Source organism: Kitasatospora indigofera (assembly GCF_014655955.1).
Lineage (GTDB): Bacteria > Actinomycetota > Actinomycetes > Streptomycetales > Streptomycetaceae > Kitasatospora > Kitasatospora indigofera.
Genome location: NZ_BNBO01000002.1, coordinates 114,247 through 344,932 on the forward strand (window position 1 = coordinate 114,247; position 230,686 = coordinate 344,932).

Annotated in this window: 191 protein-coding genes, 1 tRNA gene and 1 pseudogene (2 of these 193 running past the window's edge); 96 read left to right on the plus strand and 97 right to left on the minus strand. The window is 74.3% G+C overall.

Features of this window, described 5'->3' with window-relative positions; genetic code table 11:
• On the plus strand, positions 1-327 hold the 3' portion of the coding sequence (locus tag IE329_RS02510) for a hypothetical protein (RefSeq protein WP_190209104.1). The gene continues 159 nt to the left of window position 1, outside the view; 327 of the gene's 486 nt are visible here — the last part of the coding sequence; the start codon falls outside the window, past its left edge; its stop codon occupies positions 325-327.
• A gap of 108 nt (positions 328-435) precedes the next feature.
• Entirely contained in the window at positions 436-1,452 is a 1,017-nt protein-coding gene (locus IE329_RS02515; protein WP_229927112.1) for a hypothetical protein, read from the plus strand.
• 102 nt (positions 1,453-1,554) lie between these two features.
• Here the strand turns inward: IE329_RS02515 and IE329_RS02520 are convergent, their stop codons facing one another.
• Positions 1,555-2,619, minus strand: coding sequence for a zinc metalloprotease (locus tag IE329_RS02520; protein WP_229927113.1), 1,065 nt, complete (start codon positions 2,617-2,619; stop codon positions 1,555-1,557).
• A 308-nt stretch (positions 2,620-2,927) separates the two neighbouring features.
• On the opposite strand from IE329_RS02520, the gene IE329_RS02525 reads away from it, so the two are divergent.
• Both IE329_RS02525 and IE329_RS02530 read left to right on the plus strand, forming a co-directional pair.
• On the plus strand, positions 2,928-3,410 hold the full coding sequence (locus tag IE329_RS02525) for a GNAT family N-acetyltransferase (RefSeq protein ID WP_190209105.1): 483 nt from the start codon (positions 2,928-2,930) through the stop codon (positions 3,408-3,410).
• 104 nt (positions 3,411-3,514) lie between these two features.
• Complete coding sequence (locus IE329_RS02530; protein WP_190209106.1) at positions 3,515-3,868, plus strand: VOC family protein; 354 nt, start codon at positions 3,515-3,517, stop codon at positions 3,866-3,868.
• 65 nt (positions 3,869-3,933) lie between these two features.
• Here IE329_RS02530 and IE329_RS40265 read toward each other — a convergent pair whose 3' ends face one another.
• Positions 3,934-4,329: a hypothetical protein gene (locus tag IE329_RS40265; RefSeq protein ID WP_229927149.1), complete on the minus strand. Its 396-nt coding sequence runs from the start codon at positions 4,327-4,329 to the stop codon at positions 3,934-3,936.
• A 124-nt stretch (positions 4,330-4,453) separates the two neighbouring features.
• On the opposite strand from IE329_RS40265, the gene IE329_RS02540 reads away from it, so the two are divergent.
• Both IE329_RS02540 and IE329_RS02545 read left to right on the plus strand, forming a co-directional pair.
• Positions 4,454-5,494, plus strand: coding sequence for a Scr1 family TA system antitoxin-like transcriptional regulator (locus IE329_RS02540; RefSeq protein ID WP_190209107.1), 1,041 nt, complete (start codon positions 4,454-4,456; stop codon positions 5,492-5,494).
• 91 nt (positions 5,495-5,585) lie between these two features.
• Positions 5,586-6,071 (plus strand): GNAT family N-acetyltransferase, encoded by a 486-nt coding sequence (locus IE329_RS02545; RefSeq protein ID WP_190209108.1) that lies wholly within the window; start codon positions 5,586-5,588, stop codon positions 6,069-6,071.
• Between the two features lies 1 nt (position 6,072).
• Here the strand turns inward: IE329_RS02545 and IE329_RS02550 are convergent, their stop codons facing one another.
• Positions 6,073-7,827 carry an LCP family glycopolymer transferase gene (locus IE329_RS02550; RefSeq protein WP_229927114.1) on the minus strand — a complete coding sequence of 585 codons (1,755 nt, stop codon included), beginning with the start codon at positions 7,825-7,827 and terminating at the stop codon, positions 6,073-6,075.
• Positions 7,828-7,956: 129 nt separating this feature from the next.
• On the minus strand, positions 7,957-9,090 hold the full coding sequence (locus IE329_RS02555) for a hypothetical protein (protein WP_190209109.1): 1,134 nt from the start codon (positions 9,088-9,090) through the stop codon (positions 7,957-7,959).
• A 245-nt stretch (positions 9,091-9,335) separates the two neighbouring features.
• Here IE329_RS02555 and IE329_RS02560 point away from each other — a divergent pair, with 245 nt between their 5' ends.
• Positions 9,336-10,190 (plus strand): HAD family hydrolase, encoded by an 855-nt coding sequence (locus IE329_RS02560; RefSeq protein ID WP_190209110.1) that lies wholly within the window; start codon positions 9,336-9,338, stop codon positions 10,188-10,190.
• 16 nt (positions 10,191-10,206) lie between these two features.
• Here IE329_RS02560 and IE329_RS02565 read toward each other — a convergent pair whose 3' ends face one another.
• The 14 genes and pseudogenes from IE329_RS02565 to ileS all read right to left on the minus strand — a co-directional run bounded on the left by IE329_RS02565 (position 10,207) and on the right by ileS (position 31,446).
• Entirely contained in the window at positions 10,207-11,478 is a 1,272-nt protein-coding gene (locus IE329_RS02565; RefSeq protein ID WP_229927115.1) for a cytochrome P450, read from the minus strand.
• Between the two features lie 322 nt (positions 11,479-11,800).
• A complete protein-coding gene (locus IE329_RS02570) occupies positions 11,801-12,712 on the minus strand; it encodes a phosphate ABC transporter ATP-binding protein (protein WP_190209112.1) in 912 nt (303 codons plus the stop codon).
• Between the two features lie 35 nt (positions 12,713-12,747).
• A complete protein-coding gene (locus IE329_RS02575; RefSeq protein WP_229927116.1) occupies positions 12,748-13,692 on the minus strand; it encodes a sortase in 945 nt (314 codons plus the stop codon).
• A gap of 40 nt (positions 13,693-13,732) precedes the next feature.
• Complete coding sequence (locus tag IE329_RS02580) at positions 13,733-15,520, minus strand: phosphate ABC transporter substrate-binding protein PstS (protein ID WP_190209113.1); 1,788 nt, start codon at positions 15,518-15,520, stop codon at positions 13,733-13,735.
• A gap of 38 nt (positions 15,521-15,558) precedes the next feature.
• Positions 15,559-16,818, minus strand: coding sequence for a phosphate ABC transporter permease PstA (gene pstA / locus IE329_RS02585; protein ID WP_190209114.1), 1,260 nt, complete (start codon positions 16,816-16,818; stop codon positions 15,559-15,561).
• 79 nt (positions 16,819-16,897) lie between these two features.
• Positions 16,898-17,911, minus strand: a complete 1,014-nt coding sequence (gene pstC / locus IE329_RS02590) for a phosphate ABC transporter permease subunit PstC (RefSeq protein WP_190209115.1) — start codon at positions 17,909-17,911, stop codon at positions 16,898-16,900.
• Positions 17,912-18,056: 145 nt separating this feature from the next.
• Positions 18,057-20,648 carry a hypothetical protein gene (locus tag IE329_RS02595; RefSeq protein WP_190209116.1) on the minus strand — a complete coding sequence of 864 codons (2,592 nt, stop codon included), beginning with the start codon at positions 20,646-20,648 and terminating at the stop codon, positions 18,057-18,059.
• Between the two features lie 255 nt (positions 20,649-20,903).
• The gene (locus tag IE329_RS02600) at positions 20,904-21,506 is read right to left on the minus strand and encodes a hypothetical protein (protein WP_190209117.1); all 603 of its coding nucleotides are present in this window, start codon (positions 21,504-21,506) and stop codon (positions 20,904-20,906) included.
• A gap of 296 nt (positions 21,507-21,802) precedes the next feature.
• Positions 21,803-22,849: a substrate-binding domain-containing protein gene (locus IE329_RS02605; protein ID WP_190209118.1), complete on the minus strand. Its 1,047-nt coding sequence runs from the start codon at positions 22,847-22,849 to the stop codon at positions 21,803-21,805.
• A gap of 278 nt (positions 22,850-23,127) precedes the next feature.
• The gene (locus IE329_RS02610) at positions 23,128-23,532 is read right to left on the minus strand and encodes a hypothetical protein (protein WP_190209119.1); all 405 of its coding nucleotides are present in this window, start codon (positions 23,530-23,532) and stop codon (positions 23,128-23,130) included.
• Entirely contained in the window at positions 23,522-23,827 is a 306-nt protein-coding gene (locus tag IE329_RS02615; protein WP_190209120.1) for a hypothetical protein, read from the minus strand. Before IE329_RS02615 ends, IE329_RS02610 begins: the two co-directional genes overlap by 11 nt.
• A gap of 292 nt (positions 23,828-24,119) precedes the next feature.
• Positions 24,120-25,997, minus strand: a complete 1,878-nt coding sequence (locus IE329_RS02620) for a sensor histidine kinase (RefSeq protein WP_190209121.1) — start codon at positions 25,995-25,997, stop codon at positions 24,120-24,122.
• 208 nt (positions 25,998-26,205) lie between these two features.
• Positions 26,206-28,083, minus strand: a pseudogene (gene cydC / locus IE329_RS02625) (thiol reductant ABC exporter subunit CydC); the annotation flags it as partial.
• A gap of 234 nt (positions 28,084-28,317) precedes the next feature.
• The gene (gene ileS / locus IE329_RS02630) at positions 28,318-31,446 is read right to left on the minus strand and encodes an isoleucine--tRNA ligase (RefSeq protein WP_190209122.1); all 3,129 of its coding nucleotides are present in this window, start codon (positions 31,444-31,446) and stop codon (positions 28,318-28,320) included.
• Between the two features lie 696 nt (positions 31,447-32,142).
• Between ileS and IE329_RS02635 the strand changes: the two genes are divergently transcribed.
• The 4 genes from IE329_RS02635 (at position 32,143) to IE329_RS02650 (ending at position 35,092) form a co-directional block, all read left to right on the plus strand.
• On the plus strand, positions 32,143-32,658 hold the full coding sequence (locus IE329_RS02635) for a TraR/DksA family transcriptional regulator (RefSeq protein WP_229927117.1): 516 nt from the start codon (positions 32,143-32,145) through the stop codon (positions 32,656-32,658).
• A gap of 84 nt (positions 32,659-32,742) precedes the next feature.
• The gene (lspA, locus tag IE329_RS02640; RefSeq protein ID WP_190209338.1) at positions 32,743-33,543 is read left to right on the plus strand and encodes a signal peptidase II; all 801 of its coding nucleotides are present in this window, start codon (positions 32,743-32,745) and stop codon (positions 33,541-33,543) included.
• A gap of 120 nt (positions 33,544-33,663) precedes the next feature.
• On the plus strand, positions 33,664-34,602 hold the full coding sequence (locus IE329_RS02645) for an RluA family pseudouridine synthase (RefSeq protein WP_190209124.1): 939 nt from the start codon (positions 33,664-33,666) through the stop codon (positions 34,600-34,602).
• Position 34,603: 1 nt separating this feature from the next.
• Positions 34,604-35,092: a GNAT family N-acetyltransferase gene (locus IE329_RS02650; RefSeq protein WP_190209125.1), complete on the plus strand. Its 489-nt coding sequence runs from the start codon at positions 34,604-34,606 to the stop codon at positions 35,090-35,092.
• A 123-nt stretch (positions 35,093-35,215) separates the two neighbouring features.
• Here IE329_RS02650 and IE329_RS02655 read toward each other — a convergent pair whose 3' ends face one another.
• Positions 35,216-36,238 (minus strand): mechanosensitive ion channel family protein, encoded by a 1,023-nt coding sequence (locus tag IE329_RS02655; RefSeq protein ID WP_190209126.1) that lies wholly within the window; start codon positions 36,236-36,238, stop codon positions 35,216-35,218.
• 269 nt (positions 36,239-36,507) lie between these two features.
• Between IE329_RS02655 and IE329_RS02660 the strand changes: the two genes are divergently transcribed.
• The 5 genes from IE329_RS02660 to IE329_RS02680 all read left to right on the plus strand — a co-directional run bounded on the left by IE329_RS02660 (position 36,508) and on the right by IE329_RS02680 (position 45,081).
• Positions 36,508-39,309 carry an alpha/beta fold hydrolase gene (locus IE329_RS02660; RefSeq protein WP_190209127.1) on the plus strand — a complete coding sequence of 934 codons (2,802 nt, stop codon included), beginning with the start codon at positions 36,508-36,510 and terminating at the stop codon, positions 39,307-39,309.
• A complete protein-coding gene (locus IE329_RS02665; RefSeq protein ID WP_229927119.1) occupies positions 39,306-40,175 on the plus strand; it encodes an ABC transporter permease in 870 nt (289 codons plus the stop codon). Before IE329_RS02660 ends, IE329_RS02665 begins: the two co-directional genes overlap by 4 nt.
• A gap of 247 nt (positions 40,176-40,422) precedes the next feature.
• The gene (locus IE329_RS02670) at positions 40,423-41,496 is read left to right on the plus strand and encodes a hypothetical protein (RefSeq protein WP_190209128.1); all 1,074 of its coding nucleotides are present in this window, start codon (positions 40,423-40,425) and stop codon (positions 41,494-41,496) included.
• A 222-nt stretch (positions 41,497-41,718) separates the two neighbouring features.
• On the plus strand, positions 41,719-42,132 hold the full coding sequence (locus tag IE329_RS02675) for an ester cyclase (RefSeq protein ID WP_229927120.1): 414 nt from the start codon (positions 41,719-41,721) through the stop codon (positions 42,130-42,132).
• Positions 42,133-42,414: 282 nt separating this feature from the next.
• Positions 42,415-45,081: an MXAN_6230/SCO0854 family RING domain-containing protein gene (locus IE329_RS02680; RefSeq protein WP_229927121.1), complete on the plus strand. Its 2,667-nt coding sequence runs from the start codon at positions 42,415-42,417 to the stop codon at positions 45,079-45,081.
• A 115-nt stretch (positions 45,082-45,196) separates the two neighbouring features.
• On the opposite strand, the gene IE329_RS02685 is transcribed toward IE329_RS02680, so the two are convergent.
• Positions 45,197-46,204 (minus strand): helix-turn-helix domain-containing protein, encoded by a 1,008-nt coding sequence (locus IE329_RS02685; RefSeq protein WP_190209130.1) that lies wholly within the window; start codon positions 46,202-46,204, stop codon positions 45,197-45,199.
• A gap of 62 nt (positions 46,205-46,266) precedes the next feature.
• Between IE329_RS02685 and IE329_RS02690 the strand changes: the two genes are divergently transcribed.
• Together IE329_RS02690 and IE329_RS02695 are read left to right on the plus strand one after the other, a co-directional pair.
• Positions 46,267-47,592 carry an MFS transporter gene (locus IE329_RS02690; protein ID WP_229927141.1) on the plus strand — a complete coding sequence of 442 codons (1,326 nt, stop codon included), beginning with the start codon at positions 46,267-46,269 and terminating at the stop codon, positions 47,590-47,592.
• A gap of 103 nt (positions 47,593-47,695) precedes the next feature.
• The gene (locus IE329_RS02695; protein ID WP_190209132.1) at positions 47,696-48,772 is read left to right on the plus strand and encodes a Scr1 family TA system antitoxin-like transcriptional regulator; all 1,077 of its coding nucleotides are present in this window, start codon (positions 47,696-47,698) and stop codon (positions 48,770-48,772) included.
• A 32-nt stretch (positions 48,773-48,804) separates the two neighbouring features.
• Here IE329_RS02695 and IE329_RS02700 read toward each other — a convergent pair whose 3' ends face one another.
• From IE329_RS02700 to IE329_RS02725, 6 genes are all read right to left on the minus strand, one after another.
• Positions 48,805-50,016: an MFS transporter gene (locus IE329_RS02700; protein ID WP_190209133.1), complete on the minus strand. Its 1,212-nt coding sequence runs from the start codon at positions 50,014-50,016 to the stop codon at positions 48,805-48,807.
• Between the two features lie 81 nt (positions 50,017-50,097).
• Positions 50,098-50,595 (minus strand): GNAT family N-acetyltransferase, encoded by a 498-nt coding sequence (locus IE329_RS02705; RefSeq protein ID WP_190209134.1) that lies wholly within the window; start codon positions 50,593-50,595, stop codon positions 50,098-50,100.
• Positions 50,596-50,682: 87 nt separating this feature from the next.
• Positions 50,683-52,014 carry a DUF6271 family protein gene (locus tag IE329_RS02710; protein WP_190209135.1) on the minus strand — a complete coding sequence of 444 codons (1,332 nt, stop codon included), beginning with the start codon at positions 52,012-52,014 and terminating at the stop codon, positions 50,683-50,685.
• A complete protein-coding gene (locus IE329_RS02715) occupies positions 52,011-53,042 on the minus strand; it encodes a phytanoyl-CoA dioxygenase family protein (RefSeq protein WP_190209136.1) in 1,032 nt (343 codons plus the stop codon). Before IE329_RS02715 ends, IE329_RS02710 begins: the two co-directional genes overlap by 4 nt.
• A gap of 328 nt (positions 53,043-53,370) precedes the next feature.
• Positions 53,371-54,573: a type III PLP-dependent enzyme gene (locus IE329_RS02720; RefSeq protein ID WP_229927122.1), complete on the minus strand. Its 1,203-nt coding sequence runs from the start codon at positions 54,571-54,573 to the stop codon at positions 53,371-53,373.
• A 695-nt stretch (positions 54,574-55,268) separates the two neighbouring features.
• Complete coding sequence (locus IE329_RS02725) at positions 55,269-55,646, minus strand: hypothetical protein (RefSeq protein WP_190209137.1); 378 nt, start codon at positions 55,644-55,646, stop codon at positions 55,269-55,271.
• Positions 55,647-55,880: 234 nt separating this feature from the next.
• Between IE329_RS02725 and IE329_RS02730 the strand changes: the two genes are divergently transcribed.
• The gene (locus IE329_RS02730; protein ID WP_190209138.1) at positions 55,881-56,291 is read left to right on the plus strand and encodes a chromosome partitioning protein; all 411 of its coding nucleotides are present in this window, start codon (positions 55,881-55,883) and stop codon (positions 56,289-56,291) included.
• Positions 56,288-57,019 carry a hypothetical protein gene (locus tag IE329_RS02735; RefSeq protein WP_190209139.1) on the plus strand — a complete coding sequence of 244 codons (732 nt, stop codon included), beginning with the start codon at positions 56,288-56,290 and terminating at the stop codon, positions 57,017-57,019. Before IE329_RS02730 ends, IE329_RS02735 begins: the two co-directional genes overlap by 4 nt.
• Before the next feature lie 124 nt (positions 57,020-57,143).
• Here the strand turns inward: IE329_RS02735 and IE329_RS02740 are convergent, their stop codons facing one another.
• Entirely contained in the window at positions 57,144-58,823 is a 1,680-nt protein-coding gene (locus tag IE329_RS02740; RefSeq protein WP_229927123.1) for an alkaline phosphatase D family protein, read from the minus strand.
• Between the two features lie 214 nt (positions 58,824-59,037).
• Between IE329_RS02740 and IE329_RS02745 the strand changes: the two genes are divergently transcribed.
• The 3 genes from IE329_RS02745 to IE329_RS02755 all read left to right on the plus strand — a co-directional run bounded on the left by IE329_RS02745 (position 59,038) and on the right by IE329_RS02755 (position 60,667).
• Positions 59,038-59,640 carry a dienelactone hydrolase family protein gene (locus IE329_RS02745; protein ID WP_190209140.1) on the plus strand — a complete coding sequence of 201 codons (603 nt, stop codon included), beginning with the start codon at positions 59,038-59,040 and terminating at the stop codon, positions 59,638-59,640.
• Positions 59,641-59,763: 123 nt separating this feature from the next.
• The gene (locus IE329_RS02750) at positions 59,764-60,156 is read left to right on the plus strand and encodes a helix-turn-helix domain-containing protein (protein WP_190209141.1); all 393 of its coding nucleotides are present in this window, start codon (positions 59,764-59,766) and stop codon (positions 60,154-60,156) included.
• 100 nt (positions 60,157-60,256) lie between these two features.
• A complete protein-coding gene (locus IE329_RS02755) occupies positions 60,257-60,667 on the plus strand; it encodes a VOC family protein (RefSeq protein ID WP_190209142.1) in 411 nt (136 codons plus the stop codon).
• Positions 60,668-60,720: 53 nt separating this feature from the next.
• Here IE329_RS02755 and IE329_RS02760 read toward each other — a convergent pair whose 3' ends face one another.
• Positions 60,721-61,470, minus strand: coding sequence for a hypothetical protein (locus IE329_RS02760; protein WP_190209143.1), 750 nt, complete (start codon positions 61,468-61,470; stop codon positions 60,721-60,723).
• A gap of 170 nt (positions 61,471-61,640) precedes the next feature.
• Between IE329_RS02760 and IE329_RS02765 the strand changes: the two genes are divergently transcribed.
• Positions 61,641-62,375 carry a GNAT family N-acetyltransferase gene (locus tag IE329_RS02765; protein WP_308438324.1) on the plus strand — a complete coding sequence of 245 codons (735 nt, stop codon included), beginning with the start codon at positions 61,641-61,643 and terminating at the stop codon, positions 62,373-62,375.
• Between the two features lie 98 nt (positions 62,376-62,473).
• On the opposite strand, the gene IE329_RS02770 is transcribed toward IE329_RS02765, so the two are convergent.
• Entirely contained in the window at positions 62,474-63,811 is a 1,338-nt protein-coding gene (locus IE329_RS02770; protein WP_190209144.1) for a DUF2252 domain-containing protein, read from the minus strand.
• Between the two features lie 377 nt (positions 63,812-64,188).
• On the opposite strand from IE329_RS02770, the gene IE329_RS02775 reads away from it, so the two are divergent.
• Positions 64,189-65,340 carry an alpha-lytic protease prodomain-containing protein gene (locus IE329_RS02775; protein WP_190209344.1) on the plus strand — a complete coding sequence of 384 codons (1,152 nt, stop codon included), beginning with the start codon at positions 64,189-64,191 and terminating at the stop codon, positions 65,338-65,340.
• Positions 65,341-65,420: 80 nt separating this feature from the next.
• On the opposite strand, the gene dnaE is transcribed toward IE329_RS02775, so the two are convergent.
• From dnaE to IE329_RS02795, 4 genes are all read right to left on the minus strand, one after another.
• Complete coding sequence (gene dnaE, locus IE329_RS02780) at positions 65,421-68,975, minus strand: DNA polymerase III subunit alpha (RefSeq protein WP_190209145.1); 3,555 nt, start codon at positions 68,973-68,975, stop codon at positions 65,421-65,423.
• 277 nt (positions 68,976-69,252) lie between these two features.
• On the minus strand, positions 69,253-70,092 hold the full coding sequence (locus IE329_RS02785) for an RDD family protein (protein WP_190209146.1): 840 nt from the start codon (positions 70,090-70,092) through the stop codon (positions 69,253-69,255).
• A 139-nt stretch (positions 70,093-70,231) separates the two neighbouring features.
• Positions 70,232-70,684 (minus strand): type II toxin-antitoxin system PemK/MazF family toxin, encoded by a 453-nt coding sequence (locus IE329_RS02790; RefSeq protein ID WP_190209147.1) that lies wholly within the window; start codon positions 70,682-70,684, stop codon positions 70,232-70,234.
• A 100-nt stretch (positions 70,685-70,784) separates the two neighbouring features.
• A complete protein-coding gene (locus IE329_RS02795) occupies positions 70,785-71,708 on the minus strand; it encodes a LysR family transcriptional regulator (protein ID WP_190209148.1) in 924 nt (307 codons plus the stop codon).
• Between the two features lie 72 nt (positions 71,709-71,780).
• Here IE329_RS02795 and IE329_RS02800 point away from each other — a divergent pair, with 72 nt between their 5' ends.
• The 10 genes from IE329_RS02800 (at position 71,781) to IE329_RS02845 (ending at position 82,464) form a co-directional block, all read left to right on the plus strand.
• A complete protein-coding gene (locus tag IE329_RS02800) occupies positions 71,781-72,683 on the plus strand; it encodes a dihydrodipicolinate synthase family protein (protein WP_190209149.1) in 903 nt (300 codons plus the stop codon).
• A 116-nt stretch (positions 72,684-72,799) separates the two neighbouring features.
• Complete coding sequence (locus IE329_RS02805) at positions 72,800-73,825, plus strand: aspartate-semialdehyde dehydrogenase (protein WP_190209150.1); 1,026 nt, start codon at positions 72,800-72,802, stop codon at positions 73,823-73,825.
• A 241-nt stretch (positions 73,826-74,066) separates the two neighbouring features.
• Positions 74,067-74,468, plus strand: a complete 402-nt coding sequence (locus tag IE329_RS02810; RefSeq protein WP_190209151.1) for a hypothetical protein — start codon at positions 74,067-74,069, stop codon at positions 74,466-74,468.
• A gap of 310 nt (positions 74,469-74,778) precedes the next feature.
• Positions 74,779-76,044, plus strand: coding sequence for an NYN domain-containing protein (locus IE329_RS02815; RefSeq protein ID WP_190209152.1), 1,266 nt, complete (start codon positions 74,779-74,781; stop codon positions 76,042-76,044).
• Positions 76,045-76,276: 232 nt separating this feature from the next.
• Positions 76,277-77,230: an ABC transporter ATP-binding protein gene (locus tag IE329_RS02820; RefSeq protein WP_229927142.1), complete on the plus strand. Its 954-nt coding sequence runs from the start codon at positions 76,277-76,279 to the stop codon at positions 77,228-77,230.
• A complete protein-coding gene (locus IE329_RS02825; protein WP_190209154.1) occupies positions 77,227-78,042 on the plus strand; it encodes an ABC transporter permease in 816 nt (271 codons plus the stop codon). Before IE329_RS02820 ends, IE329_RS02825 begins: the two co-directional genes overlap by 4 nt.
• Positions 78,043-78,191: 149 nt before the next feature.
• Positions 78,192-79,016, plus strand: a complete 825-nt coding sequence (locus IE329_RS02830; RefSeq protein WP_190209155.1) for an alpha/beta hydrolase — start codon at positions 78,192-78,194, stop codon at positions 79,014-79,016.
• A gap of 58 nt (positions 79,017-79,074) precedes the next feature.
• The gene (locus IE329_RS02835) at positions 79,075-80,070 is read left to right on the plus strand and encodes a LacI family DNA-binding transcriptional regulator (protein ID WP_229927125.1); all 996 of its coding nucleotides are present in this window, start codon (positions 79,075-79,077) and stop codon (positions 80,068-80,070) included.
• Between the two features lie 287 nt (positions 80,071-80,357).
• Positions 80,358-81,422 (plus strand): Gfo/Idh/MocA family protein, encoded by a 1,065-nt coding sequence (locus tag IE329_RS02840; RefSeq protein WP_190209156.1) that lies wholly within the window; start codon positions 80,358-80,360, stop codon positions 81,420-81,422.
• Between the two features lie 124 nt (positions 81,423-81,546).
• Positions 81,547-82,464 carry a hypothetical protein gene (locus tag IE329_RS02845; RefSeq protein ID WP_190209157.1) on the plus strand — a complete coding sequence of 306 codons (918 nt, stop codon included), beginning with the start codon at positions 81,547-81,549 and terminating at the stop codon, positions 82,462-82,464.
• 146 nt (positions 82,465-82,610) lie between these two features.
• Here IE329_RS02845 and ybaK read toward each other — a convergent pair whose 3' ends face one another.
• From ybaK to IE329_RS02860, 3 genes are all read right to left on the minus strand, one after another.
• Complete coding sequence (gene ybaK / locus IE329_RS02850; RefSeq protein WP_190209158.1) at positions 82,611-83,105, minus strand: Cys-tRNA(Pro) deacylase; 495 nt, start codon at positions 83,103-83,105, stop codon at positions 82,611-82,613.
• 113 nt (positions 83,106-83,218) lie between these two features.
• Positions 83,219-83,947: an LON peptidase substrate-binding domain-containing protein gene (locus IE329_RS02855; RefSeq protein ID WP_073921903.1), complete on the minus strand. Its 729-nt coding sequence runs from the start codon at positions 83,945-83,947 to the stop codon at positions 83,219-83,221.
• A gap of 72 nt (positions 83,948-84,019) precedes the next feature.
• Positions 84,020-85,642 carry an oxidoreductase gene (locus IE329_RS02860; RefSeq protein ID WP_190209159.1) on the minus strand — a complete coding sequence of 541 codons (1,623 nt, stop codon included), beginning with the start codon at positions 85,640-85,642 and terminating at the stop codon, positions 84,020-84,022.
• Between the two features lie 95 nt (positions 85,643-85,737).
• Here IE329_RS02860 and hisD point away from each other — a divergent pair, with 95 nt between their 5' ends.
• Genes hisD through hisF form a run of 8 tightly spaced genes read left to right on the plus strand, consistent with a single transcriptional unit; the run spans position 85,738 to position 91,516 of the window.
• Positions 85,738-87,048 (plus strand): histidinol dehydrogenase, encoded by a 1,311-nt coding sequence (gene hisD / locus IE329_RS02865; protein WP_190209160.1) that lies wholly within the window; start codon positions 85,738-85,740, stop codon positions 87,046-87,048.
• Positions 87,045-88,142, plus strand: a complete 1,098-nt coding sequence (locus tag IE329_RS02870; RefSeq protein ID WP_229927126.1) for a histidinol-phosphate transaminase — start codon at positions 87,045-87,047, stop codon at positions 88,140-88,142. Before hisD ends, IE329_RS02870 begins: the two co-directional genes overlap by 4 nt.
• A 5-nt stretch (positions 88,143-88,147) precedes the next feature.
• On the plus strand, positions 88,148-88,759 hold the full coding sequence (gene hisB, locus IE329_RS02875) for an imidazoleglycerol-phosphate dehydratase HisB (protein ID WP_073921906.1): 612 nt from the start codon (positions 88,148-88,150) through the stop codon (positions 88,757-88,759).
• A complete protein-coding gene (locus IE329_RS02880) occupies positions 88,756-88,908 on the plus strand; it encodes a hypothetical protein (protein WP_190209161.1) in 153 nt (50 codons plus the stop codon). Before hisB ends, IE329_RS02880 begins: the two co-directional genes overlap by 4 nt.
• A gap of 21 nt (positions 88,909-88,929) precedes the next feature.
• On the plus strand, positions 88,930-89,565 hold the full coding sequence (hisH, locus tag IE329_RS02885; protein ID WP_190209162.1) for an imidazole glycerol phosphate synthase subunit HisH: 636 nt from the start codon (positions 88,930-88,932) through the stop codon (positions 89,563-89,565).
• A gap of 21 nt (positions 89,566-89,586) precedes the next feature.
• Complete coding sequence (gene priA / locus IE329_RS02890) at positions 89,587-90,312, plus strand: bifunctional 1-(5-phosphoribosyl)-5-((5-phosphoribosylamino)methylideneamino)imidazole-4-carboxamide isomerase/phosphoribosylanthranilate isomerase PriA (RefSeq protein ID WP_190209163.1); 726 nt, start codon at positions 89,587-89,589, stop codon at positions 90,310-90,312.
• Positions 90,309-90,740 carry a RidA family protein gene (locus IE329_RS02895; protein ID WP_190209164.1) on the plus strand — a complete coding sequence of 144 codons (432 nt, stop codon included), beginning with the start codon at positions 90,309-90,311 and terminating at the stop codon, positions 90,738-90,740. Before priA ends, IE329_RS02895 begins: the two co-directional genes overlap by 4 nt.
• Positions 90,737-91,516: an imidazole glycerol phosphate synthase subunit HisF gene (hisF, locus tag IE329_RS02900; RefSeq protein WP_190209165.1), complete on the plus strand. Its 780-nt coding sequence runs from the start codon at positions 90,737-90,739 to the stop codon at positions 91,514-91,516. The genes IE329_RS02895 and hisF overlap by 4 nt, the downstream gene beginning before the upstream one ends.
• A 101-nt stretch (positions 91,517-91,617) precedes the next feature.
• Here the strand turns inward: hisF and IE329_RS02905 are convergent, their stop codons facing one another.
• Entirely contained in the window at positions 91,618-92,091 is a 474-nt protein-coding gene (locus IE329_RS02905) for a YfbM family protein (protein ID WP_190209166.1), read from the minus strand.
• Positions 92,092-92,252: 161 nt separating this feature from the next.
• On the opposite strand from IE329_RS02905, the gene IE329_RS02910 reads away from it, so the two are divergent.
• On the plus strand, positions 92,253-93,830 hold the full coding sequence (locus IE329_RS02910) for an IS1182 family transposase (RefSeq protein WP_190209348.1): 1,578 nt from the start codon (positions 92,253-92,255) through the stop codon (positions 93,828-93,830).
• A gap of 40 nt (positions 93,831-93,870) precedes the next feature.
• Here the strand turns inward: IE329_RS02910 and IE329_RS02915 are convergent, their stop codons facing one another.
• On the minus strand, positions 93,871-94,530 hold the full coding sequence (locus IE329_RS02915; protein WP_190209167.1) for a TIGR03085 family metal-binding protein: 660 nt from the start codon (positions 94,528-94,530) through the stop codon (positions 93,871-93,873).
• Between the two features lie 96 nt (positions 94,531-94,626).
• Positions 94,627-95,193: a hypothetical protein gene (locus tag IE329_RS02920; protein ID WP_190209168.1), complete on the minus strand. Its 567-nt coding sequence runs from the start codon at positions 95,191-95,193 to the stop codon at positions 94,627-94,629.
• A 155-nt stretch (positions 95,194-95,348) separates the two neighbouring features.
• Here IE329_RS02920 and IE329_RS02925 point away from each other — a divergent pair, with 155 nt between their 5' ends.
• The 23 genes from IE329_RS02925 to IE329_RS03030 all read left to right on the plus strand — a co-directional run bounded on the left by IE329_RS02925 (position 95,349) and on the right by IE329_RS03030 (position 122,509).
• Positions 95,349-95,819 carry a hypothetical protein gene (locus IE329_RS02925; RefSeq protein ID WP_190209169.1) on the plus strand — a complete coding sequence of 157 codons (471 nt, stop codon included), beginning with the start codon at positions 95,349-95,351 and terminating at the stop codon, positions 95,817-95,819.
• A 71-nt stretch (positions 95,820-95,890) separates the two neighbouring features.
• The gene (gene hisI, locus IE329_RS02930; protein ID WP_190209170.1) at positions 95,891-96,265 is read left to right on the plus strand and encodes a phosphoribosyl-AMP cyclohydrolase; all 375 of its coding nucleotides are present in this window, start codon (positions 95,891-95,893) and stop codon (positions 96,263-96,265) included.
• Positions 96,266-96,437: 172 nt separating this feature from the next.
• Positions 96,438-97,949, plus strand: coding sequence for an anthranilate synthase component I (locus IE329_RS02935; protein WP_190209349.1), 1,512 nt, complete (start codon positions 96,438-96,440; stop codon positions 97,947-97,949).
• 108 nt (positions 97,950-98,057) lie between these two features.
• Positions 98,058-98,573, plus strand: a complete 516-nt coding sequence (locus tag IE329_RS02940) for a Uma2 family endonuclease (protein ID WP_268257246.1) — start codon at positions 98,058-98,060, stop codon at positions 98,571-98,573.
• Positions 98,574-98,602: 29 nt separating this feature from the next.
• Positions 98,603-99,250, plus strand: coding sequence for a TIGR02234 family membrane protein (locus tag IE329_RS02945; protein ID WP_229927127.1), 648 nt, complete (start codon positions 98,603-98,605; stop codon positions 99,248-99,250).
• Between the two features lie 230 nt (positions 99,251-99,480).
• Complete coding sequence (locus IE329_RS02950) at positions 99,481-99,738, plus strand: HGxxPAAW family protein (protein ID WP_190209172.1); 258 nt, start codon at positions 99,481-99,483, stop codon at positions 99,736-99,738.
• 93 nt (positions 99,739-99,831) lie between these two features.
• Positions 99,832-100,275 (plus strand): DUF2752 domain-containing protein, encoded by a 444-nt coding sequence (locus IE329_RS02955; protein ID WP_190209173.1) that lies wholly within the window; start codon positions 99,832-99,834, stop codon positions 100,273-100,275.
• Positions 100,276-100,523: 248 nt separating this feature from the next.
• Positions 100,524-101,336 (plus strand): indole-3-glycerol phosphate synthase TrpC, encoded by an 813-nt coding sequence (gene trpC / locus IE329_RS02960; protein WP_190209174.1) that lies wholly within the window; start codon positions 100,524-100,526, stop codon positions 101,334-101,336.
• Positions 101,337-101,345: 9 nt separating this feature from the next.
• Positions 101,346-101,603, plus strand: coding sequence for a tryptophan biosynthesis modulator TrpM (trpM, locus tag IE329_RS41985; protein WP_373311046.1), 258 nt, complete (start codon positions 101,346-101,348; stop codon positions 101,601-101,603).
• Between the two features lie 49 nt (positions 101,604-101,652).
• Positions 101,653-102,885 carry a tryptophan synthase subunit beta gene (gene trpB, locus IE329_RS02965; RefSeq protein WP_190209175.1) on the plus strand — a complete coding sequence of 411 codons (1,233 nt, stop codon included), beginning with the start codon at positions 101,653-101,655 and terminating at the stop codon, positions 102,883-102,885.
• Positions 102,882-103,694 carry a tryptophan synthase subunit alpha gene (trpA, locus tag IE329_RS02970; RefSeq protein ID WP_190209176.1) on the plus strand — a complete coding sequence of 271 codons (813 nt, stop codon included), beginning with the start codon at positions 102,882-102,884 and terminating at the stop codon, positions 103,692-103,694. Before trpB ends, trpA begins: the two co-directional genes overlap by 4 nt.
• Positions 103,695-103,866: 172 nt before the next feature.
• The gene (locus IE329_RS02975) at positions 103,867-104,298 is read left to right on the plus strand and encodes a hypothetical protein (protein ID WP_190209177.1); all 432 of its coding nucleotides are present in this window, start codon (positions 103,867-103,869) and stop codon (positions 104,296-104,298) included.
• A gap of 5 nt (positions 104,299-104,303) precedes the next feature.
• On the plus strand, positions 104,304-107,063 hold the full coding sequence (locus IE329_RS02980) for a caspase family protein (protein ID WP_190209178.1): 2,760 nt from the start codon (positions 104,304-104,306) through the stop codon (positions 107,061-107,063).
• Positions 107,060-108,574: an extracellular solute-binding protein gene (locus IE329_RS02985; RefSeq protein WP_190209179.1), complete on the plus strand. Its 1,515-nt coding sequence runs from the start codon at positions 107,060-107,062 to the stop codon at positions 108,572-108,574. The genes IE329_RS02980 and IE329_RS02985 overlap by 4 nt, the downstream gene beginning before the upstream one ends.
• Before the next feature lie 180 nt (positions 108,575-108,754).
• Complete coding sequence (locus IE329_RS02990; RefSeq protein ID WP_190209180.1) at positions 108,755-109,012, plus strand: hypothetical protein; 258 nt, start codon at positions 108,755-108,757, stop codon at positions 109,010-109,012.
• Between the two features lie 172 nt (positions 109,013-109,184).
• Positions 109,185-109,721, plus strand: a complete 537-nt coding sequence (locus tag IE329_RS02995; protein WP_190209181.1) for a MauE/DoxX family redox-associated membrane protein — start codon at positions 109,185-109,187, stop codon at positions 109,719-109,721.
• Positions 109,722-109,816: 95 nt separating this feature from the next.
• A complete protein-coding gene (locus IE329_RS03000) occupies positions 109,817-110,683 on the plus strand; it encodes a DsbA family protein (protein ID WP_190209182.1) in 867 nt (288 codons plus the stop codon).
• Between the two features lie 206 nt (positions 110,684-110,889).
• Positions 110,890-111,918 carry a prolipoprotein diacylglyceryl transferase gene (gene lgt, locus IE329_RS03005; RefSeq protein ID WP_190209183.1) on the plus strand — a complete coding sequence of 343 codons (1,029 nt, stop codon included), beginning with the start codon at positions 110,890-110,892 and terminating at the stop codon, positions 111,916-111,918.
• Between the two features lie 205 nt (positions 111,919-112,123).
• The gene (locus IE329_RS03010) at positions 112,124-112,870 is read left to right on the plus strand and encodes a VIT1/CCC1 transporter family protein (protein WP_190209184.1); all 747 of its coding nucleotides are present in this window, start codon (positions 112,124-112,126) and stop codon (positions 112,868-112,870) included.
• Between the two features lie 591 nt (positions 112,871-113,461).
• Complete coding sequence (gene gltB, locus IE329_RS03015) at positions 113,462-118,075, plus strand: glutamate synthase large subunit (protein WP_190209351.1); 4,614 nt, start codon at positions 113,462-113,464, stop codon at positions 118,073-118,075.
• Complete coding sequence (locus IE329_RS03020) at positions 118,068-119,528, plus strand: glutamate synthase subunit beta (RefSeq protein WP_190209185.1); 1,461 nt, start codon at positions 118,068-118,070, stop codon at positions 119,526-119,528. The genes gltB and IE329_RS03020 overlap by 8 nt, the downstream gene beginning before the upstream one ends.
• A 589-nt stretch (positions 119,529-120,117) precedes the next feature.
• Positions 120,118-120,984 (plus strand): helix-turn-helix domain-containing protein, encoded by an 867-nt coding sequence (locus IE329_RS03025; RefSeq protein WP_190209186.1) that lies wholly within the window; start codon positions 120,118-120,120, stop codon positions 120,982-120,984.
• A gap of 67 nt (positions 120,985-121,051) precedes the next feature.
• On the plus strand, positions 121,052-122,509 hold the full coding sequence (locus tag IE329_RS03030) for an aldehyde dehydrogenase family protein (protein ID WP_190209187.1): 1,458 nt from the start codon (positions 121,052-121,054) through the stop codon (positions 122,507-122,509).
• Positions 122,510-122,588: 79 nt separating this feature from the next.
• Here IE329_RS03030 and IE329_RS03035 read toward each other — a convergent pair whose 3' ends face one another.
• A complete protein-coding gene (locus IE329_RS03035) occupies positions 122,589-123,569 on the minus strand; it encodes an ArsR/SmtB family transcription factor (protein ID WP_190209188.1) in 981 nt (326 codons plus the stop codon).
• A 72-nt stretch (positions 123,570-123,641) separates the two neighbouring features.
• Here IE329_RS03035 and IE329_RS03040 point away from each other — a divergent pair, with 72 nt between their 5' ends.
• Together IE329_RS03040 and IE329_RS03045 are read left to right on the plus strand one after the other, a co-directional pair.
• The gene (locus IE329_RS03040; protein WP_190209189.1) at positions 123,642-124,910 is read left to right on the plus strand and encodes an MFS transporter; all 1,269 of its coding nucleotides are present in this window, start codon (positions 123,642-123,644) and stop codon (positions 124,908-124,910) included.
• Between the two features lie 103 nt (positions 124,911-125,013).
• Complete coding sequence (locus tag IE329_RS03045) at positions 125,014-125,394, plus strand: hypothetical protein (RefSeq protein ID WP_190209190.1); 381 nt, start codon at positions 125,014-125,016, stop codon at positions 125,392-125,394.
• Positions 125,395-125,427: 33 nt separating this feature from the next.
• Here the strand turns inward: IE329_RS03045 and IE329_RS03050 are convergent, their stop codons facing one another.
• From IE329_RS03050 to IE329_RS03060, 3 genes are all read right to left on the minus strand, one after another.
• Entirely contained in the window at positions 125,428-126,423 is a 996-nt protein-coding gene (locus tag IE329_RS03050) for an aminoglycoside phosphotransferase family protein (RefSeq protein ID WP_190209191.1), read from the minus strand.
• Between the two features lie 167 nt (positions 126,424-126,590).
• Entirely contained in the window at positions 126,591-128,414 is a 1,824-nt protein-coding gene (locus IE329_RS03055; RefSeq protein ID WP_190209192.1) for a bifunctional metallophosphatase/5'-nucleotidase, read from the minus strand.
• 276 nt (positions 128,415-128,690) lie between these two features.
• Positions 128,691-129,374: a helix-turn-helix transcriptional regulator gene (locus IE329_RS03060; protein ID WP_190209193.1), complete on the minus strand. Its 684-nt coding sequence runs from the start codon at positions 129,372-129,374 to the stop codon at positions 128,691-128,693.
• Between the two features lie 332 nt (positions 129,375-129,706).
• Here IE329_RS03060 and IE329_RS03065 point away from each other — a divergent pair, with 332 nt between their 5' ends.
• Positions 129,707-133,123, plus strand: coding sequence for a helix-turn-helix transcriptional regulator (locus IE329_RS03065; RefSeq protein ID WP_190209194.1), 3,417 nt, complete (start codon positions 129,707-129,709; stop codon positions 133,121-133,123).
• Between the two features lie 217 nt (positions 133,124-133,340).
• Positions 133,341-134,996 (plus strand): COG1470 family protein, encoded by a 1,656-nt coding sequence (locus tag IE329_RS03070; protein ID WP_190209195.1) that lies wholly within the window; start codon positions 133,341-133,343, stop codon positions 134,994-134,996.
• A 129-nt stretch (positions 134,997-135,125) separates the two neighbouring features.
• Here IE329_RS03070 and IE329_RS03075 read toward each other — a convergent pair whose 3' ends face one another.
• The 19 genes from IE329_RS03075 to IE329_RS03165 all read right to left on the minus strand — a co-directional run bounded on the left by IE329_RS03075 (position 135,126) and on the right by IE329_RS03165 (position 157,875).
• Complete coding sequence (locus IE329_RS03075; RefSeq protein WP_190209196.1) at positions 135,126-135,713, minus strand: phage tail protein; 588 nt, start codon at positions 135,711-135,713, stop codon at positions 135,126-135,128.
• Positions 135,710-137,659 (minus strand): putative baseplate assembly protein, encoded by a 1,950-nt coding sequence (locus IE329_RS03080; RefSeq protein ID WP_190209197.1) that lies wholly within the window; start codon positions 137,657-137,659, stop codon positions 135,710-135,712. The genes IE329_RS03075 and IE329_RS03080 overlap by 4 nt, the downstream gene beginning before the upstream one ends.
• A complete protein-coding gene (locus tag IE329_RS03085; protein WP_190209198.1) occupies positions 137,659-138,102 on the minus strand; it encodes a GPW/gp25 family protein in 444 nt (147 codons plus the stop codon). Before IE329_RS03085 ends, IE329_RS03080 begins: the two co-directional genes overlap by 1 nt.
• A 1-nt stretch (position 138,103) precedes the next feature.
• The gene (locus IE329_RS03090; RefSeq protein ID WP_190209199.1) at positions 138,104-138,487 is read right to left on the minus strand and encodes a PAAR domain-containing protein; all 384 of its coding nucleotides are present in this window, start codon (positions 138,485-138,487) and stop codon (positions 138,104-138,106) included.
• Positions 138,488-138,535: 48 nt separating this feature from the next.
• On the minus strand, positions 138,536-140,311 hold the full coding sequence (locus IE329_RS03095) for a VgrG-related protein (protein WP_190209200.1): 1,776 nt from the start codon (positions 140,309-140,311) through the stop codon (positions 138,536-138,538).
• Positions 140,312-140,317: 6 nt separating this feature from the next.
• Positions 140,318-141,022, minus strand: coding sequence for a CIS tube protein (locus IE329_RS03100; protein WP_190209201.1), 705 nt, complete (start codon positions 141,020-141,022; stop codon positions 140,318-140,320).
• Positions 141,023-141,108: 86 nt separating this feature from the next.
• Positions 141,109-141,537: a phage tail protein gene (locus IE329_RS03105; protein WP_190209202.1), complete on the minus strand. Its 429-nt coding sequence runs from the start codon at positions 141,535-141,537 to the stop codon at positions 141,109-141,111.
• 174 nt (positions 141,538-141,711) lie between these two features.
• A complete protein-coding gene (locus IE329_RS03110) occupies positions 141,712-142,863 on the minus strand; it encodes a hypothetical protein (RefSeq protein ID WP_190209203.1) in 1,152 nt (383 codons plus the stop codon).
• Between the two features lie 2,424 nt (positions 142,864-145,287).
• Entirely contained in the window at positions 145,288-145,443 is a 156-nt protein-coding gene (locus tag IE329_RS03115; RefSeq protein WP_190209204.1) for a DUF6760 family protein, read from the minus strand.
• Entirely contained in the window at positions 145,440-145,934 is a 495-nt protein-coding gene (locus IE329_RS03120) for a hypothetical protein (protein ID WP_190209205.1), read from the minus strand. Before IE329_RS03120 ends, IE329_RS03115 begins: the two co-directional genes overlap by 4 nt.
• Positions 145,931-146,377, minus strand: coding sequence for a phage tail protein (locus IE329_RS03125; RefSeq protein ID WP_190209206.1), 447 nt, complete (start codon positions 146,375-146,377; stop codon positions 145,931-145,933). The genes IE329_RS03120 and IE329_RS03125 overlap by 4 nt, the downstream gene beginning before the upstream one ends.
• 91 nt (positions 146,378-146,468) lie before the next feature.
• Positions 146,469-148,046 carry a phage tail sheath family protein gene (locus tag IE329_RS03130; protein ID WP_190209207.1) on the minus strand — a complete coding sequence of 526 codons (1,578 nt, stop codon included), beginning with the start codon at positions 148,044-148,046 and terminating at the stop codon, positions 146,469-146,471.
• Positions 148,047-148,322: 276 nt separating this feature from the next.
• Positions 148,323-149,819, minus strand: coding sequence for an eCIS core domain-containing protein (locus IE329_RS40270; RefSeq protein WP_229927128.1), 1,497 nt, complete (start codon positions 149,817-149,819; stop codon positions 148,323-148,325).
• Between the two features lie 48 nt (positions 149,820-149,867).
• A complete protein-coding gene (locus IE329_RS03140) occupies positions 149,868-152,159 on the minus strand; it encodes an ATP-binding protein (RefSeq protein WP_461782284.1) in 2,292 nt (763 codons plus the stop codon).
• Positions 152,156-152,875, minus strand: coding sequence for a Pvc16 family protein (locus IE329_RS03145; RefSeq protein ID WP_190209208.1), 720 nt, complete (start codon positions 152,873-152,875; stop codon positions 152,156-152,158). Before IE329_RS03145 ends, IE329_RS03140 begins: the two co-directional genes overlap by 4 nt.
• Positions 152,872-154,152: an NADase-type glycan-binding domain-containing protein gene (locus IE329_RS03150; protein WP_190209209.1), complete on the minus strand. Its 1,281-nt coding sequence runs from the start codon at positions 154,150-154,152 to the stop codon at positions 152,872-152,874. The genes IE329_RS03145 and IE329_RS03150 overlap by 4 nt, the downstream gene beginning before the upstream one ends.
• A gap of 273 nt (positions 154,153-154,425) precedes the next feature.
• Positions 154,426-155,163, minus strand: a complete 738-nt coding sequence (locus IE329_RS03155; RefSeq protein WP_190209210.1) for a hypothetical protein — start codon at positions 155,161-155,163, stop codon at positions 154,426-154,428.
• Positions 155,150-156,775: a VWA domain-containing protein gene (locus IE329_RS03160; RefSeq protein WP_190209353.1), complete on the minus strand. Its 1,626-nt coding sequence runs from the start codon at positions 156,773-156,775 to the stop codon at positions 155,150-155,152. The genes IE329_RS03155 and IE329_RS03160 overlap by 14 nt, the downstream gene beginning before the upstream one ends.
• 17 nt (positions 156,776-156,792) lie before the next feature.
• Complete coding sequence (locus IE329_RS03165; RefSeq protein WP_190209211.1) at positions 156,793-157,875, minus strand: hypothetical protein; 1,083 nt, start codon at positions 157,873-157,875, stop codon at positions 156,793-156,795.
• A 276-nt stretch (positions 157,876-158,151) separates the two neighbouring features.
• On the opposite strand from IE329_RS03165, the gene pyk reads away from it, so the two are divergent.
• A complete protein-coding gene (gene pyk, locus IE329_RS03170) occupies positions 158,152-159,579 on the plus strand; it encodes a pyruvate kinase (RefSeq protein WP_190209212.1) in 1,428 nt (475 codons plus the stop codon).
• 61 nt (positions 159,580-159,640) lie between these two features.
• Here pyk and IE329_RS03175 read toward each other — a convergent pair whose 3' ends face one another.
• A complete protein-coding gene (locus IE329_RS03175; protein ID WP_190209213.1) occupies positions 159,641-160,426 on the minus strand; it encodes a helix-turn-helix domain-containing protein in 786 nt (261 codons plus the stop codon).
• Between the two features lie 113 nt (positions 160,427-160,539).
• Positions 160,540-160,622 (minus strand) — tRNA-Leu (locus tag IE329_RS03180).
• Positions 160,623-160,684: 62 nt separating this feature from the next.
• On the opposite strand from IE329_RS03180, the gene IE329_RS03185 reads away from it, so the two are divergent.
• Positions 160,685-161,374, plus strand: a complete 690-nt coding sequence (locus tag IE329_RS03185; protein ID WP_370882183.1) for an ANTAR domain-containing response regulator — start codon at positions 160,685-160,687, stop codon at positions 161,372-161,374.
• 72 nt (positions 161,375-161,446) lie between these two features.
• Here the strand turns inward: IE329_RS03185 and IE329_RS03190 are convergent, their stop codons facing one another.
• The 7 genes from IE329_RS03190 to IE329_RS03220 form a co-directional block, all read right to left on the minus strand.
• Positions 161,447-162,163 carry an ABC transporter ATP-binding protein gene (locus IE329_RS03190; protein ID WP_073921959.1) on the minus strand — a complete coding sequence of 239 codons (717 nt, stop codon included), beginning with the start codon at positions 162,161-162,163 and terminating at the stop codon, positions 161,447-161,449.
• On the minus strand, positions 162,160-162,990 hold the full coding sequence (locus tag IE329_RS03195; protein WP_073922254.1) for an ABC transporter ATP-binding protein: 831 nt from the start codon (positions 162,988-162,990) through the stop codon (positions 162,160-162,162). Before IE329_RS03195 ends, IE329_RS03190 begins: the two co-directional genes overlap by 4 nt.
• An 8-nt stretch (positions 162,991-162,998) precedes the next feature.
• Entirely contained in the window at positions 162,999-164,816 is a 1,818-nt protein-coding gene (locus tag IE329_RS03200) for an ABC transporter permease subunit (protein ID WP_190209214.1), read from the minus strand.
• 5 nt (positions 164,817-164,821) lie between these two features.
• On the minus strand, positions 164,822-165,751 hold the full coding sequence (locus IE329_RS03205) for a branched-chain amino acid ABC transporter permease (RefSeq protein ID WP_190209215.1): 930 nt from the start codon (positions 165,749-165,751) through the stop codon (positions 164,822-164,824).
• Positions 165,752-165,863: 112 nt separating this feature from the next.
• On the minus strand, positions 165,864-167,093 hold the full coding sequence (locus IE329_RS03210) for a branched-chain amino acid ABC transporter substrate-binding protein (protein WP_190209216.1): 1,230 nt from the start codon (positions 167,091-167,093) through the stop codon (positions 165,864-165,866).
• A gap of 287 nt (positions 167,094-167,380) precedes the next feature.
• Positions 167,381-167,650 (minus strand): hypothetical protein, encoded by a 270-nt coding sequence (locus IE329_RS03215; protein ID WP_190209217.1) that lies wholly within the window; start codon positions 167,648-167,650, stop codon positions 167,381-167,383.
• 551 nt (positions 167,651-168,201) lie between these two features.
• Positions 168,202-168,669: a PaaI family thioesterase gene (locus tag IE329_RS03220; RefSeq protein ID WP_073921967.1), complete on the minus strand. Its 468-nt coding sequence runs from the start codon at positions 168,667-168,669 to the stop codon at positions 168,202-168,204.
• A gap of 255 nt (positions 168,670-168,924) precedes the next feature.
• Here IE329_RS03220 and polA point away from each other — a divergent pair, with 255 nt between their 5' ends.
• From polA to IE329_RS03235, 3 genes are all read left to right on the plus strand, one after another.
• The gene (polA, locus tag IE329_RS03225) at positions 168,925-171,612 is read left to right on the plus strand and encodes a DNA polymerase I (protein ID WP_229927143.1); all 2,688 of its coding nucleotides are present in this window, start codon (positions 168,925-168,927) and stop codon (positions 171,610-171,612) included.
• 324 nt (positions 171,613-171,936) lie between these two features.
• Positions 171,937-172,524, plus strand: coding sequence for a DinB family protein (locus IE329_RS03230; RefSeq protein WP_190209219.1), 588 nt, complete (start codon positions 171,937-171,939; stop codon positions 172,522-172,524).
• Between the two features lie 190 nt (positions 172,525-172,714).
• Complete coding sequence (locus IE329_RS03235; RefSeq protein WP_190209220.1) at positions 172,715-173,359, plus strand: hypothetical protein; 645 nt, start codon at positions 172,715-172,717, stop codon at positions 173,357-173,359.
• A 45-nt stretch (positions 173,360-173,404) separates the two neighbouring features.
• Here the strand turns inward: IE329_RS03235 and hrpB are convergent, their stop codons facing one another.
• Positions 173,405-175,954: an ATP-dependent helicase HrpB gene (gene hrpB / locus IE329_RS03240; protein ID WP_190209354.1), complete on the minus strand. Its 2,550-nt coding sequence runs from the start codon at positions 175,952-175,954 to the stop codon at positions 173,405-173,407.
• Positions 175,955-176,030: 76 nt separating this feature from the next.
• Positions 176,031-176,948, minus strand: coding sequence for a class I SAM-dependent methyltransferase (locus IE329_RS03245; RefSeq protein WP_373311058.1), 918 nt, complete (start codon positions 176,946-176,948; stop codon positions 176,031-176,033).
• A gap of 401 nt (positions 176,949-177,349) precedes the next feature.
• On the opposite strand from IE329_RS03245, the gene rpsA reads away from it, so the two are divergent.
• Together rpsA and IE329_RS03255 are read left to right on the plus strand one after the other, a co-directional pair.
• Entirely contained in the window at positions 177,350-178,840 is a 1,491-nt protein-coding gene (gene rpsA / locus IE329_RS03250) for a 30S ribosomal protein S1 (RefSeq protein WP_073921975.1), read from the plus strand.
• Positions 178,841-179,148: 308 nt separating this feature from the next.
• Entirely contained in the window at positions 179,149-181,464 is a 2,316-nt protein-coding gene (locus IE329_RS03255) for an MMPL family transporter (protein ID WP_190209222.1), read from the plus strand.
• A 141-nt stretch (positions 181,465-181,605) separates the two neighbouring features.
• On the opposite strand, the gene IE329_RS03260 is transcribed toward IE329_RS03255, so the two are convergent.
• Complete coding sequence (locus IE329_RS03260; protein WP_190209223.1) at positions 181,606-182,034, minus strand: MarR family winged helix-turn-helix transcriptional regulator; 429 nt, start codon at positions 182,032-182,034, stop codon at positions 181,606-181,608.
• 63 nt (positions 182,035-182,097) lie between these two features.
• Here IE329_RS03260 and IE329_RS03265 point away from each other — a divergent pair, with 63 nt between their 5' ends.
• The gene (locus tag IE329_RS03265) at positions 182,098-182,739 is read left to right on the plus strand and encodes an MBL fold metallo-hydrolase (protein WP_190209224.1); all 642 of its coding nucleotides are present in this window, start codon (positions 182,098-182,100) and stop codon (positions 182,737-182,739) included.
• 171 nt (positions 182,740-182,910) lie between these two features.
• Complete coding sequence (coaE, locus tag IE329_RS03270) at positions 182,911-183,501, plus strand: dephospho-CoA kinase (RefSeq protein ID WP_190209225.1); 591 nt, start codon at positions 182,911-182,913, stop codon at positions 183,499-183,501.
• A gap of 136 nt (positions 183,502-183,637) precedes the next feature.
• On the opposite strand, the gene IE329_RS03275 is transcribed toward coaE, so the two are convergent.
• A complete protein-coding gene (locus IE329_RS03275) occupies positions 183,638-184,468 on the minus strand; it encodes a CTP synthase C-terminal region-related (seleno)protein (RefSeq protein WP_190209226.1) in 831 nt (276 codons plus the stop codon).
• Positions 184,469-184,544: 76 nt separating this feature from the next.
• Between IE329_RS03275 and IE329_RS03280 the strand changes: the two genes are divergently transcribed.
• Positions 184,545-185,435, plus strand: coding sequence for a LysR family transcriptional regulator (locus tag IE329_RS03280; RefSeq protein ID WP_190209227.1), 891 nt, complete (start codon positions 184,545-184,547; stop codon positions 185,433-185,435).
• A gap of 95 nt (positions 185,436-185,530) precedes the next feature.
• Here the strand turns inward: IE329_RS03280 and IE329_RS03285 are convergent, their stop codons facing one another.
• The 3 genes from IE329_RS03285 to soxR form a co-directional block, all read right to left on the minus strand.
• Entirely contained in the window at positions 185,531-185,917 is a 387-nt protein-coding gene (locus IE329_RS03285) for a VOC family protein (protein WP_190209228.1), read from the minus strand.
• Between the two features lie 118 nt (positions 185,918-186,035).
• Positions 186,036-186,881 carry an SAM-dependent methyltransferase gene (locus IE329_RS03290; RefSeq protein WP_190209229.1) on the minus strand — a complete coding sequence of 282 codons (846 nt, stop codon included), beginning with the start codon at positions 186,879-186,881 and terminating at the stop codon, positions 186,036-186,038.
• 215 nt (positions 186,882-187,096) lie between these two features.
• Positions 187,097-187,585, minus strand: coding sequence for a redox-sensitive transcriptional activator SoxR (gene soxR / locus IE329_RS03295; RefSeq protein WP_190209230.1), 489 nt, complete (start codon positions 187,583-187,585; stop codon positions 187,097-187,099).
• 54 nt (positions 187,586-187,639) lie between these two features.
• On the opposite strand from soxR, the gene IE329_RS03300 reads away from it, so the two are divergent.
• Both IE329_RS03300 and IE329_RS03305 read left to right on the plus strand, forming a co-directional pair.
• Positions 187,640-188,371, plus strand: coding sequence for a thiamine pyrophosphate-dependent enzyme (locus IE329_RS03300; protein WP_190209231.1), 732 nt, complete (start codon positions 187,640-187,642; stop codon positions 188,369-188,371).
• A gap of 82 nt (positions 188,372-188,453) precedes the next feature.
• The gene (locus tag IE329_RS03305; protein WP_190209232.1) at positions 188,454-189,365 is read left to right on the plus strand and encodes a transketolase family protein; all 912 of its coding nucleotides are present in this window, start codon (positions 188,454-188,456) and stop codon (positions 189,363-189,365) included.
• A 135-nt stretch (positions 189,366-189,500) separates the two neighbouring features.
• On the opposite strand, the gene treZ is transcribed toward IE329_RS03305, so the two are convergent.
• The 3 genes from treZ to glgX all read right to left on the minus strand — a co-directional run bounded on the left by treZ (position 189,501) and on the right by glgX (position 196,085).
• Positions 189,501-191,234 carry a malto-oligosyltrehalose trehalohydrolase gene (gene treZ / locus IE329_RS03310; protein WP_190209233.1) on the minus strand — a complete coding sequence of 578 codons (1,734 nt, stop codon included), beginning with the start codon at positions 191,232-191,234 and terminating at the stop codon, positions 189,501-189,503.
• Positions 191,231-193,756, minus strand: a complete 2,526-nt coding sequence (gene treY, locus IE329_RS03315; protein ID WP_190209234.1) for a malto-oligosyltrehalose synthase — start codon at positions 193,754-193,756, stop codon at positions 191,231-191,233. The genes treZ and treY overlap by 4 nt, the downstream gene beginning before the upstream one ends.
• 136 nt (positions 193,757-193,892) lie before the next feature.
• Positions 193,893-196,085 (minus strand): glycogen debranching protein GlgX, encoded by a 2,193-nt coding sequence (gene glgX / locus IE329_RS03320; protein WP_190209235.1) that lies wholly within the window; start codon positions 196,083-196,085, stop codon positions 193,893-193,895.
• 509 nt (positions 196,086-196,594) lie between these two features.
• On the opposite strand from glgX, the gene IE329_RS03325 reads away from it, so the two are divergent.
• From IE329_RS03325 to IE329_RS03335, 3 genes are all read left to right on the plus strand, one after another.
• Positions 196,595-197,860, plus strand: coding sequence for an SAV2148 family HEPN domain-containing protein (locus IE329_RS03325; RefSeq protein WP_190209236.1), 1,266 nt, complete (start codon positions 196,595-196,597; stop codon positions 197,858-197,860).
• 609 nt (positions 197,861-198,469) lie between these two features.
• On the plus strand, positions 198,470-199,768 hold the full coding sequence (locus tag IE329_RS03330; RefSeq protein ID WP_190209237.1) for a Dyp-type peroxidase: 1,299 nt from the start codon (positions 198,470-198,472) through the stop codon (positions 199,766-199,768).
• Positions 199,769-199,972: 204 nt separating this feature from the next.
• Positions 199,973-200,674 (plus strand): exonuclease domain-containing protein, encoded by a 702-nt coding sequence (locus IE329_RS03335; protein WP_190209238.1) that lies wholly within the window; start codon positions 199,973-199,975, stop codon positions 200,672-200,674.
• A gap of 1,145 nt (positions 200,675-201,819) precedes the next feature.
• Here IE329_RS03335 and IE329_RS40280 read toward each other — a convergent pair.
• On the minus strand, positions 201,820-202,878 hold the full coding sequence (locus tag IE329_RS40280; RefSeq protein ID WP_229927129.1) for a polysaccharide deacetylase family protein: 1,059 nt from the start codon (positions 202,876-202,878) through the stop codon (positions 201,820-201,822).
• 119 nt (positions 202,879-202,997) lie between these two features.
• Complete coding sequence (locus IE329_RS03345; protein ID WP_190209239.1) at positions 202,998-203,891, minus strand: phosphotransferase enzyme family protein; 894 nt, start codon at positions 203,889-203,891, stop codon at positions 202,998-203,000.
• A 108-nt stretch (positions 203,892-203,999) separates the two neighbouring features.
• On the opposite strand from IE329_RS03345, the gene IE329_RS03350 reads away from it, so the two are divergent.
• The 5 genes from IE329_RS03350 (at position 204,000) to IE329_RS03370 (ending at position 208,482) form a co-directional block, all read left to right on the plus strand.
• The gene (locus tag IE329_RS03350) at positions 204,000-204,674 is read left to right on the plus strand and encodes a hypothetical protein (RefSeq protein WP_190209240.1); all 675 of its coding nucleotides are present in this window, start codon (positions 204,000-204,002) and stop codon (positions 204,672-204,674) included.
• A 199-nt stretch (positions 204,675-204,873) separates the two neighbouring features.
• Positions 204,874-205,320 (plus strand): WXG100 family type VII secretion target, encoded by a 447-nt coding sequence (locus IE329_RS03355; RefSeq protein WP_190209241.1) that lies wholly within the window; start codon positions 204,874-204,876, stop codon positions 205,318-205,320.
• A 2-nt stretch (positions 205,321-205,322) separates the two neighbouring features.
• Positions 205,323-206,903: an alpha/beta hydrolase gene (locus IE329_RS03360; RefSeq protein WP_190209242.1), complete on the plus strand. Its 1,581-nt coding sequence runs from the start codon at positions 205,323-205,325 to the stop codon at positions 206,901-206,903.
• A 100-nt stretch (positions 206,904-207,003) separates the two neighbouring features.
• Positions 207,004-207,510, plus strand: a complete 507-nt coding sequence (locus tag IE329_RS03365; RefSeq protein ID WP_190209243.1) for a hypothetical protein — start codon at positions 207,004-207,006, stop codon at positions 207,508-207,510.
• Positions 207,511-207,609: 99 nt separating this feature from the next.
• The gene (locus IE329_RS03370) at positions 207,610-208,482 is read left to right on the plus strand and encodes an MBL fold metallo-hydrolase (protein WP_229927130.1); all 873 of its coding nucleotides are present in this window, start codon (positions 207,610-207,612) and stop codon (positions 208,480-208,482) included.
• A 66-nt stretch (positions 208,483-208,548) separates the two neighbouring features.
• Here IE329_RS03370 and IE329_RS03375 read toward each other — a convergent pair whose 3' ends face one another.
• Complete coding sequence (locus IE329_RS03375) at positions 208,549-210,786, minus strand: MMPL family transporter (protein WP_190209357.1); 2,238 nt, start codon at positions 210,784-210,786, stop codon at positions 208,549-208,551.
• 572 nt (positions 210,787-211,358) lie between these two features.
• Here IE329_RS03375 and IE329_RS03380 point away from each other — a divergent pair.
• From IE329_RS03380 to IE329_RS03390, 3 genes are all read left to right on the plus strand, one after another.
• Positions 211,359-213,533: an MMPL family transporter gene (locus IE329_RS03380; RefSeq protein WP_190209244.1), complete on the plus strand. Its 2,175-nt coding sequence runs from the start codon at positions 211,359-211,361 to the stop codon at positions 213,531-213,533.
• 328 nt (positions 213,534-213,861) lie between these two features.
• Positions 213,862-214,065: a cold-shock protein gene (locus tag IE329_RS03385; RefSeq protein WP_073922031.1), complete on the plus strand. Its 204-nt coding sequence runs from the start codon at positions 213,862-213,864 to the stop codon at positions 214,063-214,065.
• 235 nt (positions 214,066-214,300) lie between these two features.
• The gene (locus IE329_RS03390; protein ID WP_190209245.1) at positions 214,301-216,040 is read left to right on the plus strand and encodes a DEAD/DEAH box helicase; all 1,740 of its coding nucleotides are present in this window, start codon (positions 214,301-214,303) and stop codon (positions 216,038-216,040) included.
• A 112-nt stretch (positions 216,041-216,152) separates the two neighbouring features.
• Here IE329_RS03390 and IE329_RS03395 read toward each other — a convergent pair whose 3' ends face one another.
• The gene (locus IE329_RS03395; RefSeq protein WP_190209246.1) at positions 216,153-217,076 is read right to left on the minus strand and encodes a helix-turn-helix transcriptional regulator; all 924 of its coding nucleotides are present in this window, start codon (positions 217,074-217,076) and stop codon (positions 216,153-216,155) included.
• 126 nt (positions 217,077-217,202) lie between these two features.
• On the opposite strand from IE329_RS03395, the gene IE329_RS03400 reads away from it, so the two are divergent.
• Together IE329_RS03400 and IE329_RS03405 are read left to right on the plus strand one after the other, a co-directional pair.
• The gene (locus tag IE329_RS03400) at positions 217,203-218,249 is read left to right on the plus strand and encodes a gluconolaconase (protein ID WP_190209247.1); all 1,047 of its coding nucleotides are present in this window, start codon (positions 217,203-217,205) and stop codon (positions 218,247-218,249) included.
• Between the two features lie 139 nt (positions 218,250-218,388).
• Entirely contained in the window at positions 218,389-219,255 is an 867-nt protein-coding gene (locus tag IE329_RS03405; protein ID WP_190209248.1) for a DMT family transporter, read from the plus strand.
• Positions 219,256-219,305: 50 nt separating this feature from the next.
• Here IE329_RS03405 and IE329_RS40285 read toward each other — a convergent pair whose 3' ends face one another.
• From IE329_RS40285 to IE329_RS03465, 12 genes are all read right to left on the minus strand, one after another.
• Positions 219,306-220,079 carry a sirohydrochlorin chelatase gene (locus IE329_RS40285; protein ID WP_229927131.1) on the minus strand — a complete coding sequence of 258 codons (774 nt, stop codon included), beginning with the start codon at positions 220,077-220,079 and terminating at the stop codon, positions 219,306-219,308.
• 116 nt (positions 220,080-220,195) lie between these two features.
• Positions 220,196-221,278, minus strand: coding sequence for a hypothetical protein (locus IE329_RS40290; protein WP_229927132.1), 1,083 nt, complete (start codon positions 221,276-221,278; stop codon positions 220,196-220,198).
• 118 nt (positions 221,279-221,396) lie between these two features.
• Complete coding sequence (locus IE329_RS03415; protein WP_190209250.1) at positions 221,397-221,771, minus strand: hypothetical protein; 375 nt, start codon at positions 221,769-221,771, stop codon at positions 221,397-221,399.
• A 361-nt stretch (positions 221,772-222,132) separates the two neighbouring features.
• The gene (locus IE329_RS03420; protein ID WP_190209251.1) at positions 222,133-223,035 is read right to left on the minus strand and encodes an ABC transporter permease; all 903 of its coding nucleotides are present in this window, start codon (positions 223,033-223,035) and stop codon (positions 222,133-222,135) included.
• The gene (locus IE329_RS03425; protein WP_190209252.1) at positions 223,022-223,825 is read right to left on the minus strand and encodes an ABC transporter ATP-binding protein; all 804 of its coding nucleotides are present in this window, start codon (positions 223,823-223,825) and stop codon (positions 223,022-223,024) included. The genes IE329_RS03420 and IE329_RS03425 overlap by 14 nt, the downstream gene beginning before the upstream one ends.
• Positions 223,826-224,040: 215 nt before the next feature.
• On the minus strand, positions 224,041-225,192 hold the full coding sequence (locus tag IE329_RS03430; RefSeq protein ID WP_190209253.1) for an aliphatic sulfonate ABC transporter substrate-binding protein: 1,152 nt from the start codon (positions 225,190-225,192) through the stop codon (positions 224,041-224,043).
• Between the two features lie 268 nt (positions 225,193-225,460).
• Positions 225,461-226,816 (minus strand): sulfate adenylyltransferase subunit 1, encoded by a 1,356-nt coding sequence (locus IE329_RS03440; protein ID WP_190209255.1) that lies wholly within the window; start codon positions 226,814-226,816, stop codon positions 225,461-225,463.
• Positions 226,817-226,818: 2 nt separating this feature from the next.
• Complete coding sequence (gene cysD, locus IE329_RS03445) at positions 226,819-227,757, minus strand: sulfate adenylyltransferase subunit CysD (protein ID WP_190209256.1); 939 nt, start codon at positions 227,755-227,757, stop codon at positions 226,819-226,821.
• Positions 227,754-228,350: an adenylyl-sulfate kinase gene (gene cysC, locus IE329_RS03450; protein ID WP_268257247.1), complete on the minus strand. Its 597-nt coding sequence runs from the start codon at positions 228,348-228,350 to the stop codon at positions 227,754-227,756. Before cysC ends, cysD begins: the two co-directional genes overlap by 4 nt.
• A gap of 38 nt (positions 228,351-228,388) precedes the next feature.
• Positions 228,389-229,087 carry a phosphoadenylyl-sulfate reductase gene (locus IE329_RS03455; protein WP_190209257.1) on the minus strand — a complete coding sequence of 233 codons (699 nt, stop codon included), beginning with the start codon at positions 229,085-229,087 and terminating at the stop codon, positions 228,389-228,391.
• Positions 229,071-229,277 (minus strand): hypothetical protein, encoded by a 207-nt coding sequence (locus IE329_RS03460; protein WP_190209258.1) that lies wholly within the window; start codon positions 229,275-229,277, stop codon positions 229,071-229,073. The genes IE329_RS03455 and IE329_RS03460 overlap by 17 nt, the downstream gene beginning before the upstream one ends.
• A protein-coding gene (locus tag IE329_RS03465; protein ID WP_190209259.1) for a nitrite/sulfite reductase crosses the window boundary here: on the minus strand, positions 229,274-230,686 show its 3' portion. It continues 312 nt past the right edge of the window; only the last 1,413 of its 1,725 coding nucleotides appear in the window; its start codon lies off the right edge, out of view; its stop codon occupies positions 229,274-229,276. The genes IE329_RS03460 and IE329_RS03465 overlap by 4 nt, the downstream gene beginning before the upstream one ends.

Consider the following 230,686-nt stretch of genomic DNA (forward strand, 5'->3'; position numbering starts at 1 on the left):
GCGGCCGCCGCCGGGCACCGGCACGCGCCCATGACCGAGGCCTCACCCGCCACCGCGCCCGTCACCGCGGCCACGGGCGTACGGGCCGCCGAGGTCTCGGCCCCGCCGCCCGCCGCCCCCGGGCCGCACGCCCGCGACACCCTCTGCCTGGCCACCAAGGCCCGGGACGGCGCGGCGCTGCCGGCCCCCGGGCCCGCGACGGGCGCCTCGGCCGTCGTCCTGCCGGCCGTCGTGGCCGCCGGCTGCGGCGGGTCCGCGGGCCGCTCCCGGGCCGGGCCCGGCGGCGGGCGGCACATCCTCCTCCGGGTCTGCGTCGCGCGGACGTGACAGGCACCGCCCGGCTCCGTCAGGAGCCCGGGTGCCGTGTCCTGCCCGTTCCGCGTGCCGCCTGGGCGGCCGCACCTCCCGGAGAGTCACCGAACCATGTCGGCTCAGTTGCCCCTGCGTACGTCCCCGCGCCGCCCGCTGCCCGCGCGCCCGGCGTCCGCCGGGCGCCCGGCCCCGGCCACCCGTTCAGCCCTGGCCGGCCGCACGGCCCTGGCCGGTGCGGCCGCCGCGCTCGCCCTCACCCTGGCCGCCTGCGGCTCCCCCGCCGGCAAGGCCGCCGACGGCGACGGCCACAGCGGCCACAGCCACGCGAGCGCCACCCCCGCCGCCTCCGGCGGTGCCCACGCCGGCCACGGCATGCCGGGCACCGCACCCGCCACGACGCCGGGGGCGCCGGCCGTCGGCGCCGGCCTGGCGTCCGAGCAGAACGGCTACCGCCTGTCCCCGGCCTCCGACACCCTGCCGGCCGGCGCCCCCGCCGAGTACCGGTTCACCATCACCGGCCCGGACGGCGGCCCGGTCACCGCGTTCGCCGTCGAGCAGACCAAGCGGCTGCACTTCTACGCGATCCGCGCGGACCTGACGGGCTTCCAGCACCTGCACCCGGAGATGGCGGCCGACGGCGGCTGGACGGCGCCGCTGGCCGCGCTGGCCCCGGGCAGCTGGCGGGTGTACGCCTCCTTCACCCCGGACAGCGGGCCGGGGAAGGGCACCGGACTGGTCCTCAGCAGCCCGGTGACCGTGCCGGGGACGGCCGGCACCGCACCGGCCGGCACCGCCACCGGCACCGCCACGGCGAGCGTCGACGGCTACACCGTGACGGTGGACGACGCCCCGACCGCCGGGGCCGCCGCCGAGCTGAAGGTCACCGTCAGGAAGGACGGCGCCCCGGTCACCGACCTGGAGCCGTACCTGGAGTCCTACGCCCACCTCACCGCCTTCCACGTGGGCGACCAGGCCTTCGCGCACCTGCACCCGGAGACCAGGGCCGAGGGCGCCGGCGGCGGGCCGACGCTGCCCTTCCACGCCGAACTCCCGGCCGCCGGCGACTGGCAGCTGTTCCTGCAGTTCCAGACCGCCGGGACGCTGCACACCGCCGCCGTGACCCTGCGGGTGGCCGGCTGACCGCACCGCCCGCACCGGCCGGCGCCGGCGGTCCCCTCCGGGGCATCGCCGGCGCCGGCCCGCGGGGACGGTACGGGCCTCACCGGCGCGTCAGCAGCCGGCTCACCAGTACATCAGCGCGGCCTCGCCGCGGCCCCAGGCGGAGTAGAGCCGGGCGCGGACGACGTAGCTGCGGCCCTTGAAGAGCTTGACGTCCAGCCGGCCGTTGCGGTCCTCCCCGCTGTCGTCGTCGGCGGTGACGTACCGGAGTTCGCCGTTGACCCGCTCGAACAGCGCCATCACCACGTCGGCGTCACCGAAGGCGGCCACCGCGTACTTCCGGCTCTCGGACGGCGTGATCCCGAAGTCGGCCTGCCCGCCGGACCGCGCGGGCAGCGGGACGGACTCGCGCGGCTCCAGGTGCCGGGGCCTGGCGACGAGCGAGGGGTACCACTGCTGCACCATGTCCTTGTCGAAGGCGGAGAGCGAGAGCGGTTCGGGAATGCCCTCGATCCGGTACTTCTTGGGCCGCTTGATCAGCCCCGGCGGGAAGGGGTACTCCATGATCGAGTCGGCGTCGAAGACGGAACCGGACACCTCGGCGGGGTCCAGTTTCCGGATGATGTTGAAGAACGTCGTCTCCCGGTCCCACGCGTTGGGCGGCAGGGCCAGCGCCGCGTAGACCTTCTCCTCGTTCCACTCGATCCCGGCATTCGGATTCTGGTGTTCGTGGGCGAACCCCAGGACGTGCCCGGTCTCGTGCAGCGCGGTGGCCCGGCCCACCGCGTCGGTGAGGTCCCAGCCGAAGTTGGTGGTGGCCTCGTGCGGCCCGACCAGCAGCACGTCGGTGCCCACCGCGGACTCGGAGAACCTGCCCCGGAAGTCGATCCGGACCTCGGCCTCCGAGGCGTCGTCCACCTCCTTGAAGTCCAGGCCGATGCCGAGGTCCTTCCAGTCCTGGAGGGCGGCCCGGACGGCCTCCAGCTGCCCGGGGCCCCGGCCGCCGCCGGTGGGGTCGAGGAAGCAGTAGCGCAGCACGGTGCCGTTCAGCCACTTGTTCCCGATGACGAGGATCGCGCGTTCCCGGTTCGGCGCGAGGCCGGGAGCCGGGGCCGGGCGCAGGGACGCCTTCTGGGAGCAGTACACCGGTGTTCCGTAGCCGGCCACCGCGCTCCTGACGCCTGCCATGATGGTGCCTCCGATCTGCGAACCGCCTGCGGGAAACCGGCGGTCGAGGGCGGACTTGGCGGCTGTCGGGCCATCTGGGTGGGGCTCCCACCATCGTCTCGCCGCGAAGGGCCCGTTACAACCCCCGTCGGGGCCCGGCGCGCGCGACACCTCCGGCCCCGCCCCGCGGAGACCCCACCGTCCGGGCCCGCCGGGGCCGGTCACTGGTCGTCACCACGATGACCGGACGTCACCGACGTCACCGTCCGTCACCGGCGGGCCGGGGAAATCCACGGGCCCCGCGGCGCCGTGGCGGCTAGGGTGCCGCGATGAGCTCAGCATTCCGCCTCGTCGAGATCACCACCGAGAACGTGGAGGACGCCTGCCGGTTGTCCGTCCGGCCCGACCAGCAGCGGCTGGTGCAGCCCGTCGCGCAGTCGCTCGCGCTGGCCTACGCCTTCGGGGAGCGGGCCTGGCCCCGGCTGGTCGTGGACGGGGAGGAGATCGTCGGATTCCTGATGGCCTTCTTCGACGTGCCGTTCGACGCCGACCCGCCCGGGGTGACCAGGGACGGCCTCTGGCGGCTGAACGTGGCCGCCGGGCAACAGGGCCGGGGCGTGGGCCGGTTCGCGGTGGAGGAGGTGGCGCGGGAGTTGCGGCGGCGCGGGCGGCGCACCCTGACGACGTCCTGGCACGTGGCCGGCAACGGGCCCGAGCCGTTCTACCGCCGGCTCGGGTTCCGGCCGACCGGTGAGAGCGTCGAGGGCGAGATCGTCGGGGAGCTGGACCTGGGCGCGCCCGGGACGGGCTGAGGGGCGCCCGGCACGCCCCCGCCCGGGCGACGCTCCCGGCGCCGTGCCCCGCGGCCGGGCCCGGGATGCCGGGCCGGCGCCCGTCGTCCTGGCAGGATGGCGGCATGGAACGTGTGCTTGGAATCGGCGGTTACTTCCTGCGGGCCGAGGACCCGGCGGCCCTGGGCGCCTGGTACCGCGACTGCCTGGGCCTGGACGCGGACGAGCACGGTCTCTGGCACCAGGAGGCCGGGCCGACGGTGTTCGCCCCCTTCGAGTCGGGGACGGAGTACTTCGGCTCCCGGACCCAGCAGACGATGCTCAACTTCCGGGTCCGCGACCTCGACGCGATGCTCGCGCAGTTGCGCGCCAAGGGGGCGGACGTGGCCGAGGAGACCCAGGACATGGACGGTGTCGGCCGGTTCGGCTGGGTCACCGACCCCGGGGGCAACCGGATCGAGCTGTGGCAGGCCGGCTGACCGGGTCCGCGCCCGGGCGGTGAGGTGCCGCCCGGCCCCGGGCGCCGCCGCGTCCGCATCGCCGCTCAGGTCGCCTCCGTGACACCCTGGCCGGGGTACTGGTCCAGGGACCGCACGGTGATCCGGGGGATCGGCGGCCGGTCCAGCCAGTGCGGATCGGCCTCCCACTCCACCCCGCCGCTCTCCGGCCGCAGGTACACCGCCGTGCCCATCCGGCCCATGAAGACGCCGGTCCGGCCGGACCGCACGTCGACCACCAACTCGCCTCTCCTGGAGGGCTGGTAGGGATCGGACGGCGGTGTCCCGGGCGCGCCCGGGGCGACCTCCGGATACGGGCTCTCCAGCCGGAGATGCGCCTCGGGCCGCCCGCCGCAGTTCGCCGGACACTGGCAGAACGGCATGCTGCGGTCCCTGGTCACCGCCGGGGCTGCGTCCTGCCGGTCGGACTGAGGAATCGTCATGATCACGTCTCCGTAGGTGCGTGGGCGCTCCGCGCCTCTCACTCTTTGTACTCCCATGGTCACCGTGGGCGGCTACGATCGGAACGGTTTTGAGTGGACAGTCAGATCTGTTGATTTGGGGCCCATGAACATCAGGAAGCTCGACCCGTCGTCCTCGCCGCTCGCCGCCTTCGGCACCCAGTTGCGACGGTCCCGGCAGGCCGGCGGGCTGACGCAGGCCGAACTCGGTGCCCGGGTCGGCTACACCGGCTCGTACGTGTCGTACGTCGAGCGGGCGGAGCGGATGCCGCCGGTGCGTTTCGCCAGGGACGCGGACGCGGCCCTGCGGACGGGCGGCACGCTCGAACTGATGTGGTGGCACCTCGGCAACGACGCCCTGATCGAGGGATTCCCCGAGTTCGCCGACCGTGAGGCGGTGACGACGGAAATACGCCTGTTCGAAATGGGCGTGATTCCCGGACTTCTGCAAACGGATTCCTACATGACGGCGCTCGTCCAGGCGGCCGTGAAACGCGGGAACATCGACCAGGCGCAGGCCGACGAGCGGCGGGCCTTCCGGCTGGCCAGGCAACGCCTGCTGGACCGTACGCCGGCTCCGCTGGTGCACGCCGTGCTGGACGAGAGCTGCCTGCGCAGGACCGTCGGCGGGCCCGCCGTGATGGCCGAGCAGCTTCATCATCTCGAATGCCTGGCGAGGCGGCCCAACGTGGTGCTCCAGGTCGCCCCGTTCGACCTGGGCGAACGCGTTCCGTTCACCATGCCCGTATATCTTCTGACACTGCCCGATCAGACAGTGCTCGGATACACAGAAACTCTGCAACGAGGCTATCTGGAGAGCGGGACGACTACCGTCGCGGAATGGGTCCTGGACTACGATCGGCTGCAGGTCACAGCCTGCTCACAGGTTGAGTCCCTGGGCATGATCCGCGCTCGCCGGAAGGAACTTCTGAACATGAGCCACCGCATCGACCTCACTGGCGCCCCCTGGAGCAAGAGCTCCTACAGCAACGGCGGCGGCGCCTGCATCGAGGTCGCCGCCGGCTTCACCGGCCTCATGCCCGTCCGTGACTCGAAGGACCCCGAGGGCCCCGCGCTGGTCTTCTCCGCCGAGGCCTTCGCGGCCTTCGTGGCGGGCGTCAAGGCCGGGGAGTTCGGCACGGTCTGATCCTGCCCGGTCTGATCCTGCCCGGTCCGGGCCGGCCCCGGCCGGGCCGCGTCACCCGGGGTGCCGGGGCGCGCTCTGCCAGACTGGCCGAATGATCGTCAGAGTCGCCCGGGGCATGGACCTTGCCGGCTTCCTGGGCCTGGCCGGGCAGGTCGAGCAGTGGTTCGGGCCGATGGTGGACGATCCCGGGTTCCGGCGGGCCGTCGAGGAACACATCGGCCGGGGAGCGGCGCTGGTGGTGGACGCCCCCACGGGTGACCGGCTGCTCGGCGGTCTGCTCTTCGGGTCCGAACCCCCGCTGCACCACGTCCACTGGCTGGTCGTCTCCGAGGAGGCGCGCCGACTGGGGGTCGGGCGGGCGCTGATGGCGGAGGCCCTGGGCCGGTTCGCGGCCGGCGGCGGGACGGTCGAGGTGGTGACCTTCGGCGCCGGCCACCCGGGCGCCGAGGCGGGCGGGGCCCGGGCGTTCTACGAGGGCCTCGGGTTCACCCCCGGGGAGCCGGCCCCGGCGGGGCCGGAGGGCGGCTCCCGGCAGGTCTACCGGCGGCCCGTCGGCCGGCCGCTCGCCGGGCCGTGACTCAACCGCCGCTGCCGTACGTCGTGTTGGCGCAGATGTCGTCGTCGGCGGAGCGGGCGTCGGCGGTGTCGGCGGGTGCCAGGGTGGGCGGCGGGGCGGGGGTGCCCGGGGCTCCGGAGGCGCCCGTGCCACCGCCGTTGGCGTCCGCGTAGTCCTTGCCCAGGACCAGGCTGATGCCCGCCGCACCGGTGGGGGTGAGGGTGGCGCCGGGGAAGAGCGCGGCCACCTTCTCGGCGTTGGCCTTCTGGCCGGAGCCGTACTCGACGACGGTGGTGGCGTGGTTGGTGGAGGGGGCTCCGGTGGTCTTGGTGACGGTGAACTTCGCGGCCTTGAGCGCCTCGGCCGCCTTGCCGGCGATGCCGTTGGCGGTGGTGCCGTTGTAGACGGCGACCTTGATGCCGGTGCCGTTGCCGTCGGGGGCGGCGGGCGGCGCGGCCACCGTGCTGACCGGTGCGGCGGGCGCCGCCGGGCTCGCGGCGGGCGCCTCGGCCTGGCCGGTGGCGTCCTGGCCGTCGATGGTGCGGTCGGCCTTGAGGGTGGCCCAGAGGTTGTCGACGTTCGGGTGCACGAGGTCGATGTTCTCGCCGTGGTACTGCCAGCGGGGGGTCAGGAACTTCAGGTCGTGCATGTCGATGTTCTTCATCGACAGGCCGAAGGAGAGCAGCTTGTCCACGCTGTCGAGGCCGGGGTCGACGGTCATCGACTTGGTGGCGGCGTTGGCCAGCGGGAGCAGGGTGGTGGGGCTCAGGCCCTGCTTCTTCACCTTGGAGATGAGCGAGCCCATGAACGCCTGCTGGCGCTTCATCCGGCCGATGTCGGAGCCGTCGCCGATGCCGTGCCGCAGCCGGACGTAGTCCAGCGCGAGCTGGCCGTCGACCTTCTGCTTGCCCATCGGCAGCACGACCTTGCCCTTCTTGCCGAGGTTCGGGTTGATGTCCCCCTCGTAGATGGCCTCGGGCAGGCAGACGTCGACGCCGTCGACGGCCTTGGTCATCGTGGAGAAGCCCTGGAAGTCGACCACGATGGTGTGGTCCACCCGGATGCCGGTCAGCTTCTCGACGGTGTTCTGGGCGCAGGCCGGGTTGCCCTCGGTGGTGCCGCCCAGCGCGAAGGCCTCGTTGAACAGCGCGCCGGTCTTCTCCTTGGTCCACTTGCCGCTGGGCAGCTTGCAGGAAGGCAGGGTGACCAGGGCGTTGCGCGGTATGGATATGCCCACGGCGTGCTTGTGGTCGGCGTAGACGTGCAGCAGGATCGTGGTGTCCGAGCGGGCGCCCTCGGAGTCGCCGCCGCCGAGGTCGCTGTTGCTGCCGCTGCGGCTGTCGGAGCCGAGCAGCAGGACGTTGACGGGCTTGTTGCCGTTGGCGTCGGCCTGCGCCTCGGGCGGGCGGTCGGTGGAGACGGCGTCCGGGTCGAAGCTCTTGATGTTGCCGTTGAACAGCAGGTAGACCGCGCCGCCGCCGGCGACCAGCAGCACCATGGCGCTGGCCGCCGTCCAGGCGATCAGCTTCTTCCGGCTCCGCTTCGGCTTGCGGCCACGACCGGCGGGGGCGGCGCCCCGGCCGTCACCCGGCGGCTGCGCGCCCCGGCCGCCACGCCCCTGTGCGGCCCGGCGGGCCTCCGCACGGCCGCCCGGTCTGGGTGCGGGCACGCCTGGCTCGGGCCTGGTCGCGGCGCCTGCGCGCACGGCGCGGCCCGGCGCGGCGCCGGACTCCTCGCCGCCGCCCCCGTACGGGCCTTCGTTCCACTGCCCCGACACAAGCGCACCTTTCACCGACGGAATCCGGTACGGACCTGAGCACCGTATCCATACAGACGCTCGAAAGATGGTCGGATGTTACACACAGGAAGGTTACCGAACGTCAACAGCCGCCCTGCGGAAGGGTGCTCACATGACGGACGGGGCCGCGAGAGCCCAGTGCCCGGGCGGCAGGAGCGGGGTGTCACGGATCTGCCGGCAGTCCCCGCAGAGGCCGTCGGACCGGGGACCAGACGTGATCAGCGGCCGGTCACAGCCCTCGCACTCGGGGTGCTCGGCGAGGGCGGGCGGCCGGGGCGGGGCGGGCCGGGGCTCGGGCGGGAGCTTGTCCTTGAGCCGGTACGTGAGCAGGGCGGCGGGGTTGCGGAGAGTGGCGGGCAGGCCCTGGGTGGCGGCCGCGACGATCTGTCCGTCGGTGGCGCCGCGGGCGAGCCACTCCTCGACCAGCGGGGCCAGGGCGGCCCGGTCGCGGGCGCCCAGGGTCAGCCGGTGGTCGGCGGCGGTGAGGCCGTGCAGGACGACCCTCGCGGCGGCACTGACCGGCCCGGGCGGGGTGCCAGGGGCGGCAGGGGCAGCAGGGGCGGGCAGGGCAGCAGGGGCGGCCGAGGTGACCGGGGCGACCGCCCCCGGCAGGGGCGCGGGCCGGGAGACCGTCCGGCGCCGGGGCCGCGCGGGCTCCGGCAGCAGGGGCTCCGGTTCGGGGCACGGGCCGGGCCTCGCGTCGGGCCCGTCGCCCGGAAGGGTGGTCAGTACTTCCCCCGTAGTAGTGACAACCCCGGTAGGGGTGGTTCCCGGGATCCCGGGGTGCGGGCCGCCGGGGTGCGGGTTCCCGGCCGCCGGGCGGCCGCCCGCACCGGGGCACTCGCCGGACCCGCCGGCTTCACCGACCTCACCGGGCTCGGCGGCCTCACCGGCCTCACCGGGCTCGGCGGGCTCGGCGGGCTCGGCGGCCTCGGCGGCCTCGGGGACGTACGGCGTCTCGTACACGTGGGAGACCGAGTGGATCCGGCCGGTCACCGCGTCCCGGATCCTGACCACCCGGTAGTAGCCGCGCCGCGCCAGTTCACGCAGGCCGGAGCGGACGGCGTCCCGCCCGGTGGAGCGTTCGGCGGCCAGGGTGCGGATGTTCACGGTGTCGCCGTCGCGCAGCGACAGCAGCCGGAGCAGCAGCCCCAGGGCGTTGAAACTCAGGGCGGTGTCCCATACCACGCCGTTCGAGATCACGGTGTACCGGGACTTGTGAACGCTACGATGAATCCGCAACGGGGACTCCTTGGGCTTTGGTTCCTGTTGCCGCGCCCCGGGGTGTTGGCGCACCGCCGGGGTATCAGCCTTACGTGGTCGATCAATCACGGACGGTAGCCCGGCCTCGCGCGCGCCGATGCCCGCCTTCACCCGTGGGAGTGGCTCCCGACCGAAGTCCTCCGGGCGGCGACCGGCCCGGCCCGGAATCGGCCGGGGGCGACCGGATCGGTGACCTCTCCCGACCGGTGAGCGAAGATGGATCGGTGACCACCACCCCGGGCCGGCCGACGCCCCGCACCCGCCTGATCGCCACCGACCTGGACGGCACCCTGCTCTGCGCCGGCGGCACCGTCTCCGCCCGCACCGCCGCCGCGCTGGCCGCCGCCGAGGCGGCCGGGATCCAGGTGGTGTTCGTCACCGGGCGCCCGCCGCGCTGGATGCAGCAGGTCAGCCCGCACGTCGGCGGTCACGGTGTGGCGATCTGCTCCAACGGCGGCGCGATCGTCGACGTCCGGCGCGGCGAGCTGCTGGAGACCTTCCCGCTGACCGCGGAGAACGCGCTCGCCGTGATCACCGCGCTGCGCGCCAAGCTGCCCGGCACCGCCTTCGCCTTCGAGTACCCGGGGGGCTTCGCCCGCGAGCCCGGCTACGAGGTGCGGATGTGGGGCTCGGACGAGAGCCACCCGGTCGGCCCGGCCGAGGAGCTGCTCGGCCCGGGCGGCGAGGTCCGCGACCTGTTCAAACTGCTGGCCAAGCACCCCGACCTCGACCCGGACAAGCTGCTGAGCGAGGCCCGCAAGGCCGCCGGGCACCTCGCCGAGATCACCCGGTCCAGCCCGATCCCGCTGCTGGAGATCAGCGCGCCGGGCGTCACCAAGGCCAGCACGCTGGCCCGCTGGTGCGCCGGGCACGGCATCGACAGCGGCGAGGTGGTGGCCTTCGGCGACATGCCGAACGACCTGGAGATGCTGGCCTGGGCCGGCCGCGCCTACGCGGTGGCCAACGCCCACCCCGAGGTGCTCGCCGCCGTCGCCACGCACACCGTGAGCAACGAGCAGGACGGCGTGGCGACCGTGCTGGAGACGCTGCTGGGCGGCACCGGGGACGCGCAGGCCTGACCCCGGGCGGCCGGGCTCAGCCCGTCCGCCCCAGGCGCACCGGGAGGTGCCGGAGCCGGCGGCCCTCCGGCAGCGGGACGCGCTCCAGCTGCTCGGGCGGCACCGCGAGGGCGAGCCCGGGGTGGCGCCGCAGCAGCGCGGCCAGGGCCACCTCCGCCTCCTGCCGGGCCAGCCCGGCGCCGAGGCAGGAGTGGATGCCGTGGCCGAAGGCGACCTGCTGCTCGCCCGGGCCGGCCGGCTCGCGGGTCAGGTCGAGCCGCTCCGGGTGGGGGTGGCGGCGGGGGTCGAAGTTCGCCGCCACCAGGACGAGCTGCACCGCCTCGCCGCGCCGGATCCGGGTGTCCCGGAAGGTCAGGTCCTCGGTGGCCCAGCGCGGCCCGGTCAGCTGCACCGGGCCGCACCAGCGCACCAGCTCCTCGACGGCGCGCGGCCACAGCGCCGGATCGGCGTCGAGCCGGGCCCGCTCGGCGGGATGGCCGAGCAGCGCCGCCGCGCCGTTGGCGATCAGGTCCGCGGTGGGCCCGAGACCGGCCGCGACCAGCGCCAGCACCAGGCCGGCCACCTCCTCGTCGCTGATCCGCCCGCCGCCCGCCGCCGCCCCGCAGGCGGCCCCGGCCGCTCCCCCGCCCGCCGTCTCGTCGGGGCGCAGGAGGGCGCTGACCAGGTCGTCGACGGGCTCGGCCCGGCGCCGGGCGGCCAGCTCCCGCAGGCGGCCGGCCAGGGCGGCGGTGGCGGCGTCCGCGCGTCCGGCGGCCTGCTCGGCGCCCCAGTCGCGCCACAGCCCCCGGTCGGCCTCCGGCACCCCCACCAGCTCGGCGAGGACGCCGGTCGACAGCGGGTACGCGTAGTGCTCGACCAGGTCGACCGCGCCGCCGACGGCGTGCCCGGGCAGGGCGTCCAGCAGCTCCTCCGCGATCCGCTCGACCCGGGGGCGCAGGGCCTGCAGCCGGCGGGCGGAGAGGGCCCGCGCGGCCGGCCGGCGCAGCCTGGTGTGGGCGGGCCGGTCGTTGTCCGGCAGCGATCCGGGCAGGAGCGGGCGGCCGGCGTCCCCGGGGGCCTGCCGCGCCTCCGGGGTCCCGGTGCACCCGGCCCCCTCGGCCGGCCGGCCGGGCACCGGGGCGGGGGAGTTGACGAACCGCTGGTCGCGCAGCAGCTCCCGGACGTCGTCGTGCCGGGTGACCAGCCAGACCGGCGCGCCGTCGGCCCCGCGGCCCCGGACGATCGGGCCCTGCTCACGCAGCCGCCCGTACCCGCCGACCGGGTCCGCGAGCAGGTCCGGATCGGTCACGCCCGGCTCGCCGGGATGCTTCCCCGCATGCTCACCGGGTCCGGCCGGGGCTGCCTCCCTGGCGGGGGGCACGGCGGTGGTGGCGGCAGTGGCGGGGGTGGGCATCGTCCGGTCCTCTCATCGGCGAACTGGTCCTACCGGCCCAACGACACCTGTTCGGGCCGGTAACGGCGCGCCCCGGCGTGCGGGCGGCGCCGCCCGTACGGTTCCCCCCTTCGGCCCAGTGGTCACACCGGGCCCAGCAGTCACAGCAGGCCGGCCGACGTGGCCGGGCCGGCCGGGGCCGTGGCGGCAGCCGACGTGGCCGGTGCCGGGGTCCGGCCTACCCGAAGCGGCCGTTGACGTAGTCGGCGGTGCGCTGGTCGCGCGGGCTGCCGAAGAGCTGCTCGGTCGGGCCCGCCTCGACGATCCGGCCGGGGGTGTCGTGGGTGGCCAGGAAGAACGCGCAGGACTGCGAAACCCGCTGCGCCTGCTGCATGTTGTGGGTGACGATCACGATGGTGAGCCGCCCGCGCAGCTCCGCGATGGTCTCCTCGACCCGGCGGGTGGAGGTCGGGTCGAGCGCCGAACAGGGCTCGTCCATCAGCAGGATGTCCGGTGAGACCGCCAACGAGCGGGCGATGCACAGGCGTTGCTGCTGGCCGCCGGAGAGCGACCCGCCCGGCGTGTGCAGCCGGGTGGCCACCTCGTCCCAGAGTCCGGCCCGGCGCAGGCTGGACTCCACCAGGTGCTCGCGCTCCTCCTTGCCGACCTTGATCCCGGCCAGCTTCAGCCCGCTCGCGACATTGTCCTGGATCGACATCGCCGGGAAGGGATTGGGGCGTTGGAACACCATGCCGATCCGCCGCCGCACCTCCGCCGGCCGGCGGCCCGGCCGGTAGACGTCGTCACCGTCCAGCAGCACCTCACCGGCCAGCGCCGCGCCGCGGACCATCTCGTGCATCCGGTTGAGGATCCGCAGATAGGTCGACTTGCCGCAGCCGGACGGGCCGATCAGCGCCGTCACCTCACCGGCGGCCATGCCGAGCGAGACCCGCTCCAGCACCTTGTGGGAGCCGAACCAGGCCGACACGTCCCGGGTTTCGAGGCCGGCCAGGCCCTCGGCGGGCGCGTCGGCGAAGGCGCCGGACGGGACGGGCGGCAGGGTCAGGGTGGTCTCGGCGGCGCCGGGCGGCACGGTGCCGGCGGGCCGGGCCACGGGCAGATCGGCGGTCAGGTTCGGTGCGTCGGTCATCGGTGCGGTCCTCCGGAGCGTGGGGCAGGCGCGCGTCAGTAGAGATTGGGCAGCAGGGCGGCGGCGTTCTCGTACACGCTCCAGAGCAGCGCGCCGAGCACCGGCGCGAAGCTCAGGTAGGCGGCCGAGCGGCGCCACCAGCGGGCCGCGGCGGTGGCCGCCAGCACGGCGCCCAGCAGTCCGAGCGTCCAGAGCTGCAGTGCGGCGAGCGCGCCCTTGTCGGCCGCGAGGGCCTTGTCGTAGGCGATCGTGGCGGGCCGGCCGCCGGGGTTCGGCAGGGCCTCGTCGTCGAGCCGGGCGCCGATCAGCACCGCCCCGGACGGGATCCAGCCGGAGTCGCCGGTGACCAGCACCAGCCGGTTCCGCGCCGGGTCGGTGATCGGCTGGTCCGCGCCCCCGTAGACGTTCACGGTGTACGTGAACCTGCCCTGCCCGGTGGTGGTGGTGATCTTGTCGCCGACCCGCAGCTCGGACAGCCGGGCGAACGGCGCGCCGAAGCTCGCCCCGCGCCCGAACAGCACGCTCACGCCCTGCTGGCCGGGCAGCGCGGTGTCCCGCCGGTGGCCCGGGCCGCGCATCAGGTCCCGGCCGGTGGTGCCCTCCACCACCACGGCCTGGTGCAGGCCGATGGCGGGGATGTCGATCAGCGCCACGGGCGCGCCGTCGGCGGCCGCGCCGGTCGGGGCGACGGCCTTGGCGAGCTGGTCCCGGAAGGTCTTGTAGGAGGTCGACTGGGAGTGCCGCTGCTGCACGTGGGACAGGGTGAAGAGGTAGCCGACGAAGCCGGTCAGCAGGGCGGCCGCCAGGCTCGCCGCCCAGGCCGCCTGGAGGAACCGCCGCCGGGCGGTGGACCGCCCGGCCGCCGGCGCGGCCGCGGGGGCCGGCACGGGGGCCTTGGACAGCCTCGCCGGCGCCGCCGCCCCGGGCCCGGCGGGGGCCGGCACGGTGACGGACGCCGGGTCGATCGTGGGTGCGCTCACCGTCTCCTCCTCTGCGTGGTTCCGGCGGTGCGGCGGGCCGTCATGCCGGGCCGCCCGGGGTCTGCCGGCGCCGCCGGAGCAGATGGCCGCCCAGCAGCGGCGGCACGGCGACCACCGCCAGCAGCTCCAGCGCCGTCAGCGTGGTCAGCAGCCAGTCCTCGGGCCGCCCGTCGACCGCGACCACGGTGGCCGGGATCTCACCGGCCGCGCCGCCGCGTCCTGCCGCGACCACCTGGCCGGTCTGCGGGTCCACCACCTGCTCGGCGGCGGCCTCCTCGCCCGCGGCCGGCGCGGGGGCCGCGCCCGCCGGGTCACCGCCGCTCCCGCCCGTACCGCCGGTTCCACCGGTACCGGAACCCGAGCCGCCCGTGCCGCCGGTGCCGCCGCTCCCGCCCGTGCCCGGAGTCTTGGTGCCGCCGCTGCCGCCCGTGCCGGCGCCGGCGCCGCCGGTGCCGCCCTTGGGCACGGCCTGGCCGCCCTGGACGGTGCAGTCGATCGGGGTGCCGGCCTTGTCGCAAGGGCTCGGCTGCGGCGCGTTGGTGAGCACGGTGAGCTGGCCGGCCGAGTTGAAGGTCGGGTTGGCGCAGTTGCTCAGCGAGTTCGGGTCCACCGGGCTGGCGTTCCCCGGGATGTGCTGGACCTGCAGCATCCCGCCCTTCACCAGGCCGCGCGGGATCGGCGAGTAGCCGAGACCGTCCGCCTCGCCCTGGCCCTCGCAGAGCACGTACGCGATGAACCGGCTCAGCGCGCTGCCCTTGTCGTTGTTGAAGCGCGGCGGCACCGGCAGGCTGGCCCCCGCGCGCGGCACGATCAGGTAGCTGTAGCTGGAGATCGGGTACGAGCGCGGGTCGTTCATGGTGTAGACGCCGTCGAGGTTCTGCTGCAGGAAGTTGGGGTCGTCCGGCGGAGTGTTGTCGTCGACGCCGCGGATCTTGGCGGCGGTCAGCGCGATGGCCACGTTGGAGGCGGTCGGCAGCGAGTAGTACCCGGCCGCGTTGAGCACCTTCACGACCGGCCAGTTACTGCGCTTGGCGAAGGCGTACTCGTCGTAGCCGATGGTGCCGAGCCCGGCCTGCGACTTGATGTACCCGGCCACCACGTCGGAGCCGTTCTGCGCGACCATCCGGCCGGAGGGCGGGAAGAACTCCGTGTAGTCGCCGCAGCTGTAACCGTTGATCTGGGTGCAGTACGCCTCCCACTGGTCCTTGTGGGTGTGCGACATCCAGCGGGTGAACTGGGCGGTGGCGCCGGAGCCGTCGGAGCGGACGATCGGGGTGATCGGCAGCTTGGGCAGCGCCCGGCCGTAGTCGGCGGTGATCCGGGGGTCGTCCCAGGAGGTGATCTTGTTGGTGAAGATGTCCACCACCGTCTGCGGGGACAGCCGCAGGTCACGCACCTGCTTGCCGGCCACCACCAGGTTGTACATGAACGTGGTGCCGCCGGCCGTGATCGGGACGTACGAGTACCCGTACACCTGCGGCTCGCTGTTGCCGGCGCCGTTGCTGTGCGCGGCGGAGCCGAGACCGGTGTCGGCCTGGGTGCGGAACGGGACGTCCGAGGCGGTGAAGTCGTCCTGGCCGATGGTCCACTGGGTCCGGCCGGCGGCCGAGCCGACCGCGTTGAAGTTGATCTGGATGCCCTGCGGCGCGACGTCCTGGCGCCACTGGTCGATCGCCGGTCCCGCCCAGCTGGAGCCGTCCGCGTTGAGCGAGGTGGCGGCGTACGCGGGCGTGCTCTGCCCCAGCAGCAGGGTCAGGGCGACCAGCAGCAAGGACAGCAGCAGGGCCGGCGGTCGCGGCACGGGGCGGCTTGCGGCCTCCCAGGACATGGGGACTCCTCCGGAGCGCGGGGTGCGGGGCAGGGACATCAGGACTCCCGGACGGGTCGGGCGGACCGGGCGGCCGTCGCGGGGCGGGCGTGCTCGGCGGGGCCGGCGGCCGGGGCGGGCCCGGCGGGCCGGGCGGCCCGGTCGATCCGCCGGCGCTGACGGCGGGTCAGCTGCCCCGGGGCACGGCCGCCGACGACGCGGGCGGTGACGAACAGGACCAGCACCACGACCATCAGGGTGAGGGCGGCGGCGAAGGCCCGCGAGACCATCTCGGGGTAGGGCTGCTTCACGTAGTTCCAGATGTAGAGCGGCAGCGACACCTGGTGCTCGGCGAACGGGTTGCCGTTGAACTGCGAGGTGAAGCCGGAGGTCAGCAGCACCGGCGAGGTCTCGCCGACACCTCGTGCCATCCCCAGCACCACCGCCGTCACCAGGCCGGGGCGGGCGGTCGGCAGGACGACGTTCCAGACCGTCCGCCACTGGCTGCCGCCGAGCGCGTACGAGGCCTCCCGCAGGGTGCCGGGCACCAGCCGGACGACCACCTCGGCGGCCCGGGTGACGATCGGCATCATCATCACGGTGAGCGCCAGCGAGGCCGCGAACCCGCTCTTCTCCGCGCCCATCGTGACGATCACGATGCCGAGGATGAACAGGCCGGCGACGATCGACGGCAGCGCCGTCATCGCCTCGACCAGGGTCCGCACCGGCCGGGCCATCCGGCCGCCGACCTCGGACATGAAGACGGCCGCGGCGATCCCCAGCGGGACGGCGAACAACGTGGCCAGGCCCAGCTGTTCGAGCGATCCGACCACCGCGTTGAGGGCGCCGCCGGAGGTGATGGGGGAGAGCGCGGCGGTCGTCTCCATCGACTCGGTGAAGAAGTTCAGGTGGCGGGCCGCATGCAGGCCCTTGAGCAGGACGTAGCCGACCTGGTCGGCGATCAGCCCGACCACCAGCAGGCCCGAGCTCCAGGTCACCACCGCGACCAGCCGCTCGCGCACCAGCTGCGACTCCCACTGGAGCCGGCCGAGCACGAAGTACCCCGCCAGGAAGAGCAGGTACCAGCAGAGCAGGAACCCGAGCGCGCCGCTGAACGGGAGCACCCGCTCGTACAGCAGCCAGTCGAGCGCCAGCGAGCCGCCGACGGCGCCCAGCAGGGTCAGCACGTCCTCGCGCGTGACCCCGCCGAGCCGGACCCGCCGTTCGGGCCCGGGGGCGGCCGGCGCCCCGGCGGTCCCGGCCGGCCCGGGGGCGGCCGTGGACGGAGCCGGCGCGGGGGGAAGGTCGAGGGTGGTCATCCGGTGGTCCCTTCGATGCGGCGGGGCGGCAGTGGGGCGCGGTCGGCCGGAGCCTGCGGGGCCGGGCGGCCGGGCACGGTCAGTCCGCCGTGGTCGCGCCGGAGCGGGACCGGTTGATGACGACACCCGCCGCCAGGTTGACCAGCAGGGTGAGCGCGAACAGCACCAGGCCGGCCGCCATCAGCGCGGACAGCGACAGCGCGTCCGACTCCCCGAAGCGCAGGGCGATCAGCGCCGAGATCGAGTTGGCGCCGTTCTCCAGCACATGGGTGATCGCCTTGAAGTTCGGCGAGATGATCAGCGCGACCGCGATGGTCTCGCCCATCGCCCGGCCGAACCCCAGCATCACGGCCCCGATCACGCCGCCCCGGCCGAACGGCAGCACCACCGTGCGCACCATCCCCCAGCGGGTACTGCCCAGCGCGTACGCGCCCTCCCGCTCGCCCTGCGGCGCCTGGGAGAACACCTCCCGGCTGAGCGAGGCCACGATCGGGATGATCATCAGCGACACCACCACCCCCGCGATGAAGGTGGACGAGGTGTAGGAGGTGCCGATGTCGCCGGTGCGCACCTTGAGGAACGGGATCGTGTCCCCCAGGTGCATCGCCGTCCAGCGGACGAAGCCGATGATCCGGGGCTGCAGGAAGAACAGGCCCCACAGGCCGTAGACGATGCTGGGGATCGCCGCCATCAGGTCGACCAGCGAGATCAGCGTCGCCCGCAGCCGGACCGGCGCGTACTCCGAGATGAAGACGGCGGTGGTCAGCGCCACCGGCACCGCGATGACCAGCGCGATCACCGCGATCAGCAGGCCGTTGGGCAGCACCGCCGCGATGCCGAAGGAGTGCGCCTGGGTGCGCCACTTCTGCTCGGTCAGGAACGACCAGCCGACCGCCCGGAGCGCGTCCGAGCCCCGGAGCAGGAGGAAGAACGCGATCAGGCCCATGATCACGAAGACCGAGAGGCCGGCCGCCCGCAGCACGCCGCGGAACAGCCGGTCACCGGGCGTCGCGGGAGCGCTGACCGGGCGGGGGACATCGGGGTCGGACGTGGCCCGGGCGAGGGGCGCCGCGGGCTCGATGGCGGCTGTCATGGTCTGCTCTCCGGCGCGCTCGGTACGGGGCTGGGTTCGGGACTCGGTGCGGAAGGAGTTTCGGGCGGACCCGTCCGGCGGGGCGCTCCGGCGGGGCCTGGACGGGGCCCCGCCGGAGGTCCTCACCCGCCGGACGGACCGCCGGTCAGGGCCGGGTCCCGCGCAGCCGCGCCCAGCCGGAGCGCACGCCCGCCACGATCCGGCCGCCGGCCGGGGTGCCGCCCAGGACGAGGGCGGCCGGGCCGCCCACCAGCAGCACCAGGCCGGCGATCAGGGCCACCGGCAGCAGTAGCCGGGCGGTACCGGCGCGGTCCGGGGCCGGCCGGCCGGCCGCCACCGGCGCCGCGTCCAGCGCGCCCCCGCTCGCGGAGGCCGACGGCGAGGCGCCGGGCTTCGCGGCGGCCGGCGCGGTACCGGCCGCGGCGGCCGCGCCGCCGGAGGTGCCGGCCCCGAAGGTGTCACCGCTCGTCCCGCCGGTGCCGCCGCTCGAACCGGTGCCGCCCGCGGTACCGCCGGAGCCGACGTCACCGCCGGCGCCGCCGGCGGCCGGTCCGCCGCCCCCGCCGGAGGACGAGGACCCGCCCGTGCCGGCCCCCTCGGCCGGCGGGGCCGTCTGGTTGCCCGGCAACGCCCCGTCCTGGGTGGCGACGTGGGCCGTGGCCGCCTTGGCCTGCGCCAGCTGGGCCGGCGTCAGCCCGAGGAATCCGGGGGCGAGCTGGCCGGGGTTGAGACCGTAGATCTGGCCCTCGCCCTGGTCGGTGACCCGCTTGAGGAAGGTGGAGACCGCCTTGGCCTTGGCCGCGGACAGGCCCGAGGTCGGCGTCATGGCGTACTGCACCGTGGTCAGCGGGTACGCGCCCTGGTCCTGGGCGAAGGGCGTGCCGTCGGCGCCGTAGGGCAGGTGCTGGGTGCCGTTGACCGGGTCGACGGGCATGTCGGCGACGGCCGCCTGGTACGAGGCCAGGCTCGGTGCCACGAAGGCGCCGGCCGGGTTCCGCAGGGCGGCCTCCGGCAGGGCGAAGGCCTTGGCCTGCCCGGCGTCCAGGATCGCGAACATGGTGCGCTGGCCGATGGTCTGTGCGGCGACCCGGACGTGGTTGCCGTTCCCGTCCGCGTCCGTCCGCAGGGCCGTGCCCTGGAACTGGAGCACGCTGCGGCCGACCTGCCCCAGGCCGCCGAGCATCGGGTTCCACTCCCACTGCTTCCAGACGGCCTTGTCGCCGGTCTCCCCGGGGATGCCGGAGAAGTCCTGCGGCTGCAGCGCCTCCACCGGATAGCCGGCGAACTTGGGCCGCAGGTAGAAGGTGTCCACGTGCATGCCCCACGGGTCGGGCGAGCCCTGGAGGAACTGGGACGCCTCCGGGTCCGAGGCGATCCACGAGGTCAGCTGGTGGACGAGGTCCGTGGTCCCGCCGAGGACGACGGGCAGCATGTCCGGGCCCGCGAAGACCGGCCAGGCCGCGCCCCCGTTCAGCGAGGCCGGGTTCAGCTGCTGGAACTCCGGGTCGCCGAAGATGTTCGACGGGTTGCCCGCCACCGAGACGATGTCCGAGGCGCCGAAGGTGTACGACTGGGTGAGCAGCTTGGCCAGCAGCCGGGCGTTCAGCCGCATGTTCCGGATCTGCCGGCCGGTGTTCGGGTCGTCCACCACGAAGACCACCGAGATCCCGGTGGTGGCCAGCGGCGCGTAGACGTACGGCCGCGGCGCGGCCCCGGTGTCGGCCCGGGCCGTGAGGGCGATGTCGGGGCCCGACCCGGCGAGGAAGTCCCCGCGTGCCTGCGGCTCGCCACCGGCGAAGCTGTACTGCAGGTTCAGCGGCGCGTCGCCCTTGCACAGGCCCGAACGCCACTGCTGCAGGGCCCGGTTGGCCATCTCCAGCCCGGCCGCGTTGAAGTCCGCGGCGGCCGCCTTGCAGTCGGCCGCGGTCGGCGCGAACTCCAGCGGCACGACGGCGCGGTGGGTCCAGGCGCACTGCTCGCCGGTGCGGTTGTGGGTCTTCGGGTTCTCCAGGCCGGTGAAGACCAGGTCGGTGGCGGTGTTGCTCTCGAAGTCCATGTCCAACGAGTGGTCGGAGCAGTCGGCGGCGCCCCGGTGGCCGAAGTTGTCGAGCGGGTCCCCGCCGTAGTTGGGCTCGACCACGATCGAGCAGGGGTGGGTCGCGTCGCAGCCGAGCGAGGGGCTCTGCGTCGACGTCCAGACCTCGATGCTGGCCGTGCCGGAGCCGTCCGGGCCGGTCACCGCGATCCGGTGGTTGGACGGGAAGTCCGGGGTGGTGGTGCCGTCCGGGCGGCTCGGCTGCTCGAAGCCGAATGCCGGGTCACCGCCGTACATCGTGTTGCCGTAGCAGTCGGTCGGCTTCGGGTCGGTGCCCCGGCACTGGTAGATCCGCACCGGGTACATCACGTCGGCGCTGAACTCCCGGACCAGGCTGGCCGGCGTGCCGTCCCAGTTCACGGTCGGCGTGAAGCCGCTCCAGGAGACCTGGACGACCTCGTTGGTCAGGTTCCTGCCGTGCGAGACCGAGACCTGGCCCTTCGCCCCGTACGTCCCGGTGGCCGGGTCCCAGATCTCCGGCCCCTCCACGGTCACCCCGGCGGCCGCCCGCGCCTCGGTGACCGGCCCGAGGCCCAGGGGCAGCACCGCGAGCGTGGCGGCCACGGCCCAGGCGAGCGCGAGCGCAGGCAGCCTCCTCCGCCACCACCCCTGGTGTCTCGGGTCTGGCAGGCGGACTCTCATGGCGGGCACCTCCGGGCGAATGCGCAGCAACAGTGCGCGGGTGAGGGACAGTTGAGCGGGCGGACCAACGGTCTCGGTGCGTACCCATTCGGCCAGCCGGAGATGGCCGGATCCGGTCGGCGGGATGTACGAGGCCACAACACGCTCACTTTTCAAGCAAGTTGATCGAAACGGCGGTGCGGACCCACGCGGGAGCACACGTGGGTCCGCACCTCGGCACCGCGGCGGCGGCCACCCGGCCGCCGGGGGCGTCGGTCAGCCGGCCGGGGTGAAGCTGATCGAGAGCGAGCCGATGGACTGGCCGCCCTGGAAGAAGGTGGTGTTCAGCTTGCCGTCGACGTACTGGGCGCCCTCGGCGTCGACCTTGAGGTCCGAGGCCTCCAGCGTCTGGGTGGTGCCGGTGCGGCCGATCTGGTTGTCGCCGGCCGGGGAGAGCAGGTTGACCGGGGCGGTGGCGCCGAGCGGCACGCCGGTGAGCTTCCAGGTGTCGGCCTGGAAGGCCAGCTGCTTGAAGATCGCGGTCCTGCCGGTGAGCAGGTTGACGAACAGCAGGCCGCCGCCGAGGTCGATCTTGTCGTAGTAGGCCTGCAGGTTGGCGTCGCCGCCGGTGGCCGGGAAGGTCGCCGAGAAGCCCGTGGCGCTGTCGTATCCGGGCTGGCCGGAGGGGAGCGGGACCACCACGACGCCGGCCGCGGCCGTCTGCTGGATGAACGCGGTGCTCTCGTGGACCACCACGCTGCCGCTCGCCGCGGTGGCCGGGGCCGGGGTGGTGTCGGCGGCGGCCGCACCGGAGAGACCGGTGACGGCGAGGACCGCGGTGGCGGCGGTGGCGGCGAGGCGAACGCTGGTGCGGGACATGCTGGTCTCCTTGGGATGCGCACTGGGCAGGGTGGTGCGGGTGGTGCTTCGGGAGGCCGGACGCGACTGCGGCCGCACCCCCTGCCGCCGGCGGGCCACTGGCGGGACCCACCCCGGCGGCCGGCTCACCGCCCCGGGCGAGGCGCACGAGGGTGCCGGCCCGGACGGACCGGCGGTACGTGTCGCGCACCTCGCCCGGGCCGCGGCCGCGGACGGCTCCGGGCGGCCGTCGGCCGGGGGCGCGAGGCCCCCGGCCGACGGTGTGCGACGGTGGATCGGATGTGCCTGGCGGTGGATCAGATGTGCGTGGTGCTGCCGCAGCCGCCGATGGTCAGGAAGCCGTAGCTGGCGATGTCGGCGGCGCCGTTGGTGCAGATCCAGCCGCTGGTGCCGAAGATGTTGCGCAGGGCGATGCCCTTGGTGGTGGTGGCGGTCCACTCGGCGTTACGGACCACGTTGTACAGGGTGCGGCCGTACGTCGGGTTGGCGAAGGTCGGGTTGATCGTGTTGCTCGCGGTGAGCGGGGCGACACCGTTGATCGAGCGCAGGCTCAGCACGCCGGCCGCGTCGGTCCCGGAGGAGTGGCCGCCGTAGACCTGGCCCACGTAGTGACCGACCGAGTACGGGAAGATCACGTTGGCGTCGTTGAGGGCGACGTCGGTGCCCTCGTTCTCCTCGGGGCCGGTGACGACGTTGGCACCCAGGGTGGTGACGCCGATGGCCTTGAGGAAGAAGGAACGGGTGCCGGAGCTGGCCTGCGGCAGGTACGGCTTGATCGTGACGTTCGGGCCGGTGTAGCCCGCGATGTCGGTGATCTGGTTCCAGGTGGTGTAGGTGCCGTTGTAGATGTTCTTCAGGTCCGCCGTGGTCAGGTTGGCGGGGGCGTTGCTGCCGGTGGACTTGGCGGACCAGGTCACCGCGTCCTTGGCGAAGCCGACGAAGATGTCGGTCGTCAGGTCACCGGTCTGCGGGGCGCGCGAGGAGCGGGCGAAGTCGATCGGCAGGACCGACGGGCTGGTCTGGTTCAGCGCGGTGATGCCGGCGCCGGAGCCGTTCGGGCGGGCGAAGGCGGTGGTGCCGGCCTTGGCGGTGATGGTCGCCGAGCCGGTCGCGTCGAAGCTGTAGAGGCGCGGGGAGGTGGTGTCGCCCAGGCCCGTGAGGTAGGCGTTGTAGTCGGTCGAGAACTGGTTCAGAACGGTCTGCGTGGTGTCCGAGCCGACGCCCACGATGTCCTGGGTGGCCGGCACTACGGACGGGTCGGCCATCGCGGTGCCGCTCGCGACGGAGACGAGCGAGGTCGCGAGGGCGGCGGCGGTGAGCAGCTTGGCAGCGGTCTTGCGCATGTTCCGATTCCTCCGGTGGGAGAGACGTACATCGCTACCCGTGACCCTGATGAGGCCCGGGGCCGGAGTCCGCGGCGGCCGCTCCGGCAGACCTGATCCTGTCCGGCGGGCCGTTCCCCCGGAAGGGCCGCCGGGCCGGCGGCGGCGCCCGGCGCACCGGACGGCGCTCGGACGTCCGCGCAGGTCATCGAAGGGATGGCAGCGGGCGGGGCGGAGCCGGGGGGCCGTCGACGTTCTTCTCTCGGTGGCGGTTCGGGACCTTGCCGGAAACCTGCGATTCACCAGGACCACCGGTCACCCGGCCCGGTGCGGCGCAGCTCCCGGCCGAGGGCCTGGAGCGCGGCCAGGAAGCTGTCGACACCGCCCTGGCACTGGTCGCGGCGCAGGTAGCCGCGGGCACTGCGGGCGATCGGCTCGGCCTCCTCGGCGCCCGGCCGGGTGCTGCGCGGGGGGAGGTAGGCCGTCCAGACCCACAGCCGGGCCTCCGACTGTCCGACGGTACAGCGCAGAGCGGCCCGTTCGATGAGCAACTGTCTTATGGCGGTCGAGAGTTCCGCTTCGCCACGGTAGCTCCGGGCGCCGACGGCGAGCTGCCGGCCGTTGGCGGCGCGCATCGCCCAGCCGACCCCGCGGTCCGCACCGTGCACGGTCAGCAGTCGCGGCCCGCGTGCCTCAGCGGGCATCGGTGGGTCTCAACCGTCTGCTCTCCGAAGGGTGTTGTGCCGGATCCCCGGCGGGCTCGGTCAGCCGGCCGAGCAGTACGACGAACCGGCGGAAGGCGTTCTGGCAGGTCGCGTACCGCTCGTAGGGACGGCTGGAGCGGATCTCGGGCAGGCCCCGCGCTCCGGGGACGACCCAGATCCAGCCGATGCCGTCGCGGACATGGGTGATCCGGGCGACCAGCTCCGGCGCGGCCGCCCGAAGGTTCTCGAAGCTCCGCTCGGCCTCGGCCGGCGTCTCGAACGCCGCCGGTGACACCGCGACGAGCCGCCCGTTCGACGCCTTCAGCTGCCACCGGTACCGGCCGTCGGGCCCCCGCTCGGTCCGGAACCCACCCCTCGGCCCTGCTTTGCCTAAACCTGGTGATACGGCGCGACCGCGGGCCGACGCGTCCACTGCTCCCCCCGTCCGTTCAGCGAGACGAGGCAAAGCTATGTGTGCACACGAGCGCTCTGGAAGGGCAGCAAATGCACAACTTGCTCCGTTGGCCGGGAAGTTCTCCCTCGTTAAACTTTCACCAAGTGCACACTTCGCGTTGCCTGCGACGTCGTCAGAGCCGGGCCGTCCAACGCACCGAGGTGCCCTTGCCGTACGGCCCCGGCTCGTGCCAGGCGTCCCCGCCCAGCGCCTCCGCCCGGCGGGCCAGGTTGCGCAGCCCGCTGCGCCGGCCGCCCTCCGGGATCCCCACCCCGTCGTCCGTCACCGACAGCAGCACCCCCGGCCGCCCGGCCCGGTCCAGCGAGTCCGGGTCGCCGGAGACGGGACGCCCCTCGTCGTCCAGGTGGACGGTGGCGTCCACATCCACCCGCACCCGGGAGGCCCGCGCGTGCCGGGCCGTGTTGGAGAGCATCTCGCGCAGGGCCGCCAGCAGTTGACGGCCCGCCTTCTCCCCCACCAGGCTCTCCACCGGCCCGGTGAAGGCCACCGAGGGCTTGAACCCCAGGGCGGCGGCGGCCTGACTGCCCTCCCGCAGCACCCGGGTCCGCAGGGTGTCCGGCTCGTCGCCCTGGCCGTCGTGCTGCAGGGCGTAGATGGTGGTGCGGACCTCCTGGATGGTCGCGTCCAGCTCGTCCACCGCCTTGCCGATGCCGGTCTGCACCTCCGGCACCACCGCCCGCCGGGCGGCGCTCTCCAGCATCATGCCGGTCGCGAACAGCCGCTGGATCACCAGGTCGTGGAGGTCCCGGGCGATCCGGTCGCGGTCCTGGAACACCGCCAGCCGCTGCCGGTCGCGCTGGGCCTCGGCCAGCCGCAGGGCCAGCGCGGCTTGCGAGGCGAAGGTCTGCGCGAGCTGCTTCTCGGCCTCCGTGAACGGCGTCGCGCCCTTGCTGCGCCACACCCCCAGCGCGCCGAGCACCCGCCCGGCGGCCACCATCGGCACCGCCATCGACGGCCCGAAGGTCCGGGCCAGCCTGATCTCCACCGTGGGGTCGCCCGACATGTCGTCCAGGTAGACGCTCTCCCCCTCCAGCAGCCGGGCCGCGAACCCGCTCTGCGGGACCAGCTCGCCGGTCACGAACTCGGCCGCCTCCCCCGAGGCGTGCGAGACCCGCAGCTGCCCGCCGCCGGTCGGCAGCAGGATCATCCCCAGCGCGGCCCCGGCCAGCTCGCGGACCTGCTCGGCCGCCACCGTCAGCGCCACCTGAGCCTCGTCGGTGGAGAGCAGCGCGGTGGTCACCGCGTTCGCCCCGGCGATCCACCGCTCGCGGCGCCGGCCCTCCTCGTACAGCCGGGAGTTCTCGATCGCCACCCCGGCCGCCGCCGCCAGCGCGTGCAGCACCTGCTCGTCCTCGGGGGTGAACGCCCCGCCGCCGGTCTTCTCGGTCAGGTAGATGTTGCCGAACACCTCGCCGCGCACCCGGATCGGCTCGCCCAGGAACGACGTCATCGGCGGGTGGTGCCGCGGGAACCCGGCCGAGCGCGGGTCGGCGGCCAGATCGGTCAGCCGCAGCGGCTCCGGGCGGTCGATCAGCGCGCCCAGGATGCCCCGGCCCGCCGGCAGCTCGCCGATCCTGGCCGCCGTCTCCACGTCCACCCCCACGTGGATGAAGTCGGCCAGCCCGTGGCCGGTCGGCGAGATCACGCCGAGCGCCGCGTACCGGGCGTCGACCAGCTCGGCCGCCCCGGTCACGATCCGCTGGAGCGTGGCGTGCAGGTCCAGCCCCGCGCCGACCGAGACGACGGCCTCCAGCAGCCGCTGCATCCGGTCGGTGACGGCGGCGGCCGACTGCAGGCGCTCGGCCACCTCGGTGACCAGGGTGTCCAGGCCGAGCGAGGCGATCTCGGGCACCCGGTGGACGGCCGGGTGCGGTCCGGGGGTGAGGTCGCCGGCGGGGGTGGGGGCGTGGGTGGAGGCGCCGGCCGGGTCGCGGGCGGTGGCGTGGTCGGGGTGCTCGGGGGCGGGATCGCGGTCGGGGGTGCGGGCCATGGGACGAGCCTAGTTTGGGTGGATTTGGACGGCCGGACGGACGGGGGAGCGGCGCGTCGGCGGAGGGAGGAGGGGCAAGGGCGGAGGGCGGAGGGCGGGAGGGGGGAGGGCGGGAGGGGGGAGGGCGGAGGCAGGAGGGCGGAGGCAGGAGGGCGGAGGCAGGAGGGCGGGGGGCGGAGGCAGGAGGGCGGGGGGCGGAGGGCGGGGGTCAGCGCGCGTCGAGCAGGAGGAGGCCGTCGGCCTCCTGTTCGCGCTGCCACATCGCGTGCAGCCGGCTGCCGGGGTCGGCGGTCAGGTCAGCCCAGCCGCCGCGTTCGACCACCCGGCCGCGGTCGAGGACGAGGATCTCGTCCACCGCCCCCGGGGCGGCCAGGCCGGCCAGCCGGTGGGTGATCAGCAGGGTGGTGCGGCCGGCCGTGGCGGCCAGCAGGTCGGCGGTGAGGGCGTCGGCGGTCGGCAGGTCGAGGTGCTCGGCGGGCTCGTCCAGCACCAGCACGGGGAAGTCCGCGAGCAGGGCGCGGGCCAGGGCCAGGCGCTGGCGCTGGCCCCCCGAGAGCCGTCCGCCGTGCTCGCCCACCATGGTGTCCAGACCGGCCGGCAGGGTGTCGGCCCAGTCCAGCAGCCGGGCCGACGCGAGCGCCGCGCGCAGTTCCTCGTCGGTGGCACCGGGCCGGGCCAGCCGCAGGTTCTCGCGCAGCGAGCTGTCGAACACGTGCGCGTCCTGGGCGCACAGGCCGATCACCCGGCGGACGTCGTCCGAGGAGGCCCGGGCACTGTCCACAGCCTGTGGACAGCCGTCGGCCAGCGTGACCGTCCCCGCCGTCCGGTCGAGGAACCGCAGCAGCGTCAGCGCCAGCGTGCTCTTGCCGGACCCCGACGGCCCCACCACCGCGATCCGGCGGCCCGCCGACAGGGTGAGCGAGACGTCCGAGAGCGCGTCCCGCTCCCCGCCCGGGTACCGCGCGCTCAGCCCCCGGACGGCGATCGGCAGCGGCTCGGCGGGCAGCGGCACCGGGGCGGCCGGCTCGGCCACCGGCAGTGGGGCCTCCAGCACGTCCGCCAGCCGGGCCCGCGCCGCCCTGCTCCGCTCCCGCGCCTGCACGGCGAGCGGCATCCCGGCCACCGCCTCGAAGGCGGCCAGTGGTGTCAGCACCACCACCGCCAAGCAGACCGGCGCCAGCGCCCCGCTCGCGACGCCCCGCAGCCCGGCCGCCGCGGCCGCCGTCACCGTCAGCCCGGTCAGCAGCGCCACCAGCCCCGCGCCGAGCGCCGTGGTCGCGGCCGACCGCCCCGCCAGTGCGGTGAGGTCGGCGTCCGCCGCCCGGACCGCCGCCAGCCGGCGCGGCAGCGCGCCCGCGACGGTCAGCTCGGCGGTCCCCGTGAAGGTGTCCACCACGGTGTTGGCCAGCTCGCCCCGGGCGGGCGCCTGCCGGCGCTCCGTCCGCCCCGACAGCCGGGCCGCCACCGCCGGTACGACCGCACCCGCCAGCAGCAGGCCCACCGCGAGGACCGCCCCCGCCGCCGGGAGGAACAGCCCGAGCCCGACCGCCGACACCACCGAGACGGCGGCGGCGATCGAGGCGGGCAGCCGCCAGCGCAGGTAGTGGTCCTGGACCGCGTCCACGTCCGCCACCAGCCGGGAGAGCAGGTCACCCCGGCGGAAGGCCGGCAGCCCCGCCGGGGCCAGCTGTTCGAGGCGGGCGTAGACGGCGGTGCGGATCGTGCCGAGGGTGCGCAGGACGGCGTCGTGCGAGACCAGCCGCTCGGCGTAGCGGAAGACGCTGCGGCCGATGCCGAAGGCGCGGACGGCCGTGACGGCCATCATCAGGTAGAGGACCGGGGGCATCTCGGAGGCGTACGAGATGAGGTAGCCGGAGGTGGCCATCAGGGCGACGGCGGAGAGGAGGGCGGCGGTGCCGAGGGTGGTGGCGGGGCCGAGGCGGGGCGCGCTGCGCGCGGGGCTCGGGCGGTGGTTGCTCTCGGGTGGGTGGTTGCGGGGCCGGCTCCCGGGGTGGGTACTACGGGGGGCTGCACGATTATCGGACTGCCGACCCTCGTGTGCCGGGTTCTCGCCGTTGGCAGTCCGATAATCGCGCACCACGCCCCCCTCCGTACCCACCCCGTCCGCCGCCCCCTCGCGCAGCGCGACCCTCTCGCTGGGGGTAAGGGGTAAGGGGGTAAGGGGGTGGAGGGGGTGAGGGGGTGGAGGGGTAGGGCTGGGGGGAGCGGGGAGGGGTGGAAGCGGAGGGGGCAGGGTCCGTGGTGGGTACGGCGAAGCGGCCGCCTCCTCGGGGGAGGGGGCGGCCGCTTCGGGGGTGGGTCAGGCCTTGCGGAGCTGGAAGGTCAGGCCGAGGGACTCGTCGGTGAAGGGCTCGGAGTCCCAGTCGGCGGGGCCGGCGGTGAAGTCGAGGGCGAGGACCTCTTCGGCGACCAGGGTGCCGTGTTCGGTGATCGCCTCGGTGGTCTCGTCGGTGGTGGCGGTCCAGCGCAGGACGATGCGGTCGGCGACGTCGAGGCCGGAGTTCTTGCGGGCCTCCTGGATCTGGCGGATGGCGTCGCGGGCGATGCCGAGGCGCTTGAGCTCCGGGGTGATGTGGAGGTCCAGGGCGACGGTGGCGCCGGACTCGTTGGCGACCGCCCAGCCCTCGCGCGGGGTCTCGGTGATGATGACCTCGTCGGGGGAGAGGGCGACCGGCTCGCCGTTCAGGTCGACGGTGGCGGTGCCGGTGGTGCGCAGGTCGGCGGCGAGGGCGGCCGCGTCGGCGGCGGCGACGGCCTTGGCGACGTCCTGGACGCCCTTGCCGAAGCGCTTGCCGAGGGCGCGGAAGTTGGCCTTGGCGGTGGTGTCGACGAGGGAGCCGCCGACGGCCGCGAGCGACTCCAGGGCGGTGACGTTGAGCTCCTCGGCGATCTGCGCGCGCAGGTCGGCGGGCAGCTCGTCCCAGCCCTGGGCCGCGATCAGGGCGCGGGAGAGCGGCTGGCGGGTCTTGACGCCGGACTCCGCGCGGGTGGCGCGGCCCAGCTCGACCAGGCGGCGGACCAGGGCCATGTGGCGGGAGAGGTCGGTGTCGATCAGGGACTCGTCCGCGACCGGCCAGCCGGCCAGGTGGACGGAGGACGGGGCGCCGGGGACGACCGGGACGACCAGGTCCTGCCAGACCTGCTCGGTGATGAAGGGGGTGAGCGGGGCCATCAGGCGGGTGACGGTCTCCAGGGCCTCGTGCAGGGTGGCGAGGGCCGCCTTGTCGCCCTGCCAGAAGCGGCGGCGGCCGCGGCGGACGTACCAGTTGGAGAGGTCGTCGACGAAGCCGGAGAGCAGCTTGCCGGCCCGCTGGGTGTCGTAGGCCTCCAGGGAGGCGTCGACCTCGCGGACGAGGGTGTGCAGCTCGGACAGCACCCAGCGGTCGAGCTGCGGGCGCAGCTCCGGGGCCGGGTCGGCGGCGGACGGCGCCCAGCCGGTGGTGCGGGCGTACAGGGCCTGGAAGGCGACGGTGTTCCAGTAGGTGAGGAGGGTCTTGCGGACCACCTCCTGGATGGTGCCGTGGCCGACCCGGCGGGCCGACCAGGGCGAGCCGCCGGCCGCCATGAACCAGCGGACGGCGTCGGCGCCGTGCTGGTCCATCAGCGGGATGGGCTGCAGGATGTTGCCCAGGTGCTTGGACATCTTGCGGCCGTCCTCGGCCAGGATGTGGCCCAGGCAGACCACGTTCTCGTAGCTGTTCCTGTCGAACACCAGGGTGCCGACGGCCATCAGCGTGTAGAACCAGCCGCGGGTCTGGTCGATCGCCTCGGAGATGAACTGCGCCGGGTAGCGCTTCTCGAACAGCTCCTTGTTCTGGTACGGGTAGCCGTACTGGGCGAAGGGCATCGAGCCCGAGTCGTACCAGGCGTCGATCACCTCGGGCACCCGGGTACAGGTGCCGCCGCACTCCCGGCAGTCGAAGGTGACGTCGTCGATGTACGGGCGGTGCGGGTCGAGGTCGCTCTGGTCGGTGCCGGTCAGCTCGGAGAGCTCGGCGAGCGAGCCCACGCAGGTGAGGTGGTTCTCCTCGCAGCGCCAGATCGGCAGCGGGGTGCCCCAGTAGCGGTTGCGGGAGAGCGCCCAGTCGATGTTGTTGTTCAGCCAGTCGCCGAAGCGGCCGTGCTTGACGTTCTCGGGGAACCAGTTGGTCGCCTCGTTCTCGCGGATCAGCGCGTCCTTGACGGCGGTGGTCCGGATGTACCAGGACGGCTGCGCGTAGTACAGCAGCGCGGTGTGGCAGCGCCAGCAGTGCGGGTAGCTGTGCTCGTACGGGAGGTGACGGAACAGCAGCCCGCGTTCCTGGAGGTCCTTGACCAGCGACTCGTCGGCCTTCTTGAAGAAGATGCCGCCGACCAGCGGGACCTCGGGTGAGAAGGTGCCGTCCGCGAGGACCGGGTTGACCACGGGCAGGCCGTACTTGCGGCAGGTCGCGAGGTCGTCCGCGCCGAAGGCCGGGGACTGGTGGACGATGCCGGTGCCGTCCTCGGTGGTGACGTACTCGGCGTTGAGGACGTAGTGCGCGTCCTCGATCTCGACCAGGTCGAAGGGCCGGCGGTAGGCCCAGCGCTCCATCTCGGCGCCGGTGAACCGCTCGCCGGTGGCCTCCCAGCCCTCGCCGAGGGCCTTGGCGAGCAGCGGCTCGGCGACGACCAGCTGCTCGGTGCCGTCGGTCGCGACCACGTAGGTGACGTCCGGGTGGACGGCGGCGGCGGTGTTGGAGACCAGCGTCCAGGGCGTGGTCGTCCAGACCAGCAGGGCGGCCCGGCCGGCCAGCGGGCCGGAGGTCAGCGGGAAGCGCACGAAGACGGACGGGTCGACGACGGTCTCGTAGCCCTGGGCCAGCTCGTGGTCGGACAGGCCGGTGCCGCAGCGCGGGCACCAGGGGGCGACGCGGTGGTCCTGGACCAGCAGCCCCTTGTCGAAGATCTGCTTCAGCGACCACCAGACGGACTGCACGTAGGACGGGTCCATCGTCCGGTACGCCTCGTCCAGGTCGACCCAGTAGCCCATCCGGGTGGTGAGCTCGGCGAAGGCGTCGGTGTGGCGGGTGACGGACTCGCGGCACTTGGCGTTGAACTCGGCGATGCCGTAGGTCTCGATGTCCTGCTTGCCGGAGAAGCCCAGCTCCTTCTCGACGGCCAGCTCGACCGGGAGGCCGTGGCAGTCCCAGCCGGCCTTGCGGGCGACGTGGTAGCCCTTCATCGTCCGGTACCGGGGGAAGACGTCCTTGAAGACGCGGGCCTCGATGTGGTGGGCGCCGGGCATGCCGTTGGCGGTCGGCGGGCCCTCGTAGAACACCCACTCCGGGCGGCCCTCGGACTGTTCCAGGCTCTGCTGGAAGACCTTGTTGTCCTGCCAGAAGCTCAGGATCCGGTGTTCGAGGGCGGGGAGGTCCACCTGGGCGGGGACGGGGTTGTAGGTGCTCATCGCGGTTTCTGCCTCCGGCGGATACGTGGGCCTGATCCGACGGAGGGACGAGACGGCATGCCGCCCCGCGGTACCACCCTCCTTGGCCGCGATGGTGACTGCGGCCCTCTTGTTTGGGCTTGCTGCCGGGTCTACTGGGCCGGTGGGCCGTTCTTCCGGCGGCTCCGGGGTGATCTTCCCGCCGTGCACACCCCCGGGCTCGCACCGTCCCCGGGTCGCTGGTGGCTGCGTACGTCGGTACTCGTCCCATCTGCGCCTTGCAGGCCCAGTGTATCGGCCCCGGCAAGTCGGTTTGGCACCGCGAACCGCCAGGCCCCGTCGCCCCCCGCCCGGAGGCCGCCGGGCGGCGCCGGGCCGGGGACCGCCGCCCGGGGGTCACCGGCGCCCGGGTCTGCGGCGCAGGTCGGAGGCGCCGGTGGTGATTAGCGGATGACGATCTGGGCACAAGTTGGTCAGCGCGCGGGCAGGTGCGCTTCGGGCGCGGCTGGCCGGGTGGGATCGACAGGGCGTATCGGTATGTCACGTTGTGGCCGGAATTGATGGGGATTATCGTTCCGGCACTGGAGGCCGCCGGGAACCGGCGGCTCGATTCATTCGTAGATGGGGTCGAAAGCCATGGCTGAGAAGACAACCGTCGCGAGCACCGCAACCAAGCGGGCCCGCAAGGCTGTGGCAGGCGAACCAGGGGAGGGGACCGTGACCACTGCACGGCACAAGACCAGCACCGGCGCCGGGCGCGTGGCAGCGCCCAGCCGTACCCGCACGCCCGTCGGTACGGGGGCCAGGGCGGGCGGCGGGGGAGCGGAGTCGGTCGACCCGGCCGAGCTGCCCGTACGCGCAGGTGAGGACCCCTGGACCTCCGAGGAGGTCGCCGAGCTGCACGCCGAGCTGATCACCGAGCTGGAGCGCCTGCAGACCGAGATCGACGCCTCCGAGGCCGCGATCACCGGCCTGATGCGGGACTCCAACGACGGCGCCGGCGACGACCAGGTGGACGCCGGCACCAAGAACATCTCGCGCGAGAGCGAGCTGGCCCTGGCCAACAACGCCAGGGACAGCCTCGCCCAGACCGAGCGGGCGCTGGCCCGGCTGGAGAACGTCGGCTTCGGCGTCTGCGAGTCCTGCGGCCAGGCCATCGGCAAGGCCCGGATGCAGGCCTTCCCGCGGGCCACGCTCTGCGTGCAGTGCAAGGCGAAGCAGGAACGGCGGTAGCCAGGGCGTCGGACGGGGCCGGGCTTGCCGTACGCTCGACCCCGTAACGTCGGCCCTCCCCCAGCCTCCGGCCGGGGGGACCTCATTGCGGCAGCGGAGCGGATCATCAGTACGCCAGGTTCCCCCAAGACACGGGACGATTCCGTCCCGACCACTGCCGCTCCGGCGCAGACCCCCACCGACGCGGCGCAGGACACCGCCCCGGCGGTGGACGGCGCCCCGGTGGCGGAGAGCGCGGGTCCGGCCCCGGCCGCCGGCGCCACCGGCATCGCCCGGCGCCGGCGGATCGGCGTGCTGCTGGTCGTCGCGCTCCTCGCCTACCTGGTCGACCTGGGCAGCAAGCTGCTGGTGGTCGCCCGGCTGGAGGGCCACTCGCCGATCGCCGTGATCGGTGACGTGGTCACCCTCCAGGTCATCCGCAACGGCGGGGCGGCCTTCGGCATGGGCCAGGCGATGACCATCGTCTTCACCATGATCGCGACGGCCGTGATCGTGGTGATCTGGCGGATCGCCCGCCGCCTGTACAGCCTGCCGTGGGCGATCGCCCTCGGGATGCTGCTCGGCGGCGCGCTCGGCAACCTCACCGACCGGCTGTTCCGCTCGCCCGAGGTGTTCCGCGGCCACGTCGTCGACTTCATCTCGGTCCAGCACTTCGCGGTCTTCAACCTCGCCGACTCCGCCATCGTCTGCGGCGGCATCCTGGTGGTCCTGCTCTCCTTCCGGGGCAGCAACCCGGACGGCAGCACCCACCAGGCCGCCGCCAAGGCCGGCCCGGAGGCGGGCGGCGACGCCGGCGCCGGGGTGACGGCGGGCCCGGCCACGGACGACGGGGCGGCGGCCAGGACCGGGGACGCGACGGAGCAGGCGCGCAAGGACGGCGCGTAGCGGCCGGCCCCCGCGGGCGTCCCGCCGGGCGCCGTCCTTGGCCTCGCGGCGGAGCCCGCCGCCGGGGCCGCGGCGGCCGGTGAGTAAGGACCGGCCCCGCGGTCCGGCATACTCGTACGGGTGAGTACCGCAGCGCAGACCCGCAGCCTCCCCGTTCCCGACGGCCTGGAGGGCGAGCGACTCGACGCCGCCCTCGCCCGGATGTTCGGTTTCTCCCGGACGAAGGCCGCCGAGCTGGCCGCCGACGGCAAGGTGACCATCGACGGGACGACGGCCGGCAAGTCCGACCGGGTGATGGCCGGATCCTGGCTGGAGGTCGAGATCCCCGCCCCCGCCGCGCCCGTGCGGATCGTCGCCGAGCACGTCGAGGGCATGCGGATCGTCCACGACGACGACGACATCGTGCTCGTCGACAAGCCGGTCGGCGTCGCCGCCCACCCCAGCCCCGGCTGGACCGGCACCACGGTCATCGGCGGCCTCGCCGCCGCCGGCTACCGCATCTCCACCTCCGGCGCCGCCGAGCGCCAGGGCGTCGTGCACCGCCTCGACGTGGGCACCTCCGGGCTGATGGTGGTCGCCAAGTCCGAGCGCGCGTACACCGACCTCAAGCGGCAGTTCCACGACCGCGTGGTGGAGAAGAAGTACAACGCGCTGGTCCAGGGCCACCCCGACCCGCTGAGCGGCACGGTCGACGCCCCGATCGGCCGGCACCCCAGCTCGGACTGGAAGTGGGCGGTCACCCAGGCCGGCAAGCCGTCCGTCACGCACTACGACCTGATCGAGGCCTACCGCGCCGCCTCGCTGCTGGACATCAAGCTGGAGACCGGCCGCACCCACCAGATCCGGGTGCACATGTCCGCGCTGCGCCACCCCTGCGTCGGTGACCTCACCTACGGCGCCGACCCGACGCTCGCCAAGCGGCTCGGCCTGACCCGGCAGTGGCTGCACGCCGTCTCGCTCGGCTTCGAGCACCCGTCGGACGGCGAGTGGGTGCAGTTCAGCAGCGAGTACCCGGCCGACCTGCAGAAGGCCCTCGACGTGATCTCCTCGGAGAGCTGAGATGACCCCTGTGGACGGAGTGACGCCCGTGACCCCGGTGATCCGGGTGGCCGAGGGGGCGGAGGACCTGGCGCTGGTGCACGGCGTGCGCCGCGAGGTCTTCATCGTCGAGCAGCAGATCCCCGAGGACGAGGAGTGGGACGAGCTCGACGCCACCTCCGAGCACCTGCTCGCGATCGGTGCCGACGGCGCCGCGCTCGGCACCGCCCGGCTGATCCACGGCGAGCAGGCCCTGAAGATCACCGGCGGCCTGCCCGGACGCGTCCTGCTCGGCCGGCTCGCGGTGCTGAAGGCGGCCCGCGGCACCGGCCTCGGCGCCGTCCTGGTCCGGGCCGTCGAGGCGGCCGGCCGGGCGCGCGGCGCGACCGAGCTGGAGCTGCACGCGCAGGTCCAGGCCCTCGGCTTCTACGAGCGCCTCGGCTACACCGCCGAGGGCCCCGAGTACCTGGACGCGGGCATCCCGCACCGGACGATGACCCGGGAGCTGTAGCGGAGGACCCGGGCCCCTGGCGGACGGCCCGGGCGGTGCGACGGCGGTGTGCCCCGGTGCGGGGTAGCGCCGCCGTTCCGCTTCCCCGGGTGCCGGGCGGGAAGCGCGTGCGCCCGGCGCCCGTCAGCCCTCGCCGGTGCGCAGCCGGGGCAGCGCGCCCGGGTGTTCGTCGCGCAGGTAGGCGATCAGCTGCTCCCGGACGGTGAAGCGGAGCAGGGCGGCGTCGTCGGCGTTGCGGGCCGTCATGGTGGCCCGGACGACCAGTGTGCTGGGCGTGGTGTCGGTGACCTGGAGCGCCCAGGCGGTGCCGTCCCACAGCGGGGTGCCGCCCAGGCAGCGGTGCAGGGCCTCGCGCAGCGCCTCGACCGGTGTGCTGTGGTCGAGGTGCAGGACGACGGAGGCGAGCAGGCCCGGGTCCTCGCGGGTCCAGTTCTCGAAGGGCTTGTTGACGAAGTACGAGACCGGCACGATCAGCCGGCGCTGGTCCCAGAGCAGGATCACCAGGTAGGAGAGGGTGATCTCCTCGACGACGCCCTGCTGCGCGTCGACCACCACGGTGTCGCCGATCCGTACGGTGTCGCCGAAGGCGATCTGCAGGCCGGCGAAGAAGTTGCCGAGCGCCGACTGGGCGGCGATGCCGGCGACGATGCCGAGGATGCCGGCCGAGGCGAGCAGCCCGGCGCCGACGGCGCGCATCGCGGAGAAGGTCAGCAGCATCACGGCGACGGTGACCACCACGATCAGCGCGCTCACCACCCGGCGCAGCATGCCGATCTGGGTGCGCACCCGGCGGAGCCGGGCGACGTCCCCGTTGCGGGTCGCGTACCTGCTGAGGAAGGCCTCCAGCCCGGCCGCGACGAACCGGACGGCGAGCCAGCCGAGCGCGGCGAGCAGCAGGAGCAGTTCGGCGTGGCGCGGGGCGTCGCCGTCGATGCCGAAGATCCGCTCCAGCGGCCGGGCCGCCATCAGCAGCGAGGCGAGGGTCACCAGCTGGAGCGGGATCCGGCAGCGCCGGAGCAGCGGCCAGACCGGCGCCTCGGGGCGCCGGGCCGCCACCCGTTGCAGGACCTGGTCGACGATCCAGCCGACGGCGAGCGTGACGACCACGATGACGAGCAGGACGGTGAGCGGCCAGAGCACGGGCACCTCGGCGGGATCGACTCCGGGATGATTCGCACCATATCGTGACGATCCGTCCGGGAACGGGTGTCCGGGCCGGACGGCTGCGGCCACGGCTGCGGCTCCGGCCACGGGGCCGATGTCCGGGCGTCCGGTACCCGTGGGCCGTCCGGCCTCCGGCCCCGGCCCGGCGGCTCGCGGGGCAGCGCGGCAGGTGAGGCGGGTGCGCCCGGCCGGCGGGTGTCCCGGCCCCCTTTACGGCTTCCCTACCCGAGCCGCCCATAGGATCGCTGTTCATGGAGTTCGGTGGGGCATGGCGCCGTTGGCGCGGGCGCGGGACGTTCACGACCCGAAGGCTGGTGGCCGCCTCGCTGGCGGTCGCGGCGGTGGCCGGTGCGGGGACCTGGACGGCGGTCGCGGCCGACGGCGGGGCCGCCGTCCACCGGGAGGACCACGTCCTGCAGATGCCCGAGACCCCGGGCGGCGTGCAGACCGTCGGCCTGGACACCTCGTACTTCACCACCGGGACGAGCCCGCGCCCGGCCGTCCTGCTGGCGCACGGCTTCGGCGGCAGCAAGGAGGGCGAACGGGCCCGCGCCGAGCAGCTCGCCCGCTCCGGCTACGCCGTCCTCACCTGGTCGGCCCGCGGCTTCGGCCACTCCGGCGGCCGGATCGGCCTGAACGCCCCCGACCGGGAGGTCGAGGACGTCAAGCACCTGGTCGACTGGCTCGGTGCCCGGCCGGAGGTCCGGCTGGACGGACCGGGCGACCCCCGGGTCGGCATCACCGGCGCCTCGTACGGCGGGGCCGTCGCCCTGCTCGGGTCCGCGGCCGACCCGCGGATCGACGCGGTGGGCAGCCAGATCACCTGGTGGAACCTGGCCGACGCGCTCTTCCCGCAGGGCGTCCGGCAGGGCCCGCAGGCCGCCCCCGGCGGGGCGGCCGTGGACGGCGTCTTCAAGAAGCTCTGGGCCGGGATCTTCTTCACCACCGGCTCGGCGGGCGGTCTCGCCGACGCGCAGGGGACGAAGGCCGGCCCGGCGCCGGCACCGGCCGGGCCGGTCGGCTGCGGCCGGTTCCTGGACGAACTCTGCGCGATGTACGACCGGGTGGCCACCACCGGGCACGCCGACCCGGAGGCCGTCGCGCTGCTGGACCGCTCCAGCCCGTCCTCGGTGGCGGCCAGGCTCAAGGCGCCGACGCTGGTCGTCCAGGGCCAGCAGGACTCGCTCTTCCCGCTCGACCAGGGCGACGCCATCGCCAAGGCGGTCGCCGCGAACGGCGCCCCGGCGGCGGTGGACTGGTTCGCCGGCGGCCACGACGGCGGCACCGAGAGCAGCGAGCGGGTCGACGACCGGGTGACCGGCTGGTTCGACCACTGGCTGAAGGGCGCCGGGAACGACGTCGGGCCCGCCTTCCGGGTCACCCGGACCGGCGGCGTCGACTCCACCGGGTTCCAGGCCGTGCTGCGCGGCGCCACCGCCGACGCCTACCCGGGCCTGGCCGGCACCGGCTCCCGCAGCGTCGACCTCACCGGCGCCGAACAGGCCTTCGCCAACCCGCCGGGCGGCGCGCCGCCGAACATCTCCACCCTGCCCGGGATCGGCGCGCTGGCGCAGGCGGCCTCGCTCGGCGGCGGACTCTCGCTGGACTTCCCCGGGCAGAACGCGACCTTCGACTCCGCGCCGCTGGGCACCGCCCTGCACCTCACCGGGCAGCCGACCGTGCCCGTCCGGGTGAGCGCGGACCGGCCCGAGGCCGTGCTGTTCGCCAAGCTCTACGACCTGGGCCCGGACGGCAAGCAGACCCTGCCGCAGCAGCTGGTCGCCCCGCTGCGGGTCACCGGCGCGGACGCCCCCGGCGGCCGGACCGTGCAGGTGGCGCTCCCCGCCGTCGACCACGACTTCCCCGCCGGGCACCGGCTGCGGCTGGTGCTGGCCAGTACCGACCTGGCGTACGCCTCGCCGGCCGAACCCGCCACCTACCGGGCCGCGGTGGCCGGCCCGGTGGTCCTGCCGACCGTCGACGCGCTGAAGACCGAGGCGGCGCCGCTGCCGGCCCGCACCTGGGCGCTGCCGCTGGTCGCCGCCGGGGTCGCCGCCCTGCTGCTGCTCGGCCGGCGCGGCCTGCGGCGGCGCGGGCAGCGGCAGGCCCCCGACCCGGCACTGGCCGGCGTCCCGCTGCAGATCAGCGGCCTGAGCAAGCGCTACAAGGGCGCCGCCGACCGGTACGCCGTCCGTGACCTGGGCTTCCGGGTCGAGCAGGGCCAGGTGCTGGGCCTGCTCGGCCCCAACGGCGCCGGCAAGACCACCACCCTGCGGATGCTGATGGGCCTGATCCGCCCGGACGAGGGCGAGATCCGGCTCTTCGGCCACCCCGTGCGGCCCGGCGCCCCCGTGCTCTCCCGGGTCGGTTCCTTCGTCGAGGGCGCCGGGTTCCTGCCGCACCTCACCGGCCGCGCCAACCTCCAGCTGTACTGGCAGGCCACCGGCCGTCCGGCCGAGGACGCCCACCTGGAGGAGGCCCTGGTCATCGCCGACCTCGGCGAGGCCCTGGACCGCGCCGTCCGCACCTACTCCCAGGGCATGCGCCAGCGCCTGGCGATCGCCCAGGCCATGCTGGGCCTGCCCGACCTGCTGATCCTGGACGAGCCCACCAACGGGCTCGACCCGCCGCAGATCCGCGAGATGCGCGAGGTGATGATCCGCTACGCGACCGCCGGCCGTACCGTCATCGTCTCCAGCCATCTGCTCTCCGAGGTCGAGCAGTCCTGCACCCACCTGGTGGTGATGGACCGCGGCCGGCTGGTCAGCGCGGGCGCCGTCGCCGACATCGTCGGCGCGGGCGAGATGCTGCTGATCGGCACCACCGGCGCCTACGGGCCGGACGAGCTGGCCGTCGCCGCCGACAAGACGGCCGCGCTGCCGGGCGTCGGCTCGGCGGAGGTGGTCGAGGGCGGCCTGCTGGTCCGCCTGGACGGCATGACGGCCGGCCGGCTGATCGCCGAACTCGTCCGTCTCGGCGTCCCGGTGGAGCGTGCCGGACCGCACCGCCGCCTGGAGGACGCCTTCCTCTCCTTGATCGGAGGCTCCGCGTGAGCACGCCCACCGCCGTCGAGGCGGCGCCCGACCACGCCGCCGGCTACCGGGCCGGGCGCACCCTGCCGCTGCGGGTCGAGGCGATGCGCCAGCTGCGCCGGCGCCGCACCATGGTGGTCGGCGGGGTCCTGGCGGCCATGCCGTTCATCATCCTGCTGGCGTTCCAGATCGGCGGCACGCCCGGCCGGGCCGACCGGACCACCTTCATCGAACTGGCCACCTCCTCCGGCCTCAACTTCGCCACCACCATGCTGTTCATGGGCACCGGCTTCCTGCTGGTGATCCCGGTGGCGCTGTTCTGCGGCGACACCGTCGCCTCGGAGGCCAGCTGGTCCTCGCTGCGCTACCTGCTGGCCGCGCCCGTCCCCCGGGCCCGGCTGCTGGCCCGCAAGTTCGCGGTCGGACTGGCCTTCTCGGCCGCCGCCATCGTGCTGCTGCCGCTGATCGGCCTGGCCGTCGGCACCGCCGCCTACGGCTGGGGCGACCTCCGGCTGCCGGCCGGCGTCAGCCTGCCCGCCTCGGTCGCGCTGCCCCGGCTGGCGATCGCCGTCGCCTTCGTCTTCCTCGCCGAACTGGTCATCGCGGCCCTGGCGTTCTGGCTCTCCACGGCCACCGACGCGCCGCTCGGCGCGGTCGGCGGCGCCGTCTTCGCGTCCATCATCACCGGCGTGCTGGACGCCGTCACCGCCCTGGGCGGACTGCGGGAGTGGCTGCCCGCGCACTGGCAGTACGCCTGGGCGGACGCCCTCCAGCCGCAACTGGAGTGGGGCGGGATGCTCCAGGGCGTCTCGCTCTCGGTCTCGTACGCGATCGTGCTGCTGGCACTGGCGTTCCGGGGCTTCGCCCGCAAGGACGTGGTGTCCTAGCCAGGCCTCTTTCGGATCTTGCTGGATCGGTGAGTGGCTTTCCGGGTGGTCAAGTGCTGCTCTGCCACTGGACAGGCCCCGATGGCGGGACGGACGGGGAGGCTGGTCGGCTCGCTCCGCATGGAGTTGGGTGGTTGCGGTGTTGTCGGCGGACGCGCCTAGGGTGACCGGAAAGATCACCGTTAGAGCCGGTCCGGAGGTTGTTGTGGCGTGGTGGAACAGGAAGCCGGGGGACCGAGAGCGGTGGGTGCTGGATCCGCTGGTGGGAGTGGGGCCGCTGCTGTTCGGGATGGACCCGCAGCAGGTCCAGGACGCGCTGGGGGAGAAGGGCAACTTCATTCGGTTCGAGGGCGGCTGGGTCTCCGAGGTCAGCCGGGTGGTCAGCGAGCGCTACGACGAGCCAGGGCTGACCGCGTTCTACGGGCCGGGCCCGCGCTTGGCTGCGGTGGCGATCAGCGCCGTGGGTGGCCCGCTGGTGCGTCTGGGGGAGGTCGAGCTGGTCGCCAGGGCGCCCTCCGCGGCTAGCGCGGACCTCAGCCGCCTCGCCCTGGAGGAGCGGGCCGAGGCGCGGGTGAACCGGTACGGCGAGGCGGAGGTGCCGGCCTGGGGCGTCTCCCTGGACGTCGCGCAGGAATGGGGCCTGGCCCCCGAGGGGCACCTGCAGCGCCGGGACGCGGTGATCACCGGCCTCCTGGCCACCGGCCCCGAATGGGCCGAAGACCTCTGGAACGCCGAGCCGGTCGTCGACCGGCTCGGGCTGCACAAGGAGCCTGCCGACGCGGGGCCGTGGCTGGTGGCAGACGCCGAGGACCGGCCGCGCTGGCACTGCACCCCGCTGGAGGGAGTCGGTCCGCTGCGCTTCGGGATGACCCCGCAGCAGGTGTCGGCCGCCCTGGACGGCGAGGTGCCGGCCGAGAGCTGGGGCCACCACCCCTTCCCGGTGGGCAGTCCTTGGGAGGACCAGGGCACTCCCGAGGAGTGGCACGTGAGCAAGGAGTACTACGCCCGGGCCGGGGTGAGCGCGCACTACTTCTACGCGTCGCAGGCGCGCAGGGGTTCCGCGTTGGTCCGGGTGAGCGTCCACGGGCGCAGCGGCCCCCTAGTGTCCCTCCACGGCATCGAACTGATCGGCCGCAAGCCCTCCGCCGTCGAGGCGGACATCATCCGCTACATCCAGGACCGCGGCCTGGACCTGCGCATGGGTTGCGGCGGGGACCTCGGCCCGGGCGACTCCCAGGTGTGGGCACGGGCGGAGCGGGCAGGGGACACCTCGGTCAGCGCGGCCTGCTTCTGCATCGAGGACTTTGAGTACCACGGCTGACGCCGCATCCAGAGCCGGTCGGCCAGTCGACGCGGCCACTGCTCCCGTCTTACGCAGGCTGTTCGAGCATGCCCACTCCGCTGAACCGTCGGACCCGATGTGTCGCGGAGCCCTGAGCGACGGCGTCCGGGGCGACGGCCGGTCGTTGTCAGTGGTGCTTGTTACGGTCGTGGCGTCACGAAAGACCATGGACTCAGGGGGGTTCCTGTGGGCGACCACGACATGCGCGTGTACGGTACCGGGCTGTTCGACCGGTGGACGGCCCTGTGGAACGGCGACCTCGGTCTGGCCGGCGAGATCATGGCACCCGGCTTCACCCTGCGGTACGCGCAGGCGGGCACCGAGGCCTTCGACGAGATCCGCACGCCGCAGCAGCTCGCCGGGATCGTCGCCGCCTGGCACGCCTCCCGGACCGGGCTCGTCTTCGCGGCGGAGGGGACGGCCGTCGTCGACCTCGCTCCGGACGGCGGCGCACCGGCGGGGCTGGTCGCCCGGCCCTACCTGGCGAGCTTCGTGACGGCCGAGGGGGAGAAGGTGGCCAGGAGCGGCGTCGACATCCTCAGGGTCGCCGACGGGCTGATCGTCGAGGTCTGGTCCGTCTCCTCCGGCGCCGCCGGCCGGACCTTCTACCGCTGAGGGGTCCCGCCGCCCCGCCGACGAGGTGCCGCGCCGCGGCCGGGGGCCGCGCACCAGGCCGGGGAGCGGCGTGGGCGGGAACGGCGGCCGGAGCGGGGCCGGTCCGCGGGTGCGGCGGGCCGGCCGATAAATCGGTGGGCAACTCCGCGCGCCCCCGCTACTGTTCAGCACGCGGGCGGCTCCGCGGCGTGCTTCCTTCTCACTCACCCTGACAACGAACCAGCGTGCCCCCTCTCCGCCCCCCTTCTTCTTCCTCTGCCTGCCTCTCCTCGGGGGACATCTTTGACCCGAGTCTCCTCGGCCGTCGTCGACGCCGACCTTGACTCATTCCTGCTCCGCCGGCGCGGCGTCGTCTGTGTCCCCACCGGCGGCCTGCTGCCCGACACCGACCCGTGGAACGCTGAGGGCCTGCTGGCCCTGGACGCCGACCTGGCCCAGCGCGGCTATCTGCTCACCGGCCAACTCCGCTCCGCACTGGGCAGGTTGACGCCCGGCGAGCTGGCAGCGACCGGCGGCGGGCTGCTCGCCCGGATCGACCGGCTGCTGGGCGCCGACCGACGCCACCGGACGCTGTTCCACCGGTTCCCCGACGCGGTCCCCGACCACGCCCACCTGCTCTACTCCCGCAGCATCCGGGCCTTCCTGCTCAACCAGCCCCGGCAGCCCTGCGCGCACTGCGGGCGGACCGGCGAGGAGGTCGGCATCGGCGCCCTCGCGCCCTGCGCCCACCTGCTCTGCACCGGCTGCCACCAGGGCCTGCTCGCCCAGGACCGGGCCGGGGCCTGCCCGCTCTGCGGAGCCGAACTGGCCGAGGCCACCTACCTGGGCGAGGACAATCGCGCGGGCCGGATGGCCGCCGAGGAGTTCGGCGGCGAGCTGACGCTCCGGCCGCTGCGCCTCGCCGAGGGCGACACCCTCACCGTCGCGCTGGCGTCGCTGGACCGGCTGCTGGCCCGCCGGACCCCGCTCGACCCGCAGGACCGCGAGGACCTCGGCGTCCTGCTCGCGCTCGCCCCGGCGGACCTGCCCGACCGCCTCCCCGAGCAGATCCCGGTCCGCGAGACCAAGGCCGTCGTCCTCGCCGCGCTGCTGCGCCGCGACCCGGCCACGGCGCTTCCGGTCCTCGCCGAGCGGATCGACACCGCGACCGACGTGCTCCGGCTGCTCTGGGCCTGGTCCGGCGCCGAACCGGACCTGCTCCCCGCCACCGCCCGCAGACTGCGGCTGCGCAACCTGCCGCGGCCGCTGCGCCGCGACCTGCTGGCGATCCTGGACGGCCTGCCGCTGGCCGGCCTCGCCGAGGACCTCCGCCGGCACCGCTCCGCCTGGCTGCGGGCCGGCGAACTCCTCCACCCGTACGAGTACCGGGGGCGCTACCCGGCGACGGCGGCCGCGTTCGCGCTGCTGCGCGGGACGGACCTGCGGGAGCACCCGGTGGGCCGGGAGTTCGCCGAACCGCCCGCCCCGCTCCGGGCGGTGGAGAGCGGCGGCCGGGCCAGGCTGGCCCACACCGGTTTCGCCGGCCGGGTGGAGAGCCTGCTCGCCGCCGGGGACGTGCCGGGCGCCCTGCGGGAACTGGCCCGGCGCCCGGGCGAACTGGCCCGCCGGCTGCACCACCTGCTCCGGGTCCGCGCCACCACCGCGCCCGGCGAACCACTGCCCGAGGAGGCCCTGCGGCTGATCGCCGACGCCCTGCGCGGCGCCGCGCCCGGCCCGCTGCTCGGCGCGTACGGGCGGCTGCGCGGCGAGCGCGAACAGGGCGAGCGGCGGCTGTACTTCCCGCGCGGGACGGTCTCGCTGGCGCACGCCAGGGAGGACCACGGCACGGTGGTCCCGGCGGGGCTGAGCGCGGCCGTCTGCGAGGTGATCGAGTCCGAGCTGCTGCGCCGGGGCGCCGGCGAGCGGTACGACCTGGCACTGCTGGACGAGGGGCTGGCCGATCTGGTGGCCCCGTTCGCGGAGCGGGCCGCGGCCCGGACCCTGGTCGCGGTGCCGCGCGGCTCCCGGCAGCGCCTACCGGCGGGGGAGCGGCTGCGGCTCTTCCTGCACTGGATGCAACCGGAGGACCTCCGGGTCGACCTCGACCTGTCGGTCGCGCTGTACGACGCCGACTGGCGCTTCACCGGGCTCTGCGACTACACCGCCCTGGTGCACGGCGACCGGGCGGCCGTGCACTCCGGGGACTACGTCTCGGCCCCGCCGCCGCACGGCGCCACCGAGTTCGTCGACCTGGACCTCGGACGGCTCGCGGCGGGCGGCTCCCGCTACGCCGTGATGATCGTGTTCAGCTACAACGACGTCGCCTTCGAGGACCTCACGGACGCCTTCGCCGGCTTCCTGCAGCTGGACGCGGCGGACCGCGCGGCCGGCCCGTTCGACCCGAAGGCCGTCCGGCAGCGGCTCGACCTGCTCGGGGACGCCAAGGTCTGCGTCCCGATGATCATCGACCTGGCGGACCGCCGGTACACCTGGACCGACCTCAACACCGGCGCCGACGGCGGCTTCCACAGCGTCCGCCGGTACCGGGCCGAGGTCGGGCAGCTCTCCCGCGACGTGCTCGCGCACTTCTCCCCGGGCAACCGGGCCACCCTCTGGGACCTCGCCTGCGCGACCGCCGCCGCCACCACCGACGAGGTGCTGGTCCGCGGCCGCGACGGCGGCGCCCCGCGGAGCTGGCAGCGGGGCGAGGGCGAGCCCGTGGCGGCCTTCGCCGCCCGGCTGCGGGCCCTGCGGGACGGCCGGGAGGCCGACCCCGAAGGGCCGGGGGTCACCGAACGGCTGGCCGGCCGGCGGGCGTTCGTCGCCCTGGTGGACGGGGACGTCCCCGCGCCGGAGCAGCTGTCCGGCGCGGTGTACCGCCTCTACCCCGGCCCGCTGGACGCCGCTCCGGAGGAGCTGGAACGGCTCACGGCGGGGGACCTGGTGGCGCGGTTCGGCCCCCAGGGGTGAGGTCCGGGGGTGAGGTCCGGGGGTGGCGGGGTGCGAGGTCCGGCGGCTACAGGGGTGCCGCCGGCCCGCGCACCCCGCCACCGCCGGGGGCCTCAGGCCGGCCGGCCCGCCCCGTCTACCCCGCCTGCCGGGCCTGCCCGGCCTCGCCCGCGCGGAAGGCGCGGCGGTAGGCGGCGGGCGTGGTGCGCAGGGCCTCGTGGAAGCGCCGGCGCAGGTTGACGGCCGAGGAGAGGCCGACCCGGTGCGCGATGGTCTCCACCGGCAGGTCGGTCTCCTCCAGCAGCGCCCGGGTGGCGGCGATCCGCCGGTCCAGCAGCCAGCGTCCGGGACTGATGCCCAGTTGCTCGGTGAAGCGCCGGGTCAGCGTGCGGGCCGAGACCTGGGAGCGGAGCGCCATCTCGGCGACGCTGACCGGCTGGTCCAGCCGCCCGGCCAGCCATTCCAGCAGCGGGGCCAGCGAGTCCGCGACCGGTCCGGAGGTGGGCAGTTCGGCGTACTGCAACTGGCAGCCCTCGCGGTGCGGCGGCATCACCATCTGCCGGGCGATCCGCATCGCGTACGCGGCGCCCTGGTCGGCGCTCACCAGGTGCAGGCAGAGATCGGCGCCGGCTGCCGACCCGGCGCTGGTGGCGACGTCCCCGAGGTCCACGTAGAGCACCGCGGGGTCGACCCGGACCGCCGGGAACCGGGCGGCCAGCTCGGCGGCCCGGGCCCAGTGGGTGGCGGCCCGGCGGCCGTCCAGCAGTCCGGCGGCGGCGAGCAGGAAGGCGCCCGAGCAGAGGCCGACGACCCGCGCGCCGCGCCGGTGGGCCCGCCGGAGCGCCTCGACCGCCGCCGGCGGCACCTCCGTCCCGGCCGGCTGCTGCCAGCCGGGGACGAGCACGGTGTCCGCCCGCTCCAAGGCGTCCAGGCCCGCCGTCACCAGCAGGTCGTAGCCGCCCTGGGTGCGCAGCGGACCGGGACGCTCGGCGCAGACCTCGAAGGTGTAGCGGGCGGGGACCGCCGGGCCGTGGTCGCCGAACACCTCCGTCGCGCAGGCCAGCAGGAAGGTCGACTGCGGGGGCTGCAGCAGGGCCACCACCCGGTGCGGCGCCGGTGACTCCGGCGGTGGACTGAGCGTCATGGCGCGAAAGTACCCCAAGATGTCGGTCCGGACACTGGGGGGGCCGAATGGTCCAGACCACCATGGAGACCGTGACCACCGCTCAGAGTCAGAACCAGACCGCCCGGGCCCGGACCAGGACCGCCCGGGCCCGTCCGCCGTCCGCCCGCCCCCCGTTGTGGGACCGGCGCTTCACGCTCTACTTCGTCGCCCGCGCCGTCTCGCTGGTCGGCGACGCGATGATGCCGGTGGCCGCCGCGCTCGCGGTCGGCGCGCTGTACGGGATCTCCGGGGTCGGCGCCGTCCTCGGGGTCTGGACCGGGACGGTCGTCGCCCTGGTCCTCTTCGGCGGCGTGCTCGCCGACCGGATCGGCGCCCGCCGGATGATGGTCGGCGCGGACCTCGCCCGGGTGCTCACCCAAGGCGTGCTCGCGGCCGTGTTCTTCGCCGGGACACCACCGTTCTGGCTGCTGGTGACCATGGCGGCACTCGCCGGCGCCGCCACCGCGATGTTCCAGCCGGGCGTGAACGGGATGGTCCCGCTGGTCGCCCGTGAGCCCCAGCGGGCCAACGCCACGCTCAAGGTCGCCGACGCGCTCGCCCAACTGCTCGGCCCGGCCCTGGCGGGGCTGCTGATCGCACTGACCGGCGCCGGCGCGGTGTACGCGATCGACGGCGGCACCTTCCTGCTCAGCGCCCTGTGCCTGGGGCTGATCCGGTTCGCCCCGGCCGACACCGCCGTCGACTCCGCCGCCCACCAGGGCAGTTCGCTCCGGCGCGACCTGCGCCAGGGCTGGCAGGAGTTCCGCGCCCGGACCTGGATGTGGGCGGTGATCCTGATCTGGATGGGCTACGGCGTACTGCTCTTCGGCCCGCTGGTGCCGCTCAGCTCGGCGCTGGTCGGCGCCCGGCTCGGCGCGAACGCCTACGGCCTCGCGGTCTCCTTCCTCGGCGTCGGAACGGTGCTCGGCGGCCTGCTGGCGCTACGGGTCCGCCCGTCCCGGCCGCTGGCCGCCGGCGCGGCGGCGATGCTGCTGTACAGCGTGCTGCCGCTCTGCGTGGCGCTCGGCGCCGGCCTGCCGGTGCTGCTCGCCTGCCACGTCCTCGGCGGCGGTGCCTGGGCCTTCTGGTCGGTGATGTGGGCGACCAGCGTGCAGACCCACACCCCGCCGGCGGTGCTCAACCGCGTCACCGCGTACGAGTTGGCCGGCTCGGTGTCCGGGATCGCCCTCGGCCAGATCCTCGCGGGGCCGGCCACCGCGCTGGCCTCCCCGGAGCACCTGCTGCTGGTCTCGGCGGGCGCCTGCCTGGCGGGCTGCGCCGCACTGTTCGCGACCCCGGCCATCCGCGGACTGCGGCGGGCCGCCCCCGCGGAGGGCGGCGGGCCGGCGGCGGGTCACCGAAGGTGATGAAGTTGTCACATTCCGCTGCCGGTGACGTCCGGCCGACAGTACGCTGACGATCTGTCAGCCGATCACCGCACGGCGTGTGCCGACACCACCGGAGTGAGCCATGACCGGTCGCAAGCCCGCTTCCCCGCCCGCGCCCCCGTCGCCGCCGCTGCGGGCCAGCGCCGGATCGGTGTTCGGCGGCCTGGTCCGCCGCACCCGGGAGGCGAGAGGGATGTCGCAGGGCGACGTGGCGAAGCTGATCCCGTGCAGCCGCCCCCACCTCACCCGGGTCGAGTCCGGCACCCGGGTGCCCCAGCGCAACTTCGTGACCGCCTGCGACCGGATCTTCGGCACGGGCAGCGAACTGCTGGAGATCTGGGAGGAGATCGACTGGTACGTGCCGGTGGAGCATCCGGACTGGTATCAGCGATTCGTCCGGGCCGAGGCCCAGGCGACCGTGATCCAGGAATACAACTGTGCGTGGATCTCCGGTCTGCTGCAAACCGAACGCTACATGCGTGCGCTCTTCTCGTTTCGTCAGCCGGACGGCGGGGCGGAACTTGTGGAACAGCGCGTGGCGGCACGGCTGGACCGCCAGCGACGGTTCGACGAAGCAGACCCGCCACTGTTCCTGATGGTGCTGGCCGAGGCGACCGTACGTCAGGTGGTCGGCGGGCCGGAGGTGATGTACGAACAGCTCCAGCATCTGCTTGACCTCGGGCGGCGTCCCAACGTCGTGATCCAGATCGCACCCTTCGGCCTCGGTGCCCGGGTGCCGTTCGACGGCTTCGCGACTGTTGTCGTATTCCCCGACGGGAAGCGCCGGTTCTACTCTGAGAGTGCCGACCGCGGCCACTTCATCGACAATCCGCGCGAGGTCCAGCGCTTCCAGAGATCCTTCGACCAATTGCGGGCCGATGCCCTGTCGGCACCCGATTCGGCGGTACTGATCCGGTCCGTCATGAGAGGACTTCGCAACGTGGCTACCACTTCGACCGACCTGTCCGTCGCATCCTGGCGGAAGGCTTCCTACAGCGGCGGGAACGGCGGATCTTGCGTCGAGGTCGCCGACGACTTCCCCGGCCTGGTCCCCGTCCGGGACTCCAAGGACCCGGACGGTCCCGCGCTGCTGTTCCGTGCGGAGGCCTGGTCGTCGTTCGTCGACGCCGTCAAGTCTGGTGGCCTCCCGGCTGCTTGAGCCCGGGAAGCCACCCGTACGCTGCGGTGCGGTCAGGCGGCCTTGACCAGGGTGGTCCAGCGGATCCGGGTCGCGCACAGGGAGACCAGACCGGCCGAGACGGCGACGGCCCCCATGCCCCAGACCAGGCTGCTGCCGCCCGCGACGAAGCCGATCAGGGCGGGGCCGGCCAGCAGGCCGACCGTCCCCATCGCGGCGACCAGGGAGAGCGCCTCCGGGCCCTGCCGGGCGGCGGCCACGTAGACGCACGGGGTGACGGCCGCGACGCCCAGGCCCACGCAGGCGAAGCCGATCAGTGCGGGGGCAACGCCGCCGGCCAGCAGTGCGGCGGCCAGTCCGGCCGCGGCCAGGGCGGCGCCGGCGACCACGATCGGGCCGTCGCCCCAGCGGGCGCGCCAGCCGTCGGCGAAGATCCGGGCGAGCACCATCATCCCGGACACCACGGCGATGCCCAGCGGCGCCACCTCGGGCGCGGCCTCGGCGACGTCCTTCATGTAGAGGGTGGACCAGTCGTTCATGGCGCCCTCGGTCACGGTGCCGAACACCATCGCGAGGCCCATCCAGAGCACGGCCCGGGACGGCAGGGTGAGCCGGCGCCCGCCCTTCGCGGGCTGCTCGTCGGACGGCGGGGCCGCGGCCGGCTCCTCGTCCTGCGCGGGTGCCTCCCCGGCCTGCTGGTCCTGCCGGAGCAGGCCGCCCTGGGTCAGGCCGACCACGAGCACCAGCAGCACGGCGGCCGCCCCGAAGTGCACGGCCAGCGAGGAGCTGAACGCGTTCACGCCCGAGGCGAGCAGTGCGGCGGTCAGCGAGCCGGCGCTGAAGGTGGCGTGGAACCTGGCCATCACGGTGCGCTCGTACGCGACCTCCAGGGCGGCGCCCTGGGCGTTCATCGCGACGTTGAGGAAGCCCACCGCCACGCCGTCCAGGCAGATGAGCAGCAGGGTCACGGGGTAGTTCGGGGCCACCGCGAGCAGCAGCAGGACCACGACCAGGGCCGCTGCCGAGACCAGCGACAGCAGCCGGGAGCCCAGGCGCTTCATCACGGTCGGCACCAGCGGGAAGGACGCCACCGCGCCCGCGCCGCCCGCCATCAGCAGCAGGCCGACCTGGGCCTCGTTGAGGTCCAGGTGGGCCTTCAGCGCGGGCAGCCGCGACACCCAGGTGGCGTACTGGAAGCCCAGGAAGAGGAACAGCGCCGCGATGGCCACCTGGGCTCTGCGGAAGGGAACGTGGATGCTGGACATGTGTGATTCAGCCCTACTCGGTCTTTCGCTGGTGACCCGTGCAGCGGATCGCTGGTACTGCGGTGCCCCGTCCGGGGCGGTCTACAGGGCTTTGGACATGTAGACCGCGTCCGTGCCGTAGCTCTCGGGGAGGGTGACCTCGGCGTGGGTGTCGAACCCGAGCCGGCGCCAGAGGACGTGGCTGCGCTGGACGGCCACCATGGAGATCCGGTCGAACCCCTGGGACCGCGCCTCCTGCTCGATCTGCCGGACGAAGTGCGGTGACAGCCCGCGCGCCCGCAGCTCCTCGGTGATCACGAAGTCGTGCGCGTGCAGGTTCTCCGACTCGAAGCGGGAGGCCTCCGTCAGGGTCAACTCCGGGCATTCGCCGCGTGGGTAGGGCAGGGCCAGCAGGTAGCCGCCGAACTCTCCCTCGTGCTCCAGCACGAAGCAGGTGGACGGCGAGACGCTGCCCCTGGACCGCAGGACCTCCCGTCCCTCGGAGAGGCCGCTGGCGGCGTAGGCGCGTTCCTCCAGCGCCACCACCGCGTCCCAGTCGTCCTCCGCCAGCGGGCGCAGGCGGATGCTGTCATCGGCCATGGCCGGTACCCCTTCCGTCGATGTGCCGCCGCCGCTCGTGCGGGCGGGCGGACCGGCCGGCTCCCGGCAGGATCCGCCGGACGGCCCCTAGCACGGCTGCTGCGCCAGGCCGACGGCCCGGCTCGCGGCCACCAGCGGCGCCCACGCCTCGATCAGCAGCGCGAAGGACTCGATGTCCGCCTGCGCCTCGTCCAGCAGCCGCTCCCGCAGTGGCCGCAGGTGGTCGGCGAACTCGGCGTACCTGCCGCCCAGTTGCCGGTACCGCTGGTCCACGACGTCCAGCCGGCGGACGTTCTCCGCGCGGTCGGCCCCGGCGACCCGCCGGGCGAACCCGGCGATCTCGTCGGCCCGGACGCGGTGCCGTTCGTCCAGCAGGGCGGGCCCGGCCGCCTCCAGGTCGAAGTAGACGGGGTGGAAGTAGAGCATCGACAGCAGGAACTTCACGAACCGCAGCTGGTAGGCGATGAATCCGGCGCCGGTCCGCCGCTCCGCGGTGTAGTAGTTGACGATGTGCCGGTTGTGCACGACCGCGGGCAGCGGGGCGTGACGGACCACGTGCAGCAGGAAGTAGTCGCTGCCGATGGTGTCGGTGGCGGGCGGCAGCGGGACGCGCTCGTACAGTTCGCGGTCGAAGCCGATGTTGCACATGTCCAGCCGCCAGATGTCGGGGACGTCCAGCACCGAGCGGTCCGTCGTGAACGGCTCGGTGCCGGCCCCCACGAACGATTCCTTGACCAGCTCCCCGATCTCCTCCGCCGACCACTCGGGCGGCGCCCACAGGCTGACCACGTCGTGGTAGACGGCGGGGTCCAGCTCCTTGATCTCGCTGACGTCGACCGACAGTTCACCGACGAAGGAGCCGCCGACCATGGACACCGGCTTGCCGCCGTGCGCCTGGTCCAGCACGTTCTCGGTGACGCCGGCGGCCGCCTCGGCGCCGGTCCGCCCGAGCGAGAGCAGCTCGTGGTGGACGGGGAAGACCGGTTCGCCGTCCAGCGTCTGGTAGCCGCTGTCGGAGTCCCGGCGGTGGATCGAGTCGCAGCCGAGGGCGGCGGCCAGCAGGAAGGCCCGGTTGGTGCAGGCGCCGTAGGAGACGGCGTCGGGGAGCATCAGGTCGAGCAGCCGCGCCCGGCCCGGGAGCCCGGCGCGCCCGATCGCCGCCCGGAGGAACTCGCGCTGCGCGGCCTCGTCCAGGTGGTGCACGGTCACGTCCGGCACGGCGGGCAGTTCGCGGACGGCCTTGGTGTGCTCGGCGAAGCTCGACGGGTCGGAGGAGTCGAGGATCAGCAGTCTGACCTCGACGCCGAACTCCCGTGCGGCGTAGGCGGCTTCCTCGGCGATGTCGGCGATGGTGGTGGTGCAGGCCCGGTTGGTGGGCAGGGTCAGGCAGATCCTGCGCGGGGCGTCGTCGCGGCTCATCGGGCGGACTCCGTCCCGTGCCAGGGGGTCAGGCCGAGCAGCTTCTTGCCGAGGTCGTCGAGTTCGGCGGTGCCGTACCGGAGGGACTCGTGCTTGACGGCGTCGCCGACCAGGGTGCGGTTCCAGTCGGGGGTGCTGAGGGTGTACCAGGAGTTGATCCGCGAGCGGCGCATCTCCTCGTGCTCCTCCAGCGCGGGCATCATCGAGAGGTACTGGACCGCCCGGACCCCGCCGTCGGAGATGTTGCGGGCGACGCCGTGGGCCAGTGCGCCGTTCCAGATCAGCAGGTCACCGGCGGACAACTCCGGCCGCACCACCGGGTATTCGTCCCGGTCGACGGCGGGGCGGATCGGGTCGCGGTCGGCCGGCTGGCCCAGCTTCCACTCGTCGAAGCGGCGGAACAGCTCGGGGTTGCACTGGAACCCGCCGAGGTCGGGCTCGGTGTCGTTGAGCGCGATGATGCCCTGCACGCGCTGCGGGACCACGCCGAGGGTGCTGTCGATGTCCCAGTGCAGTTCGATGTCGAACCCGGTGTCGGTGGGTTCGATCAGGGCGCGGTCGCGGTTCTTGATGTTCGGCGGGTTGAGGTTGAGCCGGTCGAGGGTGACCCAGAGCTCCTCGCTGTCCCAGACGTCGACGAAGGCGTCGTAGACGCGGCGGGTCTGCCGGCTGTCCCAGAGCAGCTGGTGGTGGTACGCCTCGACGAAGCCGTACACGTGCAGGTGCCGGTCCAGCCCGTCGCGGTAGGGCCGCTCCTCGTACCAGGTGTCCGGGCGGTCCGGGTCGAGGCCCTGGAAGTCCCAGGTGAAGTCCAGCAGCCGCCGGGCGGCTTCGGCGGGGATCGCCTCCTTGACCACGACGTAGCCGTAGGTCTGCCAGAAGGCGAGGTCCTCCTCGGACAGCACCCGCAGCGGCTGGGTCTTGCGGATCTCCCTCAGCGGGGTCTGCGCCAGGTACGACTCGCCGTCCGCGCTGAAGTACGGGCGGCCGGTCGCGGCGCGGTGCAGATAGGGGTCGGTGGTCGGCATGCGGGAACTCCAGGGACCAGATGGGTGTCGGTGGGTGCGGGCGGCCGGGGTGACTCGTGCGCCCTCGGGACGGCCTTGAATTCCGGCCGGGGAATTGGGCCGCGGGCCCGTGGCGGCGGGCCGGGAACTCGCGGGAGCGGCCCGGCCGGTCGTCCCGAGAGGGTTCGGCGGGGTTATCCCGTCCGATGTGCCTGTCGTTCTCCGGCGTCGTCCGGAGTACGTTCGGTGAAAATGTTCCGAGTGAATACGAAAACCCGCGCGCCGGGCGGCCGGCCCGTCCCGGAGGGCGCACTCCCGTGCACGCTGGGTGACCGACCGTGCTGTCCGGTCACCGGGCGCCCACCGGCTCGCCGCGGACCGAGCGGTGCGGCAGCGGATCGAAGCCGTTGAAGCCCTGGGTCATGTAACTCCCGGCGTACGCACCGGCGGAGAGGATCCAGACCGGGTCCCCCGAGGCGACCGTGCTGGGCACCTGGACACGGCTGTGCTCATGGTCGTAGGCGTCGTCGCTGTCGCAGCTGGGGCCCGCCACCACGGCCGGGACGTACTCCCCGTCCGGGTGCGAGGGGAAGACCAGCCGGTACTGCAACTCGTCCATCTCGTAGAGCCCGTTGAACTTCCCGCAGCTCAGGTAGAGCCAGTGCCGGCGCTCGCCGTCGAGCTGCTCGCGCGAGGAGAGCCGGGCCACGTGGGCCTTGATGGCGCCCTGGTCGGCGACCAGGTAGCGGCCCGGTTCCATGACGAGGCCCAGTTCGGACCCGGCCAGGTCGCGCAGCCGCTCCACGCCCTCGCGGATCACGGCGAACATCTTGTCCAGCGGGGGGTCGAGCGGATTGCCGCGCCGGTCCAGGTAGCCGAGGGCGGGCAGGCCGCCGCCCAGATTGACGTGGTCGAGCAGGATCCCGCCCGCCGCCAGGGCGACCAGCACCTCGCCGATCCGCTCGAAGGCGTCCTGCCAGGCCTCGGTCGTCATCTGCTGCGAGCCGACGTGCACGGAGAGGCCGGCCGGGGTCAGCCCGGCCCTGCGGGCCGCCTCCAGGACGAGCAGCGCGTCGGCCCCCGAGCAGCCGAACTTCTGGCTGAGCCCCCAGAGCGCGCCCTCGCCGCTGGTCGCCAGCCGGCAGAACACCCGGGAGCCGGGAGCGTGGGCCGCGATCGCCTCGACGTCCTCCAGGCTGTCGGTGGCGAAGTCCCGGACGCCGAGCCGGTACGCCTCGGCGATGCTCCGGTCGGACTTGACCGTGTTGCCGTAGTGGATCCGGCCGGCCGGCACGCCCGTCCGGACGGCCTGCGCGATCTCGTTGGGGCTCGCCGCGTCGAACCCGGCGCCCTGGGCCGCCAGATGGGCCAGCACCTCGTCCACCGGGCAGGCCTTCATGGCGAACCGCACGGCGACGCCCGGCAGTTCCTCGACCAGGGTGGCGTACCGGCCGGCGATCCCGGCCAGGTCGTAGATGATCCCGTCCTCGGACGCGGCGGACAGGGCGGCCCGCAGGCCCCGGCTGATGGTGGCTCCCCCCTGGTCGTTCACCGCCGCACCGGCCCGGGCCGGGGCGCCGGCGCGGCGCGGTGGCGGCCCCGGTGCGGCGCTGCCGTCCGGGGCGGGCGGTCGCCGGCGGACAACTCCCCTGCGGGGAAGGGCTCGGGGGTCCGCGGTGCGGAATCCTGCGCGGGGCGGTGTGCGGGGCGCTGCTCGGTGCTGGTGCGGGCGGGCGGCCGGTTCGTGCCGGGCGGACGGTGCCGTCGGTCGGGTCGGGTCATGCGGTCACTCCAGGCTGCTGGATTTCGGTGACAGGGCGTAACAAGAGCTGGGCGGGGCCGGGTTCGGCCGACGGCGGGCAGCTCACTGCGGACGCGCCGGGAATTCCCGTCGCGGAGCCGGTGGCCGTCGGACGTGACGCGCCTGGATTCCGCCCCCGGGGAATAGTCGGCGTCACGAGCCCTGACCCTACATTGGACTAGACCAACTTTCGGCGTCAAGCCTTTCGGGTCGGTAACTCGTCTTCTCCGGTAACAAAAACGTGAATTGACGCTCCGACAGCCATTCGGCTGCGACGGGAAGGCCATTCAAAGCCGGGCTCGCGACGGCCGCGCATTATGTGCAATACGAAAACAAAGAACGGCATCGGGCCGAAGGCGGCCCGCTATTGCCCGGCCGTCCGGGCGGCCGGGCACGCCGGAGGGCCCGGGGCCGCGGTCGCGGTGCCCCGGGCCCTCGCCGGCCGGTCAGTTGAAGTTGTTGGTCTGCTGGATGCCGGGGCCGACCGCCACGCCCTTGGCGTCGCGCAGGTCCACCCGGTACTCGTCGCCGCCGAGCCGGACCTGGTCCTCCCCGGGCTGCCGGAGCAGGTCCAGCAGCACCCGGGCGGCCCGCAGGAGTTCCTCGTCCTCCAGGGCGCCCGCCGCCGTGAGCTCCTCCGCGAGGACAGCCCCCCGGGCCTCCGGGTCGGCCTGCTCGACGCGCTCCTCGCGTCCGCCCAGCCGTCGGCGCGCCGCCGTGCGCAGCGCCTCGTAGGCGTCCCGGACACCACTGTTGGCGGCGTCCGTCAGCCCGGCCGTCGCTCCGGCCGCGATCGCGGCCACCACCAGATCCACACCGGTCACAACAACACCTCTCGCCGACGGCCTCGCGCCGGCCCCGGCGGCCTCCGCCCGGACCCGCGCCCTGGACCGACCGGCGACGGCGGGGCGGGCGGGGGCGGGCCGACGGCTGTCGCCCGGACGGAACCTCCCCCCGGCCGCCGGGCATCGCCGGAGGAGGGAATCAGCTCTCCGGCCTTCCGTCGACACCGATCGGTAGTACGGTCTGATGCTACGTCAGAACGTGGGGGTGGCAGGGTGACCGAAGAGGAGACCGCGGTCGGGTGGCTGTTCGCCTGGGCGGCGGGCGGTGCGCGTCCGGGCGCCGGGGACGGTCCGGGCGCGGCGGTGCGCCGGGTGCACGAGGTGGTGAGCGGCCGGCTGGGGGGCGAGACCGCGTTGCTGCGACTGCGGGAGGAGGCCGCGGCCGGGCAACCCGCCGCGTCGGAGGGCACCCGCACCTGGCTGGCCCTGGTGCTGCGCGACGCCCTGGCCCGGGACCACGAGTTCGCCGCCGCCCTGCGGGCCGCGCTGGCGGACGCCCGGGCCGAGTCCCGGCAGGCCCCGCCCGCCGCCTACGAGGCGACCGGGAACGTCGTTCACGGCGACGCCGCGATCCAGGTCGGGCCCCACGGGTACCAGGTGAACACCTTCGGACGCCGGAGATGACGGATCCCCGGCCCGGGCCGCCGAATCCGGGTTACCCGCCCCCGAACACGATCAAGGGCTCCGCCGGCCTGCAGTACGGCGCCCACGGCGTCCAGGTGAACGTGCCCGCGCCGGCGGGGCTCGGGCGCGGGGTGGTCACCATGCTGGTGCTCGCCTCCGCGGTGATGCTCGCCGGCGGGCTCTTCTCCCTGGTGAAGCTCTTCGGGCCCTCGGGCGACCCTCTGCCGAGCAGCCCGCAGCCCGTCGCCCCGAACCCCGGCCCCACCGGGGCCGCGCCCGTCCCGGACGGTTCCTCCGGCCCGGTGGGGGCGTCCCCGCCGGCCGCGGCGCCCTCCGCGGCCGCCCAAGGAGTCCGCTGGCAGGGGAGGGTGCGGATGTCCCTGCTCGGCCTGCGTCTCGACGCGGCCCCGCCGAGCGCCGGTGGCGGCGATTCGGCCGACCTGCAGCTGAACCCGCTGGACGGCTTGATCACCGGGACCTCCGGCCCGGCCGGTCTCGGCAACCTCGTCCTGTGGACCGGACGGGGCACACCCACCGCCCGGCAGTGCGCCGACAGCATCTCCCAGGACGGTGCCTCCTATCTCCAGGTGGCGGAGGGCAGCGTGCTGTGTGTCGGGACCCGGGCCGGGCGGACGGCCCTGGTGACCATCACGTCGCTGGGTACGGACTTCGTCAACGGGGGCACGGCCGATGTGATCGTCTGGTCGGAGATCTCCGGCCGGAGCTGACCGCCGGTCGTCGCCGTCCCGGGACGGCCGTCCGGCGGAGGCCGCCCGGCCCCCGGAACGACCGGGCCCCCGGAACGACCGGGCCCCCGCCACCCCGGCCGGGGTGCCGGCGGCCCGGCGGGTGTCACTTCACCGGCGCCCAGACGCGCTCCAGGGCCTGGCTCCCGGAGCGGCTGCGGTAGGAGCGGGTCCAGGTGCTGGTGGCCTCGCGCTTGGTGCGGTCGGACAGGATGTAGTAGTCCATCTGGACCTGCTCCGGGGTGACGTCCAGGACGCCGTAGCCGTGCGAGTCCAGGTCGATCCACTTCAGGTGCCGGTTGGCGGCCTTGAGGGCCCCCGCGGCGACCAGCGAGACGGTCTGCGGGGCGACCTTCAGGAAGTCGTCGACGTTGTCGGAGGTCACCGAGGTGACCACGAACTCGGTGGCGACGCTGCCCGAGGCGGGGTAGGTGGCGGCCTCGTCCGGCACGTCGGCCGCCCACGCCGAGTGGATGTCGCCGGTCAGGAAGACCGTGTTGCGGATGCCCTGCGCCTTCAGGTGGCCGAGCAGTTCGCGGCGGTCGTGGGTGTAGCCGTCCCACTGGTCCGGGTTGACCGCCAGGCCCTCGCCCGGCAGGCCGAGCAGCTTGGCGAGCGGGCGCAGCAGGTAGTCCGGCAGGGACAGGAAGGCGACCGGCGAGATCATCACCGAGTTGCCGACCAGCCGCCAGGTGGTGTCGGAGGCGGACAGCCCGGACTTCAGCCAGTCGAGCTGGGCCCGGCCGGTGATCGTGCGGTCGGCCGAGTCGACGTCGCCGTCGCCCACCTTCACCTGCGCGGAGCGGAACGAGCGCAGGTCGAGCAGCGAGAGGTCGGCCAGCTTCCCGTAGCGCAGCCGGCGGTAGGTGGTGCCGGCGATCGACGGGCGGACGGGCATCCACTCGAAGTAGGCCTGCTTCGCCGCGGCGACCCGGGCCGCCCAGTCGCCCTCGGTGCCCGGCGTGTGGTTCTCGGCGCCCACCGAGGAGGCGTCGTTGGCGAATTCGTGGTCGTCCCAGATCGCGATGGTCGGGATGGCCGCGTGCAGGGCCTGGAGGTCCGGGTCGGTCTTGTAGGTGCCGTGCCGGGTGCGGTAGTCCGCGAGGTTCAGGATCTCGTGGGCCGGCTGGTGCGGGCGCACGACCTTGCCGGCGGCGCAGAACTCGCCCGTCCGGTACTCGTAGATGTAGTCGCCGAGGAAGAGGAAGACGTCGAGGTCGCCGCGGGCGGCCAGGTGCCGGTAGGCGGAGAAGTAGCCCGCCTCCCAGTTCGCGCAGGACGCGACGCCCAGCCGCAGCCGCTGCACGGCGGCGTCGCTCGCGGGGGCGGTGCGGGTGCGGCCGGCGGGCGAGGTGACGCCGCCGGCCGTGAAGCGGTACCAGTACGTGGTGTCGGGCCGCAGGCCGCGGGCGTCGACCTTCACGGTGTGGTCGGTGCCGGCCGAGGTGGTCACCGTGCCGCTCACCGCGAGGGTGGTGAAGCCGCGGTCGGTGGCCAGCTCCCAGCGGACCTCGGTGTCCGGGCCGGCGCCCGATCCGGGCACGGCGGCCGGGGTCGGGGTCACCCGGGTCCACACCACGACACCGTCGGGGAGCGGGTCGCCGGAGGCGACGCCGTGCAGGAAGGCCGGGCCCTGGGCCGGCAGGGTGTCGGCGACGGCGCGCTCGCCGAGGGCCAGTGGCAGGGTCGCCGCCCCGGCTGCGATCGCGGTGGCCTTGAGCACCTGGCGACGGCGCGGGCGGGTGGTGGCGTCGGCCAGGGGCTTGTCATGTATGGGATCAATCACGCGCTCAGGCTACCGCCGGGTAACCGTGCTGCCCATAGGCGGGACTGACTGTTCGTCGACTCTTCACCGAGGCGTGGACACCGGCACCCGCCGGCGTCCGCCACGCCACCCGGCGGCCATCCGGGCCGGGCGCGGCGGGCGGGTGCGCGGGATCGCGCCGGATCATGCGGGATCATGGGAGGCGACCCGACCGAGATCGCGAAGGAACGCACCCGTGGCCCAGATCGTCCTCCTGCACTCCGCCTACGGCCTGCGCCCGGCCGTCCACGCGGCCGCCGACCGGCTGCGCGCCGCCGGCCACCAGGTGCACACCCCCGACCTCTACGACGGCCGGACCTTCGACAACGTCGAGGAGGGCATGGCGTACAAGGAGGAGATCACCAGCGACGAACTGCTGCGCCGGGCGGTCACCGCCGTCGTCCCGCTGCTCACCCCCGCGAACGGGACCACGCCGCCGCCGGAGGGCCTGGTCTACGCCGGCTTCTCGCTCGGCGGCGCCCTCGCCCAGAACCTCGCCCTCGCGGACGAGCAGGCCAAGGGCCTGTTGCTGCTGCACGGCACCTCGGACCTCCGGGACGACGCCGCCACCTCCGTCCCCGTCCAGCTGCACGTCGCCGAGCCGGACCCGTTCGAGTCCGAGGACTGGCTCAACGCCTGGTACCTGCGGATGCGCAGGGCGGGCGCCGACGTCGAGGTCCACCGCTACCGGGGCGCCGGCCACGTCTTCACCGACCCCGACCTGCCCGACTACGACGCCGAGGCCGCCGAGCAGACCTGGGCGGCCGCGCTGGACTTCCTGGCGGAACTGGACGCCTGAGGGACGGCCCGCGGCGGGTACCGGGCGGAGGCCTCGCCGGCCGTCCGCGCCCACGGTGCCCGCCGGCCGCCGCCGTGCCCCCGTACGTGGCCCGGACGGCGCGGGCCGTGGTCTGATGGCCCGGTGAGCCGCGCCGCCGAAGAGACCAACCGCCTGATGCTGCGGGCCCGGGACGCGATGGACCGCGCCTACGCCCAGCCGCTGGACGTCCCCGCCCTGGCCCGGATCGCGCACGTCTCCGAGGCGCACTTCTCGCGGACCTTCCGGGCCACCTTCGGCGAGACGCCGCACCGCTACCTGCAGCGCCGCCGGGTCGAGCGGGCGATGTTCCTGCTGCGGGAGAGCGGGCGCAGCGTGACCGAGATCTGCTTCGAGGTCGGCTTCGGCAGCCCGGGCACCTTCAGCCGGACCTTCCACGCCATCGTCGGCCGGTCGCCGAGGACCTACCGGAAGGAGGCGGCCGCCACCGTCGTGCCGACCTGCTTCACGATGGCCTGGACCCGCCCGAGCGCGTGACCGGGCGGGGCGGGCAAGGGCCGGCAGCCGCCCGACGGCGGTAGCCGGACGAGCGGTTTCGGATAAGTTTTCGCCGGACCCGCCGAGTAGCGTCGAGCACATGTTCAACGCCATCACGCACTCGCAGATTTTCGTCCTCGACCAGGACGAGGCCCTCGACTTCTACGTCGGCAAGCTGGGCCTGGAGGTCGCCGCAGACGTCGACATGGGCTTCATGCGCTGGCTCGCGGTCAGCGTCCCCGGCCACCCGGAGCGGCAGATCCTGCTGGAGCGGCCGGGCGCCCCGGCGATGTCCGAGGAGACCGCCGAGCAGGTCCGGGAGCTGGTCACCAAGGGCGCGACCGGCGGCTGGCTGATCTTCACCACGGAGGACTGCCGCAAGACCTACGAGACGCTGCTCGGCCTGGGCGTCGAGTTCACCGAGGAGCCCACCGAGCGCCCGTACGGGATCGACTGCGGCCTGCGCGACCCGTTCGGCAACCGCATCCGCTTCACCCAGCTCAAGGACTGAGGGCGGCCGGACGGGCCGCGCCCGGTCAGCACCGGCCGCGACCCGTCGCCCGGTCAGCCCGGGTGCCGGTCCTCCGGCGGGCCGGCCGGCGGAGCGGCGGGCGGAGCCGGCGGGTACGGCTGCGCGGGCGGGAACGGCGGGGCCGCCGCGTACGGCGGGGGAGCCGTGACGGACCGCTCCGGCGCGTAGGCCGGGGCGGAGCCGAACGGCTGCCCGGGGCCGCCCGGTTGGGCCGGGAACGGCGCCGGCGGGTACCCGAGGTACGGGTTCTGCTGCGGCCCGGCCGCGCCGGTGCCCGCGCCGCGGGAGCGGGTGGCGAGCACCACGACGGCGACGACGAGGGCCAGCAGCACGGCCAGCACCCGGGTCAGGTTCAGGATCAGGGAGGACGTCGGCTGGGCGAACCGCCCGGCGGTGAACTCGTTGGTCAGCTCGTAGATCAGGAAGGCCCCGGCCGCGTACCCGTCCACGGCGAACAGCACGACGGCCGCCGGGCGCACCCACCGCCGGCCGCTGAACGCCGCCACGGCCAGCACGATCAGCGCGACCGTCAGCGCGGAGTCGTAGCCGAAGAAGCCCACCGGGGCCTCCTGGACGTAGTGGTCGAAGCTGATGCCGAGCGCGGTCGGCAGGTACCCGGGACCCTGCTGGCTGATGTCGTAGGCGAGGATCCCCAGTTCGCTCAGCAGGGCCACGACCGACAGCAGGCCGATGGCGATCAGGGACCCGTCGGGGCCGCGGCGCACGGGTGCCACCCCCGGGCGTCCGTCGGCCGGTGGTGTTCGGTAAGGGTCGAACGTCACGAAGTCCCCCTTGCGGTACCCATGTCCAGCGTGTCGACCGAGGCTAGCGCGCCCGGATCCCCGGGGGAATACGACTGGGCCGCACGGCCCGGGCACCGGCCCCCGGTGGCGCGCCCGCGGGCCGTGAATCCCCGTGCCCGGCCGGGCGTTCAGGGCATAGCCTCACGCGCATGACCGCTGAGCCCCCGCCGCCCGCGCGCCCCGGAGACACCCCCGCGCGCCCCGCCGCCGCCCCCGTCCGGGCCGTCCCTGTGACGACCATCCCGGTGACGACCACCGCCGTCCCGGCCGTCCCGGCCGCCGCGACCACCGCGACCACCGCGACCGGGCCGGCCCCCGGGCCCCACGCCGGCGACCGGGTCGCGATCCGGCCGGAGACCGCCCAGGACCACGAGGGCGTCCACCTCCTGCACACCCGGGCCTTCGGCGACGACGGCCGGGTGTCCCGGCTGGTGGAGGCGCTCCGCGAGGCGAGGGCCGGAGCCGGGCCGCTGTCCTTCGTCGCGGTGCTGGACGGCGCGGTCCTCGGCCACGTCCTGCTGAGCGGCTGCCGGCTGGACGCCCCGCGCCGGATCGTGGACGTGCTCAGCCTCTCCCCGCTCGGCGTGCTCCCGGAGCACCAGGGCCGGGGCATCGGGACCCGGCTGGTCCGGCACGCCCTCGCGGCGGCCGAGGACACGGGCGCGCCCCTGGTCTTCCTGGAGGGCGACCCCGGCTGGTACCGCACCCGCGGCTTCGAGCCGGCCACCCCGGCGGGCTTCCGCTCCCCGTCGCTGCGGATCCCCGGACCGGCCTTCCAGGTGGCCAGGCTGTCCGCCCACGAGCCGTGGATGACGGGCACCTTCGTGTACTCGGAGCCCTTCTGGGCGCTCGACTGCGTCGGCCTGCGCGACCCGGAGGCCTGACCGGTGGGCGGTGGCGGTGGTGGGGCCGGCGGCGGTGACGACCAGGACCGGAGGTACGCGCCGGTCACCACCCTGACCTGACGTGCCGGCGAAGGGTGTTACAGGCCGGGGATGCGGCCGTTGCGGAACAGGTCGACGAAGATCTGGTGGTCCTGCCGGGCCCGGGCGCCGTAGGCGTGGGCGAAGTCGGCCAGCATGGTCGTGAAGCCCTCCTCGTCCTTGCCGATGGCGGCGTCGATGGCGTGCTCGGTGGAGAACGGCACCAGGGTGTGGCCGCTGGAGGACTCGTCCGCGGCGGCGTGCATGGTGGCGGTGGCCCGGCCCAGGTAGTCGGTCACCGAGTGCAGGTCCGCCTGCTCGTTGAGGTCGGTCCAGTCGAGGTCGGTGGCGTACGGGGAGACCTCGGCGACCAGCTGGCCCTGGCCGCGCAGCGAGGCGTAGCCGAGCCACGGGTCGCTGTGCGCCTGGAGGGCGCGCTGGGAGATGACCGTGCGGTGGCCCTCGTGCTCGAAGTAGCCCCGGATCCCGGGGTCGGTGACGTGCCGGGAGACGGCCGGGGTCTGGCCCTGCTTCATGTAGATGATGACGTCGTTCTCCAGGGCGTCGGTGTGCCCCTCCAGCAGCAGGTTGTACGAGGGCAGTCCGGCGCTGCCGATGCCGATGCCGCGGCGGCCGACGACGTCCTTGACCCGCAGCGCGTCCGGGCGGGTCCGGGTGGCCGGCGGCAGGGTGGTGAGGTAGGCCTCGAAGGCGGTGAGCACCTCGGCCTTGGTGGCCTCGTCCAGTTCGAACGCGCCGCCGCCCTTGCGGAACCGGCGGTCGTACCCGTCGATGACGGTCTCGGAGTCCAGCAGGGCGACCCGGGTCTGCAGCCGGGCCCGGCGCAAGGTCTCCAGGATCGGGCCGGTCGCGGTGTCCAGGGTGACGGAGGTGCTCCCGCCGCCCCGGACCAGGGCGGCGATCCGCCCGCGGTAGGCGGCGGCGAAGGTGCGGACGAGTTCGGTGATGGTGTCGTCGGAGAGCGCCTTGGCGTAGCCGATCAGCGCGAGGCTGGCGGCCAGTCGCTGGACGTCCCAGGTGAAGGCACCGACGTAGGCCTCGTCGAAGTCGTTGACGTTGAACACCAGCCGGCCCTCGGAGTTGAGGTAGCTGCCGAAGTTCTCGGCGTGCAGGTCGCCGTGGATCCAGACCCGGCTGGTGCGCTCGTCGAGGAAGGCGGCGCCGTAGCCGTCGTAGGGGGCGGTGGTGAGGTCGGCGTAGAAGAGGCCGGCGGTGCCGCGGTAGAACGCGAAGGCGGAGGCGGCCATCTTGCGGAACTTGACCCGGAAGGCGGCCGGGTCCTGGGCGAGCAGCTCGCCGAAGGCGGCTTCGAAGACCCGCAGGATGGTCTCGGCGCGCTCGGGTTCGCGGTGGGCGGCGGTGAGCTGGTCGGGCATGGCGGTGTCCTTCTGTGACGCGTGGCAGTCCCCGCGCGGGGACGAGGCGGGCGGCCGTGGCCAATCCGGAGACTACCGCTCCGGCCCGGCGGGGGACGCATCGGAGGAGCCGCCGCCGGCCGTCGCGCCGACGGGCCTGGGAGCGCTTTCCGGCCACGGTGACAACCACCCGTCCGGGCCCCCCGGAAGCCGATGCGGTGTCAGATTCTGTGCGGGGCAGTTCGGTTGGCCCGGTTGACGCGGACATTCAACGATGTAAAGCTAACCGGCGCGGTCTAGACCCGTAGTGCAGAGAGCGCTCTCTCCCCGTAAGGCAGGCCCCACCCGCCACGGATCAGAGGAGATCAGCGGTGCGAAACACCCTTGCCAGGGTGGCCATGGCCACCCTCATGACCCTGTCCACGCTCGGCCTCGGCGTCTCGGCCGCCGCGGCCGCCGACCGTACGGGCGAAACCTCCGCCACCGGCACGGCCCGGCCGCTGTCGCCGGGGCTCACCGACGCGCTCCGGCGCGACCTCGGCCTCACCGAGGGTCAGGCCGCCCGCCGGCTGGCCCGGGAGGACCTCGCGGCCCGGCTGGCACCCCGGGCCGAGCAGCTCGCCGGCCAGGCCTTCGCCGGCTCCTGGTACGACGCCGACCGGGAGACCCTGGTGGTCGCCGTCACCGACGCCGCGCGGAGCACCGCGCTCCGGGCGGCGGGGGCCGAGACGGTGGTCGTCCGGCACTCGCAGCAGGAGCTCGACAGCGCGAAGGCCGCCATCGACACCCGCTCCCGGGCCGCCGCGGCCCCGGCGGGGGTCAGCAGCTGGCGGGTCGACCCGCGACGCAACAGCGTGGTGGTCGAACTCGCCCCCGGCGCCCGGCAGGACGCCCGGGTGGCGGCCTTCGTCGCCGCGGCGGAGCAGGCCGGCCCGGTGACGGTCGAGGAGCAGGGCGCCGACCGTACGCCGCGCACCCTGTCGGCCGGCGTGGTCGGCGGGGACCCGTACTACATCAACGGCAACACCCGCTGCTCGATCGGGTTCGCGGTGCAGGGCGGCTTCGTCAGCGCCGGGCACTGCGGCGGCGCGGGCAGCAGCGTGGCCGGCTGGGACGGTTCGGCGATGGGCTCGTTCGCCGGCTCGTCGTTCCCGGGCAACGACTACTCGTTCATCCGGATCGGCAACGGCTGGTGGACCGTCCCGGTGGTCCTCGGCTGGGGCACCGTCAGTGACGTGCTGGTCCGCGGGTCCTGGCAGGCCCCGGTCGGCTCCTCGGTCTGCCGCTCCGGCTCCACCACCCACTGGCACTGCGGCACGGTGCAGGGCCTCAACGAGACCGTCAACTACAGCCAGGGCGCGGTCTACCAGGTGACCCGGACCAGCGTCTGCGCCGAGCCGGGCGACTCCGGCGGCTCCTTCATCACCGGGGACCAGGCGCAGGGCGTGACCTCCGGCGGCTGGGGCAACTGCAGCAGCGGCGGCCAGACCTGGTTCCAGCCGGTGAACGAGATCCTCTCGGTCTACGGCCTGTCCCTGGTCACCGCCTGACCGGCTGAGCGGGTGCGCCCCGGGGCCGGCCGGCCCCGGGGCGCGCGGCCCGGCGGCACCGGAACGCCGGGCGAGCGCTGTCAGATGCTCCAGGCAGAGGGCCCGAGCAGCGTCTTGACCTCGCTGGCGAAGGCGTTGTCGGTGTTGACCAGGAAGCCCAGCTCGTACAGGACGTTCTTCTGCCGGCTGGTGGTCAGCAGCCGCACCGGCACGTCGCCGGGGTGCGCCCGCAGCGAGCGCTTGAGCTCGCGGACCATGTGCGGGTTGACCTTGGCCTCGGGCACGGTGATCTGGATCGGCGGCTTGCCGCCGTGCTCGGCGGAGGAGATGTCGAGCTGGGTGATCTCCTGCCCGAAGATGCTCAGCGAGCCGTCGCGCTCGTTGAGCCGCCCGCGGGCCGAGATGACGTTGTCCTCGACCATCTGGTCGGCCATCAGGTTGTAGGTGGCGGGGAAGAACAGCACCTCGACCGAGCCGTCCCGGTCGGCCAGGGTGATGATCGCCCAGGCGTTGCCCGCCTTGTTGATCCGCCGGTCGACCGAGGTGATCAGGCCGGCGAGCTTGACCTCGCCCTCGGTGCGGCCGGAGCCGAGCAGTTCGGCGATGGAGATGTCGCGGTTGCGGGAGAGGATGTGCTCGGCGCCGTCCAGCGGGTGGCTGGAGACGTACAGGCCGAGCATCTCCCGCTCCAGGCTGAGCAGTTGCTTGCGCGGCCATTCGCGGTCGGTGAGTTCGAAGTCCAGCCCGATGGTGGGGATGTCCTCGCCGGTGTCCATCGCGCCGAAGAGGTCGTCCTGGCCGATGGCCTGCTGCTTCTTGACGCCGGTGACGGCGTCGATGGCGTTCTCGTGGACGGTGGTCAGCGACAGACGGGTGTGCCCGAGCGAGTCGAAGGCGCCGGCCTTGATCAGCGAGTCGATGGTGCGCTTGTTGCACACCACCAGCTCGACCTTGTCCAGGAAGTCGGCGAAGGAGGTGTACTTGCCCTTCTCGCCGCGGGTCTTGACCAGCGACTCGATCACCGGCACGCCGACGTTGCGGACGGCCTTGAGGCCGAAGCGGACGTCGTTGCCGACGGCGGTGAAGTCGACCACGGACTCGTTGACGTCCGGGGAAAGGATCTTGATGCCCATCTGGCGGCACTCCGCCAGGTAGACGGCCATCTTGTCCTTGTCGTCGGCCACCGAGGTCAGCAGGGCGGCCATGTACTCGGCCGGGTAGTTGGCCTTGAGGTACGCGGTCTGGTACGAGACCAGGCCGTAGGCGGCGGAGTGCGATTTGTTGAACGCGTAGCCGGCGAACGGGACCAGCACGTCCCAGACCGCCTGGATCGCCTCGTCCGAGTAGCCGCGCTCCTTGCAGCCCGCGTGGAAGGGGACGAACTCCTTCTCCAGGACCTCTTTCTTCTTCTTGCCCATCGCGCGGCGGAGCAGGTCGGCCTGTCCGAGGCTGTAGCCGGCCAGCACCTGGGCGGCTCGCTGCACCTGCTCCTGGTAGACGATCAGGCCGTAGGTGGGGCCGAGGACCTCCTTGAGGGGCTCCTCCAGCTCCGGGTGGATCGGGATGATCTCCTGCTGGGCGTTCTTGCGCAGCGCGTAGTTGGTGTGCGAGTTCATGCCCATCGGGCCCGGCCGGTACAGCGCCGAGACGGCGGAGATGTCGGCGAACTCGGTCGGCTTCATCAGCTTGAGCAGGGCGCGCATGGGGCCGCCGTCGAGCTGGAACACGCCCAGGGTGTCACCGCGGGCGAGCAGTTCGTACGTGGTGGGGTCGTCCAGCGCGATCTTCTCGATGTCGACCTCGACACCGCGGTTGGCCTTCACGATCTTGATGCAGTGGTCGATGATGCCCAGGTTCCGCAGACCCAGGAAGTCCATCTTGATCAGGCCCATGGCTTCGCACGACGGGTAGTCGAAGCCGGTGATGATCACGCCGTCCTTGTCCCGCATGTGCAGCGGGACGAGTTCCAGCAGCGGGGTCGAGGAGAGGATCACCGCGGCCGCGTGCACGCCGGTGCCGCGGATCAGGCCCTCGATGCCCAGGCCGGTGTCGATGATCTTCTTGACGTCGGGCTCGTTCTGGTACAGCGCCCGGATCTCGGTGCCCTCGTTGTACCGGGGGTGCTTCTCGTTGAAGAGGTCCGCGAGCGGGACGCCCTTGCCCATCACGTCCGGCGGCATCGCCTTGGTGATCCGGTCGCCCATCGCGAAGGGGTAGCCGAGGATGCGGTTGGCGTCCTTGACGGCGGCCTTCGCCTTGATGGTGCCGAAGGTGTTCACCTGGGCGGTGTACTCGGCGCCGTACTTGTCGGTGACGTAGCGCACCATCTGGTCGCGCTGGCGGTCGTCGAAGTCGATGTCGACGTCCGGGGGGTTGATGCGCTCGGGGTTGAGGAACCGCTCGAACAGGAGGTCGTGCTCCAGCGGGTCCAGCTCGGTGATCCGGGTCAGGTACGAGACCATCGAGCCGGCCGCGGAGCCTCGGCCCGGGCCGACCGGGATGCCGTTGTCGCGGGCGTACTGGCAGATGTCGGCGACCACGAGGAAGTACGCGTCGAAGCCCATCGGGGAGATGACGCCCATCTCCAGCTCGACCCGGTCCAGCACCTCCTGGCTCGGGTTGTCGCCGTAGCGGACCTTCAGGCCGGCCTTGATCTTCTGGCGCAGGAAGGACGCCTGGGTCTCCCCCTCGGGGACGTCGAACTGCGGCATCCGGTCGACGTAGTTGAAGACCTCGTCGTACGGCTCGATCCGCTCGGCGATCGCCAGCGTGTTGGCGCAGGCCTCCGGGAGCTCGCTGAACAGCGCCTGCATCTCGTCGGCGGTCTTGACGTAGTAGCCGTCGCCGTTGAACTTGAAGCGGTTCGGGTCGTCCTTGTTCTTGCCCACGCCGACGCAGAGCAGGCTGTCGTGCGCGTCCGCCTGGTCGGCGGTCACGTAGTGCGAGTCGTTGGTGGCCAGCAGCGGGATGTTCAGTTCCTTGGCCAGCCGCAGCAGGTCCTGGCGGACGTCCCGCTCGATGGACAGGCCGTGGTCCATCAGCTCCAGGAAGTAGTTCTCCTTGCCGAAGATGTCCTGGTAGGCGCCGGCGGCCTTGACCGCCTCCTCGTACTGGCCGAGCCGCAGGCGGGTCTGCACCTCGCCGGAGGGGCAGCCGGTGGTGGCGATGATCCCGGTGGCGTTCGCGGCGATCAGCTCGCGGTCCATCCGGGGCTTCATGTAGTAGCCCTCCATCGACGCGAGCGAGGAGAGCTTGAAGAGGTTCCGCAGGCCGGCGACGTTCTGCGCCCACATCGTCATGTGGGTGTACCGGCCGCCGCCGGAGACGTCCTTGCCGCCCTCGCCGTCGGCGCTCACCTGCCGCTGCCCGCCGGGCGCCCAGAAGGTCGGCTTCTTGTGGAAGCGCGAGCCGGGCGCCACGTACGCCTCGATGCCGATGATCGGCTTCACGGCGCCGTCGAGCTTCTTCGCGCTCTGGAAGAACTCGTACGCGCCGAACATGTTGCCGTGGTCGCTCATCGCGATGGCGGGCATGCCCTGCCGCTGGGCCTCCGCGAACAGCTTGCCGTTCTTCGCGGCCCCGTCCAGCATCGAGTACTCGGTGTGGACATGCAGGTGAACGAAGCTGTCGGCCACGTGGGAATGACTCCTCGGACATAGATCTCCGGCGGGGAAACCCCCACCCTAGCGCGGTCCGAAGATCGATTCCTGATGCCTGACGGGGTGTCCGGGACGGGTGCGACAGTGACCGTCACTGCCCGTCGCCGGGTGGCGACCAGGGCGCATCGCGCCCGCCCGGTGACCGGTTCCGGCGGGTCGGCGCGGCCGGGCCCCGGGGCTGTGAGACGTGTCACGCCGGACGGCCGGGAGCGTGCCGCCCCCGGCCGTCCGGCGTGTCCCGGGCCGGCCGGGCTCAGTGCTCCTTGACCACCACGGTGCCCGCGGGCTTGTCGTGCAGGCACTGCTGGAACGGCTTGTCCCAGAGCTGCCACAGCACGTTCACCAGGGCGAACAGGCTGCCCAGGCAGTAGACGGCGGACGGCAGCCCGTAGAGCGCCGCGCGGGTCCACAGCGCGTTGTCGGCCGGCCGCCCGCCGTGCTGCAGGGCCACCACCCGGATCCGCATCGCCTTCTTGCCCACCGTCTGGCCGTGCTGGGTGAGCAGCATGACGATCTCGTAGCCGAAGCCCACCAACCCCAGCACCAGGTAGAGCAGGATCGAGCCGGTGCTCTCCAGCAGCAGGCCCAGCACCAGGTACGGGACCAGCAGGACGGCGGAGTCGATCAGCCGGGCCAGGAAGCGGTCGCCGGCCGAGGCCAGCGTGCGGCTGCCCGGCGCGGGCGGGCCGCCGTACTGGGCGGGCGGGGCCAGCCACTGCGGCCAGGCCTGCTGCGGGCCGGGCGGCTGCCCGTACCCGGGCTGCCCGTACCCCGGCTGCCCGTAGGGCTGCTGCCCGTAGCCGGGCTGGCCGCCGTAGGGCTGCTGGCCGTACGCCGGCTGCTCGGCGCCGTAGGGCGGCTGCGGTGCGCCGTACCCGGGCCCGCCGGCCGGCGGCGGGGGCTGCTGCGGGTAGCCGTAGGGCTGCCCGGTCTTGCCGTACGGATCCTGGGCCGGCGGCGGCCCGTACGGACCCGGGGCCGGCTGCTGGCCGTAGGGCCCGGGGGCCGGCGGCTGCTGGCCGTACGGGGTCTGGCCGTAGGGGTTGTTGGGGTCGGACGGGTAGCCGTATCCCGGCGGGTTCTGAGTGCTCATGCTCCCGGCTCAGCTCGTCGTTGACTGTCCGGCCCGATCCTGTCCTGCCGGGCCCTCCTCCGGGAGGAGATCACGTGGATCGGTGCATGAACAGTCCGTTTCCGCGGGGCCCGCCGGCCGGCCGGGCCCCGCGGGGGGCTCAGCTCCAGCGGTAGCGGAGCCTCAGGCGGTCGGTGACGAGGTTGAACCGGGCCCGGTCCAGGGCGCAGGCCTCGCGGCGCATGCCCTGGTCGTGCACCCGCAGCACCCGCTCCAGCGAGACCCAGGAGTCGCGCCCGGTGCGGTCCCAGGGCCCCGCGCCGATCGGCACCCAGTCGCTGTCCGCGCTGTGGGCCTTGCTGGAGAGCATCACGGTGAGCAGCGTCCCGCCCGGCTCGCGGGCGACCACCAGCACCGGGCGGTCCTTGCCCCGGCCGTCGTTCTCCTCGTACGGGACCCAGGTCCAGACGATCTCGCCCGGGTCCGGGTCGCCGTCGTGGTCGGGCGCGTACTCGGTGCGGACCGGGCCGATCCGCGAAGGGTCGACCTCGCTGGTCGCGAAGGGGCCGTGGGAGCCCGGGGCCTGCTCGGATCGCTGCGTCAATTCGGCCATGCGCGCAGGCTAGTGACCGGCGGCGGGGTGATCAAGAGCGGCGGCGGACCGATCGGGCGAGGCGCGTGCGGGGGGCTCCGGGGCCGGGCCCGCGGCGCGCTCAGGGCGCGAGCGCCCGGGCCGGCGGCCCCTCGTCCAGGTCCGGCGGCAGCGCGGTGCGCAGGGCGGCGGTGAAGGCCGCCACCGCGGGGTGGGCGGCGGCGCCGCTGCGGAACGCCGTACGGGTGCGGCGGCACATCCCCAGCCGGGTCAGGGTGACGCCGGCGAGCTGCTCCGGGGCGCCCAGCCGGGGCACCAGGGCGACCCCCTGCCCGGCCGCCACCAGGGCCAGCACGGTGGCGAACTCGTCGACCTGGTGGCGCACCCGGGGGGTGAAGCCCGCCGCCTCGCAGGCCCGGGCGGCCATCGTCCGGCAGAGCGTGCCGGGCGTGCCCATGATCCACGGGTGCTCCCGCCAGCGGCCGACCGGATCGTCCCCGGCGGGCCGGGCGCCCGCCGGGGACGCCAGGTACATCGCCTCGCTGAACAGCGGCTCGGTGGCCAGGCCGGGCTCCTGGGGCGCGGGCACGAAGTCGTAGTCGTGCACCAGGGCCACGTCCAGCTCGCCGGCCCGCAGCGCGTCGCCGACCCGGGCCGGGTCCATCTCGGCGACCATCGGCTCCAGCCCCGGGTGCTCGCGGGCCAGCACGGTGAGCGCGCCGGGGACGATCGCCCGGGCCGCCGAGGGGAAGGTGCCGATCCGCAGCGATCCGGCCAACCCCTGTCTGGCGTCGGCCAGTTCGGAACCGGCAAGTTCCAGCCGTTCCAGCACCGCCTCGGCATGGCGGACCAGGTTGCGCCCGGCCGGGGTCAGCGCGACCCGCCGTCCGGTGCGCTCCAGCAGCGGCACCCCGGCCTCCCGCTCCAGCACGGACAACTGCTGGGAGACGGCGGACGGGCTGAAGGCGAGCGCCTCGGCCACCGCGGCGATGGTGCCCCGGTGGGCGAGTTCCCTGAGCAGGCGCAGGCGCCGGACGTCGAGCATCGGCTCAGCTTACGGTTGTCGGCGGCAATATGAACTGGACCTGGCGGTCGGGCCCGGGCGAGGCTGATCACCATGAACCAGCACATCCCGCTGACGGGGATCTTCGTCCCCCTCGTCACGCCCTTCGCCGCCGACGGCACCATCGCCCGGCCGGCCCTGGAGGCCCTGGCGCACTCCCTGCTGGACGAGGGCGCAGCCGGCCTGGCCGCCCTCGGCACCACCGCCGAGGCGGCCGCCCTGGACGAGGCGGAGCGGCGCACCGTGGTCGACGTGGTCGCCGCCGTCTGCCGCGAGCGCGGCGCCACCCTGCTCGTCGGCACCGGCGGAGCCGGCACCCTCGGCACCGCCGAGGCGCTGCTCGCCCTCGGCAAGTCCACCCCGGAGGCGGCCGCCGCGATGGTGACCGTGCCGGCCTTCACCCGCCCGGGCGAGGCCGGCGTGGTCGCGCACTTCCGCCGGCTGGCCGCGACCAGCCCCGTCCCGCTGGTCGTCTACCACATCCCGTACCGCACCGGGCAGTCGCTGAGCGCCGCCGCACTGCTCGAACTGGCCGGCGTCCCCGGCATCGCCGGGGTGAAGCACGCCGTCGGCGGCATCGACCAGGACACCGTCGAACTGCTCGGCTCCGCACCGGCCGGCTTCGCCGTCCTGGCCGGGGACGACGCCTTCCTCTCCCCGCTGCTCGCGCTCGGCGCCGCCGGCGGCATCCTGGCCTCGGCCCACCTGGCCACCGCCCGCTTCGCCGAACTGGCCGCCGCCTGGCAGGCCGGCGAGGCCGACCGCGCCCGTGCCCTCGGCCACCAGCTCGCGGCCCTCGCCAAGGCGGCCTTCGCCGGCCCCAACCCGACGGTGATCAAGGCCGTGCTGCACGCCCAGGGCCGGATCCCCACCCCGGACGTCCGGCTCCCGCTGCTGCCCGCCGGCCCGGTCGAGACCGCCGTCGCACTGGCCGGAACGGACCGCCTGACCCGGTGAGGACGCCGCCCGCCGTTCACACCTTGGAATACCTGGCGGCCCTGGCCGGGGTTCAAGGCATGATGGGCTGAGTGCGGCTGTGATCAGCAGGAACATCCAGATGGAGGAGTAGTCGGATGAGGATCGGCATTGTTGGGGCCACCGGCCAGGTAGGCGCCGTGGTGCGCGGCATCCTGGCAGAGCGCTCGTTCCCGGTGGAGCAGCTGCGGCTGTTCGCATCGGCCCGTTCGGCCGGGCGCACGCTGCCCTGGCAGGACACCGAGATCACCGTCGAGGACGCGGCCACGGCCGACTACAGCGGCCTGGACATCGTGATCTTCTCGGCCGGCGGCTCCACCTCCAAGGAGCTGGCCCCCAAGGTGGCGGCGGCCGGCGCGGTCGTCATCGACAACTCCTCGGCCTGGCGCCGCGACCCCGAGGTCCCGTTGGTGGTCTCCGAGGTCAACCCGGAGGCGATCGCCGACCGCCCCAAGGGCATCATCGCCAACCCCAACTGCACCACCATGGCCGCCATGCCCGTGCTGCGCCCGCTGCACGAGGAGGCGGGGCTGACCGCCCTGGTCGCCACCACCTACCAGGCCGTCTCCGGCTCCGGCCTGGCCGGCGTCGCCGAGCTGCACACCCAGGCGAGCAAGGTCGTCGGCGAGGCCGACCGCCTCACCCACGACGGCGAGGCCGTCGAGTTCCCCGAGCCGAACGTGTACCGGCGTCCGATCGCCTTCAACGTGGTGCCGCTGGCCGGCAACCTGGTGGACGACGGCTCCTTCGAGACCGACGAGGAGCAGAAGCTCCGCAACGAGTCCCGCAAGATCCTCGGCATCCCCGGGCTGAAGGTCTCCGGCACCTGCGTGCGCGTCCCGGTCTTCTCCGGCCACTCGCTGCAGATCAACGCCCGCTTCGCCGGCCCGATCAGCGTCGAGCGCGCCTACGAGCTGCTGAAGGACGCCCCCGGCGTGGAGCTCTCCGAGATCCCCACCCCGCTGCAGGCGGCCGGCAAGGACGCCTCGTACGTCGGCCGGATCCGGGTGGACGAGACCGTCGACAACGGCCTCGCCCTCTTCCTCTCCAACGACAACCTGCGCAAGGGCGCGGCCCTCAACGCCGTGCAGATCGCCGAGCTGGTCGCCGCCGAGCTCAGCTGATCCCGCCGTCGCGGACGACCGCGCCCGCCCCGGACCTCCCGGGGCGGGCGCGGTCGTTCCCGGTTCCCGCGGTCGTCCGGTCGTGCTGGTCGTCCGGCCGTCCGGTCGTCCTGGTCGGGCGTCCGGTGGCCGGCGGGCGCGGCCCGTGCCTCACTGGGGTGGCGGCACCGGCCCGGGCGGCCGGTCCGGCAGCCCGGAGCGGACGGCGGACGGGTACGGACGGCGGAGGACGGGAGAGCCCATGAGACCCCCCGAGCACGGCGCCTGGCTGCGCCGGGGCATCAGCCGCGACGGCGGGCCGCTGGTGGAACGGGAGCACGTCGTCTGGCTGCAGGCGGGGGAGTACTACGCCGACAGCCGGGGGTTCGCCGGCGTCACCTCGTACGACGGCCGGCTGGTCACCTTCCACCACCAGGTGGGGGAGCCCGGACACGACCAGGGGGTGCTGCGGCGGGACGGCGGCAACCTGGTGGAGACCGGGACCAACCCGGACGGCAGCACCTTCCGCGAGGTCTGGACCCCGCTGCCGGACAGCGCGGGGCCGGCGGGCTCCTGGCGGGCGGGCGACTGCCAGGTCGTACGCGTCGGAGCGCACATCGTGCACGTGGACGGCGCCGGGGGCGGCTACCTGCGGGGACGCTGAGACGCTCCGGCGTACGCCGGAGCCGAGCGCCGTGCCGCGGCGCCGGGCGCGGGCGGGCGGGGCGGCCCGTGGACGGCGGAGGTTCACCGCCCGAAGCCTGGGTAAAGGAGTCCCCAACGATCGGGCGGGCAGGGGCGCGGCCGGTCGGGGCGATCGGCGTGGTTCGGGGTACCCGGGCCGGGCCGGTCGGGCAGACTGCTCCCTACGCCGCGCGCCGGGCCCGCCGTCCGAGCGCTGGGCGGACCGCGCCCGCCAGGTGCTGCCGGCCCGGCGGCGCCGTACCCGGGGCCGACCGGAAAGAGGTGCGGACGTGGACCGCTGTGTCGTCCTGGTGGATGCCGGATACCTGCTGGGCGCCGCCGCCAGCCTGCTCGCCGGGGACCCGTCCCGCTCGCGGGTGACGGTGGACCACACCGCCCTGATCGCCGCGCTGCGCGAACGCGCCGAGGAGGAGACCGGGCTGCCGCTGCTGCGGATCTACTGGTTCGACGCCGCGCCCGACCGCCGCCCGATGCCCGAGCACCGCCGGCTGCGGGTGCTGCCCAGGGTCACTGTCCGGCTGGGAGCGCTGACCCGGGCCGAGGGCCGCTGGGTGCAGAAGGGCGTGGACGCCGCGATGCACGCCGAACTCTCCGAACTGGCCCGCAACCGGGCCTGCGCCGACGTGGTGCTGATCACCGGCGACGGCGACCTGCTGCCGGGCATGATGTCCGCCAAGGAGCACGGCGTGGTGGTGCACCTGTGGGCGCTCCAGGCCGCCGACGGGGACTTCAACCAGTCCGAGGACCTGGTGGGCGAGGCCGACGAGCGGCGGGTGCTGGACCGCGAGTGGATCGAGCGCTGGGTCGGCCCCCGGGAGACGGCGCCGGCCTTCCCCGCCCCCGGGCCACGTCCGGAGATCGCCAAGATCCTCGCCGCGCCGCCCGCGGCCGTCCGGCCCGCGGCCGCCGCGCCGCCCGCCCCGGCCCGCCCGCAGCCGGCCGCCGCGCTGGCCGGCTCGGCCCTGGCGGGCCGGCGGATGGCGGGGCCCGGCATCCCCGGCCCGGCCGTCGCCGGGCAGGCGATGGCCGTGAACGGGCTGAAGGTCGTCCCCACCCCCAAGGACCTGGCGGGCCGGGTGCCCCCCGCCGCGCCCGCCGCCCAGCCGCACGGCGGCCCGGTGCTGCGCTGGTCCTCCGACCGGGGCTGGGTCGACCGCCCCGGCGGGGACACCGCCACCCCCGGCGACGCGCTGCCCACCCTCGCCCAGCTGACCACCGCCGAGCAGCGCTGGGCCGACCGGGAGGAGGACATCACCTCCATCGGCGGCGACGCCCACGAGGTCGGCCAGGTCTTCGCCCGCCGCTGGACCGAACGCCTCGGCGACGCCGAGCGGCTCACCGTCCTGTGGCCCGACTACCCGCGCATCCCGCACCGGGTCGACGGTGAGCTGCTCCGCTACGCCGCCCGCTTCGGCCTGCTCGCCCACAAGGACGACCAGATCGACGAGCACGACCGGTACGCGATCCGGGCCGGCTTCTGGAAGGAACTCGCCACCCGCGTCCCCGGCGGGGACCTGATCGTCGTCGACGACTGATCCGGCCCGGCCCCGGAACCTGCCCCGCCGGCACCCGGCCGGGTGCCGCAGCCTCGCCGCGGCCCCGGCGTGCCCGCCCGGCCTCCGCCGGATCGGGCCCCCTTGTCCGGTTCTGGCCCCCCAGCGCGTAGAGTCTTCGCTCGTGAGCGAGACCGACCGGCGGGCACCACGCGCCGCGCCCCAGGGCGAGGCCGCCGGTACGCCGGGGCGGCGTGCCGGGCAGTGCTGTGCCGTGCGCGACCTGGTGAAGACGTACCCCGCCGGCCGGGGCGCCGGTGCCGGCGCCGGGCCGGTCCGCGCCAACGACGGCATCACCCTGGACGTCCGCCAGGGCGAGGTCTTCGGACTGCTCGGGCCCAACGGGGCCGGCAAGTCCACCCTGGTCCGCCAGCTCACCGGACTGCTGCGCCCGGACAGCGGCAGCGTCGAGATCCTCGGCCACGACGTGGTGCGCCACCCCGAACGGGCCGCCCGGCTGCTCGCCTACCTCGGCCAGGAGTCCAGCGCGCTCGACGAGCTGACCGTCTCGCTGGCCGCCGAGACCACCGGCCGGCTGCGCGGCCTCGGCCGCGCGCAGGCCCGCTCCCAGGCCGCCGACGTGCTCACCGAACTGGGCCTGGAGGGCATCGCCGGCCGGCCGCTGGCCAAGCTCTCGGGCGGCCAGCGCCGGCTGGCCTGCTTCGCCGCCGTCCTGGTCGGGGAGCGCCCGCTGCTCGTCCTGGACGAGCCGACCACCGGCATGGACCCGGTGGCCAGGCGGGCCGTCTGGTCCGCCGTGGACCGCCGTCGGGCCGAGCACGGCGTCACCGTCCTGCTGGTCACCCACAACGTGATCGAGGCGGAGACCGTGCTCGACCGCGTCGCGGTGGTGGACGAGGGCCGGGTGATCGCCTGCGACACGCCCGGCGGCCTCAAGGCCCTGGTGGACGGCGACGTCCGGCTGGACCTGGTCTGGCGCACCGAGGCGCCGCTGGAGGTGCCGGCCGTCGCCCTGCTCGCCGAACGGGCCGAGCGCACCGGCCGCCGCTGGACCGTGCGCACCAGCCCCGAGCAGGCCCGCGAACTGGTCGCCGCCGTCACCACCGGCCCGGCCTTCGCCGCCCTGGACGACTTCACCCTGGCCACCCCGAGCCTAGAGGACGCGTACCTCAAGCTGGGCGGCCGTCACGGAGGCCTGGCCAAGTGACCCTGCTGTCCGCCCCGCCGCAGACCACCGCGGGCCCGCCGCCCGCCGCGCCGGCCCCGCTGGCGCCCGCCGCCCGGCTGCTGCCCGCGCTGGCCGCCGTCTACCGGGCCCAGCTGGCCCGGGCCAAGGTGGCGCGGATCCCGCTGCTCTTCGTCGCGACCTTCCAGTCGCTCGGCATCCTGGTGATGATGCGCGGCGTCGTCGACCCCGGGGACAACGCGGCCGCGCACACCGTGGTGGCCGGCTCCAGCGTGCTGGTGGTCGCCTTCGTCGCGCTCAACCTGCTCTCCCAGTACTTCGGCCGGCTGCGGGCCACCGGCGGGCTGGACCACTACGCGACGCTGCCGGTGCCGGCCGCCTCGGTGGTGCTCGGCGCCGCCGCCGCGTACGCCTCCTTCACGCTGCCGGGCACGCTGGTCACGGCCGCCGTGGGGGCCTGGATGTTCGCCCTGCCGGCCGCCCACCTGTGGGTGCTGCTGCTGGTGGTGCCGCTGGCGGGGGCGGCGCTGTCCGGCCTCGGCGCGGTCTGCGGGCTGCTGGCGCCGCGCCAGGAGATCGCCACCCTGCTCGGCCAGCTCGGCATGTCGGCCGCGCTGCTGCTCGGCGTGCTGCCGGTGGAGCGCCTGCCGCAGCCGGTGCTGTGGCTGCGTGACCTGCTGCCCTCGACCTACGGGGTCGAGGCCTTCGCCCGGACCTTCAGCGCGAGCCCGGACTGGGCGGCGGTGGCCGGGGACCTCGCGGTCTGCGCGGGCGTCGGCCTGGTCTCGCTGGCCGCCGCGACCCTGGCCTACCGCCGGGCCACCACCCGCTAGCCGCGGCGCGGTACCTGCCGGCCCCCGGGCCGCAGGACGGACCCCGCCCCGGCGGGCCGCACACCGCCGGGTAGCGTGCTGCACCGGGGCGTGGGGTGCGCCCGGGCGCGCAGCGCGCCGGCGACGAGGGCAAACGGGGGTGCGGTGCCGTGACCGCGGACATCGATGTGACGACCGGGCTGCGCTACGGCGGGAGCGGCCGGTACCTGGACGTGTACCGCCCGGCCGCCGTGCCGGGGCCCGCGCCGGTGGTGCTGCTCTGGCACGGCCGGGGGCCCGACGAGCGGGACGTGCTCGCGCCGCTGGCCCGGGCGGCCGCCGGTCTCGGCCTGCTCGTCCTGGTGCCGGACTGGCGCTCCGACGCGCCCGACGGCGGCAGCGCGCACCTGCGGGACTCGGTGGCCTTCGCCCGCCGCGAGGCCGCGGACCTCGGCGGGGACGACCGGACCCTGGTGCTGGCCGGCTGGTCGATGGGCGCCAAGGCCGCCGTGGCGGCCGCCCTCAACCCCGCCGCGTTCGACGGCTGGCGCCCCACCGCCGTGGTCGGCATCGCCGGCGCGTACGGGACCGCCTCGCCGGTCACCGGCACCGCCCCGGTCGAGGACCTCGGCAGCGGCCGGGCCGGCCGAGTCGCCCCGGTGCCGGTCCGGCTGCTGCACGGCACCGCCGACCAGGTGGTGGACGCCGGGCGCTCGCGGGAGCTGCACGCCGCCCTGGCCGGCCGGGGCTGGCCGGTCACCCTGGACGAGGTGGACAGCGACCACGCGGGCGTCGTGATGACGGCGTACGCCCCGAAGCTCGGGCGCTGCGTGCCCAGCGCCGCCGGCCACGCCGTGCGGGCCGGGCGGCGGGCCGCCGCCCTGCTGGCCGAGGCGGCCGGGACGGCCCCGGCGCCCGGGATCCGCCGGGATCCGCCGGGACGGCCCCGGGCCGCCGGGAACGTGCAATCGATTGCACCAGGTCGTAGCCTGTGACGCCTGCCGACGGCTTCGGCAGGGCCGGCCGTGCCCGGCCGCGGGAGGAGGGCCCCGGATGGATCAGCAGTCGGTGACCATGAGCGACGTCGCCCGCGCCGCGGGAGTCTCGGTCACCACCGTCTCCTACGTGCTGAGCGGCAAGCGGGCGGTGGCCCCCGACAAGCGGGAGGCGGTGCAGAAGGCCGTCGCGGAGCTGGGGTTCCGGCTGAACACCGTGGCGCAGAGCCTGCGCACCAAGCGCTCCCGCACGGTGGCGCTGATCGTGCCGGACATCGCCAACCCGTTCTACGCGCAGCTGGCCCGCGGGCTGCAGGACGCGATGCGCCCGGAGCGGTACCACGTGGTCGTCTGCAACACGAACGCGGACCGGGCCGAGGAACTGCTCTACCTGGACGACGTGGTCCGGCGCCGGCTCGACGGGGTGGTGATCACGCCGCAGTGGCTGGCCCCGGAGGACTTCGACGCCGTCCGGGCGGCCGGCATCCCGGTCGTGGTCAGCTCCGACACCGGGCCCGGCAGCCTGGACCTGGTGCGCGCCGACTCCCACGAGGCCGTCGACCAGGCGGTCGCCCACCTCGCACGGCAGGGGCACGAGCGGCTCGGCATGCTGGCCGGGCCGGCCGGCGCACCCGCCGGCGACCCCCGCCTTGAGCTGTACCGCGCCGCCGCCGGACGGCACGGCCTGGACCTGCCGGCCGGCCTGATCGTCCGGGGGAAGCACACCCGCGAGGCCGGCGCCGAAGGGCTGCGCAGGCTGATGAGCCGCAAGAAGCCGCCCACGGCGATCGCCTGCGTCAACGACCGCACCGCCGTCGGCGCGCTGGAGGCCGCGGAGCAGCTGGGCCTCGCGATCCCGTCCGACCTGGCGCTGATCGGTCACGACGACATCGAGATCGCCTCCCTGGTGCGCCCCAGGCTCTCCACGATCCGCTACCCCGCCTACGAGGCGGGATCGACCTGCGGGCGTCTGCTGCTGGAGCGGATCGCGGGCCGGGCCGGCAGGTCGGAGGTCGCCCTGCGCACGCGACTGGTGCTGCGCGAAACCACCTGACCTGCGGGGACGGTCCGCGCGGAGAAGGCGGCTTGACAAGCTGCGGCGCTCTCGTCGTACCGTAGCGCAATCGATTGCGCGATGGGAACGACGGCGCCCGGCCGTCCGCTCGGACTGCCGTCCGCGGCGAGGGGGCGGGCCCGGTTCCCACCGGCTCACGCGAGCCCTCGACGGAGCGGGCGCCGGGTGTCCGCCCCCGGCCGGGGCAGCGGCCGCCTCCGGCGGGCCCGGGCCGCACACGCGGTTCCCGCGCGCATCGCCTTACCGGGTCGACCGAGAGGAATCCCATGACGCAGGACCGGCGGGTCATCACGGACGAGGCGGCGGGCACGGTGCTGCCCGCGCCGCGGACCCCCTCCCCCCGCGCCGCACCCGCGCTGAACTGGGGCGTGGTGGCCCCGGGCTGGATCGCGGCCCAGTTCGTGGAGGCCTTGCAGAAGCACACCGGGCAGAAGGTCGTGGCGGTCGGCTCGCGCGACGCCGGGCGGGCCCGCGCGTTCGCCGACCGGTTCGCCGTCCCGAGGGCCTACGGGAGCTACGCCGAACTCGTCGCGGACGACGACGTGGACATCGTCTACGTCGCGTCCCCGCACTCGGGCCACTTCGAGCAGGCCATGCAGGCGATCGAGGCGGGCCGGCACGTGCTCGTGGAGAAGGCGTTCACCCGCAACGCCCGCGAGGCCGAGCAGCTGATCGAAGCGGCCCGCAAGCGCGGGGTCTTCCTGATGGAGGCGATGTGGACGCGGTTCCTGCCGCACATCGACGTGGTCCGCCAGGTGCTCGAATCCGGCCTGCTCGGCGAGGTGCACACCGTCACGGCCGACCACGGACAGCAGATGGACCCGGACCCGGCCGGCCGACTCTTCGCGCCCGAGCTGGCGGGCGGGGCGCTCCTGGACCTCGGCATCTACCCGGTCTCCTTCGCCTCGATGGTGCTGGGGCCGTTCTCCTCGGTCACGGCGGTCGGCACGAAGGCCTTCACGGGCGTCGACGGCCAGGCGTCGATCGTGGTCACCACCGGGTCCGGAGCCCACGGGGTGCTGAACACGACGCTCTTCGCCCGTACCCCGACCACGGCGTCGATCTCGGGGACGCACGCCCGCCTGGAGATCGAGGGGCCCTTCTACGGGCCGGCCACGGTCCGTCTCATCGGCCGGGACAACGAGGTGACCGACCTGTTCGTCCCCCCGCAGCGCACCGGGGGCCTGTGCTACCAGGCCGCCGAGGCGGCGCGGTGCATCGGCGCCGGGCGCCTGGAGTCCGAGCTGATGCCGCTCGCCGAGACCCTGCGCATCATGCAGGTCCTGGACGGCGTCCGCCGTGACCTGGGCGTCGCCTTCCCGGGGGAGTGACCCGGCCCCGGGGGCGTCGCGCGGGTGCCCCGGGGGAGTGCGGGCGCCCCTGCCGCGCGCCGGCGGCCCGCCCGGGGCGTGGGCCGCACCCCCTCCGCGCGGCCGATCGTGAAACGATGGCCGGGTGACCGTACCGAACACACCTCCGGATCCCGGCAAGGTCCCCGCCGGGGAGCTCGCGAGCCCCGCCGCGGACGCCGCCGGGAGCACCGCGACGCCCGCGCTCCCGGGTACCGCCGGCCAGACCCCCGCCCCGGCCGCGTACCCCTACGGGGCGCTGCCGGTCCTGGAGGCGGAGCGGGCGCCCCGGCGACCGCTGCTGCCGGAGCTGCGGATCGGGGCGCTGACGGTGCTCGTCTGCCTCCTGCTCGGCTTCGTGATGGCCGGGCTCTGGGTCTGGCTGGCCCCGCAGGTGCCGCTGCTCGTCAAGGGCAACCGGATCCTGTACGCCGACCCCGAGGGCGAGCAGCGCGCCGGGGCCGACGCCGTCTTCGCCCTGATCGGCCTGGGCGCGGGTGTGGTCACCGCGCTGGGGGCCTTCCTGCTGACCCGGCGCCGGGGCGGCGGGATCGCGGTGGCGGTCGGGCTGACCGTCGGCGGGCTGGCCGGTTCGCTGATCGCCTGGCGGCTGGGCATCCGGCTCGGCCCGACCGCCGACGTGATCGCGCACGCCCGGCAGGTCGGTGACGGTCACCGGTTCACCGACGCCCTCCGGCTGGGCGCCAAGGGCGCGCTGCTGGTCTGGCCGATGACGGCGATGGTGCTGCTGCTGGCCCTCTCGGCGGCCTTCGGCAAGCGCGAGCAGGACCCGCCGCCGTACTGGGAGGGGGCCCACTGGCCGGGCTCCGAGCCCGACTACGCGCCCCCGGCGGACGGCGTCACCCCGGTCACCGGGCCCACGTCCCTCGACAAGCCCGCGCGCCCGGACACCCCGCCGCCGGCGGACGCGCCGGCCCGCCCGTCGTTCGAGAAGCCCGCCGGGCAGCCGGTCGCCGACCACGGGCCGACCGGGCAGCACGAGCGTCCGGCCCCGCCGGCCTGAGCCGCCCGCCCCGGCCGTACGACGGCCCGCACCGCACCACGACGGCCCCTGTCCGCCTCCGGCCCCTGTCCGCCTCCGGCCCCTGACCGCCTCCGGCGGCCGGGGGCCGTCCGCGTCCCCGGGGGCCCCGCCGCCGGCTGCGCGGCCTAACGGCCGATCGGGGCCGTCAGCGCCTTCGTCAGCGCCACCAGGTCGGCCGGGGCGAGTTCGACCTCCAGCCCGCGCCGGCCCGCCGACACGTACACCGTCGGGTGGGCCAGGACGCTGTCGTCCAGCACGGTGCGCAGCGGGCGGCGCTGGCCCAGCGGGGAGATGCCGCCCAGGACGTAGCCGCTGCTGCGCTCGGCGGCGGCCGGGTCGGCCATCGCGGCGCGCTTGCCGCCGACGGCGGCGGCCAGCGCCTTCAGGTCGAGCTTCCCGGAGACCGGCACCACCCCGACGGTGAGGGTGCCGTCGACGTCGGCGACCAGCGTCTTGAAGACCCGGCCGGCCGGGACGCCCAGCAGCTCGGCCGCCTCGCCGCCGTAGGTGGCGGCGGCCGGGTCGTGCTCGTAGGCGTGCACGGTGAACGGCACTCCGGCGGCCTCCAGGGCCACCGTCGCGGGCGTGCCCTGCCCGCCCTTCTTCGCCTTCTTGGCCATCACGGCCTCCCCTCGCGGTGGCGGCTCCCGGTGGTCGTGCCGGGACGTGTCGCGGGCACCGGTGGGCCCGGTGCCGCCCGTCCGGGCACCGGTCCGCGGGCCCGGGCGCCCGGTCAGTTCGGGCTGAAGGACTGCCGGGTCAGGTCGACGGCCGGCAGCGAGGGCAGCCAGGCGAGCACCGCGGCCTCCCGGCGCAGCAGCTCCAGCTCGGCGGTCAGCCGCTGCGCGGTGTCCGGGCAGGCGAGCAGCCGCTGCTTGACCGGGGTGTCGAAGACGGAGGCGGCCGCCACCAGGTAGGAGAGCACCTGCGGGTCGGCCGGCAGCTCCTGCTCGCCGGCGATGCTGGCCTCGCGGGCGCCCGCCAGTCGCTTCTGGTAGGTGCGGAAGGCCCGCTCGACGCCGGCGGCGAGGGCCCCGGCGCCCTCGCCCTGGTCCTCCTCGATCGTCTCGATCTCGCCGGTCAGGTACGGCCCGCCGGTGTCCACGCTGCGCAGCCAGAACCGGGTGGTGCCGGTGACCAGCAGCTCGTACCGGCCGTCCGGCTGCGGCTGGACGGAGGCCACGTCCGCGACGCAGCCGATGTGGTGCAGGGCCTCCAGCGGGTCGCCGGTGACGGTGCCCAGGCCGTCCAGCGGCCCGGCCGGGCCGTCGCTCTCGCGGACCGGGGAGACCTCGCGGCCGTCCTTGATCGCTAGCACCCCGAACCGGCGGGGCTGGTCCTCGGGGAGCGCCAGCAGGTCGGCGACGAGACGGCGGTAGCGCTCCTCGAAGACGTTGAGGGGCAGCACCAGGCCCGGGTAGAGGACCGAGTTGAGCGGGAAGAGCGGCAGCCGTTCTGTCACGGCGCTCAGCGTAGTTGCCCGAGGGTGCCACGCGCGCCCGGGTTACCGGGCGCGCGCCCCCGTGACCGCCGTTCAGCCGCGTTGCAGCAGCCTGGTCGCGCCCGCCACCACCGTGGTCGCCAGTACCCAGCCCACCAGTACCAGCCCGGCGGCGACCCACTGCCCGGCCCCCGCCGGGTTCCAGCCGTTCTGCCCGAGGTCGACCACCGGCAGCAGGTGCCCGAGGGTGTAGAGCGCGGCGTTCCAGTGCGGCCGTTCGTCGGCCTTGAGCGGCTCCGGCGGGTGCTGCTGGAAGAACAGGGTGCCGAGCAGCCAGGCCAGCAGCAGCCAGAGCGCCGCCCGGCCGGGCCGGTAGCCGTACCCGACGGTGGCCTCCTGGAGGTGCCCCCAGATCCGGCTGGGCAGCGGCAGGGTGGCGTACCGCCGGCGCTGCCTGGCGTAGAGCACCTCGCGCGCGTCGTCGTCCGCGCCGTCCCGGCGCAGCGCGGCGGCCAGCTGTTCGTAGGACTCCGGCTGGAAGTCGACGGAGGCGCTCTCCAGCCAGGCGATCCGCTCCTGGACGCCGAACGGCGCCAGCGGGCGCAGCACCTCGTAGGTGAAGCCGGTCAGGCCCAGGTGCTTGCCCGCCGGCCAGCTGGCCGGGGCGTCCACCAGGTTGCCGACCCGGGCGCGGGAGAGCGAGACGGTGCCGGTGGGCCGCATCCGGCAGGCGAAACGCAGCTCGGGGGTCTGGATCCGGCGCAGCGACAGCTCGTCCTCCGCCCCGAGGTGGAACTCGCCGGATATCAGGCAGGCGCTCTCGAACCGGGCGTCGGAGAGCCGGACCTTGCCGTACGCGCGGAACGGCGTGCTCGGCGCGCCGGGCGGCGGGCTCTCGCCGTAGCCGGAGCCGTAGTAGGTGCGGGAGCCGTACCAGCCGCCGTCCGCCGAGCTGGTCAGGTAGAGGGTGTGGCCGACGGTCAGGCGCACCGCGTTCAGGCAGGTGGAGCTCTGCGGCGTGCTGCGCAGCTGGGCGCCGCGCAGCGAGAGCCGGCCGCCGACCCGGGCGGTGCGCAGGCTCAGCTCGCCGGTGGACTCCAGCCGGTCGGCCTCGAAGTCCTGGTGGACGCTCATGCCGTCGGCGGAGAGCGAACGGCCGAAGCGGTCGGCGCCGACCACGGCCTGGTTCAGCAGCAGGTCGGTGCCGATCCGGGCGTCGGTCAGCCGGATGCCGTCCGGGACCCGGCAGCGGGCGAGGTGCAGATCGCCCTCGGTGGCCAGCCGGGAGGCCTCGATCCGCGGGATCAGGCAGGTGACGAAGCGCAGCGTGCCGGCCCGGGCCTCGGACATCAGCAGCTTGTTCGAGAAGCGGCAGTCGTGCAGTTCGACGTAGTGCGTGATGGTGCCGCCGGCCAGCACCAGCGGCCCGGTGACCAGGGCGCCGGTCAGTTTCAGGGCGGCCACCCGGCCGGGTATCGGGGCCGGGCCGTCGAGCAGCAGCCGGGCGATCACCTCGGCGCGGATCGTCCGCTCCGGGCCCCACGGGGTGTCGCCGAAGACGTCGTCCCGCTCGTCGGCGCGGTCCAGTTCCTGGTTGGTCCCCGGCGCACCGAGGCGCTCCCCGGTCCGGGCCGCGAGGTTGTAGACCACGCCCTGCCGGAACGCCTCCCACAGCCCCCGTTCCACCGGTGTCCAGTCCTCCGGTGCCTGCTCCACGATGCGTCCCCCCAAGATCCCCGGCCGTCTCGGCTTTCGTATCACGGACTGAAATGCGCGGCCGCCTGTTCCGGCCACTCCTTACACTGGGTGGCGTGATCTCTCGAATCGACCTCCGCGGCTCCCTTGAGGACCCGCGTGACCTGCTGCCCCGTGCCGAGTTCGACGTGGAGGCCGCCCTGGAGAAGGTGCGGCCGATCTGCGAGGACGTACGCCATCGCGGGGTCGCGGCGCTGATCGAGATCACCGAGCGCTTCGACGGCGTGACGCTGGCCTCCACCCGGATCCCCGAGGCGGACATCACCGCCGCGCTGGAGACCCTGGACCCGAAGGTCCGCGCCGCGCTGGAGGAGTCGATCCGCCGCGCCCGGCTGGTGCACCGCGAGCAGCGCCGCACCGACCACACCGTCCAGGTGGTCCCCGGCGGCACGGTGACCGAGCGCTGGGTGCCGGTCGACCGGGTCGGCCTGTACGTGCCGGGCGGCCTGGCCGTCTACCCGTCCTCCGTGGTGATGAACGTCGTCCCCGCGCAGGAGGCCGGCGTGCAGGGCATCGCCGTCACCTCGCCGCCGCAGAAGGCCTTCGGTGGCAGCGTCCACCCGACCATCCTGGCGGCCTGCGCGCTGCTCGGCGTCACCGAGGTGTACTCCGTCGGCGGCGCCCAGGCGGTCGCGATGTTCGCGTACGGCACCGAGGAGTGCCGCCCGGTCAACCTGGTGACCGGCCCCGGCAACATCTACGTGGCCGCCGCCAAGCGCCTGCTCAAGGGCCGGATCGGCATCGACGCCGAGGCCGGGCCGACCGAGATCGCCGTCCTCGCCGACGACAGCGCCTCGCCGCGCGACGTCGCCGCCGACCTGATCAGCCAGGCCGAGCACGACCCGATGGCCGCCTCGGTGCTGGTCACCGACTCCCTCGCGCTCGCCGACGCCGTCGAGACCGAGCTGAAGGCCCAGGTCGCGAACACCAAGCACCGCGAGCGGGTCACCGAGGCGCTGACCGGCCGGCAGTCCGGCATCGTGCTGGTCGACGACGTCGAGCAGGGCCTCGCGGTGGTCAACGCCTACGCCGCCGAGCACCTGGAGATCCAGACCCGCGACGCCCGCGCGGTCGCCGCCCGGGTCCGCAACGCCGGCGCGGTCTTCATCGGCCCGTACGCGCCGGTCTCGCTCGGCGACTACGCGGCCGGCTCCAACCACGTGCTGCCCACCGGCGGCTGCGCCTGCCACTCGTCGGGCCTGTCCGTGCAGTCCTTCCTGCGCGGCATCCACGTCGTGGACTACTCCCGCGAGGCGCTGGCGGACGTCGCCGCCCACGTGGTGAACCTCGCGAACGCCGAGGACCTGCCCGGTCACGGCGACGCCATCCGTGCCCGCTTCGACTGGACGGTACCGAACGCCTCGTGAAGATCGACGACCTGCCCGTACGGGACGAGCTGCGCGGCCAGTCCCCGTACGGCGCGCCGCAGCTCGACGTCCCCGTCCAGCTGAACACCAACGAGAACCCGTACCAGCTGCCCGAGCCGCTGGTGGCCCGGATCGCCGAGCGGGTGGCCGAGGCGGCCCGCAACCTCAACCGCTACCCGGACCGCGACGCCGTCGAGCTGCGCACCGAGCTGGCCCGCTACCTGACCCGCACCACCGGGTTCGAGCGGGCCCCCGAGCAGGTCTGGGCGGCCAACGGCTCCAACGAGATCATCCAGCAGCTGCTGCAGACCTTCGGCGGGCCCGGCCGCAGCGCGCTCGGCTTCGAGCCCTCGTACCAGATGCACGAGCTGATCTCGCGCGGCACCGGCACCCGGTGGATCGCCGGCCCGCGCCGCGCCGACTTCACCATCGACGTGGACGCGGCCGTCGCCGCGCTCGCCGAGCACCGCCCGGACGTGCTGTTCATCTGCTCGCCGAACAACCCGACCGGGACCGCCGTCGACGCCGCCACCGTGCTCGCGCTCCACGACGCGGCCCAGGCCGTCAAGCCGACCATGGTGATCGTCGACGAGGCGTACGTCGAGTTCTCGCACCGGGAGTCGCTGCTGCCGCTGCTGGCCGGGCGCCCGCTGCTGGTGGTCACCCGGACCATGTCCAAGGCCTTCGGCGCGGCCGGCCTGCGGCTCGGCTACCTGGCCGCCGACCGGGCGGTGGTGGACGCCGTGCAGCTGGTCCGGCTGCCCTACCACCTGTCGGCCGTCACCCAGGCCACCGCGCTGGCCTGCCTGGAGCACACCGACACCCTGCTCGGGTACGTCGAGCGGCTCAAGGCCGAGCGGGACCGGGTGGTCGACGCGCTGCGCGCGCTCGGCCTGGACGTCACCGACTCCGACTCCAACTTCATCCAGTTCGGCACCTTCGAGGACCAGCACGCCGTCTGGCGGGCGATCCTCGACCTGGGCGTCCTGATCCGCGACAACGGCGTCCCCGGGCAGCTGCGCGTCACCGCCGGCACCCCCGCCGAGAACGACGCCTTCCTGGACGCCGTCCGCACCGTCACCAAGGAGCTTTGAACCCTATGTCCGCGAAGAACGACGGTGCCCGCACCGGCCGGGTCGAGCGCACCACCAAGGAGACCTCGGTCCTGGTCGAGATCAACCTCGACGGCACCGGGAAGACCGACATCTCCACGGGCGTCGGGTTCTACGACCACATGCTCGACCAGCTCGGCCGCCACGGCCTCTTCGACCTGACCGTGAAGACCACCGGCGACCTGCACATCGACACCCACCACACCATCGAGGACACCGCCCTCGCGCTCGGCGCCGCCTTCAAGCAGGCGCTCGGCGACAAGGTCGGCATCTACCGCTTCGGCAACTGCACCGTCCCGCTGGACGAGTCGCTGGCCCAGGTCACCGTCGACCTCTCCGGCCGTCCGTACCTGGTGCACACCGAGCCGGAGTCGATGGCGCCGATGATCGGCAGCTACGACACCACGATGACCCGGCACATCTTCGAGTCCTTCGTGGCCCAGGCGCAGGTGGCCCTGCACATCCACGTCCCGTACGGTCGCAACGCGCACCACATCGTCGAGTGCCAGTTCAAGGCCCTCGCGCGTGCCCTGCGCTACGCCTCCGAGCGCGACCCGCGCGCGGCGGGCATCCTCCCCTCGACCAAGGGCGCACTGTGAGCAAGGCCGCAACACTCCTGATCATCGCCGGGCTGTTCCTGTCCGGCGGCGTGTACTCGTTCTGGAAGCAGAAGCAGTCCAAGAGCCTGGTCGCGGTCCTCGCGATCGGTGCGGCGCTGTGCCTCGTTTCCGGCGTCATGCGCCTCTAGAGAGACTGGACGACAACCTTCATGGCCAAGAACGTGGTGGTCCTCGACTACGGGTCGGGAAACCTGCGCTCCGCCCAGCGGGCCGTCGAGCGCACCGGTGCGAACGTCACCGTGACCTCGGACTTTCAGACCGCCCTGGACGCGGACGGCCTGCTCGTCCCCGGCGTCGGCGCCTTCGAGGCCTGCATGCGCGGGCTGAAGGCGGTGCGCGGCGACGTGATCATCGGCCGCCGGCTGGCCGGCGGCCGCCCGGTGCTCGGCATCTGCGTCGGCATGCAGATCCTGTTCGAGCGCGGCGTCGAGCACGGGGTGGAGAGCGCCGGCTGCGACGAGTGGCCCGGCACCGTCGAGCCGCTGGACGCGCCGATCGTCCCGCACATGGGCTGGAACACCGTGGACGCCCCCGAGGGCAGCCGGCTGTTCGCCGGCCTGGACCCGGACAGCCGCTTCTACTTCGTGCACTCCTACGGCGTGCGCCACTGGGAGCTCCAGGTCACCAACGACAACATCGCCGCCCCGCTGGTCACCTGGGCCACCCACGGGCAGCCGTTCGTCGCGGCCGTCGAGAACGGCCCGCTCTGGGCCACCCAGTTCCACCCCGAGAAGTCCGGCGACGCCGGCGCCGCCCTGCTGACCAACTGGGTCAACACCCTCTGACATCCGGAGAGTTGCAACTCCATGAGCAACCGCCTCGAACTCCTCCCCGCCGTCGACGTCCGCGACGGCCAGGCCGTCCGCCTGGTCAAGGGCGCCTCCGGCAGCGAGACCTCCTTCGGCGAGCCGCTCGCCGCCGCGCTGGCCTGGCAGAGCGCCGGCGCCGAGTGGCTGCACCTGGTCGACCTGGACGCCGCCTTCGGCACCGGTGACAACCGCGCCCTGGTCCGCGAGGTCACCGAGCGCCTCGACATCAAGGTCGAGCTCTCCGGCGGCATCCGCGACGACGCCACCCTGGCCGCCGCGCTGGCCACCGGCTGCCGCCGGGTCAACCTGGGCACCGCCGCGCTGGAGACCCCGGAGTGGGTCGCCAAGGTCATCGCCGAGCACGGCGACAGGATCGCGGTCGGCCTGGACGTGGTCGGCACCACCCTGAAGGGCCGCGGCTGGACGAAGGACGGCGGCGACCTCTTCGAGGTGCTCGCCCGCCTGGACGCCGAGGGCTGCGCCCGCTACGTGGTCACCGACGTCAACCGCGACGGCACCCTCACCGGCCCCAACCTCCAGCTGCTGCGCGACGTCTGCGCCGCCACCGACCGCCCGGTGGTCGCCTCCGGCGGGGTCTCCTCGCTGGCCGACCTGCGGGCCATCGCCACCCTCGTCCCCGAAGGTGTCGAGGGCGCCATCGTGGGCAAGGCACTCTACGAGCAGAAGTTCACCCTCGAAGAGGCCCTGGAGGCCGTGTCATGACAGATCGTCAGATCGTACGCGGCAAGCTGGCCGGGGCCTCCCCCTGGGAGGACGACTTCGGCTACTCGCGGGCGGTGGCGGCGGGCGACACCGTCCTGGTGGCCGGCACCACCGCCTGGGTGAACGGGAAGATCGAGCACGAGGGCGACCCGTACCAGCAGACGCTCGCCGCTTTCGGCGTGGGCCTCGGAGCCCTCGCCGCGTACGGTCTGACGGCGGACGACGTCGTCCGCACCCGGATGTACATCACGCACGTGCGCGACGCCGACGAGGTGGGCCGGGCCCACAAGAAGCTCTTCGACGCCGCCCGCCCGGTCGCCACCATGGTCGTGGTCGAGGGCCTGATCGACTCCCGGATGATGGTCGAGATCGAGCTGGAGGCCTACCGCGCCGGGCTCGCAAGCACTTTGGAAGGCAAACAGCCGTGACCCTCGCTGTACGTGTGATCCCCTGCCTGGACGTCGACGCGGGCCGGGTGGTCAAGGGCGTCAACTTCCAGAACCTGCGCGACGCCGGTGACCCGGTCGAGATGGCCAAGCTCTACGACGCCGAGGGCGCCGACGAACTGACCTTCCTCGACATCACCGCCTCCTCCGGCTCCCGGGAGACCACCTACGACGTGGTGCGCCGCACCGCCGAGCAGGTCTTCATCCCGCTGACCGTCGGCGGCGGCATCCGCGCCGTCGAGGACGTCGACAAGCTGCTGCGGGCCGGCGCCGACAAGATCGGCGTCAACACCGCCGCGATCGCCCGCCCCGAGCTGATCCGGGAGATCGCGCAGCGCTTCGGGCGCCAGGTGCTGGTGCTGTCGGTGGACGCCCGCCGCTGCCCCGAGGGCACCGAGACCGCCTCCGGCTTCGAGGTCACCACCCACGGCGGGCGCCGGGGCACCGGCCTGGACGCCGTCGAGTGGGCCGGCCGGGCCGCGGAGCTGGGCGCCGGCGAGATCCTGCTCAACTCGATGGACGCCGACGGCACCAAGGACGGCTACGACCTGGAGATGATCGCGGCCGTCCGCAAGACCGTCGCCGTCCCGGTGATCGCCTCCGGCGGCGCCGGCAAGCTCGCCGACTTCGCCCCCGCCGTCGAGGCCGGGGCCGACGCGGTGCTGGCCGCCAGCGTCTTCCACTTCGGCGATCTGCGGATCGGCCAGGTCAAGGACGCGCTGCGGGAGGCCGGGCACCCCGTCCGCCGGACGCACTGAGCACGGGCGCGGTGGGCCGCCGCCGGGCCCGACCGTGGCGCGAGGGACTCCGGCGGGTGCGGTGCGGCGCCTCGGTGCCGCGCCGCACCCGCGCCGGCCGCTCAGCCGAACTGCAGGATCGCCGCGGAGCCCGCGCGGGCCGCGTCGTCGAAGAACGCGACCAGGACCGCGTAGTGCACCCGCAGGTACTCCAGTTCGCCCTCCGGGTCGGACTGCCAGACGCCGGGATACACCGCCCGCTCCGTCATCCGGACCGGGTCGTAGTGCTCGGCGAGCCGCTCCCAGGGCAGCTCCCGCAACTGCCCGGCGGTCCGCCGCACGTCCTCGACGGTCCAGCCGTTGAGGCCCTTGTCGTCGATCGGGTAGCCGCCCTGGTCCAGCTCGACGGTCGCGTCCGCCGCGTCCAGCAGGAACTGGACACCGGCCCAGGCCTTGTCCAGGTACCCGCCGAACGCCTCCGGCGCGATGCCGTCCTCACCGTCGTGGTCGTAGTGGGCGTCGAGGAACTCCCCGGCCCGGTCCGGGTCCTCGGTGGCCCGCTCCAGCTGCTGCGGCGTCAAGGCTGTGAACGACATGACCGTGCCCATGGGAAGCCCCCCGTGATCGAGACCGGCGCACCGGGAGGCGCACCGGCGGCGAGTGTGCCACGGGGCTGTGACAGGGCCTAGAAGACTGATGAAGATGTTGGGTTCTGGCCCCACCGCGTGAGTGGTGGGGTCAGACTCGTTTCGTGGCGATGGGGGAATGGGCCGGGGAGACGGTCGGGCCGGACGTCTGGGAGACCTGCCGGGACCTGATCCCGGCAGGGAGCGTGTTCGCGTTCCTGGCCGAGCACCGGGGACGGCTGTTCCCGGCGGCGATGTTCGCGGACATGTATCCGTCAGCGAACGGCCGGCCGAGCATGCCGCCACAGGTCCTTGCCGCGGCGATCACGCTGCAGGCCCTGCACGGCCTGTCCGACTTCGAGACGGTCCAGGAACTGCGCTGCGACCTGCGGTGGAAGGCCGCCTGCGGGCTGGGCCTGCACGACACCGCGTTCGATTCGTCGCTGCTGGCCTACTTCCGCCGCCGTCTTGCCCGCTCCGGCTCGCCGAACCGGGTGTTCGAGGCCGTGCGTGAGGTCGTGAAGGCGACCGGCGTGCTGAAAGGACGCCAGAGGCGGGCGCTGGACTCCACCGTGCTGGACGACGCGGTCGCCACCCAGGACACCGTCACCCAGCTCATCGCCGCCGTCCGCGCGGTGATTCGCGAGGTCCCCGGCGCCGACCGGGTCGCGGCCGCGCAGTGCACCGCCCACGACTACACCGACCCGGGCAAGCCCCGCATCGCCTGGAACGACGAGCAGGCCCGCGCCGACCTCGTCGACGCACTGGTCGGCGACGCGCTCAGGCTGCTGGGCCACCTGCCCGACCAGCAGCTCGGCGAGAAGGCCGCGAACGCGGTCGGCCTGCTGGCCCTGGTCGCCGGGCAGGACGTCGAGCCCGCCGACCAATCCGACGGCCGTGACGGACGCTGGCGCCTCACCCGGGGAACCGCCTCGGACCGGGTCCTCTCCACAGTCGACCCCGACACCCGGCACGTCCACAAGACCCGCAGCCACTACCAGGACGGCTACAAGGCCCACCTGGCCGTCGAACCCGAAACCGGCCTGTTCACCGCCGTCGCCCTCACGCCCGGCAGCGGCAGCGACCACCATGAGGCGAGTGCCGCGCTCGACCTGCTCGCGGACGAGGACGAGCCCGTGGACGCGTTCGGCGACACCGCCTACTCCACCGGCCACACCCGCCAGGCGCTACAGCAGGCCGGGCACCGGCTGTTCCTCAAGCCCGCCCCGCTTAGGACCGCCGTGGTGGGCGGGTTCGGCCTCGACGACTTCGTCATCGACACCGAGGACGGCACGGTGACCTGCCCGGCCGACCACACCGTCCCCCTGGCCGGGCCGTCCGGGCAGAGGATGCAGCGCAAGGCAGTGTTCACCGACCAGTGCACCGGCTGCCCGCTGCGTCAGCGGTGCAGCACCGCCAAGTCCGGGCGGATCGTCACCGTCCGCCCCCATCACGACCTGCTCGCCGCCGCGCGCCGGCAAGCAGCCACCGACCCCGACTGGCAGGCCGCCTACCGACGCTGGCGGCCACCCGTCGAACGCGCCGTCGCCTGGCTCGTCGCCCACGGCAACCGACGGCTACGACACATCGGCACCATCAAGAACAACGCCTGGCTCCACACCCGCGCCGCCGCCCTCAACCTGCGGACACTGATCAACCTCGGACTCACCCACAACGGCACCACCTGGCAGATCCCGGCCACCGCCTGACGGCGGCAGCCGGGCTCACACCAAGATCTTCATCAGCCTTCTAGCGGCAGCCGCCGACCGTGCCGGGCGGCAGCGGGAGGGCCTTCGCCAGCGCCTCCACCGCCTCCTCGGACCCCTCCACCTCGACCTCGGCGCGGGCCCCGCGGCCGCCCGCGAACAGCACCAACTCGCCAGGTTCGCCGATCACTTCGACGTAGTCGCCGCCGGCCGGGCCGAGTTCGATCCGGCCCTGGCCGACCGAGCGCAGCCCGAGCCGCACCGGCGTCCTCGGGGCCGCCTCCAGCCGGGCCACCAGCGGCAGCCGGCGCCAGAGCGCCGCCGACATCGCCGGGGACACCTCGCGCGGCTCCCACGGGCCCGCCCGGCGGACGTCCTCCGCGTGCACGAAGTACTCGACCGTGTTGGCCGCCTCGTCGGCCCCCGGCAGCGCGAACGGCGACAGCAGCGGCGGCCCGGACCGGAACATCCGCACCAGTTCCTCGTACGGCCGCCGTGCCAGGCCTGCCTGCACCCGGGCCGTCCAGCCGGCCAGCGCCCGCAGCCGGATGCCCGCCGCCGCGTCCATCCGCCGCTCGCGCAGCACCAGGTGGGCGGCGAGGTCCCGGGTGGTCCAGCCGGCGCACAGGGTCGGCGCGTCCGGGCCGGCCGCCGTCAGCAGCTCGGCCAGGCGCAGGCGTTCGGTACGGGCGTGGTTCGACATGGCGCTCACCCTACGCCGGGGCGGCCGGCTCCGGGGCGTCCCGGCCCGGTCCGCCGCCGGTCCGCCGGCCGGGGCGTCCGCCGGGCCGGCGTCCGGTCAACGCAGCTGCCCGGTCAGCTTGGTGCCGCCCTGCTTGTTGCTGACCGCCAGGGTGCAGGTGCCGTCCCGCATGCCCTGCTGGTAGTAGGCGAGGTACGGCCCGAGCGGGAACCCGTAGAACGGTCCGCCGCCGCCCTGCCGCTTCTCCGCCGCGTCGACCGCCGGGGCGCAGGCCTCGCGCAGTGCGCGGCCGATCTGGCTGTCGCTGGTCAGGCCCTCCGGCAGGAGGACGTTGGCGACCGACTCGGCGTCGTGCGACCCCTCGCAGGGCCGCGCCTCGGACTTGGTGATCACCTTGCTCAGCTGCGGGTGGTCCAGGCAGGTGCCGACCGGGAAGAACGGGTACGGCAGCACCTTGGTGGGCGTCGGGGTGGGGGTCGGCGCCGGGGCGGGCGTGCTGACGGTGGGGGAGGGGGCCGGCGGCGGCAGCGCCACCGGCCGGTGCTCGGGCCAGAGCAGCACGGTGGCGGTCACCCCGAGCAGCAGCACCAGGACGGCGGCGACGGCGAGGACCAGGCCCCGGGGCGGTCGGGAGGCGGCGGCGGGCGGCGGCTCGGTGCTCATGCCCCGAGAATGGCCCACCGGACCGCCTCCCGGCAGGCGGTTCGCACAAATCGTCCGTACCGGCGGCCCGGCGCGGGAGCATGTTCCGCCCGTACCGGCGGCCCGGCGCGGTGGCATAGGCTGGCCGCGGCACGACACGTTCCCAGGAGTTGTGGATGCGCGTCGGAATCACCGGGTACCAAGGGCTTTCGGGCATCACCGAAATGCTCGTACGCGGCGACCTCTGGAAGCTGGTCACCACCTTCGGCCCGTACGAACTGGTCGGTGTCAGCTGTGCCGGAGAAGGGCCGGAGAGCTGGTTCGCGCAGTGCGTCCTGGACCACGGCGGCAAGCTGGAAGTGATCGTCCCCGGCGGGAGTTCGGTCTTCGCGACGGTCGGCGACAGCCACCGCAGCACCCGGCTGCGGCTGATGAACGAGGCCAACGCCGTCCACCGGCTGGCGCCGGTCGCGCACGGCGGGCTCGGGGACGACACCGCCACCGCCCTGGTCGGCATGGTCGACGAGGTGATCGCGGTCTGGGACGGCGCGCCCGGCACCGGGCCCGCCCGGGTGGCCGCCCTGGCCCGCAGGGCCGGCCTGTACGTCCACGAGATCTGGCCCGCGGGCTGCGAGCCGCCCGCCTGACCCGGCGTCCGGGACGCCGTCCGGGCGGTGCTGCCGAGGGGCCCGGCACGCGGGCTGACAGAATGGGGACCATGTCCACCACACCCGCCGCCCCCGGCAGCACCGCCCTGGCCACCGACATCGCCGCCCGTCTCAAGCGCACCGCCGACGGCCTGCTGCCGGCCATCGCGCAGCAGTACGACACCGGCGAGGTGCTGATGCTCGGGTGGATGGACGACGAGGCGCTGCACCGCACCCTCACCACCGGCCGCTGCACCTACTGGAGCCGCAGCCGCAGCGAGTACTGGGTCAAGGGCGACACCTCCGGGCACTTCCAGCACGTCAGGTCGGTCGCCCTGGACTGCGACGGCGACACCCTGCTGGTCAAGGTCGACCAGGTCGGCGCGGCCTGCCACACCGGCGAGCGGACCTGCTTCGACGCCGACGTGCTGCCGGTCACTCGCTAACCTTTCCCCAGCCCGTGGCCCCTCGGGCCGGTCACCCGCACCTGCCGCCCGCAGCCCCGGGGAGCCCGCAGCCCGCGTGACCCCTGGCCCGTAGCCCGTCCCCCAGCCTCACCTCCGCCTCGCCCCCGTCCGCGCCCCGCAGGGCGCCACACAGGAACCGGTGCCGCCGCCCATGGACCTCGACGCCTTCCGCAAGCTCGCCGTAGACACCCGGGTCATCCCGGTCACCCGCCGGCTCCTCGCGGACGGCCTCACCCCGATCGGGCTCTACCGCAGCCTGGCGGGCGAGCGCCCCGGCACCTTCCTGCTGGAGTCCGCGGAGCAGGGCAGCTGGTCCCGCTATTCCTTCGTCGGCGTGCGCTGCGCCGCCACCCTCACGGCCGGCCCCGACGGCAACGCCCGCTGGCACGGCGAGGTGCCGGTCGGCATCCCGGTCACCGGCGACCCGCTCCAGGTGCTGCGCGCGAGCGTCGAGGCCCTGCACACCCCCCGGCACACCGAGGGCCTGCCGCCGCTCACCGGCGGCCTGGTCGGCTACCTCGGCTACGACGTGGTCCGCCGGCTGGAGAAGCTGCCGGAGCTCACCCCGGACGACCTGAAGCTGCCCGAGCTCACCATGCTGCTCGCCACCGACCTCGCGGTGCTCGACCACTCCGACGGCACGGTGCTGCTGATCGCCAACGCGGTCAACCACAACGACCTGGCCAGCGGCGTCGACGAGGCCTACGCGGACGCGGTGGCCAGGCTGGACGCGATGGAGGCCGAGCTGCTCAAGCCGGTCGACCCGGGCCTGGCGACCTTCACGCCGACCGCCGCCGAGGCCGTCTCGCCCTTCGGCGGGGCGCCCTACCGGGCCGCCGTCGAGGAGATCAAGGAGCGGATCCGGGCCGGCGAGGCCTTCCAGGTGGTGCCGTCCCAGCGCTTCGAGGCGCCGTGTCCGGCCTCGGCCCTGGACGTCTACCGGGTGCTGCGGACCACCAACCCCAGCCCCTACATGTACCTGTTCCGGTTCCCCGGCCCGGACGGCGGCGCCGAGGGCGGCTTCGACGTGGTCGGCTCCAGCCCGGAGGCGCTGGTCAAGGTCACCGAGGGCCGGGCGATGGTGCACCCGATCGCCGGCACCCGGCACCGCGGCGCCACCCCGCAGGAGGACGCCGACCTGGCCGCAGAGCTGCTCGCCGACCCCAAGGAGCGGGCCGAGCACCTGATGCTGGTCGACCTCGGCCGCAACGACCTCGGCCGGGTCTGCGCGCCGGGCAGCGTCGAGGTGGTCGACTTCATGTCGGTCGAGCGCTACAGCCACGTGATGCACATCGTGTCCACCGTGACCGGTGAGGTCGCCCCCGGCCGGACCGCCTTCGACGTGCTCACCGCCTGCTTCCCGGCCGGCACCCTGTCGGGCGCGCCCAAGCCGCGCGCGATGCGGATCATCGAGGAGCTGGAGCCCACCCGCCGCGGGCTGTACGGCGGCTGCGTCGGCTACCTCGACTTCGCCGGGGACTCCGACACCGCCATCGCCATCCGCACCGCCGTGCTCCGCGACGGCACCGCGTACGTGCAGGCCGGTGCCGGCGTGGTCGCCGACTCCGACCCGCACAGCGAGGACACCGAGTGCCGCAACAAGGCCGCCGCCGTGCTGCGCGCCGTGGCCACCGCCAACACCCTGCGCGCGCCGCTATCGTGAGAGGCGCGGGGACGTCGAGCCGCACCGGGAGCGGTCGGGCCCGGCCGCGCTGACCGCGGGGCCCGCCCGGGAGGCGCCGGCGGGCGCCGGCTCCGCCGCGGCCACCAGGTGCAGACCACGGACGGGAAGGTCATCATGGCGCCTCAGGACATCAGCCGGTCGAAGGTGGTCCTCGGTGCGGCGCCGCAGATCGAGTCGCAGCTGGCCGGCCGCGGGGAGATCCTCCCGGACGTCGCGGTGGACCTCCCGTCCGTTCCCGGCGGCCTCGTCCCCGCGCTGGCGGTGGTGGCCCCGGGGGCCGGCCCGGACCGGCGCGGCCGCTACCGGGGGAGCGACCTGGAGGCCGTGCTCGACGTGGTGCCCAGGCCCGACCAGGGCGACGAGTTCGCCAGGGCGCTCCGGGCGTACGCGGAGGGCGGTGTCCCGCTCTGCGTCGTGGTCGACCCGGTCGAGGCGGTCTGCACGGTGCACAGCGACCCGCAGCGCACCGGGGGGTACCGGGAGGCCGAGCGGGTGCCGTTCGGGAACGACCTGTACCTGCCGCTGGCGGACCGCACCCTGGTGGTCGAGACCGCCGGGTTCCCGGTCGAGGGCGCCCCGCCCGGGCCGACCCCGGGGGCCTGAGCGGTTCGTGCCCGGGAGACACTGGACGGGTGAGCGCACTCCCTGAACCCCGGACGGCCGAACCCCGCACGCCTGGACCCGGCGTCGCCGAGCGTCCCGCACCCTCGGGCCGGCGCACCCTCGGGCCGATGCTGCTGCTGACCGTGCTCGGCGCCGTCCTGGTGCTGACCGCCGTCAGCCGGGTCTGGGCCACCGGCAAGGTCGCCGGCGTCACCGGGGGCACCCTGGACGTCTCGGTGACCGGCAGCACCGTCTCGGGCCTGCCGACCGGCCTGGCGCTGGCCGCGCTGGCCGCCGCCGTCGCCGTCTTCGCGGTGCGCGGCGCCGGGCGGATCGCGGTCGGCGTGCTGATGACACTGGCCGGTCTCGGCGTGGCGGCCGGCGCCGCCGTGAACGCCGGCGACGCCTCCGCGCTGCACACCGAGGCGGCCCGCAAGCTGGCGCTGGCCGGCGCGCAGGCCGAGCAGGTCGGCCACAGCGTCTGGCCCTGGCTCGCGCTGGCCGGCGGCCTGCTGATCGCGCTCGCCGGGCTGCTGACCGTCCGCTTCGGCCGGGACTGGCCCGGCATGGGCAGCCGCTACGACGCCCCCACCCGCAAGGCGCCCGTCAAGGCCGGGGACACCCCCGCCGACCTGTGGAAGGCGCTGGACCGCGGCGAGGACCCGACGGCGGGCTGAGCCCCGGCCGCCCGCCCGCCGGAACACCCCCGCCGGCCCACCTCCCCGCCGGCGCACCCCGCAGGCCGGACCGGCCCGGCGGGGACTGTGAGCCGATAGACAACCGCCCCCCTTTGGGGCGGGGCGCGGCCGCCCGGCACAATGGACTACGACAACCCGCCAGGAGCCCCCGGGCCTGCCACGACACCGCAGTCCCGGCCGGACCCCGGAGAACCAAGGAGCAGCATCAGATGTCGGCAGCAGCACACGGCCACACCCCCGCCGCCTGGACCGGCGTGACCATCGCCTTCATCGGCTTCACGGTCAGCGGCGTCGCGATGATCATCCCGAACGTGCTCCTGGTCTGGGCCGGCCTCGCGGTCGTCCTGCTCGCGGGTGTGGTCGGCAAGGCGATGTCGATCGCCGGCATGGGCCGCCAGCCCAGCCCGCACTACGAGGACGCCCCGGCCGCCGTCGGCGCCGAGAAGAAGACCGCCGTCGCCGCCTGAGGCGCCGCCGCAGACACCGGCGGTCCGGCGGGCGCGCCACGCCCGCTGCCGCTTCGCCCCCGTCGGACGTCCGGCGGGGGCAGAATCGTCCGGGTGAACGCCGCTCCCGCCGCCCCCGCGCCGCGCCCCTCCGTGCTGCGCCGCCTCGGCCGCCCGCTGGGCGCGCTGGCCGCGCTGGCCGCGCCCACCCTGTACGTGGCCTCGGTGGACCCGAACGCCCCCGGCCACTACCCCACCTGCCCGCTGCTGCAGGCCACCGGCTGGTGGTGCCCGGGCTGCGGCGGCCTGCGCTGCGTGCACGCGCTCAGCCACGGGGACCTGCTGACCGCCGCGCACGACAACGTCCTGGTGGTCGCCCTGGCCGCGCTGCTGGCCGTGCTCTGGCTCCGCTGGGTGTGGGCCGTGCTGACCGGCGGCCGGGCCCCGGTGGTCACGGTCGACGGCCGGCGCGCGGTGCTGCTGGGGCTGCTGCTGGTGGTCTTCATGGCCCTGCGGAACCTGCCGGTGGGCGCCGGGCTGGCGCCGCCGGGGGTCTGAGGCGGGTAGCGGCGGCCGCCCGCGATGCGGGCGGGGCGGTCCGCTCCGCGAGACGCGCGCCGGGCGGATGCGCCCCGCGCTCCCCGGTGCCGATACCATCGAAGTGCCAACGGGGGCACATGAGCACAGAATCCTCACCGCTCTGTGTGAACCGCAGCCGTCGGCTCGACTGGACTGCCAGGCCGGGAGGACCCGCGGGTCACCCGGCTCCTAGCTCGCAGAACTAGCAGAATGATGGGGGCGCCCGCGTGAGTGTGCTCGACGAGATCATCGACGGGGTCCGTGCGGACCTCGCGGAGCGGCAGGCCCAGGTCTCCCTGGACCAGCTCAAGGAGCTCGCCGCCAAGGCTCCCGTCGCCAAGGACGGCGTGGCCGCCCTGCGCGGCGACGGGGTGCGGGTGATCTGCGAGGTCAAGCGCTCCAGCCCCTCCAAGGGGGCCCTGGCCGCGATCGCGGACCCGGCGGCCCTGGCGCTCGACTACGCGGCCGGCGGTGCCGCCGCGATCAGCGTGCTGACCGAGCAGCGCCGCTTCGGCGGTTCGCTCGCCGACCTGGACAGCGTCCGGGCGGCGGTCGACACCCCGCTGCTGCGCAAGGACTTCATCGTCACCGCGTACCAGCTCTGGGAGGCCCGCGCCCACGGCGCCGACCTCGCGCTGCTGATCGTCGCCGCCCTCGACCAGCCGGCCCTGGTGTCGCTGATCGAGCGCGCCGGGTCGATCGGCCTGACCCCGCTGGTCGAGGTGCACGACGAGGAGGAGATCGCCCGCGCGGTCGACGCCGGTGCGAAGATCATCGGGGTGAACGCCCGCAACCTCAAGACCCTTGAGGTGGACCGCAACACCTTCGGCAACGTGGTGGACAGCATCCCGGCGCACATCGTCAAGGTGGCCGAGTCGGGTGTCCGCGGCCCGCACGACCTGATCGCGTACGCCAACCTCGGCGCCGACGCGGTGCTGGTCGGCGAGTCCCTGGTGACCGGCAAGGACCCGAAGGCGGCCGTCGCCGACCTGGTCGCGGCCGGTGCCCACCCCGCGCTGCGCAACACCGGCCGGGGCTGACCCGCGACCATGCCGCCCGCCACCCGCCCCGCCCCCGTCCAGGGGCCGGGGGCTGCCCCGATCCCGCCGCGGCCGGGTGCCACGACCTCGCTCCTCGGTCGTGACCCCCACCCCCCGCTGCGGCTCGGCGGCGCGCTCCGCAGCGGCTGCCGCCCGCGCGGCTGCCGCGCGCCCGCGCGCCGGGTGCTGGGGCGGCGGGTGCGGTACGTGATCGGCTGCGAGCCCGGTCAGGTGCAGGGGCGCCGATGGCGCAGGACGTACGGCTGAGCACAGCCCTTCCACGTCACTGCAGTCATCACCGAGAAGGACTTCCACCATGTCCGAGAAGGACTACCTGCCGGGCGCCCAGGTGCCCGACGCCCGCGGCTACTTCGGCGCGTACGGCGGCCGCTTCATCCCGGAGGCGCTGGTCGCCGCCGTCGAGCAGGTCGCCGAGGAGTACGAGAAGGCCAAGGCCGACCCGGCGTTCGCCGCCGAGCTGGACGCGCTGCTGAAGGACTACACCGGCCGCCCCAGCCCGCTCACCGACGTCCACCGCTTCTCCGCCGAGGCGGGGGGCGCGCGCGTCCTGCTCAAGCGCGAGGACCTCAACCACACCGGCTCGCACAAGATCAACAACGTGCTGGGCCAGGCCCTGCTGACCCGCCGGATGGGCAAGACCCGGATCATCGCGGAGACCGGCGCCGGCCAGCACGGCGTGGCCACCGCCACCGCCTGCGCGCTGTTCGGCTTCGACTGCACCATCTACATGGGCGAGGTCGACACCGAGCGCCAGGCGCTCAACGTCGCCCGGATGCGGATGCTCGGCGCCGAGGTCGTCGCCGTGACGTCCGGCAGCCGCACCCTCAAGGACGCCATCAACGAGGCGTTCCGGGACTGGGTCGCCAACGTCGACAACACCCACTACCTGTTCGGCACGGTGGCCGGCCCGCACCCGTTCCCGATGATGGTCCGCGACTTCCACCGGGTGATCGGCGTCGAGGCCCGCGAGCAGGTGATCGAGCGCACCGGCAAGCTGCCCGACGCGGTCGTCGCCTGCGTCGGCGGCGGCTCCAACGCGATGGGCATCTTCCACGAGTTCATCCCGGACGCCGGCGTGCGGCTGATCGGCTGCGAGGCGGCCGGCGAGGGCGTCGAGACCCCCCGGCACGCGGCCACCCTCACCAAGGGCGAGCCCGGCGTGCTGCACGGCGCCCGCAGCTACGTCCTCCAGGACGAGGACGGCCAGACCATCGAGAGCCACTCCATCTCGGCCGGCCTGGACTACCCCGGCATCGGCCCGGAGCACGCCTGGCTCAAGGACACCGGCCGGGCCGAGTACCGCCCGGTGACCGACGACCAGGCGATGCAGGCGCTGCGCCTGCTGTCCCGCACCGAGGGCATCATCCCCGCCATCGAGAGCGCCCACGCGCTGGCCGGCGCCCTGGAGCTGGGCCGCGAGCTCGGCCCGGAGGCCACCATCCTGGTCAGCCTCTCCGGGCGCGGCGACAAGGACATGCACACGGCCGCCCAGTACTTCGGCCTCTACGACGACAAGGGCGGTAAGTGACCGTGGCTTCCAAGCTCAGCGAGACCCTGGCCGCCGCCAAGGCCGAGGGCCGGGCGGCCCTGATCGGCTACCTGCCGGCCGGCTTCCCCAGCGTCGAGGGCGGCATCAAGGCCGTCCGCGCGCTGATCGACGGCGGCTGCGACATCGTCGAGGTCGGCCTGCCGCACTCCGACCCGGTGCTGGACGGCCCGACCATCCAGACCGCGGACGACATCGCGCTGCGCGGCGGCGTGAAGATCAAGGACGTGCTGCGCACCGTGCGGGAGGTGGCCTCGGCCACCGACGCCCCGGTGCTGGTCATGACGTACTGGAACCCGGTCGACCGCTACGGCACCGCCCGGTTCGCCGCCGACCTGGCGGCCGCCGGGGGAGCGGGCTGCATCCTGCCCGACCTGCCGGTCGAGGAGTCCGAGGAGTGGCGCAAGGCCGCCGGGGAGCACGGTCTGGACACCGTCTTCGTGGTCGCCCCGAGCAGCAAGGACCCGCGGCTGGCCGAGGTCACCGCGGCCGGCACCGGCTTCGTCTACGCCGCCGCGGTGATGGGCGTGACCGGCTCCCGGGCCCAGGTCGGCACCCTCGCCGAGGACCTGGTCACCCGCACCCGGGCCACCACCGACCTGCCGGTCTGCGTCGGCCTCGGCGTCTCGACCGCCGACCAGGCCGCCCAGGTGGCGGGCTTCGCCGACGGCGTGATCGTCGGCTCCGCCTTCGTCCAGCGGATCCTGGACGCCGCCGGGGACGAGGAGGCCGCGCTGGCCGCCGTCCGCACCCTGGCCGGCGAACTCGCGGCGGGCGTCCGCCGCCGGTAGCCGCCACCCGCACCGCACCGACGGCCCGTCAGCGCCCCTGCCCCGCAGGTGGGCTGACGGGCCGTCCGCGGTGCGCCGCCGAGTTCGCTCCCGGGCCTGTCGCGACGGCCGCTGCCTGATGCATAGTCGTCCCAGGGGCGCGGTGGACGCGCCCCGGCGGGGGAGGATGGCAATGGCGGCCGCACAGGCAGCGGAGATCGTGGTCAGAGTCGCGCACGGCACGCAGCCGGAGGGGGACCTCCGGGCGGCGGTCGCCAGCCTCGACCTTTGGCTGGAGCGCGAGTCGACCGGGCAGGGCTCCGCCGAGCGCCGGCTCGGCGACCCCGAGCAGCGGCGCCGCACCAAGAGCGGCGAACTCTTCACCGAACTCTGCTTCCGGGTGGCCGAGGGCGTCGCGGTCGAGGCGCTCTACGCCACCGTGCGCGCCGCCGTGACCGCCTGGCGGCGCCACTGGCGCCGGACCCACGGCGCCGACCAGGAGGTCGAGGTCGAGGTGGTGCGTCCCGCGGACGCCCCCGCGCCCGCCGAGGACGCCGGGGACGCCGCGCCGCCCGCCGAGGACGGCACCGGGCCCACCGACGGCGGCGCCACCGACCGGGCGTAGCGCGCGTGGCCGGATGGCTGCCCCGCCCCGGGCGGGTCCGGGCCCTGCTGATCGGCACCACGGACGGCCCCGGCGGCCTGCCCCAGATCTCGGGCGACCTGGCCGCCGTGCGCCGCGCCCTGACCGACCCCCGCTCCGGCATCGCCGAGGCCTCGCAGGTCCGGACGCTGCCCGCGCCGACCGCCGGGTCGGTGCTGGCGGCGGTGCGCTCGGCCCGCCGGCGGCCCCGGCTCGACCTGCTGCTGCTGTACTTCTCCGGCCACGGCCACCTGGACCCCGTCGACCAGTCCCTGCGCCTGGGGATGGCCGACTCCGCCTGCCGCCCGGACCGCCCGGACAGCTTCGGCCTCTCCTACGACGTGCTCGCCGCCGCGCTCCGGCGGACCGGCGCCGCCCAGGTCGTGGTGGTGCTGGACTGCTGCTACTCCGGGCGGGCGCTGCACGACACGGAGCGCCGGGAGAACTGCGCCGTCCTCGCCTCCGTCCAGGCCAACCGGGAGACCCCGCAGGACCACGGCAAGGCCCTCTCCCCGTACACCGAGGTGCTGGTGGAGCAGCTGGGGCTGCCGCCGAACGGGCAGCACACCTCCGGCGTCGACGTCGCGCTGCTGCACGAGCGGATCGCCGGCCGGTTCAAGTTCCGGCTGCTGCCGGTCGGCGACACCGACCGCGAACCCACCCGGGCCGAGGTCGAGGCGCTCTCCGAGGACGACCGGCGGGCGCACTCCTGGAGCCCGCAGTACTCGCACACCGGCAGCGCCGTCATCCTCAGCCGCCCGGGCGGCGAACCCCCGCCGCGCCGCGCCCGGGTCCGGCTGCCCGCCCCGGTCCGCGCCGCCTCGCGCGCCACGGCGGACCGGCTGGCGTCGGCCGCGGCCAGGTGCCGGCCGCTGCTGCCGGGCCTGCGCACCGCCACCCGGCTGGGGGTCGTGCTCACCCTGCTGGCGGGCGGACTCGCCTGGTGGTCGCACGGGGGCGACGACCCCTACCCCTGCCCGCTGCCGCTCCAACTGCGGGTGCTGGCCTCGACCGAGAGCAGGGCGGCGGTGGCGGCCGCCGCGGACGGCTTCGAGGGCTCACCGCTCAACCACCGCAGGCTGGCGCCGGGGGACCGCACCCCGGCGCAGTGCCGCCGGATCACCCTGTCCGTCTACGCGGCGCCGGCCGACCTCACCCGCAGCGCCTTCGCGGCGGCCGCCGACTGGGCGGACGGCGCGCGGCCCGGACCGGGCCCGGCGGCGGCCGGCTGCGACGACCCCGCGCCCGCCGCGAGCCCCGCCGCCGGGGAGGCGGCGCAGGGGGAGGCCCAGCCCGGACCGGCGGCGGCCGGGCGGGGCTGCCTGGTGCCGCTGCGCGACGTCGGCCCGCAGCCCGACCTCTGGATCCCGGACTCCAGCGCCGAACTCGCCGAGGTGCAGACCCGGCCGCCCGCGCTCGACGGCCTCGTCCTGACCTCGCGGGGCCCGCTGGCGCTCACCCCGCTCGTCCTCGGCCTGCCCCCGCAGGTGGCGGCGGACCTGAGCGCCGCCGGCGTCCAGCCGCGCGGATCCAGCTGGGAGACGATCCTGGCCGCCCTGCAGCGGCTGCCGGCCCCCGTCCAGCTGCTGCGGCCCAACCCGGCGACCTCCGCGACCGGCCTGCTGCAGACCGTCGGCCTCTACCTCGGCTACCAGGGGACCCTGGGCCGGCAGGTCACCCTGCCGGACGCCGAGGCCCGAAGACTGGAGAAGGGCTTCGCCGTCCCCGGCCGCTCCAGCGGCGACGCCCGCCAACTGCTCTGCGAACTCGCCTCCCAGGCCGGCAAGCAGGACCAACTGGCCGTCCTGGTCACCGAACAGGCGCTCAGCCGGCTGGACGCGGGGGCGCCGGACGTCACCGGCTGCGCCGACCGGCCCTCGGCCGCGCCGGGGCCCGGACTGGCCCGCTACTACCCGGCCGGCGTGCCCGTGCTCGACCACCCGATGGTGACGGTCTCCTGGCCGGGCGCCCGGGACGGCGCCGAACGGCTGGCCGCCGCCGGCCTGTTCCGTGACTGGCTGCTCGCCCCGGACGGCGGCGGCCGGGCCTGGACCGACCAGGGCTTCGAGCTCCCCGCCCCGGTGGACGGCGCCACCGGCCCCGGCCCCGCCGGGCCCGACACCGCGCAGATCACCACGGCCCTGGCCGGGTACGCCCAGGCCAGGCTGCCCGGCCGGGTGCTCTTCCTGCTCGACGTGTCGGGCTCCACCGCCGACAACGGCAAGCTGGCGGCCTCCGTCGCGGCCCTCGACCGGGCCCTGCGGGTGCTCGGCCCGCAGGACTCCTACGGCCTGTGGACCTTCCCCGCGGCGGGCACCACGGGCTCCGGCCACGACGAGCCGGTACCGCTCGGCTCGACCGACCCGGTCGCGGGCGGGCGGGCGCTGTCCCGGGCGGTGGCCCTGCCACTCTCCGCCCAGCTGTACGAGGCGGTCACCCAGGGCCTCGACGCGCTGCGCGAGGGCGCCGGCCGGCAGCCCCAGCTGCTGGTCGTCATCACCGACGGCGACATCCGCCGCACGGACGACCCGCAGGGGCAGGAGGCGGCGCGCGCCCTGCTGCGGTCGGCGGCGCTCGGCCGGCCGCAGATCCCGGTGGTCGTGGCGGCCCTGCCGGCCGCCGGGTGCCACTCGACGCTCGACGACCTGGCGGCCTTCAGCGGCGGCCGCTGCCTGCCCGGCGCGGACGGTCTGGGCTCCCAACTCGCCGGGCTGGTGGCCGCGGTGGGCTCCGGAGGGACGGGATGAGGAACCGTGTGCGGCAGTGGGCCGGGCACCGGGGCGCCGGCCGGGCCCCGGGGCGGACCGGCCGCCGGCCGGGCGCCCTCGCGGCGGCGCTTCTGCTCGCCGCGCTGGCCGGCTGCACCGGCGGCGACACCCCCGCGCCGCTGTACGGCACGGACGCCACCGGCTGCCCGGACGGGCCGCCCTCGGTGATCCGGCTGGCCACCGGGAGCGACCTGTCCGGCAGCGGCGTGCGCGGGCGCCTGGTCGAGGAGTGGAACCGGCGCTGCCCCGGGCATCCCGTCCGGGTGGTGGAGCTGTCCGCCGACGCGGACCTCCAGCGCAGCCAGATGGTGGCCGCCGAGCAGTCCGGCGGCGCCCGGTACGACGTGCTCAACCTGGACGTCACCTGGACCGCGGAGTTCGCCGAGGCAGGGCTGATCCGTGAGCTGCCCTGGACGGACGACGGCGACTTCCTGGACAGCGCCCGGCGAACGGTGGAGTTCGACCACCGGGTCTGGGGACGGCCGTTCAACACCGACGCGGGCCTGCTGTACTACCGGCTGGACCTGCTGCGCGCGGCGCGGACCCCGGACTCGGGGCCGGACGGCCGGGGGCCGGCCGACTGGCCCGGGCTGAAGCGGGACGTCGAGCAGGTGGACGCCGCCCTCGACCGTGGCGTCCACACGGCCTACCAGGCGGGATACATCACGCAGTTGGGCGACTACGAGGGCCTGACCGTGAACGCCCTGGAGGCCATCTGGGGCGCCGGCGGCGAACTGGCCGGCGCGGACGGCACGCCGGTCGAGGGCAGCCTTCAGGTCCGCGCGCAGAGCGGACTGGACGCGCTGGCCGCGCGCTACCACGACCGCCGGATGATGCCCGCCTCGGCCCGTTCGGCCGACGAGACCGAGAGCCTGCGGGCGTTCGCCGCCGGTGAGGTGGTCTTCATGCGCAACTGGCCCTACGCGTACGGCGTGCTGGCCCAGACCCTGGTGCCCGGCCGGGACTTCGAGGTGACCACCCTGCCGGCCAGGGACCCGGGCGGCGCCCCCGGGGTGTCCGTCCTCGGCGGGCAGAACCTCGCCGTCACCACGGAGTCCGCCCACCCGGAGGCCGCCGCCGCCCTGATCGGGTTCCTGACCGGCCGGGAGAGCGAGCGCTGCCTGCTGGAGGGCGGCCTGGCCGCGACCCGCGACTCGGCGTACGCCGGCGGGCCCGGCGCGCCGCGCTGCCCGCTCACCGCCGGACCGTCCGCCGGACCGTCGGCCGGACCGTCCGCGGGGCCGTCGGCCGGGGAGCCGGAGGGACGGGCGGGCGCCGTCCGGGGCGCGGACGGACTGCCCCGGTACGCGCAGACGCTCCGACGGGCCCTCGGCAGCGCCCGGCCGCGGCCGGCCACGCCCTACTACGAGGCGTTCACGCACGAGGTGCAGGCCCAGGTCGGCCGGATGCTGGAGCCCGCCGGCGGGCCGCTCCCCACCGCCGACGACCTGGACCGCAGGCTGGCGGCGGTGCTGCGGGGCGGCAACTGAGCCCCGGTCACCCCGTCCGGTGGTGGCGCCGGCGTCATGCACCCGAACGAGTGAAGAGTGCGGGCGCCGCGCATCAGCCGCGGTTGACCCGCGTTGAGTGGAGGGACGAATCGGCGGTGCCGTCCGCCGTCCGTCGTTCGTGCACAGCTCAGCCGTCCGGGTGAACGAAGGGGTCTGCCGGTGCCGGGTCTCCAACGAGCCGTCCTGCTCCGGGCGGCCGCCGCCGCGCTGGCGCTCGGTCTCGCGGCCGGGGCGGACACCACGGTCGGACACGCGCTGGCCAGGCGGGGTGTGGAGCGCGCCGAGCGGCAGGCCTGGGAGTGCGCGGAGGCGGCCAGGCTGAGCGCCGCGGCCCGGGCCGACCGGTCGGGCGCGCAGGGCCGCCCGGTCCTCGGCGGGCCCGCCCGCCCGGTCGGCTGCGGAGGCGCGGGACGGTAGCACGGGCGGACGGAACAGCCCAAAAACTCACTCTTTCGGCTTAACGGCCGCATATGGGAGGAACCACCACCGATCCCCTACGGTTCACCAGGAAAGCGTGGGTGACACCACGGCAGATCCGCGTGAGGCCGAGCCCGCCGAGGGCCGGCAGGCGATTCCCGAGGGGGTTCCGATGGCCGGTCAGCAGGGCGCCCCGTCGCACCCGCACACCGCCACCCGGCCGGTCGGCGGCGCACTGCGAAGGGTGGCCGACGGCCCGGCGGGGGAGTGGATCGGCACGGTCGTCCGGCTCGCCCTGGCCGTGGTCTGGGGCTGGGCCGGCCTGGCCAAGATCTCCGACCCGGCGGAGGCCGCGCAGGCCGTCCGGGCGTACGAGATCCTCCCCGAGTCGCTGGTCAAACCGGTCGGCTACGCGCTGCCCTTCCTGGAGGTGGCGCTCGCCGTCCTGCTGGTGATCGGGCTCGGCGTGCGGATCGTCGCCGTGGTCTCCGCGCTGCTGCTGCTCACCTTCATCGCCGGCATCACCTCGGCCTGGGTGCGCGGCATCTCGATCGACTGCGGCTGCTTCGGCGGCGGCGGCACCGTCGACGCCTCGCAGACCGAGTACCTGCAGGAGATCCTGCGCGACACCGGGTTCCTGCTGCTGGCCGCCTGGCTGGTCTACCGGCCCCGGACCAAGCTCTCCGCCGACGCCTGGCTGGCGGCCTGAGCCACACCCGGCCCGGCCCGGTCAGCCCGGGCCGGGCCGGCGCCCACCTCCACCCGCCGGCCCCGGCCCGGCCCCGACCCTGGATGTCCAGTCACATGAGCGAGAAGAACCGAGATGGCAAGCGCACCGCCCGCGAGCGGATGCAGGAGGAGCGGGCCGCGCAGGAGGCCAAGGCCAGGCGCAACAAGAAGCTGATCGTCGGCGGATCGGTGCTGGCGGTGATCGCGGTCGCGGCCGTGGTCGGCGTGGTGGTGCAGAACAACCGCTCCAAGCCGGAGACCCCGGTGGCCGCCCCGGCCGGCACCATCGGCGACAAGAACCTGGTGATCCCGGTCGGCTCGGCCGACGCCCCCTCCACCCTCACCGTCTACGAGGACCCGCGCTGCCCGGCCTGCGGCGCCTTCGAGCGTGAGTTCGGCCCGACCATCGACCAGCTGGAGGACCAGGGCAAGCTCTTCGTCAACTACCACATCGTCTCGTTCATCGACCGGGCGGTGCCCGGCAAGGGATCCCGGTACGGGGCCAACGCCCTGGGCTGCGCCCAGGACGCCGGTCACTTCCGCGACTACCACGACGTGCTGTACCGCAACCAGCCGGACGAGACCAACGACGCCTTCGGCAACAAGGCCACCCTGATCGCGCTCGCCAAGCCGATCCCGGGCCTGGACACCCCGGCCTTCCAGGCCTGCGTGAACGACAACACCTTCGGCGGCTGGGTGTCGGCCGTCCAGCAGGACTTCGACAAGTCCAACTTCAAGTCCACGCCGACCGTGCTGCTGAACGGCGAGCCGGTCTACCCGAAGATGGGCACCGAGGAGATCACCCCGGCCAACCTGGTGAAGTGGGTGGACGCGGCCAACCAGGGCAAGACGCTCGGCACCCCCGGCACCAACGGCCAGAGTGCGGCCCCGACCAGCACCGCCTCGGAGAGCAACAACCCGTCCCCCGGCGCCGGGGGCTGAGCGGCGGCCGCCCGGGCGGGCCCGGGCCGGAGCGGCGCCCTGCTCCGCGTCCGGGCCCGCTCCCCGTCCGGCCCGAGCCCTGCTCCCCGCCCGGCCCCGCGTCCGGGCCTGCGCCTTCGTCGGGGGCGGCCGCGCGGACCGAGTGCGATCTGTGACCCTCGCCGGTGGCCGATCGGGCCCGTCGACACGGTAGCGTCGACCCTGCCATGAATATCGCTTACATTCCGAGCCCGTCGCGGGGCGTCCTGTACCTGGGACCGGTCCCGCTGCGCGCGTACGCCTTCTGCATCATCATCGGTGTCGTCGTGGCCGTCTGGCTCGGCAGCAAGCGCTGGGTCGCCCGCGGCGGCGCCAAGCACACGGTGGGTGACATCGCCGTCTGGGCCGTCCCGTTCGGCCTGGTCGGCGGCCGCCTCTACCACGTGATCACCGACCACCAGCTGTACTTCGGGGACGGCCGGAACCCCTGGAACGCCTTCAAGATCTGGGAGGGCGGCCTGGGCATCTGGGGCGCGATCGCGCTCGGCGCGGTCGGCGCCTGGATCGGCGCCCGCCGGCGCGGCGTGCCGCTGCCCCCGTGGGCGGACGCCCTGGCGCCGGGCATCGCGCTCGCCCAGGCCTGCGGCCGCTGGGGCAACTGGTTCAACCAGGAGCTCTACGGCAAGGCGACCACCCTCCCCTGGGGCCTGGAGATCGACAAGACCCTGCCGGACGGCGAGGTCGTCCAGGGGATCTACCACCCGACCTTCCTGTACGAGTCGCTCTGGTGCGTCGGCGTCGCGCTGCTGGTGATCTGGGCGGACCGCCGCTTCACCCTCGGCCACGGCCGGGCGTTCGCGCTGTACGTGGCCGCGTACACGGTGGGCCGGTTCTGGATCGAGGCGCTGCGGATCGACGAGGCGCACCGCTTCTTCGGCCTGCGCCTGAACGACTGGACGGCGATCGTCGTCTTCCTCGGCGCCGTCGCCTACCTGGTGATCGTGGGGAAGAAGCGGCCCGGCCGGGAGGACCCGGACTCGATCGACCCGGTCTCCCGGGACGAGCGGGCCGCGGCTGCCGCCGCTGCCGCCGCCGAGGGTCCGGCCGGCGAGGCGGACGGGACGGACCGGGCGCCCGGGGCGGACGCGGCCGACGTGATCGACGAGGCGGACGGGTCCGGCCGGGCCGAGGAGGGCCCCCGGGCCGCCGACGCCGCCGCCGAAGCGCACCGGGCGGAGCCGAAGAAGACGCCCTGACCTGCACGTCCCTGCCGCTCCGGCCGCTCCCACCGACCAGGTGGCGGGCGGCCGGAGTGCTGTTCGGACAGCCTTACTTTGCTGGAAAACACCTGATCATCGGACTACGTTCAGTGCTGTGAGAGCCCCGCGGGCAGCCATTCTCACGGCTCTTCGCCGTGCCCGCGTCCGGGCTGGGGGAGTGCACCGACGGAGGACCGACCACATGACCACGACCATCATCGAGCGCCTGACCGACGACCAGCACCCCAAGCCGCGGATCCCCGCCGAGGGCCACCACCGCGACGTGAACGGCGGCTGGCTGCGGCCGGCGGTGTTCGGCGCGATGGACGGACTGGTCTCCAACTTCGCGCTGATGACCGGCGTGGTCGGCGGCGCGGTCTCCAGCAGCACGGTCGTCCTCACCGGCCTGGCGGGCTTGGCCGCCGGTGCCTGCTCGATGGCGGCGGGGGAGTACACCTCGGTGGCCTCGCAGCGCGAGCTGGTGCAGGCCGAGATCGAGGCCGAGCGGCTGGAGCTGAGCCGCAACCCGCACGGCGAGCTGGCCGAGCTGGCCGAGCTGTACGCCTCGCGCGGGGTCGACCCCGACCTCGCGCTGGAGGTGGCCCGCCAGCTCTCGGCGGACCCGGACCGGACGCTGGAGATCCACGCCCGGGAGGAGCTCGGCATCGACCCGAACGACCTCCCCTCGCCGGTGGTGGCGGCGGCCTCCTCGTTCGTCTGCTTCGCCCTGGGCGCGCTGCTCCCGCTGCTGCCGTACCTGCTCGGCGCGACCTCGCTGCTGCCGGCCCTGCTGCTCTCGCTGGCCGGGCTGTTCGCCTGCGGCGCGGTGGTGGCCCGGGTCACCGCCCGCAGCTGGTGGTTCAGCGGGGCGCGCCAGCTGGTGCTGGGCGGGGCCGCGGCCGGGGTGACCTTCCTGCTCGGCCGGCTGATCGGCGGCGCGGTCGGCTGACCCCCGGCGGCGCCGCCCGGGGCGACCCGGGAGAACGGAAGACCGGGGAGAAGGGCCTGGCCGGACGGCGCGGGCGGGGTGACGGGGCAGGCCGGCCCGCACCCCGCCCGCGCCGTCGTGCGATGGCACAGTCCGATGCATGGTTATGCCGGGTGCTGCGTGACGTTCCGCACATGGGACCGAGGTGCTCGGTTGTCCTAGCATCGGCTTCGAGCCCGTCGGCCCGAGGAATCCATACCCCGGGCCGACCCCGGGGTGAGAATCGCAGGCCACCCCGGAGCGATCTTGGTTCAGGGGCGTTTCGCCGCTGTTTCAGGCTTGCGGCATGCGGGCACACTGGTGGGAGCGTGCGGACGAGTGTTCGCCTCCCCCGGCCGGTGCTACCGGTGGGTAATAGGCCCTGACCTGGGGTTTGCGTCCGCCATGTGGACGCCAATGTCCACTTCCCGGGATGTCGGGCATCATGTAACCTGCACGAAATCGCAGAGGGCCAACGTCGTCCCTGTTGCACAGAGTCCGCTCCAGGCCCCCGGCCGGACGCGGGCCCCCAAAACCAAGACGACGACGGGAGAGCCGATGCTGTCTGCATCCATGCACTCCGACAACGAGCCCAAGGCCGGCGCATCGCGCTCGCCGTACGCGCTCGTTCCGGATGCGCGACCTGCTGCTCAGGGCCTGTACGACCCGCGGAACGAGCACGACGCCTGTGGTGTCGGCTTCGTCGCCACGCTGACCGGCATCGCCGACCACAAGATCGTCGAGCAGGCGCTCACCGTCCTGCGCAACCTGGAGCACCGCGGTGCCACGGGCGCCGAGCCGGACTCCGGTGACGGCGCGGGCATCCTGACCCAGGTCCCCGACGCGTTCCTGCGCTCCAAGGTCGCCTTCGAGCTCCCCGCCGCCGGCTCCTACGCGGTCGGCATCGCCTTCCTCCCCGACGAGGACGCCGCCGACGCCGCCGCGGTCGCGCAGATCGAGGCCATCGCCGCCGACGAGGACCTGGACGTCCTCGGCTGGCGCGACGTGCCGGTCACCCCCGACCTGCTCGGCGCCACCGCCCGCTCGGTCATGCCGCGCTTCCGGCAGGTCTTCCTCGCCGCCGGCGCTGGTAAGGGTGACCTTACCAGCATCGAGCTGGACCGGGTCGCCTTCGTCGTGCGCAAGCGCGCCGAGCGCGAGGCCGGCGTGTACTTCCCGTCGCTCTCCGCCCGCACCATCGTCTACAAGGGCATGCTGACCACCGGTCAGCTGGAGCCCTTCTTCCCCGACCTGTCGGACCGGCTCTTCGCCTCCGCGATCGGCCTGATCCACTCGCGCTTCTCCACCAACACGTTCCCCAGCTGGCCGCTGGCCCACCCGTACCGCTTCGTCGCGCACAACGGTGAGATCAACACGGTCAAGGGCAACCGGAACTGGATGACCGCGCGCGAGTCCCAGCTCGCCACCGACCTGATCCCGGCCAACAAGAACGGCCAGGGCCTGGAGCGGATCTTCCCGATCTGTACCCCGGACCACTCCGACTCCGCGTCCTTCGACGAGGTCCTGGAGCTGCTCCACCTCGGCGGCCGCTCGCTGCCGCACTCGGTGCTGATGATGATCCCGGAGGCGTGGGAGAACCACGCCACCATGGAGCCGGCCCGCCGCGCCTTCTACCAGTACCACTCCAACCTGATGGAGCCCTGGGACGGCCCGGCCTGCGTCACCTTCACCGACGGCACCCAGATCGGCGCGGTCCTCGACCGCAACGGCCTGCGCCCCGCCCGCTACTGGATCACCGAGGACGGCCTGGTCGTCCTCTCCTCCGAGGTCGGCGTGCTCGACCTGGAGCAGGAGACGGTGGTCAAGAAGGGCCGCCTGCAGCCCGGCAAGATGTTCCTCATCGACACCGCGGAGCACCGCATCGTCGAGGACGAGGAGATCAAGTCCGCCCTCGCCGCGGAGCACCCGTACGAGGAGTGGATCGCGGCCGGCCAGATCCAGCTCGCCAAGCTCCCCGAGCGCGAGCACATCGCGCACACCCACGCCTCGGTCACCCGCCGCCAGCGGACCTTCGGCTACACCGAGGAAGAGCTCCGCGTCATCCTCGCGCCGATGGCCCGCACCGGCGGCGAGGCGCTCGGCTCGATGGGCACCGACAGCCCGATCGCGGCGCTCTCCGAGAAGCCGCGCCTGCTGTTCGACTACTTCATCCAGCTCTTCGCGCAGGTCACCAACCCGCCGCTGGACGCCATCCGCGAGGAGCTCGTCACCTCGCTGCTGAGCAACCTCGGCCCCGAGGGCAACCTGCTGGCCGCCGAGGCCGCCGCCTGCCGCTCGGTCGGCATCACCTTCCCGGTGATCGACAACGACGAGCTGGCCAAGCTGGTCCACATCAACGCCGACGGCGACCAGGCCGGCCTGAAGGCCGTCACGCTGTCCGGCCTGTACAAGGTCTCCGGCGGTGGCGAGGCGCTCGCCGCCCGCCTGCAGGCCGTCGCGGCCGAGGCCGACGCGGCGATCGCCGACGGCGCCCGCATCATCGTGCTCTCGGACCGCCACTCGGACGCCGAGCACGCGCCGATCCCGTCGCTGCTGCTCACCTCCGCCGTGCACCACCACCTGATCCGCACCAAGCAGCGCACCCAGGTGTCGCTGATCGTGGAGGCCGGTGACGTCCGCGAGGTCCACCACGTGGCCCTGCTGGTCGGCTACGGCGCCGGCGCGGTCAACCCGTACCTGGCCATGGAGTCCGTCGAGGACCTCGTCGCCCAGGGCGTGTTCATCGAGGGCATCGAGCCCGAGAAGGCCATCAAGAACCTGATCAAGGCGCTCGGCAAGGGCGTCCTGAAGGTCATGTCGAAGATGGGCATCTCCACCGTCGCCTCCTACCGCGGCGCCCAGGTCTTCGAGGTCATCGGCCTCGACCAGCAGACCGTGGACACCTACTTCGCGGGCACCACCACCAAGCTCGGCGGCATCGGCCTGGAGCAGGTCGCCAAGGAGGTGGCCGCGCGCCACGCCAAGGCCTACCCCGCCTCCGGCATCGCCGCCGCGCACCGCGCGCTGGACATCGGCGGCGAGTACCAGTGGCGCCGCGAGGGCGAGCCGCACCTGTTCGACCCGGACACGGTGTTCCGCCTGCAGCACTCCACCCGCTCGCGCCGCTACGACATCTTCAAGCAGTACACCGAGCGGGTGAACGAGCAGTCCGAGCGGCTGATGACGCTGCGCGGCCTGTTCAAGCTCGACGGCAAGGGCCGCGCCCCGATCTCGATCGACGAGGTCGAGCCGGTCTCCGAGATCGTCAAGCGCTTCTCCACCGGCGCCATGTCCTACGGCTCCATCTCGATGGAGGCGCACGAGACGCTCGCCATCGCGATGAACCAGCTGGGCGGCAAGTCCAACACCGGTGAGGGCGGCGAGGACCCGGAGCGCCTGTACGACCCGGCGCGCCGCTCGTCCATCAAGCAGGTCGCCTCCGGCCGCTTCGGTGTCACCAGCGAGTACCTGGTCAACGCGGACGACATCCAGATCAAGATGGCGCAGGGCGCCAAGCCCGGCGAGGGCGGCCAGCTGCCCGGCCACAAGGTCTACCCGTGGGTCGCCAAGACCCGGCACTCCACCCCGGGCGTCGGCCTGATCTCCCCGCCGCCGCACCACGACATCTACTCCATCGAGGACCTGGCTCAGCTGATCCACGACCTCAAGAACGCCAACCCGTCGGCCCGCATCCACGTGAAGCTGGTCTCCGAGGTCGGCGTGGGCACGGTCGCGGCCGGCGTCTCCAAGGCGCACGCGGACGTCGTGCTGGTCTCCGGCCACGACGGCGGCACCGGCGCCTCCCCGCTCACCTCGCTCAAGCACGCGGGCGGCCCCTGGGAGCTCGGCCTCGCCGAGACCCAGCAGACCCTGCTGCTCAACGGCCTGCGCGACCGCATCGTGGTGCAGACCGACGGCCAGCTGAAGACCGGCCGCGACGTCGTCATCGCCGCGCTGCTCGGCGCCGAGGAGTTCGGTTTCGCGACCGCGCCGCTCGTCGTCTCCGGCTGCATCATGATGCGCGTCTGCCACCTGGACACCTGCCCGGTCGGCGTCGCCACCCAGAACCCGGTGCTGCGCGAGCGCTTCACCGGCAAGCCCGAGTTCGTGGTGAACTTCTTCGAGTTCATCGCGGAGGAGGTCCGCGAGATCCTCGCCGAGCTGGGCTTCCGCACCATCGAGGAGGCCGTCGGCCACGCCGAGCACATCGACGCGGCCGAGGCGATCACGCACTGGAAGGCCGCCGGCCTCGACCTGGCGCCGCTCTTCCACGTGCCCGAGCTGCCCGAGGGCGCGGCCCTGCACAACACCACCACCCAGGACCACTCGCTCGACAAGGCCCTGGACAACCAGCTGATCACGCTGGCCGAGGACGCCCTGGAGCGCGGCGACGCCGTCCGCATCCAGCTGCCGATCCGCAACGTCAACCGCACCGTCGGCACCATGCTCGGCCACGAGGTGACCAAGCGGTACCGCGGCGAGGGCCTGCCCGAGGGCACCATCGACGTCACCTTCACCGGTAGCGCCGGCCAGTCCTTCGGCGCCTTCGTGCCGCGCGGCGTCACGCTGCGCCTGGAGGGCGACGCCAACGACTACGTCGGCAAGGGCCTCTCCGGCGGCGTGCTGATCGTCCGCCCGGCCCGGGACGCGGCCGCCATCGGCGCCGACGCCCAGAACCACGTGATCGCCGGCAACACCATCGGGTACGGTGCCACCAGCGGCCGGATCCACCTGCGCGGCAAGGCCGGCGAGCGCTTCGCCGTTCGCAACTCCGGTGCCACCCTGGTCGTCGAGGGCGTGGGCGACCACGGCCTGGAGTACATGACCGGCGGACGGGTCGTCGTCCTCGGCGAGACCGGCCGCAACCTGGCAGCGGGCATGTCCGGCGGTATCGCCTACGTCCTGGACCTGCGCCCGGCCAACGTGAACGACGGCATGGTGGGCATCGAGGCCCCGACCGCCGCCGACCGCGAATGGCTGCGCGAGACCGTGCAGCAGCACTACGAGGAGACCGGCTCCACCGTGGCCGCCGAGCTCCTGGCCGACTGGGCGAGCGGGGTCTCCCGCTTCTCCAAGATCATGCCGACCGACTACAAGGCTGTGCTCGCCGCCAAGGATGCCGCTGAGCGCGACGGGCTCTCCGAGTCCGAGACCACTCGCAAGATGATGGAGGCGGCAAATGGCTGACCCCAAGGGCTTCCTGACCACGCCCAAGCAGCTCGCCGAGCGCCGGCCGGTCGACGTCCGGATCCGGGACTGGAACGAGGTCTACGTCGAGCGCAGCCTCCTTCCGATCATCACCAAGCAGGCCGGCCGCTGCATGGACTGCGGCATCCCGTTCTGCCACAACGGCTGCCCGCTCGGGAACCTCATCCCCGAGTGGAACGACCTGGCCTACCGGGACGACTGGTCCGGCGCGATCGAGCGCCTGCACGCGACCAACAACTTCCCGGAGTTCACCGGCCGCCTCTGCCCGGCTCCCTGCGAGTCGGCGTGCGTGCTCGGGATCAACCAGGACGCGGTGACCATCAAGAACGTCGAGGTCACCATCATCGACAAGGCCTGGGACAACGGCGGCGTCACGCCGCAGGTCCCGGAGCGCCTGTCCGGCAAGACCGTGGCCGTCGTCGGCTCCGGCCCGGCCGGCCTCGCCGTCGCCCAGCAGCTCACCCGGGCCGGGCACACGGTGGTGGTGTACGAGCGCGCCGACCGCATCGGCGGCCTGCTGCGCTACGGCATCCCCGAGTTCAAGATGGAGAAGCGCCACATCAACCGCCGCGTCGAGCAGATGCGCGCGGAGGGCACCCGCTTCCGCACCGGCGTCAGCGTCGGTGAGGACATCACCGGCCAGCAGCTGCGCGAGCGCTTCGACGCCGTCGTCGTCGCCGCCGGCGCCACCACCGCCCGCGACCTGCCCGTCCCCGGCCGGGAGCTCAAGGGCATCCACCAGGCGATGGAGTACCTGCCGCTGGCCAACAAGGTGCAGGAGGGCGACTTCGTCGAGACGCCCATCAGCGCCAAGGGCAAGCACGTCGTCGTCATCGGCGGCGGCGACACCGGCGCCGACTGCCTCGGCACCGCGCTGCGCCAGGGGGCGGCCTCGGTCACCCAGCTGGAGATCATGCCGCGCCCCGGCGACGACCGGCCCACCGGCCAGCCGTGGCCGACCATGCCGATGCTCTACAAGGTCACCTCCGCGCACGAGGAGGGCGGTGAGCGCGTGTACAGCGTGAACACCACCCACTTCACCGGCGACGAGGACGGCAACGTCCAGGAGCTCCACCTCGTCGAGGTCGAGTTCAAGGACGGCCGGTTCCAGCCGGTCGAGGGCACCGAGCGGTCCATCCCGGCCCAGCTCGTCACCCTCGCCATGGGCTTCACCGGCACCGACACCGCCAACGGCCTGGTGGAGCAGCTGGGCGTCGACCTCGACGCCCGCGGCAACATCAACCGCGACAGCGCCTTCGCCACCAACGTGGACGGCGTGTACGTCTGCGGCGACGCCGGCCGCGGCCAGTCGCTGATCGTCTGGGCCATCGCCGAGGGGCGCTCCGCCGCCGCCGCGGTGGACAAGTACCTGGGCGGCAAGACCGCGCTGCCCGCCCCGATCCGCCCGACCGACCGTCCCCTGGTGGTCTGACCGGATCGACCCGTACCGCCCGGTGCCGCATCGCCGGGCTGCACCAACCGCCGACCCGCCAGAGCCGCCGGGCCAATGCGGTCATGACAGCACCTGCCCCCTCCCCGACCAAGTTGGGGGCAGGTGCTGTTCTTTTTTGTGCGCCCGCTCGCCTCCGGGGCGCTTCTCGTCCGGTGCCGACGGTCGGTCGCTCCCTCTCTCCCTCCTTCGTCGGTCGCTCCCTCGCTCTCTCCCTTTCGGCACCGGCGCGCCCCTTCGGCTCGGGGCGCGGCTGTTGGGGGGCGGGGTCAAGACGGGTCGGTTGGGGCGGGGGCCGGGCGCGTCCGGTCGTCTCCGGGGCTTGTTGCGGTGTCGACGCCGTTGCTGTTGCCTCCGAACTGTCGCCGGGACCCCCGGTCGTCTCCGGGGTGCGGAATGTGCGTGATCCGGGCCGGGGTGGGGGCGTCGCATTGGTGTCGGTTGGTCTCACGGGCCTTTCTGCGTACCACAGTTGTGTATCGTCCGTTGGTTTGGGCGCCGAATGTCGGTGCTAGGTGGCAGACTGCGGCGGTAGGCCTGGGCGGGCGCGTGAGAGGCGGAGGTTCGCAGGATGGGCACAACGCAGACCGGTGGCGGGACGACGGTGCGGCGCTTGATGCTGGGGTCCCAGCTGCGCCGGCTGCGGGAGGCCAGCGGTGTCTCGCGCGAGCAGGCCGGGTACTCGATCCGGGCGTCCGAGTCGAAGATCAGCCGGATGGAGCTCGGGCGGGTGAGCTTCAAGGAGCGGGACGTCGCCGACCTGCTCACGCTGTACGGGATCCGCGCGGACGGGGAGCGGACGGCGGTGCTCGGACTGGTGGGGGAGGCCAACGCGCCGTCCTGGTGGCACGGGTACGGCGATGTGCTGCCGGTGTGGTTCCAGACCTATCTGGGGCTGGAGGAGGCCGCGTCCGGGATCCGCAGCTACGAGGTGCAGTTCATCCCCGGGCTGTTGCAGACCGCCGGGTACGCGCGGGCCGTCTTCGCGCGCGGCAACCCGGCGGCGGAGCCGGCGGAGATCGAGCGCCGGGTGGAGGTGCGGACGCGGCGCCGGCGGCTGCTGACGGCCGAGCGCGGGCCGAGCCTGCTGGCCGTCATCGACGAGGCGGCGCTGCGCCGCTCCTGGGGCGGCCCGGAGGTGATGCGGGACCAGATCGACCGGCTGGCCGAGTTCGCCGGCCTGCCGAGGGTCGACCTGCGGGTGATGCCGCTCGGGGTGGGCGGGGTCCGGGCGGAGGCGGGCGCCTTCTCGCTGCTGGGCTTCCCGGAGCCGGATCTGGCGGACGTGGTGTACCTGGAGCAGTTCACCAGCGCGCTGTACCTGGACAAGCCGGACCAGGTCGCCGAGTACGGGCGGGCGATGGACCGGCTGGTGGCCGACAGCCTGGGCCCCGAGGAGACGTTGAAGCTGCTGGCGGCGGTCCGTCAGGAACTGTGACGTGTGCCCACGATGATGAAGAGTCAGATAATCTGCTGACTCCGGCTTCGTGGGTGAGAGGGATCAGATGTCCTGGTTTTCGGAACTGTCGCGTCAGTACATCGACGGTGAATGGCGGACGGGCTCCGGCTCCTGGGACATCGTCGACATCGACCCGTACAGCGGGGACAAGCTCGCCGCCATCACCGTCGCCACGGCCGCCGAGGTCGACGACGCCTACCGCGCCGCCGAGCGGGCCCAGCGGGCCTGGAGCCAGGTCAACCCGTACGCGCGGCGGCTGGTCTTCGAGCGGGCCCTGCGGGTGATCGAGGAGCGCGAGCAGGAGATCACCGAGGCGATCATCACCGAACTCGGCGGCACCGCGCTCAAGGCGGCCTTCGAGCTCTCGCTCTCCAAGGACGTGCTCCGCGAGGCGATGCAGCTCTCGCTGCGCGCCGAGGGCCGGATCCTGCCCTCGCCGGTGGACGGCAAGGAGAACCGCCTCTACCGCCTGCCGGTCGGCGTGGTCGGGGTGATCAGCCCCTTCAACTTCCCGCTGTTCCTGTCGCTGAAGGCGGTCGCCCCCGCGCTGGCGCTCGGCAACGGCGTGGTCCTCAAGCCGCACCAGAACACCCCGGTCGTCGGCGGCACCCTGATCGCCAGGATCTTCGAGGAGGCCGGCCTGCCCGGCGGCCTGCTCAACGTGCTGATCACGGACATCGCCGAGATCGGCGACGCCTTCATCGAGCACCCGGTGCCCAAGGTGATCTCCTTCACCGGCTCCGACACGGTCGGCCGGCACGTCGCCACCGTGGCCGCGGGCCACTTCAAGCGGACGGTGCTGGAGCTCGGCGGCAACAGCGCCCTGATCGTGCTGGACGACGCCGATCTCGACTACGCGGTGGACGCCGCCGTGTTCAGCCGCTTCGCCCACCAGGGCCAGGTCTGCATGGCGGCCAACCGGGTGCTGGTGGACCGCGGTGTCGCCGACGAGTTCACCCGCCGCTTCGTCGCCAAGGTCGCCTCCTTGAAGGTCGGCGACCCCAAGGACCCGGCCACCCAGATCGGCCCGCTGATCAACGCCAACCAGGCGGAGTCGCTGACCGCCGAGGTCGACCGCGCGATCGAGGCCGGCGCCACCGCGCTGCTGCGCGGGCAGACCGTCGGCACCCTGATGGACCCGGTCGTGCTGGGCGGGCTCCCCGCCGACGCGCCGATCCTGCAGCGCGAACTCTTCGGCCCGGTCGTCCTGGTGGTGCCCTTCGACGGGGAGGACGAGGCCGTCCGGATCGCCAACGACACGCCGTTCGGCCTCAGCGGCGCCGTGCACACCGGCGATGTGGAGCGCGGCGTCCGGCTGGCGCAGCGGATCGAGACCGGCATGATCCACATCAACGACGGCACCATCCACGACGAGCCCGTCGTCCCGTTCGGCGGGGAGAAGAACTCGGGCGTGGGGCGCCTCAACGGCGAGGCCACGGTCGAGGCCTTCACCACGGTGAAGTGGATCTCCATCCAGCACGGGCGCAGCCGCTTCCCGTTCTGACGCCCCGCTGCCCGCCGCCCCCGGCGCGGGGCGGCGGCCACCGCGGTGGCCCACGGACGGGCGCCCCGGGCCCGGCGGCTCAGGGCGCGCCGCCCTCCAGCAGTGCCTGGCCGAGCGCCGTCAGCAGGTACAGCACCTCGCGGCCGGTCCGGTGGCGCGCCACCAGGCCGGCCGCGTGCAGCGCCGTCAGGTGGTGCGAGACGTTGGGCGCCGACAGTCCGGTCCGCTGCGCCAGGGCGGTGGTGGAGCCCGGCGACTCCAGCTCGGCCAGCAGCCCGGCCCGGGCCCGGCCCAGCACCCCCGCCAGCGCGTCGGGCGTCGCCGCGCCGCCCTCCCACAGGGTGGCCACCCCGCGCGGCGGGTACACCACCCCGGGCTGCGCCTGCGGGCCCGTCTGCAGGACGCACCCCGGCCAGACGAAGACCGACGGGACCAGCACCAGCCCGCGCCCGCCGTCCAGCGACTCGTCGATCTCGTACCGGCGCTGGGACACCGTCATCCGCCCGTCCTGCCAGCTGACCTTCGGGTGCAGGCCCTCGAACAGCGCGGCCGGGCCGCCGGCCGCCATCCGCCGGGCCCGGTGCAGGATCTCGCCCTCGGCGAGCCGGGCGATCCGCGGCCAGTACGGCTCGACGGCCACCGTCCAGTAGGCCCGCACCTCCTCGGTCAGCCGGGCCAGCCCCGCCGCCGGGTCCGCGTGCAGGGCGGCCACCAGCGGCGGCAGCGGCCGGTCGGCCGGCGCGAGGTCGGCCCGGACGGTGCCGGGCGCGGTGGCGGCCAGCCCGGCCAGTTCCTCGTCCATCCCGGGCGCGGTGGTGGCCGGCACCGGGGTCAGGAAGTCCGGCAGGTGCCAGGCCGGCATCGGTACCAGCTGCGACAGCAGCTCGTACGTCACCCCGGCCCGGGCGAGGTCCGCCCGGGCCCGCCGGACCCAGGGCAGGTGCACCGCCCGCGAGCCCGGGTCCTTCAGCACCTGGACGCTCGTCACCACCTCCAGCAGGCGCGAGCAGGCGAACCGGGTGGCCGCCACGTCCTGCGCCGAGAACCGCAGCGTAAGCACGTCTTCCCCTCCGAGGATTCGACCAGGACGAAATCCCTGGGCGTCACCGATCATCGCCGCAAGGCTCGGTGCATGACCAGCACCGTCCCCGTATCCGTCCAGGACCGCCTGGGCCTCCCGGACACCACCGGCCGGCGCCGGCTCGTCGGCGCCCACCTCGTCGACAGCCTCGGCACCGGGCTCCTGCTCGCCTTCACCGTCCTCTACTTCACCCGTACGACCGGGCTGGGGGTGGCCGCCGTCGGCGCCGCCGTCACCCTCGCCCGGCTGCTCGCCCTGCCCACCGCGATCCTCACCGGCCCGCTGATCGACCGCTTCGGCGCCCGGCAGGTCGCGGCCTGCGGCAACGCGCTGTCGGCCCTCGCGTACGGCGGCTTCCTGGCGGCCCGGCAGGCCTGGCAGATCGTCCTGGTCTGCCTGCTCGCCCAGGCCGGCGCGGTCGCCTACTGGACGTCCAGCACCGGCCTGGTGGTGCTGGCCGCCGCCGGCGGCGAGCGCACCCGCTGGTTCGCGCTGGTGCAGACCCTGCGCAACGCCGGGCTCGGGATCGGCGGGGCACTCGGCTCGCTGGTGGTGGCCGGCAGCGGCACGGGCGGCCTGCGGCTGCTGGTGCTGCTGAACGCCCTCAGCTACGCCGCCGCGACCGTCCTGCTGGCCCGCTGGCGCCCGGCCGGTACGCCCGGCGCGGCGGCGCCCGCCCGGCCCGGCGCCCCGGCTGGCGGCTACCGCCGGGTGCTGCGCGACGGCCGCTACGTCCTGCTGGTCGGGATCAACCTCTGCTCGGTCTTCGGCTCGATGATCATCAGCATGCTGCTGGCCGTCTACCTCACCGAGGGCCTGCACCAGCAGGCCTGGGTGGCCGGCTCGCTGCTGGTGATGAACGGCGTCCAGGTGGTCCTCACCCAGAGCGTGGTCGCCCGCCGGCTGGAGCGGTTCCGGCCCACCCGGGTGCTGGCGGCCGCGTCGCTGGTCAACGCGGTGGCCTTCGCCCTGTTCGCCCTGATGGCCTCGGCACCCGGCTGGGCCGTCCTGGCCGGCCTGCACGCCGCGATGTTCCTCTTCAACGCGGCCGAGACGATGGCCACCCCGTTCGCCGAGGACCTCAGCGTCAGCCTGGCCGACCCCGCCCTGCGCGGCCGCTACCTCGCCGTCTACCAGCTGTCCTGGAACACCGGCCAGGCGCTCGCCCCCGGGCTGCTCACCCTGCTGCTCGTCCGGGGCACGCTCTGGCCGTGGGCCTTCCTCGCGGCCCTGGCGGTGGCCGCGGTGCCGGCGTTGCTGCTGCTGGAGCGCATGGTCGCACCCGCCGGCCGCCTCGTGGCTCCGGCCGGGGCGAGCTGACCTCCCGTCGGCGGAGCCGGCGGGGCTCGCCGCGCGGGGTGTCCGGTGGGTGCGAAGGCCGGTTCCGGAACGATGCCGTCCGTATGAGGTCGTCCGCAACCGCGTGAAGGCCGGCAGTGCGTGGACCAGGGCCGCCCGGACCGACGACATGGCCGGCCAGGCGAACTACGCGGGGTACGCCAAGCTCCTGCTCGCCACCGGGCCCTCCGCCCGCAAGGGCATGGAGAACGAGGGCGGGGCGCCCGCCCAGCACCTCGCCGGGCACCTCGGCCTCGACCAGGTGGCCACCGTCGACCCGGGCGTCCTGCGCACGATGAAGGCGAAGGGCGTCACCGACTTCGACTGCGACCTGTGGATCGACGGCCAGGGCCGCACCGTTCGCTTCGAGCAGCGGATGGACGTCCAGGGGGTGCCGGTCGTCAACAAGGTCTTCTTCGGTGAGTTCGGGCCGGTCGAGACCTTCGCCGCACCCACCGGCGGCTGACCGGGACCACCGGTGGCGTCCGGGGGCGCCCGGTCAGACCCGCCAGCCGCGCCGCGCGGCCAGCCAGCGCAGGGTGACCTCGCCGCTCCAGGTCTGGTGGCGGCGCAGCATCCGGGACCCGGACGGCGGGTCGGGCTGGCCGCCCGAGCGGAGGAAGTAGCCGGTGAGGGCGGCCAGCGCGGAGTCCAGCTGCTCCGGGGCCGCGTCGCGGGCGGCCGGGTGCCTGCCGAAGAGCCGGTCGGCGTCGTGGCCGTCGGCGTGCGCGGTGGCCAGCAGCAGCGTCAGGTCGAACCAGCTCGCGCCGAGCCGGGGCCAGTTCCAGTCGCAGATCCAGGCCCGCCCGGCGGCGTCCAGGACGATGTTGTCCCGGCGCAGGTCCTCGTGCAGGACGGCGTCGCCCGCGGTCGCCGCGATCCAGTGCTCCTCCAGGGCGGCCAGCGGCTCGATCAGCCCGGCCGGGAACCAGCCGGGCAGCAGCTCGGCGCCGGGGGCGCCGCCGGCCAGCCTGCGCCAGTCGTCGAAGTCGTCCTCGCCGGGCTCCGGCCGCAGCGGTTTCAGGCCGAGCGCCAGCAGCTCCGGCGAGGGGCCCGCCAGCGCCCCGGCCAGGGCGGCACAGGCGTCCAGGGCCGCGGCCAGCTCCTCGGGCCGCCAGGGGTCGGCGGGCATCCGGGCCCCCGGTACCGGGTCGAAGCCGAGCACCACCCAGCCGGCGCTCTCCTCGGCCCAGCGCAGCGCGGGCGCGGGCACACCGGCCGGCAGTGCCCGGTTGATCGCGGCCTCCCGCCGGTAGCAGTCCGCGATGTGCGGGTGGGCCACGGCGTCGACCGCCTTGACGAACTCCGTGCCCGCCGGGCCCCGCACCAGGGCCGCGAACCCCGGGGTGAAGCCGCCGCCCGCGCTGGCCCCCGCCGCCACCGGCCCGCCGAGCCGGCGCCTGATCAGCTCCCGGACCCACGGCGGCAGGTCCGTCCACCGCGGGCGGACGGCGGTACTGGCGTACACCGGGCGGGGCGTGATCGTCTCGGTCATCCGTCCATGCTGCCCGGGTGCCGTCCGGGCCCGCCACCGCCTTTCGGCGCGTGTCCCGCCCGCGCCGGGGGCCGCCCGCGCCGCGGCCGGCGTGCGAAGGGCCCCGGCCCGGAGCGGTGGCTCCGGGCCGGGGCCCAGGTGTGCGGGTGCCCGGGCGCCTGCCGGATCTAGAAGACCGGGACGCCGGCCCGGACCAGGCGCCAGGAGACCGAGGCGAAGTCGGCCGGGTCGATGACGCCCTTCTCCTTCACCCAGCCGATCATCGCGTTGCGGATCTCGTCGGAGTTCGCCCACACCTTGGTGGCGGCGGCCACGTGCGGGAAGTTGCCGCCGCCGTTGGCGCGGTAGTTGTTGACGGCCAGCACGAACTGGGCGGCCGGGTCGATCGGCCTGCCGTCGAAGGACAGGTTGACGATCCGCGAGCCGGCCGGCTGGGCGATGTCGATGTCGTAGGTGACGCCGTACACGGAGTCGTAGTTGTAGTCCGGGATGTTCTGCGCGTTGGTCAGGGTGGCCTTGTCGACCGCCGCGCCCGGGGCGAGCTGGTTGTAGTACTTCGCGGAGAACTCCAGGTAGTCCTTGATCTGGGCGCCGGTCAGGATCCGCGCCTCCAGGGTGTTCTCGTAGATGTACAGCCCGGCGGCGTCGCGCAGCTTGACCTGCCCGGCCGGGATCTTCGCGGTGCGGTTGAACGGCGCGGCCTGGGCCAGCACCGGCAGGCCGGCGTACGCGGTGGAGGCCAGCGCCGCCTTGACCACGTCCGCCTGGACCTTGCCGATCAGGTCGATGATCGGGGTGTCCTGGAACGGCGCCTCGGCGATCGACAGCTCGATCTTCGCGGTGCCGATGACCTGGTTGACGTACTCGACGACCTTCTTGTGCTGGGCGGTCATCAGGTTCACGATCTCCGGGTCCTCCGGCACCGTGTTGGAGTTCAGGACGCGGGCGGCGAGCGAGGTGACCCTCCAGGCGCCCTTGTCCAGCTCGACCTCGAAGTCGAAGCAGGTCAGCCGCTGGCCCCAGCAGAGCGGCTCGGAGAGCACGACGGTCTTCCCGGTCTCCTTGTTGACGACCAGCCGCTGCGGGATCTCCTTGTGCGCGTGGCCCACCAGGACGGCGTCGATGCCCGCGACCTGCTCGGCCAGCGCGACCGAGACGTTCTCGCCCCAGGGCAGCTGGTCGCCGTAGGAGGTCGCCTCGTCCATGCCCGAGTGGCAGGCCACCACGACGACGTCCGCGCCGGCCGCCTTCAGCTTCGGCAGCCAGGTCCGCGCGGTCTCCACGATGCCGGGGAAGGTCATCTTGCCGGCCACGTTCGCCTTGTCCCAGATGGCGATGCCGGGGTTGGTCAGGCCGAGGATGCCGACCTTGAGCGCCGGGCCGCCGGGCAGCTTGATCTTGCGGATCACGTACGGCGGGAAGGCCGGCTTGTCGTTCTTCGCGTGCAGCGCGTTGGCGCCCAGCAGCGGGAAGTCCAGCTGCTCCTCGTAGGCCCGCAGGGTGTCGATGCCGTAGTTGAACTCGTGGTTGCCGAGCGCGGCGGCGGTGTACTCCATGGTGTTCATGGCGAGCGCCATCGGGTGCTCGGGCGCGGTGTCGGCGTCGGTGGCGATCGGGTCGACCCGGGCGTAGTAGTACGTGAGCTGGGTGCCCTGGATGGTGTCGCCGGCGTCGATCAGCAGGGTGCGGTCCCAGCCCTTCTCCTCGCGGACCTGCTTGGCCAGCGTGGAGATCTTGGCGAGGCCGACCTCGTTGTGCGCCTTGTCGGCGTAGACCGCGTCGGTGAAGTAGTCCCAGTTGAGCACCCGGCCGTGCAGGTCGGTGGTGCCCATGACGGTGAAGGCCTGCTTCTTGGGAGCCTTCTTGTCCTGCGGCTCGGCGCCCTTGGCCGCGGCGGGGGCGGCGGCGGCGACCGAGACGCCGCCGGCCAGGGCCGCGCCGGCGGCGGTCGCGGCGGAGCGGGCGACGAAGTCACGGCGGTTCAGGGGCATCAACGACTCCAGGTGGGGACTGTGGACGGACCGTCAAAGGGTGGTGACGCGCGTAGAGGAACGCGCGTAGAAGTCTGCCTCGGCACGGGCCCGCGCCGATAGCCCCCGGACGTTTCCAACAGGTGAGATCTTGGCGACTCCGGAATGACGGCGGCCGGGGCCGGCGTCCTCGGCCGGCCGGTGCCGGGCGCCCCTGCCCGGTGCACCGCCTGGTGCCCCTCCGCCCGGCCGGGCCCGGTGGCGGGCCGGGCCGCCCGCCACCCGGCCCGGGACCCGTCAGATGTAGCCCTCGCGCAGCGCGTACGCGACCGCGTGGGCCCGGTTGCGCAGGTGCAGACGCGTGGTCAGCCCGTGCAGGACGTTCTTCACCGTCCGCTCCGAGTAGGACAGCTTGGCGGCGATCTCGGCGGTGTCCCAGCCCTCCGCGACCAGCCGCAGGATGTCCGACTCGCGCTCCGAGATCCCCGGCGGCGTGAACCCGGGAATCCCCTGGACGCTCCGCTGCAGCCGCCCCATCTGCACGATCAGCCGGCCCAGCAGGTCGGCCGGCAGGTCCCCGTCGCCCCGGGCGGCCGCCAGCACGGCCTGGCCCAGCCGCGGCGCGGTGGCCTCCCGGCGCCACAGGATCGCCGCCACCCCGCACTCGACCGCCTCCAGCAGCTCGGCCTCGCGCATCCGCTCGACCACCAGGACGACCCGGACCTCCCCGCCGCGCACCAGCCGTCGCAGGGCCGCCGTCACCGAGGCGTCCACCGTCTCGGCCAGCATCACGGCGACCGCGCCGGACGCCGTCCGCTGCTCCTCGACGAGCTCCAGCGTGGCGCACTGCTTGAGCTGGCTGACCGCGCCGGCCCGGGAGATCGGGTCCGCCGCGTGGACCACCACGGGGATCCTCACCCCGGCCCGTACCCCCGGTCGTACCCCGGACCGGACGGCTCCGTCGGCCTGCAGGACAGTCATGGCTCCCCCTCCTGGATGCCGGGCCCGCCACGGCCCGGCGGTGTGAACGCTGGGAGCATGGTCCGCATGTGCCTGACAGCGGGAAGGGCCCACGATGTGGAAAGGGGGCCGACCGGCATCGCCTCGACCCCCAGGTACCCATGCTCCCGGCCCGCGGGCCCCACCGGCCATCGTGGTGCACCACGAGATCGGGCGGCCGGCCCGGGAGCCGTGCGACGAAGCTCACAGCCCTCCGGGGGCCCGCTGATGCAGCGTCAGGGCCTCCGGCTGCGTGAACGCAGTAGCAACCCGTTCGGCCCGGCGTGTCCGGGTCCTCGGCCGAGGGGACCACGATGACCAGCAGCGCGACCACGAGTACGGGCACGAACACCGCGACCACGAGAACGGGTGCGAGCACCATGAGGACGGGCGCCGACCGGACCACGAGGGCGGGCGCGGCCACCACGGGCACCGCCGGTGCCGGGCACCCGGCCACGATCCCCGCGCACCCCGCGCACCCCGCGCATCCCGGCCCCGCCCCGGTCCGGGCCGGGCGGCCGGGTGCGGACCGGGTCCCGGCGCCCCGGTCGGCCGGGCCGCGGCCGGACGCCGCCCGCCCGTGGCTGGCCGAGCGCACCGAGGCCCTCGCCCGCGCCGCGGAGATGGCCGAGCGGGCCCGCCACGGCTCCGGAGGGGTCCTGCTGCTCACCGGCGCCGCCGGTACCGGCCGTACCGCCCTGCTCGCGGCCGTCGCGTCCGGGCCGGCGTCGGCCGGCCTGGGGGTCCTGCGGGCCCGCTGCTCGGCCGAGGAGTCGCACAGCGCGTACGCGGCCGCCCGGCAGCTGTTCAACCCGGGCGCCCGCTCCCGCGGCCTGGCCACCCGGACCCCGGGCGCCGTCGGGCGGGCCGGGCCGCATCCGCCGGGCGATCCGGAGGCCGACCTCTGGGACCTGCTGCTCCTGCACGCCTCGCACCGCCCGCTGCTGCTGGCCGTGGACGACATCCAGCTGGCCGACGCCCCCTCACGTCAGTGGCTGCACCAGCTCTGCCGCCGGATCGACCGGCTGCCCGTCCTGCTGGTCGTCACCGAGCGGCGCCGGCCGGAACTCGGTGCCCCGGCGGCCGGCTTCGGCCGCACCCTGGCCTCGCCGCCGGCGCAGACCTGCCTGCTGGCCCCGCTCGGCCGCGCCGCGGTCGCCGAACTGGTCACCCGTCGCCTCGGTGCCGGACGGCCGGCCGGCGGCAGCGCCGGCACCGGCACCGCCTCCGTAGCCGCAGGCGCCTCCGGAGGCGCAGCCGGCGCTCCGGTCGCGGGCCGGACCGCGACGGACGGGGCAGCGGCGGACGAAGCCCTGGTGGACGACTGCGCACGGGCGACCGGCGGCAACCCGTTGCTGCTGGACGCCCTGCTCACGGACCTCGCCGCGCTGCCGCCCGACCGGGCCCGGCAGACCGCGGCCGGCGCGGGGCCCGTGCCCGCCGCCTTCGTCGACGCGGTCGACCACTGGCTGAACAGCTGCGGCCCCGAGGCCGCCACCGCCGCCCGGACACTGGCCCAGCTGGTCGGCCGGCCCCTGGCACCGGCCGGCCCGCACCCGTGGCCGTCCGCCGGCCCAGGACCCTCCGCCGACTCGTCCGACTCGTCCGACTCGTCCGACTCGTCCGGCCCGTCCGGCCCGTCCGCTCCGCCGGCCCGGTCGGTGCACCCCGCCGGTCCCGGCCTCCCGCCCCTCCCGCCCCTCCCGCACCTCCCGGCCCCGGCCGGCCCGCCGCCGGGCGGGCCGGCCGGCCAGGCCGCCGTCGCCGCCGAACTCGCCGAACTCACCGGCGCCGACCCGCTCCGGCTGGCCGGCTGGCTGGCCGGGCTCACGGCGCAGGGACTGCTCGGCCCGGCACCGGACGGCGGCCGGCCCGGCTTCGCCCACCCGTTGCTGCGCGAAGCCGTGCTGGCCGGCTGGGACGCCACCCGCCGCGCGGAGGTGCACCGGGCCGCCGCCGGGATGCTGCACCGCCGCGGCGACCCGGACGAGCAGATCGCCCAGCACCTGCTGCTCGTCCCCGGCCCGGGGGAGCGGTGGGCGTCCGACGTCCTGCACCGGGCGGCCCGCTCGGCCCGGCGGGACGGCCGGCAGGCGCTGGCCGCCGACCTGCTGCGGCGGGCCCTGGCGGAGCCGCTGTCCGCCCGCCGCCGGGGCGCCACCCTCACCGAACTCGGCTGCCTGGAGGTCTCCCTGGGCGGCACCGGGCACGCGGCCGGCATCCGGCACCTGGCCGAGGCCGTGCACCTGCAGCAGTCCGACGAAGGCGTCTTCGAGGCGGCCAACGCCCTCGGCTCGGCGCTCGCCGCCCGGGGCGAGACCGCCGCCGCCCTGGAGGTCCTGGAGGAGCTGGCCGACCGCTTCGCCGACCGGGAGGACCTCGCCCGCGCCGTCCAGGCCGCCGCCGCGCTGATCTCCTCGCACGACGGCCACAGCTGGCTGCAGGTGGTCGAGGGGCTGCGCCGGATCGCGGCCCGGACCCCCGTGCGGATCGCGCCGGCCGCCCGGGCGCTGCTCACCGAGTTCGACTCCACCAGCGGGCTGCTGTCGGCCGCCGAGGTGGCGGAGCGCGTCCACGAGCTGACCGAGGCCCCGCAGGACCCGTTCTCGCAGTCCTACGTCATCGCCTCCGCCGCCACCCTGGCCCAGTGGGCCGACCTGCTCCCGGTGGCCGACCGGCTGGTGGAGCGGAGCATGGCCGCCTACCGCGGCCCGCTGCTGCACCCCGGCTACCAGTGCCTGCTCAGCGTCCGCGCGGAGAGCCGGGTGATGCGCGGGGAGTACCGGCAGCTGCTGGAGGAGTGCGCGGCGCCGGTCCGGGAGGCGGGGACGGCCGGGCCGGACGGCGACGCCGGCCACCAGGGCCTGCTGTCGCTGGGCAACGCCCACCTGGTGGCGCAGGCCGTCATCGCGCTGACCGAGACCGGCCGGCTGGACGAGGCGCACGAGCTGGCCGGGTCGGCCGAGGCGGGCGGGGCGCAGGGCTCCTGGGAGTGGAACGAGTACCTGTACGCCCGGGGGCTCCTGCAGCTCGCCTCCGGCCGGCCCGCGACCGCGCTGGCCGACCTGCTGGAGTGCGGCCGCCGCCAGCGCGAACGGCAGGTCGAGAGCCCGATCGTGACCCCGTGGCGCTCGGCCGCCGCCGACTGCCAGGTGCTGCTGGGGCTGCCCGGCCAGGCCGTGGAGCTGGCCACCGAGGAACTGCGGCTGGCCCGGGTCTGGGGCACCCCCCGGACGGTCGGCCGGGCGATGCGGGCACTGGCCGCGGCCACCGGCGGCCGGCAGGGTCTGGCGACGGCCGGGGAGGCGGTCGAACTGCTGACGGAGGCGGAGGTGGCGACCGAGCTGATCCCGGCCCTGATCACCTACGGACGGCTGCTCGGCGACGCCGGCCGGCGGGCCGCCGCCCGGCGGACCCTGCGGGAGGCGGCCGCCCGGGCCGAACGCCTGGGCGCCGTCCGGCTGCGGACGGTCGCCGTGGGCCTGCTCCAGGAGTCCGGCGCCCGGCTGACCACCGCGCGGCACACCGGCGCGCCCGCCCTGACCAGCAGTGAGCAGCGGATCTGCCGGCTCGCCGCGGCCGGCCACTCCAACGCCGAGATCGCCGGCCTGCTGCACCTGGCGGTCCGCACCGTGGAGACCCATCTGACCAACAGCTTCCGGAAGCTGGGCATCCGGCGGCGGGCCGAGCTGCCGGCCGGCTTCGAACCGGCCGGCCCGGCCGAGGAGTAGCCGCTGCCCAGCCGGGGTCACCCGGGGCCACCCGGCGCGCAGGGGGGCAGGAGGCAGGCGGGCTAGGGACGGCGGACCGGTGCGGGGCGGTGCGGGGCGGTGACGGCGGCCGGGCCGGCCGCCCCGCGCCGGTTGCCCCCAAGGGCAGCCGGCGCTGCCCCCGGGTCGGCCCCGGTGACCGCTGACAGGCCGTCCGGGCGCCGCCTAGAGTCCGGCGGTGAGCATCTGGACTTCCCTAGAACCCGCATCGGCCACCGTGGACGCGGGCGGCACCACCACCGTCACCCTGCGGGTGCGCAACACCGGTGACGTCGTCGAGGAGTACCGCGTCGCGCCGCTCGGCGGCCCGGCGCTGTGGCTGCGGATCGAACCGGCCGCGCTGACGCTCTACCCGGGCACCACCGGCACGGTGGAGCTGGTCTTCTCGCCGCCGCGCTCCCCGGAGGCCGCCGCCGGACCGCACCCGTACGCCCTCCAGGTCACCCCGGCCGAGCAGCGCTCGGCCACCACGGTGGTCGAGGGCGTCGTCTCGGTCGCGCCGTTCACCGAACTGCACGCCGAACTGGTGCCGCCGGTCAGCCGGGGCCGGTTCCGGGGCCGGTTCCACCTGGCGGTGGACAACCTGGGCAACACGCCGGTCACCGCCGTGCTGGCCGGCCGGGACACCGGCGACCAGCTGGACTTCGACCTGCACCCCTCCTTGGTGCAGATCGAGCCCGGGCGGGCCGTGTTCAGCAAGGTGCTGGTGAAGCCGCGCCGGATCCGGTGGAGCGGCGGCAGCGAGACCCTGCCCGTCACGCTGGCCGTCCAGCGGGCGGGCGCCGAGCCGCTCACCCTGGAGGGAAGTCACCTCAGCCGGGCGGTGCTGCCCGGCTGGGCGGCCGGACTGCTCGGCCTGCTGGCGGCGGTGCTGCTCGGCTGCCTGGCGCTCTGGCTGACCGCCAGCCCCTCGGTGGCCAGCCGGGCGAAGCCCGCCGCCCCCCTGGCGGCCCAGCCGGCCGGGGCCGGCGCGCCGATCGCCCCCGAGCCGGTGCCGCTCGCGCCCGAGCCCACCGCGCCCGCCCCGACCGTCCCCGGCGCACCGGACCCGCTGCCGGGCCAGCCCGCCGGCAGCGGCGGCGCCGGCGGCTCCTCCGGCGGCGGCGGTGGCACGGCCACCGGTGGCGGCGGCGGTGGCGGCACTCCCGCCGGTGGTGGCGGCGGTGGCGGGGCCGCTCCGGCGCCGGCCGTGCCGCCCGCCCCGGCGACCCCGGCCCGGGCCGCGCTGCCGCTCAAGGCGGGCGACAAGACGCCCAACCTCTTCGTCCTCTTCGCCCAGGAACGGCTCAAGCGGCTGGACGCCACCAACGACTGCCGGCTGACCAAGCCCGTCACGGCCGGCCAGATGGACGCGCCGACGGTGGAGAAGATCGCCTGCTTCCAGAAGGCCACCGACGACCACAAGCGCACCCCGCCGGGCACCCTGCTCGCGACCGACAAGTCCGGCAACCTCGGCCGGGCGACGATGTCCGCGCTGTGGATGTGGGACGTCATCGGCGACGGCTCCAAGGTCGGGCCGGGCAGGACCACCTGGGAGGTCTTCGCCACCAGGGCCGCGCTGCGCTGGGCCGACCAGAGCGAGCTGAGCGCCGCCGACCTGGCCGCGGACGAGGACAACGTCCGCAAGCTGCTCGCCAGTTGGAGCAACAAGACCGCCCTGCCGACGGCCTCCTACGACGACGCCAAGCTGGCGGGCGCGATCCAGAAGTACCAGACCGACCAGCCGGCGGCCGCGGGCAGCGTCAGCACCGCCCTGCTCGCGCTGATCTCCGGCTGGGTGAAGGACCAGGCGGCGCCCGGCGTGGTGCAGCCCACCAGCTGGCCCAAGCCGTAGCGGCCGGGGCCGCCGGCGCCGGGCACCCGACCCGTCGCCGGCCGCCCCGGACGGTGCGGAGCGGCAGCACGACGGCGGCGGCCGGGGGTACTCCCACCCCCGGCCGCCGCCGTCGTCGTCAGGGCGGGCCTACGGCAGCGCCGCCTCGACCCGGTACCCCACATGGGCCGGCCGGTGCTCCTCCACCAGCGCCTCGGCCCGCCGCAGCAACGCCGTCGGGTCGCCCTCGTCCGCCGGCACGGCCACCCGGACCAGCAACGACTGCCGCGGCGAGCCCGGCAACGGCCCGTTCGGGGTGGCCGACCAGTGCGCCCCGCCGTTGTCCGTGACCTCCGCCTCCACGCCCAGCAGCCGCAGCTGCCCGGTCAGGCCGGGCACGGTGCCGCGCAGCCGGTGCACCCGGACCGCCTCGCCCACCGCGAGCCGCAGCCGCTCGACCGGCTGCCCCGCCGTGGCGTCGGCGGCGACCCAGCCGGCCAGCCAGGCCAGGAAGTCCGCCGGCGCCAACCGCGGGTCCCAGTAGGCGTCCAGGCAGTCCAGCACGGCGAAGACCGGCGCCAGCACATCGTCGAAGGCCGCCACGAAGCGCCCGCCGAACTCCCCGTCCGCGTACACCTCCGGCAGCCGGGCGGCGAACGGCCGGGGCGAGGCCAGGCCGTCCACGGCGTACCGCGCGCCACCCCCGCCGGGGCGCTGCGGCCCGGTGTCCCCGCTCACAGCTCCTCCACCCGGACCTGGTGCTGGTACGAGAACACCAGCGCGTTGCGGTCCAGGTCGACCCGGTCGCCCGGCGCGCCCCGCTCACCCGTCAACGGGTTCGCCGGGAACAGCTTCACGTCGTCCACGAGTTCGACCCCCGGCAGCCGTTGCAGCACCGCGTACGCCTCGCCCGCCTGGACGGGCCGGCCGAACGGCCAGCCCGTACCGTCGGCGCCGCCGGTCAGCGGGTTGAGGTAGCGGTACAGCGCGTCCAGCGCCCGCTCGCGGACCTGGCCGGTCGCGGTGCCGCGCCGGGCCATCAGCCGGGCCACCACCGTGACGCCCTGGTAGAACGGCGGCTCGACCACCAGCCGGGCACCGATCGGGCGGCGTTCGTCCAGGTGCCGGGCGATGCCCTCCAGCATGTCGTCCGGCGGCACCATCTGCTCGAACCGCAGCCGGTCGCCGCCGTCCGCCACGGCCGCCGGCACCACCAGCACCCGTACCCCGCCCTCCTCCGCGCCGCGGCCCGCCGGCAGCGCCAGGATCCTGGCTGCCGAGGGCGCCGCCCGCCGGGCCAGCAGTTCGTAGTCGGCCGCGGTCACCGCCCGGTCCTGGGTCCGCAGTTGGAGCGGCCCGCGCGCCATCGCGCCCTGCACCGTCTCGCCGTCCACCCCGCCGGACGCCGCCTCCCGGTTCTCCACCCGGGCCACGTACGGCACCGAGCTGCGCACCACCGACAGCGCCCCGCGGGCCACGTTGCCCCGCCGGCCGCCGCCGGTGCGGTAGCGCGCCACCCGGATCCTGGCCCCCTTCGGCGGCACCGCGCCGTACTGGCGCAGCGAGCCGTCGGGTTCCCGCACGGCCGGGCCGAACGCCACCTCGCCGCCGCTGCGGTCGACGGTGAAGCAGCGGTCCCGCGGGCCGCGGTCGGCGAAGGTCTCCACCTCGCGCCACTCGCGCCAGCCGTCCTCGGAGGACACCTCGACGGTCAGCGGCCCGTCGCCGCCCAGCACCGGCGGGTGCGCCACGGTGAAGCGCTGGCCCGGCGTGCCCTCCGAGTCGCCGACGAACTCCCCTTCCACGCTCTGCGCGTTGACCGCCCGCACGGTGCCGCCGACGGTGGCGGCGGTGACCGCCCGCACGGTCGGCGAGGCGGCGTAGAACGGCTGCCCGGGCCTGGCCGGCACCGTCCGGCAGCGCAGCCAGCCGGCCCGCTGGCCGGCCACCGTGGCCAGCGCGTGCCCGCCCGGCACGTGCAGCACCACCTCGCCCGGGCGGTTCAGCCCGCCCGTCCCGTCGCTGTCCACCTCGCACGGCAGCCAGTCGTCCCCGTCGTACGCCTCCCAGACCAGCGGCGGCTGGCGCGGGTCCACGCCGACGCCCTCGACCCGGCTGTCCAGCCGCAGCAGCACCGCGCAGTGCGGCACCGCGGCCGTCAGCCCGACCAGCAGCTGGTCACCGGCCTGCGGGACGTCGGTGAAGCAGCCGACGTCCTGGCCGGCCTGCAGCTCCTCCGTCCGGTCGACCGGACGGCCGTCCGCCGGCCTGGTCAGCAGATGGCCGAACTCGCACGGGTTGATCGCGAGTTCGTCGGTGGTGGCGAAGACGATCCGGTCCTGGTGGCCGCTGCTGAGCGTGGACACCTCGGTGCCGGCCCGCAGCCGCAGCTGGACCGGTTGCGGCGCGGACAGCCAGAACGTCACCTCGGCGCGGGCCGCCGCCGCCGGGAACAGCTGCACCCCGACCAGGTCCAGGAAGGCCAGATAGCTCTTCTCCGGCACCCGGTTGAGCCGGTACAGCAACTGGTCGGTCATGTGGGCGAAGGCCTCGACCAGCGTCACCCCGGGGTCGGAGACGTTGTGGTCCGACCACTCCGGGCAGCGCTGCTGGATGAACCGTTTCGCCTCGTCCACCAGCTGCTGGAACCGGCGGTCGTCGAGATTGGGGGAGGGCAGGGCCATCAGCGGGAACTCTCCTGAACAGACTGCGCGCCGCCGGCCGGCGACGGCTCGTGCGCGGGAATCACGTAGAACGGGAAGACCAGGCTGCGCGGGTTGTTGGTGCCCCGCACCGTGTAGCGGATCTCGATGTAGAGGGTGCCGCTGTCGGAGGAGTCCAGCGCCACCTCCACCCGGTCCACCAGGATCCGCGGCTCCCAGCGGTCCAGCGCCCGGCGCACCTCGTACGAGATCCGCCCGGCGGTGTCGGCGTCCGCCGTCGCGAAGACGTACCCGTGGATGCCGCAGCCGAACTCCGGCCGCATCGGCCGCTCGCCCGGCGCCGTGCCCAGCACCAGCCGGATCGACTCGCCGATCTCCCTGTCCCGGTCGACCAGCGCGATCGAGCCGGTGGCGTCGATCCGCAGCGGGAAGGCCCAGCCCGCCCCGACGAACTGCTCGGGCATCTCAACGCCCCCCGACGAACACGGTCGGCGCGCCGCTGCTCACCGACGCCTGGCAGCTCAGCCGGTCGCCCTTGCGGGCCGCCGGGAACCCGCCGATCAGCACCCGGCCGGCCGTCGGCGGCGGCGGGGGCACGGCCGGCAGCGCCAGATTGGTCAGCGTCAGCGTCATCGGCATGTGCAGGGAGCAGGTGTGCACCGTGCCCACCACGGCCGCCGGCTGCCCGCCGATCCGTACCGAGGTGATGCCCAGCAGCGGCCCCGGATCGACCGGCAGCGCGGGCAGGGCCTGCCCGCCGGGCGGGCCCACGGTGCCGGTGGGGACCCCGGGCACCACGGGGGTGTAGGTGTGGCTGGTGGTGTCTCCCAGCCTCGCCGCCTGCGGCATCCGGTCCTCGGTTCTCTCGCTCCGGCCGGCCGTCACAACGGCCGGCCCTCAGTTCAGATGGATCGTCGCGGCCTTGACCGTGACGTCGGTGGTGCCCCGCACCGAGACGCTGCGCCCGGTGAGCTTCAGCTCCCCGCCGCCGGCGTCCAGGGTGATCCCCTCGCCCCGCACGGTGACCTGCTTGCCGGCCGTCACCGTCACCGTCCCGTCGCTGTGCACGGTGATCTCGGTCCGCTGCCGGTCCAGGTGGACGGTCAGCCGGTCGTCGCCGCTGCGCAGCCGCACGCCCTGCTCGGCGTACGCGCTGTCCAGCAGCTCCAGGCGGTCCCCGCTGCGGGAGGCCAGCGACCGGCGGTTGACCCGCCCGAGGCCGTCGGTCAGCGGGGTGCTGTCGGGGGAGGGCAGGTCGGCGCCGTTGTAGAGGCCGCCGATCACGTACGGCCGGTCCAGCAGGCCCTGTTCGAAGGCGACCAGGACCTCGTCGCCGATCTCCGGGCAGACCAGCCCGCCGCCGCGCACCCCGCCCAGCTGCACCGTCCGGGCCCAGTCGCTGACGTACGCCTCGCCGCCGCCCGAACTGTCCGACAGCCAGGGGAACTTCAGCTTCACCCAGGCCTGCTTCTCCTGGCCCCGGTAGCCGGAGAGCGGCGTCTCGCCGGGCTTCATGATGTCCACCACCACCCCGGTGGCCACCGACGGGATCCGGGCCGGGCGGGCCGCCGCCGAGGCGCCCGAGGCCAGCCCGTACCAGCTGCGGTCCTGGCGGCCGCTGACCGTCAGCCGGGTCTCGTAGCCGAGGCCGCGCAGGTCCGCGTGCGCCGCCGCCGTGATGGTGTACTTGCCGTCGAAGGGCGCGCCCGCCCGGCTCAGCGTCACCGGCACGCCGACCCGCAGGTGCGGGTTGCCGCGCACGGTGATCTCCAGCTCGCCGAGCGCCGCCGCGGTGTCGGCCGCCAGTGCGGTGGACACCGCCGTCGCCTCCGCCGCCGTCCGGTACGGGACGTCCGCCACCAGCAGCCGGGCCGGCGGGAAGGCCGCCACCGCCTGCTGCGGCGTGATCCCCACCTGCAGCTCGGTGCTCGGCGTCACGGGCGTGTCCGCGACCACGGCCGCCTTGCGGGCGACGTCCCAGCCGCGCACCTCCACCGTGGACACCTGCCCGACCGAGGACACCGCCGCCCGGACGGCCAGCACGTTCCGGCCCAGCTCCAGCACGAACGGGCTCTGCTCCGGCCGGGTGGAGAGCCCCGGCGCCGAGGTGGCCGGCACCGGGTCGCGGAAGTGCAGCAGACCGTCCGCGACCACCAGTTCGCGGCCGTTCTCCACCGCCAGGGTGCGCAGGAACTCCCAGTCCGAGACGTTCGGCTGGGTCAGGTACTCGTACACCGTCCGGGTCGCGTCCACGGTGCCCAGCGGCACGCCCGCCGCCGAGGCCAGCTGCGCGGCCACCTCCGACGCGGTGCTGTTGCGGTAACCGGCGATCCGCCGGCCCCGCTGCAACCGGTGCGAGACGTCCAGCGCCCGCACCGTGGTGAAACTGCCCGCACCGTCGAACTCGGCCTCCAGCGAGACCACTTCGCCGGTGAACAGCGGCAGCAGCGCGGTCTCGTCACCCGGCTTCACCTGCACGGTGAACTTCCCGCCGACCGTGATGCCGGTCTGCGCCAGCAGGTCACGGCCCGGATCGAGGAACCGCACCACGGCGACCGCCGGCAGCCCCCCGCTCTCCTGGACCTGCACCTCCATCGGCATCCCCGGCCACGGCGCGGGCAGCGGCCCGGGGCAGCCGATCACGAACGCGTTGGTGTTCGCACCCAGCGGCATCGCCCGCTACCCCGCCCTCGACTCGGCCGCCGCCGGCACCAGCAGCTCCGCGCCCGGCCGCAGCCGCATCGGGTCGTCGATGCCGTTGGCCTCCGCGATCCGCCGCCAGGCCGTCGCGTCGCCGTACTCCTGGTACGCCAGCAGCTCCAGGCTGTCGCCCGCCACCAGACGGTGCACCCGCCGCGCGCTCAGCGCCCCCGAGGTCGGGTTCTGCCCCGGCGTCGGCTCCCCGGACTCGGTCACCTGCACCTGGCAGGTGGCCCGCAGCGGCCGCCCGCTCGGATCGAACAGCGAGTACGTCGCGCTCACCTGGCCCAGGTACCCGAAGAACTTCACGCTCTCGAAGGACCCCCAGGCGAACATCACCCGGGGCGCGCTCGGCGCCTTCGCGGCGATGCTCGCCGGCGTCGGTGCGCACCAACCCAGCAGCGTCTCAACCGACTTGGCCACGCTGTCGTCCCGGGTGGCGGTTGCGTCCAGGAACAGCTCCACGCTCAGCTGCCGTGGCTGGGCGCCCATGAACTCCGGGACGCCGGTCTCCTCGCCGCCCCGGATCAGGTTCTGCCGCCACTGCGCGCCCTTGCTCAGCGACAGCGTGTTCGGATTGAACTGGAACCTGATCTCCGGGCCGAACCGGCCCCCCGGCGGGGCCCCCGGCTTGGGCGGCGGCTCGTACGCGGTGAGCGTCGCCTTCGAAGGGGTGGTCTGCATCGGCTGCTTCTCCTGGGTCCGCTGCTGGGGGTCTCTGGTGGGTGCCGTCGGGCGGGGTCCGTCCGGGGGCCGGTCGGAGGGGCCGGTCAGAGGAAGCCGTGATGCGCCAGTTCGATGCTCTCGGTGGCGACCTCCGACCGGGACGGATCGAAGGACGGCCCCGTCCAGCGGACCACGATCACCTCCCGCAGGGCCCAGGTGGCCAGCACCGGTCCGGCCGTCAACTGCGGTGTCAGGGCGGTGATCTGCGCACTTCCCCGGGTCACCTGGGTGGGCAGGGTGGCCAGGAACCGGGAGACCTTCGCGGTGTCCGGGGTGAGCCCCCGGGAGAGCGTCACGTTCGGGTACGTGATCCTGGTCGGGAGCTGCCAGACGAAGGAGTTGTTGCCGCCCTCGGCGCGCTGCTCGACCTCCACCTCGGCGCCGAGCCCGCTGCACGTCGAGAAGTCGCCCAGGTCGATCCCGCTGATCTGCAGCTGGAAATGGACGCTGGTACCGGGGTAGGGGAGGGTCACGGTCGGGATCTTCCTGTCAGCGGTGACGACGATGTACGGGGGTGGCCCGGGCGGGCACGGCGGCCCGCGCGGGAACGGGGCCCGGGGGAGCGGACCGGGCGGGTGCGGGTCCTGATCCGTACGGGCCCGCGGCGCGTACGGATCAGGGTGGGGCCGCCCGCCCGGGCGGCCGGCTCACCGGCCGCCGTCCAGCCACCGGCCGCCGCGCTCACGGCCAAGCCGCAGCTCGGACCGGAACATCCGCCCCAGCGGTTCGGCGAGCCGGCGGGCCAGGTCGTCCAGGTGCCGGCGCTCCAGCGACTCCAGCAGGACGGACGGGTCCGGCAGCGGGGCGGCGGAGGCGTCCTGGCCCCCGCCCGGGTCGTCCGCCGGCCCGCCGGACGGCCCCCGGCCGGGGCTGCCGGGCAGGCCCGGACCGGTGGGCCCGCCGAGGGCGGGAGCGGCGGGGGCACCGAAGAGCCCCACCGTGGTCGAGCCGCCGGCCGGCCTGGCGCCGGAGGCCCGGGGCGGTTCCGGCTCCGGGCCGGGCCGGGGCTCCGGGCGCCGCTGCACGACCACCGGGCCGACGGCGCCGGCCGGGCCGGCCGCCCGGCGCTGCACGACCGGTTGGGCCGGTTGGGGCGCTGCGGATGTCGGAGCCGGACCTGGAGCCGGTGCCGGTGCCGGTGCGAAGGGCGCGGCGGGCCTCGGCGGGCTGAGCACCGGAACGGATGCGGCCGCCGCCGGACCGGCCCAGGCGCTCCCCGGCGTACCGGCGGCGGTCGCCGAGAGCGGCACCGGCGGCCCGCCGGCCCAGCCGCCCCGCTGCGGGGCAGTCGTCGGCAGGACGGGGTGGCCGGTGGCGGCCGTCGCCGCTCCGGGCGGCGCCGGCCGCACCGGCACGGCGGGTGGGCCGGTGGGGGTCACGGCGGAGCGCTGGACCGTCGGGCGGGGGGTGGCCGGGGCGGAGGCCCGGTCGGTCCGCGCGCCGGCGGCGGGCTGGACCAGCGGTACGGCCGCGGTGGTGGTGGCTGCCGTGGCGCCGGCCGGCAGGCCCGGGACGGCGGTGGGCGCCGGCCCCTCGGCGGCCGGACCGTGCGCGCGCTGGACGGCCGGCGTGCCGTGGACGAGTGGCGCGCCGTGGACGAGCGGGGTGGCGAGGGCCGGGGACGTGCCTCCGGCAGGCGGAGGGTTGTGCGAGGGGTGGCCCGGGTTACCGGCCGGCCCGCTCCCGCGCTCCGGGTGGCCGTCGGCGGTGCGGAGCAGCCGCTGGACGAAGCGCCGTCCGCCGCCCGGGCCGCCGGCGTTCGTGCTGATGCCCGTGCTGGTGTTCGTGCCGTTGGACAAGGCCGAGGACGAGGCCGAGGACGAGGCCGAGGCCGGGAGCGAGCGCCGGCGGCCGGGGCCCGGGCCGGGGGCCGGACCGCCGGCCCGGGCCGGGGCGGAAGCGGCGGTGGCGGATCGGCCCGGCGGCGTCGCCTCACCCGCCCCGGGCGCGCCGGTGTCGCGGCCGGGGCTGCCGCCGGTGCGGGTGGTGCTGCTGGTCCGGATGGTGCCGGCGCCCGTCCGACGCTGGACGAACCGCGAGATCCCACCGGCGCGGTCGGGCCGGCCACCCTGCGGCGACACGGCGGCGGACACGGCGGCGGACACGGCAGGGCCGGTCGCCGGTGCGGAGCGCGGCGCGGACGGGCCGCGCCCGTCGGGGGCGGGTGGCCCGCCGGGCGGCGGATTGCCGCCGGACCGCGAGCGTTGCACGGCAGCGGCGGTGGCGCCGTCCGGGGCGGGATCCCCGTGCGTCGGCCCGGTCCGCGCGGTGTCCGACGCGGCCTGGGGCCGGACCCAGCGGAGCGGGACCACGGCCGGTCCGGCCGGGACGGTGCCGGCGCCCGGCGCGTGCTCGCCCTTGAGCAACGGCGACAGCGGCCGGTCCGCCAGCAACTGCACCACGGGGGCCGGAGCGGGAGCCCGGGGCGGGGCGACAGCACCCGCGGCGCCGGCGGCCGGCCCGGAGGCAGGGGTGGAGACAGGGGCGGAGGTGGCGGTGGATGCCGTGCTGATGGCGGACACCGGCGCCGCGCGGCGGTCGGTCGGGGCCGGGGCTTCGCCGCCCGTCGCCCCTCCGGCCTCGGCCTTCCGCTGGACGAGCGGCCGGTCCGGGCCGCCGGCGGTGCGGTCCGGGACGGCAGCGGGACGCACCGTGCCGCCGGCTCCCGCTGATCCGGCCACCCCCCGGCCGGCGGTGGTTGCCCCCGTCGAAGGGGCCGTCGGGTCCGGGGTCGAGCCCGCAGGGCGGACGGAGCGCTGGACGGGCGGCGCCCCCTGGGCACTGCCGGCCCGGGCCGGCCCGGCGGGCCGTGCGGCCGTGCCCGCCGGAGGGCCCGCCACCGGCGGTGCGGCGGGCGGTGCAGTGGTGGGTGGTGGAGCGGTCGGCGGCAGGGCGGTGGGTGGCAGGGCCGTGAGCGGCTCGCCGAGCCCGGCGCGCCGGCCGGTACTGCGCCGGACGGGCCCGACCGGCCCGTCCGCCCGGCCCGGCGTGCCTGACGCGCCTGACGGGCCTGGCGGGATGGCCGGGCCCGGCCCGGCCGAAGGCCCGGTGCCGCCGGGCGTGGCCGCCTGGGCCGGCCGGGGCGAGGGCTCCGTGGCGGGCCCGCCGAGTGTGCTGCGGACGGGATCCGCGGGCCCCTGGGGGATGGGGCCCGCGGAGTTCTGGGGGGCGGCCGGCCGGGCCGCCGGCCTGGGCAGGGCGCTGAGCCGGCGCGGTGGGACCGGCGCCACGTGCACCGAGGTCAGTGGGCGGCCACCCGCGCTCGGGCGGTCCGTCCCGGCCCCGGCGGCGGCCGGTGCAGCGGCCGCGCGCGGCACTCCGGCGCCCGGTTCACCGGCACCCGAAGCACCGGCACCCGAAGCACCGGCACCCGACGGACCGGCACCGGCGCGCCCGGTCGCCCGGACGGCCGCCCGCTGCACCGCGAGCCTGGGCAGCGGCATCGCCGGACGCGGCGTCGGCGCCTGCCGGGCCGGCGCCGCCTGCGGGAGGGACAGCGGGACGGCCTGCGGCCCGGACGTACCGGACGTACCGGACGTACCCGACCCGCCGGCCGGCTCGGACGTCCCCGACGGACCGGACGGGTGCGGCGGGCCCGACCGCCGGAGCGGCGGCGCAGCGGCCGGGCCGTACGCCGGGCCGTACGCCGGACCTTCACCGGGGCTGTCGCCCGATCCGCTGCCCGACCTGCTGTCCGGCGCGTAGCCCGCGCCGTCTGCCGCTGCTCGGCCCGGCTCCTCCGGGCGGACCAGCGGCAGGGTGCCGTCCGTCGACCGCTGGACGGCCTGGCCCGGGACGGGCCGAAGCAGGCCGTGCAGCACGCCGGCGGGCGCCTGCGGACTGACCAGATGGCCCAGGCGGCCGTGGAACATCGGGTTCCGGCGGGTCGCCAGCCGACCCTCGAACGCGGTCGGGTCACTGATCAGGGCCGGCGTCGCCGCCGCCCGCTGCACGGCGGGCAGCTGCCGCCAGGCGCCGGAGGCCCGCTGCCCGTCGGCGGCCCCGCCCGCGTCGCCGGAGCCTGCACCGCCGGATCCCGTAGCACCCGAGCCTGCACCGCCGGATCCCGTAGCACCGGAGCCCGTACCGTCACCGCCGATGCCGACCGGGCCCGCGACCGTCGTGCCCGCCGGTCCGGCGGGCGCCGGTGAGGCCGTGGCAGCCGCAGGCTCGCCCGTCGGGCGGCGTCGCCCCAGCCGGTCCCGCAGTGCCACGATTCCTCACTACCCTTCGTTGATACGTGCGTTGATCCGGGCGATCTCCTGCACCCAGCGGATCCGGTCCGGGTGGGTCAGGTCGAGCAGCCGGTCCTGCTCCCAGTGGAAGTGGTAGGCGATGTACGCGATCTCCTCGTACAGGCGGTCGGTCGCGTACGTCACGATTCCCCCAGGCGCCCCCCGGCGAGGTCGACCTCGAAGGGGGACTCGCAGGACGGGCAGGTGACCGCCGCGCGGGTGTGCCCCTCCGCGTTGATCCGCCGGTAGAAGTCCTGGAGGAAGGCCAGGTCGGAGGCGAACAGCTCCTCCACCACCTGGCCGCCGGGGTCGGTGAGGCTGCCGATCCGGGTGATCACCGAGCCGAGCAGGACGACCGTCAGGTACGCCGGGTTGTTCTTCACCCGCAGGTCGATCAGCGGCATCAGTTCGTCCCGGGCGGTGGCCAGGCGCATCGCCCCGGTGCGGTGCAGCACGCCGTTGCGGTCCAGGTAGCCCCGCGGCAGCTCGAACTCGAACTCCGTCCGGAACCGCTCCGGCGGCGCCGCCGGAACCGGCTGCGCCGGGGCCGGTGCGGCGAACCCCTCCTGCTCGTGCTCCGGGTACTCGTCCTCGTCCGGGCGGACGGGGGCCCCGGCGACGGACCGGCGCCTCACAGGAGTTCGACGTCCTCGAAGACGACGGTGACCTTCTCCAGCGCGGCCTGCGACTCGCCGGCCTTGAGGTTCGGCCCCTCCCACTTCTTCACCCAGGCGTTCTTCAGGTTGATGGTGCGCACCGGGTTGTTCTCGGTGTCCTTGACGATGATCGACAGGGACTGCCGGGCCGACTTCACGTTGCCCTTGATGAAGGACTCCTCCAGCCACTTGGTGAACTCGCCGCTGGCGCCGAGCCCGCGGCTGATGGTCACCTCGCCGCCCTTGCGGGCGCCGGCGAGCTTGCGCACCACCAGCTGGCCGCTCTTGGTCACCTCGAAGTGGTCGATGGCGTCCAGCTCGAAGGAGAGTCCGCTGACCTCCTGGACCGTCTCGACCTCGTACGCGCCCAGCTGCACGGTGAAGATGTGGGTCGCGATCGCCATGCCGGCCGTGTCGGCCATGTGGGGTTACCGCCTCTCTGCTCTTGGGGGTTCGGACCGCTCCGGGGCCGCGTCGTCGTACTCGGGCGACGCGGCCCCGGGGAGCGGAGTACTACTCGTTGACCAGGCTGGTGCTGTCGGAGAACTGCGCCAGCCGGAAGACCACGAACTCGGCGGGCTTCACCGGGCAGATGCCGATCTCGCAGACGACCTGCCCGAGGCCCACCGACTCCGGCGGGTTGGTCTCGGCGTCGCACTTGACGTAGAACGCCTGCGCGGCGGTCGCCCCGAACAGTGCCCCGCGCCGCCACTCCTCCGTCAGGAAGGCCGAGATGTCGCGCCGGATGCTGATCCACAGCAGCTCGTCGTTCGGCTCGAAGACGGTCCACTGGGTGCCCAGCAGGACCGACTCCTCCAGGTAGTTGAAGAGCCGCCGGACGTTGATGTAGCGCCAGGCCGGGTCCGAGGCCAGGGTGCGGGCGCCCCAGACCCGGATGCCGCGCCCGGGGAAGGAGCGGATGCAGTTCACGCCGATCGGGTTGAGCAGGTCCTGCTCACCCTTGGTGACGTTGGTCTGCAGGTCGATCGCGCCGCGCACCACCTCGTTGGCCGGCGCCTTGTGCACCCCGCGCTCGGCGTCGTTGCGGGCCCAGATGCCCAGCAGGTGGCCGCTCGGCGGGACGAACCTGTTCTGGCCGCTCGCCGGGTCGAAGACCTTGATCCACGGGTAGTACAGCGCCGCGTACTTGGAATCGTAACCGGCGCCCTCCTGCCGCCACTCGCGCACCTGGCGCGGGGTCAGGTCGGGCAGCGGGTCCAGCACGGCGACCCGGTCGCCCATCAGCTCGCAGTGCGTGATCATCGCCAGCTGGACGGCCTTGACGCCCTCGGCGTCGATCTGGCCCTGCTGGTGCGCGGCCATCAGGTCCGGCACCGCCAGCATGGTGATCTCGTCGATCGCCTCCAGGCCCGCGAAGCCCGTCCGGGCCTCCGCGTCACCCACGTACTCGGCGACCGAGATCCCCGCCGGGACGACCTCGGCCGGCCCGGCCGGCACCGCGAGGGTCAGCGTCTGCTTCTGCGGCCGGGCCAGCGCGCCGCTCGCCGTCGCCGCCTCCTCCACCAGGACCAGCGCCGAGCGCTCCCGCACCTGCGTGACCACGTAGTTGCGGGCGCTCTTCTTCGCCGACACGTCGAAGGTCTCGACCGGCTTGCCGGCCTGCGCGACCACCAGCTTGAAGCGGTCCTCGGCCGGCGCCTCGCCGTCCGCGTCCGTCACCTCGACGGTGATCTCGCCCTCGATGCCGGCCCGGGCGGCGATCCGGAACGACCCGAGGGCCACCGGCTCGCCGGTCGGCAGCTCCTTCGCGGCGACCCGCCCGCCCTTCGTCAGCCCCGGACGGCCCGCACCGCCCTCGGCCGCGCCCTCGGCCCCGACCCGCACCACGTACGCGATGCCGCCGCCGTTCGCGAAGTACCCGTACACCGAGTGCGCCAGGTACGAACCCTCGACGAAGCCGCCGAACAGCTGGACGTACTGGCTCCAGGTCGTCACCAGGCTCGGTGTGTGGAACGGACCCTTCTCGGCGAACCCGACGAAGGCGGCCACGGACGTCCCGACCCCCTCGATCGGGCGGGGCCCGCTGTGGACCTCCTCCACGTACACCCCGGGCGACAGGTACTGCGGCATGCTCGGTACTCCTTCGACGGTGGCTCTGCTCCACCACGAAGCCTGGCCCTTCCCGGGCCCCGGGTGAACGGCTGTCCGTCACCCGTCGGGGGCAGCGTGAACTGCCCGATCGGGCAGCGGGCCGGCTGCTACGGCAAGCTCAGCTGAGGGCGTCCAGGCCGTGGGTGTCACAGCCGTGGGTGTACATGGGGCTCCTCCTTCGCACTACGCTCTCCGGCGCCGCCGGGCGGCCACCCGGATGCCCGGCGGGCACCCGAACCCCGCGTTTGCGGACCGTCACATCACGCAGCAGGAGCAACCCCTGCTGCCCGCCGCCGGCACCGCGGCCCGCGCGTGGTTCCTGGCCCGGGACGGGAGCGCCATCAGTGCGGTCATCGCCGCTTCGAGCGTGCCCGTCACCTCCGGGGTCCGCGCCTCACCGGGATTCTGCCGCCACCGCTGCGCCTCGACGGCGAGCTCGCTCACCCGCCGGTGGAACGGCGACCCGGGGTCGCCGTACTGGTCGGACCAGACGAGCACCTGGGTGAGCACGCCGTCGTACTCAAGATGGGCGTTGACGCCCATGTGGAAGCGGAGCTTCTGCTCCGCGGCCTCCCGCCAGGCCTCCGGCAGACCCGACCCGGGGAGCAGACCGACCAGCTCCACCACCGTGTTCATCACGTAGATCCTGAACGTGTCGGTCTGCTCGGCGCTCTGGCCCTGCGGAAGATTCCGGTCCTGCCCGTACTGCTCGAAGACCGCCACGTGGACGAGCTCGTGGAGCAGGGTGGCGACCTGGTCCTCCCGCTGTCGGTGCGATTCGTGGATGCCCCCGACGACGTACCGGTTCCCGTCGGCCGGGTCCCGCATGGTGCTCGCGCCCCCGCCGGGGCGTTCGCCCGCCACGGGGCCCGTTGCCTGCCGCGCGGGGAGCTCCACCGCGCCCCGGCCCGTGAAGGTGGTCAGGGCGATCAGGGGCAGCACCTCGTCGACGAGACTGCGCACCTCGGGGGAGCCCGTGTGCTGCCCGTACTCGGTGAGCATCGCCGTCACGTGGGCCGGGAGCAGCGGCCGATCGGTGGCCGACCCGTGCGCCTGCGGCGCCGCGGCATCCGTGATCATCCGCTGCGCCGTGGCCGGGGCGTGGGTGCCGGCCGGCCGCCGCCCGCGGCCGTTCCCGTCGGGAGCGCGCTGCACCGCGGGCGCCGGGCCGGCCGGCGCCCGGAGCGCATTGCGTTCCGCCTCCTGCTCGAACCGGTCGCCCGGATCGCTCACCCGCAGACCGCTGCCGTCGTCCGCGCCGGCCACCGGCCCACCGCGCCGCTGGATCACAGGGGCCGGCTCGTGCCCCAGGGTGTGCCGGTCCGCGCCGCCCGCACCGATCACCACGTCCCGCCCGAACGTATACGCACGGTCACCGATCTCGGCGGCCGAACGCTGCGCGACCGCACCGCTGTGGACCCGGACATCGGAGACGTCGGCTCCGGGCCGGGCCTCCGCGTCCGTCCGGGTGCCCTCGTCCGGCGGCTGCCCGCCGCCCCGCAGCACCTCGTGGACGGCTGAGGGTCCGCCCGGACCTCGGTGACCGCACCCCTCCTCGTGGACGTGCTGCTCCTGGGCGATCGCGCGCGCGACCGCGGCGTTGCCGGCCGCGCGCTGCAGCGCCGGCAGCATCGGCCCGGAGAGCCGGCCCGGCCGCACCAGGGCGGCCGCCGCCGTACGGTCGCCCGCCGGCCGGCCGCTCCCGTCCCGCTCGCCGCCCGGCCGCGCCGGCCCGGATCGTTCAGCCCGCAAGTTCCCCCGCCTTCCTCGCGGCAGAGACGGCCGCCCGGCCGCGCGTCGTCACGCCCACGTCCCGAACTCGCCCGCCAGCACCAGCCGGCCGAGCTTGCGGTACTCCCGCCGGACGGCCGCCATCAGGTCCGCCATCGACACCGGCCGGCCCGCCTCCGCCGCCAGGTAGGCGGCCGTCACGGCGCAGGCCCGGATCGAACCCCCGGCCAGTTCGAAGCGGGCGCAGAAGGCCAGGTCGAGGTCGTCCGCCCGTGGCACCGCCGGGCCCAGCGTGCGGTCCCACAGGGCCCGGCGGTGCTCCGCGTCCGGGACGGGGAAGTCGACGATGACGTCCAGGCGGCGGGTGAACGCCTCGTCCAGGTTGGCCCGCAGGTTGGTGGTGAGGATGGCGATGCCGTCGAAGGACTCCATCCGCTGGAGCAGGTAGGCGCTCTCCATGTTGGCGTAGCGGTCGTGGGCGTCCTTCACCTCCGAGCGCTTGCCGAAGATCGCGTCGGCCTCGTCGAAGAGCAGGATCCCGTTCACACCGGCCGCCTCGGTGAAGATCCGCTCCAGGTTCTTCTCGGTCTCCCCGACGAACTTGTCCACCACCGTGGAGAGGTCCACCACGTAGAGGTCCAGGCCCAGATCGGCCGCGACCACCTCGGCCGACATGGTCTTGCCCGTCCCGGAGTCGCCCGCGAAGAGGGCCATCACGCCCCGCCCGCGCCCGCCGCCCGGCCGCATCCGCCACCGGCCCAGCACCTGGTCGCGGTGCCGGGCGCGCAGGGCCAGCTCGCCCAGCTCCCGGCCGGTCGCCTCCGGCAGCACCAGGTCCGCCCAGCTGACGGCCGGCTCCACCCGGCGGGCCAGGCGCTCCAGGCCCGCCGCGTTCTGGCTCCGGACGCCGGCCCGGAGGTGGCGCAGTGCGACCGGCACGCCGCCGGGGGAGCCCGGGGAGCGGGGGGAGCGGGGGCCTGTGCCGTCCGTCGTGCCGTCCGTCGTGCCGTCCGCCGTGCGGTCCTTCCCGCCGCCGTCCGGTTCCGCCCCGCCATCGTCCGGGGCCGTCCCGCCGCCGTCCAGCAACGCCTGCCGGCGGGCGGCGGCGGCCGCCCGGCGCACCTGGTCCGGGGTCAGCAGGTAGGGCGCCAGGGCATGGGCGAGGTCCAGCCCCGGGTCGACGGGGGCATCGTCGAGCGCCGCCCGGAACAGCTCCGCGCGTTCGGCCGGGCTGAACTGTCCGGCCGTCATCAACAGCGGGCTGTCGTCGGCCCGGAGCGGGTCCCAGGCGCCGGTGCCGGTCAGCAGCACGGGTACCGGCATCCGGGCCAGCTCCCGCAGCAGCCGGGCCTGCTCGGGGCGGGCGGCGCCCTCCAGCGCCTCCACCGGGCCGGCCACCAACCCACCGCCCAGCAGACGCACTTCGCGGGCCAGGACGGGCAGTACCGCCTCCGGCTGCGGTTCGGCGGCCAGGGCCGCCAGGTCGAGGCAGAGTGCGGGACGGCCGGCCGCGGCCAGTGCCGCGACCGCCAGCGCGGAGGCCGAACCGCCGGGCCGCTCCCGCAGGTGGGCCAGCCGAACACCGGCGGACAGTGCCGCGGCCAGCTGTCCGGCGCCCGCGACCTTCGAGGCGTGCGCCGGCCTGAGCAGTCCCCGCAGGGCCGGATCGGCGGCTCCGTCCCCCAACAGGTGCGCGGTCACCCGGTCCGGGACCCGCAACGACCGTCCGAGGAAGGGACGTTCGCCGTCCTCCACCAGCAGCAGACCGCCGGCCAGCAGCGGCGAGCGGGGAGCCAGCCGGGCCCGCGCGGCGGCGTCCAGCGGCTGCACCCCCAGCAGCTCGAAGGCCAGCGCGGCGCCGGCCCGGCGCCGCGTCACGTCGTCGTTCAGGTAGCCGTAGAGCTGCTCGAACCGGGCGTCGGCGTCCGGCAGCAGCGCGATCAGCAGTAACTCGACGTCCATGGACGAGAGTTCGAAGCTCCGGGCCAGGGTTCGCAGCGGCAGCGCCGCGCCCCCGGCCTCCGCCCGGTCCGCCCAGGCCTCGGCCTCGGCCCGTGCGGACGCCCACTCCGCCGGCTCCGCCGTGCCGTCCGTGCTGTCCGTGCCGTCCGTGGCGTCGATGCCGCCCGGCCCCTCCGCGGCACCTGGCCCCTCCGCGGCACCCGGCCCGTCCAGGGCGTCCGGGTGGGCCGGAGGCCGTCGTGCCAGCAGCCGGTCCGCCGCCTCCGGCGACAGGTACATCCCCCGGAAGGTGTCGTCCGGCTGCGGATCGACCGCCCGCCGGGCCTCCACCGCCCGCCGCACCCGCCGCTCCACCAGGGCCAGCCGGCGCATCAGGTACGCCGTCCCGGGCCCGCTCACCGCGCGATCCCCCCGGGCCTCGACGCCCGCGCCGCCGCCCCCCGGGCACGGCGGGCCCCCATCGGCTCCGCCGCCCGCGCCGGGGCCGGCGGCTCGTCCTCGAACCGCGGCCGGCGCAGCTCGCCCGCCGCGCCCTCCCCGCCACCCGCGTCCGAGACCCGCAGCAGCAGGGCGTCCGTCACCAGGGCCGCCGGCAGCCTGCGCACACCGGCGATCGGCGCCGTCACCACCAGGTCCAGCGAGGGCTTCAACTCCCCGCCCAGCGCCGACCACACGTCCGCCGGCCCGCGGCCCCCGGCCGGCGCCGCCGCCACCGTGTACGGCAACGGCAGCCCCAACTGCGCCAGCGCACCGGACAGCCGCTCCGGCTCCAGCGCGGACTGCCCGATCAGGCCCGCCAGCAACACCGACAGCAACCGGTGCTCGTCCTGCGGCCGCTTCGTCCAGGCCGTCACCAGGTACGACAGGGCGAACCACCGGGGCGGCTCGTGCTCCGCCAGCAACTCTCCGCGCACAGGGCCGAGTTCACGCCTGCGGCCGTGCCCCCGCCGGGACGGGTCCTCCTTGATGTCGTAGAGGAAGGCGTTCACCGTGGGCGCGTTGCGCCGCGCCGCCCACTCCCGGGTCGGCGCGTCGAACAGCACCTCCACACCTGTCGTGCCCAGGATCTCGGCCCCCAGCAGGGCGGACAGCGCCTCGTCCACCTCGTGGATCACGACGAACCGGACGTCTTGCGGCCGAAGAACTCGACCTCCGCCACCGCCACCTGCTTGCCCGCCGCCACCCCGAACGCGCTGCGCAGCACCAGCCGCACCTTGGTCACCCGCCCCGCCCGGAGCTTCACCCGCTGCGCGCCGTCGCCGGTCAGCTCGACCTGCCGGGTCACGGTCCTCCCGTCCACGTCGGTGATCAGCAGCTCCAGCTGGCGCGGCCGGGCCTGGGCCAGCTGCTGCGCGACGTCGGCGGACGCGCCGGGGGTGATCACCAGGTCGAGCAGCCGCACCGGCCGGCCGAAGCCGGCCTCCAGCCACTCACCGGCACTGTCGCCCTCGATGCCGGTGCCCCACCAGGAGTTCGAGATCTTGTCGACGGTGAGTTCGGGGCCGTGTCCCTCGTACGACCTGGACGCGGTCACCGCCACAGGATCGATCGGCACCCGCTTCGCGAAATGGTCGTTCACCGCATCCACCGCGGGCCCGGCCCAGATCAGCCCGGCCACCAGCACCAGCACCACCAGGCCGGCCAGCAGGGCGAGCCGCACCGTCCGCCCGAACCCCCGGCGCAGCCGTGGTCGTTGCCCCGCCCACGGGGCCTCGCCGCCGTCGCCGCCGAACAGCCGCCGCCACCACGGGAGCGGCGTCGCGCCGCCCTCGTCACGGGTGGCGAACTGGGCGCCGCAGCGGCGGCAGAAGTGCCGCTCCGGCGGGTTGGAGGTGGCGCACCACGGACAGGTGGCGCCGTCGAACTCCGGCTCCTCGGCCGCGCCGCGGACCCTCGGCCGGGCCTCCTCGGGACGGCCGGGCAGCACCGGGGCCACCGCCGGGTCGGCCGCCGGCGCGGCCGGCGCCCCGGCGACCGGGACGAGCAGCGCCCGCGCCCGCTCGGTGGCCGCCGGACTCGGCGCCGGGGCCTGCGCCGGCGCGGCGGCCTCGGCGGGGACGGGCGGCAGCTCGGTGGTCTCCGCCTCCCGCTCCGCCGGGCCGGCCGCCGTAACGGCGGCCGGTGCCGCGACAGAGGATGCCGCGGCGGCCGGCGCCGCGCCGGAAGATGCCGAGGCGGACGGGGCCGGAGCGGGGGACGCGGTCGCACCGGCGGCGGGAGCGGGGCCGGCCGCCACGGCCGGGGCCGGGCCGTCGGCCGCGGGCCCGGGCTGCGCCGTCCAGCTCAGGAAGGCCCCGCAGTCCTCGCAGAACGTGCGCTCGGACGAGGCCTCGGCGCCGCAATCCGCGCAGGTGCCTCGGGCCGGACGGGCTGGGGTCTCGCTTGCACTCACCGGGGTGGATCCTCTCCGGCGCGGCTGGAGCCGCTGCCGGGCCACAGCATCCCCGCCCCGGCCGGCGCCCACCAGGGACGTTCGGCCGCCATCGGGGGCGGCCCGGGCTGCCCCTTCGGGCAGCTCCGCGCGGCTGCCCGACCCGCGCCCGACCCGCGCCCGGCGCCACCCCGTCCGCCTGCGCCGTCCACGGTGGCACTGGCACTGGCAGTGGCAGGCGCAGGCGCTGGGACGCCGGTACGAGCGGCACGGCCCGTTCCGGCGTCGCGGGGGCTACCCCAGCGCCGCCGTCAGCCGGGACACCTCCCGGCGCAGCGCCAGTGCCGGGTCCACCCCGCCCGCCGGGCTCCAGCGCTCCCAGGCCCGCGCGCGCAGGTACCCGTCCACCGCCAGCGGCAGCTCCTCGGCCGCCACCCGCTCGGCGGCCCGCAGCGCGGCGGCCTCCCGGCCGGTCCTGGCCCGCCGGCCGAGCTCGGCCAGCAGCTCGCCCACCCCGGCCGACCACGGCAGGTCGGCGTCGGCGAGGTACGCCTCCAGCTCCGCCAGCGTGGCCCGCAGCGCCGCACCGGGGGCCACGGCCGGAGCGGCGGGGGGGGCCGGCACCGGCGGTGCGACCGGGACGGGCGGGGTGGCCGGGGCCGCCCCGGCCACCCCGCCCGTCCCCGTCCCCGCGAGCACCGGGTCCCCGCCCAGGACGGCCGCCAGCTCCGCCTCCACCTCCGGCGACAGCACCGAGCCCGCTGCCCCGGCCCGGGCGGGCACGGACCCGCCCCGCGCGCCGCCCCGCGCGCCGCCCACCGCCCCGCCGGCCGCCCCGCCGTCCGTCCCGCTCCGGGGCCGGCGCCCCGGAGCCAGCAGCGCCCCCAGGCCGTACAGGCCCGCGACCGCCCCCGGCCACCACGGCCCCGCCACCCCCGTGAAGTGCAGCGCCAGGCCCACCGCGCCCCCCGCGCACCCGGCCAGGTTGCGCGCCGACTCCAGGTAGGCCAGGAACCGGTTACTGGTAGCCACGGATCTCCTCGAACGCGCCCTCCAGCGACCCCGTCCCGTCGAACAGCTTGCCGCCGGTCAGGTCCGCGATCCCCTGCAACTGCCCCTTCGCCGCGTCCCCGAACAGGATCGGGAACACCGGCACCGCCCGCCCCGAGGACGGCAGGCCCTGGTAGAAGGCCTTGAAGTCGTCCGCCGACGCGCCCTCGTTGCTCTCCCCGTCCGTCATCAGCACGATCGAGGTGAACCGGTCGTCCTTCGCCGTCGACTGCTGGCGGTCGATCACCCGGTACGCCTCCTCCAGCGAGCTGTAGACCGCCGTACCGCCGTCCGCGCCCAGCGCCTGCACGTCCCGGTCGATGGACGCCAGCTCCGCCCCGGAGTTCCGGGCCGGCACCGAATGCGTCTTCGTCGACTTCACCCTGGACGCGAAGGAGATCAGCGTGACCTCCTCACGGTCCCGGAACCGCGTCGTCCCCCGGGAGTCGTCCGAGCCGGTCAGCCGCGCCATCGCCGACTTCAGCGAGGCGAGCCGGCCGCCCGACATCGACCCCGAGGTGTCCAGCACGTACACCGTCCGCGACGGCCGCCGCAGCTCGTTCTGGTACGAGGCCAGCAGCCCGTCCGCGACCGCCTTGCTGCCGGGGAACGGCAGCTCGCGCCGCCGGTCCGCCGGCAGCCCCGCCGCCGGCGCCACCCCGGGCGTCACCGGCCGCCGCAGCGTCGTCTCCGAGATCCTCCGCTGCACGTCCTCCTTCAGCAGGTAGGCGGTCAGCCGCTGGAACGACTCCCGCTCCGACTGCCCGGCCGAGGCCAGCAGCGCCAGCGGGTAGTCCGCCGACACCACCCCGTCCGTCGGCCGCACCACCGTGAGCTGCGCGTCCGCCGGCAGCGTCCGGTTCAGCGACAGCAGCACCGACTCGTAGTTGACCAGCGCCCCGATCCGGCCCGGCTCGGCCCGCCCGTACGCCTGCGCCAGCCAGCCGGACGACCCCGAGGTCAGCTTCTGCCCGGCGAAGAACTGCTTCAGCGAGGGCGAGGCCTTCTGCACGTCCGCGTCGGTCAGCGCCGAGTTGGCCCCCGAGAACGCCGAGGCGACCGCCACCAGCGCCGAGAAGCCCGAGTTGGACCGCGTCGGGTCCGCCATGCCGTACGAGAGCTTCCCCGCCGAGGCCGCGTCGGCGACCTGCGCCCAGGTCACCGTGGACCCGTCGCCCCAGCCCAGGTCCCCCAGCACCGAGGTGCGCACGCCCACCGCGACCGGCGAGACCATCACCGGGCTCTCGGTGGCCAGCTTGGCCTTCCCCCCGTCGTCCAGCCGCAGGTAGTGGTCGGACGGGAACCAGACCGCGTCGTACTTGCCGTCGGCCCGGCCCGAGGACACCGCGTCCGCGCCGTCCAGCGACCCCGTCCAGGCGAACTGCACGCTCACCCCGGTGGCCTTCCGCGCCTCCTCCAGCACCGGGGCCATGTCCTGCAGCTCGCTGCCGGCCAGCACCCGCAGCACCCCGGCCCGGGCGGTCGGCGCCACCGGGTCGCCCGACGTCCGCACCGGCCCCGGACCCGCCGAGGTGCAGCCCGCCACCAGCACCGCCAGCCCCGCGAGCAGCACCCGCCCCGCCACGGTTCGCATCGACACCGTCACCCCCCTCACTTGCCCTTCGCCGCGTCGACCAGTTGGTTCAGCACCTTCACCGCGGGCACCGGCGCCTGCTGGATGCCCGCCGCCGACAGGTCCGGGGCGAACACCGGCCCGGCCTTCGCGTTCAACGCCGTTCCGAACGCCCCCGGGTCACCCTGCGGACGGAACCCGTAACGGACCGCCAACGCCCGCAACTTGGCGTCGTCCCGCAAAAGATCGGCCAGCTTCTTGCCGTTGTCCGTCAACCCGACCATCGTGTGGTCGCTCGAAACGGTGGTGTCCGGGTACAGCACCACCAGATCCCCGGTCGGACGCCCCTGCGCCGTCAGCGCCGCCACCTGCGACTCGTACACCAGCACCAGCGGACTCCCCACGTTCGACAGGAAATCCTTGAACGGACCGTCACTGCTGGTCTTCTGGTCCCCCTGCATCGCGGTCACCTTGCGGACCAGGTCCTTCACCCGGCCCACCCCCGCCTCGTCCGACACCACCCGGCGCTCGTTCGCCAGGTACGACACCTCCGCCAGGTGCAACGCCCCCGACGACGACGTCGCCGGATCCGTCGTCGTCACGTACACCGCCCCGGCCAGCTCCGCATGGCCCGCGACGTCCTTCAGGTCCGACCAGTTCCGGTCCCGGCGCACGGCGTCCAGATACTGGTCCATCCTGAACGTCCAGACCCCCGACTCCGCCCTCGCCGCCAGCCCGTTGCTGCGCAGCACCTCCGCCACCGGCGCGTGCGCGATCACCACCAGCGGCGAGTAGAACGGCCGCACCGGCTCACCCGACACCCCGCGCTTGGCCCGGATCTCCTCCGCCGGCGACAGGCTCGCCGGGAACGCGAAGTCGTTGCCGGTCAGATCCGCGTCCGCCATCTGCCAGGAACCCGTGGTGATCGCGTCCACCCGCAGGTGCTGCGCCTTCAGCTCCGCGACCACCTCGGGGTCGGCGAAGAACTCCCGCTTCTCGGAGCCGATCACGCCCTTGACCACGGTGATCCCACCGTCGTCGGCCGGCGCCCGGTGCAGCACCGCGAACAGTACGCCGCCCAGCAGCACCAGCGCGGCGAGCACGCCGCCCACCCGTCTCATGCGAACGATTCCCCCCTCGGCCTCGCCCCACGGGGATCCCCGTCGGATCCGAAGCGTCCCCCCGGGCCGGGAGCACGGGCGTAATGGGGGGTGAACCAGGGGTGAACAAGCCTTCACGGAACGGCATCAGAAGCGCCTGCCGGGGTCGGGCAACTCACCCTCACAGCAGCACGGGTCACGATGTGTCAGATTGTTCAACGAACCTTTCGGCAACGGTCATGAGGCCGACCGATGGAACGTCGTTGTTACGCGCCGGTAATGCCTACGCTCAGCAGTATGCGCCGAGCAAAAATCGTCTGTACCCTCGGGCCCGCCACCGACTCGTACGACCAGATCAAGGCCCTGGTCGACGCCGGCATGGACATCGCCCGATTCAACCTGAGCCACGGCTCCCAGATCGAGCACGAGGAGCGCTACCGCCGGGTCCGCAAGGCCGCGGACGAGACCGGCCGCAGCGTCGGCGTGCTCGCCGACCTTCAAGGCCCGAAGATCCGACTCGACACCTTCGCCGAAGGCCCCGTACTTCTCGAACGCGGCGACGAGTTCACCATCACCACCGAGGACGTCACCGGCGGCCGCGACATCTGCGGCACCACCTACAAGGGCCTCGCCGAGGACGTCTCGCGCGGCGAGCGCATCCTCGTCGACGACGGCCGGGTCTGCCTGGAGGTCACCCGGGTCGACGGCCCGCGCGTGCACTGCACCGTGATCGAAGGCGGCCTGGTCTCCGACCACAAGGGCCTCAACCTGCCCGGCGTCGCCGTCTCGGTGCCCGCGCTCAGCGACAAGGACGTCGCCGACCTGCGCTGGGCCCTGCGGACCGGAGCCGACCTGATCGCCCTCTCCTTCGTCCGCAGCGGCCGCGACATCGAAGAGGTCCACCGGGTCATGGCGGAGGAGGGCCGCTTCCTCCCCGTCATCGCCAAGATCGAGAAGCCGCAGGCGGTCGACAACCTGGCGTCCATCGTCGACGCCTTCGACGGCATCATGGTGGCGCGTGGCGACCTGGGCGTGGAGATGCCCCTCGAACAGGTCCCGCTCGTCCAGAAGCGCGCGGTCAAGCTGGCCAAGCGCAACGCCAAGCCGGTCATCGTCGCCACCCAGATGCTCGACTCGATGATCAACGCCTCCCGTCCCACCCGCGCCGAGGCCTCCGACGTCGCCAACGCCGTCCTGGACGGCACCGACGCGGTGATGCTCTCCGGCGAGACCTCGGTCGGCAAGTACCCCACCGAGACCGTCCGGACCATGGCCCGCATCATCGAGGCCTCCGAGGAGGAGGTGCTCGCCGCCGGCCTCCCGCCGCTGACCGTCAGCAACAAGCCGCGTACCCAGGGCGGCGCCGTCGCCCGCGCGGCCGCCGAGATCGGCGACTTCCTCAATGCCAAGTACCTGGTGGCCTTCACCCAGAGCGGCGACACCGCCCGTCGGCTCTCCCGCTACCGCTCGCCGATCCCGGTGCTCGCCTTCACCTACGAGCAGTCCGTCCGCAGCCAACTCGCCCTCACCTGGGGCATCGAGACCTTCCTCGGCCCCTTCGCCCCCACCACGGACGAGATGGTCGAGCAGGTCGACGCGGCCCTGATCGGCCTCGGCCGCTGCCAGAAGGGCGACATCGTCGTCATCACCGCCGGCTCCCCGCCCGGCCTGGCCGGCTCCACCAACCTCGTCCGGGTCCACCACGTCGGGGAACTCGACAACTGATCGCCCGACCGGCCGCGAACGGCGGCGCGGCCCCCGAGATGCCCGGGGGCCGCGCCGCCGTTCAGTGCTTCGGCCCGATGTGCTCGTCCATCAGGGCGACGGAGGCCTTGCGGGCGACGGAGATGTTGACCTGGCCCTGCGGGCGGGGGATCGAGGCCTTCCATTCGACGCCCACCGAGTCCAGGGCGGCGGTGAAGATGCCCCTGATGTCGGCGGAGGTGTTGGTGAAGAAGTAGCGGGGGTACTCGTGCCGCCGCACCACGCCGTTGACGGTACGGGTGGCCCAGTTGGTGATGCGGCAGCCGTCGGAGTGGATCAGGCCGCGGATCAGCCCCCACGGATGCTCGTCGACGATCCGCTGCTGCCAGGGTGCCAGAGCTATAAGGCGTTCGTGCTTCTTCCCGGGGCCGTACTGCGGGAAGAGGCAAGGGAGGTGCATGGAGTAGATCTTCACGTCGTGGCAACCGGTGCGGCGGACCCGGCAGGGGGAGTTGTTCGGGAGAACCTCTCGCATGGTCTGCTCGACCAAGTCCATGACCCCGGGCCACTTGTCGTCGCAGGTGATCGCCAGATTCGGCACCCGGTGCTGTTTGGGCCACATGATGTGGCCGTCTCCCAGGTAGAGGCCCAGGAGGTAGCTGTACGCGGCCGTGTCGAGTTGGTCGCCGTAGCAGTGGGGGCAGGTGGAGCGCCTTGGCCCGGGAAGTTCGCCGCGCTTTTCCAGCTCGCGGTGCTTCCACCAGCTGATGGTGCCCGGCGGGACGCGGAGGTGCCGAGCAACCTCGGCGTTGGACGTGCCGTCGCGGAGAAGTGCAACGGCTTGATCGCGGAGCGAATCGGCTGCCATAGGGCCAGGGTGGGACGCAGCGGTCCGGATGGTGGACCCGTCCAGGAAGCGTCACTCGAAACAGCGAATCACAGCAATATGTGTAACGCCGTTGAATCCAAGGTCAATCTGGGTGCCGAGTGTGGGATTCGAACCCACAAGCCCTTTCGGGCAGATGTGTTTGAGACATCCGTGTATGCCATTCCACCAACCCGGCCGGTCCGCGCCCGAGCAGGATACCCTGTGCGCGCCCGAGGGCGCAGCTAGGTAGGCTCATGCATGCAGTACCCCGCCGGAACGAGGAGCCCCGTGAGCACCGCCGACGAGCAGCCTGAGCCGCTTGAGACCTATTCGTCCCAGATCACCCGGATTGTCATCGCCGAGGACGAGGCGCTGATCCGCCTCGACCTGAAGGAGATGCTCGAAGAAGAGGGCTATGTCGTCGTCGGCGAGGCCGGCGACGGTGCGACGGCGCTGAAGCTGGTCGAGGAGCTCCGGCCCGACCTGGCGATCCTGGACGTCAAGATGCCCGTCCTGGACGGCCTGTCGGCCGCCGAGCAGATCCACGCCGCGCACCTGGCGCCCGTCCTGATGCTGACCGCGTTCTCGCAGCGCGAGCTGGTGGACCGGGCCCGGGACGCCGGCGCGATGGCGTACATCGTGAAGCCGTTCAGCAAGAGCGACCTGGTGCCCGCGATCGAGATGGCGGTCTCCCGCTACACCGAGATGCGGACGCTGGAGGAGGAGATCGCCGACCTCACCCAGCGCCTGGAGACCCGCAAGCTGGTGGACCGCGCCAAGAGCGTGCTGCAGACGAAGTTCGGGCTGACCGAGCCGGCCGCCTTCCGCTGGATCCAGAAGACCTCGATGGACCGCCGGATGACCATGGCCGCCGTCGCGGAGGCCGTGATCGAGGAGGGCGTCGCGCAGGACAAGAAGAAGGCCGAGGAGGCCGCCCCCGAGGCGTGATCCCCGGCGGTGCGCAGCGCGAAGGAGGCCCGGTCCAGGTGGACCGGGCCTCCTTCGCGCGCCGCCGGGGTGCTAGTCCTCGCCGAGGTAGGACTTGCGGACGGATTCGTCGTTCAGCAGGTCGGCGCCCGTGCCGGTGAGCACGATCTGGCCGGTCTGCATCACGTAGCCCTGGTCGGAGAGCGAGAGCGCCGCCTGGGCGTTCTGCTCGACGAGCAGGATGGTGGTGCCGGAGGCCTTGAGTTCGACGATGGTCGCCATGATCTTCTGCATCATGAGCGGGGAGAGGCCCATCGAGGGCTCGTCGAGCATCAGCAGCTTCGGCTGGGACATCAGGGCCCGCCCCATGGCGAGCATCTGCTGCTCGCCGCCGGAGAGGGTCCCGGCGGCCTGCTTGCGGCGCTCGCCCAGGATCGGGAAGAGGCCGTAGGCCCGCTCGACGTCGGCGGTGATGCCCGCCTGGTCCTTGCGGAGGAAGGCGCCGAGGAGGAGGTTCTCCTCGATGGTCATCCGGGGGAAGATGTGCCGGCCCTCGGGGGAGTGGGCCAGGCCCAGCGACACGATCTTGTGCGCGGGGACGGTGTTCAGCGGCTGCCCGTCGAAGCTGATCTTCCCCGCGGTCGGCCGGAGCAGGCCGGACAGGGTGCGCAGGGTGGTGGTCTTGCCGGCGCCGTTGGTGCCGATGAGGGTGGTGACCTCGCCCTGGTTGACGGTGAAGCTGATGCCCTTGACGGCTTCGATCTTGCCGTAGGAGACGCGGAGGTTCTCGACCTCGAGGAGCGCGGTCACTGGTCGGCCTCCGTGCTGGCTGCTGCGCCGGTGCCTTCGAGCGGGGCACCGAGGTAGGCGGTGATGACGCGTTCGTCGTTCTGGACGGTCTCGCGGTCGCCTTCGACGATCTTCTGGCCCTGGACGAGGACGGCGGTGCGGTCGCAGAGGTTGAAGATGAACCGCATGTCGTGCTCGATGACCAGGATGGCGATGCCGCGGTCCCGGATGGCGAAGACGAGTTCCTCGGCTGCGCGGGTCTCCTGGGGGTTCATGCCGGCGGTGGGCTCGTCCAGCAGGAGCAGGCCGGGGTCGCTGGCGAGGGCGCGGGCGATCTCCAGCTTGCGCTGCTCGCCGTAGGGGAGGTTGCGCGCGAGGTGGTCGGCCTTGGCGGCGAGGCCGGTGAACTCCAGGAGTTCCATGGCCCGGTCGTGGCTCTCGGACTCGGCGCGGCGGTAGCCGGGGCCGCGCAGGATGGCCGAGAAGAGGCCTTCCTTGGTGCGGCTGTGGCGGCCGACGAGCACGTTCTCCAGGACGGTCATGTTGGCGAAGAGCCGGATGTTCTGGAAGGTGCGGGCGATGCCGGCCTGGGTGACCCGGTGGGGCTTGGGCGGCAGCAGGTTGCCCTTGTAGCTGACGGTGCCCTCGGTGGGGACGTACAGGCCGGTGAGGCAGTTGAAGAAGGTGGTCTTGCCGGCGCCGTTGGGGCCGATGAGACCGATGATCTCGCCTTCGGAGACGGTGAGGTCGACGTTGTTGACGGCGGTGAGGCCGCCGAAGCGCATGGTGACGCCGCGGACGTCGAGGAGGGTGGTCCCGGTGGGGGCCGGGGCGGTGGTGGTGGTCATCTCGGTGTTCACGCCCCTGCCTTGGTGAGAGGTACGGCGTCCTCGGGTGCGGATTGTGCGGGGATCACCGGCTCGTGGAACTCCAGCTGGTTGCGCCGGTTGGCGATCAGGCCCTCGGGGCGGATGCGCATCAGGATGATGAGCGCGATGCCGAACGCGAGGAGCTGGTAGTTGGAGAGGAATTCGAGCTTCTTCGGGATCAGGAAGAGCAGCGTGGCGCCGACCAGGGGGCCGCTGATGGTGCCCATGCCGCCGAGGATGACCGCGGCGAGCAGGAAGGCCGAGTTGGGGGGCAGGGCCTCGGCGAAGGTGTACTGGTCGGGGGTGACGGTGTAGCTGACGTGGGCCTGGACGGTGCCGGCGAGGCCGGCCAGGCAGGCGCCGAGGGCGAAGGCGAGGAGCTTGAGCCGGAAGCCGTTGATGCCCATGGCCTCGGCGGCGGTCTCGTCCTCGCGGATGGCGACCCAGGCGCGGCCGATCCGGGAGTTGCCGACGCGGGCGAAGACCAGCACGACGACGGCGGTGATGATCAGCATCAGCAGGTAGTAATTGGAGAACCGGCCGAGTTCGATGCCGCCGACCAGGTGCTTCTTGCCGAGGTCGAAGCCGAGGATCTGCAGGTCGGGGATGCGCGGGATGCCGTTGGACCCGTTGGTGACGTTCGGGCCGGTGGTCCCGTTGAGGTTGTTCATGGTGATGCGGAAGATCTCGCCGAACCCGAGGGTGACGATGGCGAGGTAGTCGCCGCGCAGCCGCAGGGTGGGGGCGCCGATCAGGACGCCGAAGACCATGGCCGCTGCCGCGCCGGTGAGCGCCGCCGCCCAGAAGGGGAAGGCGACGTGGATGGGCGAGGCGGGGGAGCCGGAGACCAGGGCGGCGGCGTAGGCGCCGACGCCGAGGAAGGCGACGTAGCCGAGGTCGAGCAGGCCGGCCAGGCCGACGACGATGTTCAGGCCCAGGGCGACGGTGGCGAAGATCAGGATGTTCGCCGCGACGGAGGTGTACTGGTCGCTGGTCTGGGTGAACGGGAAGGCGGCCGCGGCGGAGAAGGCGGCGCCGGTGGCGACCGGGCGGTGCTTGACGGTGAGGGCGCGCAGGCGCTGCAGCAGGCCGGTCTTGGCGAGTGCGGCGACGGTGAAGCCGGCCAGGATGAGGTAGCCGGTGAAGAGTTCGCCGTACTCGGTGTCGATGCCGAAGGTGATGGCGAACAGGCCGACCGCGAAGGCGGCGATGATCAGCAGGACCTCGGCCCAGGAGGGCAGTTCGCGGGCCGGCGGGAGCTTGCGCTCGATCTTGGCGAGCCGCAGGGTCCGGGTGATCAGGTGGTGGACGGCGTAGCCGACGACGCCGGCCAGCAGCCACCAGTAGTTGGGCTTGCCGAGGCTGTCGGCGGTCCTGCGGTCGAGCGGCAGGCCGAGCGCGCCGGTGACGGCGAGCAGCGAGGTGAGGCCGGCCAGCCAGCCGCCGGGTTCGAGGTTGGCGAGGCCGCCGAGGTCGACGGCGATGGCGATGATCGCGAACCAGCTGACGGCGGCGGTGCCGAGGGCGGCCAGCAGGATGCCGTTGTTGCCGCCGGCGGGGCTGGTCCAGCGCAGGCCGGGGATGCCGTAGCGGGCCAGGGTGAGGACGGCGGTGATCAGGCCGCCGGTGAGGGTGAGCCACTGGAGGCCGGCGGGGGAGCCGTAGAACGTGAGGTCGCCGGGGAAGTCGGCGGTCCAGGTCCAGGCGGTGAGGGCGGTGCCGGCGGTGGCGACGGCCGCGAGGGCGGTGAAGACCCGGGCGGCGCGTTCCGGCACGGGGATGACCGGGGTGATCTCTGTGGTCATGGTGGTCACGCCCTGTCCGCGACGCGCTCGCCGAGCAGCCCCTGGGGCCTGACGAGGAGGACGACGATGAGGAGTACGAAGGCCCAGACGTCCTTCCAGGCGCCGCCACCGAAGAGGTGCATGCCGGGGATGTGCTGGATGTAGGCGGTGGCGAGGCCTTCGGCGAGGCCGAGGGCGAGGCCGCCGAGCATGGCGCCGTAGATGTTGCCGATGCCGCCGAGGACGGCCGCGGTGAACGCCTTGAGGCCGAGGATGAAGCCCATCCGGAAGTCGACCTGGCCGGTGCGCAGGCCGTAGGCGACGGCGGCGACGGCGGCGAACGCGGCGCCGATGGCGAAGGCCATCACGATCACGCGGTCGGTGTCGATGCCCATGAGCTTGGCGGTGTCGGGGTCCTGGCTGGTGGCCTGCATCGCGCGCCCGGAGCGGGTGCGGGCGACGAACCAGCCGAGGATGAGCATGCAGATCGGGGCGGCGATGATCAGGAAGATGTCGCTGCGCTGGATCGTGACGGAGGCCAGCTCGAACGGGTCACCGGGGATCTTCGGGAAGACCCGGGCCTTCTTCGCGTCGGGGTAGAAGGAGAAGACGAGCTGCTGGAGGACGATCGAGAGGCCGATCGCGGTGATCAGCGGTGCGAGGCGGGGGGCGCTGCGCAGCGGCCGGTAGGCGAAGCGCTCGGCGCCGACGGCGACCAGGGTGGACACCAGGATGCCGGCGATCAGCATGAGGGGTACGGCGAGCCAGAGGGTGGTGCCGCCGGGCAGGGCGAGGTAGGCGGTCAGGGCGCCGAAGCCGCCGACCATGAAGATCTCGCCGTGGGCGAAGTTGATGAGCTGGACGATGCCGTAGACCATCGTGTAGCCGATCGCGACGAGGCCGTAGAGGGCGCCGAGGATCAGGCCGTTGGCCAGCTGTTGCGGTAGATCGTGCACCGCTGGGCCTCCGTTGTGCGTTGTCCGCGTGGGTGGGGGATGTGGGCGCGCGCGGGGGCACTCGTGGCGCCCCCGCGCGGTCGGTTCGGTGTGTCCGTCAGGCTGGTGCGGGTCAGCCGGCGAAGGTGCCGGACTTCTCCACGGCCCACGCGGCGTCCTTGACGGCGTAGACGGTGAGCTGCTTGTTGGTGGTGTCACCGAACTCGTCGAAGGAGACCTTGCCGGTCACGCCGTCGAAGGAGATCTTCTGGACGGCCTCGACGACCTTCTCGCGGGGCTTCTCGGGCAGCTTGCCGCCGTTGGCCGCGACGACGGCCTTGACGCCCTGGATGATGGCCCAGGCGCTGTCGTAGGAGTAGCCGCCGTAGGTCTCGTACTTGTCCTTGTAGCCGGCCGCGGCGTAGTCGGCGATGAACTTCGCGGCGGTCGGGAGCTGCTCGACGGGCAGGCCGACGGCGGTGGCGAGGTCGCCCTGGCTCTTCGGGTTGAGCTTGATGAAGTCGCCGCTCTGGATGCCGTCGCCGCCCATCAGCGGGATGTTGGCGCCGGCGTCCTTGAGCTGGAGCGAGAGCGGGCCCGCGGCCGGGTACTCGCCGCCGTAGTAGACGGCGTCGGCGCCGGAGGTCTTGACCTTGGTGGCGATGGCGCTGAAGTCGCGGTCGTCCGGGTTGACGTGCTCCTCGCCGACGATGGTGCCGCCGAGCTTGGTGTACTCGCCCTTGAAGGTGGCGGCGAGGCCGGCGCCGTAGGTCTTCTGGTCGTCGATGAGGAAGACCTTGGTCTTCTTCGCGTCCTTGAAGAGGTACTGGGCGGCGAACGGGCCCTGCACGGCGTCGGTGGTGGCCGTGCGGAAGTAGGACTTGAAGGGGCGGGCCTTGGTGCCGGTGGCCCACTTCTCGCCCTGGCTGAGCGCGACGCCGGTGTTGGCGGGGGAGATCTGGACCAGGTTGGCGTCGTTGAAGATCTGCTGCATCGACTGGGCGACGCTGGAGTTCAGCGGGCCGACGACGCCGATCACGGAGTTGTCCGCGACGAGCTGGGTGGCGTTCTGCTGGCCGGGGGCCGGCTTGGCGGTGTCGTCCAGGGCCTTGATCTGGAACTTGACGCCGGGGACCTCGTTCTTCTCGTTGGCCTGCTTGACGGCGAGGTCGACGGAGTTCTTGATCCCGAGGCCGAGGGCGGAGAGGTCGCCGGTGAGCGGGGCGTCCACGCCGATGGTGACGGTGGTGGAGGCGCCGCCGGCGGTGTCGCCGGCCTTCTTCTCGTCGCGGGAGCCGCAGGCGGAGAGGCTGAGCGCTCCGATGACGGCGATGCTCACGACAAGCGCTGAACGATGACGCACGAGGGTCCCCTTCTGTCAGGAAGCACGGCGCCAGAGGTGGCGGGTGCCGGGTCGCGCGCTGGGGCCAGGCCCAATCCAGTGGCGCGGTGACTGGCCGTGACTCTAGATGCCCGTGGGCGCCTCGTGGAGGGGTGTGGGCAGGCTGTGATTCTCTTGTTATGCGCATCCTGGGCCGGTGTCTCAGGATGTGGCGCTTCCCGGCCCTCCGAGCCGGTGCTACCGGGGGGTATCTCGTGTGGTGATCGGATGTAAGGCTCAGAAGTGCAGGTGACTGCTGGTGTGTCCGCTCACCGGACGTCACTGTCCGGCGCGCTGACCCCGGTCACAGGTGTCCGGATATCGGACATGGGGCGGGTGGCGCGCTGGTTCCGGGCGAGGTCGAGGGCGTCGTGCGGGCCGAGGTCCCGGCGGGCGGCCTGGATTGCCCGCGTGTTACGCAGCGTTACATCCAGGAACGGAAGTCCGGCCTCCGCAGCTGCCGCAAGGCGCTCGGTGACCACGTACCGGACATCCTCCTCCACGGGCTGACCGGGTGTCACCCGGATCGGCAGGTCCACGTCGGTGACGGGCCCGTCGGTGACGGGCCCGGCGACGGAGGCGCCGGCGTCCGGGAGCGGCCGGCCGGCGGCGGCCCTCCGGCCCGTCCGGGCGCACCCGGACCGGACCGGCCGGTCCGGCGGCGGGTCGTTCGCGGTCGGCGCCGGCACCGGCCGGCCGTGGCCGGGGGCGGTGCGAGCGCGACCGCGGCGGCCGGATGGCCTGCGGGGCAAGGGGGCTGACGCCGGGTCGGACACCGGCTGCGGCCGGGGGCGGCCGTGGCCCGAAGGGGTGCGAAGGGGCGCCGGAGCCGTCGCGCGGGCTGTCGCGGGGGCCGTCGCGGGGGCGGCCGGGGCGCCTGTCGCGGCGGCCGCCACGGTGCCCGCGCCGCCCCCGGCCGGGCCCGCCCCGCGGGCCGGGGCGCGGCGCGGCCGCCCACCCCGCCCGCGTCCTGTTCCGGACATGCCGCCGCCCCCTTGTCTGGACCAAGGGCCTGCCCGGGTGGGGCAGTTGCCAAACGCCATGGTCGAACAAGAGGGCGACAGGTTGGGCCGGGTGGTGCCAGGCGGTGTCAGAGGTCGCGCAGCATGCAGGTCAGCCGGCAGCTGGTGATCCGGCGGCCGGTGTCGTCGGTGATCGCGATCTCGTAGGTGGCCGCCGTCCGCCCCTTGAAGACCGCCGTCGCCACGCCGGTGACCAGGCCGGTGGTGGCCGAGCGGTGGTGGGTGGCGTTCAGGTCCACGCCGACCGCGTAGCGCCCCGGGCCGGCGTGCAGCATCGCGCCGATCGAGCCCAGGGTCTCGGCCAGCGCCGCCGAGGCGCCGCCGTGCAGCAGCCCGTACGGCTGCTGGTTGCCCTCGACCGGCATGGTGCCCACCACGCGGTCCCCGGAGGCCTCGACGACCTTGATGCCGAGCCGGTCGCCGAGGTGGCCGCCGGAGAAGGTGGAGGGGTCGACGCCGAGCTTGGCGAAGTGGTCCAGGACGTCCTGCGGGACGTCCAGGACGGGGGCCGGGTCGGTGGGGGCGGCGTCGGTCATGGGAGCTCCTGCCGGTCGGGGGTCACGTCATCGTGCTGCTGTGATCGTACGACCGCCCTACCCGGCGGTAGCGGCCGCTCCCGGCGGTGTCGCGGCGCCCCGTCCCCGCCCTCGTCCTCGCGTCCGATGTCGGTGGCGGGCCATAGGATCGGTGACCGGCAGTGGAATCGGCAGGAACGGGACGTTGACGTGGCTACGCAGAGTACGGGTAAGGGCGCGACGGGTGGCGACGGGGCCGGCCCGCGGCCCCGGCTGATGCTGCTCGACGGGCATTCGATGGCCTACCGGGCCTTCTACGCACTGCCCGTGGAGAACTTCAACACCTCCACCGGCCAGCCCACCAACGCGGTGTACGGCTTCGCCTCGATGCTCGCCAACACCGTGCGGGACGAGCAGCCGACCCACCTCGCGGTCGCCTTCGACCTCTCCCGGCAGACCTTCCGCTCGGCGGAGTTCCCCGACTACAAGGCCAACCGGGCCAAGACGCCGGACGAGTTCAAGAGCCAGGTCGGCCTGATCGGCGAACTGCTCGACGCGATGAACGTCCCCCGGATGACGGTCGAGAACTTCGAGGCCGACGACATCATCGCCACCCTCGCCACCGCCGCCGCGGCCGAGGGCTTCGACGTCGACATCGTCACCGGCGACCGGGACTCCCTCCAGCTGGTGAGCGAGCGGGTCACCGTGCTCTACCCCACCAAGGGCGTCTCCGAGCTGACCCGCTACACCCCGGAGAAGGTCGCCGAGAAGTACGGCGTCACCCCCACCCAGTACCCCGACCTCGCGGCCCTGCGCGGCGACCCGTCGGACAACCTGCCCGGCATCCCCGGCGTCGGCGAGAAGACCGCCGCGAAGTGGGTCAACCAGTTCGGTTCCTTCGACGAGCTGATCGCCAACGCCGACCAGGTCAAGGGGAAGATCGGCGAGAAGCTCCGCGAGCACCTCGACTCGGTCAAGCGCAACCGCGTCCTCACCGAGCTGGTCCGTGACGTCGAACTCCCGCTCACCGTCGCCGACCTGCACCGCACCGCCTTCGACCGGGAGGCCGTCGGCCAGCTGATGGAGTCGCTGGAGTTCCGCAACAGCAACTTCCGCGACCGGATCTTCGGCATCGACCCCGGGGCCGCGCAGGAGAGCGCCGAGGCCGAGGTCGCCCCCGGCATCGAGGTCGACGGCGACCTGCTCACCGAGCCCGGCGCCCTGGCCGGCTGGCTCGCCGAGCACGCCGCCGGCGCCACCGACCCCGTCGCGCTGGCCGCCGTCTACACCTGGGGCCAGGGCGAGGGCAGCGTCCAGGAGGTCGCGCTGGCCGCCGGCGAGGCCGCCGCCTGGTTCGACCCGGCCGCCCTCGGCGAGCAGGACGACACCGCCTTCACCGCCTGGCTGGCCGACCCGCTGCGCCCCAAGGCCCTGCACATCGCCAAGCAGGTGATGCGGGCCTTCGCCGAGCAGGGCTGGCAGGTCGCGGGCGTGGTCGCCGACACCGCCCTCGCCGCCTACCTGGAGAAGCCCGGCCGGCGCACCTTCACCCTGGAGGTGCTCGCCGAGGAGTACCTCTCCCGCTCGCTGGCCCCCGCGGCCGCCGCCGAGAGCGGCCAGCTCAGCTTCGACGCGCCGGAGGAGGACAGCACCGCCGGCGCCCGCGCGCTGATGGTCCAGGCCCGGACGGTGCTCGACCTCGCCGCGCTCTTCGAGCCCCGCCTCGCCGCGGCCGGCGCCACCGAGCTGCTCCGCGACATGGAGCTGCCGATCGCCGCTCTGCTCGCCCGGATGGAGCGCACCGGCATCGCCGCCGACCGGGCCTGGCTGACCGGCCTGGAGTCGCAGTTCGCCACCGAGATCCAGCGCGTGGTGGAGGAGGCGCACGCCGCCGCCGGCCACGAGTTCAACCTCGGCTCGCCCAAGCAGCTGCAGGAGATCCTCTTCGGCGAGCTGGCGCTGCCCAAGACCAAGAAGATCAAGACCGGGTACACGACCGACGCCGACGCCCTCGGCTGGCTGGCCACCCAGACCGACAACGAGCTGCCGGTCATCCTGCTGCGCCACCGCGACCAGGCCAAGCTGCGCACCACGGTGGAGGGCCTGCTCAAGACGGTCTCCCCGCAGGGCCGGATCCACACCACCTTCAACCAGATGGTCGCCGCCACCGGCCGGCTCTCCTCGCAGGACCCGAACCTGCAGAACATCCCGGTCCGCACCGAGGAGGGCCGCGCGATCCGCCGGGCCTTCGTCGTCGGCGAGGGCTTCGAGTCGCTGCTCACCGCCGACTACTCCCAGATCGAGCTGCGCATCATGGCGCACCTCTCCGAGGACGAGGCCCTGCTGGAGGCCTTCGCCGGCGGCGAGGACCTGCACACCACGGTCGCCTCGCAGGTCTTCGGCGTCGAGCCGGGCGCGGTGGACGCCGAGATGCGCCGCAAGATCAAGGCGATGTCCTACGGCCTGGCGTACGGCCTCTCCGCGTACGGGCTGTCCCAGCAGCTCGGGATCAAGCCCGGCGAGGCGCAGGGCCTGATGGACACCTACTTCGAGCGGTTCGGCGGGGTCCGGGAGTACCTGCACCGGGTGGTGGAGGAGGCCCGCGCGACCGGTTACACCGAGACCCTGCTGGGGCGCCGCCGGCACCTGCCCGACCTGAACAGCGACAACCGCCAGCGCCGCGAGATGGCCGAGCGGATGGCGCTGAACGCCCCGATCCAGGGTTCGGCCGCCGACATCGTCAAGATCGCGATGCTGAAGGTGGACGACGCGCTGCGGGAGGCCGGGCTGGCCTCCCGGATGCTGCTGCAGGTGCACGACGAAATCGTCCTGGAGCTGGCCCCCGGGGAGCGGGAGCGGGTGGAGGCGATCGTCCGCGAGCAGATGGCCGGCGCGTACCCGCTGCGGGCCCCGCTGGACGTCTCGGTGGGCGTCGGCCCGAACTGGGAGAGCGCCGCGCACTGACCGGCCGCCCCGGCCGTCGAGCCCGGGTGAACCGCGCACCTGTGCGCCACCGCCCCGTCCCCGGATCGCCGGGGGCGGGGCGGTGTGCTGTCCGAAGACGCTTCTGAAATCTCTTGCAGCAACTTTCTGAAAAACATTTCACCAAACCGTTGACGCCGGTGCGCCCAAACGTGAAGGGTCGTCCCGGGCACTCCACCCCGGCACCGCACCCGACACCGACAGGGCGCCGCACCCGACACCGACATCGGGCACCGCACCCGCCGGGCCGGGGCCGGCCGGGACCGGAGGGGCCCCACCCACCACCCGTACCGAAAGGCGCCACCCATGCCCGGACTCGCACCGCCGGTCGCCGACGAGCGCACAGCGCTGCTCGCCTTCCTCACCCAGCAGCGCCAGTTGCTGCGCGTCACCGCGCACGGCCTCACCGAGGAGCAGGGGTGGGCCACCCCGTCCGCCAGCGAGCTGAGCATCGCCGGTCTGATCAAGCACGCCGCGCGCTGCGAGCGCGGCTGGACGAAGCTCGTCCTGGGGCTCTCCACCGCCCCGCAGCGCACGGCCGAGGAGTCGGACGCCCCCGAGTTCCTGCCCGCGCCCGGCGAGACCCTGGCGGGCCTGCTGGCCGACTACGAGCTGGCGACCGCGGAGACCGACGCGGCCGTCGCAGGCATCGCCGACCTGGGCCGGGGCGTCCCCGTCCCGCGGGGCGTGCCGTGGTTCCCCGCCGAGGTGGAGGAGTGGTCGGTGCGATGGGTGCTGCTGCACCTGATCGAGGAGACCGCGCGGCACGGCGGCCACGCCGACATCATCCGCGAGACCCTGGACGGCGCCACGCTGTACCCGCTGATCGCGGCGGCCGAGCGGTGGCCCGACCCCTGGTTCGACCCGTGGGAGCCCGCCACCCCCGCCGGCTGAGGCCGGCGGACCGTCAGGGGCCGTGCCTCCCCGCCGGGTGAACGGGGGTCGTCCCGCGGGGGGCGGCCCACCACCGCGGACGGTTCGGCTCCCGGGCGGTGATCACCCGGCGCGGGGCAGGCAGTAGGCTCCGGCCGGTCCCGCGTGCGCACCGGGTGCGGCGGGTGGTCATGGTCGGAGGCGGGACGGTATGTCCGGGCTGGGCGAGGACGGGCGCAACGAGGACCGGTCGGACGGGGCCGGGCCGGCCGGCCCCGGGCGGGTGAGGGCGGGGCTGCGCGGACGGCGGGCCCGGTGGGTGGCGGCGGGCGCCGTGGCGGTGGCGCTCCTGCTGACCGGCGGAGCCGCCTGGGCGCTGGCCGGCCAGGAATCGCCGGCCGCGCCCGCGGCCGCCCGGCCGTCCGCCTCGACGGCCCCGCCGCAGGCGACGCCGTCCGGCCCACCGTCCGGTACTGCGCCGGGAGCGCCGTCCGCAACCCCGTCGGGAGCGCCGTCCGCGAGCCCGTCGGCGACGCCCGCGGTGACACCCCCGGCCGGGCCGCCGTCCGGGCCGGGCCCGGCCGCGGCCCCGGCCGCCACGCGTCCGGCGGCCGCCCCGGCCGTCACCAGGAGCCCGTCCCCGAAGGGCGGCGCGACGACCCGTCGGCCGGACCCGACCACCGTCTCCCCGCAGCCCTGCGGGACCACCTGCGGCACCGGCCACGCGGTCGAGAACCCCGACTGCGTCCGCAGCCCGGCGACCGGCCAGATCCTGACCTGCGACAAGGTGCAGACCGGCACCCCGCTGCCCAGGCCGTCGGCATCGGCGGCCACCCCCGGCAACCTGCCGGGCTGACGCCGGGGGTGACGGCCCGTCGGCCCGGTCGCCGCCGGCCGGGCGTCAGGTGCGCGGGTTGAGCCGCCTGGTGGGCTCGGCGGCGGTCGGGTCCTCCGGCCACGGGTGGCGCGGGTAGCGGCCGCGCAGCTCGGCGCGCACGGCGCGGTACCCCTCCCGCCAGAAGGAGGCGAGGTCGCCGGTGACGGCGGCGGGCCGGCCGGCCGGCGAGAGCAGGTGGACGGTGAGCGGGGCCCGCCCGCCGGCCAGCGCCGGGGCGGCGGCCCAGCCGAACAACTCCTGCAGTTTGACGGCCAGGACGGGCCGGTCCCCGGTGTAGTCGACCCGGATCCGGGAGCCGGAGGGCACCGTGATCCGCTCCGGGGCCAGCTCGTCGAGCCGCCCGGCCTCGCCGGTCGCCCAGGGCAGCAGGCGCTGCAGGGCGGCGGCGGTGTCGATCCGCTCCAGGGCGGAGCGCCGGCGGGCCCGGGAGAGTTCGGGTTCCAGCCAGTCCCCGGCCGCGGCCAGCAGCGCCTGGTCGCCGACGTCGGGCCAGGGCGCGCCCAGGGTGCGGTGCAGGAACCCGAGCCGCTCGCGCAGTGCCACCGCCGCCGGCGGCCAGCTCAGCAGCTCGCCGACGCCCTCGCGGGCGAGCCCGTCCAGCAGGGCGGCCCGGACCAGCGCCGGGTCGGGGGCGGACAGCGGCGCGGAGGCGAGTTCCAGCGCGCCGAGCGACTCGACCCGGCGGGCCGTCAGTTCGCCGCGCCGGCCGCCGGGCGGTATCGCCCAGCGGACTTCGGCCCGGCCGGCCAGCAGCGGCGCGCCGGCCAGCCGGGCGGTCTCCTCGTCCAGCGCGGCGGCGTGCAGGATCCGGGCCGAGGGGGCGCCGGCGGGCCGGTCGGCGACCGCGACGGCGAGCCAGGGCAGGCCGGTCAGGGCGGTGCCGGGGGCGGTCTCGGCGGCGGTGCCCGAGGCCATCAGGTACGGGCTGCGGGCGCCGGGCTCGGGCTTCTCCACCCGGGCGCGGGCGATCCGTTCGGGGAAGGCCAGCGCGACCACCAGCCCGGCCGCGGAGGCGTCCGGCAGCGCCGTGGCGGGCGTCTCGTCCAGGCTCCGGCGCAGTCGGCGGGACTCCTCGCGCCACCGGCCGGCGTAGGGGTCGTGGCCGCCGCGGACGCTGCGCCAGACGGCGCCGAGGTCGTCCCCGAGCGCGCGCGGCGGCTCCTCGGAGAGCAGGGCGACGAGTTCGGCGGCCCGCCGGGAGCCGACCAGCCGGGCGCCGTCGAGCAGCGCCCGGGCCAGGCGCGGGTGCAGGCCGGTGCGGGCGATCCGGGTGCCGCGGGGGGTGGCCCGGCCCTGCTCGTCGACGGCGCCGAGGGCCTGCAGGGTCTGCCGGGCGGCGGCCATCGCCCCGGCGGGGGGCCGGTCGGGCAGGGCGAGGCCGTGCGCGTCCGGGTCGCCCCAGCAGGCGGCCTGGAGGGCGAAGGAGGTGAGGTCGGCGAGGGCGATCTCGGGGGTGGGGAACGGCGCGGCGAGGGCGTCCTCGGCCTGTTGCCAGCAGCGGTGGACGACTCCGGGCGCCTCGCGGCCGGCCCGGCCGGCCCGCTGGCGGGCGGCGGCCAGCGAGGCCCGGACGGTCACCAGTGCGGAGAGTCCGCGGGCGTGGTCGGTGCGTGGTTCGCGGGCGAGCCCGGAGTCGACCACGATCCGCACCCCGGGCACGGTCAGCGAGGACTCGGCGACCGAGGTGGCCAGGATGACCCGGCGGCCGGCGCCGGCGGTGAGGGCGGCGTCCTGGACGGCCTGCGGCGCGCGGCCGTGCAGTTGGAGCACCTCGGCGGGGACGCCGGCGAGCAGCCCGGCGACCCGGGCGATCTCCCCCACGCCGGGCAGGAAGCAGAGCAGGTCCCCGTCCCGCTCCCCGAGGGCGCGGCGGACGGTGGCGGCCACGTGTTCGAGCAGCAGGGGGTCCGTTCGGGTGCCCTGCGGGGGGCGCACGGCGCGTGGCGGGGGCGCCTGGAGGATCTCGACGGCGTGCGAGGTGCCGTGCGCCTCGACCACCGGCGCGGCGCCGCGCTCGTCGCCGAGCAGCCGCGCCCAGGCGTCGGTGTCGGAGGTGGCGGAGGCGCAGAGCACCCGCAGCTCCGGCCGCAGGGTGGCCCGGACGTCCAGCAGGAAGGCCAGCGCGGTGTCCGCGTCCAGGTGCCGTTCGTGGCACTCGTCCAGGACCACGGTGTCCACGCCGGCCAGTTCGGGGTCGCGCTGGAGCCGCTGCAGCAGCACGCCGGTGGTGACCACCTCGACCACGGTGTCCGGCCCGGCCCGCCGCTCGCCGCGGATGGTGTACCCGACGCGGCCGCCGGGCTGCTCGCCGAGCAGCCAGGCCATCCGGCGGGCGGCCGCCCGGACGGCCAGCCGGCGCGGCTCGGCCACCAGCACCCGGTGGCCCGGCCCGGGCAGTTCGGGCACCAGCCCGGCCAGCGCGAGCGGTACCAGGGTGGTCTTGCCGGTGCCGGGCGGGGCCGCGAGCACGGCGGCGCCGCCGTGCTCGGCCAGCGCCCGCTGCAGGGCGGGGACGGCCGCGCGGACCGGCAGGTCGAGCCAGGCGGGGTTCAGCGGCGCCGGGGAGCCGGCGCCCGGGGGCCGCGGGCCGGTGGTGGCGGGGGCCGAGGCGTCGTCCGTCACGGCCGGGTCAGTCCCGCTGCGAGACGAAGATCGCGGTGCCGGGGAAGAGCCGGCCGCGCAGCGGGCTCCAGCCGCCCCACTCCTGCTCGTGGCCCTCGGGCCACTCGGGCTCGACCAGGTCGAGCAGCCGGAACCCGGCTCCGGTCAGCTCCCGCACCCGGTCGCCGAGGGTGCGGTGGTGCTCGACGTAGGTGGCGCGGCCCTGCTCGTCCTGCTCGACGTACGGGGTGCGGTCGAAGTACGAGGCGGTGGCGGTCAGCCCTTCGACGCCGGGCTCGTCGGGGAAGGCCCAGCGGATCGGGTGGGTGACCGAGAAGACCCAGCGCCCGCCGGGCCGCAGCACCCGGTGGACCTCGCGCATCAGCCCCTCGGTGTCGGCGCTGAAGGGCACCGCGCCGTAGGCCGAGCAGGCCAGGTCGAAGGAGCCGTCCGCGAACGGCAGCACGGCCGCGTCGGCCTGCACGACGGGGACGACCGGGCCGCCGCGCCCGAGGTCGATCCGCCGGGAGTGCTGGAGCTGGCGGTAGGAGATGTCCAGCGCGACCGGCCGGGCGCCGCGGGCGGCGAGCCAGCGCGAGCACTGCGCGGCGCCCGCACCGATTTCCAGGATGTCGGCGCCCTTCCAGGAGGCGGGGTCGCCGAGCAGCCGCGCCTCGCCCTCGTCGAGGCCCTCGGGGCACCAGGTGAACCGGTCGTCGCCGAGGAACTCGCCGTGCTCGTCCTGGTATTCGTCCGCGTTGCGGTCCCACCAGTGCCGGCTGGCCCGGCTGCTCTCGCCGGCCTCGGCGGACCGCCGGAGGGCGTCGTCGTCGTCCTCGTCCGGCAGCGTTCCGGGCGCCGGTTCGAGCAGAGGATCAGGGGTGGTGGCCAAGGTGGTAGTGCCCGTCGCGTAGGGTGTCGTCTGCGGAAAGCGCCGCTGCTCCAGAACTGTTCCGTACAGGTCAGGTCGGGAGTGGTGGCATCCGGGGAGCGGGCCCCTGCGGCTGCCACCCTGCACACCGGCTCAGGCCGGGGTGTTCGGGGCTTGGTTGCGAGGATATGGCCTGATCCACACCGGCCTCCACCGTCTCGCCTTCGTTGGCGTTGACCGTGCCTGGCTGTCCCCGTATGCTACAAGTTGCGCTGCGGGCCTGCGCGCCTCGGACGGAGCAGGTCGCGCTCGCATCTGTCGAAGACCCCACGGTCGCAAGACGGACACCGGTTCTCGGATTTTCGGGAAACACCGGTGCGCCGTGCCTTTGGCTGTCCGGCTTTCGGTGGGAGCGATACGGGCCCTCCGCGTGGCATTACCTACGACTTCATGTCCGTACCGGAGCCCTTTTCCTAATGACGAGCCCCACCGACTCCTCCCTCAGCACCACCCCGCAGGTTGCGGTCAACGACATCGGCGACGCAGAGGCCTTCCTCGCGGCGATCGACGAGACCATCAAGTACTTCAACGATGGCGACATCGTCGAGGGCATCATCGTGAAGGTCGACCGTGACGAGGTCCTCCTCGACATCGGTTACAAGACCGAGGGCGTCATCCCGTCCCGCGAGCTCTCGATCAAGCACGACGTTGACCCGCACGAGGTCGTCAAGGTCGGCGACGAGATCGAGGCCCTGGTTCTCCAGAAGGAGGACAAGGAGGGTCGTCTGATCCTGTCCAAGAAGCGCGCGCAGTACGAGCGCGCCTGGGGCACGATCGAGAAGATCAAGGAAGAGGACGGCATCGTCACCGGTACCGTCATCGAGGTCGTCAAGGGTGGTCTCATCCTCGACATCGGCCTCCGTGGCTTCCTGCCGGCCTCGCTCGTCGAGATGCGCCGCGTCCGCGACCTCCAGCCCTACGTGGGCAAGGAGCTCGAGGCCAAGATCATCGAGCTGGACAAGAACCGCAACAACGTGGTCCTGTCCCGCCGTGCCTGGCTGGAGCAGACCCAGAGCGAGGTCCGCCAGACCTTCCTCACCACCCTGCAGAAGGGCCAGGTGCGCTCCGGCGTCGTCTCCTCGATCGTCAACTTCGGTGCCTTCGTGGACCTGGGTGGCGTCGACGGTCTCGTCCACGTCTCCGAGCTGTCCTGGAAGCACATCGACCACCCGTCCGAGGTTGTCGAGGTCGGCCAGGAGGTCACCGTCGAGGTTCTCGACGTTGACATGGACCGCGAGCGCGTCTCCCTGTCGCTGAAGGCGACCCAGGAGGACCCGTGGCAGCAGTTCGCCCGTACGCACCAGATCGGCCAGGTCGTCCCGGGTAAGGTCACCAAGCTGGTTCCGTTCGGTGCGTTCGTCCGCGTGGACGAGGGCATCGAGGGTCTGGTCCACATCTCCGAGCTGGCCGAGCGCCACGTGGAGATCCCGGAGCAGGTCGTCCAGGTCGGCGACGAGATCTTCGTCAAGGTCATCGACATCGACCTCGAGCGTCGTCGCATCAGCCTCTCGCTGAAGCAGGCCAACGAGTCGCTCGGTGCCGACCCGGCCTCGGTCGAGTTCGACCCGACCCTGTACGGCATGGCTGCCTCGTACGACGACCAGGGCAACTACATCTACCCGGAGGGCTTCGACCCCGAGGCGAACGACTGGCTGCCCGGCTTCGAGAAGCAGCGTGAGGAGTGGGAGCGCCAGTACGCCGAGGCGCAGACCCGCTTCGAGCAGCACCAGGCCCAGGTCATCAAGAGCCGTGAGGCCGACGCCGAGGCCGCTGCCGAGGGTGGCGACGCTGTTGCCGCCGCCGCCGGTGGCTCGTACTCCTCCAGCAGCGACGAGGGCTCCGGCGCTCTCGCTTCGGACGAGGCGCTCGCCGCACTGCGTGAGAAGCTGGCGGGCGGCCAGAGCTGAGCTCTCGCCCCCACTGGACCCGGCTCGGCCCCGCGCTGAGCTGAGCACCGGCTGACATGAACCCCCGCCCGGGGAACCGGGCGGGGGTTCATGCGTTTCCGCGTCGCATCAGCCTGCCCGCCTGCCCGCCTGCCCGCCTGCCGCCGGCACCCGGGGAGCCCGTTCACTTATGGGTTCATTATGTGAGGGATTTTTGTGATAAGGGGCTCATCACACCCCTATGGGCCTTTCATGCCTTAGCGCCTACCTTGGGTTGAGTTGCCCGATCGGGCCGTCATCCGGCCCCTGAAGCAAGGCACCCCCCGCATATGCGCCGTAGCTCCGCAGTGATCACCGACGTTCCTGCGTCCGACGTTCCGGCGTCCGGCGATCCCGAGGTGGGCGGCCGGCTCGCCGCCCTCGGGCGGTTCTGCTTCCGGCACCGGCGCTGGGTGCTGGGCCTCTGGGCGGTGGTCCTGGTGGTCGGCGTGCTGATCGGCGGGCGGGTGTTCGAGGGTACCGTCGCCGGTGCCCCGGGCAGCTCCGAGGCCGACCGGGGGTCGGCCGTGGTCACCGCGGCCGACCCGGCCAAGGGTTCGGTCACCGCCGTCGTCGACGGTCTGCCCGTGGAGGACCAGGCCGTCCGGACGGCCGTCACCCGGGCCACCGCCGAGATCACCGCCCTGCCCGGCGTCGCCTCCGTCACCGACGGCTACGGCTCCACCGCCGGATCCGGCGCCGCCCAGCGCTCCGCCGACGGCAACGCGAGCCTGGTCACCGTCCGGATGACCGACGGCAGCAGCAACGCCCAGCTCTCCGCCGTCACCCAGCGGCTCTCCGGCATCTCCGCCGACGGCGCCAAGGTCACCGTCGGCGGCGACCTGGTGCTCCAGCAGGAGGTCAAGAGCCAGACCGAACGGGACACCCGGTTCGGCGAGATCGTCACCCTGCCGCTGACCCTGGTGGTGATGGTGCTGGTGTTCGGGGGTCTGGCCGCGGCCAGCCTGCCGGTGATCGGCGCGGTCGCCTCGGTCGGCGGCGCCCTGCTGGCCATGTTCGGCTTCAGCAAGATCATGGACATCGACACCAGCGTGCTGCCGATCGCCACCGTGCTCGGCCTCGGGCTCTCCATCGACTACGCGCTGCTGATGGTGAACCGCTTCCGGGAGGAACGCGGCCACGGCGCGGGCATCGCCGCCGCCGTGGAGCGCACCGCCGCGACCGCCGGCCGCACCGTCGCCTTCTCCGGGCTCACCGTGGCCGTCGCGCTCTCCGGCCTCTTCGTCTTCACCAGTCCGGTGCTGGCCGCGGTGGCCGCCGCGGGGGTGAGCGTGGTGGTGATCGCCGTCGCGGCCGCCCTCACCCTGGTGCCGGCCCTGCTCGGTTTCGCCGGGCGGCGGATCAGGACGCCGACGGCCCCCGTCCCCGACGAGGGCTTCTTCAGCCGCACCGTACGCCGCGTCCGTAAGAAGGCGGTGCCCGTCGCGCTGGCCTGCACCGCCCTGCTGGTCGCCGCCGGGGCGCCGTTCGCCGGCGCCGAGATGCGCAACTCCGGCGCCGCGGTGCTGCCCGCCTCCTCGGCCGGCCGGCAGGTCGCCGAGAGTGTGGACCAGCGTTTCCCACAGGTCGCGCCAGCGCCCGTCACCGTGGTGGTCCGCGGCGGCGCGGCGGTGGCACAGGCCTACGCCGACGACGTGGTGGCCAAGCTGCCCGGCGTCGCCGGCGTCCGCGCGGTCACCCCGGTGGGCGAGCAGCTCAGCACCGTCGACGTCCTGGTGCACGGCGATCCGCAGGGCGCCGCCGCCAAGGACGTGGTCAAGGAGCTGCGCGCCGAGCGCGGCGGCCTCACCACCTACGTCACCGGCGGCGCCGCCTCGGTGGTCGACTTCCAGCACGAACTGCTGACCCGCGGCCCGTGGGCGCTCGGCCTGGTCGCGATCGGCACGCTGCTCCTGCTGTTCCTGATGACCGGCTCGGTGGTGATGCCGGCCAAGGCCCTGCTGATGAACCTGCTGTCGCTGGGCGCCTCGCTCGGCGCGCTGACCCTGGTCTTCCAGGACGGCTGGTTCAGCGGATTCCTCGGCTTCAGCCCGGTCGGCGGCCTGGAGACCTTCATACCCGTCCTGGTGTTCGCCTTCGCCTTCGGGCTCTCGATGGACTACGAGGTCTTCCTGCTCGCCCGGATCAAGGAACTCCGGGACCGCGGGTACAGCTGCACCCGCTCGGTCGAGCTCGGGCTGCAACGCAGCGGGAAGATCATCACCTCGGCGGCCCTGCTGATGGTGATCGTCTTCGCGGGCTTCGCCGCCGGCGACATGCTGATGGTCAAGCAGATGGGCATCGCCCTGGCGGTGGCGGTGGCGGTGGACGCCACCCTGGTCCGCTGCCTGCTGGTGCCCGCGGCGATGACCCTGTTCGGCGAGTTCAACTGGTGGGCGCCGGCCCCGCTGCGCCGCCTGCACCGCAGGTTCGGCCTCAGCGAGCACACCGAACTGCCGCCGATCGCGGCCGCCGCCGTCCTCCCGGCGCAGCGCGGCCCGGGGCACGAGGAGCTGGCCGAAGCCTCGGCCGAGGCCGCCGTGCGCCCCGGGACGGACGGGCCGGTGGCCGCGGACGGTCTCGTCGGAGCGCTGACCGAACGCTGACCCGGAGTACCGGCGAGGAGCGGTGACCGGGTGCCGACCGGGCGCCGAGGGCCGCCGCCGGGCGGGTGAACCCGGGTCTGCTCCCTCGCCTGCCCGCCTGCCTGCCCGCGCGCCTGCCCGCCCGCCTGTGTTCGGGCCGGTTCAGCTCAGGCGGCGGAGCAGCTCGACGCTCTGCCGCAGGACGGACTGCTCCTCGGGGGTGAGCCGCTCGGTGATCGCCGCCGCGATCTCGCCCTCGCGGCGGGCGCGCTGGGCGTGCAGGGCGGCGGTGCCGGCCTCGGTGGCGGCGACCAGCAGCTTGCGGCCGTCGGTGGCGTGCCGCTCCTGGCGGACCAGGCCGGCCTCGGTGAGCAGGGCCACCGTACGGGCCATCGACTGGTGGCGTACGCGCTGGCGCTCGGCCAGCTCGCTGGTGGTGCGGGGTCCCTCGCGGACCAGCAGGCCGAGGACGCCGGCCTGGTTCTGCGGCAGTTCGTCGCCCACCCGCAGGGCGCGGACCAGGTTGCCGAGGGCGGCCCGCAGGTCGGCGGCGAGTTCCAGCGGGTCCACGGGAGTCCGGGGTGTGCTCATGGGCCCCAGCCTACCGGGTGGATCTACAGCAAAACTGTGCAGCTTTGCTGTATGGTTGCGGTCATGAAGCTGACCAAGCTGGGCCACGCCTGTGTCCGCCTGCGACAGGGCGACACCACGATCGTCATCGACCCGGGCATGTTCACCGAGCCGGACGCGCTCGCGGGCGCGGACGCCGTCCTGATCACGCACGAGCACTTCGACCACTTCGTCGAGTCGCAGCTGCGCGCCGCCCTCGAAGCCGACCCCGCGCTGCGGGTCTGGACCAACCGCGCGGTGGCCGAGCAGCTGGACGGCGTCCGGCAGCGGGTGACCGTGGTCGGCGAGGGCGACGCCTTCGAGGTGGGCGGTGTCGCGGTCACCGTCCACGGCGAATGGCACGCGGTGATCCACCCGGACATCCCCCGGATCACCAACATCGGGTTCACGGTGGGCGGGCGGGTCTTCCACCCGGGCGACGCGCTGACCGTTCCGTCGCACCCGGTCGACACCCTGCTGGTGCCGACCGGCACCCCCTGGAGCAAGGCCTCCGAGCTGATCGACTACGTCCGCGAGGTCAAGCCCGCGCACGCGATCGGGATCCACGAGGCGGTGCTCAGCGAGGTGGGGCAGCAGCTCTTCGGCCGGCTGCTCGGCGAGGGCGGCCCGGGGACGGGCGCACCGCTGCGGCAGCTCGCGGCGGGGGAGCAGGTCGACCTCGGCTGACCGGACCCGGGCCCCGGCGCCGCCCGCTCCCGCCGGTTTCGCCCGCCCCGGCACCACCCGGCACCACCCGTCCCCGTCCCCGTCCCCTTCCCGGCCGCCCGTCCAGTCCCGTCCCGGACCGGGCGGGCGGCTGCCCGCCCGGAGCCGGGGCGCTGCCGGTAGCCTGACGCCATGCTGAAGATCGGACTGACCGGCGGGATCGGCGCGGGCAAGAGCGAGGTGTCCCGGCTGTTCGCCTCGTACGGGGCCGTGGTGGTGGACGCCGACCTGATCGCCCGTGAGGTGGTCGCCCCGGGGACGGAGGGGCTGGCCGCCGTGCTCGCCGAGTTCGGCCCCGATGTGCTGCGCGCGGACGGCGAGCTGGACCGGCCCGCGCTGGGGGCCCTGGTCTTCGCCGACCCGGCCAGGCTGCGCGCGCTGAACGCCATCGTCCACCCCCTGGTCCGGGCCCGCTCCGCCGAACTGGAGGAGGCCGCCGCGCCGGACGCCGTCGTCGTGCACGACGTGCCACTGCTCGCCGAGAACGGGCTCGCCCCGCTCTACGACCTGGTCGTGGTGGTGGACGCCGCCGACGAGGTGCGGCTCGACCGGCTGGTCCGGCTGCGCGGCATGGCCGAGGCCGAGGCCGAGTCCCGGATGGCCGCCCAGGCCACCCGGGAGGACCGGCTCGCGGTCGCCGATCTGGTGATCGACAACAGCGGCCCGCTGGAGGCCCTGGCCCCCCGGGTCCGTCAGGTCTGGGACGAGCTGACGGCCCGCTGACTTCCCACTGACTTCCCGCCGGCCGTCCGGCCGCACCTGTCCGGCCGCACCCGGCCGGGCGCCGCGGGCCGGGCCATGGCGGGAACGGGCATCGCGGGAACGGGCATCGCGGGGACGGACGCGCCCGGCGGGCCCGTCAGGCCCGGGTGGCGGCGCCGGCCGTCACGCGGGCGGCGTGCGCCACGGCGGCCCCCGCCAGCGCACGGATCGCCGGATGCGGGCTGGTGCCGTCCCCGGCGAGTTCGGGCTGGAACAGCGTGGCCAGGAAGAACGGATGGCCGGGCAGCTCGGCGATCCGCACCTCGCCCCGCTCGTCCGCCCCGCTGAACCGCAGTCCGTACTCCCGCAGGACGTCGAGGTACTCGGCGTTCAGGCCGTACGAGCAGTGGTACCGCTCCAGCGTGCGGGTGGTGCCGAGGACCTGGGCGGCGAGCGTGCCCGGAGTGATCTCGATGACGCCCTCGTGGCCGACCAGGGAGCAGGTCAGCGGCACCACCAGCAGCTGTTCGTCCTCCCCGGCGGCCGCCGGGCGCTCCGGGGACTCGGCGTGGGCGGCGCCGCCGAGCCCGCAGACGGTCCGCGCGTACTCCAGCACGGCGTGCTGGAAGCCGCCGCAGGTGCCGAGGAACGGGATGCCCCGCTCCCGGGCCGTACGGACGGCGGCGAGCGCCCCGGCCTCGCTGCGGTACGGGCTGCCGGGCAGCAGCCAGACCGCGTCGAACCCGGCCAGTGCGCCCTCGTGCCCGGCGTCCTCGGTGGAGATCCAGTACGCGTCCAGGACCAGCTGCTCGCGCCGGGCGAGCGCGTCGAGCAGCCCCGGGACGCGGGCGTGCGAGCGGACGCCGGGGGAGCGGTCGCCGACCAGCGCGAGCCGGGCGGTGTACGGCGCGCCGGCGCCGCGCGCCGCCCCGGGATCCTCCGGCGGGAGGACGGCGGGACCGGCGGAGGGGGTGCTGGAAGTGGTCATGCGACCATCCTGGCCCGGGGGCCGAGATCGGCGCCAACGATGATTGCTGACCCTGCCATCAGCAATACTGATGGCCATGGAACCGCACCTGCTGCGCACCTTCGTCACCGTGGCCCGGCTCGGCTCCTTCTCGGCCGCCGCCCGCGAACTCGGCTACACCCAGTCGGCGGTCTCCCAGCAGATCGCCGTCCTGGAGGCCGATCTCGGCGCCGGGCTGCTGCACCGCCGGCCGGTCGAGCCGACCGAGGCCGGCGCCCGGCTGCTGGAGCACGCCGGACCGCTGCTGCTCCGGACCGCGGCGGCGCGGGCCGACATCGCCCGGCTGGCCGGCGCACCCGCGAGCCGCCTGGTACTGGCCGCCACCCCGCTCGCGGTCACCACCGGCCTCGCCGCCGCGCTCGCCGCCACCCGGCAGGCCCACCCCGGGCTGGAGCTCACCGTCCGGGTGCTCGGCCGGCCGGAGGTGCCGGCGGCCGTCGCCACCGGCGAGGCCGACCTCGGGCTGACCGACGGCATGGCCGCCCCCAGTGATCCGTTGCAGCTGCCCGACGTCGGTCCGCTCACCGCCGTCGCGGTCGCCGAGCAGCCGGTCGCCGTCGCCCTGCCCGCCGGCCACCCGCTCGCCGGCCGCCGCGGCCTGGACCTCGCCGACCTCGCGGACGCCCGCTGGCTGGACGCGCCCGGTGTCGCCGTGCCGGCCGAGCGGCTGCGCGCCGCGACCGGCGTGGCCGGGTTCCGGCCGGCCACCCGCTACCCGGGGACGGACCTCCGTGGGCTGCTGGTCCTGGTCGCGGCCGGCCACGGCCTGGCCGTCCTGCCGCAGGGTGTGCTCGACGGCGTGCCCGGAGTGCTCGGGGCGCCCGTCCGGGAGCCCCGGCTGGTGCACCGCACCGAGCTGGTGCGCGGCAGCCTCCCGGAGGGACCGGCGGCGCTGCTGGCCCGGCTGCTCGACCCCGAGCGGCCCTGACCTGCCCGGCCCTGATCCGCCCGGCCCTGACCTGACCTGAACCGCCCTGTCCTGATCTGCCCCGACCGGCCGCGAGGGCCAGGCGCCGCCGCCGCTCAGCGCGGCTGGATGAGGTCCCACTTGTTGCCGTAGAGGTCCTCGAACACCGCGACCGAGCCGTAGGCCTCGTGCCGGGGCTCCTCCAGGAAGGTCACCCCGGCGGCGGTCATCCGGCGGTGGTCGGCCTCGAAGTCGTCCGAGTTCAGGAAGAGGCCGACCCGGCCGCCGGTCTGGTCGCCGATCCTGGCCAGCTGCTCCGGCTTGGCCGGCCGGGCCAGCAGCAGCCCGGTCTCCCGCGAACCGCGCGGGGCGACCACCACCCAGCGGTTGCCGTCCCCGCGCGGCGTGTCCTCGCGCAGTTCGAATCCGACGGCGTCCACGTAGAAGGCGATTGCCTCGTCGTAGTCGCGGACGAGCAGGGTGGTGAGTCCGATGTGAGCCATCAGCCGATCGTGCCACAGCGACCGGACCGGCGGCCGGTGCGGTGGCCCGGGCGGTGGCCCGGGCCGTGGACACCGCGAGGGGCGGTCCGTCCGGCCGGCCGCCGGACCGGCTCCGCCGTCACGGCTTGCGGCCGACGCCCGCCCAGATCGCGACCTCGCCGTCGGTCGGCTCCGGTGCCCGGTCGGGCCGCCACAGCGGGGCGGTGACCAGCCCGGGCTCCACCAGCTCCAGGCCCTCGAAGAAGCCGAGCACCTCCTCGCGGGTGCGCATGGTCAGCTGGGCGCTGGCCGCCCGGTAGATCGCCGGGCCCTTCGCGGCGGCGGTGGCCGAGGTGAAGTCCCCGGTGGCGTGCGAGAGCGCCAGATGGCTGCCCGGGGGCAGGGCGTCGACGAGCCGGCGGACGATCGCGTGCGGGTCGTCCTTGTCGTCGACGAAGTGCAGGACGGCGAAGAGCAGCAGCCCCACCGGCCGGCCCGGTTCCAGCAGCCGGCGCACCTCGGGCGTGGCGAGGACGGCGTCCGGATCGCGCAGGTCGGCCTGGACGACGGTGGCGCTGCCGTGACTGGCCGCCGCGAGCAGGGCGCGGCCGTGCACCAGCACGATCGGGTCGTTGTCCAGGTAGGCGACCCGGGCGTGCGGGTGCACCTGCTGGGCGATCTGGTGGGTGTTGCCGGCGGTCGGGATGCCGGTGCCGATGTCCAGGAAGTCGGTGACGCCCTGCTCGGCGAGGTGCCGCACGGCCCGGCCCAGGAAGGCCCGGTTGGCCAGGGCACTGATCCGCACCAGCGGGCTGAGCGCCAGCACCTTCTCGGCGGCCTCGCGGTCGGCGGGGAAGTTGTCCTTGCCGCCGAGGTAGTAGTCGTACATCCGGGCCGGGTGCGGTATCTCAGGGCGCAGGTCGGCGGGCACCCGGATCGCCTCGTCCTGGTCCGTCCCCGCCGCGATGTCCTGATGGCCGGTCATGAAGCTTCCCCCGTCGGTGATCCACCCTGTCCCCGGCAGCATAGGCGGGAGTCAGGGCGGGGTGTGGGGCGTTTCGCCGAGCCGGCCGCGAACCGGCGCCGCCCGGGTGCCGGGGACGAGTGCGGGGACGGGTGCGGGGACGGGTGCGGGGACGGGTGCCGGGGCCCGGCGGACGGACGCCGGGCCGGGTGCCGGGCGTCGGGTGCGGCCGGCGGTCAGCCTTCCGTGGTGCGCGGCTCCGGGCCGGTGCCGGGGTCGCGGGTGAGCAGGTAGCGGGCGCCGGGGCCGGCCGCTCCGGCGCGGTCGCCGGCGTTGTAGAGGGCGCAGCGGGAGATGGAGAGGCAGCCGCAGCCGATGCAGCCGGTGAGCTTGGCCTTGAGGCGCTCCAGGTCGGCGATCTGCTCGTCGATCCGGGTCTGCCAGGAGCGGGCGACCCCGTTCCAGTCGGTGGTGCTGGGCGCGCGGTCCTCGGGGAGGCGGTCGAGTGCGCCGCGGGCCTCCTCCAGGGAGAGCCCGACGCGTTGGGCGGCGCGGACGAAGGCGACCCGGCGGAGGGTGGCGCGGGGGAACCGGCGCTGGCCGCCCGCGGTGCGCTCGGAGTGGATCAGGCCGAGCTTCTCGTAGTAGCGCAGCGCGGAGGTGGCGAGACCGCTGCGCTCGGCGAGCTGGCCGATGGTCAGGAGGTCGTGGCGGTTCGGGCCCATGCGGGTCACTCTAGCGCTTGACTTGAAGTCGGCTTCAAGTTGGACGATCCTTCCATGACCGCGACGAAGACCATTTCTCCGCAGCACCGCCCGCACCTGCACCAGGGGTACGGCTTCGAGGACCTGCCGGCCCTGATGGCCCTGATGACCGGCGCCGAGAAGCACGGCCCGGCCGCCACCTCCACGCTGGACGCCCTGTGGGTGCTCTACGACCGGGTGCTGGACGTGCGCCCCGCGACCTTCGGGCGCCAGGACCGCGACCGTTTCCTGCTCTCCAAGGGCCACGGCCCGATGGCCTACTACGCCGTGCTGGCCGCGAAGGGCTTCCTCTCCCCGGCGGTGCTCCCCAGCTTCGGCGCGTACGACTCGCCGCTCGGACACCACCCGGACCGGCTGCTGGTGCCCGGCGCCGAGATCGGCTCGGGATCGCTCGGCCACGGCCTGCCGCTCGCCGTCGGCACCGCACTCGGACTGCGGGCCCAGGGGCTCACCGACCCGGCGGTCTGGGTGCTGCTCGGCGACGCGGAGTTCGACGAGGGGTCCAACCACGAGGCGGTGGCCTTCGCAGGGGCGTCCGGGCTGGACCGGCTGCACGTGGTGGTGATCGACAACTCCTCGGCCACGCACGGCTGGCGGGGCGGCATCGCGGCCCGCTTCGAGGCCGAGGGCTGGTCCACGGCCACCGTCGACGGCCGTGACCACGAGGCGCTGTACGCGGCCTTCACCGCCGCCCACCCGGGCCGCCCGCACGCCGTGGTCGCCCGGGTCGAGCCCAAGGAGTCCTGAGCCCGCTCCGCTGCCCGCCGCCCCGCTCCCCGCCCACTGCCGGCCGACCACCCCGATCCCCCCACCATGCAAGGGAATTGCGATGCCCACCGAGACCGACACCATGCGCGACCGCTTCCTCGACGTGACCTCCCGCCTGCTCGACGAGGATCCACGGCTGGCCCTGGTCCTCGCCGACATCAGCGCCGCCGGCTTCGCCCGGGCCGCCGAGCGGCACCCGGACCGGGTGATCAACGTCGGCATCCGGGAGCAGTTGCTGATCGGCGCGACCGGCGGGCTGGCGCTGACCGGGCTGCGCCCGATCGCGCACACCTTCGCCAGCTTCCTGGTCGAACGCCCCTTCGAGCAGGTCAAGTTGGACCTGGTGCACCAGGGCGTCGGAGCCGTCCTGGTCAGTGCGGCCGGCTCCTACGACTGGCCGGCCGGCGGCCGCACCCACATGTCGCCGGGGGACGTCGCCCTGCTGGACACCCTGCCGGACTGGACGGTCCATGTGCCCGGCCACCCGGACGAGGCCGAGACCCTGCTGCGGCACGCCGTGAAGGACGGCGACCGCAACGTCTACCTCCGGCTCTCGGTGCACCGCAACGCGCTCGCCCGGCCGGTCGTGCCGGGGCGCTTCCTCACCGTCCGCGAGGGCCGGCGCGGTGTGGTGCTGGCGGTCGGACCGATGCTGGACGGGGTGCTGCAGGCCACCGAGGGCATGGACGTCACCGTGCTGTACGCCGCGGGGGTGCGGCCGTTCGACGCGGCCGGCCTGCGGGCCGCCACCGGCGCGGGCGCCGCCGCCGACGTGGTGATCGTCGAGCCGTACCTGGCGGGCACCTCGGACCGCGAGGCGCACGAGGCGCTGGCCGAGGTCCCGCACCGGGTGCTTGGCCTCGGGGTGCCCCGGGCGGAGCACCGGCACTACGGCTCGATCGACGAGCACCTGGCCGCCTACGGCCTGGACGCCCGCTCGCTGCGGGAGCGGATCACGCTCTTCCTGCGCTGAGCCCGTCCGGCCCGGCCCCTGCCGGCTCCCGCCGGCCCCTGCCGGCTCCCGCCGGCCCCTGCCGGCTCCCGCCGGCCCGTCCGCCCGCCGCCCGTCGGCCCGCCGACCCGTCCGCCCGCGCGTCGTCCGCCGGGCTCAGCCGGTCCGCACCACCGCCGTGCTGTTGTGGGCCAGTTCCAGCGAGTCGCCGTCAGCCTCGCACCGCCCGAAGACCGCGAGCGTCCCGGCGTGCGGGGCCCCCAGCGGCACCGAACGCGGCCCCTCCGCCCCGAGGTTGACCACGATCCGGTAGGGCCCGCGGTGCACCACCAGCCACCGCAGCTCCTCGTCGTGGTCGACCCGCACGGCCGCCAGGTCCGGGTCGCAGAGCTCCGGGTGGGAGCGCCGCAGCCGCAGCAGCAGCCGGTACCAGTCGAGGAGTTCGGCGTGCGGGTGCTGGGCCGGCTCGCTCCAGTCCAGGGTGGAGGCCAGCACCGTCCCCGGGGCCTGCGGGTCCGGCACCTCGTCCGCCTGCCAGCCGTGCTCGGCGAACTCCCGCCGCCGGCCGCGCCGGACGGCCTCGGCCAGCTCCGGGTCGGTGTGGTCGGTGAAGTACTGCCAGGGGGTGCCGGCGCCCCACTCCTCGCCCATGAAGAGCATCGGGGTGAACGGCGAGGTCAGCACCAGGGCCGCGCCGGCGGCGAGTTGGCCGGGGGTGAGGGTGGCGGAGAGCCGGTCGCCGAGCGCCCGGTTGCCGATCTGGTCGTGGGTCTGCAGGTAGCCGAGCAGCCGGTGCCCGTACGCGGGCGGGAAGGGCCGCCCGTGGTGCCGGCCGCGGAACGAGGACCAGCTGCCGTCGTGGAACCAGCCCCGGGTGAGCACCTTGGCCAGGGCGCCGAGCGGTTCGGCGGCGAAGTCGGCGTAGTAGCCCTGGGACTCACCGGTGAGGGTGGTGTGCAGGGCGTGGTGGAAGTCGTCGCTCCACTGGGCGGCCAGGCCCTGGCCGCCGGCCTGGCGGGGGCCGGTGGTGCGCGGGTCGTTGCGGTCGGACTCCGCGACCAGGAACAGCTCGCGGTTGCTGGTCACCGCCAACCGGTCGACCTCGGCGGCGAGTTGCTCCAGGAAGTGCAGGGCGCGGTCGTCCACCAGGGCGTGCACGGCGTCCAGCCGCAGCCCGTCGATCCGGTAGTCGCGCAGCCAGGCCAGCGCACTGCCGGTCAGGTAGTCCCGTACCTCGTCGGAGCCGGGGGCGTCCAGGTTGACCGCCGACCCCCAGGGGGTGTGGTGGCGGTCGGTGAAGTACGGGCCGAAGGCGGGCAGGTGGTTGCCGGACGGGCCGAGGTGGTTGTGCACCACGTCGAGCACCACGCCCAGGCCCTTGCGGTGAGCGGTGTCGACAAAGCGCTTCAGCCCCTCCGGGCCGCCGTAGGGCTCGTGCACCGCCCAGAGCGAGACCCCGTCGTAGCCCCAGCCGTACCGGCCGGGGAAGGGGCAGACCGGCATCAGCTCGACGAAGTCGACGCCCAGCTCCACCAGGTGGTCCAGCCGCTCGGCGGCCGCGTCGAAGGTCCCGGCCGGGGTGAAGGTGCCGACGTGCAGCTCGTACAGCACCGCGCCGGGCAGCGGGCGGCCGTGCCACGGGGTGTCGGACCAGCGGAAGGCGCCGTGGTCGACGGCCCGGCTCGGCCCGTCCGGGCCCTGCGGCTGGCGGCGGGAGCGCGGGTCGGGCAGCGGCGGGCCGCCGTCCAGCCGGAACGCGTAGTCCCCGGCCGGGGCGAGGCCGCGCCACCAGCCCGCGCGGGCCGGGTCCGGGGCGAGCCGGAACCGGCTGCCCTCCACCTCGACGTCGACCCGTTCGGCCTCCGGGGCCCAGACCTCGTACTCGGTCACGCGTGCTCCTGGGGGCGGGTCAGCAGGGCGGTGGGGTAGTGCTCCAGCAGGGCGGCCAGCGGGACGGGCCCGGGGTCGAAGGCGCGGCCGGTCAGCCGGTCCGTCCACGGGCCGGGCCCGGCGGGCAGGTCGAGGGTGCTGTCGCGCCAGCCGCCGGACCGCTCCAGCCCGTACGGCAGCCGGGTGACCGCGCTGATCACGTCGGCACCGCGCCGGAAGGCCAGCAGGTGGGCCGCGGCCGGGCCGTGCGCGCCGAGCGGCCGGTAGCCGCCGAGCGGGCGCTCGCGGCGCAGGTGCAGCGCGGTGGTGGTCAGGTGCAGCTTCTCCCGGGCCAGGTCGCCGGCCGGGCCGGGCGGCTCCGTGAGCCGCCCGGAGGCCGAGTCGGTCAGCCGCACGGCGAGCGCGCCGAGGTCCACCGGCGCCCGGTTGTCCGGGTCGACCAGCGTGTACAGCGGCTCCTCGCTGCCCTGGTACAGATCCGGCACCCCGGGCACGGTCAGGTGCAGCAGGGCCCCGCCGAGGGTGTTCGCCCGGGCGTACGGGGCGATGGCGCGCACCAGGCCCTCGATCCGGGGGAGCAGCCCGGGGTTGCCGTACACGGCGTGCGCGTAGTCCGTGACGGCCTGCTCGAAGGCGGCGTCGGGCGCCGTCCAGGAGGTCTGCAGCTTGGCCTCGCGGGCGGCCTTGAGCAGCGCGGCCACCAGCCGCTCCGGGCTGATCGGCCAGGCCGCGACCAGGGTCTGCCAGAGCAGCCAGGCGGTGTTGCGGTCGGGGCAGGGGCCGGCCGCGGTCGTCCAGGCCGCGGCCTCGTCGGCCCAGAGCCGGGGCCGCTCGGCGAGCACGGCGAGCCGGGCCCGGGCGTCGGCGCTGCGCTTGGTGTCGTGGGTGGAGAGCACCGTCATGGTGTGCGGCCAGTGCCGTTCGACGTACTCGCACCAGGCGTGGAAGTCGGCGGGGGCGACGCCCGGCCGGGCCGGCTCGCCGCCGACCTCGTTCAGCGCGGTGAGCGCGTTGAAGCGGTAGAAGGCGGTGTCCTCGACGCCCTTGGCGGCCACCGCCGAGGCGGTCTGCGCGAACCGGACGACGAACTCGTCCTTCTCCGCACTGCTGCCCAGCCGGCCCAGGGTCAGTGCGCCGACGAGCTCCAGGGTGTCGGCGGCCGGGCCGGCGGGCGCGTCGCCCCGCTGCTCCAGCGCCGTCCGCAGGTGTTCGGCGGCGGCCTCCGGCGCGGGCTCGCCGGGGCGCACGTACGGGCGGTAGACGGGGTACGCGGTCAGTATCCGGTGCAGCGCCCCGCGCAGCTCCCAGGGCGCGTGGTCGGCCAGCGCGGGTTCGGCGGCGCAGATCCGTCCGGCGAGGCGGACCAGCCGGTCGACCTCGGCGGCCAGCTCCCCGCGCTCGGCGGTGAGCTGCGCCCGGCCGCGCCGGCCGGCGGCCGCCGCCGGGTGCGGGTCGGCGCAGGGCGGTCCGGCGCTCGCGCCCGGGGTGTCCGAGCCGTCCAGGAACTGCTGGTAGGCGGTGGTCAGCCGGCCGGCCCCCGCGTGGTCGGTGAGCACGCCGTCGATCCGGCGCAGCGCGTCGTAGCCGGTGGTGCCCGCGCACGGCCAGTCGGCGGGCAGCTCCTCCTCACCGGTGAGGATCTTCTCGACCACGGTGTACGCGCCGCCGGTGGCCCGGGCGAGCCGCCGCAGGTAGCCGCGCGGGTCGGCCAGCCCGTCCGGGTGGTCGATCCGGAACCCGTCCAGCAGTCCTTCGGCGTGCAGCCGCAGCAGCGTGCCGTGGGTGGCCTCGAAGACCTCGGGGACCTCGACCCGGACGGCGATCAGGTCGTTCACGGTGAAGAACCTGCGGTAGTTCAGCTCGGTGCGGGCCAGGCGCCACCAGGCGAGCCGGTACCACTGGCGTTCCAGCAGCTCCGGCAGGGCGAGGCCCTCGGTGCCGGGCCGCAGCGGGAAGGCGTGGTCGTGGTAGCGCAGCACGTCCCCGTCGACGGTGAGTTCGTCGAGCACGGCGCCGAGCCGGCCGCCGAGCAGCGGGAGCAGCAGCCGGCCGCGTCCGGGGGCGTCCACCGGGCCCGGCTGGGCGGCCCAGTCGATGTCGAACCAGCGCGCGTAGGGGGAGTCCGGGCCGTCCCGCAGGACGTGCCAGAGCGGCTGGTTGAGCTGCTCGGGGACGGGGACGGCCATGTGGTTGGGCACCACGTCGGCGATCAGCCGCAGGTCGTGCCGACGGGCCTCGGCGGCCAGCTCGCGCAGGGCCTCCTCGCCGCCGAGCTGCTCGCTGACCCGGCTGTGGTCCACCGTGTCGTACCCGTGGGTGGAGCCGGCGGTGGCCTCCAGCAGCGGGGAGAGGTGCAGGTGGGAGACGCCGAGGGCGGCCAGGTAGGGCACGGCGGCGGTGGCGTCGCGCAGGGTGAAGGCGGGCTGCAGCTGGAGCCGGTAGCTGGCGGTGGGGGGCTGGACGGCCCCGGCCGGGCCGTCACCGGCCGGGCGTGGCTGCGCGGGCTCGGCGGGTGAGGTCATGAGTCCATACCTACCCGCCGTGGCCCGTGCCTATGGCCCGTTGTCGGGCGAACGGGTGAACCGTCCGCGCCGTGCCGTCCGGGTGCTCCGGCGGCTGCGCCCGCCGCCGGCCCGCCCGGTGCCGCCGGCGGCCGGCTCAGGCGCGCCGTTGGAGCACCATCAGCGAGCGGTCGGTGAGCCAGAGGGCGTCGCCGGCCTTCACCCGGGCCCCGGTGCCGGGGGCCGGCAGGACCGGCTGCGCGGTGTCGACCACCACGTGCCACTCCTTGCCGTGCCCGGCCGGGACGGTGAACTCCAGCGGCTCGAAGTGGGCGTTGAACATCAGCAGGAAGGAGTCGTCGGTGATCTTCCCGCCGCGCCGGTCCGGCTCGGAGATCGCGTCCCCGTTCAGGAACACGGTGAGCGACTTGGCGTAGCTGGCGCCCCAGTCCCGCTTGGTCATCTCCTCGCCGGCCGGGGTGAACCAGGCGATGTCGGTGAGGTCGTCGTGGGTGCCGGAGACCGGGCGGCCGTGGAAGAACCGGCGGCGGCGGAAGACCGGGTGGTCGCGGCGGAGCCAGATCATGCCCTGGGTGAACTCCAGCAGCCGGGCGTCGGAGCCGGGGCGGGCCCGCGCCGCGGCGTCGGCACCGGCCTCGGCGTCCGGTCCGGTGTCCGGGCCGTCGGGCTCGGGTCTCCCCTCGGCGGGCCAGTGCACCCAGGAGAGCTCGTTGTCCTGGCAGTAGGCGTTGTTGTTGCCGTGCTGGGTGCGGCCCAGCTCGTCGCCGTGCGAGAGCATCGGGACGCCCTGGGAGAGCATCAGGGTGGCGATGAAGTTGCGCTGCTGGCGCGCTCTCAGCTCCTCGACCGCGGGGTCGGTGCTCGGGCCCTCGGCGCCGCAGTTCCAGGAGCGGTTGAAGGACTCGCCGTCCCGGTTGTCCTCGCCGTTCGCGTCGTTGCGCTTCTCGTTGTAGGAGACCAGGTCGCGCAGGGTGAAGCCGTCGTGGCAGGTGACGAAGTTGATGGACGCGATGGGCCGGCGCCCGTCGTCCTGGTAGAGGTCGGAGGAGCCGGTCAGCCGGGAGCCGAACTCGGCCAGCGTCGCGTTCTCGCCGCGCCACAGGTCGCGGACGGTGTCGCGGTACATGCCGTTCCACTCCGTCCACAGCGGCGGGAAGTTGCCGACCTGGTAGCCGCCCTCGCCCAGGTCCCACGGCTCGGCGATCAGCTTGGCCTGGGAGACCACCGGGTCCTGCTGGACCAGGTCGAAGAACGAGGAGAGCCGGTCGACCTCGTGGAACTGCCGGGCGAGGGTGGCCGCGAGGTCGAAGCGGAACCCGTCCACGTGCATCTCGGTGACCCAGTAGCGCAGCGAGTCCATGATCATCTGCAGTACGTGCGGACTGCGCATCAGCAGGCTGTTGCCGGTGCCGGTGGTGTCCTCGTAGAAGCGCTGGTCCTGCGCCAGGCGGTAGTACGAGACGTTGTCCAGCCCGCGCAGCGAGAGGGTCGGGCCGAGGTGGTTGCCCTCCGCGGTGTGGTTGTAGACCACGTCCAGGATCACCTCGATGCCGGCCGCGTGCAGGGCCTTGACCATCGACTTGAACTCCTGCACCTGCTGGCCGCGGTCGCCGCCGGAGGAGTAGGAGGAGTGCGGGGCGAAGAACCCGATGGTGTTGTAGCCCCAGTAGTTGGCCAGCCCCAGGTCGCGCAGCCGGTGGTCGCGGACGAACTGGTGCACCGGCATCAGCTCGATGGCCGTCACCCCGAGCTTGGCCAGGTGCTCGATCACCGCCGGGTGGGCCAGGCCCGCGTAGGTGCCCCTGATCTCCTCCGGGATGCCCGGGTGGAGCTGGGTCAGCCCCTTCACGTGCGCCTCGTAGAGCACCGTGCGGTGGTAGTCGGTGCGCGGCGGCCGGTCGGTGCCCCAGTCGAAGTACGGGTTGATGACCACCGAGTGCATGGTGTGCGGCGCGGAGTCCAGGTCGTTGCGGCGCTCGGGCGCGCCGAAGTGGTACCCGTAGACCGCCTCGTCCCAGTCGATGGTGCCGCTCATCGCCTTGGCGTACGGGTCCAGCAGCAGTTTGGCGCTGTTGTGGCGCTGCCCCAGCCCCGGGTTGTAGGGGCCGTGCACCCGGAACCCGTAGCGCTGGCCCGGCTGGACACCCGGGATGTAGGCGTGCCGGACGAAGGCGTCCGTCTCGCGCAGCTCGACGGCCGTCTCCGAGCCGTCCTCCCCGAACAGGCAGAGCTCGATCCGGTCGGCGCTCTCGGAGAACACCGCGAAGTTGGTGCCGGCCCCGTCGTAGGTGGCGCCAAGGGGGTACGGCTGACCTGGCCAGACCTGCATACGTCCTCAACTTCTATGGTAATAGCGGGAACTGACGATCTCTCCGGCCTCGGTGCAGCTTTTCCCGGCTTCTGCCCGGCCGGGGGGCCGGGCATGTGCGGCTGTCGCGTACCGTGACGCACGGCACAGTCGCCATCCTCCCCGACGCCCCGTCCGACCTATGGTCCATTCGCCACTTGTTCGCCCGAACGGGTGTCCGTGGGGCGGCTGGGACGAGCGGGACGACCGGTCCCTTTCGTCTCGCGGTCGGCCATCCGGCTGCGCGGGCCGTCCGGCGGGCAGTACTCTTGATCGTCCGGCGGTGCCCGGGAATCCACGGCCCCGCGGCACCGGGCGGGGCGGGTCCGGTCACCCGTACGGACGAGGCGCGGTCGGCCGGCGGTCCGTCGGTGGACGACCCGCCCGCGGGCGGACCGGCCGGTGGCCGGGCGGTCGGTGAACGAGTAACCGGTGAACGAGCAGTCAGTGAACGACCCGTCACTCCCGGCGGCCGAGAGGTGAGGTAGCCCATGGTGTTCCCCGCCGGCGGCAGGGGCGGCGGCACCGACCGCGGCCCCGGGCGCAGCGAGGCGCCGACGGTCGTGATGCGCCCCTCGATGGCCTCCCGCGCCGCCGTTCCCGCCCAGGGCGGCCCGGTCGAGGTGCCCGCCCTGGCCTGGTCCGGCGGCGAATGGGACGAGGCCTACCAGCGGGTCCGGCTGGCCGGCCGCGCGTACGTCTGGCTCAACCTGGTCGAACAGCGGCTGCGCGCGCTGGTGGACGAGGTGCTGCGACCGGTCTACGCCCCGGCGCACGGCGAGGACTGGGTGACCGCCGCGGCCGGGCCGGCCGGCGAGGAGTGGGCGCACCGGGCCGGCGCCGTCCGGGAGGTCAGCCGTCGCAAGGGCTACCTGCTGGACCCGGCCGACGACGACCCGTTGGTCTTCCTCACCCTGCCGCAGCTGCGCGAGCTCATGGTCCAGCACTGGCCCTGCTTCGAGCCCTTCCTCGCCGACCGCCGCGAGATCGAACTGGCCCTGGACGAGCTGGAGGTCGCCCGGCACGTCGTCTCGCGCAACCGCAGCCTCTCCCAGACCGTCCTCGCCCAGACCGAGCGGGCCGCCGCCCGGCTGCTCGCCCTGCTCGACGGCGGCAGCGGCGGGGTGCCCGCCGACGTGGTCGAGGCCCTGGTGGCGGGCCGGTACGCGGACGTGGTCGCGGTGCACGCCGACCGGGTCCGGCTGCAACGGGACCTGCCGGTGGAGGACCTGCTGGACGGCGCCCGGCGGCTCGACGCGCTCGGCATCGGCCTCGGGATGCTCTGCCAGAACTACACCGGCCGGCGGCTGGTGCGGCTGGCCACCGACGGGTGCCGGGTCCGGCTGCTCTTCCTCAACCCGGCCAGCAGCGCCGTCCGGCGGCGGGAGCGCGAGCTGGGGCTGGGGCGCGGCGAACTGGCCCGCTCGATCGAGATGAACATCATGCACGTCCGGCGGGTCCGGGCCCGGCTGCGCGACCAGGGCGGATTCGAGATCCGGGTCTTCGACGAGACACCGCGCTTCACCGCCTACCTGGTGGAGGGCCCGCGCCCGACCGGCCAGGCCGGCGGGCGCCGGCAGTCCACCGACCTGGGGGTCGTCCAGCCCTACCTGCGCAAGGCGCGCGGCATGGAGTCCCCCGCGCTGGTGCTGCGCGGCGGCGCGGGCCAGCAGCCCGGCTCCACCGAACCGGGGCTGCTGGAGGTCTACCGCGAGGAGTTCGAGGGCGTCTGGGGGGACTCCCGGCCGGTGTCCTGAGGGACCGTCGGGCCGGGCCCGGCGGCCGGGGGTCCGCGCTCCCGGCCGTGCTCCGCGCTCGCCGTCGCCGCTCCGCCCTCTCGACCGCCGCCCTCTCGTCGCCGTCCGCCGTCCGTGGTGCCCGCGGTCTCGCGGCGGTAGGCCGGACGGATGGCAACCGACCGGCATTCAGCCGATGGGCGGTCAGCCGTCCGCCCGGGGCCGCGCGGTGGCGGCGGCCCCTTGCTAGCGTCGTTCCCGTGATCGAACAGGCCGGGGTCTGTCCCCGTCCCGGCCTGCCGACCGTTCACCGGCCCTACCGTTCACCGGCCCGACCCTTCACCGGCCCGTCCGTCCGCCGGCGCCCGCCCGAGCGCCGGCGTCTGTCCGGCCACCGGCCCGTCCGTCCCCGGCCCGGCCTCAGCGCCCGCCCCGGGCCGTGGCCGCGACCGGCCGTCCACCCGCCGGCCCCTGCCCGCACGCCCGATCGCGCCCCGGTGCCCGTGCCGGTGCCCGTGCCGCTGCGCACGCGGGACTGCACGCCGGTCCGGACGCGGGCCCGCGCGCCCGGCCGTCCCGCGCGCCCTCCGCCGGCGCGTCCGAACCGCCCCCCAGACCTGGAAGGCCACCATGACCAGCCAGCACACCGCCAGCGGCTCCCGCCCCGACCCGTCCGCACCGGGCGGCTGCCCGGCCGTCGGCGGCGCCTCCCGCCGTGGCTTCGTCAGAGCCGCCCTCGGGGCCGGCACCGCGGGGGCCGCGCTCGCGCTGGGGGCCGGGCCCGGCAGCGTCCGGGCCCGGGCCGAGCAACGGTCCGACGCCGGGTTCGTGCCCTTCCACGGCGTCCACCAGGCCGGTGTCACCACCCCCGCGCCGGCCTTCGCCTCCTTCGTCTCCCTCGACGTCACCGCCACCGACCGGGCCGGACTGGAGGCCCTGTTCCGCACCCTGACCACCCGGATCCGCTTCCTCGCCTCCGGCGGCACCCCGCCGGACATGGGCCCGGACGCCCCGCCGTCCGACAGCGGCCTCCTCGGGCCGGTGCTGCCGACCGACGACCTCACCGTCACGGTCGGCGTCGGGGCCTCGCTCTTCGACGACCGGTTCGGCCTGGGCGCCGCCAGACCGCTGCGGCTGGCCCCGATGCGGGCCTTCGCCGGCGACCGCCTGCAGCCGGCCGAACTGCACGGGGACCTCTCGCTCCAGGTCTGCGCCGAGAGCCGGGACACCGTCCTGCACACCCTGCGCGACCTGACCCGGCACACCCGGGGCGCGGTGCGGGCCCGCTGGCAGGTCGACGGCTTCCAGAACCGGCCCCGGCCCAGCGGCGCCCAGCGCAACCTGCTCGGCTTCAAGGACGGCATCGTCAACCCCGACACCACCTCCGCCCGGCTGATGGACCGGCTGGTCTGGGTGGCCGAGGGCGGCGGCGAACCCGGCTGGGCCACCGGCGGCAGCTACCAGGTGATCCGGGTGATCCGCACACTGGCCGACGCCTGGGACGGCCTCCGGCTCGCCGAGCAGGAGCGGATCATCGGCCGGAACAAGGCCACCGGCGCCCCGCTCGGGTACGGCTCCGAGACCGACGCCCCCAACTACGGGAAGGACCCGGAGGGCGCCGGCATCGCGCTCGACGCCCACATCCGGCTGGCCAACCCGCGGACCCAGGCGACCGCCGACAGCCGCATCCTGCGCCGCGGGTTCAACTACGACCGGGGGCTCGACCCGGCGGGCGAAGTCGACCTGGGCCTCGCCTTCTGCTGCTACCAGCAGGACGTGGTCCGTCAGTTCGAGGCCGTCCAGACCCGGCTGGCGGACGAGCCGCTGGCCCGCTTCCTGCAGCCGACCGGCGGCGGCTACTTCTTCGTCCTGCCGGGCGTCCGGGACGCCTCCGACTGGCTCGCCCGGGGGCTGCTCGCCGCCGTCTGACCGCTCCCGGCCGCCGGCCCGGCACCAAGGCCGGGCCCGGTCGCGGCGCCGCCGCCGCAAGGCCGGTCCGGGACCTCCCAGCCGCCCGGATCGCCGCCCGGGGACGGCCCCGGACCAGCCAGGGAGGGGCCGACGGGCCGGGTTGTCGGTGGTCCGGGCGATGATAGGGGACGTCAGAGCGGCCGGACGGAAGGACACACCCCTATGAGCTGGTGGCACGAGCCACTGGTCGGCTTCGACCTGGAGACCACCGGCACCGACCCGGCGGAGTCCCGGATCGTCACGGCCGCCCTCGTGGACACCGTCGGCAGCCGCCGGGAGAGCACCACCAGCTGGCTGCTCGACCCCGGCGTCCCGATCCCGGCGGAGGCCGAGGCCATCCACGGCATCGGCGACGAACTGGCCCGCGGCCGGGGGCGCCCGGCCAAGGAGGGCGTCGAGGAGATAGCCGCCGCGCTGTGCGAGCGCATCCTGGCCGGCCGCCCGGTGGTCGCCTTCAACGCCCCCTTCGACCTCTCCCTGCTCGACGCCGAGCTGCGCCGCCACGGCCTGCCCGGCCTGGCCGAGCGGCTCGGCGGGCCGGTCACGCCGGTGCTGGACGCACTGGCGATCGACCGGGCCGTCGACAAGTACCGCAAGGGCTCGCGGACCCTCCAGCGGGTCTGCGAGGTCTACGGGGTCGAGCTGACCGACGCCCACGAGGCGGGCAGCGACGCGCTGGCCGCCGTCCTGGTCGCGGTGGCCCTCGGCGAGCGCTACCCGGCGCAGGCCGGCGAGGTCGAGCTGGCCGAGCTGCACCGGCGGCAGGTCGGCTGGTACCGGGAGTGGGCCGAGGGCCTGCAGTCCTGGCTGCGCAAGGGCAAGGACCCGCAGGCCGTGATCGACCCGCGCTGGCCGATGCGCTGAGGCCGGCCCGGGGCCGGGCGGCCCCGCAGCGGAGCCGCCCGACGGCACCCCCGGCCGGCGGCCCGAAGCCGTGGCCCCGCGCCGTCCCCGGTCCTGCTCCCACCCCGGCCCGGGGGTCGCCGGGAGATCCCGCCGCAGCCGGTGATCCGTGCCGCTCCGGCCTGGCAGCCGCCGGGCCCGCCCGCCCTCGGCGGTGCCGTCGGCCCTGAACTCCCCGCCCGCGGCGACCAGCCGCAGGCCGGCCGGCGCCGGCGCGAGCCGGTCCGCCACCCGACCGGGGTGCCGGGCGGCCTCCGCCTCGGTCCGGGCCACCACCTCGGCCCGCTCCGCAGCGCCGCAGAGCGAGAGGTGGAAGAGCATCTGCCGCCAGGCGTACGCCGCGTCCTTGACGGTGTTCCACCCCTGCGGGTCCCGGTGCAGCCGGGCGGTCAGGGCGCACACCGCGGTGAAGCAGCGCCGGGCGGCCTCCGCCCAGCCGTACCCGGGCCCGATGCCGGCCAGGGCGACCAGGGCCGCCAGGTTGTGCGTGGTGAGGATCTGGGCCTGCTCGATCACCATCGCGTCCACCGACCAGCCCGCGCCGCCACCGGCCCGCGCCCGGCAGAGCCTCCCGAACTCCTCCACCGCGCGACGGTGCTCCCGGGCGGCGGCCTCCGGCTCGTACGGCAGCAACGGCCCGCCCGCGGAGGCGGCGCCCGTGACGAACCCGCCGTGCACCACCCGGGGAGTCACCCAGGAGGGGAACCCGGCCACCGGTGTCGGGAGCCGGTCGTCACCGCACCGGAGGCCGTCGCGCGGAGCACCTCGCGCCAGTGGCCGACCCGGCGTTCGGCGCGGGCCCGGGTGCCGGCGTCCTCGTGGGTCGTCGCGGTCCGCAGGGCCCGGGCCAACCGGCCGGCCGGGTAGCCGGCCCGATCCGCGGGCCGGCCGGTGCGAGCTGTTTGTCAGCGTTCGTGTCCATGGCCGGCGTGGCGGGTCCTGCCCCCGCGCCCTCCGGGATGAAGCCCGGTGCTCTCCTGCTGAGCTGCACGCCGATGCGGACACGCTACGAGGCGGGCCGGAGCAGGCACAAAGCATTTCCGGCGGGGCGCCACCGCCCGCGGCGCGCGTCGGACGGCGGCGGAGCGCCCTGGGGACGGGAGCGGTCAGACGGCCGGGAAGTCGAAGCCGTACCCCTGGGCCGTCAGCCACGGCAGCAGCTGGCGCAGGGCCGCGACGGTCTGGCTGCGGTCGCCGCCGCCGTCGTGCATCAGGACCACGCCGCCCGGGCGCAGGCCGCGCTGGACGCTCGCCACGATCGCCGGCACCCCGGGCCTGGACCAGTCCCGGGTGTCCACCGTCCAGGTCAGCGGGCGCATGCCGGCGGCCGCCGCGACCTGCTGGTTGGCGGCGGTGAAACCCCCGCCCGGGGCACGGAACCAGGGCACCTCGGTGCCCGCCCCGCCGGCCCGGACGATCATGTCCCTGGCCGGCACGATCTCCTCCACCTGCCGGTCGTGGGAGAGCGCGGCGAACGGCTGCGGGTGGTGCACGCTGTGGTCGCAGAGCCGGTGCCCGGCAGCCAGGATGCGCTTGACCATCGCCGGGTTCGCGGCGGCCTGCGGGCCGATCTGGCAGAACGTCGCCCTGGCGCCGTACTGCGCCAGCACGTCGAGCACCTGTCCGGTGGCGGGGCCCGGGCCGTCGTCGAAGGTGAGCGCGACGGTGCGGCCGCCGTGCGCGGTGCCGGCGACCAGGGCGGCCGACACCCCCGGGGCGGCCGGCGGCGGCGCGGGCTGTGCGGGCGGGGTACCGGTCGTCGGGGTACCGGCTGTCGGGGTGCCGGCCGTCGGGGCGCCCGGGGCGGGCTGCGGCGAGCCGGGCCGGGGAGCCCCGGGCGTGCGGCCGGGGGCGGTGGCGCTCGGTGCCGCAGCGGCGTCGGACCCGGCGGGCGGGCGGGTGCCCGGCGCGGTGGGCGCGGACGGCGGTTCGGACGGACCGGAGCCGCCGGGAGGTGTGACCGTCGCCCCTGACGGTGCCGCCGGGGGCGCACTCGGCGGCGTGCTCGCCTGCAGCGCGCCCTGTGCCGTGCCGCACCCCGAGACCACCGCCACCACCAGCAGGGCGGCGCAGGCCGACCGGAGGGCGCCCCGCCGCTTGCGGGCCGCCGGGGCATGACGTGAAGGGGCCGGGAACGACCGGGTGACGGGTTCGAGCGAGGACATGGCGGTGCCTCCTGACGGTCCCACCGGTCCCCCGACCGGGATGACTGTCCGACAAGACGCCCGGTCGGCTGCCATGGTTCCACGCCCCGGCCCCGGCCCGGGCGGTGGCTGTCAGCGCATCAGAAGGGGTACCAGCGGACCGTCGTGGCCGCGTCCCTGAGCGAGTCGACCCGGCGCCGGAACTCGGCGGCCGCCGCCGGGTTCCCCGGCACCTGCTGCGCCACCCAGGAGGCACTGGCCGTCTCCCGGGCGCCGCGCAGCACCGCGAAACCCGGCCAGTCCCGGACGTCCCAGCCGTACCCGTCGGTGAAGGCCCGGTAGTCCTCGGCGGACACCCCGTACCGGTCGTGGCTCAGCGCCAGCACCACCAGGTCGTGCTCGCGCAGGTCCGCCGACACCGTCTCCAGGTCCAGCAGCACCGGACCGTCCGGGCCGACGTGGACGTTGCGCGGCAGCGCGTCCCCGTGGATCACCCCCGGCGTCAGGTGCGGCGTCAGAGCGGCGACGGCCGCCGCGAAGGACGCCTCGCGGTCCCGCAGGAAGGCCACGTCCGCCGGGTCGACATGCCCCTCGGCCGAGGCCAGCCAGCGCCCCACCGGGGCCAGCAGGTCCCGCCGCCCCAGCGCGAACGGGGGCGCCTCCAGCCCGTGCAGGGCGCGCAGCAGCGGCGCCAGGTCGGCCGGGCGCGCCGGGCGCACGGCGGGCGCGAGGCGGTGCCAGAAGGTGACGGGGTGTCCGTCGGCCACCTGCGGCCCGGGCACCGCGCCGTCGAACGGACGCACCACCGGGATCCCCCGTCCGGCCAGCCAGTGCGCCACCTCGGACTCCCGCCGGGCCCGCTCGGACAGCTCCGGCCCGCGCCCGACCTTCGCCACCACGGCCGGGCCGCCGAGGTCGAACACCGCGTTCTCGCTCAGCGCCAGCAGCCGCGCGTCCGCCGGGTCCGGCAGCCCGGCCGCCGAGCAGGCCTTGGCGAGCAGCGCCCGCGCGCGGCCCTCGTCGAAGGGGATCATGGGCTGCTCCGATCTGCGGTGAAGTCCCTCATCATGACCCATGGCCAGGGCCGGACCGTGCGCATACCCCCCGGCAGGTGTGTCAGTGGCCTCCGCTTGACTGACCGCATGACCGCCTACGACGTGGCCCGCCGGCTGCCCTCCGTACCCGAGCTGCGCGACCACTGCCGTGCGCTCGCCACCCTCGACGCCATCCTGTCCCCGGACTGGGAGAGCTGGTACCACTCCTTCGACAGCGCCTGGGGCGAGGGGGAGGAGATGGCCTCGATGCGCAACGGCCAGGGCGACGAGTACTCCGTCGTCCTCACGGCCGGCGGCGCGTACATCCGGGGCTTCGCCCACGAGTCCGCGATGAGCCCGTACCGGCCCGGCCGGGACGGTGCCCCCTGGCCGGGCGTGCTCGACGACGTGCCTCCGGTGTTCCGCCCCCAGGTCGAGGAGCCCGCCTTCTCGGACGAGGACGACGTCCCGGTCGTCACCGTCTGCCTGTGGCGGGAGCACACGGACGACCACTGGCGGCACGGCACGATCCTGTTTCCGGCCGGCACCTCCGACCCCGACGGCGCGGAGGGCCTGTTCGAGCTGCTGGTCGACCGCTCGCCCGAGGCCTACCGGCGCTGGGCCGAGGACTACTACGAGGTCCCCGTGGACCTCGCGGCGGTCCGGCACGTGTACGCGCTGCGCCCGCTCACCGCCGAGGTCGTCGCCGCCCTGAACGACGAGCTGGACCTGGCCGACCTGGCCGGGGACCTCGCCGAGATCGGGTACCCGCAGGCGGACTGACCAAGGCCGACCAGGGTGCGACGAGGTCGGGGCGGCCCCGTCCCCGCGTGTGCCCTTGGCCACAGTGGGCGCGGTGCACGGGCGGGGCGGGCCCGGCGGCTGGCTAGTCTGACGTGCGGTCGGGGGCTGGAGGCCACCGGGCCGCGAGAGGGCGACGCGCCGCCGGCGCGTGCCCGGGGGACGAGAGGGAGCAGGGGCAGTGGGGGACATCGGGGGATGGTCGGGTTTCAAGGTGGACCCGGCCGAACTGCGCGGGTGCGCGGGGAGCGCCGCACAGCTGGCCGGACAGATACCGGGCGAGACCGGCAGGATCACCGGTCCGAGCGACCAGGCCTCGGGCAAGCTGCCGGGCTGGGCCGCCGCCGGCGCGCTGCACGACTGCACCAACGCCTGGAAGGCGGTGCTGGACCGGCTGTCCACGGACATGGACACCTACAGCACGAAGCTGGTCGCGGTCGCGCAGAACTACGAGGACAACGACGCGGCCACTGCCGCCCGGCTGAACGAGGCCATCCTGGGCCCGGCGGGTGCCGGCCCGGCCGCACCCGTGGTGCCCGGCCCGTACAAGCCGCAGGCCGCCCTCGGACCGGACCCGTTCGGCACCAGGATCGTGAACAGCCCCTACGCGGCGCCGGGGAGGAGCTGACCATGGAGATCGACACCGTCCTGAAGGCCGACTTCACCGGCCTCGCCGCCGCCAGGGCCGGCTACGACGCCCTGGTGACGGCGTTCAACGCACATGTCGAGGCCTGGAAGCGGACGGTCGTGGACCGGCTGCACAACTCCGGATGGACCGGCAGCGCCGCCACCCGGGCCTTCGCCGACCTGGACCTGTTCGCCAGCAAACTGCTGGCCGCCGACGACGAGTTGAAGCTCGTCAGCGGTGTGCTGGCCGACGCCCAGCAGTCGATCGCACTCGTCCAGGCGGAACTGATCCAGGCCCTCGACGACGCCAAGGCCGCAGGCATCACGGTGAAGCCGGACGGCGCGATGTCCTGGGAGAACAAGGACGACACCTTCGAGGTCAAGGCCACATCGCTCAGCCTCCGCGTCCAGGACGCCCTGCGCGACGCCCAGCACGCCGACGATGCGATCACCCGCCGGCTGCGGCACTTCGCCGAGAACGCCACCACCGGCACCGGCCTGGACGCCACGGCCGCCCTGGCCGACAAGGCGGGCGCCGGCACCCGCGAGACCCCGCCCGACGCCAAGGCCACCCCCGCCCAGGTCAAGGCCTGGTGGGACGGGCTGACCCCGGCCGAGCAGCAGCACCTCATCCACAACCGCCCGGACCAGATCGGCAACCGCGACGGCGTCCCCTGCCTGGCCCGCGACCAGGCCAACCGGATCATCCTCCGCCAGCGCCGGGCCGAACTCCAGGGCGAACTGGACCGGATCGGCAAGCCCGGGCAGCCGATGTCGGGCCCAGGAAGCACGGTGATGGAGGATCCGAAGGCGACCCGGATCAAGCAGATCCAGGACCAGCTCAAGGGCATCGACGACATCCAGCAGAAGCTGGACCATTCCAAGCCGCCCCTGTACCAGCCCACCTTCCTGCTGGGCTTCGACACCAAGGACAACGGGCATGCGCTGGTCGCGGTGAACAACCCCGACACGGCGGACAACGTCCTCACCTTCGTGCCCGGTACCACGGCACGGCTGGGCAACATCAACGGCGACATGGACAAGGCCTACGAGATGGCCAACTCCGCCCGGAGGGCGGCGGACGGCACCGGGAAGACCACCGCGACGATCGCGTGGAGCGGCTACGACGCACCGCAGGCCCTCCCGAACGCCTCGTTCGGCCAGCCGGCGCTGGACGCCCGGGACAGCATCTACAACTTCCAGACCGGCTTGCGGGCCACCCACGAGGGCCCGCCCTCGAACAACACGATCATGGGACACAGCTACGGCAGCGTCGCGGTCGGGATGGCCATGCGTGATCGGGGCCTGCCCGTCGACGGCGCGGTCTTCGTCGGCAGCCCCGGGCTGGGGGTCGACAACATCAAGGAACTGCGGATCGACCCGTCCCGGGTCTTCGTGGCCCGAGGTGATCAGGACGGCATCGCCGACTGGGCGGGCCTGGGCTACGGCGCGGATCCTGCCGACCCGGCGTTCGGTGCCACAGCCGTCCCGACCGCTCCCAACACCGATCATGGCCACTACTGGAACGATCAGACACCGTCGTGGTTCGCCTTCGGGCGCATCGCTGCGGGTGGACGGCCGTGAGGCCGCTCAGGGCCGCCGCGGCGGCGGCCACCGCACCGGTCGTCGGCCCGGGCGACTTTCAGGAGCACAGCTGCGACAGCGTCGCGGTCGGGGGGAAGCCGTGAAGAACATCCGTCCCGCAGTCCTGCGGCTGGGCGCTGTCGTGGCCGTTTTCGGCGTCCTGGTGGCCGGCTGCGGGGAGGACAGCGACCTCAGCCGGCCCACCGTCACCTTGGAGGTTTCCCGGGGGCAGGCCGACACCCTGTTGGCCGACATCGAGCAGGCGCTGCCGGCGGGGGCCCGCTTCGAGCCTCCGGCCGCGAACGAGAACGACTGCTACAAGCCCCACAGCGAGAGTGCCGACGGGAGGCGGCAGGCCGGTCGCCTGGCAACGGTCAGCGGGTTGCCGGAGGAGCGACAGGCAGAGGTCTACGCGGCTGCCAGGGCGTATTTCGGAGCGCATGATTTCAAGATCACCAAGGATGTCGACAAGGTTCTGACCGGCACGAGATCTTCCGACGGTTTTCTGGCGATGCTCTACGGCGGGCTCGCACCGGGTCAGCTCATGCAGGTGTCGGTCCGGGCCCCGTGCGTCTGGCCCGACGGGACACCTCAGCCGAAGCGATGACGGGGGCGGCGGGTGGCCTGAGCCGTCCGGCGTTCGGCAACGAAGGCTGTTGGCCGCCGGGCCCCGGCCGCCCCCGGCGTCGCCCGGTACCGTGGCCGCGTGACGAACGAAGACGAGGTGGGTGAGCGGCCCGGGGCCGGGAATCTCGATGTCCGCTGGCACGCCGGCTGGCCGTCGGCCAAGCACGATCCGGCGCCGGAGATCCAGGTGCACCGGTACGACGGGGACACGGTGATCCTGCGGCAGAACAAGTCGGTGCACTACGAGGCGCCGTTCATGTTCCTGCTGTTCGGCGCCGAGCGGGCGCTGCTGCTGGACACCGGGGCGACCGAGGAGGAGCGGTTCTTCCCGCTGCGGAGCACGGTGGACGGGCTGGTCGCCGAGTGGCTGGAGCGCCACCCGCAGGCGCCGGCGGGGTACGGGCTGCTGGTCGCCCACACCCACGGGCACGGTGACCACGTCGCGGGGGACGGCCAGTTCGCGGGGCGGCCGGGGACGACGGTGGTCGGCCGGGAGCAGGCGGAGGTCGTCGAGGCCTTCGGGCTCAAGGACTGGCCGGAGGGGCTCGGCGAGCTCGACCTCGGCGGGCGGGTGCTCGACCTGATCCCGGGGCCGGGCCACCAGGCGGCCGGGCTGGTCTTCCACGACCGCAGCACCGGGCTGCTGTTCACCGGGGACTCGTTCTACCCGGGGCTCCTCTACGTCCAGGACGCGGCGGCCTTCTCCGCCACCGTGGACCGGCTGCTGGCCTTCTGCGAGGCCAACCCCGTGACGCACATCCTGGGGTGCCACATCGAGATGACGACCACCCCGGGCGAGGAGTACCCGCGCGGGACGACGTACCAGCCGGACGAGCCGCCGCTGCAGCTGACGGTCGGCCAACTGCGCACCCTGCGGGCCGTCCTGGACGCGGCCGAGGGCCGTCCCGGGTCGTACCCGGGCGACGACTTCACCGTGCTGATCGGCGGCTGAGCGGGCCGACGCGGCGGTGCCTGGCCCCGCGACTCGCGGGGCCAGGCACCGTGGGGCGGGCAGGGATCAGACACCGACCCGGCGGTGCCGGGCGCCCTCCGTCTCGGGCTCCGGCCCGGTGGCGGCCGCGGCTGCGGCCCGGTCGGCGAGCGGGGCGGGCTCGGTGTGCGAGAAGTCGGGGAGCCAGCCGAGCCAGCGCGGCAGGTACCAGTTGCGCTCGCCGAGCAGGCTCATCACGGCGGGCAGCAGCACCCCGCGGATGATCGTCGCGTCGATCAGCACGGCGACCGCGAGGCCGACGCCCATCTGCTTCATGGACTGCATGGAGAGCGTCCCGAAGACCCCGAACACCGCGACCATGATGACCGCCGCGCTGGTGACGACCCCGGCGGTGGAGCGGATGCCGTGGGCGATGGCGGCCTGGGTGGACAGGCCCCGGTCGTGGCCCTCCTTGATCCGGGAGACCACGAAGACGTGGTAGTCCATCGAGAGCCCGAACAGGATCACGAAGAGGAACAGCGGCACCCAGCTGTCGATCGCGCCGACCCCGGCGGTGCCGAGCAGCGAGGCGCCGACACCGTGCTGGAAGACCAGCGTCAGCACCCCGTACGCGGCGCCGACCGAGAGCAGGTTGAGCGCGACGGCGGTGACGGCGACGGCCAGCGAACGGAACGAGGTGAGCATCAGCAGGAAGGCGAAGGCCACCACGAACCCGAACACCGGCACCATGCTGCCGGTCATCTGCTCGTTGAAGTCGTGCGAGCCGGCGGTCGAGCCGGTGACCGGCGCCTCGGTGCCGGGGACCTTCAGCAGGGTGGCGGGGATGATGTCCTCGCGCAGCGTGCGCAGGGCGTCGGTGCTGGCGCTGTCGTTGCCGGAGCCCCTCAGCGGGATGTCGATGGTGGCGACGTTCTGCTCGGAGTGCAGCGTCACGTCGATCGGGCCGTGCATCCGGTTGCCGGCCAGGGCCCGGGCCTTGAGGTCCTCGATCGCCGCGCTGATCGCCGGCGAGTCGATGTCGGTGGCCCTGACCACCACGGTGGCGGGGGAGGGGCTGCCCGGGAAGGCGGCCTGGATCCGCTCGGAGGTGGCCACCAGCGCGTTGCCCTTGGGCAGTTGCTGCTGGAAGGTGAGGTTGGCGGTGTGCATGGTGAGCAGCGGCGCGGCGATGCCGAGCAGCAGGCCCCCGGCCAGGACGGTGGCGGCCAGCGGGCGGCGCAGCACCGGGGTCAGGACGGCGTTCCAGATCCGGCCGCCGGTCGCGGCGGTCTCCGCCCGGCGCAGCCGGTGCAGCAGCGGGACCTTGCCCTTGTCGACCCGGTCGCCGAGCATCGAGAGCAGCGCGGGCAGGACGGTGAGCGAGCCGAGCACCGCGGTGATCACCACGACGATGGTGGCGTACGACATGGCCTGGAAGTCGGCGATGCCGGTGAGGAACATGCCGGCCATCGCGACGACCACGGTGACGCCGGAGACCAGGACGGCCCGGCCGCTGGTGGCGGCGGCGATCCGCAGGGCGGTCTCGGCGTCGTGCCCGGCGGCCCGCTCCTCGCGTTCGCGGCGCAGGTAGAAGAGGCAGTAGTCGACGCCGACGGCGAGGCCGACCAGCAGCATCACCGAGCTGGCGTCGTTGCTGGTGTGCAGCAGGCCGCTGCTGAGGGCGACCAGGCCGCCGGCCGCCACGAAGGCGGTGAGGGCGAGGACCACCGGCAGGACGGCGGCGACCAGGGCGCCGAAGGCGATCAGCAGGATGCCGAGGGCGAGCGGGACGGCCGTCCACTCGGCGCGCTGGAAGTCGTCGGCGAACTGGTCCTCGAACCACTTGCCGGAGCTGGCCTCGCCGAGTTCCTCGACGGTGAGGTCGCGGTGCTGCGCCTGCACCTTCGCCACCGCGTCCAGGACGGCCGGGATGTTCTCGGCGGCCTTCTCGCGGTCGCCGGTGACGGTGAACTGGACCAGCGCGGAGTGCCGGTCGGCGGAGAAGGCCTGGGTGTCGTACGGGGAGCGGAGGTCCCCGGTCCTCCCGGTGCCGGTGACGGCGGCCCGGACCTGGTCGACGACGGCGCGGAAGGCCGGGTCGTCGGCGGTCAGGGCCGCGCTCTGGACGAGCACGCTCTCGGAGGCCGGTGCCTTGATCCCGGCCTCGTCGAGGATCTTCGCGGCGCGGGCGACCTGGCCGGGCATGGACTCGGACTCGGTGACCTGGGTGCTGCCGTGCACCCCGCCGAGGTAGGCGGCGAGGACGACGAAGAGCAGCCAGCCGAAGACGGCGCTCTTGCGGTGCCGGGCGCTCCAGGCGCCCATGGCGGCGGCGAGTCCCTGCCGGGGCGGGCGGGGGCGGGCGGGGCGAGTGGGGTCGGGGCGGTCGGGGCCTGGTCTGGGTGTCACGGTGGTACGTCCCCCCGGGGATCGCGGCGGTGCGGGCCGCCGTTGTCAGGTGCCGGGTGCGGTCCGGCGTCGTCATCGAATCTAGAAAGCCGGGGGGCCGGCCGGTATCCGGCTGACGGGGGAGTCGCCCCGGGGGTCTGCCTCGGGGGTGGGGTGGGGTTTTCCCTACCCGCGTCCCTGATCTCCTCCTTGGGGACAGCGCCGGACTCCACCCTGAGGGGGAGACGCCTCCACCCGGAGCACGAGGTCAACGGGGGTGGGGCCGGGGGAGGATGGTGCGGGGCGGCGCAGTCGGCGTCCCTGAGGGGGCGGACCCGCGGGGGGTTGCTTGCCGGGCGGCAAGCAAGTGCTCGTAGGATGGTTCCTCACGACACTTACCTGCCGACCGGCTAAGGAGCAGATCCCTGCTCCTCGGCCGGTCCTCAGCCGTCGCCCGGCGTCCCGTTTCTCCTGGGCTGCGGTGACCATGCCCAGGAGGCACAGCGAGCATGTTCCACCGAATCGGACAATTCGTGGTCACCCGAGCGTGGTGGGTGATCGCGGCTTGGGTGGTCGCGGCCATCGCCATCATCGGCACCGCGCCGAAGTTGACCGCGCAGACCGACGAGGCCGCCTTCCTGCCGAAGCACTACGAGTCCATCCAGGCCTCGGAGCTCCAGGAGCGGGCCTTCCCCGCCAGCTTCACGCCGGGCGCGCTGCTGCTCTTCGAGCGCACCGACGGCGGCAAGCTGGACGCGGCCGACCAGGCCACCATGAACAAGGTGGTCCAGGGGCTGAGCGACAAGCGCATCGCGCTGGTCGAGCAGATCATCCCGGTGAGCGCGCAGTCCACCTCCAAGGACGGCAAGTACGCGCTGTCGATGGTCGCCATCGACAAGACGAAGATGCAGAGCGAGGAGTACGGCGAGGCCGCCAAGGCCCTGCGTGCCGACGGCGCCGAGCTGACCGCCGGCACCCCGCTGAAGTTCCAGGTCGGCGGCCAGTCCGCGATGAACCTGGACCAGAAGGACTCCTCCGCGCTGGCCAACGCTCTGATCGGCGGCGGCACCGTGGTGATCATCCTGATCACGCTCGGGATCATCTTCCGCAGCCCGATCATCGCGCTGCTGCCGATCCTGTCGATCTTCGTCTACTCGATGGTCGCCAACGGCCTGATCGCGGACGCGAGCAAGATCTTCGGACTCAAGTCCGACGCCTCCATGTCCGCGATCCTGATCGTGGTGCTGTTCGGCGTCGGCACCGACTACTTCCTCTTCCTGATGTTCCGCTACCGCGAACGGCTGCGGGCCGGCGAGGACCGCAAGACCGCCGTGGTCAACGCGGTCGGCCGGGTCGGTGAGGCGATCGCCTCCGCCGCCGGCGCCGTCGTGGTCGCCTTCGCCGTCCTGGTGCTCTCCAGCCTCGGCCTGTTCAAGGCGCTCGGCCCGTCGCTGGCCATCGCGGTCGCCGTCACCGCCCTGGCGTCGGTCACCCTGGTGCCCGCGATCCTCTCCCTCATCCCGGAGAAGGTGCTGTTCTGGCCGTCCAAGGCCTGGCAGCGCGAGCCCAAGGGCGCCCGCTTCGCCGCCATCGGCAAGGCCGTCAGCCGTCGCCCCGGCATCGCCGCGCTGGGCTCCGGCGTGGTCATGCTGGCGCTGGCGCTCTCCGTGGTCGGCTACAAGGGCACCTTCGACCTGGCCGGCAGCTCCATGCCGAAGAGCAAGGAGTCGATGGTCGTCCAGGACAAGATGATGAACGCGTTCTCGGCCGGCGCCGCGGACCCGAGCCATGTCTACCTGACCGTCACCCAGGACGGCGCCAAGCTCGACGCCGCCGCCCTGGACGCCTACGCGGCCAAGCTCGGCGGCGTGGCCGGCGTCGCGTCCGCCTCGCTGCCCCAGGACGGTCTCAGCAAGGACGGCGGCACGGCCAACTTCACCGTGCTGCTCAAGGACAGCCCGGCCAGTAACCAGGCCATCAGCACCATCGCCGGCCTGCGCGACACCGCGCACGAGGAGGCGCCGGCCGGCACCAAGGCGTACGTCGGCGGCATCACGTCCGTCTACAAGGACATCAACACCGCGATGGCGCACGACTACTCGCTGGTGTTCCCGATCGCCGCACTGCTGATCATGGTGATCCTCGGCCTGCTGCTGCGCAGCGTCGTCGCCCCCTGGTACCTGATGGCCTCGGTGGGCCTCGGGTTCGGCGCCACCCTCGGCGCGACCAAGCTGGTGTTCCAGAACTTCGCCGGCGAGCCCGGTCTGATGTTCATGCTGCCGATCTTCATCTACCTCTTCGTGGTCGCGATCGGCACCGACTACAACATCCTGATGATCGCCCGCCTGCGGGAGGAGGCCCGTGAGGGCCGCAGCCCGCGCGAGGCGGCCGGTGAGGCGATCCGGCACGGCGGCCCGACCGTCGCGGCGGCCGGCTTCATCCTGGCGGCGACCTTCGCCACCATGATGCTGGCGGGCAACACCCTCTTCAGCGAGATGGGCTTCTCGATCGCGTTCGGCATCGTGCTGGCGGCGTTCGTGATGTCGCTCTTCTTCACCCCGGCGCTGACCGCGCTGCTGGGCAAGGCGGCCTGGTGGCCCGGTCACGGCGACGTGGCGGGCCACGACGCCCCGGTGGCGCTCGACAAGGCCGCCGGCTCCCCGGAGCCGGCCGGCCGGCACTGAGGCCGCGCCGGGCCGGGGGGATCCTCTCGGCCCGGTGAGTCCCAGGTCACAGGGCACGCGGCGACCGCTCCGGCGGGCGCCGCGTGCCCTGCTGTCGGGGGCCGCAAACGTGACGTGTCCGGCAAAAATCACTCGATCATTCCGGTGTTCGCCGTGCTACAGTCGACGCAGTTGCAGTTTTGGTTCCCATGAACGTATGTGTGCGCCTGCTGGTACCAACCAACAGGCGCATTTGTTTTGTCCGGTGTTTCAGTCTCCGGATGGGGATCGCGGCTACTTTGGGGCCCACGAGGTGTGGGTCCTGATGCCCCAGTATGAGGAGACGGTTATGGCTACCGGCACCGTGAAGTGGTTCAACAGCGAAAAGGGCTTCGGCTTCATCGAGCAGGACGGTGGCGGCGCTGACGTGTTCGCCCACTACTCGAACATCCAGGCGAACGGTTTCCGTGAGCTGGTCGAGGGCCAGAAGGTCGAGTTCGACGTCACCCAGGGCCAGAAGGGCCCGCAGGCCGAGAACATCCGCGTCATCTGAGTCCAGCTTCCGAGCTGACTCACGTCGCGAAGCGAGGGCCCGTACCGCACGGTGCGGGCCCTCGTGCATGCCGCCGAACGGCCGGGGCGGCAGTGGTTCATTCCTCTCCTGACGGCCGACCTTCCCCAGCTCCCCGCTGGGGGCCCTACCCCCAGCCACCGCCGGGGGTACCCCCAAGGTCCGCCACCACGGCACAGCCGTGGCCGTCGGCCGCATCAGGACGGAAAATCACCACATGACCGATCAGTCACGCCCGCAGCGCAACCGCAGCACCGGCGGCCGCACCCAGGGCACCGGCGCCGCAGCGGGCCAGGCCGGCCGCGGCCGCCCGCGCACCGGCGGCAACGCCAGCAGCAGCGGCGGCTTCAGCGATGCCCAGCGCCGCAGCGGCAGCAGCACCGGCGGCCTGCGCAGCGCCGGCGCCACCGGTGGCCGGGGCCGCGGCCGGGGCGCCGCCCCCCGCGAGCGCGCCGTCGAGGCGCCCGCCGACTTCGCGATCCCCGAGGGCACCCCGGCCCGCCCGCCGGCCGCGACCTTCGCCGAGCTGGAGATGCCCAAGGGCCTGCTCTCGGCACTGACCCGCGAAGGCGTCACCGAGCCCTTCCCGATCCAGTCCGCCACCCTGCCCGACGCGATCGCCGGCCGTGACGTGCTCGGCCGCGGCCGCACCGGCTCCGGCAAGACGCTGGCCTTCGGCCTCTCGATCCTCGCCCGCACGGCCGGCAAGCGCGCCGACGCGCGCCGCCCGCTGGCCCTGGTGCTGGTGCCGACCCGCGAGCTCGCGCAGCAGGTCACCGACGCCCTCACCCCGTACGCGACCGCCGTGAACCTGCGGATCGCCACCGTGGTCGGCGGCATGTCGATCACCCGGCAGGCCAACGCGCTGCGCCGCGGCGCCGAGGTCCTGGTCGCCACCCCCGGCCGGCTCGACGACCTGATCAACCGGCAGGACGTCCGGCTGGACGAGGTCGCCATCACCGTCCTGGACGAGGCCGACCAGATGGCCGACATGGGCTTCCTGCCGCAGGTCACCAAGCTGCTGGAGCAGGTCGCCGAGGGCGGGCAGCGGATGCTGTTCTCCGCCACCCTCGACCGCAACGTGGACCGCCTGGTCCGCCGCTTCCTGACCGACCCGGTGACGCACTCCGTCGACCCGTCGGCCGGCGCGGTGACCACCATGGACCACCACGTCCTGCAGATCGACACCGCCGACAAGGCCTCGGCCACCGCGCACATCGCCTCCCGCGAGGGCCGGGTGATCATGTTCGTGCACACCAAGCACGGCGCCGACCGCCTCGCCAAGCAGCTGCTGGCCACCGGCGTGAAGGCCGCCGCCCTGCACGGCGGCAAGTCCCAGCCGCAGCGCAACCGCACGCTGGACCAGTTCCGCGAGGGCCACGTGTCCGCGCTGATCGCCACCAACGTCGCCGCCCGCGGCATCCACATCGACGGCCTCGACCTGGTCGTCAACGTGGACCCGCCGATCGACCACAAGGACTACCTGCACCGCGGCGGCCGGACCGCCCGGGCCGGCGAGTCCGGCACGGTCGTCACCCTGGTGCTGCCCGAGCAGCGCCGCGAGGTCACCCGGCTGATGACCACCGCCGGCATCCGCCCGACCACCACCAAGGTCCGCCCCGGCGACGCCGAGCTGGCCCGGATCACCGGCGCCCGGACGCCCTCCGGCGTCGCGGTCACGCTGGCCGTGCCGATCAGCCAGGCCCCGGCGGCCAGCACCACCAGCGCCCCGCGCCGCCGCACCTCCGGCCCGCGCTCCTCGCTGCCCACCGACGTCGACATCAACGGCAACGCCCGCCGTCGCCGCCCCAAGCAGCGGATGGGCGCCACCGGTGGCGGTGCCACCCACACCGCGGCCGGCTTCTCCGGCAAGGCGAGCAGCGGCTCCAAGCCCGGCTCGGGCTCCAAGAGCGGCGGCAACTACGGCACCGGCCGCCAGCGCCGCCAGGCCAACTGACGCGACGCCCCCGGCCCGTCCGGCGGGCCTCCGAAGCGGGCACCTCCTCCGGGGGTGCCCGCTTCGGCGTTCCGCGACCCCGGCGGGGTCGGGGCGCGCCCGGCGGTGACGGTCAGGCCTGCACCCGCTCCGGCGACGGCACGGCGCCCGGCTCCGGGTCCGTCGCCGATCCCCAGTCCGGCTGCCGCCGCCCGCCCGGCGCCAGCCGCCGCAGCCGCTCCGCCGTCTCCTCGTCCCGGGGCGCGAGCACCACCAGCTCCAGCTGCGGCTCGCCCTGCGCCCGCAGCACCAGCTGATCGATCCGCAGCAGGCCCAGCACCTCGTGTTCGAGGTCCTTCTCGGTGCCCGAGCGCTCCTGCACCTGGTGCTCGTCCAGCCAGCGGTCCGCCTCCGGGAACCCGGCCCGCAGCCGCGCGATCACCGCGGCCAGCCGCTGCGCCCCCGGCGAGCCGTCACCGCCCCGCTCGCCGTAGGCGGCCCGCAGCTGCGCCAGGGTCCGCCGGGCATGGCGCTCCCAGTCGACCGTCCGGGCCCGGTGCGCGTGGTTGGCGAACACCACCCAGCCCAGGTTGCACTCCCCGGCCGGCCACCGGGAGAACTCGAACAGTGCGTCCGCCTGCGGGTTCCAGGCCCGGACGTCCCAGCCGGCGTCGATCAGGAACGCGGGGGACGGCGCCTGCGCGTCCAGCAGGCGCAGCAGGGCCCCGGGCACCCGCTCGGGCACCGGGCCCTCGGCCGGCAGCGCGTGACTGCCCGCCAGCCGGAACAGGTACTCCGTCTCCGCCTGGTCGAGGCGCAGGGTGCGGGCCAGGCTCGCCAGCACCTCGGGGGAGGGGTTGATCGCGCGTCCCTGCTCCAGCCAGGTGTACCAGGTCACCCCGACGCCGGCGAGCACCGCCAGCTCCTCCCGCCGCAGCCCCGGCGTGCGGCGGCGCAGGCCCGGCGCCATGCCCACGTCCTCGGGCGTCAGCCGGGCCCGCCGGCTGCGCAGGAAGTTCGACAGTGCCGTCCGCCGTGCCGTCCCGGCCGTCTTCATGTCCGCCCCCGTCTTCCCGTCCTGGTAGCCGTACTACCAGTATCGCCACGCACTGCCGGGCCGCCGCGGCGCCCGCGAGGCTTGCCGGGTCAGCACGTTGATGACCCGTACCAGAGGGAGTACCCGATGAGGCGTCAGTTCCGCCGCGTCCTGGTGGCCGCCGCGACCACCGCCCTGCTCACCGCCGCCGCGATCCCGGCGGCGGACGCCGCCACCACCGCGAAGGCGGCCGGCGGCCGGCCCGCGGCGGCCCGCCACCCGGCCGTCGTCGACGGCCACGGCCCGTCCCTGCACCCCGAGGGCGCGACCTGGGACGCGGCGCACCGCCGGTTCCTGGTCGGCTCCCTGCGCCACGGTACTGTCTCCGCCGTCCGGCCGGACGGGAGCGTCCGGACCCTGGTCGACGACCCGGGGACGATCGTCTCGGTGATCGGCCTGCACGCGGACGCGGCCCGCGGCCGGGTCCTGCTGGCCAACGGTGACAACGGGGTTGGCCTGCGCAGCTCCGCCGCCACCACCGGCCGGCTGGCCGGGGTCGGCGCGTACGACCTGGAGACCGGCCGCCGGATCTTCTACGCGGACCTCGCCGCGGTGGCCGGCGACGGCGGCCCGCACTTCGCCAACGACATCGCCTTCGGCCCGGACGGCACCGCCTACGTCACCGACTCCCGCGCGCCGGTCGTGTACCGGGTCGGCGTGGACGGCCGGGCCTCCGTCCTGCTGCGGGACGAGCGGCTGCGGGCGGCGCCGGACGGGTACGGGCTGAACGGCATCGTCTACCAGGACGGCGCGCTGCTGCTCGGCAAGTACGACGACGGCACGCTGTGGCGGGTCCCGGTGGGCCGTCCGGCGGAGCTCCGGCAGGTCCGGCTGACCGGGGCGGCGGGGGTGCCCGGGGCGCTGGCCGGGCTCGACGGCCTGCTGGCCGGCCGGGACGGCGCGGTGCTGGGCGTCACCAACGGCCTGGGCGCACCGGGCCGGGACGCGCAGCTGGAGCTGCGGTCGCCGGACGGCTGGCGGACCGCCCGGACGGTCGCCGTGCACCCCTCGGCGGACCCGGCGCCGACCGCCGTGACGGCGGGCCCGGCGGGCGGCTTCTACCAGCTCTCCGGCCGGATGGACCTGCTCTTCGCCGGCACGACCACCGACAGCTTCACGCTGCGGCGGATCTGAGCACCAGGCCCGGGCCGGGCGGCCCGGTACCGCCGCGCGGGTGACAGGCGGGGGCACCGGCCCGCGCGGCGGTACCGGGGACGGGCCTGGGTGGCAGGCTGGCCGGGAGGTGCGGGAGGCCGGCGGAGCGGAGTGGGCTGTGCAGAGCGTGTGGGCCGTGGTGTTCGCCCTGCTCGCCGCCGCCAGCAGCGCGACGGCGACCGTGCTGCAGCGCAAGGCGGCCAGTACGGTGCCGCTCTCCGCCGGGTTCCGGCTGCGGCTGATCGTCGAACTGCTGCACCGGCCGGTGTGGCTGGCCGGGTTCGGGGCGATCGTGCTGGCCGCCTGCCTCCAGGCGCTGGCGCTCTCCCAGGGCGCGCTGTCCCTGGTGCAGCCCCTGTTCGTGCTGGAACTGCCGATGGCGATGCTGATCGCCGGCTTCGTGCTCGGGCGGCGGCTGACCCGGGGCAGCTGGCTGGCGGTGCTGGCGGTGGTGGGCGGCCTCGGGACGGCGCTGGCCGCCGCCGACCCGCAGGGCGGCATCACGCATCCGCCGGGCGGGCGCTGGGCGGTGGCCACCGGCTGCTGTGTGGGGGCGGTGGCGCTGCTGGTGGTGGTGGCACGGCGGCATCCGCCCGGGCGGTTGCGGGCGGCCTCGCTGGCGGCGGGCGCGGCGATCGGGAACGCGCTGACGGCGGCGCTGATGAAGGCCGCGACGCACGCCTGGCAGAGCGACGGGTTCACCGGATTCCTCACCGCCTGGCAGACCTACGGCTTCGCGCTGGCGGGCGCCGGTTCGGTGTTCCTGCTGCAGAACGCGATGCAGTCCGGCCCGCTGGTGGCCTCGCAGCCCGCGCTGACGCTCACCGACGCGCTGGTGAGCCTGGCGCTCGGGGTCGCCCTGTACGAGGAGACGGTGCGGACCGGGTGGTGGCTGCTGCCGGAGATCGCGGGTGCGCTGGCGATCCTGGCGGGCGCGCTGGTGCTGGCGCGGACGCCGCTCGCCCGGCTGCTGGCGGAGGGGTGACGGCGGAGGGGTGACGGCCGGGCGCGACGGCCGGGCAGCCGCGGTGCCGCTCAGGCTCCCCGGCGCAGGCCCTGCCCGACGGCGCCGCGGGCACCGAGCCGGGCCTCGTCGTACCGGTGCAGCAGCAGCCGGGCGATCTCCGGCGCGTCGCCGAGCACCCCGGCGACGAGATCCGCGTCGTCGTCGGCGGCGGCCGCGATGCGGTCCGGGAGCAGCCCGGGGGCGAGCAGGTACGGGGCGACGGCGACCCGCTCGGCGCCGGCCCCGCGCAGCGAGGCGACCGCCCCGGGCACCCGGTGGCCGGTGGCGGCCGTGGCCGCGTACGCGACCTCGACGCCGGCCCAGCCGCGGGCGCGCCGCCATTCGGCGGCCAGTGCCCGGGTGACCCGGCCGGCGGCCGGGTCGGAGGAGCCGGCCGCGGCCAGCACGATGCCGGTGCGGGCCCGGACGGCGTCGGAGTCCACGTCGAGCCCGGCCTCGGCGAGCCGGCGTTCCAGGGCGGCGAGGAGCAGCGGGGACGGGCCGAGCACGTCCGCGAGCGGGAGGTCCGCGCCGGAGGCCCGCAGCGCGGCCGGGATGTCCGTCTTGGCGTGATAGGCCCGGTTGAGCAGCAGCGGGACGGCGACGGCCGGGGCGCCGCCGAGCCGCTCGGTGACCTGGGGGAGGCGCGGTGCGCAGAACTCCAGGTAGGCGGTGGCGACGTCCAGCGCGGGCCGCAGGGCACGGATCCGCCCGACCAGGGCCTCCACGGTGGCCGCGTGCCGGGGGTCGCGGCTGCCGTGGGCGATCAGCAGGAGCGTGGCGGCGGACAGCTGTGAACTCACGTGCGGCCTCGGCAGGGAGGGAAATGTCGGGAAATGGAATCGTAGCAGCGGGCCGCCCGCCGCGTCCGGCCTTTCCCATATCCCGGCCGTGCGCGTGACGTTCCGTGCGAGATCCGTCACCCGGCGGCCGGGCAGTCCCGGGAGGAAACCGGAACGACCCTCGCCCGGTTCGCCTTCTCCAGCACGTACGCCGCGCCGCCGCCGGCCGGCCAGATGTCCAGAGCCGGGTTCCGGGTGGCGTGCAGGGTGCCGTCGGCCGGATTCATGAAGGTGAGCTTGCCGTCCCGGCTGAATGCCACGCAGGCACCGGTCGCCCGGAATCCGGTCGCCTGTGGCAGATATCCGGACGAGCCCATGGCTCGAAAGGTGACGGGGTCGAACACGCTGACTTTCGCCGTGTTTCCCGAAGGGCTCGGCCGGTAATCGACCACGGCGATTCCGAAAGGACCGGCCGAGCATTCACTGACGAAATCGACCGCGAGTCCGGCGGGGGCGGTGCCGGGATTGTCCCGCGCGAATGCCGAGGCGCCCTTCCCGAGCGTGACGATTCTCGTCCCGTCGTCCGTCCAGCAGCCGGCCGGCCCGGGCATCGCCGGTGTCGCGCCGCCGACCGCCGGCTCTTTCGCGTCGAGGGAGACCTGATGGCCCACCCAGACGTCCGGACCGGTTCCGGCGGGATTGGAGACGATGCCCCGGGTGCCGTCGGGAGAACCACGGAAGACGACGGTCGAGCCGTTCTCCAACGGGGTCTCGCGGCGCCGACCGCCGGATTCCACCACGATCGAGCCGGTGGTCGAACCGACCCACTCCGTGGGGGACAGCGCCCAGTGCACGGTGACGCCCGTCGGCTCCGCGGGCGGCGTCGGCCGGGCCCCGCCGAGCATCCAGAGCACCTCCCCGCCGGTGCCGCCGGGGCCCTTCGGCCGGGTGCTGACGACAGCGTCGGGGCAGGCCCGCACGCAGTGCGCCTCGTACGGGTCGATGTCGTTCCGCTGCCACTTCTGCGCCCCGTCCCGGGTGAAACCCCGCAGGACACGGGCGGTGGGGTCGTAGCTGAGGTAGCCGTGCGCGTCCCCGTCCGCGAGGTAGGGACGCCCCGCGGCCGCCTCCGGTGCCGGCCGGGCGCCGGGGGCGGCGCAGGCGGCGAGCAGGGCGGCGGCCAGGAGGGCGGCCAGGGGCAGCATCGGTGTTCGGCGCATGTACCGGGCTTTCTCGTGCGAATGCGGGGTGGGCCGGCCGGCCGGCCCACCCCGGGACGGGATCACACCGGGCTCCGCCCCGCGGTCACGGGGATTCGCCCGGGATTCTCTGCCGGGCTCAGAAGGCCCAGCTGGTGCCCTTGCAGTCGAAGGTGCCGAGGAACCAGGCGGCGACCGTGAGCTTGGTTCCACCACGCTGGGTCTGGACCCCGGTGCCCAGGGTGGGCCCCCAGATGTCGTCCAGGGTGTGGCCGCTCTTGGACTCGTACCAGCCCTTGTTGCCGCCGCCGTCCAGCAGGTAGGCCTGGAAATTGTTGTTCGTATTGTTGGAGTACTGCCCCTGGCTGGTGGTGGCCAGACTGTAGGACACATTGTTGATGGTGCTGCTGTTGACCACCAGGTACTGCGAGTAGCCGGCGAATGTGGCGTCGTTGCCGACCGATCCGAGCCCCCTGCTGCAGGAGGCCCGCGGGCTGACGTCCGCCGAAGCCATGGGCGCGGACGCCATGAGAGCCGCCGCCGCGACAACTGCGGCCGCCATTGCCTTCTTGCCTGCGGAAACCATTTGAGTTCCCTTTCTCTCGGTAATTGGAACCTATCCGCAGACGATCGATGGCTCAAGAACCATCACTTTTTTCGGTCAAGCTTTGGCCGAAACCGTGGACCTGCTTTCCCCAAGGTTTTGCACGGGGCCCTTCCGATTCGGCCGGACGTGGAGGAGATGTACGACTTGTCATTGTCCGAACCGATCCGGTACGGCACGAAAAAGGCCCCGCCGGCCGAGTTGTCTCGGCCGGCGGGGCCCCGGGGCTCCGGGAGGGAGCGGGGACTGCCCGGGTGGTGTCCGACGGTGTCTAGCGGTTGGTGGTGAGCAGGCCCCGGTTGCGCAGCACGCGGCGCTCGATCGGGGCGAAGAGCAGGAGATCGATGGCCATGCCGACGATCAGGATCAGGATGATGCCGAGCAGCACGCCGGACATGTCGGCCGACTCGCGCTGGTTCTCCAGGTAGCGGCCCAGGCCCAGGCCGAGGTCGGGCGAGGCGGCGACGAGCTCGGCGGCCATCAGCGACCGCCAGGAGAACGCCCACCCCTGCTTGAGGCCGGCCAGGTAGCCGGGCAGGGCGCCGGGCAGCAGGATGTGCCGGGCGTTGGCCAGGCCGGTGGCGCCCAGGGTGCGGCCGGCCCGCAGGAACAGCGGCGGGACCTGGTCGATGCCCGACACCAGGCCGTTGGCGACGGAGGGGACGGCGCCGAGCAGGATGACGGCGTACATCATCGAGTTGTTGATGCCGAGCCAGATCACGGCCGCCGGCACCCAGGCGACCGAGGGCAGCGACTGCAGGCCCGCGAGGATCGGTCCGACGGCCGTGCGCACGGGCTTCACCCGGGCCACCAGCAGGCCGATCGGGGTCCCGATCGCGACCGCGGCCAGGAAGCCCGCGACGCCGCGCCAGACGCTGGTCCAGACGATGCTGAAGAGCGTGCCCGCCTGCCACAGGTCGACCAGCGAGCTCCAGACCATCCCCGGGCTGGGCAGCTTGTAGGAGGAAGTGAGCTCCAGGGCGAACGCGCCCTGCCAGAGGGCGAGGACGAGCAGCAGGGCGATCAGGGGCGGCAGGGCCTTCGTGCGCAGGACCTCGCTCAGCGGAGTGCCCTGCGTCTGGACGGCCTCCAGCGCGTCCAGGCCCGCCTCGACGCTGGCGGAGTCCGGCACCTGGGCCTCGTGCACGCTGGGGGCGGTGTCAGTGCTTGCCATGGCGGCGGATCTCCCCACGCAGTTCTTCGGTGATCTCGATGGACAGGTCCGCGACGCCGGCCGACTCGATGCGGCGCGGTTGCGGCAGGTCGATCTGCCACTCGCGGGCGACCCGGCCGGGACGGGAGGAGAGCAGCACCACGCGCTGGGCGAGCCGGACGGCCTCGCGCACGTTGTGGGTGACGAACAGGACGGTGAGCTTCTGCGCGGCCCAGATCCGGGTGATCTCGTCGTGCAGGACGTCCCGGGTGATCGCGTCGAGGGCGGCGAACGGCTCGTCCATCAGCAGCACGGAACTGCCCTGGGCGAGTGCGCGGGCCATCGCGACGCGCTGGCGCATGCCGCCGGAGAGCTCGTGCACGCGCTTGCCGTACGAGCCGCCGAGACGGACCAGCTCCAGCAGGCGCTCGGCCTCGGCGCGGCGCTCGGGGCGGGGCACGCCGTTGAGCCGCAGGGCCAGCTCGATGTTCTTGCCGGCCGTGAGCCAGGGGAAGAGCGCGTGCTCCTGGAACATCAGGGAGGGGCGCCCGCCGGGGACCTCGATGGTGCCCGAGGACGGCTTGTCGAGGCCGGCGACCAGGTTGAGCAGGGTGGACTTGCCGCAGCCCGAGGCGCCGAGCAGCGTGACGAACTCGCCGGGGGCGACGTCGAGGGTGATGTCGTCCAGCACGTGGGTCGCCGCTCCGGCGCGGCCGAAGGACTTGTGGACGTGCGAGATCCGGACGGCGGGGGAGCCGGCCAGGGCCCCGTCGTCGAGGGCGTCTTCCGAGGTGGTCAGTGCCGGGCTCATCCGGGCACCTCCTGCATGAGTGGACATGGGCCCCTCCGGCCCGGTGGTGGGCGAGGAGGGTGATCCGGCGGACTGGCGAAGTGGGAGCCGGGGTCCGGCCCCGCCCGGCCCTGTGACTGGGCATCGACCGGGCGGGCGGGGTTCCGGACCGCGGAGCTTGTGCGGATCGCGCTGCGGGTGCCGCGGCGGGCGGTGGGCCTGCCGCGGCGTACCGGCTACTTGGTGCCGAGCCCGGCGTCCGCCACGGCGTTCTGGCCGGCGGCCTTGAGCACCTTGTTGAGCAGGGTCAGGTCGTAGATCCCGGTCAGGTCGGGCTTCTTGAGCAGGCCCGCGGTCACCGCGTGGTCGGCCTCCGACTGCAGGGTGCTGGCCAGCGGGTCGTCCAGGAACTCGATGTCCTGCCAGGCCGGGTCGAGGATGCTGGCGTCCAGCGCGTTGCCGGCCGCCTCCTTGATGGCCGCGTTGGCGGAGGCCTTCGCCTTGTCCGGGTTGGCCTTGATGAAGGCGTTGGTGTTCACCGAGCCGCGCAGCACGGCCTCCACCACGTCCGGGTGCTCCTTGAGGAACTTCTGGGACACGATGATGTTGGTGATCACGAACTTGTTGTCCGGCCAGAGCGACTTCTCGTTCAGCAGGACCTTCGCGCCGAGGGTGACCAGCTTGGAGGCGGTCGGCTCGGGCACCCAGGCGCCGTCGATCGCACCGGAGCTGTAGGCGTCCGGGGTGACCTTGTTGTCGGTGCGGACCACCGAGACGTCGCCCGCGCCGCTGTCGGGGTTGACCTTCAGACCCTTGCCGGCGAGGTAGTTGAGCAGGGCGACGTCCTGGGTGTTGCCGCGCTGCGGGGTGGCGATCTTCTTGCCCTTGAGGTCGTCCACCGAGCTGATCTTGTCGGGGTTGACCACCAGCTTGACGCCGCCGGAGGCCGAGCCGCCGATGATCTTCAGGGCCTCGCTGTGCGACTGCACGTAGCCGTTGATCGCGGGCGAGGGGCCGATCCAGCCGATGTCGATCGAGCCGGCGTTCAGCGCCTCGATCTCCGCCGGGCCGGCGTTGAAGATCTGCGGCTTGACCTGGGTGGTGCCCAGCTCCTTCTGGAAGATGCCTTCCTTCAGGCCGACCAGCGGGGTGCCGTGGGTCAGGTTGGCGAAGTAGCCGATCTTGACCGAGTCGGCGGAGAGCTTGACGTCGCCCGCGGGGGAGGCCACCGCCGGTGAGCCGGCCGCCTTGTCGTCGCTCTTCGAGCCGTAGCCGCAGGCGGTCAGCAGGGTGACGGCGGTGAGGCCGGCGACCGCGGCCACGGCGGAGCGTCTGATCCGGCCGGCGGCGGGGCGGGCAGCACTATGGGGGAACTGGTTCGAAGCCATTCGAAGTCGTCCTGTTCATGGACGGACCGTCACTCGGCGGTCCGGGTACGGAAGCTGGGGAATCGCTCGCGGCATCGTGATGCCGGGCAAGCCGGGCGGCGCGTGCTGTGCCAACTGTGGGATGGCACAGGGGCGGCCGGCCCGGTGACAGGGGATCAGAGCCCCTGTCCGCCCACACATCGCGTCAGTCCGCCCTGGCCGCTGCCGAGGACGCCGCTGCCGATGCGGCCGCCTTCCTTGTCCATGCCCGAGAACGCCTCGTGGGGCATCAGACCCAGTCCTCCTCGTCCGTCGCTTCCAGCGCGACCGTGTCGAAGGCCTCGCCCGCCATGCCGGCGGTGAGGGTGGTGCCGTCGGCCGGGTCGATCAGCAGGAAGGACCCGGTCCGGCGGTTGTCGGTGTAGTCGTCGAGCGACAGCGGCTCGGCGGTGCGCAGCACCACGTGGCCGATGTCGTTGACCGACAGGCCCTCGGCGCCGGAGCGCTGTTCGAGGCTGTCGATGTCGATCCGGTAGCTGATCTCCTTGACCAGCGCGCGCACCGTCCGGGTGGTGTGCTTGAGCAGCACCTTGTCCCCGGCCCGCAGCGGGCGCTCGTGCAGGTGGCAGACGGTCGCCGCGACGTCCTTGGTGGGCGTCGGGACGCGGCCGGCCGCGATCAGGTCACCGCGCGAGACGTCGATGTCCTCGGCGAGGCGGACGGTGACCGACTGGGGGGCCCAGGCGATGTCCGTCTCCTTGCCGAGCGCGTCGATGCCGGCCACCGTGGTGACGTGGCCCGACGGCAGGACGGTGACGGTGTCGCCGGTGCGCAGCACGCCGGAGGCGAGCTGGCCGGCGTACCCGCGGTAGTCGGGGAAGTCGGCGCTCTGCGGGCGGATCACGTACTGGACGGGGAACCGGACCGGCTCCTCGCTCGGGTCGCTGCCGACCGGCACGGTCTCCAGGTGCTCCAGCAGCGTCGGGCCGCCGTACCAGTCCATGTGCGCGGACGGCTCGACCACGTTGTCGCCGGCCAGGGCCGAGATCGGCACCGCCACCACGTCCTCGACGCCCAGCGAGGCGGCGTACGCGGTGAACTCCTTCGCGATGGCCGCGAAGACCGGCTCCGCGTACTCGACCAGGTCCATCTTGTTGACGGCCAGCACCACGTGCGGCACCCGCAGCAGCGCGGCCACGGCGGCGTGCCGGCGGGTCTGCTCGACCACGCCGTTGCGGGCGTCGACCAGCACGACGGCGAGTTCGGCGGTGGAGGCGCCGGTCACCATGTTGCGGGTGTACTGCACGTGGCCGGGGGTGTCGGCGAGGATGAAGCGCCGGCGCGGGGTGGCGAAGTAGCGGTACGCGACGTCGATGGTGATGCCCTGCTCGCGCTCGGCGCGCAGGCCGTCGGTGAGCAGCGCCAGGTCCGGGGCCTCCTGGCCGCGGCTGAGCGAGACCCGCTCGACCGCCTCCAGCTGGTCGGCGAGCACGGACTTGGAGTCGTGCAGCAGCCGGCCCACCAGGGTGGACTTGCCGTCGTCGACGGAGCCCGCGGTGGCGAAGCGCAGCAGCGCGGTGGCCGCCGCCTCCTCGCCGAACGGGTTCTCGGAGGGGGCCTGGTTGTTGTGCAGATCGGTCGGCATGGTTAGAAGTACCCCTCGCGCTTACGGTCTTCCATGGCGGCCTCGGACACCTTGTCGTCCGCCCGGGTCGCTCCTCGCTCGGTCAGCCGGCTGGCCGCGATCTCGGCGATCACGTCGCCGATGCCGGTCGCGTCCGAGTCGACCGCGCCGGTGCAGGACATGTCACCGACCGTCCGGTAGCGCACCAGGCGCCGCTCCACGGTCTCGGTCTCCTTGGGGCCGCCCCACTCGCCGGCGGTGAGCCACATGCCGTTGCGGGAGAAGACCTCGCGCTCGTGGGCGTAGTAGATCTCGGGGAGTTCGATCTTCTCCCGCTCGATGTACTGCCAGACGTCCAGCTCGGTCCAGTTGGAGAGCGGGAAGACGCGCACGTGCTCGCCGACCGCGTGCTTGCCGTTGTAGAGGCTCCAGAGCTCGGGGCGCTGGCGGCGCGGGTCCCAGGCGCCGAACTCGTCGCGCAGGGAGAAGACGCGCTCCTTGGCGCGGGCCTTCTCCTCGTCGCGGCGGCCGCCGCCGAAGACGGCGTCGAACTTGCCCTGCTCGATGCCGTCCAGCAGCGGGACGGTCTGCAGCGGGTTGCGCAGGCCGTCCGGGCGCTCGCGCAGCCGGCCGTCGTCGATGAAGTCCTGCACGTGCGCGACGTGCAGCCGCAGGTTGTACCGGGCCACCGCGCGGTCGCGGTAGGCCAGCACCTCGGGGAAGTTGTGGCCGGTGTCGACGTGCAGCAGGGCGAAGGGCACCGGCGCCGGCCAGAAGGCTTTCAGCGCCAGGTGCAGCATGACGATGGAGTCCTTGCCGCCGGAGAAGAGGATCACCGGGCGCTCGAACTCGCCGGCCACCTCGCGGAAGATGTGCACCGACTCCGCCTCCAGCGCGTCGAGGTGCGACAGCGCGTAGGGGTTCTCGGCGGCATCGAGCAGGGTGTGGGTCGCGGTCGTCATGCCAGTCCCCTCGTGGTCAGGAAGGTGTGCAGTTCGGCCGCGGACTCGGCGACGGCGCGGCCGTGCGTCTGCAGTCGCAGCTCCGGGCTCTCCGGTGCCTCGTACGGGTCGTCCACGCCGGTCAGGCCGGAGATCTCGCCGGCCGCCTGCTTGGCGTACAGGCCCTTGACGTCGCGCTCCGAGCAGACCTCGACCGGGGTGGCGACGTGGATCTCCAGGAACTCGGTGCCGTGCTCGCCGTGCCGCTCGCGGACGGCGGCGCGGGAGGCCGCGTACGGGGCGATGACCGGGGCCAGCACCTTGACGCCGTTCGCGGCCAGCTTCTCGGCGACGAAGCCGATCCGGGTCACGTTGGTGTGCCGGTCCTCCTGGCTGAAGCCCAGGCCCTTGGAGAGGAACTCGCGGATCTCGTCACCGTCCAGGACCTCCACCTTGTGGCCCTCGGCGCGCAGGCGCTCGGCGAGGGCGAAGGCGAGGGTGGTCTTGCCCGCGCTGGGCAGCCCGGTCAGCCACACCGTGGCGCCGCGCTCGCAGGGGGCGGCCGCGGGGGCCGCCTCTGCGGCTCCGTCGACTGCCGGTGTGTCTGTGGTCACGGTGAATTCTCCTGGTGGTACGGGTCGGTGGGGCGGGATCAGAGGTGGATGCCGCACTCGGTCTTGCCGGAGCCGGCCCAGCGCCCGGCGCGGGCCTCCTCGCCCTCGACGGGCTTGCGGGTGCACGACAGCGGCGAGCAGCCGACCGAGGTGTAGCCCTCCCACAGCAGCGGGTTGAGCAGGACGCCGTTGGCGGCGACGTAGGCGTCCACGTCCTCCTGGGTCCAGCGCGCGATCGGGGCGATCTTGACCTTGCGGCGCTTGGGGTCCCAGGACACCACCGGGGTGTCGGCGCGGGTCGGGGACTCGTCGCGGCGCAGTCCGGTGGCCCAGGCGTCGTAGCCGCCGAGGCCGCGGTTCAGCGGCTCGACCTTGCGCAGCGAGCAGCAGAGGTCCGGGTCGCGGTCGTGCAACTGCGGTCCGTACTGGGCGTCCTGCTCGGCCACGGTCTGCAGCGGCGTCAGGGTGATGACGTTGACCGGCATCACCGCCGCCACCGCGTCCCGGGTGCCGATGGTCTCGGCGAAGTGGTAGCCGGTGTCGAGGAAGACCACGTCCACGCCGGGGAAGACCGAGGAGGCGAGGTGGGCGACGACCGCGTCCTCCATGGAGGAGGTGACGCAGAAGCGCTTGCCGAAGGTCTCGGCGGCCCAGCGCAGGACGTCCTGTGCGGACGCCTCCTCCAGGTCGCGGCCGGCCGCGGTGGCTATCGCCTCGTGATCAACCGTGCTGGTCATCCTGGTTCCCCCCGTTCGCAGGTGTGCTCCGGTCCCCGGTGTTCGACGGCGACAGCAGGCCGAGGAACTTCAGCTGGAACGCCCGGCGGCAGCTCGCGCACTCCCAGGCCCCGTGCCCGCCCTCGGCGGAGGGGCGCAGGTCCTCGTCCCCGCAGTACGGGCAGTGGAAGGGTGCGGCGCGCTCACTCACGAGAGGGCCTCCTCGGACGCCCGGGCGGTCCACTGGGCGAACCGCTCGCCTTCGGCGCGCTCGGCCTGGAAGCGCGTCAGGACCCGCTCCACGTAGTCCGGCAGGCCGTCCTTGGTGACCTTCAGGCCGCGGACCTTGCGGCCGAACCCGGCCTCCAGGCCCAGCGCGCCGCCCAGGTGCACCTGGTAGCCCTCGACCTGCTCGCCGTTCTCGTCGGTGACGAGCTGGCCCTTGAGGCCGATGTCGGCGACCTGGATGCGGGCGCAGGCGTTCGGGCAGCCGTTGATGTTGATGGTCAGCGGCTCGGCGAACTCCGGCAGGCGCTTCTCCAGCTCGTCGATGAGCGTGCGGCCGCGCTCCTTGGTCTCGACGATCGCGAGCTTGCAGTACTCGATGCCGGTGCAGGCCATCGTGCCGCGGCGGAAGGGCGAGGGGGTGACCCGCAGGTCCAGCGCCTCCAGGCCGGCCACCAGCGACTCGACCCGGTCCTCGGCGACGTCGAGGACGATCATCTTCTGCTCGGCGGTGGTGCGCAGGCGGTCCGAGCCGTGGGCGGCGGCCAGGTCGGCGATCTGCCCGAGCAGCTTGCCGTCCACCCGGCCGACCCGCGGCGCGAAGCCGACGTAGAACCGGCCGTCCCGCTGGCGGTGCACGCCGACGTGGTCGCGCCAGGTGCCGCTCGGCTCCTTCGGCGCGGGGCCGTCGACCAGCTTGTACTTGAGGTACTCGTCCTCCAGCACCTGGCGGAACTTGTCCTTGCCCCAGTCGGCGACCAGGAACTTCAACCGGGCGCGGTTGCGCAGGCGGCGGTAGCCGTAGTCGCGGAAGATGCCGATGACGCCGCCGTAGACGTCCGCGACCTCCTCCAGCGGGACCCAGGCACCGAGGCGCACGCCGAGCTTGGGGTTGGTGGAGAGGCCGCCGCCGACCCAGAGGTCGAAGCCGGGGCCGTGCTCGGGGTGGACGACGCCGACGAAGGCGATGTCGTTGATCTCGTGGGCCACGTCCAGCAGCGGCGAGCCGGAGACCGCCGACTTGAACTTGCGCGGCAGGTTGGAGAACTCCGGGTTGCCGATGAAGCGGCGCTGGATCTCGTCGACGGCCGGGGTGCCGTCGATGATCTCGTCCTCGGCGATGCCGGCCACCGGGGAGCCGAGGATGACGCGCGGGGTGTCACCGCAGGCCTCGGTGGTGGAGAGGCCGACGGCCTCCAGCTTCTGCCAGATCGCCGGCATGTCCTCGATCCGGATCCAGTGGTACTGGACGTTCTGCCGGTCGGTCAGGTCGGCGGTGTTGCGGCCGTACTGCTCGGAGACCTCGGCGATCGCCTTCAGCTGGGCCACCGTGAGGCGGCCGCCGTCGATCCGGACCCGGAGCATGAAGTACTCGGCGTCCAGCTCGTGCGGGTC

What these genes read in the sequence shown, in the direction of transcription:
- IE329_RS02520 (WP_229927113.1), bottom strand. Translation starts at nt 2,619, where the DNA reads ATGGCAGGCGTCAGGAGCGCGGTGGCCGGCTACGGAACACCGGTGTAC.
- IE329_RS02525 (WP_190209105.1), top strand. Translation starts at nt 2,928, where the DNA reads ATGAGCTCAGCATTCCGCCTCGTCGAGATCACCACCGAGAACGTGGAG.
- IE329_RS02530 (WP_190209106.1), top strand. Translation starts at nt 3,515, where the DNA reads ATGGAACGTGTGCTTGGAATCGGCGGTTACTTCCTGCGGGCCGAGGAC.
- IE329_RS40265 (WP_229927149.1), bottom strand. Translation starts at nt 4,329, where the DNA reads ATGACGATTCCTCAGTCCGACCGGCAGGACGCAGCCCCGGCGGTGACC.
- IE329_RS02540 (WP_190209107.1), top strand. Translation starts at nt 4,454, where the DNA reads ATGAACATCAGGAAGCTCGACCCGTCGTCCTCGCCGCTCGCCGCCTTC.
- IE329_RS02545 (WP_190209108.1), top strand. Translation starts at nt 5,586, where the DNA reads ATGATCGTCAGAGTCGCCCGGGGCATGGACCTTGCCGGCTTCCTGGGC.
- IE329_RS02570 (WP_190209112.1), bottom strand. Translation starts at nt 12,712, where the DNA reads ATGACCGACGCACCGAACCTGACCGCCGATCTGCCCGTGGCCCGGCCC.
- IE329_RS02580 (WP_190209113.1), bottom strand. Translation starts at nt 15,520, where the DNA reads ATGTCCTGGGAGGCCGCAAGCCGCCCCGTGCCGCGACCGCCGGCCCTG.
- pstA (WP_190209114.1), bottom strand. Translation starts at nt 16,818, where the DNA reads ATGACCACCCTCGACCTTCCCCCCGCGCCGGCTCCGTCCACGGCCGCC.
- pstC (WP_190209115.1), bottom strand. Translation starts at nt 17,911, where the DNA reads ATGACAGCCGCCATCGAGCCCGCGGCGCCCCTCGCCCGGGCCACGTCC.
- IE329_RS02595 (WP_190209116.1), bottom strand. Translation starts at nt 20,648, where the DNA reads ATGAGAGTCCGCCTGCCAGACCCGAGACACCAGGGGTGGTGGCGGAGG.
- IE329_RS02600 (WP_190209117.1), bottom strand. Translation starts at nt 21,506, where the DNA reads ATGTCCCGCACCAGCGTTCGCCTCGCCGCCACCGCCGCCACCGCGGTC.
- IE329_RS02605 (WP_190209118.1), bottom strand. Translation starts at nt 22,849, where the DNA reads ATGCGCAAGACCGCTGCCAAGCTGCTCACCGCCGCCGCCCTCGCGACC.
- IE329_RS02610 (WP_190209119.1), bottom strand. Translation starts at nt 23,532, where the DNA reads ATGCCCGCTGAGGCACGCGGGCCGCGACTGCTGACCGTGCACGGTGCG.
- IE329_RS02620 (WP_190209121.1), bottom strand. Translation starts at nt 25,997, where the DNA reads ATGGCCCGCACCCCCGACCGCGATCCCGCCCCCGAGCACCCCGACCAC.
- ileS (WP_190209122.1), bottom strand. Translation starts at nt 31,446, where the DNA reads ATGAGCACCTACAACCCCGTCCCCGCCCAGGTGGACCTCCCCGCCCTC.
- IE329_RS02650 (WP_190209125.1), top strand. Translation starts at nt 34,604, where the DNA reads ATGACCCCTGTGGACGGAGTGACGCCCGTGACCCCGGTGATCCGGGTG.
- IE329_RS02660 (WP_190209127.1), top strand. Translation starts at nt 36,508, where the DNA reads ATGGAGTTCGGTGGGGCATGGCGCCGTTGGCGCGGGCGCGGGACGTTC.
- IE329_RS02675 (WP_229927120.1), top strand. Translation starts at nt 41,719, where the DNA reads ATGCGCGTGTACGGTACCGGGCTGTTCGACCGGTGGACGGCCCTGTGG.
- IE329_RS02685 (WP_190209130.1), bottom strand. Translation starts at nt 46,204, where the DNA reads ATGACGCTCAGTCCACCGCCGGAGTCACCGGCGCCGCACCGGGTGGTG.
- IE329_RS02690 (WP_229927141.1), top strand. Translation starts at nt 46,267, where the DNA reads ATGGAGACCGTGACCACCGCTCAGAGTCAGAACCAGACCGCCCGGGCC.
- IE329_RS02695 (WP_190209132.1), top strand. Translation starts at nt 47,696, where the DNA reads ATGACCGGTCGCAAGCCCGCTTCCCCGCCCGCGCCCCCGTCGCCGCCG.
- IE329_RS02700 (WP_190209133.1), bottom strand. Translation starts at nt 50,016, where the DNA reads ATGTCCAGCATCCACGTTCCCTTCCGCAGAGCCCAGGTGGCCATCGCG.
- IE329_RS02705 (WP_190209134.1), bottom strand. Translation starts at nt 50,595, where the DNA reads ATGGCCGATGACAGCATCCGCCTGCGCCCGCTGGCGGAGGACGACTGG.
- IE329_RS02710 (WP_190209135.1), bottom strand. Translation starts at nt 52,014, where the DNA reads ATGAGCCGCGACGACGCCCCGCGCAGGATCTGCCTGACCCTGCCCACC.
- IE329_RS02715 (WP_190209136.1), bottom strand. Translation starts at nt 53,042, where the DNA reads ATGCCGACCACCGACCCCTATCTGCACCGCGCCGCGACCGGCCGCCCG.
- IE329_RS02735 (WP_190209139.1), top strand. Translation starts at nt 56,288, where the DNA reads ATGACGGATCCCCGGCCCGGGCCGCCGAATCCGGGTTACCCGCCCCCG.
- IE329_RS02755 (WP_190209142.1), top strand. Translation starts at nt 60,257, where the DNA reads ATGTTCAACGCCATCACGCACTCGCAGATTTTCGTCCTCGACCAGGAC.
- IE329_RS02765 (WP_308438324.1), top strand. Translation starts at nt 61,641, where the DNA reads ATGACCGCTGAGCCCCCGCCGCCCGCGCGCCCCGGAGACACCCCCGCG.
- IE329_RS02770 (WP_190209144.1), bottom strand. Translation starts at nt 63,811, where the DNA reads ATGCCCGACCAGCTCACCGCCGCCCACCGCGAACCCGAGCGCGCCGAG.
- IE329_RS02775 (WP_190209344.1), top strand. Translation starts at nt 64,189, where the DNA reads ATGGCCACCCTCATGACCCTGTCCACGCTCGGCCTCGGCGTCTCGGCC.
- IE329_RS02785 (WP_190209146.1), bottom strand. Translation starts at nt 70,092, where the DNA reads ATGAGCACTCAGAACCCGCCGGGATACGGCTACCCGTCCGACCCCAAC.
- IE329_RS02790 (WP_190209147.1), bottom strand. Translation starts at nt 70,684, where the DNA reads ATGGCCGAATTGACGCAGCGATCCGAGCAGGCCCCGGGCTCCCACGGC.
- IE329_RS02795 (WP_190209148.1), bottom strand. Translation starts at nt 71,708, where the DNA reads ATGCTCGACGTCCGGCGCCTGCGCCTGCTCAGGGAACTCGCCCACCGG.
- IE329_RS02800 (WP_190209149.1), top strand. Translation starts at nt 71,781, where the DNA reads ATGAACCAGCACATCCCGCTGACGGGGATCTTCGTCCCCCTCGTCACG.
- IE329_RS02805 (WP_190209150.1), top strand. Translation starts at nt 72,800, where the DNA reads ATGAGGATCGGCATTGTTGGGGCCACCGGCCAGGTAGGCGCCGTGGTG.
- IE329_RS02810 (WP_190209151.1), top strand. Translation starts at nt 74,067, where the DNA reads ATGAGACCCCCCGAGCACGGCGCCTGGCTGCGCCGGGGCATCAGCCGC.
- IE329_RS02835 (WP_229927125.1), top strand. Translation starts at nt 79,075, where the DNA reads ATGGATCAGCAGTCGGTGACCATGAGCGACGTCGCCCGCGCCGCGGGA.
- IE329_RS02840 (WP_190209156.1), top strand. Translation starts at nt 80,358, where the DNA reads ATGACGCAGGACCGGCGGGTCATCACGGACGAGGCGGCGGGCACGGTG.
- ybaK (WP_190209158.1), bottom strand. Translation starts at nt 83,105, where the DNA reads ATGGCCAAGAAGGCGAAGAAGGGCGGGCAGGGCACGCCCGCGACGGTG.
- hisB (WP_073921906.1), top strand. Translation starts at nt 88,148, where the DNA reads ATGTCCGCGAAGAACGACGGTGCCCGCACCGGCCGGGTCGAGCGCACC.
- hisH (WP_190209162.1), top strand. Translation starts at nt 88,930, where the DNA reads ATGGCCAAGAACGTGGTGGTCCTCGACTACGGGTCGGGAAACCTGCGC.
- priA (WP_190209163.1), top strand. Translation starts at nt 89,587, where the DNA reads ATGAGCAACCGCCTCGAACTCCTCCCCGCCGTCGACGTCCGCGACGGC.
- IE329_RS02895 (WP_190209164.1), top strand. Translation starts at nt 90,309, where the DNA reads ATGACAGATCGTCAGATCGTACGCGGCAAGCTGGCCGGGGCCTCCCCC.
- IE329_RS02905 (WP_190209166.1), bottom strand. Translation starts at nt 92,091, where the DNA reads ATGTCGTTCACAGCCTTGACGCCGCAGCAGCTGGAGCGGGCCACCGAG.
- IE329_RS02910 (WP_190209348.1), top strand. Translation starts at nt 92,253, where the DNA reads ATGGGGGAATGGGCCGGGGAGACGGTCGGGCCGGACGTCTGGGAGACC.
- IE329_RS02915 (WP_190209167.1), bottom strand. Translation starts at nt 94,530, where the DNA reads ATGTCGAACCACGCCCGTACCGAACGCCTGCGCCTGGCCGAGCTGCTG.
- IE329_RS02920 (WP_190209168.1), bottom strand. Translation starts at nt 95,193, where the DNA reads ATGAGCACCGAGCCGCCGCCCGCCGCCGCCTCCCGACCGCCCCGGGGC.
- IE329_RS02925 (WP_190209169.1), top strand. Translation starts at nt 95,349, where the DNA reads ATGCGCGTCGGAATCACCGGGTACCAAGGGCTTTCGGGCATCACCGAA.
- hisI (WP_190209170.1), top strand. Translation starts at nt 95,891, where the DNA reads ATGTCCACCACACCCGCCGCCCCCGGCAGCACCGCCCTGGCCACCGAC.
- IE329_RS02935 (WP_190209349.1), top strand. Translation starts at nt 96,438, where the DNA reads ATGGACCTCGACGCCTTCCGCAAGCTCGCCGTAGACACCCGGGTCATC.
- IE329_RS02950 (WP_190209172.1), top strand. Translation starts at nt 99,481, where the DNA reads ATGTCGGCAGCAGCACACGGCCACACCCCCGCCGCCTGGACCGGCGTG.
- trpM (WP_373311046.1), top strand. Translation starts at nt 101,346, where the DNA reads ATGCCGCCCGCCACCCGCCCCGCCCCCGTCCAGGGGCCGGGGGCTGCC.
- trpB (WP_190209175.1), top strand. Translation starts at nt 101,653, where the DNA reads ATGTCCGAGAAGGACTACCTGCCGGGCGCCCAGGTGCCCGACGCCCGC.
- IE329_RS02975 (WP_190209177.1), top strand. Translation starts at nt 103,867, where the DNA reads ATGGCGGCCGCACAGGCAGCGGAGATCGTGGTCAGAGTCGCGCACGGC.
- IE329_RS02985 (WP_190209179.1), top strand. Translation starts at nt 107,060, where the DNA reads ATGAGGAACCGTGTGCGGCAGTGGGCCGGGCACCGGGGCGCCGGCCGG.
- IE329_RS02995 (WP_190209181.1), top strand. Translation starts at nt 109,185, where the DNA reads ATGGCCGGTCAGCAGGGCGCCCCGTCGCACCCGCACACCGCCACCCGG.
- IE329_RS03000 (WP_190209182.1), top strand. Translation starts at nt 109,817, where the DNA reads ATGAGCGAGAAGAACCGAGATGGCAAGCGCACCGCCCGCGAGCGGATG.
- lgt (WP_190209183.1), top strand. Translation starts at nt 110,890, where the DNA reads ATGAATATCGCTTACATTCCGAGCCCGTCGCGGGGCGTCCTGTACCTG.
- IE329_RS03010 (WP_190209184.1), top strand. Translation starts at nt 112,124, where the DNA reads ATGACCACGACCATCATCGAGCGCCTGACCGACGACCAGCACCCCAAG.
- gltB (WP_190209351.1), top strand. Translation starts at nt 113,462, where the DNA reads ATGCACTCCGACAACGAGCCCAAGGCCGGCGCATCGCGCTCGCCGTAC.
- IE329_RS03020 (WP_190209185.1), top strand. Translation starts at nt 118,068, where the DNA reads ATGGCTGACCCCAAGGGCTTCCTGACCACGCCCAAGCAGCTCGCCGAG.
- IE329_RS03025 (WP_190209186.1), top strand. Translation starts at nt 120,118, where the DNA reads ATGGGCACAACGCAGACCGGTGGCGGGACGACGGTGCGGCGCTTGATG.
- IE329_RS03030 (WP_190209187.1), top strand. Translation starts at nt 121,052, where the DNA reads ATGTCCTGGTTTTCGGAACTGTCGCGTCAGTACATCGACGGTGAATGG.
- IE329_RS03040 (WP_190209189.1), top strand. Translation starts at nt 123,642, where the DNA reads ATGACCAGCACCGTCCCCGTATCCGTCCAGGACCGCCTGGGCCTCCCG.
- IE329_RS03050 (WP_190209191.1), bottom strand. Translation starts at nt 126,423, where the DNA reads ATGACCGAGACGATCACGCCCCGCCCGGTGTACGCCAGTACCGCCGTC.
- IE329_RS03055 (WP_190209192.1), bottom strand. Translation starts at nt 128,414, where the DNA reads ATGCCCCTGAACCGCCGTGACTTCGTCGCCCGCTCCGCCGCGACCGCC.
- IE329_RS03060 (WP_190209193.1), bottom strand. Translation starts at nt 129,374, where the DNA reads ATGACTGTCCTGCAGGCCGACGGAGCCGTCCGGTCCGGGGTACGACCG.
- IE329_RS03065 (WP_190209194.1), top strand. Translation starts at nt 129,707, where the DNA reads ATGACCAGCAGCGCGACCACGAGTACGGGCACGAACACCGCGACCACG.
- IE329_RS03080 (WP_190209197.1), bottom strand. Translation starts at nt 137,659, where the DNA reads ATGGCCCTGCCCTCCCCCAATCTCGACGACCGCCGGTTCCAGCAGCTG.
- IE329_RS03085 (WP_190209198.1), bottom strand. Translation starts at nt 138,102, where the DNA reads ATGCCCGAGCAGTTCGTCGGGGCGGGCTGGGCCTTCCCGCTGCGGATC.
- IE329_RS03090 (WP_190209199.1), bottom strand. Translation starts at nt 138,487, where the DNA reads ATGCCGCAGGCGGCGAGGCTGGGAGACACCACCAGCCACACCTACACC.
- IE329_RS03095 (WP_190209200.1), bottom strand. Translation starts at nt 140,311, where the DNA reads ATGCCGCTGGGTGCGAACACCAACGCGTTCGTGATCGGCTGCCCCGGG.
- IE329_RS03100 (WP_190209201.1), bottom strand. Translation starts at nt 141,022, where the DNA reads ATGCAGACCACCCCTTCGAAGGCGACGCTCACCGCGTACGAGCCGCCG.
- IE329_RS03125 (WP_190209206.1), bottom strand. Translation starts at nt 146,377, where the DNA reads ATGGCCGACACGGCCGGCATGGCGATCGCGACCCACATCTTCACCGTG.
- IE329_RS03130 (WP_190209207.1), bottom strand. Translation starts at nt 148,046, where the DNA reads ATGCCGCAGTACCTGTCGCCCGGGGTGTACGTGGAGGAGGTCCACAGC.
- IE329_RS03160 (WP_190209353.1), bottom strand. Translation starts at nt 156,775, where the DNA reads ATGCGAACCGTGGCGGGGCGGGTGCTGCTCGCGGGGCTGGCGGTGCTG.
- IE329_RS03165 (WP_190209211.1), bottom strand. Translation starts at nt 157,875, where the DNA reads ATGAGACGGGTGGGCGGCGTGCTCGCCGCGCTGGTGCTGCTGGGCGGC.
- pyk (WP_190209212.1), top strand. Translation starts at nt 158,152, where the DNA reads ATGCGCCGAGCAAAAATCGTCTGTACCCTCGGGCCCGCCACCGACTCG.
- IE329_RS03175 (WP_190209213.1), bottom strand. Translation starts at nt 160,426, where the DNA reads ATGGCAGCCGATTCGCTCCGCGATCAAGCCGTTGCACTTCTCCGCGAC.
- IE329_RS03185 (WP_370882183.1), top strand. Translation starts at nt 160,685, where the DNA reads ATGCAGTACCCCGCCGGAACGAGGAGCCCCGTGAGCACCGCCGACGAG.
- IE329_RS03195 (WP_073922254.1), bottom strand. Translation starts at nt 162,990, where the DNA reads ATGACCACCACCACCGCCCCGGCCCCCACCGGGACCACCCTCCTCGAC.
- IE329_RS03200 (WP_190209214.1), bottom strand. Translation starts at nt 164,816, where the DNA reads ATGACCACAGAGATCACCCCGGTCATCCCCGTGCCGGAACGCGCCGCC.
- IE329_RS03220 (WP_073921967.1), bottom strand. Translation starts at nt 168,669, where the DNA reads ATGACCGACGCCGCCCCCACCGACCCGGCCCCCGTCCTGGACGTCCCG.
- polA (WP_229927143.1), top strand. Translation starts at nt 168,925, where the DNA reads ATGCTGCTCGACGGGCATTCGATGGCCTACCGGGCCTTCTACGCACTG.
- IE329_RS03230 (WP_190209219.1), top strand. Translation starts at nt 171,937, where the DNA reads ATGCCCGGACTCGCACCGCCGGTCGCCGACGAGCGCACAGCGCTGCTC.
- IE329_RS03235 (WP_190209220.1), top strand. Translation starts at nt 172,715, where the DNA reads ATGTCCGGGCTGGGCGAGGACGGGCGCAACGAGGACCGGTCGGACGGG.
- rpsA (WP_073921975.1), top strand. Translation starts at nt 177,350, where the DNA reads ATGACGAGCCCCACCGACTCCTCCCTCAGCACCACCCCGCAGGTTGCG.
- IE329_RS03255 (WP_190209222.1), top strand. Translation starts at nt 179,149, where the DNA reads ATGCGCCGTAGCTCCGCAGTGATCACCGACGTTCCTGCGTCCGACGTT.
- IE329_RS03260 (WP_190209223.1), bottom strand. Translation starts at nt 182,034, where the DNA reads ATGAGCACACCCCGGACTCCCGTGGACCCGCTGGAACTCGCCGCCGAC.
- IE329_RS03265 (WP_190209224.1), top strand. Translation starts at nt 182,098, where the DNA reads ATGAAGCTGACCAAGCTGGGCCACGCCTGTGTCCGCCTGCGACAGGGC.
- coaE (WP_190209225.1), top strand. Translation starts at nt 182,911, where the DNA reads ATGCTGAAGATCGGACTGACCGGCGGGATCGGCGCGGGCAAGAGCGAG.
- IE329_RS03275 (WP_190209226.1), bottom strand. Translation starts at nt 184,468, where the DNA reads ATGACCACTTCCAGCACCCCCTCCGCCGGTCCCGCCGTCCTCCCGCCG.
- IE329_RS03280 (WP_190209227.1), top strand. Translation starts at nt 184,545, where the DNA reads ATGGAACCGCACCTGCTGCGCACCTTCGTCACCGTGGCCCGGCTCGGC.
- IE329_RS03285 (WP_190209228.1), bottom strand. Translation starts at nt 185,917, where the DNA reads ATGGCTCACATCGGACTCACCACCCTGCTCGTCCGCGACTACGACGAG.
- IE329_RS03290 (WP_190209229.1), bottom strand. Translation starts at nt 186,881, where the DNA reads ATGACCGGCCATCAGGACATCGCGGCGGGGACGGACCAGGACGAGGCG.
- soxR (WP_190209230.1), bottom strand. Translation starts at nt 187,585, where the DNA reads ATGGGCCCGAACCGCCACGACCTCCTGACCATCGGCCAGCTCGCCGAG.
- IE329_RS03300 (WP_190209231.1), top strand. Translation starts at nt 187,640, where the DNA reads ATGACCGCGACGAAGACCATTTCTCCGCAGCACCGCCCGCACCTGCAC.
- IE329_RS03305 (WP_190209232.1), top strand. Translation starts at nt 188,454, where the DNA reads ATGCCCACCGAGACCGACACCATGCGCGACCGCTTCCTCGACGTGACC.
- treY (WP_190209234.1), bottom strand. Translation starts at nt 193,756, where the DNA reads ATGACCTCACCCGCCGAGCCCGCGCAGCCACGCCCGGCCGGTGACGGC.
- glgX (WP_190209235.1), bottom strand. Translation starts at nt 196,085, where the DNA reads ATGCAGGTCTGGCCAGGTCAGCCGTACCCCCTTGGCGCCACCTACGAC.
- IE329_RS03325 (WP_190209236.1), top strand. Translation starts at nt 196,595, where the DNA reads ATGGTGTTCCCCGCCGGCGGCAGGGGCGGCGGCACCGACCGCGGCCCC.
- IE329_RS03330 (WP_190209237.1), top strand. Translation starts at nt 198,470, where the DNA reads ATGACCAGCCAGCACACCGCCAGCGGCTCCCGCCCCGACCCGTCCGCA.
- IE329_RS03335 (WP_190209238.1), top strand. Translation starts at nt 199,973, where the DNA reads ATGAGCTGGTGGCACGAGCCACTGGTCGGCTTCGACCTGGAGACCACC.
- IE329_RS40280 (WP_229927129.1), bottom strand. Translation starts at nt 202,878, where the DNA reads ATGTCCTCGCTCGAACCCGTCACCCGGTCGTTCCCGGCCCCTTCACGT.
- IE329_RS03345 (WP_190209239.1), bottom strand. Translation starts at nt 203,891, where the DNA reads ATGATCCCCTTCGACGAGGGCCGCGCGCGGGCGCTGCTCGCCAAGGCC.
- IE329_RS03350 (WP_190209240.1), top strand. Translation starts at nt 204,000, where the DNA reads ATGACCGCCTACGACGTGGCCCGCCGGCTGCCCTCCGTACCCGAGCTG.
- IE329_RS03360 (WP_190209242.1), top strand. Translation starts at nt 205,323, where the DNA reads ATGGAGATCGACACCGTCCTGAAGGCCGACTTCACCGGCCTCGCCGCC.
- IE329_RS03375 (WP_190209357.1), bottom strand. Translation starts at nt 210,786, where the DNA reads ATGGGCGCCTGGAGCGCCCGGCACCGCAAGAGCGCCGTCTTCGGCTGG.
- IE329_RS03380 (WP_190209244.1), top strand. Translation starts at nt 211,359, where the DNA reads ATGTTCCACCGAATCGGACAATTCGTGGTCACCCGAGCGTGGTGGGTG.
- IE329_RS03385 (WP_073922031.1), top strand. Translation starts at nt 213,862, where the DNA reads ATGGCTACCGGCACCGTGAAGTGGTTCAACAGCGAAAAGGGCTTCGGC.
- IE329_RS03390 (WP_190209245.1), top strand. Translation starts at nt 214,301, where the DNA reads ATGACCGATCAGTCACGCCCGCAGCGCAACCGCAGCACCGGCGGCCGC.
- IE329_RS03395 (WP_190209246.1), bottom strand. Translation starts at nt 217,076, where the DNA reads ATGAAGACGGCCGGGACGGCACGGCGGACGGCACTGTCGAACTTCCTG.
- IE329_RS03400 (WP_190209247.1), top strand. Translation starts at nt 217,203, where the DNA reads ATGAGGCGTCAGTTCCGCCGCGTCCTGGTGGCCGCCGCGACCACCGCC.
- IE329_RS40290 (WP_229927132.1), bottom strand. Translation starts at nt 221,278, where the DNA reads ATGCGCCGAACACCGATGCTGCCCCTGGCCGCCCTCCTGGCCGCCGCC.
- IE329_RS03415 (WP_190209250.1), bottom strand. Translation starts at nt 221,771, where the DNA reads ATGGCTTCGGCGGACGTCAGCCCGCGGGCCTCCTGCAGCAGGGGGCTC.
- IE329_RS03420 (WP_190209251.1), bottom strand. Translation starts at nt 223,035, where the DNA reads ATGGCAAGCACTGACACCGCCCCCAGCGTGCACGAGGCCCAGGTGCCG.
- IE329_RS03425 (WP_190209252.1), bottom strand. Translation starts at nt 223,825, where the DNA reads ATGAGCCCGGCACTGACCACCTCGGAAGACGCCCTCGACGACGGGGCC.
- IE329_RS03430 (WP_190209253.1), bottom strand. Translation starts at nt 225,192, where the DNA reads ATGGCTTCGAACCAGTTCCCCCATAGTGCTGCCCGCCCCGCCGCCGGC.
- IE329_RS03440 (WP_190209255.1), bottom strand. Translation starts at nt 226,816, where the DNA reads ATGCCGACCGATCTGCACAACAACCAGGCCCCCTCCGAGAACCCGTTC.
- cysD (WP_190209256.1), bottom strand. Translation starts at nt 227,757, where the DNA reads ATGACGACCGCGACCCACACCCTGCTCGATGCCGCCGAGAACCCCTAC.
- IE329_RS03455 (WP_190209257.1), bottom strand. Translation starts at nt 229,087, where the DNA reads ATGACCAGCACGGTTGATCACGAGGCGATAGCCACCGCGGCCGGCCGC.